General features: G+C 32.5%; 181 protein-coding genes and 1 other annotated feature (1 of these 182 only partly in view). Of the genes, 165 read left to right on the top strand and 16 right to left on the bottom strand.

The window, feature by feature from the left end; genetic code table 11:
- A protein-coding gene (locus tag AB8U03_RS04605) for a Cof-type HAD-IIB family hydrolase (RefSeq protein ID WP_369703378.1) crosses the window boundary here: on the top strand, positions 1-515 show its 3' portion. Its footprint begins 310 nt before the window's first position; 515 of the gene's 825 nt are visible here — the last part of the coding sequence; the start codon falls outside the window, past its left edge; it ends in the stop codon at positions 513-515.
- An 11-nt stretch (positions 516-526) separates the two neighbouring features.
- On the opposite strand, the gene AB8U03_RS04610 is transcribed toward AB8U03_RS04605, so the two are convergent.
- Together AB8U03_RS04610 and AB8U03_RS04615 are read right to left on the bottom strand one after the other, a co-directional pair.
- The gene (locus AB8U03_RS04610) at positions 527-979 is read right to left on the bottom strand and encodes a threonine/serine exporter family protein (RefSeq protein ID WP_369703379.1); all 453 of its coding nucleotides are present in this window, start codon (positions 977-979) and stop codon (positions 527-529) included.
- A gap of 2 nt (positions 980-981) precedes the next feature.
- Positions 982-1746, bottom strand: a complete 765-nt coding sequence (locus tag AB8U03_RS04615) for a threonine/serine exporter family protein (protein WP_369703380.1) — start codon at positions 1744-1746, stop codon at positions 982-984.
- A gap of 202 nt (positions 1747-1948) precedes the next feature.
- Here AB8U03_RS04615 and glyA point away from each other — a divergent pair, with 202 nt between their 5' ends.
- The 4 genes from glyA to AB8U03_RS04635 all read left to right on the top strand — a co-directional run bounded on the left by glyA (position 1949) and on the right by AB8U03_RS04635 (position 8647).
- A complete protein-coding gene (gene glyA / locus AB8U03_RS04620) occupies positions 1949-3184 on the top strand; it encodes a serine hydroxymethyltransferase (RefSeq protein ID WP_369703381.1) in 1236 nt (411 codons plus the stop codon).
- A gap of 128 nt (positions 3185-3312) precedes the next feature.
- Positions 3313-3549 (top strand): hypothetical protein, encoded by a 237-nt coding sequence (locus AB8U03_RS04625; protein WP_369703382.1) that lies wholly within the window; start codon positions 3313-3315, stop codon positions 3547-3549.
- 264 nt (positions 3550-3813) lie between these two features.
- Complete coding sequence (locus AB8U03_RS04630) at positions 3814-7587, top strand: phosphoribosylformylglycinamidine synthase (RefSeq protein WP_369703383.1); 3774 nt, start codon at positions 3814-3816, stop codon at positions 7585-7587.
- 190 nt (positions 7588-7777) lie between these two features.
- Positions 7778-8647: a DegV family protein gene (locus tag AB8U03_RS04635; protein WP_369703384.1), complete on the top strand. Its 870-nt coding sequence runs from the start codon at positions 7778-7780 to the stop codon at positions 8645-8647.
- Between the two features lie 125 nt (positions 8648-8772).
- Here the strand turns inward: AB8U03_RS04635 and AB8U03_RS04640 are convergent, their stop codons facing one another.
- Entirely contained in the window at positions 8773-9363 is a 591-nt protein-coding gene (locus tag AB8U03_RS04640; RefSeq protein WP_369703551.1) for a TVP38/TMEM64 family protein, read from the bottom strand.
- 364 nt (positions 9364-9727) lie between these two features.
- Between AB8U03_RS04640 and AB8U03_RS04645 the strand changes: the two genes are divergently transcribed.
- The 17 genes from AB8U03_RS04645 (at position 9728) to AB8U03_RS04725 (ending at position 23586) form a co-directional block, all read left to right on the top strand.
- Positions 9728-10957: an ATP phosphoribosyltransferase regulatory subunit gene (locus AB8U03_RS04645; RefSeq protein ID WP_369703385.1), complete on the top strand. Its 1230-nt coding sequence runs from the start codon at positions 9728-9730 to the stop codon at positions 10955-10957.
- Positions 10920-11579 carry an ATP phosphoribosyltransferase gene (gene hisG, locus AB8U03_RS04650; protein ID WP_369703386.1) on the top strand — a complete coding sequence of 220 codons (660 nt, stop codon included), beginning with the start codon at positions 10920-10922 and terminating at the stop codon, positions 11577-11579. Before AB8U03_RS04645 ends, hisG begins: the two co-directional genes overlap by 38 nt.
- A 10-nt stretch (positions 11580-11589) precedes the next feature.
- Positions 11590-12894 (top strand): histidinol dehydrogenase, encoded by a 1305-nt coding sequence (gene hisD, locus AB8U03_RS04655; protein WP_369703387.1) that lies wholly within the window; start codon positions 11590-11592, stop codon positions 12892-12894.
- A gap of 19 nt (positions 12895-12913) precedes the next feature.
- Positions 12914-13969, top strand: a complete 1056-nt coding sequence (gene hisC / locus AB8U03_RS04660; protein ID WP_369703388.1) for a histidinol-phosphate transaminase — start codon at positions 12914-12916, stop codon at positions 13967-13969.
- Positions 13970-13991: 22 nt separating this feature from the next.
- Positions 13992-14576, top strand: coding sequence for an imidazoleglycerol-phosphate dehydratase HisB (hisB, locus tag AB8U03_RS04665; RefSeq protein WP_369703389.1), 585 nt, complete (start codon positions 13992-13994; stop codon positions 14574-14576).
- 26 nt (positions 14577-14602) lie between these two features.
- Positions 14603-15220: an imidazole glycerol phosphate synthase subunit HisH gene (gene hisH, locus AB8U03_RS04670; RefSeq protein ID WP_369703390.1), complete on the top strand. Its 618-nt coding sequence runs from the start codon at positions 14603-14605 to the stop codon at positions 15218-15220.
- Between the two features lie 26 nt (positions 15221-15246).
- Complete coding sequence (hisA, locus tag AB8U03_RS04675) at positions 15247-15960, top strand: 1-(5-phosphoribosyl)-5-[(5-phosphoribosylamino)methylideneamino]imidazole-4-carboxamide isomerase (protein WP_369703391.1); 714 nt, start codon at positions 15247-15249, stop codon at positions 15958-15960.
- Between the two features lie 42 nt (positions 15961-16002).
- Positions 16003-16764, top strand: a complete 762-nt coding sequence (gene hisF, locus AB8U03_RS04680; protein ID WP_369703392.1) for an imidazole glycerol phosphate synthase subunit HisF — start codon at positions 16003-16005, stop codon at positions 16762-16764.
- Positions 16765-16787: 23 nt separating this feature from the next.
- On the top strand, positions 16788-17117 hold the full coding sequence (hisI, locus tag AB8U03_RS04685) for a phosphoribosyl-AMP cyclohydrolase (RefSeq protein ID WP_369703393.1): 330 nt from the start codon (positions 16788-16790) through the stop codon (positions 17115-17117).
- 16 nt (positions 17118-17133) lie between these two features.
- Entirely contained in the window at positions 17134-17469 is a 336-nt protein-coding gene (hisE, locus tag AB8U03_RS04690; protein ID WP_369703394.1) for a phosphoribosyl-ATP diphosphatase, read from the top strand.
- A 273-nt stretch (positions 17470-17742) separates the two neighbouring features.
- Positions 17743-18405 carry a phosphatase PAP2 family protein gene (locus AB8U03_RS04695; RefSeq protein WP_369703395.1) on the top strand — a complete coding sequence of 221 codons (663 nt, stop codon included), beginning with the start codon at positions 17743-17745 and terminating at the stop codon, positions 18403-18405.
- Complete coding sequence (locus AB8U03_RS04700) at positions 18351-19049, top strand: response regulator transcription factor (RefSeq protein ID WP_369703396.1); 699 nt, start codon at positions 18351-18353, stop codon at positions 19047-19049. The genes AB8U03_RS04695 and AB8U03_RS04700 overlap by 55 nt, the downstream gene beginning before the upstream one ends.
- The gene (locus AB8U03_RS04705; protein WP_369703397.1) at positions 19039-20562 is read left to right on the top strand and encodes a sensor histidine kinase; all 1524 of its coding nucleotides are present in this window, start codon (positions 19039-19041) and stop codon (positions 20560-20562) included. Before AB8U03_RS04700 ends, AB8U03_RS04705 begins: the two co-directional genes overlap by 11 nt.
- 152 nt (positions 20563-20714) lie before the next feature.
- Entirely contained in the window at positions 20715-21308 is a 594-nt protein-coding gene (locus tag AB8U03_RS04710) for a hypothetical protein (RefSeq protein WP_369703398.1), read from the top strand.
- Positions 21309-21358: 50 nt separating this feature from the next.
- A complete protein-coding gene (locus tag AB8U03_RS04715) occupies positions 21359-22276 on the top strand; it encodes an AEC family transporter (RefSeq protein ID WP_369703399.1) in 918 nt (305 codons plus the stop codon).
- A 21-nt stretch (positions 22277-22297) separates the two neighbouring features.
- Positions 22298-23071 carry a histidinol phosphate phosphatase gene (locus AB8U03_RS04720; protein WP_369703400.1) on the top strand — a complete coding sequence of 258 codons (774 nt, stop codon included), beginning with the start codon at positions 22298-22300 and terminating at the stop codon, positions 23069-23071.
- An 11-nt stretch (positions 23072-23082) separates the two neighbouring features.
- Positions 23083-23586, top strand: coding sequence for a flavin reductase family protein (locus AB8U03_RS04725; protein ID WP_369703401.1), 504 nt, complete (start codon positions 23083-23085; stop codon positions 23584-23586).
- Between the two features lie 169 nt (positions 23587-23755).
- Here AB8U03_RS04725 and AB8U03_RS04730 read toward each other — a convergent pair whose 3' ends face one another.
- Both AB8U03_RS04730 and AB8U03_RS04735 read right to left on the bottom strand, forming a co-directional pair.
- Entirely contained in the window at positions 23756-24037 is a 282-nt protein-coding gene (locus AB8U03_RS04730) for a metal-sensitive transcriptional regulator (RefSeq protein ID WP_369703402.1), read from the bottom strand.
- 50 nt (positions 24038-24087) lie between these two features.
- On the bottom strand, positions 24088-25968 hold the full coding sequence (locus tag AB8U03_RS04735; protein WP_369703403.1) for a heavy metal translocating P-type ATPase: 1881 nt from the start codon (positions 25966-25968) through the stop codon (positions 24088-24090).
- A gap of 264 nt (positions 25969-26232) precedes the next feature.
- Between AB8U03_RS04735 and AB8U03_RS04740 the strand changes: the two genes are divergently transcribed.
- The 56 genes from AB8U03_RS04740 (at position 26233) to AB8U03_RS05015 (ending at position 82412) form a co-directional block, all read left to right on the top strand.
- Positions 26233-26679: an RrF2 family transcriptional regulator gene (locus AB8U03_RS04740; protein ID WP_369703404.1), complete on the top strand. Its 447-nt coding sequence runs from the start codon at positions 26233-26235 to the stop codon at positions 26677-26679.
- A gap of 102 nt (positions 26680-26781) precedes the next feature.
- Positions 26782-27264, top strand: coding sequence for a PRC-barrel domain-containing protein (locus AB8U03_RS04745; RefSeq protein WP_369703405.1), 483 nt, complete (start codon positions 26782-26784; stop codon positions 27262-27264).
- 39 nt (positions 27265-27303) lie between these two features.
- Positions 27304-28329, top strand: coding sequence for an AI-2E family transporter (locus AB8U03_RS04750; RefSeq protein WP_369703406.1), 1026 nt, complete (start codon positions 27304-27306; stop codon positions 28327-28329).
- A 64-nt stretch (positions 28330-28393) separates the two neighbouring features.
- Positions 28394-28582, top strand: a binding site (T-box leader).
- 91 nt (positions 28583-28673) lie between these two features.
- A complete protein-coding gene (gene alaS / locus AB8U03_RS04755) occupies positions 28674-31313 on the top strand; it encodes an alanine--tRNA ligase (protein WP_369703407.1) in 2640 nt (879 codons plus the stop codon).
- A 61-nt stretch (positions 31314-31374) separates the two neighbouring features.
- On the top strand, positions 31375-31626 hold the full coding sequence (locus AB8U03_RS04760) for an IreB family regulatory phosphoprotein (protein WP_369703408.1): 252 nt from the start codon (positions 31375-31377) through the stop codon (positions 31624-31626).
- Between the two features lie 62 nt (positions 31627-31688).
- Positions 31689-32102 carry a Holliday junction resolvase RuvX gene (gene ruvX / locus AB8U03_RS04765; RefSeq protein WP_369703552.1) on the top strand — a complete coding sequence of 138 codons (414 nt, stop codon included), beginning with the start codon at positions 31689-31691 and terminating at the stop codon, positions 32100-32102.
- Positions 32103-32148: 46 nt separating this feature from the next.
- Positions 32149-32400 carry a DUF1292 domain-containing protein gene (locus AB8U03_RS04770; RefSeq protein WP_369703409.1) on the top strand — a complete coding sequence of 84 codons (252 nt, stop codon included), beginning with the start codon at positions 32149-32151 and terminating at the stop codon, positions 32398-32400.
- A gap of 156 nt (positions 32401-32556) precedes the next feature.
- On the top strand, positions 32557-33021 hold the full coding sequence (locus AB8U03_RS04775; protein WP_369703410.1) for a Fur family transcriptional regulator: 465 nt from the start codon (positions 32557-32559) through the stop codon (positions 33019-33021).
- A gap of 164 nt (positions 33022-33185) precedes the next feature.
- Positions 33186-34853, top strand: a complete 1668-nt coding sequence (locus tag AB8U03_RS04780) for a ribonuclease J (protein WP_369703411.1) — start codon at positions 33186-33188, stop codon at positions 34851-34853.
- Between the two features lie 29 nt (positions 34854-34882).
- Positions 34883-35251 (top strand): YlbF family regulator, encoded by a 369-nt coding sequence (locus tag AB8U03_RS04785; RefSeq protein WP_369703412.1) that lies wholly within the window; start codon positions 34883-34885, stop codon positions 35249-35251.
- Positions 35252-35415: 164 nt separating this feature from the next.
- Positions 35416-37239 (top strand): translational GTPase TypA, encoded by a 1824-nt coding sequence (gene typA, locus AB8U03_RS04790; protein WP_369703413.1) that lies wholly within the window; start codon positions 35416-35418, stop codon positions 37237-37239.
- Between the two features lie 15 nt (positions 37240-37254).
- Entirely contained in the window at positions 37255-38280 is a 1026-nt protein-coding gene (gene mltG, locus AB8U03_RS04795; RefSeq protein ID WP_369703414.1) for an endolytic transglycosylase MltG, read from the top strand.
- A gap of 17 nt (positions 38281-38297) precedes the next feature.
- Positions 38298-38945 (top strand): O-methyltransferase, encoded by a 648-nt coding sequence (locus AB8U03_RS04800; RefSeq protein ID WP_369703415.1) that lies wholly within the window; start codon positions 38298-38300, stop codon positions 38943-38945.
- Position 38946: 1 nt separating this feature from the next.
- Complete coding sequence (locus AB8U03_RS04805; RefSeq protein ID WP_369703416.1) at positions 38947-40170, top strand: peptidase U32 family protein; 1224 nt, start codon at positions 38947-38949, stop codon at positions 40168-40170.
- Positions 40171-40248: 78 nt separating this feature from the next.
- Positions 40249-41910, top strand: a complete 1662-nt coding sequence (locus AB8U03_RS04810) for a penicillin-binding transpeptidase domain-containing protein (protein ID WP_369703417.1) — start codon at positions 40249-40251, stop codon at positions 41908-41910.
- A gap of 104 nt (positions 41911-42014) precedes the next feature.
- On the top strand, positions 42015-42716 hold the full coding sequence (gene sigK / locus AB8U03_RS04815) for an RNA polymerase sporulation sigma factor SigK (RefSeq protein ID WP_369703418.1): 702 nt from the start codon (positions 42015-42017) through the stop codon (positions 42714-42716).
- Between the two features lie 341 nt (positions 42717-43057).
- On the top strand, positions 43058-44113 hold the full coding sequence (locus AB8U03_RS04820) for a type IV pilus twitching motility protein PilT (RefSeq protein ID WP_369703419.1): 1056 nt from the start codon (positions 43058-43060) through the stop codon (positions 44111-44113).
- A 117-nt stretch (positions 44114-44230) separates the two neighbouring features.
- Positions 44231-45505 (top strand): glycosyltransferase family 2 protein, encoded by a 1275-nt coding sequence (locus tag AB8U03_RS04825; RefSeq protein ID WP_369703420.1) that lies wholly within the window; start codon positions 44231-44233, stop codon positions 45503-45505.
- A 195-nt stretch (positions 45506-45700) separates the two neighbouring features.
- On the top strand, positions 45701-46975 hold the full coding sequence (ftsA, locus tag AB8U03_RS04830; RefSeq protein WP_369703421.1) for a cell division protein FtsA: 1275 nt from the start codon (positions 45701-45703) through the stop codon (positions 46973-46975).
- Positions 46976-46994: 19 nt separating this feature from the next.
- Complete coding sequence (gene ftsZ / locus AB8U03_RS04835) at positions 46995-48113, top strand: cell division protein FtsZ (protein ID WP_369703422.1); 1119 nt, start codon at positions 46995-46997, stop codon at positions 48111-48113.
- 215 nt (positions 48114-48328) lie between these two features.
- On the top strand, positions 48329-49126 hold the full coding sequence (spoIIGA, locus tag AB8U03_RS04840; protein WP_369703423.1) for a sigma-E processing peptidase SpoIIGA: 798 nt from the start codon (positions 48329-48331) through the stop codon (positions 49124-49126).
- 50 nt (positions 49127-49176) lie between these two features.
- Complete coding sequence (sigE, locus tag AB8U03_RS04845) at positions 49177-49884, top strand: RNA polymerase sporulation sigma factor SigE (protein WP_369703424.1); 708 nt, start codon at positions 49177-49179, stop codon at positions 49882-49884.
- 73 nt (positions 49885-49957) lie between these two features.
- Positions 49958-50731 (top strand): RNA polymerase sporulation sigma factor SigG, encoded by a 774-nt coding sequence (sigG, locus tag AB8U03_RS04850; protein ID WP_369703425.1) that lies wholly within the window; start codon positions 49958-49960, stop codon positions 50729-50731.
- Positions 50732-50795: 64 nt separating this feature from the next.
- Complete coding sequence (locus tag AB8U03_RS04855) at positions 50796-51065, top strand: YlmC/YmxH family sporulation protein (RefSeq protein WP_369703426.1); 270 nt, start codon at positions 50796-50798, stop codon at positions 51063-51065.
- Positions 51066-51191: 126 nt separating this feature from the next.
- Positions 51192-51647, top strand: coding sequence for a transcriptional regulator NrdR (gene nrdR, locus AB8U03_RS04860; protein WP_369703427.1), 456 nt, complete (start codon positions 51192-51194; stop codon positions 51645-51647).
- A 333-nt stretch (positions 51648-51980) separates the two neighbouring features.
- Positions 51981-52700, top strand: a complete 720-nt coding sequence (gene pgeF / locus AB8U03_RS04865) for a peptidoglycan editing factor PgeF (protein WP_369703428.1) — start codon at positions 51981-51983, stop codon at positions 52698-52700.
- A gap of 63 nt (positions 52701-52763) precedes the next feature.
- Complete coding sequence (locus AB8U03_RS04870) at positions 52764-53462, top strand: response regulator transcription factor (RefSeq protein ID WP_369703429.1); 699 nt, start codon at positions 52764-52766, stop codon at positions 53460-53462.
- A gap of 17 nt (positions 53463-53479) precedes the next feature.
- Positions 53480-55201, top strand: coding sequence for a two-component system histidine kinase PnpS (gene pnpS, locus AB8U03_RS04875; RefSeq protein WP_369703430.1), 1722 nt, complete (start codon positions 53480-53482; stop codon positions 55199-55201).
- 165 nt (positions 55202-55366) lie between these two features.
- A complete protein-coding gene (locus AB8U03_RS04880; RefSeq protein WP_369703431.1) occupies positions 55367-56263 on the top strand; it encodes a phosphate ABC transporter substrate-binding protein in 897 nt (298 codons plus the stop codon).
- Between the two features lie 79 nt (positions 56264-56342).
- Positions 56343-57236, top strand: a complete 894-nt coding sequence (gene pstC / locus AB8U03_RS04885) for a phosphate ABC transporter permease subunit PstC (RefSeq protein ID WP_369703432.1) — start codon at positions 56343-56345, stop codon at positions 57234-57236.
- Complete coding sequence (gene pstA / locus AB8U03_RS04890; RefSeq protein ID WP_369703553.1) at positions 57236-58123, top strand: phosphate ABC transporter permease PstA; 888 nt, start codon at positions 57236-57238, stop codon at positions 58121-58123. Before pstC ends, pstA begins: the two co-directional genes overlap by 1 nt.
- 12 nt (positions 58124-58135) lie before the next feature.
- Positions 58136-58885: a phosphate ABC transporter ATP-binding protein PstB gene (pstB, locus tag AB8U03_RS04895; protein ID WP_369703433.1), complete on the top strand. Its 750-nt coding sequence runs from the start codon at positions 58136-58138 to the stop codon at positions 58883-58885.
- Between the two features lie 33 nt (positions 58886-58918).
- Positions 58919-59575 carry a phosphate signaling complex protein PhoU gene (gene phoU, locus AB8U03_RS04900; protein ID WP_369703434.1) on the top strand — a complete coding sequence of 219 codons (657 nt, stop codon included), beginning with the start codon at positions 58919-58921 and terminating at the stop codon, positions 59573-59575.
- Between the two features lie 131 nt (positions 59576-59706).
- Entirely contained in the window at positions 59707-60330 is a 624-nt protein-coding gene (locus AB8U03_RS04905) for a DUF47 domain-containing protein (protein ID WP_369703435.1), read from the top strand.
- Entirely contained in the window at positions 60323-61318 is a 996-nt protein-coding gene (locus tag AB8U03_RS04910; protein WP_369703436.1) for an inorganic phosphate transporter, read from the top strand. Before AB8U03_RS04905 ends, AB8U03_RS04910 begins: the two co-directional genes overlap by 8 nt.
- Positions 61319-61359: 41 nt before the next feature.
- Complete coding sequence (locus AB8U03_RS04915; RefSeq protein ID WP_369703437.1) at positions 61360-62694, top strand: DUF512 domain-containing protein; 1335 nt, start codon at positions 61360-61362, stop codon at positions 62692-62694.
- Between the two features lie 3 nt (positions 62695-62697).
- Entirely contained in the window at positions 62698-64014 is a 1317-nt protein-coding gene (der, locus tag AB8U03_RS04920; protein WP_369703438.1) for a ribosome biogenesis GTPase Der, read from the top strand.
- Between the two features lie 2 nt (positions 64015-64016).
- Positions 64017-65015, top strand: a complete 999-nt coding sequence (locus AB8U03_RS04925) for an NAD(P)H-dependent glycerol-3-phosphate dehydrogenase (protein ID WP_369703439.1) — start codon at positions 64017-64019, stop codon at positions 65013-65015.
- Between the two features lie 96 nt (positions 65016-65111).
- Positions 65112-66590: a stage IV sporulation protein A gene (spoIVA, locus tag AB8U03_RS04930; RefSeq protein WP_369703440.1), complete on the top strand. Its 1479-nt coding sequence runs from the start codon at positions 65112-65114 to the stop codon at positions 66588-66590.
- Positions 66591-67037: 447 nt separating this feature from the next.
- A complete protein-coding gene (locus tag AB8U03_RS04935; RefSeq protein ID WP_369703441.1) occupies positions 67038-67916 on the top strand; it encodes a YicC/YloC family endoribonuclease in 879 nt (292 codons plus the stop codon).
- A gap of 15 nt (positions 67917-67931) precedes the next feature.
- A complete protein-coding gene (gene remA, locus AB8U03_RS04940; protein ID WP_369703442.1) occupies positions 67932-68207 on the top strand; it encodes an extracellular matrix/biofilm regulator RemA in 276 nt (91 codons plus the stop codon).
- Positions 68207-68875: a guanylate kinase gene (gmk, locus tag AB8U03_RS04945; protein WP_369703443.1), complete on the top strand. Its 669-nt coding sequence runs from the start codon at positions 68207-68209 to the stop codon at positions 68873-68875. The genes remA and gmk overlap by 1 nt, the downstream gene beginning before the upstream one ends.
- Complete coding sequence (gene rpoZ / locus AB8U03_RS04950) at positions 68817-69035, top strand: DNA-directed RNA polymerase subunit omega (RefSeq protein WP_369703444.1); 219 nt, start codon at positions 68817-68819, stop codon at positions 69033-69035. Before gmk ends, rpoZ begins: the two co-directional genes overlap by 59 nt.
- The gene (coaBC, locus tag AB8U03_RS04955) at positions 69035-70228 is read left to right on the top strand and encodes a bifunctional phosphopantothenoylcysteine decarboxylase/phosphopantothenate--cysteine ligase CoaBC (protein ID WP_369703445.1); all 1194 of its coding nucleotides are present in this window, start codon (positions 69035-69037) and stop codon (positions 70226-70228) included. The genes rpoZ and coaBC overlap by 1 nt, the downstream gene beginning before the upstream one ends.
- A gap of 71 nt (positions 70229-70299) precedes the next feature.
- Positions 70300-72501: a primosomal protein N' gene (gene priA, locus AB8U03_RS04960; RefSeq protein ID WP_369703446.1), complete on the top strand. Its 2202-nt coding sequence runs from the start codon at positions 70300-70302 to the stop codon at positions 72499-72501.
- Positions 72502-72613: 112 nt separating this feature from the next.
- Positions 72614-73069, top strand: a complete 456-nt coding sequence (gene def / locus AB8U03_RS04965; RefSeq protein ID WP_369703447.1) for a peptide deformylase — start codon at positions 72614-72616, stop codon at positions 73067-73069.
- Positions 73070-73072: 3 nt separating this feature from the next.
- On the top strand, positions 73073-74005 hold the full coding sequence (gene fmt / locus AB8U03_RS04970; protein ID WP_369703448.1) for a methionyl-tRNA formyltransferase: 933 nt from the start codon (positions 73073-73075) through the stop codon (positions 74003-74005).
- A gap of 20 nt (positions 74006-74025) precedes the next feature.
- Positions 74026-74706 carry a zinc metallopeptidase gene (locus AB8U03_RS04975; RefSeq protein WP_369703449.1) on the top strand — a complete coding sequence of 227 codons (681 nt, stop codon included), beginning with the start codon at positions 74026-74028 and terminating at the stop codon, positions 74704-74706.
- Positions 74707-74874: 168 nt separating this feature from the next.
- Positions 74875-76206: a 16S rRNA (cytosine(967)-C(5))-methyltransferase RsmB gene (rsmB, locus tag AB8U03_RS04980; protein WP_369703450.1), complete on the top strand. Its 1332-nt coding sequence runs from the start codon at positions 74875-74877 to the stop codon at positions 76204-76206.
- A 13-nt stretch (positions 76207-76219) separates the two neighbouring features.
- Complete coding sequence (gene rlmN / locus AB8U03_RS04985) at positions 76220-77299, top strand: 23S rRNA (adenine(2503)-C(2))-methyltransferase RlmN (protein ID WP_369703451.1); 1080 nt, start codon at positions 76220-76222, stop codon at positions 77297-77299.
- Positions 77271-78011: a Stp1/IreP family PP2C-type Ser/Thr phosphatase gene (locus tag AB8U03_RS04990; RefSeq protein ID WP_369703452.1), complete on the top strand. Its 741-nt coding sequence runs from the start codon at positions 77271-77273 to the stop codon at positions 78009-78011. Before rlmN ends, AB8U03_RS04990 begins: the two co-directional genes overlap by 29 nt.
- Positions 77986-79911, top strand: a complete 1926-nt coding sequence (gene pknB / locus AB8U03_RS04995; protein WP_369703453.1) for a Stk1 family PASTA domain-containing Ser/Thr kinase — start codon at positions 77986-77988, stop codon at positions 79909-79911. The genes AB8U03_RS04990 and pknB overlap by 26 nt, the downstream gene beginning before the upstream one ends.
- Positions 79912-79960: 49 nt before the next feature.
- Positions 79961-80827 carry a ribosome small subunit-dependent GTPase A gene (gene rsgA, locus AB8U03_RS05000; RefSeq protein WP_369703454.1) on the top strand — a complete coding sequence of 289 codons (867 nt, stop codon included), beginning with the start codon at positions 79961-79963 and terminating at the stop codon, positions 80825-80827.
- A 32-nt stretch (positions 80828-80859) separates the two neighbouring features.
- Positions 80860-81510 (top strand): ribulose-phosphate 3-epimerase, encoded by a 651-nt coding sequence (gene rpe, locus AB8U03_RS05005; RefSeq protein ID WP_369703455.1) that lies wholly within the window; start codon positions 80860-80862, stop codon positions 81508-81510.
- A 1-nt stretch (position 81511) separates the two neighbouring features.
- A complete protein-coding gene (locus AB8U03_RS05010; RefSeq protein WP_369703456.1) occupies positions 81512-82147 on the top strand; it encodes a thiamine diphosphokinase in 636 nt (211 codons plus the stop codon).
- 94 nt (positions 82148-82241) lie between these two features.
- Complete coding sequence (locus AB8U03_RS05015; protein WP_369703457.1) at positions 82242-82412, top strand: hypothetical protein; 171 nt, start codon at positions 82242-82244, stop codon at positions 82410-82412.
- Positions 82413-82546: 134 nt separating this feature from the next.
- Here the strand turns inward: AB8U03_RS05015 and rpmB are convergent, their stop codons facing one another.
- Complete coding sequence (gene rpmB, locus AB8U03_RS05020; protein WP_369703458.1) at positions 82547-82738, bottom strand: 50S ribosomal protein L28; 192 nt, start codon at positions 82736-82738, stop codon at positions 82547-82549.
- Positions 82739-82931: 193 nt separating this feature from the next.
- Here rpmB and AB8U03_RS05025 point away from each other — a divergent pair, with 193 nt between their 5' ends.
- The 6 genes from AB8U03_RS05025 (at position 82932) to AB8U03_RS05050 (ending at position 88803) form a co-directional block, all read left to right on the top strand.
- Positions 82932-83282: an Asp23/Gls24 family envelope stress response protein gene (locus AB8U03_RS05025; protein WP_369703459.1), complete on the top strand. Its 351-nt coding sequence runs from the start codon at positions 82932-82934 to the stop codon at positions 83280-83282.
- Between the two features lie 17 nt (positions 83283-83299).
- Positions 83300-84961 carry a DAK2 domain-containing protein gene (locus AB8U03_RS05030; RefSeq protein ID WP_369703460.1) on the top strand — a complete coding sequence of 554 codons (1662 nt, stop codon included), beginning with the start codon at positions 83300-83302 and terminating at the stop codon, positions 84959-84961.
- A gap of 89 nt (positions 84962-85050) precedes the next feature.
- The gene (gene recG, locus AB8U03_RS05035; protein ID WP_369703461.1) at positions 85051-87090 is read left to right on the top strand and encodes an ATP-dependent DNA helicase RecG; all 2040 of its coding nucleotides are present in this window, start codon (positions 85051-85053) and stop codon (positions 87088-87090) included.
- 107 nt (positions 87091-87197) lie between these two features.
- Complete coding sequence (rsmD, locus tag AB8U03_RS05040) at positions 87198-87758, top strand: 16S rRNA (guanine(966)-N(2))-methyltransferase RsmD (protein WP_369703462.1); 561 nt, start codon at positions 87198-87200, stop codon at positions 87756-87758.
- A gap of 5 nt (positions 87759-87763) precedes the next feature.
- On the top strand, positions 87764-88258 hold the full coding sequence (gene coaD, locus AB8U03_RS05045) for a pantetheine-phosphate adenylyltransferase (RefSeq protein WP_369703463.1): 495 nt from the start codon (positions 87764-87766) through the stop codon (positions 88256-88258).
- A 20-nt stretch (positions 88259-88278) separates the two neighbouring features.
- Positions 88279-88803, top strand: coding sequence for an ATPase (locus tag AB8U03_RS05050; protein ID WP_369703464.1), 525 nt, complete (start codon positions 88279-88281; stop codon positions 88801-88803).
- On the opposite strand, the gene ylbJ is transcribed toward AB8U03_RS05050, so the two are convergent.
- Together ylbJ and AB8U03_RS05060 are read right to left on the bottom strand one after the other, a co-directional pair.
- Positions 88786-89952: a sporulation integral membrane protein YlbJ gene (ylbJ, locus tag AB8U03_RS05055; protein ID WP_369703465.1), complete on the bottom strand. Its 1167-nt coding sequence runs from the start codon at positions 89950-89952 to the stop codon at positions 88786-88788. The genes AB8U03_RS05050 and ylbJ overlap by 18 nt on opposite strands.
- An 87-nt stretch (positions 89953-90039) precedes the next feature.
- A complete protein-coding gene (locus AB8U03_RS05060) occupies positions 90040-91269 on the bottom strand; it encodes a nucleotidyltransferase (protein ID WP_369703466.1) in 1230 nt (409 codons plus the stop codon).
- A 293-nt stretch (positions 91270-91562) separates the two neighbouring features.
- On the opposite strand from AB8U03_RS05060, the gene pta reads away from it, so the two are divergent.
- The 21 genes from pta (at position 91563) to AB8U03_RS05165 (ending at position 109525) form a co-directional block, all read left to right on the top strand.
- Positions 91563-92558, top strand: a complete 996-nt coding sequence (gene pta / locus AB8U03_RS05065; protein ID WP_369703467.1) for a phosphate acetyltransferase — start codon at positions 91563-91565, stop codon at positions 92556-92558.
- Between the two features lie 88 nt (positions 92559-92646).
- Complete coding sequence (locus AB8U03_RS05070; protein ID WP_369703468.1) at positions 92647-93846, top strand: acetate/propionate family kinase; 1200 nt, start codon at positions 92647-92649, stop codon at positions 93844-93846.
- Positions 93847-93914: 68 nt separating this feature from the next.
- The gene (locus AB8U03_RS05075; RefSeq protein ID WP_369703469.1) at positions 93915-94412 is read left to right on the top strand and encodes a YceD family protein; all 498 of its coding nucleotides are present in this window, start codon (positions 93915-93917) and stop codon (positions 94410-94412) included.
- A 13-nt stretch (positions 94413-94425) separates the two neighbouring features.
- Positions 94426-94608: a 50S ribosomal protein L32 gene (rpmF, locus tag AB8U03_RS05080; RefSeq protein ID WP_369703470.1), complete on the top strand. Its 183-nt coding sequence runs from the start codon at positions 94426-94428 to the stop codon at positions 94606-94608.
- Between the two features lie 179 nt (positions 94609-94787).
- Entirely contained in the window at positions 94788-95810 is a 1023-nt protein-coding gene (gene plsX / locus AB8U03_RS05085) for a phosphate acyltransferase PlsX (protein WP_369703471.1), read from the top strand.
- Positions 95811-95924: 114 nt separating this feature from the next.
- On the top strand, positions 95925-96158 hold the full coding sequence (acpP, locus tag AB8U03_RS05090) for an acyl carrier protein (protein WP_369703472.1): 234 nt from the start codon (positions 95925-95927) through the stop codon (positions 96156-96158).
- Between the two features lie 166 nt (positions 96159-96324).
- Entirely contained in the window at positions 96325-97038 is a 714-nt protein-coding gene (gene rnc, locus AB8U03_RS05095; protein ID WP_369703473.1) for a ribonuclease III, read from the top strand.
- A gap of 16 nt (positions 97039-97054) precedes the next feature.
- The gene (locus AB8U03_RS05100; protein WP_369703474.1) at positions 97055-98137 is read left to right on the top strand and encodes an elongator complex protein 3; all 1083 of its coding nucleotides are present in this window, start codon (positions 97055-97057) and stop codon (positions 98135-98137) included.
- Between the two features lie 14 nt (positions 98138-98151).
- Positions 98152-98247: a DUF4044 domain-containing protein gene (locus tag AB8U03_RS05105; RefSeq protein WP_369703475.1), complete on the top strand. Its 96-nt coding sequence runs from the start codon at positions 98152-98154 to the stop codon at positions 98245-98247.
- A gap of 14 nt (positions 98248-98261) precedes the next feature.
- Entirely contained in the window at positions 98262-101825 is a 3564-nt protein-coding gene (gene smc / locus AB8U03_RS05110; protein ID WP_369703476.1) for a chromosome segregation protein SMC, read from the top strand.
- 50 nt (positions 101826-101875) lie between these two features.
- Complete coding sequence (gene ftsY / locus AB8U03_RS05115) at positions 101876-102787, top strand: signal recognition particle-docking protein FtsY (protein WP_369703477.1); 912 nt, start codon at positions 101876-101878, stop codon at positions 102785-102787.
- A 143-nt stretch (positions 102788-102930) separates the two neighbouring features.
- A complete protein-coding gene (locus AB8U03_RS05120) occupies positions 102931-103266 on the top strand; it encodes a putative DNA-binding protein (protein WP_369703478.1) in 336 nt (111 codons plus the stop codon).
- Between the two features lie 15 nt (positions 103267-103281).
- Positions 103282-104631 carry a signal recognition particle protein gene (ffh, locus tag AB8U03_RS05125; RefSeq protein ID WP_369703479.1) on the top strand — a complete coding sequence of 450 codons (1350 nt, stop codon included), beginning with the start codon at positions 103282-103284 and terminating at the stop codon, positions 104629-104631.
- 68 nt (positions 104632-104699) lie between these two features.
- Positions 104700-104957: a 30S ribosomal protein S16 gene (gene rpsP, locus AB8U03_RS05130; RefSeq protein ID WP_369703480.1), complete on the top strand. Its 258-nt coding sequence runs from the start codon at positions 104700-104702 to the stop codon at positions 104955-104957.
- Positions 104958-104976: 19 nt separating this feature from the next.
- Positions 104977-105204 carry a KH domain-containing protein gene (locus AB8U03_RS05135; protein ID WP_106008009.1) on the top strand — a complete coding sequence of 76 codons (228 nt, stop codon included), beginning with the start codon at positions 104977-104979 and terminating at the stop codon, positions 105202-105204.
- Between the two features lie 314 nt (positions 105205-105518).
- Positions 105519-106007, top strand: coding sequence for a ribosome maturation factor RimM (rimM, locus tag AB8U03_RS05140; protein ID WP_369703481.1), 489 nt, complete (start codon positions 105519-105521; stop codon positions 106005-106007).
- Positions 105998-106723, top strand: a complete 726-nt coding sequence (gene trmD, locus AB8U03_RS05145; protein ID WP_369703482.1) for a tRNA (guanosine(37)-N1)-methyltransferase TrmD — start codon at positions 105998-106000, stop codon at positions 106721-106723. The genes rimM and trmD overlap by 10 nt, the downstream gene beginning before the upstream one ends.
- A gap of 132 nt (positions 106724-106855) precedes the next feature.
- Positions 106856-107203, top strand: coding sequence for a 50S ribosomal protein L19 (rplS, locus tag AB8U03_RS05150; protein WP_369703483.1), 348 nt, complete (start codon positions 106856-106858; stop codon positions 107201-107203).
- 50 nt (positions 107204-107253) lie between these two features.
- Positions 107254-107778: a signal peptidase I gene (gene lepB, locus AB8U03_RS05155; RefSeq protein ID WP_369703484.1), complete on the top strand. Its 525-nt coding sequence runs from the start codon at positions 107254-107256 to the stop codon at positions 107776-107778.
- A 15-nt stretch (positions 107779-107793) separates the two neighbouring features.
- The gene (ylqF, locus tag AB8U03_RS05160; RefSeq protein WP_369703485.1) at positions 107794-108636 is read left to right on the top strand and encodes a ribosome biogenesis GTPase YlqF; all 843 of its coding nucleotides are present in this window, start codon (positions 107794-107796) and stop codon (positions 108634-108636) included.
- A gap of 46 nt (positions 108637-108682) precedes the next feature.
- Entirely contained in the window at positions 108683-109525 is an 843-nt protein-coding gene (locus AB8U03_RS05165) for a ribonuclease HII (RefSeq protein ID WP_369703554.1), read from the top strand.
- 27 nt (positions 109526-109552) lie between these two features.
- Here the strand turns inward: AB8U03_RS05165 and AB8U03_RS05170 are convergent, their stop codons facing one another.
- Both AB8U03_RS05170 and AB8U03_RS05175 read right to left on the bottom strand, forming a co-directional pair.
- Positions 109553-109921, bottom strand: a complete 369-nt coding sequence (locus AB8U03_RS05170) for a YraN family protein (RefSeq protein ID WP_369703486.1) — start codon at positions 109919-109921, stop codon at positions 109553-109555.
- A 626-nt stretch (positions 109922-110547) separates the two neighbouring features.
- Positions 110548-112068, bottom strand: coding sequence for a YifB family Mg chelatase-like AAA ATPase (locus AB8U03_RS05175; protein WP_369703487.1), 1521 nt, complete (start codon positions 112066-112068; stop codon positions 110548-110550).
- A 141-nt stretch (positions 112069-112209) separates the two neighbouring features.
- Between AB8U03_RS05175 and dprA the strand changes: the two genes are divergently transcribed.
- The 45 genes from dprA (at position 112210) to AB8U03_RS05400 (ending at position 163050) form a co-directional block, all read left to right on the top strand.
- Complete coding sequence (dprA, locus tag AB8U03_RS05180; protein WP_369703488.1) at positions 112210-113307, top strand: DNA-processing protein DprA; 1098 nt, start codon at positions 112210-112212, stop codon at positions 113305-113307.
- A 237-nt stretch (positions 113308-113544) separates the two neighbouring features.
- On the top strand, positions 113545-115668 hold the full coding sequence (topA, locus tag AB8U03_RS05185; protein WP_369703489.1) for a type I DNA topoisomerase: 2124 nt from the start codon (positions 113545-113547) through the stop codon (positions 115666-115668).
- A gap of 310 nt (positions 115669-115978) precedes the next feature.
- Positions 115979-116755: a GTP-sensing pleiotropic transcriptional regulator CodY gene (gene codY, locus AB8U03_RS05190; protein WP_369703490.1), complete on the top strand. Its 777-nt coding sequence runs from the start codon at positions 115979-115981 to the stop codon at positions 116753-116755.
- A 166-nt stretch (positions 116756-116921) separates the two neighbouring features.
- Positions 116922-117626: a 30S ribosomal protein S2 gene (gene rpsB, locus AB8U03_RS05195; protein ID WP_369703491.1), complete on the top strand. Its 705-nt coding sequence runs from the start codon at positions 116922-116924 to the stop codon at positions 117624-117626.
- Between the two features lie 244 nt (positions 117627-117870).
- Positions 117871-118791, top strand: coding sequence for a translation elongation factor Ts (gene tsf, locus AB8U03_RS05200; RefSeq protein ID WP_369703492.1), 921 nt, complete (start codon positions 117871-117873; stop codon positions 118789-118791).
- 99 nt (positions 118792-118890) lie between these two features.
- Positions 118891-119604 (top strand): UMP kinase, encoded by a 714-nt coding sequence (gene pyrH, locus AB8U03_RS05205; RefSeq protein ID WP_369703493.1) that lies wholly within the window; start codon positions 118891-118893, stop codon positions 119602-119604.
- Positions 119605-119622: 18 nt separating this feature from the next.
- A complete protein-coding gene (gene frr / locus AB8U03_RS05210; RefSeq protein ID WP_369703494.1) occupies positions 119623-120180 on the top strand; it encodes a ribosome recycling factor in 558 nt (185 codons plus the stop codon).
- Positions 120181-120263: 83 nt separating this feature from the next.
- Positions 120264-121031 (top strand): isoprenyl transferase, encoded by a 768-nt coding sequence (locus AB8U03_RS05215; protein WP_369703495.1) that lies wholly within the window; start codon positions 120264-120266, stop codon positions 121029-121031.
- A gap of 40 nt (positions 121032-121071) precedes the next feature.
- Positions 121072-121869: a phosphatidate cytidylyltransferase gene (locus tag AB8U03_RS05220; RefSeq protein ID WP_369703496.1), complete on the top strand. Its 798-nt coding sequence runs from the start codon at positions 121072-121074 to the stop codon at positions 121867-121869.
- Positions 121870-121991: 122 nt separating this feature from the next.
- Complete coding sequence (locus AB8U03_RS05225) at positions 121992-123149, top strand: 1-deoxy-D-xylulose-5-phosphate reductoisomerase (RefSeq protein ID WP_369703497.1); 1158 nt, start codon at positions 121992-121994, stop codon at positions 123147-123149.
- A gap of 24 nt (positions 123150-123173) precedes the next feature.
- On the top strand, positions 123174-124184 hold the full coding sequence (gene rseP / locus AB8U03_RS05230) for an RIP metalloprotease RseP (RefSeq protein WP_369703498.1): 1011 nt from the start codon (positions 123174-123176) through the stop codon (positions 124182-124184).
- A gap of 29 nt (positions 124185-124213) precedes the next feature.
- Positions 124214-125263 carry a flavodoxin-dependent (E)-4-hydroxy-3-methylbut-2-enyl-diphosphate synthase gene (ispG, locus tag AB8U03_RS05235; RefSeq protein WP_369703499.1) on the top strand — a complete coding sequence of 350 codons (1050 nt, stop codon included), beginning with the start codon at positions 124214-124216 and terminating at the stop codon, positions 125261-125263.
- 51 nt (positions 125264-125314) lie between these two features.
- The gene (locus tag AB8U03_RS05240; protein ID WP_369703500.1) at positions 125315-129634 is read left to right on the top strand and encodes a PolC-type DNA polymerase III; all 4320 of its coding nucleotides are present in this window, start codon (positions 125315-125317) and stop codon (positions 129632-129634) included.
- Positions 129635-130209: 575 nt separating this feature from the next.
- On the top strand, positions 130210-131781 hold the full coding sequence (locus tag AB8U03_RS05245; RefSeq protein ID WP_369703501.1) for an ABC transporter substrate-binding protein: 1572 nt from the start codon (positions 130210-130212) through the stop codon (positions 131779-131781).
- Between the two features lie 90 nt (positions 131782-131871).
- Positions 131872-132876: an ABC transporter permease gene (locus AB8U03_RS05250; protein WP_369703502.1), complete on the top strand. Its 1005-nt coding sequence runs from the start codon at positions 131872-131874 to the stop codon at positions 132874-132876.
- 11 nt (positions 132877-132887) lie between these two features.
- Positions 132888-133772: an ABC transporter permease gene (locus AB8U03_RS05255; protein ID WP_369703503.1), complete on the top strand. Its 885-nt coding sequence runs from the start codon at positions 132888-132890 to the stop codon at positions 133770-133772.
- Positions 133773-133784: 12 nt separating this feature from the next.
- Positions 133785-134741: an ABC transporter ATP-binding protein gene (locus tag AB8U03_RS05260; RefSeq protein ID WP_369703504.1), complete on the top strand. Its 957-nt coding sequence runs from the start codon at positions 133785-133787 to the stop codon at positions 134739-134741.
- Positions 134741-135493 carry an ABC transporter ATP-binding protein gene (locus tag AB8U03_RS05265; protein ID WP_369703555.1) on the top strand — a complete coding sequence of 251 codons (753 nt, stop codon included), beginning with the start codon at positions 134741-134743 and terminating at the stop codon, positions 135491-135493. Before AB8U03_RS05260 ends, AB8U03_RS05265 begins: the two co-directional genes overlap by 1 nt.
- A gap of 44 nt (positions 135494-135537) precedes the next feature.
- Positions 135538-136515 carry a dipeptidase gene (locus tag AB8U03_RS05270; protein WP_369703505.1) on the top strand — a complete coding sequence of 326 codons (978 nt, stop codon included), beginning with the start codon at positions 135538-135540 and terminating at the stop codon, positions 136513-136515.
- A gap of 375 nt (positions 136516-136890) precedes the next feature.
- The gene (gene rimP / locus AB8U03_RS05275; RefSeq protein ID WP_369703506.1) at positions 136891-137355 is read left to right on the top strand and encodes a ribosome maturation factor RimP; all 465 of its coding nucleotides are present in this window, start codon (positions 136891-136893) and stop codon (positions 137353-137355) included.
- 17 nt (positions 137356-137372) lie between these two features.
- Positions 137373-138446, top strand: a complete 1074-nt coding sequence (nusA, locus tag AB8U03_RS05280; protein WP_369703507.1) for a transcription termination factor NusA — start codon at positions 137373-137375, stop codon at positions 138444-138446.
- 22 nt (positions 138447-138468) lie between these two features.
- Positions 138469-138738 carry an RNase P modulator RnpM gene (rnpM, locus tag AB8U03_RS05285; protein ID WP_369703508.1) on the top strand — a complete coding sequence of 90 codons (270 nt, stop codon included), beginning with the start codon at positions 138469-138471 and terminating at the stop codon, positions 138736-138738.
- A 13-nt stretch (positions 138739-138751) separates the two neighbouring features.
- Positions 138752-139045: a ribosomal L7Ae/L30e/S12e/Gadd45 family protein gene (locus AB8U03_RS05290; RefSeq protein ID WP_369703509.1), complete on the top strand. Its 294-nt coding sequence runs from the start codon at positions 138752-138754 to the stop codon at positions 139043-139045.
- 17 nt (positions 139046-139062) lie between these two features.
- The gene (gene infB / locus AB8U03_RS05295) at positions 139063-141138 is read left to right on the top strand and encodes a translation initiation factor IF-2 (RefSeq protein ID WP_369703510.1); all 2076 of its coding nucleotides are present in this window, start codon (positions 139063-139065) and stop codon (positions 141136-141138) included.
- A gap of 17 nt (positions 141139-141155) precedes the next feature.
- A complete protein-coding gene (gene rbfA / locus AB8U03_RS05300; protein ID WP_369703511.1) occupies positions 141156-141521 on the top strand; it encodes a 30S ribosome-binding factor RbfA in 366 nt (121 codons plus the stop codon).
- Entirely contained in the window at positions 141508-142470 is a 963-nt protein-coding gene (locus AB8U03_RS05305) for a DHH family phosphoesterase (protein ID WP_369703512.1), read from the top strand. The genes rbfA and AB8U03_RS05305 overlap by 14 nt, the downstream gene beginning before the upstream one ends.
- Positions 142470-143348, top strand: coding sequence for a tRNA pseudouridine(55) synthase TruB (gene truB, locus AB8U03_RS05310; protein ID WP_369703556.1), 879 nt, complete (start codon positions 142470-142472; stop codon positions 143346-143348). The genes AB8U03_RS05305 and truB overlap by 1 nt, the downstream gene beginning before the upstream one ends.
- Before the next feature lie 2 nt (positions 143349-143350).
- Positions 143351-144268 carry a bifunctional riboflavin kinase/FAD synthetase gene (locus AB8U03_RS05315; protein WP_369703513.1) on the top strand — a complete coding sequence of 306 codons (918 nt, stop codon included), beginning with the start codon at positions 143351-143353 and terminating at the stop codon, positions 144266-144268.
- Between the two features lie 135 nt (positions 144269-144403).
- Positions 144404-144667, top strand: a complete 264-nt coding sequence (rpsO, locus tag AB8U03_RS05320) for a 30S ribosomal protein S15 (protein WP_369703514.1) — start codon at positions 144404-144406, stop codon at positions 144665-144667.
- Between the two features lie 73 nt (positions 144668-144740).
- The gene (locus AB8U03_RS05325) at positions 144741-146867 is read left to right on the top strand and encodes a polyribonucleotide nucleotidyltransferase (protein WP_369703515.1); all 2127 of its coding nucleotides are present in this window, start codon (positions 144741-144743) and stop codon (positions 146865-146867) included.
- 163 nt (positions 146868-147030) lie between these two features.
- Positions 147031-148329, top strand: coding sequence for a M16 family metallopeptidase (locus tag AB8U03_RS05330; RefSeq protein WP_369703516.1), 1299 nt, complete (start codon positions 147031-147033; stop codon positions 148327-148329).
- A 123-nt stretch (positions 148330-148452) separates the two neighbouring features.
- The gene (locus AB8U03_RS05335; RefSeq protein WP_369703517.1) at positions 148453-148725 is read left to right on the top strand and encodes a YlmC/YmxH family sporulation protein; all 273 of its coding nucleotides are present in this window, start codon (positions 148453-148455) and stop codon (positions 148723-148725) included.
- Positions 148726-148823: 98 nt separating this feature from the next.
- Positions 148824-150029, top strand: a complete 1206-nt coding sequence (dapG, locus tag AB8U03_RS05340; protein WP_369703518.1) for an aspartate kinase — start codon at positions 148824-148826, stop codon at positions 150027-150029.
- Between the two features lie 58 nt (positions 150030-150087).
- The gene (locus tag AB8U03_RS05345; protein WP_369703519.1) at positions 150088-150786 is read left to right on the top strand and encodes a ClpP family protease; all 699 of its coding nucleotides are present in this window, start codon (positions 150088-150090) and stop codon (positions 150784-150786) included.
- A 156-nt stretch (positions 150787-150942) separates the two neighbouring features.
- Positions 150943-153207 carry an FtsK/SpoIIIE family DNA translocase gene (locus tag AB8U03_RS05350; RefSeq protein WP_369703520.1) on the top strand — a complete coding sequence of 755 codons (2265 nt, stop codon included), beginning with the start codon at positions 150943-150945 and terminating at the stop codon, positions 153205-153207.
- A gap of 135 nt (positions 153208-153342) precedes the next feature.
- Positions 153343-154683: a 30S ribosomal protein S12 methylthiotransferase RimO gene (rimO, locus tag AB8U03_RS05355; RefSeq protein ID WP_369703521.1), complete on the top strand. Its 1341-nt coding sequence runs from the start codon at positions 153343-153345 to the stop codon at positions 154681-154683.
- On the top strand, positions 154667-155254 hold the full coding sequence (gene pgsA / locus AB8U03_RS05360) for a CDP-diacylglycerol--glycerol-3-phosphate 3-phosphatidyltransferase (RefSeq protein WP_369703522.1): 588 nt from the start codon (positions 154667-154669) through the stop codon (positions 155252-155254). Before rimO ends, pgsA begins: the two co-directional genes overlap by 17 nt.
- A 225-nt stretch (positions 155255-155479) precedes the next feature.
- Positions 155480-156520 (top strand): recombinase RecA, encoded by a 1041-nt coding sequence (recA, locus tag AB8U03_RS05365; RefSeq protein WP_369703557.1) that lies wholly within the window; start codon positions 155480-155482, stop codon positions 156518-156520.
- 239 nt (positions 156521-156759) lie between these two features.
- Positions 156760-158304 carry a ribonuclease Y gene (rny, locus tag AB8U03_RS05370; protein WP_369703523.1) on the top strand — a complete coding sequence of 515 codons (1545 nt, stop codon included), beginning with the start codon at positions 156760-156762 and terminating at the stop codon, positions 158302-158304.
- Positions 158305-158452: 148 nt separating this feature from the next.
- Positions 158453-158713 (top strand): stage V sporulation protein S, encoded by a 261-nt coding sequence (locus AB8U03_RS05375; RefSeq protein WP_369703524.1) that lies wholly within the window; start codon positions 158453-158455, stop codon positions 158711-158713.
- A gap of 143 nt (positions 158714-158856) precedes the next feature.
- Complete coding sequence (locus AB8U03_RS05380) at positions 158857-159741, top strand: decaprenyl-phosphate phosphoribosyltransferase (RefSeq protein WP_369703558.1); 885 nt, start codon at positions 158857-158859, stop codon at positions 159739-159741.
- Between the two features lie 23 nt (positions 159742-159764).
- Positions 159765-161051: a hypothetical protein gene (locus AB8U03_RS05385; protein WP_369703525.1), complete on the top strand. Its 1287-nt coding sequence runs from the start codon at positions 159765-159767 to the stop codon at positions 161049-161051.
- Entirely contained in the window at positions 161048-161404 is a 357-nt protein-coding gene (locus AB8U03_RS05390) for an SMR family transporter (protein ID WP_369703526.1), read from the top strand. Before AB8U03_RS05385 ends, AB8U03_RS05390 begins: the two co-directional genes overlap by 4 nt.
- A 64-nt stretch (positions 161405-161468) precedes the next feature.
- Entirely contained in the window at positions 161469-162662 is a 1194-nt protein-coding gene (locus AB8U03_RS05395) for a pyridoxal phosphate-dependent aminotransferase (RefSeq protein ID WP_369703527.1), read from the top strand.
- Between the two features lie 124 nt (positions 162663-162786).
- Positions 162787-163050: an HPr family phosphocarrier protein gene (locus AB8U03_RS05400; protein ID WP_369703528.1), complete on the top strand. Its 264-nt coding sequence runs from the start codon at positions 162787-162789 to the stop codon at positions 163048-163050.
- 176 nt (positions 163051-163226) lie between these two features.
- Here AB8U03_RS05400 and AB8U03_RS05405 read toward each other — a convergent pair whose 3' ends face one another.
- On the bottom strand, positions 163227-163442 hold the full coding sequence (locus tag AB8U03_RS05405; protein ID WP_369703529.1) for a DUF378 domain-containing protein: 216 nt from the start codon (positions 163440-163442) through the stop codon (positions 163227-163229).
- Between the two features lie 231 nt (positions 163443-163673).
- Between AB8U03_RS05405 and purB the strand changes: the two genes are divergently transcribed.
- The 3 genes from purB to AB8U03_RS05420 all read left to right on the top strand — a co-directional run bounded on the left by purB (position 163674) and on the right by AB8U03_RS05420 (position 167925).
- On the top strand, positions 163674-165104 hold the full coding sequence (purB, locus tag AB8U03_RS05410) for an adenylosuccinate lyase (RefSeq protein WP_369703530.1): 1431 nt from the start codon (positions 163674-163676) through the stop codon (positions 165102-165104).
- Between the two features lie 120 nt (positions 165105-165224).
- Positions 165225-166670 carry an NAD(P)/FAD-dependent oxidoreductase gene (locus AB8U03_RS05415; RefSeq protein ID WP_369703531.1) on the top strand — a complete coding sequence of 482 codons (1446 nt, stop codon included), beginning with the start codon at positions 165225-165227 and terminating at the stop codon, positions 166668-166670.
- Between the two features lie 292 nt (positions 166671-166962).
- Positions 166963-167925, top strand: coding sequence for a hypothetical protein (locus AB8U03_RS05420; RefSeq protein WP_369703532.1), 963 nt, complete (start codon positions 166963-166965; stop codon positions 167923-167925).
- Between the two features lie 145 nt (positions 167926-168070).
- Here AB8U03_RS05420 and gltX read toward each other — a convergent pair whose 3' ends face one another.
- Positions 168071-169525, bottom strand: a complete 1455-nt coding sequence (gltX, locus tag AB8U03_RS05425) for a glutamate--tRNA ligase (protein WP_369703533.1) — start codon at positions 169523-169525, stop codon at positions 168071-168073.
- Between the two features lie 373 nt (positions 169526-169898).
- Between gltX and gap the strand changes: the two genes are divergently transcribed.
- A complete protein-coding gene (gene gap, locus AB8U03_RS05430) occupies positions 169899-170948 on the top strand; it encodes a type I glyceraldehyde-3-phosphate dehydrogenase (RefSeq protein WP_369703534.1) in 1050 nt (349 codons plus the stop codon).
- A 122-nt stretch (positions 170949-171070) separates the two neighbouring features.
- On the opposite strand, the gene AB8U03_RS05435 is transcribed toward gap, so the two are convergent.
- Positions 171071-172312 (bottom strand): D-alanyl-D-alanine carboxypeptidase family protein, encoded by a 1242-nt coding sequence (locus AB8U03_RS05435; RefSeq protein WP_369703535.1) that lies wholly within the window; start codon positions 172310-172312, stop codon positions 171071-171073.
- A gap of 140 nt (positions 172313-172452) precedes the next feature.
- Here AB8U03_RS05435 and AB8U03_RS05440 point away from each other — a divergent pair, with 140 nt between their 5' ends.
- Positions 172453-173061, top strand: a complete 609-nt coding sequence (locus tag AB8U03_RS05440; RefSeq protein ID WP_369703536.1) for an NUDIX hydrolase — start codon at positions 172453-172455, stop codon at positions 173059-173061.
- Positions 173062-173139: 78 nt separating this feature from the next.
- Here the strand turns inward: AB8U03_RS05440 and AB8U03_RS05445 are convergent, their stop codons facing one another.
- Entirely contained in the window at positions 173140-174621 is a 1482-nt protein-coding gene (locus tag AB8U03_RS05445; protein ID WP_369703537.1) for a nicotinate phosphoribosyltransferase, read from the bottom strand.
- Positions 174622-174759: 138 nt separating this feature from the next.
- Between AB8U03_RS05445 and AB8U03_RS05450 the strand changes: the two genes are divergently transcribed.
- Together AB8U03_RS05450 and AB8U03_RS05455 are read left to right on the top strand one after the other, a co-directional pair.
- Entirely contained in the window at positions 174760-176766 is a 2007-nt protein-coding gene (locus tag AB8U03_RS05450) for an ATP-dependent helicase (protein ID WP_369703538.1), read from the top strand.
- Between the two features lie 919 nt (positions 176767-177685).
- A complete protein-coding gene (locus AB8U03_RS05455; protein ID WP_369703539.1) occupies positions 177686-179551 on the top strand; it encodes a sigma 54-interacting transcriptional regulator in 1866 nt (621 codons plus the stop codon).
- Positions 179552-179896: 345 nt separating this feature from the next.
- On the opposite strand, the gene AB8U03_RS05460 is transcribed toward AB8U03_RS05455, so the two are convergent.
- A complete protein-coding gene (locus tag AB8U03_RS05460; protein WP_369703540.1) occupies positions 179897-180247 on the bottom strand; it encodes a transposase in 351 nt (116 codons plus the stop codon).
- Positions 180248-180481: 234 nt separating this feature from the next.
- On the opposite strand from AB8U03_RS05460, the gene ilvD reads away from it, so the two are divergent.
- The 6 genes from ilvD (at position 180482) to AB8U03_RS05490 (ending at position 188423) form a co-directional block, all read left to right on the top strand.
- Positions 180482-182164, top strand: a complete 1683-nt coding sequence (gene ilvD, locus AB8U03_RS05465; protein WP_369703541.1) for a dihydroxy-acid dehydratase — start codon at positions 180482-180484, stop codon at positions 182162-182164.
- Positions 182165-182320: 156 nt separating this feature from the next.
- A complete protein-coding gene (locus AB8U03_RS05470; RefSeq protein WP_369703542.1) occupies positions 182321-183838 on the top strand; it encodes a CoA-acylating methylmalonate-semialdehyde dehydrogenase in 1518 nt (505 codons plus the stop codon).
- Between the two features lie 102 nt (positions 183839-183940).
- Complete coding sequence (gene dapA, locus AB8U03_RS05475; RefSeq protein ID WP_369703543.1) at positions 183941-184831, top strand: 4-hydroxy-tetrahydrodipicolinate synthase; 891 nt, start codon at positions 183941-183943, stop codon at positions 184829-184831.
- Between the two features lie 347 nt (positions 184832-185178).
- Positions 185179-186501 (top strand): gluconate:H+ symporter, encoded by a 1323-nt coding sequence (locus tag AB8U03_RS05480; RefSeq protein ID WP_369703544.1) that lies wholly within the window; start codon positions 185179-185181, stop codon positions 186499-186501.
- A 418-nt stretch (positions 186502-186919) separates the two neighbouring features.
- The gene (locus tag AB8U03_RS05485) at positions 186920-187618 is read left to right on the top strand and encodes a hypothetical protein (RefSeq protein ID WP_369703545.1); all 699 of its coding nucleotides are present in this window, start codon (positions 186920-186922) and stop codon (positions 187616-187618) included.
- A gap of 502 nt (positions 187619-188120) precedes the next feature.
- Positions 188121-188423 carry a hypothetical protein gene (locus AB8U03_RS05490; RefSeq protein ID WP_369703546.1) on the top strand — a complete coding sequence of 101 codons (303 nt, stop codon included), beginning with the start codon at positions 188121-188123 and terminating at the stop codon, positions 188421-188423.
- Positions 188424-188745: 322 nt separating this feature from the next.
- On the opposite strand, the gene AB8U03_RS05495 is transcribed toward AB8U03_RS05490, so the two are convergent.
- Positions 188746-189822 (bottom strand): AI-2E family transporter, encoded by a 1077-nt coding sequence (locus tag AB8U03_RS05495; RefSeq protein WP_369703559.1) that lies wholly within the window; start codon positions 189820-189822, stop codon positions 188746-188748.
- Between the two features lie 315 nt (positions 189823-190137).
- On the opposite strand from AB8U03_RS05495, the gene AB8U03_RS05500 reads away from it, so the two are divergent.
- The gene (locus AB8U03_RS05500) at positions 190138-191448 is read left to right on the top strand and encodes a hypothetical protein (protein ID WP_369703547.1); all 1311 of its coding nucleotides are present in this window, start codon (positions 190138-190140) and stop codon (positions 191446-191448) included.
- Between the two features lie 97 nt (positions 191449-191545).
- Positions 191546-193108: a serine/threonine-protein kinase gene (locus AB8U03_RS05505; protein ID WP_369703548.1), complete on the top strand. Its 1563-nt coding sequence runs from the start codon at positions 191546-191548 to the stop codon at positions 193106-193108.
- The last annotated feature ends 180 nt before the right edge of the window (positions 193109-193288 follow it).

Consider the following 193288-nt stretch of genomic DNA (forward strand, 5'->3'; position numbering starts at 1 on the left):
ATCATTTTTATGATGACAACGTACTTTATTGTGAACAATTTAAATACTCCACAGAGAAATTTTATAAATTTAATAGAAAAATAGATAAAAAATTTAGAATGGAGATAAGAATTATACCGGACTCTAAAAAGCTTATAAAAGATACTAGGGATAATATAAACAAGTTAGTAGTGGTGGATCCCGATGTAAATTATCTAACAAGATTGAGAAGAAAAATAGATGATATTCCTAAAATAGGCACAACAAAATCAAGTATTAACAATATTGAAATAATTAATAAAGAAGTTTCCAAGGGAAATGGATTGAAAATTTTAGCAGATTACTATAAAGTATCTGCCAGTGAATGTATAGCTGTGGGAAATGATGAAAATGATGAAAGTATGATTAAAATTGCAGGACTTGGAGTAGCTGTAAACAACGCACGTCAAATATTGAAAACATCTGCAGACTATATTACAGAAAATGATAATAATAATGGTGCCATAGGAGAAGTTATAAAAAAATTTATTTTATAGTATATGGCTTATTAAATCTGCTTATGTTTAAAGAATTTCCTGTTAAAAAGCACAGATGCTTTGAATACTGAGGATATGAAAAATATGCCTACAGCTATGGAGCCTGCAATAGCTAGTGTTTTAAAAGCAATAGAAAGAGACTGATTTATATTGCCCTGTACATATTGCAGCATGGCGTTATACATACTCCCTCCTGGAACCAATGGTATAATTGCACCTATGATAAAAGTGGTAACTGGAGTTTTTAGAATCCGGGCCATTATTTCAGAATAAGTGGATGCAAATACTGAAGCTATAAAAAAGCATAGTATACTGGAGAAACCTATATAGTGAGAAGAAACTAGATACAAAAACCATGTCATGCCGCCGCCTAAGGATGAGAATATCAAATTTTTTCCACGTACATTGCCAATTATGCCAAAACATAAAGTGGCAATTAAAATATATATAGAGTTTATTATCATAATCAATTTCCCCCCAGAACAATCCATAATCGCATTATAACTCCTGTGCCTACTGCAATGGCAATGGCTACTAAAAATGCTTCAATTCCCCTTGAAATACCGGATATCAAATCACCGGCTATGGTATCTCTTATGGCATTAGTTATTGAAAGACCAGGTACCAAAAGCATAATGGAACTTATTATTATAGTATCAGTATGAGAACCTATATTAAAATGGACGCTCATCAGTGCTATTAAAGTGGTAAGGGCACCACATACTATATTTATAAAAAAATCATTTGCCTGAAGAAGACTTAAAGATTTAGAGGTAAGACTCAGAATGCATCCTATGGCAAATGACACTGCAAAGTCCTTTAGGTTGCCCCCAAATACAAGAGAAAAGAAAGCTACAGCTATTCCAGAAAATAATATAACTGTCTTTGTGTCGTATGGTTTAGAATGTTGTATTTTGGATAATTTATTTTCCATTTCATCCAAAGTGTAGGCCTCATCCTTTATATGTCTTGAAATATTATTCACCTGAGATATCTTTTCTAAGTTTAAAGTTCTCTGTTTTACTCTTTTTATAACTGATATGGTTTGACCATATTCATCTGAAGCAGAGATTATAATTATGTTTAAAGTTACAAATGCATCTATGTTAGCTATATTATAATTATTGCTCATTCTAATTATGGTTTCTTCCACTCTGTATATTTCAGCACCACTTTCCAGCATTATTTTTCCTGCATAGGCAGCTAAATTAACTATTCTGTTAATATCCATATTTGATCTCCCTATATTAAAATAAATCACTAAATTATTATATCATACACATTTGCTACAGGAAATATTAAAAATATTTTGATATGCTTGTGTAAATTCAAGTTATAAAGTAATATATTAGTAATGTTAAATAGGTTCAGTATAGTTTATTTATCAAATAAAATACTGGGTACAAAATAATTTTAAAGGGAGTGAGTAATGAATGGATTTTAGTGAATTAAAAAATGGGGACAAGGCTGTTTATGAAATAATTAGAGAGGAAGAATATAGACAGGAAAATGGCATAGAGCTCATTGCTTCAGAGAATTTTACCAGTAAGGCTGTAATGGAGGCAATGGGTTCTTTTTTAACTAATAAGTATGCAGAAGGATATCCTGGAAAAAGATATTATGGAGGATGTTACGTAGTAGATAAAGTTGAGAATTTGGCAAGAGATAGAATGAAAGAACTTTTTGGAGGAGAACATATAAATGTACAGCCTCACTCAGGCTCTCAGGCAAATATGGCAGTTTACATGTCAGTTTTAAAGCCTGGAGATACAGTTCTTGGCATGAGTCTAAGTGATGGAGGTCATTTAACTCATGGAAGCAAGGTAAGTTTTTCAGGGAAATTATATAATTTTATTCCCTATGGATTAAATATTGATACAGAGAGGATTGACTATCATCAGATTAGAGAACTGGCACTTAAACATAAACCCAGGATGATAGTTTCAGGGGCAAGTGCCTATTCAAGAGAAATAGACTTTAAAAGAATAAAAGATATATGTGATGAAGTTGGAGCCTATATGATGGTAGATATGGCCCATATTGCAGGACTGGTTGCAACAGGAAAACATATTTCGCCTGTACCCTATGCGGATTTTGTTACTACTACTACACATAAGACATTAAGAGGACCTAGGGGAGGGGCTATAATATGCAAAGAAAAATATGGAGCTGCTCTTGATAAGACCATATTCCCAGGTATACAGGGAGGACCTTTGATGCATGTTATTGCAGGTAAGGCAGTCTGCTTTGGTGAGGCATTGACAGATGAGTATAAACAGTATATAGATCAAGTAGTTAAAAATGCTAAGGTTTTAGCAGAAGAACTTGCAAGGTGCGGGTTCAGAATTGTAAGCGGAGGAACGGACAACCACCTTATTTTAGTGGATCTTACTGATAAAAACATTACAGGAAAAGATCTAGAGGAACTTTTGGATACTGTAAATATAACTGTAAATAAAAACGCAATACCTTTTGATAAATTGGGGCCAAATACTACAAGTGGAATTAGAGTAGGTACGCCCGCAGTGACTACCAGAGGTTTTAAAGAACAGGAAATGAAAAAAATAGCTTATTTTATAAATACAGCTGTAGAAAACAGACATAAGGATTTGTCTGAACTTAAAGAAGAGGTAGTTGATTTATGTAATAAATTTCCCCTGTATAAGTAATTAAAAAAATAATATATATTACCAATTAAACTGTCCACATATTTGTGGACAGTATTTTTTTTAAAATGATGATATTTCAAGGTCTTTATGCATACAATTTATTAAAAATATAGCGAGGTTGGTTTTATATGATAAAAAAAGGAAGTCTAATTGAAGTGGAAAACATGTGTTTTTTCAATAACAAAAAAGCAGTGAAGATATTTTTAAGAGGCATTAATTTAAAGGATTGTGAACAAGGCGATGAGACAAAAATCATTATGAGTACAGGACATATAGTCAGTGGAATAGTTCCTGAAAGAAAATATTCTTATAATAGCTCCCGGGCGTTAGGTAGAAACGTAAAGGAAATACTTTATATCAAGTGATCCTAGGGTGCGGTGGAGTTCTGCCCGTTTCGTACCGCATCTTGGAGGAACTTATCAGGGGAACGGTAGCAGTGCTCATTATCCACCGCTTTACAAAGTTGGGTGTTAGCAATGGTAGGCAGTCATAGGGGATAGAAATTAAATAACATTGAGTTTTATATATATTATTCACAAAGGCATATATCTGTGGTATAATATCTACGAATAATTTTTATAAAAACACTATAAACGTTCGAAAAAAATAAGAAACAAGGGGAGAGTACAATGAGTGTTAGAAGGCTGTTTGCAGAGAAAAAAAGAGGATTTGACATAGAAGCCCAGGGACTTTTTAAAGATCTTAAAGAAAGTCTTAATATTCACGGATTGGAGAATATAAGGATAGTAAACCGTTATGACATGGAAGGTATCAATGACGGGGAATATGAAAAATCAAAATACATAATATTTTCCGAAAAAACTGTAGACAAAATATATGAAGAAGATTTACCTATGGATGATAATACAAGAGTTTTTGCTGTAGAATATCTTCCGGGACAATATGATCAAAGAGCTGATTCTGCATCCCAGTGTATTCAAATATTAACCCAGAGCGATAAAATCCGTGTTATATCTTCAAAAGTATATATTATCTATGGCGATATATCCAATGAAGAATTTTTGAAAATAAAAAATTATTGTATAAACCCGGTGGATTCAAGGGAAGCTTCTCTTGAAAAAGTAAATTGTCTAAATGAAAAATTGGATGTACCAGATAGTGTGGAAATATTAGATGAATTTATAGGAATGAGCAGGAGTGATTTGAAGGAATTCATAAATTTAAAAGGTCTGGCCATGAGCCTTGAGGATCTGATTTTTTGCCAGAGATATTTTAAAGAAGAGGAGAGAAGAAATCCAACTATAACTGAAATTAAAGTAATAGATACCTATTGGTCTGATCATTGTAGGCACACTACTTTCACTACTGAGTTAAATACTGTATCCATTGAAGAAGGAAAACTTTCCCTCCCTATAAAAAAAGCTTATGAATATTATTTAAGATCAAGGGATGAAATATATAAGAAAACTAAAAAACCAAAGTGTCTTATGGACATAGCCACCATTGGAATGAAGAAGCTTAAGAAAAGTGGAAAATTAAAGGATTTAGATGAATCAGAGGAGATAAATGCCTGCAGTATAGTTGTAGATGCAGATATAAATGATAAAACCGAAAAATGGCTGGTGATGTTTAAAAATGAAACACACAATCACCCAACTGAGATTGAACCTTTTGGTGGAGCGGCAACTTGTCTTGGAGGGGCAATACGTGATCCACTGTCAGGCAGGTCTTATGTTTATCAGGCAATGAGGGTTACAGGAAGCGGAGATCCAAGAGTTAAAGTAGAAAATACTTTAAAGGGGAAATTACCCCAGAAAAAGATAACTATAGGGGCAGCACAGGGATATAGCTCCTATGGAAATCAAATAGGTCTTGCAACGGGAATGGTTTCTGAAATATACGATGAAAATTATGTGGCAAAGAGAATGGAGATAGGAGCTGTTATAGGCGCAGCACCTCTTGAAAATGTAAAGAGGGAAGAACCAGATGTATCTGATGTAATAATACTTTTAGGAGGAAAGACCGGAAGAGACGGATGTGGTGGAGCAACGGGATCTTCTAAAAAACATACAGAAACTTCAATATTGACTTCAGGAGCTGAGGTTCAGAAAGGTAATCCGGTTACTGAAAGAAAAATACAAAGATTGTTCAGAAAAGAAAAGGTCAGTAAAATTATTAAAAGATGTAATGATTTTGGAGCTGGAGGTGTTTCTGTAGCTATAGGAGAGCTTACTGAAGGACTTGAAATAAACCTGGATTTAGTTCCCAAAAAGTATGAGGGACTGGATGGAACCGAACTTGCAATATCCGAGTCTCAGGAACGTATGGCAGTGGTTGTATCAAAGAAAGATGAGGAAAGTTTTATAAAATATGCCAGAGAAGAAAATTTAGAAGCCACTAAAGTAGCAGATGTTACAGAAGATAAAAGATTGAGGATGTTCTGGAAGAAAAACTGTATTGTAGATCTAAGCAGAAAATTTTTAGACACCAACGGAGTGAGAGCAAAAATAGATGTTAAGGTGAAATGTCCAGAGGATAATGACTATTTTAAAAGCAACAGAGAAGGCAAAAGTATGGATGGTGAACATATTGTAAAGTCATGGATTGAAATGTTGCGGGACTTAAATGTATGCAGCCAAAAAGGATTGGTGGAGAGATTTGACAGTACAATAGGTGCTTCTACCGTATTTATGCCATTTGGAGGGAAATATCAGGATACGCCTATAGAATCTATGGCCGCAAAATTACCAGTTTTAAATGGGGACACCAACACAGCTACAGTGATGAGTTTTGGATATAATCCGGGTATAGCAAAATGGAGTCCTTTTCATGGCGCAGTATATGCAGTATTGGAATCTGTATCTAAAATTGCAGCTTCAGGTGGAGAGTTAGATAATATAAAATTGACTTTTCAAGAGTATTTTGAAAGACTGGAAAGGGATCCTTTCAAATGGGGAAAACCTCTTTCAGCATTACTTGGTGCGTTATATGCCCAGGAAAAACTTCAGATAGCAGCTATAGGCGGAAAAGACAGCATGTCTGGAAGCTTTAAGGATATGAATGTACCGCCGGCACTGGTTTCATTCGCAGTTACCACAGGAGAAGCAGATAAACTTATATCTCCCGAGTTTAAGGGATATGGAAATTATGTAATACTTATACCGGCACTTAGAAATAATTTTCAACTCCCGGATTTTCCAAAGATAAAGGAAAATTACAGAATTATAAACTGTATGATAAAAGAGGGTAAAATATTGTCTGCCCATACTGTAGGAAAAGGTGGAATATGTGAAGCTGTAAGTAAAATGAGTTTTGGAAATAGAATCGGTTTAAAATTTGTAGATGACATAAGCAAATTACATCTGTTTTCACCAGATTATGGTTCTATAATAGTAGAAGTAGATTCTGAGAAAGATTTTAAAGAATATTTCAAGGAAATTGATTATGTGGTTATGGGAACTACTCAAAAAGAAGAATCTATAGATATAGCTGGAGTTAAAATATCTATTTTAGATATGGAAAACTCATGGAAGGAAAGTCTGGAGAATGTTTTCCCAACACAGGCTTATGTGGAAGATAAAAAAATAAAATTGAATTATTTCAATAAGAAGTCTAAAATTTCTCCAATTGTAAAAACTGTTTCTCCAAAAGTAATTATTCCTGTATTCCCGGGAACTAATTGTGAATATGATTCAGCAAGAGCTTTTAAGAAGGCAGGAGCAGAAGTGGAAACTGTCATAATTAGAAATTTAAGACGGAATGAGATAGAAGAGTCTGTAGATGCTGTGGTAAATGGGATAAATTCATCTCAAATAATTATGATCCCTGGGGGATTCAGCGCAGGGGATGAGCCAGATGGTTCTGGAAAATTTATTGCTGCATTTTTTAGAAATCCGAAAATAGAAGATGCTGTAATGAAATTTTTAAATAACAGGGACGGATTGATACTTGGAATATGCAATGGGTTCCAGGCACTTATAAAATTGGGACTTCTACCTTTTGGAGAAATAAGAGATATAGAGGAATGTTATCCAACCCTTACCTACAATAAAATAGGAAGACATGTGTCACGTATAGTGAATACTAAAATAATTTCTGATTTGTCTCCTTGGTTTAATAATGTGTCCGTAGGTGATATGCATTCTATAGCAGTTTCTCATGGAGAGGGAAGATTTATGGCAGGTGATGCTGTAATGGAAGAGTTGAAAAACAAAGGCCAGATAGCAACTCAATATGTAGATTTTAATGGAGAACCATCCTATGACATAAGGTTTAATCCCAACGGATCCTATTATGCTGTAGAGGGAATAACCAGTCCGGATGGAAGAATACTTGGTAAAATGGCTCATTCAGAAAGAATTGGAAAGAATATTATGAAAAATATTCCAGGCAGCAAGGATCAGAAATTATTTAGTGCAGGAGTTGATTATTTTAGAATTTAGAAGGCTTCAGTGTATTTATTGTAACCCCCTAGTAAGTATGGCAAATAAATGGTATTTTTGTTATAATAACATTAAGATATTTATGCTATTATTTGTTTATAATATATTAATTTGTGAAGTTGACAAAGTATTGTATAATGTTTACTATAGTGCTTAAAATTAATCCTATTTTACGTTGGGGGAGATGCTCATGACGAAACCTATAATTATGACTGATGCAGGATGTGATTTGCCAGGAAGCTTTATATTAGAAAACAATATTCCATTTTTGGGTTTGATATGTCACTTTAAAGGTAAAGATTATGAAGATGATTTTGGAAAATCCTTAAGTTATGAAGAATTTTACAACGGTTTAAGAAATGGAGAAATGCCATATACATCCCAGATAAATGAATATAGATTTACTGAAAAATTTAAAAAATTATTAGAAGAAAAAAGACCGATAATATATATTGGAATGTCTTCGGCTGTAAGTGGTACCTTTAACAGTTCAAAACTGGCGAGAGAAGCAGTAATCAACGAATTTAAGGATGCAGATATAACCGTAATAGACAGCAAGGACGCTTCTATAGGGCTTGGACTTTTAGTATATTTTGCTTATAAAATGGCAAAAGAAGGCCGAAGCAGAGATGAAATTGTCAAGTGGTTAAATGAGAACAAACTAAAGGTAAATCATTGGTTCATGGTGGAAGATTTAAAACATTTAAAAAGAGGTGGGAGGATATCTTCATCCAAGGCAGTTATAGGAACTCTTTTAGATGTAAAGCCAATTATATATATTTCTCAGGATGGATCCCTTAAAAATATGGCTAATGTGAGGGGAAGAAGAAAAGGTATTAAATATTTAGTAGATAGATTCAGGGAAAGGGCAATAAGTACTGAGAATCAGGTAATAGGTATTTCTCACGGTGATTGTTTGGAAGATGCAAATTTATTGAAAAAAATAATGGAAAAAGAATTTCACAATAACAAGTTTATTATAAATACTTTGGGGCTTGGAATGGCTACTCATTGTGGAAATGGAATGCTTGCACTTTGCTTTTTAGGAAATGAAAGATAGTTATTTTATTAAATGGATAATATAAACCTGTTATGTTGGCGGGTATCTTATTTATGATGAAATGGGAAAGCTGCCAAATAAAAAAGCATCAGCTTCAATTTAGCTGGTGTTTTTTTCGCTTTATATTATTTATTTTTATCATTCCACATCTTTTTTAATAAAACAGCTAGGGTAGTTACTGCAAATAAAAGTAATAATCCAATTACTAAAGTTTTAACCGTACCTGTCAGCATTTCTCCTATATAAGAATAGACAATGGCAGCAGGAAGTTGTCCTAGTCCAGTTGCTATGAAAAAAGGCCAAAATCCCATAGAAGTTAAACCAGCTGCATAACTCACTATGTCAAAGGATATGAAAGGCAATAATCTGGCAATTAATATAGCATATTTACCGTAATTTTTGAAAAATTCATCTGCTTTTTTTATAGAAGTTTTAGATGTAAGTTTCTCAACTATATCTCTGCCTAAAAATCTGGCTATGTAAAAACAAAGAGCTGCCCCTGCCATAGCACTTGACCAAGATAAAATGGCACCTTTTATCCATCCAAATAATCCTGCATTGGCAAAAGTTATTATAAATGCGGGTAAAGGGGCAATTATTGATTGAAGTATCATTAAAAAAAATGATATTATTGGTGCAAGTACACCAAAACTTAAAATATAATTTTTAACTGAAACTACATCTATATTTTTTAATACATCAATGGATTTATTAATTCCTTGTCTTAAGGGGGGGATGAATAAATACAAACATGTTATTATTAAAATTAATAATATTTTTCCCTTAGCTCTCTTAAATAATTCTTTTATGAAAATTCACTCCTTACTTATAAATGAATGACTTATTATAGTACAAATATAATATATATGCATATCATCTTCAAGCAAAATAGAAAAACAAAATGTTGCACATTTATAATATAAATATGATTAATAGAATAAAATGAACCTATAAATTTTTGCTATATATTTTTTATTTGGGTTGCTATTTTATAAATTAACTGGTAAAATAACAATAATGATTAATTTATCACTGTATTGAATTAAAGCATTAGCATGATAAAATAAGGAAGTGACTTCTGTGACAAATTGGAAAAAGTATATACCTGATGGAACAAAGGATATTCTATTTGAGGAATGCAGAAAAAAAGTAGATATAGAAAATATATTGAGAAAAACTTATGTCTGCGGTGGATTTATGGAGGTAAAATCTCCAACTTTAGAATTTTATGATACATTTAATGGGAAAAATTCGATATTGCCTCAGGAAAAAATATATAAATTAATTGATAATCAAGGAAGAATTTTAGCATTGAGAGCTGATATGACTACGCCCATCGCGAGAATCGCAGGGACAAAATTAAAAGAGGCTGTTCATCCACTTAGATTATGTTATAACTCAAATGTATACAGGGCAAATGAGAGCTTAAATGGAAAAAATAGCGAGATAACCCAGTCAGGTATTGAAGTTATAGGATCAGATAACATCACTGCAGATGCAGAGGTTATAATAACTGGAATAATATCTTTATTAAATTGTGGGCTTAAAAATTTCAAAATAGAAATTGGTCATGCTAAACTTTTTAAAGCACTGGTAGATGATTTGGATATAAACCTTGAAGAGAAGGAAAAATTGAGGAAAAGTATAGACAGTAAAAATTTTACAGCATTAAATGAAATATTATATGTAAACAAGAACAAATTTAATGATAATTCCTTTGATATTTTAAATGAACTGCCCAAGTTGTTTGGAGGAATTGAGGTAATTGAAAAAGCATCTGCTCTTACAAATAATAAAAGTGCTTTAAGATATTTAGATAATATCAGGGAAGTGTATGAAATTGTAAAAAGTATAGGGCTTCAGGATTATTTATCTGTGGATCTGGGCATGGTTTATCATATAGATTATTATACTGGAATAATATTCAGGGGATACACCCACGGTTTTGGAGGAAATATACTGAGCGGGGGAAGATATGATAATTTAGTGGGCCAATTTGGAGATGAACAACCAGCTACAGGTTTTGCTATAGATGTAGATGGAATAATTGTTGCTCTTAAATACAGTGAAAGATTTTATGGCGGTGTAAGTGAAAAAGTACTTTTATATTATGATAAGAAAAATTTTGTGGAAGCTTATAAAAAGGCACAAATTCTTAGAAATCGTGGAATAATTGCGGAGATGAGTCTTTTTGATAGTGAAAAAGAAGCAAGAGAATATGCTGACAAAAAAAATATGAAATTTATTAAAATAGGAGAATGGAGAAATTTAGATGGTGAATGTGAAGAGAATAAGGATAGCTTTAACTAAAGGAAGAATTGAAAAAGAAGCAGTGAACATATTTCAGAGAGCGCACATAGATTGCAGTGAAATTGTGAATAAAGGCAGAAAACTTATATTTCATAATTTGAAAGACAATATAGATTTTGTACTGGTGAAGGCTCCAGATGTACTTACTTATGTTGAGCACGGAGTAGTGGATATAGGAATAGTGGGAAAGGATACCCTCCTTGAACAAAATAAAAACTTTTATGAGGTTTTGGATTTGGGATTTGGATGTTGTAAATTTTCACTGGCGGGACCTGAAAACTCTGATTTTTATTCCGGTTACAATAGAAAAAAAATTGCAACAAAATATCCCAATGTAGCCAGGGATTATTTTAGAAAATTGGGACAAGATGTTGAAATCATAAAAATAGAAGGCTCTGTAGAGCTAGCACCTATACTGGGGCTGGCAGATGCCATAGTGGATATAGTTGAAACAGGTAATACACTAAAAGAAAATGGGCTTGTTATCTATCGTGATATATGTAATATAAGTGCAAGAATGGTAGTTAATGTAGCTAGTATGAAGATGAAAAAAAATGAAATAGAGACAATAATAGATAGAGTTCAAATGCAAATTAATGAAAAGGAAAAAGTTGTAAGCTAGGAGGAATAACATGAAAAGTGAAATTATAAATACAATAATTGCGAATACAGAAGCAGGAAAAACGTATTTGAATAATTTTAGGAATAAAGGGGAAAAAACTCAGCACAGTGTAATTTTAAGAGTCAATAGCATACTGGAGGATATAAGAAAAAATGGAGATGAAGCTCTTATAAGATACACTAATGAATTTGACAGCAAAAAGGTAAATGCGGGCAATATTGTGGTAACAGGTCAGGAAATAAAAGATGCCTATAAAATGACAGATAATGAATTTATAGAGGCTTTAAAAACAGCTGCTGAAAATATAATTTTTTTCCATGAAAAACAAAAGAGAAATTCATGGATGGTTACGGGGGAAGAGGGTGTAATACTGGGGCAGCAGGTCAGGCCCTTAGAAGAAGTTGGCATATATGTGCCAGGAGGTACTGCAGCTTATCCTTCTTCTGTACTGATGAACACTCTGCCTGCCAAAGTGGCAGGAGTTAAGAATATAACCATGGTTACACCACCTTTAAAAGATGGAACTATAGATCCCAAAATTCTGGTAGCTGCAGATTTGGCTGGAGTGGACAAAATTTATAAAGCAGGAGGTGCTCAGGCTGTAGGTGCTTTGGCTTTTGGTACTGAAACAATTCATAAAGTGGATAAGGTAGTGGGACCGGGAAATATATATGTAGCTATGGCTAAAAAAAATGTATATGGTTTTGTAGATATAGACATGATAGCAGGGCCAAGTGAAATATTGATAATTGCAGATGAAAGAGCTAAGCCGTCCTATCTGGCAGCAGATTTGATGTCCCAGGCAGAACATGATGTACTTGCTTCAGCAGTATTGGTTGTTACCTCGGAAAAATTAGCCCAGCAGGTAAAAGAAGAACTTGAAAAACAGATAGTATCATTGAAAAGAAAAGATATTATATTGAAATCTTTAAGAAATCAAGGGGTTATATTTATAGTGGACAGTGTAGAAAAAGGTATAGATTTGGCCAATAAAATAGCACCTGAACATCTGGAATTATGTGTAAAAGATCCATTTCCAATATTGGGAAGAGTAAAAAATGCAGGTTCGGTATTCATGGGGGATTTTTCGCCGGAACCTCTAGGAGATTATATGGCAGGTCCCAATCATGTGCTTCCTACAAGTGGAACTGCCAGATTTTTTTCACCGCTATCTGTAGATGATTTTATAAAAAAATTCAGTTTTACTCATTATTCAAAGCAGTCACTTTTGAAAGTGGGAGGTAAAATTGTAACACTGGCAGAGGCGGAGGGGCTTACAGCCCATGCCAATTCAATAAAAGTCAGAATGAAATGATAAAAGGAGAGATAAGGCTATGATAGAAGGATTATTTAAAGAAAATCTTAAAAATTTTAAACCCTATACCGTACCAAAATTGGATTATGAAATAAAATTGGATGCAAATGAAAGCTTTTTAAAATTATCTCCTTATATAATGGAAAAGATATTGGATAAGATAAATAAAGTGGAATTTAACAGATATCCTGATCCTGCTGCTGAAAAAGTATGTGCGTTATATTCCAAGTATATAGGAATAAATAAAAAGAACATAATGGCAGGAAATGGTTCAGATGAACTTATACAGATTATAACAGGAGCACTTTTGGATAAAAATGAAAAGATAATGACTTTATCACCGGACTTTTCCATGTATAAAAATTATGCTGAAACAGCAGGTGGAAAAGCCATAACCTTCCAGTTGGATGATAATTTTAATTTGGACGTAGATAAATTGATAGACAAAATAAATGGAGAGAAGATAAAAATACTTTTTATATCAAATCCCAATAATCCTACAGGGAATGTTTTGAAAAGAGAAAGCATATTTAAAATATTGAATAATTGCAGTTGCGCAGTAGTCATGGATGAAGCTTATATGGAGTTTTATGGGGAAAGTATAGTTGACAGCATTTATGAATATGAAAATCTTATAGTACTTAGAACCTGTTCAAAGGCAATGGCCTCTGCTGCTATAAGACTGGGATTCCTGATTACCAATTCCTTTATGATAAATGAAATAAAAAAAGCTAAACCTCCTTTTAATGTGAATTCTGTAACGCAAGCTTTAGGAGAGGTATTACTTTCAGAAGTGGATTATATAAAAAGCTCTGTGGAAAAGATAAAAAGAGAAAGAGAATTTCTAGTAAATGAGTTAAATGGTATAGATAAAATCAAACCTTATCCTACATATGCCAACTTTGTACTGGTAGGATTCGAAGATGCAGATTTTGTATATAAAAAACTTCTGGGAAATAAAATAGTTGTTAGAAATTACAGCGACAACAGGTTAAAAAATTTTTTGAGGATAACTGTAGGAAGCAGAGAGGAAAATAAAATTTTTATAAAAACTTTACGTAGCATATTAAAATGATTCTAATGGAGAAGGTGTTTTTGTGAGAATAGGAAAACTTTCTAGACAAACATATGAAACTGATATACAGGTTAAAATGGATTTGGACGGAAGTGGGAAATATAAGATAGATACGGGCATAGGTTTTTTTAATCATATGCTCTGTATGGTGGCAAAGCATGGAATGACAGATTTAGATGTATTGGCAAAGGGTGATTTGGATGTGGACTTCCATCATACCATAGAGGATATAGGAATTGTCATGGGAAAATGTATAAAAACTGCACTGGGTGATAAAAAAAACATAAGAAGATATGGTACCTTTTTCGTGCCAATGGATGAGAGCTTGTCTATGGTATCTATAGATTTAAGTGGAAGGCCTTATCTTGTATTTGATGCTCATTTTAATACCGAAAAAGTCGGACAAATGGATACGGAGCTTATAGAGGAATTTTTTAGGGCATTGGCATTTAATGCAGAAATGACACTTCATATAAAAGTACTGTATGGGAAAAATACCCATCATGTTATAGAAGGTATATTTAAGGCTTTTGGTCATGCGTTTAAAGAATCAGTGTCCGTAGATAACAGCATAAACGGTATAATGTCTACAAAAGGCAGTATATAATATAGAATTTCCTATTTAGAAGAGGGGTGTATAAATTGATTTGCATTATAGATTATGGTATGGGAAATTTAAAAAGTGTTCAAAAGGCACTTAAATATATAGGAACGGACAGCAAGATAACTTCAGATGAACATGAAATAGAAAAGTGCAGCGGAATTATACTTCCAGGAGTGGGTGCTTTTCCCGAAGCCATGAAAAACTTAAAAAAAAGAAATCTGGATAAGATTTTAAAAAAAGAGGCACAAAGTGGGAAACCTTTTATAGGCATATGTCTTGGAATGCAGCTTCTGTTTGATATGGGAGAGGAAATAGAAGAATGTGAAGGACTTGGGCTGATACCGGGTAAAATAGTGAAATTGTACGGGAACATAAAAATACCTCATATGGGATGGAATAATTTAATCATTGAAAAGCAGTGTGAAATTTTAAAAGATGTGCCTGAAAACAGTTATGTATATTTTGTGCACTCTTTTTACGCAAAATTGAAATCAAAGGAGAATTTAAATGCCTACGGCACTTATGGAGAGATAGATGTACCAGCTGTTGTAAATAAAGGTAATGTTTACGGGACTCAATTTCATCCAGAAAAAAGTGGCGATGTAGGTATCAAGATGTTAAAGAATTTCGTAAATATGACAATTTAATTGGATGATTTAAGGAGGCATTTTATATGTTAATACTCCCAGCAATAGATTTAAGAGATGGAAAATGTGTTAGATTATATCAGGGAAAATTTGAAAAATCTGAAATAGTAGGTGAAGATCCGGCGAAAGTAGCGCTGAGTTTTAAAGAAAAAGGTGCAGAGTATATTCACATGGTAGATTTAGATGGAGCCCTTGATGGAAAAATAAAAAATATGGAAGCCATATCAAAAGTGGTGGAGGCAGTTAAAATTCCTGTGGAACTTGGTGGGGGCATAAGGGATATAGAGACCATAGACATGCTTGTAGAAATAGGTGTATCAAGAGTAATACTTGGAACTGCAGCTTTGAAAAATCCTGATTTTGTAAAAAAGGCAGTAAAAAAATATAGAGAAAAAGTAGCTGTAGGAATAGATGCAAAAAATGGCAAAGTAGCAGTGAATGGATGGATTCGTGTAAGTGATGTTGATTATATAGATCTTGCCAGAAATATGGAAAGTATAGGGGTTAATACCATAATATTTACGGATATAAGTAAAGATGGAACTTTGAGGGGACCTAATTTAGAACAACTTTTTAAAATCCAAAATAGTGTTAGTTGCAATATAATAGCCTCTGGAGGAATTAAAAATATAAATGACCTGGAAGACATAAATAGGATGGGTTTATATGGTGCTATTACAGGTAAGGCCGTATATTCTGGAAATATAGATTTGAAAAAGTCCATAGAATTATGTAAGTAGGTAATAGAAATCTGTAAATAAATATAGATAGGAGAGATGAATTTGCTCACCAAAAGAATAATACCTTGTCTGGATGTAAATATGGGCAAAGTTGTTAAGGGAATAAATTTTGTTGATTTGCAGGATGTAGGAGATCCGGTAGAAATAGCTGAACACTATAATAGACAAGGAGCGGATGAAATAGTATTTTTGGATATTACGGCTACACATGAAAAGAGAAAAACCATAATAGAATTGGTGGAAAGAACTGCAGAAAAGGTATTTATTCCGCTTACTGTTGGGGGAGGGATATGCGGCATAGATGATTTTAAGAACATACTCAGAGCAGGGGCAGACAAAATTTCAATAAATTCTTCGGCTGTAAAAAATCCTGATTTAATATATGAAGCAGCAGATAAATTTGGTTCCCAGTGTGTTGTGGTGGCAGTAGATGCAAAAAAAAGAGATTCTAAAGACGGATGGGACGTATTCGTAGAAGGCGGCAGAAAAAATACGGGAATAGATGCCATAAAATGGATTGAAAAGGCAGAAAATTTGGGTGCTGGAGAAATACTCCTGACAAGTATGGATGCAGATGGTACTGAAAATGGGTATGATATAGAACTGACTAAAACCATTTGTGAACTTGTAAATATTCCGGTAATAGCTTCAGGCGGATGTGGATCTTTAAATGATTTTTATGATGTATTTAATGATGCAGGTGCGGATGCGGCACTGGCAGCCTCACTGTTTCATTATGGAGAACTTACTGTAGGAGAAGTTAAACAATATCTCAAAACTAAAGATATTCCAGTTAGATTATAAAATATGTGCAAAGGTGATAGAAAATGGACACAGAAATTTTACAAAAGATAGATTTTCAAAAGGGAAGGGGACTTATTCCTGTTGTAATTCAAGATTTTCAAAATGGAGAGGTGCTCATGTTGGCATATATGACCAAAGAATCTCTGGAGAAAACCATTGAAACGGGAAAAACCTGGTTCTGGAGCAGAACTAGAAATGAACTTTGGAATAAAGGTGCTACATCAGGCCATTATCAATATGTAAATAGTATAAATTTAGATTGTGATTGTGATACTATTTTGATAAAAGTAAATCAAATAGGAGCAGCTTGTCATACAGGCCATAGAAGCTGTTTTTATAAAAAGTTATATTAAAAGGGGTGTATTTTTTATGGAATTGCAAAGAATATTAGAAGAATTATGCGGCGTTATAGAGGACAGAAAGATAAATCCTATAGAAGGTTCCTATACAAGTTATCTATTTAAAGAGGGAATTGACAAGATACTTAAAAAGGTAGGGGAGGAAAGTTCAGAGGTAATAATTGCAAGCAAGAATAATAATAAAGAAGAAGAAGTCTATGAAATATGTGATTTGATATATCATCTCTTAGTTCTAATGTCAAATCAAAAGGTGAACTTGAAAGATATAACTGAAGAACTTGAAAAGAGAAGACAAAAAATATGTAATAAAAAAACTAGCAGAAAGGTTATGGAGGGAATACATTAGCGGATTATTATATACACTAAGAAAATCTGGAAAGTTTTAAAATGGGTTCATCTCAAAATTTTTGAGATGGCTCTTTTTATTTTTATATTACATGGGAGAATCAGTTGACAGTGAATAATGGATACCGAAAATCAACAAAACATTCTAACTTTTAATTCATAACTTTATGTAGACTTTAAATATTTAAGAAATAATTAAGAATTTAAATAGTAAATAATTAAGAATTTTTTTTTATAATAGAAATTATGGAATGTTATAAAGGATGGTGATGTATTGAAAAATATAAAAGCAAATTTTTTACCACTGAGTTTGATGTTTATCATACCTGTTATCAATATAATGTATGGAAAATTAAATAATTCAATTAATGGATGTTATAATCTAGTTACTGATTTTGACAGGAGCATTCCCTTTATAAAGGAATTTATAATTCCCTATTGGATGTGGTATCCCTTTATAATTTTAACTATTGTATATATTTGTTTTAATTGCAGAAATGCCTACTACAAAACTATGATAACTATAGTTTTTGGAATGCTTTCATGTTATATAATTTATTTTTTCTTTCAAACTACAGTTCCTAGACCTGCTATTCAGGGAAATGATATTTTTTCACATATCATAAGGCTGACATATAAATGGGATAAACCTTTTAATTGCTTTCCAAGTATACATGTTTTGACGTGTTATGCTGTTGTTAGAGGGGCCAGGGAAACAAAAAAAATTTATAATAAATTTATAATAAATTTTATGGCAATAATTATAATGGTATCCACGCAGCTTGTAAAACAGCATGTGATTTTAGACTTGATTTTTGCTATACTGTTGGCAGAGGTTATATACAGATTTTTTGCTGTATTCATTTTAGAGAGGAGTACAATATGGGGAAAGAAATTATATTGGTGGTGGACGATGAAGAAGAAATTAGAAATTTAATCGAAATATATTTAGTGAATGAAGGATATAAAGTATGTAAAGCTTCTAATGGGTTAGAAGCTTTACAAATTTTAAAGAACAATGAGGATATAGAACTGGTGATTTTAGACATAATGATGCCTGAAATGGATGGAATTGATACCTGCATAAAAATGAGAAAAATTAAGAATATGCCTATTATAATGCTGTCTGCCAAAAGTGAGGATTTAGATAAAATACTAGGACTTACAACAGGTGCGGATGACTATATGACAAAACCCTTTAACCCGCTGGAGCTTGTGGCTAGAGTTAAATCTCAGCTGAGAAGATATAAAAGATTAAATCTTCCCGAAAAGGCCAAAAATGGGATAATTGAAGTTGATGATTTAGTTATAAATACTAAAACCCATGAAATAAAAGTGGGAGACAGGTATGCAAAACTTACTCCAAGAGAATTTGAGATATTAAAGCTGTTGGCTCTAAATAGAGGAGTGGTATTTAGCATAGAAAAGATCTATGAGAAGGTGTGGAAAGAGGATTTCTTTGAGTCCGACAATACAGTAATGGTTCACATAAGAAAAATAAGAGAGAAAATAGAGGAAAATCCCAGAAAACCTCGGTTTATAAAGACCGTTTGGGGGGTAGGATATAAAATTGAAAATTAAATTTGGTAACATTTTAAAAATACCATTAATACAGACTCACAAATCTGTCTGGAAAAAAATGAAGAGCAGTATAAGATTTGAAATCATAATTACATTTGCCCTATGCTTTGTAGCCGCTTTTGCTATTGGTAAAGTTACAGGCATTATTTTTCAAAACAGAAATATGTCTGCTAGAGTGGATTACAGCAAGGGAATAGATAAAATATCTGTTAACGCCAATACTATAGCGGAAAAAATGAGAAGTATGAATATTAGCGTAAATAACAAGGATAAAATTCAAAAAATAATAGATGACTATAATAGATCGGATACGGAAAAAATAATGATTACAAATTTGGATGGAAAGGTTTTATACAAATCAAATAATACAGATGAAACTCAAATAGATGTGTATACTACAATAAAAAATTCAATAAAAAGTTCTCTGGAGATAATGAAAAATATTCAAAATGTATATAGAGATAAAGATGTCAGTGTAAATGAAAATAGAGAATATATCAGCTTTTATCCTATAGATTTCAATGATAGTAAAGCTTATTTGGTGTTAAAAGCTATGCCTGAATACGAAATAACCTATGAAAAAAGCTATAATCCTATTCCAGGTACCATTGCAGCATTTATATCCTTTCTTACATTATTTTATTTTGCCACTAATAAAAAAATGAAATATATAGAGAATATATCCAACGGACTTGTTGAAATGTCAAAGGGAAACTTAAATTACAGAATAAAAAGTCAGGGAGAAGATGAACTGGCATCATTGTCAGATAATATAAATTTTATGGCGGAAAAACTGAATAATAAGATAGAAAAGGAGCGGGAGGTAGAGCGCATGAAAAATGAGCTCATAACCAACGTATCTCACGATCTGAGAACTCCCCTTACTTCCATTAAAGGATACCTCGGACTCATTAGGGATAAGAAATATGAAAATAAATTCCAGTTGGAGAAATATATAAATATAGCTTATAATAAATCCGAGAAATTGGAAATCTTAATAAATGATTTATTTGAGTACACTAAGCTCACCAATCATGCAGTGGCCTTAAACAAGCATCTTATATCCTTAAATGGCTTATTGGAGCAGCTTATAGAAGAAATGGTTCCAATTTGTGAGAAGAACTCCATTACCATTGATGAAGATTTTCCCAAAGATAGGCTCCTTGTAAATTTGGATCCTAATAAAACTGTAAGGATATTTGAAAATTTATTTATAAATGCCATAAGATATAGTGCAAAACCAGGTAGTGTAAAAGTTTCATTAAAAAAAGAGGAGAATTGCATTATAACTTCTATAAAAAATAAATGCTCTCCCATAAGTAATAGGGAAATCAACAAGCTGTTTGACAGGTTTTACAGATTGGATAAGTCAAGGGCTTCGGATAGGGGAGGAAGTGGATTGGGGCTTGCTATTGCTAAAAGTATGGTAGAACTTCAAGGTGGAAAAATAGAAGCAGATTATTCTCAAGGATGTATAGTATTTAGGGTAATCTTTGAGAACTCAGAGTGTTAAATAGGGAAAATTTATGTTTTCATCTAATATTTATGAATAAACTACATTCAAATTTTTCACATAATGGATTATAATATAAAGGTAACATTTGAATATTATATTGAATTTTAAATTTGCAATCATGGTATGTAATATATTTAGGAGGGTGTAAAATGGATAATTTTGAATTGTTGTCTGAATTGGTGGAAGTGTCTGCCAAGCCCATATTAAAAGCAAAAAATTATTGGCAAGAGAGTATATTTAACACTTTGAGGATAAAAAGAAAATCAGCAGAAAATAATCAGGCTTATGCTTTGGTGCTAAAGGCAGATATTATATCCATAAGAAGGCTTTGGCAGAAACAGTTAGAGGTTATAGAAAATTGGGCAAAAGAAGAAAAACTGCCTGAGACAGAAGAAATCGCTAATATAATAGCAGATATTGAAGATGAATCGAGAACGGAAGTGACGGATAAAAAAGTAGTTTTTAAAAATGGAGATTTGCTAAATAAAGAGGATTTGAATTTTATAGAAAGGTATAATTCCATAGGGAATTTAAATGAAAGAATAGCATCTATGGAAGAGGATTACTTATACTGCAGGATAAGAGATTATATAATTTTGAATTTATATCAGTTTTTGGCTGAAAATAGAGAAATGGCACTTAATATATTGAAAGGTGATCCTGATAAAAAAATAAAAGAAATCTCTGATTTAATTTCCAAGTGTGCAGATAGTTGCATGTATATTGATCTGGAAGAAGAGTAATATACATATAAGTTTTGACTTTCAGTGGAGCAGAATTAGGGGGAACATTGTTGAACGTTAATGTAATAAACCAAGTAATAATATTGTCACTTATGATGGTGGTGGGGGTTTTTGCGAGAAAAAAGGATATAATAACCAAAGAGACGGAGGAAAGTCTGTCGGATTTCCTGTTGAAAATAACTCTGCCGGCTATGCTGCTTACTTCTTTTAATTATAACTATTCAGAGAAAATGGTAGAAAATGCAGAAACCATATTCATATATTCTGCAATTCTTCAGGCAGGGCTTATACTTTTCAGCATAGTACTGACTTTGAAAAACAAGAATGAGGTAAAAAAGGTATTGAGATTTATAATCATATTTTCCAATAGCGGATTTATGGGGTATCCTGTCCTAGCGGGTATATTCGGAAAAGTGGGTATATTTTACGGAGCCATATTCAATATACCTTATAATATTTTTATGTTCAGTATTGGAATAATGATATATACAGGAAAAAGTGATTTGAGAACAATAAAAAAAGTGGTTTTAAATCCGGCTATAATTACAACAGTAATTGGTTTTTTGATGTTCTTATTTTCTGTAAAAATGCCATATACATTGTATATGGCAGCGAGTACGGTAGGTTCCATGACTACTCCACTTTCTATGATTATAGTTGGGACAATGTTAGCTGAGGTAAAATTCAAAGATGTTTTTTCAGGATTTATGGTGTATTATGGATGTTTTTTGAGGTTGATATTGGCACCGGTTTTTACAGTTATAATATTGAAAATATTGCATGTAGAAAACTTGATAATACAAATATGTGCTATAATTGAAGCCATGCCTGCAGCGGTTGTAGCTTCGATATTTGCACAGAAGTACAGGGCAGATGCCCAGCTGGCAGCTAGAATTGTATTTATGAGCACAATAATATCCATGTTTACTATTCCCTTGGTGACAGTGATTTTAAAGTATATAATTTAAAATTTGACAGGAGGCGATATATTGTTTGATACACATGTACATACTATTTTTTCCACGGATTCAGATATGAAAATAGAAAGTGCTAAAAAATCTGCTGAAGAAAATGGTCTGTCTTTTATAATAACAGAACATATGGATATTAATTTCCCCAAAAATAATCTATTTTGTTTTGATGTGGATAAATACTATGCTGAATATTCTAAATGGAGAAATGATAACCTGCTTTTGGGAATAGAACTTGGCATGAAAGAAGATTGTGTAAAAGAGAGCAAAAAACTCATAGAAAATAATTCATTTGATTACGTAATAGGTTCTATACATTTAGTGGAAAATAAGGATCTATATTATCCTGATTACTATGAAGGGAAAACCAAAGATGAGGCTTATTTAAAGTATTTTCAAGTAATGCTGAATAATTTAGGGTATTTTGATTTTATAGATAGCCTGGGACACATTGATTATATAGCTAGATATGCCAAATTTAAAAATAATGAATTATATTACAGTGAATTCTCGGATATAATAGACGAGATATTAAAAAAACTTATAGAAAAAGATAAATGCCTGGAATTAAATACTAGAAGGCTTGACAGTGACAGTTCGGTGAAAAATATACTTGATATATATAAAAGATTTAATGAGTTAGGGGGAAAGTATATAACTGTGGGATCTGATGCGCATGATCCTTCGGTTATAGGGGCAAACTTTAAAGAGGCAGGGGAAGTTGCCCAGCTTTGTAATCTGAAAGTTGTATATTTTAAAAACAGGGAAAAAGAATACGATAAAGATTTCTAGGAGGTATTATTATGGAATTTACAGAAAATATGGATCAAACTATTAAAAACATAAGTAAAGGAAGGGCTTTTTTAACTAGTAAATACAATGGGAAAGTAAATACCATGACTATAGGATGGGGAAGTATTGGAGTTATATGGAGGAAACCCGTTTTTACTGTGCTTGTAAGGGAATCAAGATATACCAGAGAGTTTATAGAAAGCAGCGGTGAATTTACTGTAAGTGTACGTTTTGATGATGATATGAAAAAAGCTTTTTCAATATGCGGAACTAAATCCGGAAGGGATATTGATAAGTTTAAAGAGTGTGGTTTGCAAATACTACCTGGCAAAAGTCTGAATAGTCCAGTAATAGATGGCTGTAATATGTACTATGAGTGTAAAATCATATATAAGAGGAATATGGATAAAAAGCTTTTATCGGAAGAAGTGGACTTAGATTGTTATGGTGGCACTAATGAAGGGGATTATCATACAATTTATTATGGAGAAATAGTAAACTGCTATCAGGGTTAGAATTTAGAGGCTGTAAAAGTTTTTGGTAAGGTAAATCAAATGATTCTTAAGTTCAGGTGAAGTTTAATCATATATACTTGATGAAAGCGGGAATGGGTCAACAGAAGTGCTATTAGGCATCTCTGCTGACCCATTCCCCTTGTATTTGATTGAGCCAGCAGGTAGCATTTTAAATCATTTTTGTATATTGATTCAAGGCACGCTTTAAACTGTCAATCTGAGGCTCTTTGTTTCCGTTACGAAGTGCATCCAGAACACAGTGTTCCAGATGATCTTCCAATACAATCTGGCTAATTTTTTGTAGTGCTGCTTTTGCGGAATTAAGCTGAATAATAATTTCATCACAGGGTTTATCATTTTCTAGCATTTTACAAATACCTTTTAGTTGTCCCTGAATTCTATTGATTCTCTGAGAAAGTTTATCTACATCATGGTGCTGATAGGTTGACATGAAATCACTCTCCTTAAATTATAATTATACAACAAGAATATAAAGCATTGCTAGGCAGCAACTTCATCCTGTTCTTTGTATGTAAGAAGCAGAGCAGAATTAACCACTACGAATACTGACCCGCAATTATGAACAAGTGCTGCTGTCACAGGATTTAAAATACCAAAACCTGCAAATATAATGGCGCAAAAATTAATAAACATGGAAATAGTAATATTGAAAATAATGCGACTTTTGGTCTTACGGCAAATTCTAATCAAAAAGGGAAGTTTGCTTATATCGTCGCTCATCAAGGCAATATCTGCTGCCTCAATAGCTACATCTGAACCAATGGCACCCATGACAATACCCACAGAAGCTGTGGCTAGAGCTGGAGCATCATTTACTCCGTCACCTATCATGCCTACTGAATATCCTCGTTCTGTTAAATTTTTTATTGAACCTGCCTTGTCTCCTGGAAGCTGAGAAGCAAATATATCAGTCATATTTATTGCCTTTCCAATAGAATCGGCAACTGCCTGATTATCACCTGTCAACATAACCATACGTGATAATCCAGCTTTTTTTAACTCTGATATTGTGTTTTTAGTTTCCCTGCGAAGGACATCTGCAATGGATATAATTCCGATGATTTTTCCATCTAAAGCAACGGGTAAAACGGTTTTGCCGCATTTTTGAGTTTCCTCCATGAGGTTTAGGGCTTCTGGAGAATTATTTATGAGTTCTTGTCCAATAATTTTTATGCCAATTAAGATTTCATGACCATCAACAGCTGCTACAACACCTTTCCCGACTTGCATTGCAAATGACTCAGGATCTTTTGCAATAATGCCCTGGCTCTCACTATATAATAGCACTGCCTTTGCCAACGGGTGTTCGGAAAATTTTTCCGCACTGGCAATTAGTTTTAAAAAATACGCCTTATCTATATTTCCATCAAGTATTCTAATATTTTCAACTTGAAGTTTACCATAGGTTAAGGTCCCTGTTTTATCCATTACAAGGGTATCGATTTTTGCAACTGCTTCTACTGCCGAGCCTGATTTTATCAGTATTCCTTTTTTTGTGGCATTTCCAATCGCGGCCATCATGGCCGTAGGAGTTGCAAGTATCAGTGAACAAGGGCAGAAAACAACCAGTGCTGTAACTGCTCTATAAATATTTTTTGTGAGAAGCCATATTAGCAGGGAACAACCCAAGGCAACGGGCACAAGAATACGCGCCCATTTATCTGCAATGCGGACAATAGGAGCCTTGTTCTCTTCGGCTTGCCTAACCAATCGAATCATTTTTTTTAGGGAAGAATCATCACCAAGATTAATGGCTTTAATTTTGATAACGCCCTGTTGATTTATGGTTCCCTGATAAACTTCGTCTCCAATCATCCGGTCAACGGGAACGGATTCACCGGTCATAATAGATTGGTCAATTGAAGTGATTCCACTGAGAATTTCTCCATCCACTGGAATAGCTTCGCCGGGACGAATTAAAAGAATATCGTCTGTCTTAACTTCTGAGGCCAATATTTCTCTGTCGCCATCTGCAGTGTGGAGGCAGGCTTTTTGAGGGGTGAGTTTTATAAGTGCCTGTAAGCTTTTATGAGATTTTCCTGCTGTAACGTCTTCTAATACTGTACCCAGCTGCATAATGAAAGCAACTTCTCCAGCGGCAAAATATTGTTCTATGATAATTGCTGCAATTAGTGCAATTGCAACTAATACGTCAGCAGTAACATCAAATTCTGTTATTAATCCTTTAATGGCCCCGAAAACAATGGGAATACCGCTTATAACAATAGCTATCCAAGCTGCATCAAAAGGCAATCCAGGAATCCATCTAAAAAAGCTTACCAATAGAAATATACCTGATAGTATGGTTAAGCATAATGTACGAAATCCCTCTTCTTCTCGAAATTTATTAATGATATTCATAATGGAACACTGCCTTTCTATATTATAATAAATATGCATTATGCCCCCATATGGCATATATCTATATTAAAAAAAACTAACTTATTTGTCAACTGTATTATGGGGGCAATAAATCTGGTGGGCTGGTTATATTCATGAAAATTCAAGCATTGATTTCATAAATGTATCTTATCTCAAAATTCATAGTTGACAATTTTACTCTGATTTGATAATATAAAAAATATAATAGTGAATTGATCCAAGGAATAGATGGGAAGTGATTAATTGAAACTGTCCACGAAAGGAAGATATGGTGTAAAAGCTATGGTGGATTTAGCTATCCATTACAGCCAAGAGCCTTCATCTATAAAAAGTATATCGGAAAGACAAAACATATCAGAATATTATTTGGAACAGTTATTTTCCGGCTTAAGGAAATCTGATTTAATTAAGAGCATAAGGGGAGCGCAGGGCGGATATATTTTAAATAGGGAACCTAAGGATATAACTATAGCAGATATAATAGAAGTATTGGAAGGTCCTATAGAAATTTCAGATTGTATAGATGAAAATAATGAAAGTTCCTGCAGCAAGGTGGATTGTTGTGCTACCAGACTTTTATGGAGTAAAATTAAAGATAGTATGGATCAAGTTATGAAATTTACTACTCTACAGGATATGGTAGATGATTATAATAAAATGATAAAAATCAAGAATAAAAGAGATAAATAAATAGTTTTTTAAAATATAACTTGTTAGAGTTATATTTTTTTTATTTTTTGGATAAAATAAAAATATTATTTTCAAATTAAAGGTGATATTTTGTATAGGACAATGGATTTTATATTTAAGGATGTTATAGATCTTTCTGGAAATTCACTGGGATTTATAAGTGATATAATATTGAATTTCAACAATAAAAAAATAGATGGATTCGTAATAACTCCAAATAATATATTTAAAAAGGTATTGAATGTTCATATAAATGACGTGGTAAATTTTACATCTGTAATAATTGTGACTGCTGTAAGCAGAGGTGAATATCTTCAATTCGAACATATAAAAAATATGAATGTAGTGGATAAAAAAGGTGATCTCATTGGTGTAGTTGAGGATATGTTATTTGATAAAAAAGAGTTTTCAATAAAAGCTGTTATATTGTCTATTGGATTTATAAATAATTTTATAAGTGGCAAAAAAATATTGCTTGTAGATGATTTGATACTGGGAGATAAAAATTTGCTCTACAGAGGGAAAAACCCAAATCTTAAGTTTTTTAATTCAGCTCATAAATTATTAAAAAGAGAAGAAAGTTAAGACTTTTAAATTTGACTAAAATTATGGAAGATGATATCTATGAATGTTCATAAAAAAAGCAATATCAGATACTTGACAATGATAGTAATGACTGCGGTAGTCATTGTATTTATTATCATGAGCTCCTTGTTAAGAGAAATAATATATTTGATTTTTATATCTTTTTTAATAGCATATACACTAAAACCAATATATAATTCAATGTTAAACAAAGGAATAAACAAAAGGATAAGCGCCTTTTTTTTAATAAGTTTGTTGATATTGTTAGTAATAAGCACATTTGCAATTCTCATACCGTCTTTATTTAAGGAGAGTTTGAATTTAAAGGCCACTGCAGGCAGTATCCAAAGTATGGTGGATAATTTTTATATGAAATTAAAGCCAGTTCAAGATAATAAGACTATTTATGCACTTATTGTAAATTTAAACAGTAAAATTGACAGTGGAATTATGAATATATGTACCAGAATATTTGATTCATTGATGTATATAGGACAAAACCTTTTATCCATAATAGTAATACCCATAATAACCTATTATTTTCTGGCAGATGGAGAGTGTATAAATGGAACAATACTTTCTATATTTCCAATGAGCAGTAGAAATATAATTGAAAAAGTGTGTTGTCACGCAGATAAAATATTGGGCAGATATATAATGAGCCAACTCATTTTAAGTGCACTGGTAGGTATAGCTACATTTTTTATTTTAGTAGTTTTAAAAGTGGATTTTCCCATAATATTATCTGTCTTAAATGCCTTCTTTAATATAATTCCATATTTTGGGCCTATATTTGGTGCCTTACCGGCTATAGTTATAGCCATTATAAAATCCCCTAGAGTGGCACTATGGACTGCAATATGGCTTTATATATTGCAGCAGGTAGAAGGCAATATACTATCTCCAAAGGTTACGGGAGATAGTATAAGCATGCATCCTCTGGTAATAATACTTCTTTTGATAATTGGGGGAAAAGCAGCAGGGTTTATTGGAATGATACTGGCAGTGCCCATAGGAGTTATAATTAAAATATTGTACGAAGATTTAAATTATTATTTATTTTGATCTACCTGGTGATAAATATTGACATAAGTGTGCATTTAACTTATAATTTGTATATTAATTGAATGATAAAGTGATGAGTAGAAGGAGTAAATATTTTCTCATATAAAAGAGAGGAAGTGGAAGGTGCGAACTTCTTGCGAGATATGTTGAAGCTGTCTATGAACTTGTATTATACTATTTAAGAGATACGGATTTTATTTTAAATATCTGTATAATTAGGGTGGTACCGCGAAAAAAATCTTTCGTCCCTTGTGGGAGTGAAGGATTTTTATTTATTTGGGCAAAAGTTAAATCTATGACGATTGATATAAAAATGATTTATACAATACAAAGGAGAGATGTATATGGAAAAATTAGGACTAAACCAAATTAGAGAGCTATACTTGAGTTTTTTTGAAAGTAAAGGACATTTGAGACTGCATAGCTTTTCTTTGGTTCCTAAAAATGATAAGAGTTTACTTTTGATAAATGCTGGAATGGCACCTCTTAAACCGTATTTTACAGGACTTAAGATCCCACCTCGAAGCAGAGTGACTACCTGTCAGAAGTGTATAAGGACAGGAGATATTGAAAACGTTGGGAAAACCTCACGACATGGTACTTTTTTTGAAATGCTTGGAAATTTTTCTTTTGGAGACTATTTTAAAAAGAAAGCAATTCCTTGGGCATGGGAATTTACCACTCAGGTTTTGAAACTGCCGAAGGATAAATTATATGTTACAATATATTTAGATGATGATGAGGCCTATGATATATGGGTAAAAGATACAGATATAGATAGTTCAAGAATTTTTAGACTGGGAAAGGAAGATAATTTTTGGGAACATGGTGTAGGTCCCTGCGGGCCTTGTTCTGAAATTCATTATGATAGAGGAGAAGGGAAGATAGACACTGTAGAAGAATTTGTAAAAGCGGGGGATAATGACCGGGTATTAGAATTTTGGAATCTGGTTTTTACCCAATTTGATAGGGATGAACAGGGAAATTATAACAGACTTCCAAAGCCTAATATAGATACGGGTATGGGGCTTGAAAGAATGGCAGTTATAATGCAGGGTAAGGAAAGCATATTTGAAATTGATACTATAAAAGCTATATTAAAAGAAGTAAGTGATATGTCCTGTAACCCCTATGGTAAGGATAAAAATAGTGATGTATCCATTAGGATAATAACAGATCACATAAGAAGTATTATATTTATGATAAGTGATGGAATACTTCCATCTAATGAAGGACGTGGATATGTACTGAGAAGGCTTTTGAGAAGGGCAGCTAAACATGGAAAGTCTCTTGGAATAAAAGGAGCTTTTTTATATAAAATTTCTAAAGTAGTTATAGATAATTCCTATGAAAGTTATCCTGAATTGAGAGAAAGGGAAGACTATATAAAAAAGGTCATAAAAATTGAAGAGGAAAGATTTGCGGTAACAATAGATAGTGGAATTCAGATTTTAAATGAATTTATAACCCAGTTAAAGGTGGATAATAGTTCAACACTACAGGGAGATAAGGTATTTAAACTATACGATACTTATGGTTTTCCTGTAGAGCTTACTGAAGAAATATTAGAAGAAAAAAATATGACTGCAGATCTGGAAGGCTTTAATAAGAATATGAAAAATCAAAGGGATATGGCAAGAGCTGCCAGGATGGAGACAAATTATATGGGCGCAGAAGATACCCTGTTAAATAAAATTCCTCTGGAAGTGAACACTATATTTGAAGGTTATGATAGGTTAAAATCCAATTCCAGGGTTAAGCTCATGTTGAAAGATGAAGAATTTGTTTCCATTCTAAGTGAAGGGGAAGAAGGAGTTATTGTAGTTGAAAATACGCCTTTTTATGCTGAAATGGGTGGCCAGGTAGGAGATAGCGGAACTGTATATAATGAAAATTTCAAGGGTGAAGTTTTAGACTGTAAGAATAATGTAGCAGGTAAAATACTTCATTTTATAAAGGTAACTTCAGGTACCTTAAGTTTGGATGATGATGTCATTTTAAGTGTAGATCAAAATAGGAGGAACAGTATAAAGAAAAATCATACTGCAACTCATATATTAGATGAAGCACTGAGAAGAGTTCTGGGAGAACATGTACATCAAGCTGGTTCCTATGTAGATGAATACAGGTTGAGATTCGATTTTAATTATTTTGAAGCTTTAAACCATGAGAAATTGGAGGAAATTGAAGATATAGTCAATAAAAATATAATGGCGGTTCAACCGGTAAAAACTGCTGTGATGTCTTTAGAAGAAGCTAGGGAAAGTGGTGCAATAGCACTTTTTGACAGTAAATATAAGGATAAGGTAAGGGTGGTTTCTGTAGGAGATTTTAGCAAAGAGCTTTGTGGGGGAACACATGTAAACAACTCCGGTGAAATAGGATTGTTTAAAATAATTTCTGAAACTGGAATAGCTTCTGGCATAAGAAGAATAGAAGCTGTTACAGGGGAAAGTGCAATGAAATACTTAAATTCAAAAAATGATATGTTAAAGGAAATATCAAGTAAATTGAAATGTTCTGAAAAGGAAGTAATTCATAAACTGGATTTGCAATTTAACGAATTGAAGGCAGCTGAAAGAGAAATTCAGGAGTTAAAATTAAAATTAGCAGGAAATGCAGAAACTGATATTTTAAATGGAGTGAAAGTGGTTGGAGGCACAAGCCTTCTTACAGGTGTACTAAAAGAAGTTGATGCCAATGCCCTTAGAGAATTGGCAGATAAAATAAGAAGCAAATATGAAAATTGTCTGGTTGTATTGGGAAGCAGTGTAAATGGAAAGGTTCAACTTGTAGCTATGGCAACTAAAGAAGCAGTAAAAAATGGTATTCACTGCGGAAAAATTATAAGGGAAATTGCATCCATAACTGGAGGAAGTGGGGGCGGAAGACCGGATATGGCTCAAGCCGGGGGAAAATTACCTGAAAAATTGGAAGAAGCTATAGGAAAATGCAGTATGATTATGGGAAAAAAAGTTAGATAGTATACATTTTATGAAATATGTTTTATAATAGACTTATTAGAATGTTAGCGGGGTGATATATATGAGCAACGACAATACTATTCAGTTTGACATTTCCGAAAGCAAAAAAGCACTGACAAAAGAAATATTAACTGAAGTTTATGATTCGCTAATTAAAAAAGGGTATAATCCGGTAAATCAGTTGGTGGGATACTTGATTTCAGGTGATCCAACTTATATAACAAATTATAATGGAGCAAGGTCATTGGTTAGAAAGCTTGAGAGAGATGAAATACTTGAGGAAGTCTTGAAAGCCTATTTAGGCATAAAATAAAAATGTCCTTTTAGGGCATTTTTATTTTAAATATGAGCATAATAATTGAGGAGAGTGAAAATGTGAGAATACTGGGACTGGATATAGGCGATAGGACTATAGGTGTTGCACTAAGTGATCCATTGGGATTTACGGCACAGGGAGTCACCACTATAAGGAGAAGAAACGAGGAAAGGGATATTGATGAGCTGAAAGCTGTTTGTGAAAAGTATAATGTAGAACTGATTGTCTCTGGACTTCCTAAAAATATGAATGGAACACTGGGGCCTCAGAGTGAAAAGGTAATAAAATTTTGCAAAAGCATAGAAGAATTTATAAAGTTGCCAGTAAAGATGTGGGATGAAAGACTAACCACTGTGGCAGCCAATAGAGCTATGCTGGAAGGGGACTTATCCAGAGCAAAGAGAAAAAAGATAGTGGATAAAATGGCAGCTACGTATATTTTACAGGGATATTTAGACAGCATTTCAAAATGATTGCTTTTGTGGAGCCGATTTTTAATTTAAGAGGGGTAAAACTTATATGGAAAATGATATTGAAAATTTAGTGCTGGAAGATGAGAATGGAAAAAAAGTTAAATTTGAAGTGATTACTAAATTGGATATAGAGGACAGAGAATATGTTATTGCAATGCCTGAAGAATGTAAAGAATCAGAGGAAGCCATAGTGCTTAAAATAATAGAAGATGGAAATGGAGAAGAAATTTTTGCAACGGTAGAAGATGAAGATGAATTTAATGAGGTTTCAGGGGTATATGAGACTTTATTTCAATAGCTGTCCAATTAATATTAAAATTAGAAGCTTCATAAAGTGAGACTTTTAATTTTAGTATTAATTGATTTTCAATTGACAATGGTTTTATACTATATTAGACTTGTACTATATAAATTTTGGAAATATTTTAAATTTAAGTTGAAATGGGGTATAGTGATGTCAAAGCTTTCCTCTTCAGAAATAGAGAGATTAAAAAATAGCTTAAAGGAAAAGGGGTATAAACTTACACCTCAGAGAAGAGCTGTAGTTGATATTATAATAAGAAATGAGGGTCAGCACTTAACAACGGAAGAAATATATGATCAAGTTAGAGGTGAATGTCCCGAAATTGGTTTAGCTACAGTGTATAGAACAGTACAACTTCTAGATGATATAGGAGTCATATGCAAATTGGATTTAGATGATGGGTGTAACAGATATGAAATAATACACAAGGAAGAAAATCACCAGCATCATCATTTAATATGCACTAAATGTTCGAAGATAATAGAGGTAACGGATGATCTTTTGGAACCTCTGGAAAGAAAAATAGAAAAAAAATATGATTTTAAAATTTTAAATCACAGTTTAAAATTTTATGGAATATGCAGCGACTGTAAAAAGTCAGGCAAATACAAATAATAATTGCAATTTGTATATCTATGGGGAACTATTTAGCAGAAAATGTGGGTTCGGTGTATTTTGAAATTTAATATTCATACTGCGTTATGAATGGTTTATTCATAAGTTACATATTACTAGTTGCAGAAATAATAAAATAAATTAAATAAGGAGGAAAGATTTTTTTGCGAAAGGAAAAAGATAAAGTAAAAATTATTCCATTAGGTGGACTAAGTGAGATAGGAAAGAATCTTACAGTGATAGAATACAAAGACGAGATAATAGTGATTGATTGTGGCTTGAAATTTCCAGATGAAGAGATGCTGGGAATTGACATAGTTATACCTGATATCACCTATCTTAAAAAGAATGTAAATAAGGTGAAGGGTATATTTTTAACTCATGGTCATGAAGATCACATAGGAGCGTTGCCCTATGTGTTAAGGGAGATTAATGTACCGGTATATGGCACTAAATTGACGCTAGGTATTGTTGAATCCAAATTAAAAGAGCATAATTTAAATGACGTAGTGGATTTAAAATGTGTAAAGGCAAAAGATGTGATTAAATTAGATAACATGTCTGTGGAATTTATAAGAACCAGTCACAGTATAGCTGATTCCATGGCCATTGCAGTTTATACTCCTGTGGGGATCATACTTCATACCGGGGACTTTAAAGTGGATTACACGCCTATTGATGGTAGTGTAATTGATTTAGCTAGATTTGCAGAACTTGGGAAAAGAGGAGTAACTGTTATGTTGGCGGATAGTACCAATGTAGAGAGACCTGGATATACTATGTCCGAGAGGACTGTAGGACAGACATTTCAAAAGTTTTTTGCTGTGGCAAAGAGCAGGATAATAGTTGCAACTTTTGCATCCAATATTCACAGAATACAACAGGTAATTACAGCTGCTGAGAAATATGACAGAAAGGTGGCAATTTCCGGAAGAAGCATGGAAAACATAATGGAAGTAGCCATGAATTTGGGATATATAGATATTAAGAAAAATACACTTATCAATATAGACAATATAAATAAATATCCTGGGAACAAAATAGCTATAATAACTACGGGAAGTCAGGGAGAGCCAATGTCGGCACTTTCGAGAATGGCAGCTTCCGAGCATAAAAAAGTAAATATTATTCCAGGAGATACAATAATAATTTCAGCAAACCCTATACCTGGAAATGAAAAACTAGTTTCCAGAGTTATAAATCAATTATTTAAAAAGGGAGCAGAGGTAATATATGAGGCATTGGCCGATGTTCATGTATCCGGGCATGCATGTCAGGAAGAATTAAAACTTATGCACACTCTTGTGAAACCTAAGTTTTTTATGCCCGTACATGGAGAATACAGACATTTAAAGCAGCATGCAGACCTAGCAATGAATCTTGGACTTAATCCGAATAATGTGGTTATAGCAGATAATGGAGATGTTATAGAAGTTTCCAGAGATTCCATAAGAAAAACTGGAACAGTGGTATCCGGTCAGGTTTTTGTAGATGGACTTGGAGTTGGAGATGTGGGAAATATAGTTTTAAGGGACAGAAGACATCTTTCTCAAGATGGAATACTTACAGTGGTAATTACAATTGAAAAAGAAACGGGTACTGTTATTGCGGGACCTGATATAATATCCAGAGGTTTTGTTTATGTTAGGGAATCAGAGGATCTAATGGAAGAAGCAAGAGAACTTGTACGGGGTGCTTTGAAAAATTGCCAGGAAAAACATATTACAGAATGGTCAAGCATAAAATCCAATGTAAAAGAAGTACTTAGATCATTTCTCTATGAAAAGACAAAGAGAAAACCTATGATATTGCCAATAATTATGGAAATATAATATTGTATTAAATGGGAGAATATTTTACAATGAGTATATATGATAAAGCAAGGGAACTTGCAGAAGAACTTAAGAGAAGTGATGAGGTTGTAACACTTCAAAAACTTAGTAAAAAAATAGAAGAAAATGAAGATTATAAAACAATGTTGGGTGATTTTAGAAAAATTCAGATGGAAGCATATTCAGAGCAGGTTCAAAATGGAAAGATTTCAGATGAGGTTATGAAAAAATTCAAAAATATAGGAGCTATAATTTCCGCTAATTCCTCTGTAAATGAATATATACAGTCAGAACAAAAATTTAGTATCATGTGGCAGGATATACTGAAGATATTAAATGATGCCATAGGAATAGATTTTTCATTTGGAGAAGATAAAAATAAAGATAGCATACAGTGAAAACCGTTAACTGATGCTTTATAAAGTTGACTTTTTAATATTATGATATTAAAATGAATGTGGTAGCTCTAAATTGGATACAAAAAAGGTATCCAATTTTTTTGAGTGTTTATCGTGTATTTTAATATATTCGATAGGTTTAAGTATAAATTGGAGGAGTAAGAATGAATTTATTTACAAGAAATGATATAAGAAATGTGGCAATAATCGCCCATGTAGATCACGGCAAAACCACACTAGTAGATGCACTATTAAGACAGAGCAATATATTTAGGGCAAATGAAAAAGTTGAAGAAAGGGTTATGGATTCAAATGCAATTGAAAAAGAGAGAGGAATTACCATACTTTCAAAGAATACTTCAGTAACCCACAAAGGGATTAAAATCAATATTGTAGATACGCCGGGTCATGCGGATTTTGGCGGAGAAGTAGAGCGTGTACTTGAAATGGTAGACAGTGTTCTATTGGTGGTAGATGCTGCTGAAGGACCAATGCCACAGACAAAATTTGTTTTGAAAAAGGCATTGGAATTAAAACTAAAACCAATAGTTGTAATAAATAAAATAGATAAACCAGATGCAAGACCATCTGAGGTTTTAGACGAGGTATTTGATCTGTTTGTAGAATTGGGAGCTAGTGATGAACAGTTGGATTTCAGTGTAGTATACTGTTCGGCAAAGGCAGGATTTGCTAAAAAAGAGATGGAAGATAAATCTACTACTATGGAACCTCTTTTTGATACCATAATAAAAAATGTTTCGGCACCTCAGGGTTATTTGGATATGCCACTGCAGCTTCTCATAACAACTATAGATCACAATGAATATGTAGGCAGGATAGGCGTCGGCAAAATAACAAGAGGAAGTATAAAGAAAAATGAACCAGTTGTACTCATAAGAAAAGGAAATAAAGTAGAAAACGTGAAGGTATCCAACCTTTATTTGTATAATGGCTTGAAAAAAGAAGAGGTAGATAGTGCAAAATTGGGTGATATAGTAGCAGTTTCAGGGATTCCTGATATAAATATAGGTGAAACTATAGCTGATGCTTCAAGACCAGAAGCTCTTCCTTTTGTAGCTATAGATGAACCTACATTGACCATGAACTTTATGGTAAATGATTCACCATTTGCAGGTAAAGAAGGAGATTTTGTAACTTCAAGGCATCTGAGAGATAGACTAAAAAAGGAATTAGAAACCAATGTAGCACTTAAAGTAGAAGAAACTGATTCAGCGGATTGCTTTAAAGTAAGTGGAAGAGGGGAGCTTCATCTTTCGGTTTTAATAGAAACTATGAGAAGAGAAGGCTATGAATTTCAAGTTTCCAAGCCAACAGTTATATTTAAAGAAAGAGATGGAAAAAAATTAGAACCAATTGAATACCTTACTATAGATGTACCTGAAGAATTTATGGGCGTGGTTATGGAAAAACTGGGACCGAGAAAAGCTGAAATGGTAAATATGACTTCAGCGGTAAATGGATATACCAGATTGGAATTCAGAATACCCTCTAGAGGACTTATTGGATTTAGAAATGAATTTATGACTGATACTAAGGGTAATGGCATAATGAATCATGTACTGGATGGATATGAAGAATACAAGGGAGAAATACCAGGAAGAACAAGGGGATCACTTGTAGTGTTTGAACCAGGAGTATCTATAACTTATGGACTTTTTAACGCTCAGGAAAGAGGAATTTTATTTATAGGACCAGGAGTGGAAGTATATGAGGGAATGATAGCTGGTGAATGTTCAAGGGCAGATGATATAGAAGTAAATGTATGTAAGAAAAAACATCTGTCAAATACAAGATCATCAGGAGCTGATGATTCATTAAAATTAGTTCCTGTAACTGAAATGAGTCTGGAAAAGTCATTGGAATTTATAGCCTCAGATGAATTGGTGGAGATTACTCCCAAGAGTATAAGAATGAGAAAAAAAATATTAAATACAGATTTGAGAAAAAAGGCCATGAGAAGAAAATAGAAAGGGTTGTTGGTGGTGAAAAGAGACTTAAAAAAAAGTATTTTTTTACTCTGCAGTTTGGCTTTAATTATATTAATTGGTGGTATCTTATATTTTTGCTTTCAAAATATAAGATATCCACTTAAATTCAATGAAAAAGAAGTAAGTTTTCATGTAAAACAAAGGGAAAGCTTAGGGCAAGTTATAGATAATTTAAATGCTGACAAATTAATAAAAAGTCCACTTATACTAAAATGGTACGCAAATAAACATTTTGGCAATACTGAGGTAAAGCCAGGGACATATTCTTTTTCAAAAAATATAAATTTGGATAACTTTGCCATGTATTTGGAGAAGGGAATTACGGATGACAGACCTGTAAAGGTCATAATACCTGAGGGATATGATATAGAACAAATAGGAAATGCATTAGAAAAAAGTGGAGTAATAACTAGCTCGGATTTTATAAAAAGTTGTAAAGAATATAAACTTCCGAATTTTATAAAAAAGGATTCACAGAGAAGGTATGCCCTGGAAGGATATCTATTTCCAGATACATATAATTTTTTAAAGGGAAGTAGTGGAGAATATATAATTCAGGTAATGTTAAATAGGTTTTCTCAAGTTATGGATGAAATACAGAAAAATACTGGGAAGCAGTTAAAAGGCCAGGATATGGACAGAGTTATAATTATGGCTTCTATAGTGGAAAAAGAAGTGAAAAAGCCTGAGGAAAGAGGAAAAGCAGCTTCGGTATTTTATAACAGGTTAAATAAGAATATGAAGCTTCAATCCTGTGCTACGGTATTGTATGCATTGGGTGTACACAAGGATAAGGTGTATTATAAAGACTTACAGGTAAGTTCTCCTTATAATACCTATAAGGTAAATGGCCTTCCTGAAGGCCCTATATCCAATCCAGGAAGAGGATGCATTACGGCAGCTGTAAATCCAGATAAAACTAATTATCTTTATTTTGTTTCTAAAAATGACGGAACTCATTTTTTTACAGATAGTAATGAAAAGTTTTTAGATGTTAAAAAAATTACCCAGGGGGAATAACTTTTTTGGAGGTAAAAATGAGTGGGGTTGAGCATGAATATATAAAAGAATATATAGAATCTTTAATGTGTGATCATCAGGGAATATTAGGAGAGATGGAAGAGTATGCACTTAAAAATTCCATACCTATAGTGCAAAGAGAAACAGCAGGATTTTTGGAGCTTATGATAAATGTAAAAAAACCATTAAGGGTTCTTGAATTGGGAACTGCCATTGGATACTCTGCTATTTTAATGAGTTTGAGCTCTAATAAAAAAAATCATATAACTACTGTTGAAAGAGATAGAAATATGGTCGAAATTGCCAGAAAAAATATAAAAAAATATGAATTTCAGCAGTGCATAGATATTATTGAAGGAGATTGTTTGGAGGTACTTAAAAATATAGAGGGACAATTTGATTTTATATTTATAGATGCAGGAAAGGCACATTATAATCATTTTTTACCTTATTGTTTAAAACTTTTAGATGAAGAAGGTATAATAGTGGCAGATAATACATTATTTAGGGGAATGGTTGCGTCAGATGAGCTGGTGGAGAAAAGAAAAATAACTATAGTGAAGAGAATGAGAGAATACTTAAATATCATATCTGACCATAATAAATTTATAACTTCAATTATACCTATGGGAGATGGCATAGCTGTTACTATGAGGAGGAGTTGAAATGAAAAAACCAGAGCTATTGGCACCTGCAGGCAACCTGGAGAAGTTAAAGACTGCTGTGAACTTTGGAGCAGATGCAGTCTATCTGGGAGGAAGCAGGCTTAATTTAAGGGCATTTGCAGATAATTTTACAGATTATGAACTTATAGAAGGGATAAAGTATGTTCATGAAAGAGAAAAAAAAGTATTTGTAACTGTAAATGTATTTCCACATAATGATGATTTAGAGGGCTTGGAAGAGTATTTGAAAAAATTATATAAATTAGGTGTGGATGGAATAATTGTGTCAGATCCAGGGATAATAATGACTGCAAGGGAAGTTGTACCGGATTTGGAATTACATTTAAGCACTCAAAGCAATAATGTAAACTGGATGTCTGCTAGATTTTGGTATAAGCAGGGTATAAAGAGAATAGTTCTTGCAAGAGAACTTTCACTTAAAGAGATAAAACAGATAAGGCACCATTTGCCGGAGGACTGTGAAATAGAAGCCTTTGTTCATGGAGCAATGTGCATGTCTTATTCAGGAAGGTGTATGCTTTCAAACTATATGACAGGAAGAGATTCCAATAGGGGTCAGTGCGCCCAGCCCTGTCGATACAAGTATTATTTAATGGAAGAAAAAAGACCAGGAGAGTATTTCCCTGTGTTTGAAGATGCAGATGGGGATTATATATTAAACTCCAAGGATCTCTGCATGATAGAGCATATTCCGGAATTAATAGAGTCTGGTATAAATTCTTTTAAGATAGAAGGAAGAATGAAAAGTGCATATTATGTGGCTACTGTAGTTAAGGCCTATAGAAGGGCAATGGATTCCTATTTTGAAAATCCTGATTCATATGTGTTTGAAAAGAAATGGTTGGAGGATTTGATGAAGGCAAGTCACAGGACTTATTTTACAGGATTTTATTTTGGAGATACTGATAGTCAGATTTATGAAAATTCCTCTTATATAAGAGATTATGATATAGTTGGCATAGTGAAAAGTTATGATAATAAAACAGGCATAGTGGTTGTGGAACAGAGGAATAAAGTGTTTAGTGGAGATATTGTAGAGGTAGTTAGTCCAAAGGGAGATAACTTTAACATATATTTGAACAATATGAAAAATGAAGAGGGAGAAAACATAGAATCTGCTCCTGTCGCCCAAATGATATTTACTGCTGTAGTAAATAGAGGGTTAAAAAAAGGTGATATGTTGATAAAACCTAAAAATATATGAACAAAGACAATAAAATTATAACTCGCTGAATAAAATGCCTTATTTTGGATAGAAATTAGTCTAGATGAGGTGTTTTTTATGTTAAAGATAAATAGAAATACAATAAAAAAAAGACAATATATTCTATTTTCAATAATTATTTTAATATTTTCCGTATTGTATTTTAAAATAATAAAATTACAGTATTTTGGAAGTAATAAATTAAGTGTAATGGCAGATTCACAGTATTCTTATAAAGAGGACTTAACTGATGCAAACTATATCTTATATGATTGTAGTGGAAAACAGCTTATGAGCTATGATAAAAAATACTATGTGGTAATATCACCCAGTGTATTTTTAAAAGACAATGAAAATGTGGATTCAGAGAAGATGCTTACTTTAATTTATACCCTTAGAAATTATAACAGTGATTATGATTTATCTAAAGTTGGAGCATTAAATAGCAGTGAAAAATTATATTATGAAGTAGATGTCAGTACCTATAATAAATTGAAAGATATAAGTGGAATAAATGGAGTTTATACATATATATATTCTCCCATAAACAAGACTGGAATATGGAGTATAGAAAATCTGCTTGCAAATTCCAAGAGAACTGATAATAATCAAATGAAAAATAAAAACTCTTTGGAAATGCAGATATATGAAAAGACAAAGGATAATGAGAAACCTCAGGTTGTGTTTGAAAGAGATGTAGATGGAAAGATAATAGATAAAAAGGTAAATTATCCTGGAAATAATGTAAATGTAAGATTGACTGTGGATAAAAATATAGAAAGCAAGATAAAAGAAATATTAAATAATAGTGAAAATAAGAATTTTAGTCAAATAGGTGTAGTTTTGATGGAGGCAGATACGGGTAAAATAAAGGCTCTTGTACAAAAAGATGACAGTAAACCCAATGTAAATATGGGGGTTGCAACTAATCATGGCTTTTTCCCAGGCTCCATATTTAAAGTTATAGTAGAAGAAGCAGGCCTTGATGAAGGGAGTATAAGCGTAAATGATAAATTTACATGCAAAGGGCTATATGAGGAAAAAAATGAATCACATGGTACTTTGACGCCGGAAGAAGCATTGACCATATCCTGCAACGATGCATTTGCCCAAATAGGAAATAAAGTGGGATTTAATAATTTTTATGATAATGCAAGAAAACAGGGATTATTTCAAACAGCTTTGAACTTAGACAGTGAGAAGACAGGGATGTTTGAGGTGAAAACCCCAAGTTATGCTGATGGAAGCTTATCTCTTGCAGCTATAGGACAAAATATTAGGATAACTCCAATAGAAGCTATCAGTATACCAAATACAGTGATAAATAATGGAGTATATGTAAAACCATATATATTGGATGCCTATGTAGATGATAAAAATAGTACCATAGAGAAATTGGATACCACGAGTAATTCTGTAATAAAAAAATCTACGGCTCAGGAAATGAAAAAGCAGATGATAAATGTAGTAAAAAATGGTACGGGAAAATCTGCTTATATAGATGGCATGGAAGTAGGAGGAAAAACTGGAAGCACCCAGAGAATAGAATTGACAGGTAAAAATAAATCTGCAGAAGAACACTCCGATGGATGGTTTGTGGGATTTTTCAAGTCAAACGGGAAGTATTATTCCATGGTTGTATTTGTTAAGGATATAAATAAAGATAGTGAAAGCGGCGGAAATACTGCGGCTCCAATTTTTAAAGATATAGTCCTAAATACACAACAATACTTGAATTAAAATTGTCTGTTGTTTATGAAAAGTTAATTAAATTTATTTATATATGCACTTTTTGAAAAAGCTGCTCATAGTATATTAATAAGCACTATTAGGAGGAGCAGCCCGTGTTTATAACAAGTTACTTATTAGATATTATTGGGAATGTAGTATTTATGACAGCTTATGTCACAAATAATAACTCATTTCCGCAACCTCTAAGTGATGAAGAAGAAGCATATTATTTAAGAAAATTAAAAGAAGGGGATTTACTTGCTAAAAGTATTTTAGTGGAGAGAAATTTAAGACTGGTAGCACATATTGTAAAAAAGTATTCATATCCTGGAAAAGAAGTGGATGATTTAATTTCTATTGGAACTGTGGGACTAATCAAAGCAATAGACTCTTTTGACGGTTCCAAAGGAACTAGGTTGGCAACATATGCGGCAAAATGTATAGAAAATGAAATACTAATGCTTATAAGAAATAATAAAAAAATCAGAAATGAAGTGTATCTGCAAGATCCAATAGGCGTGGATAAAGAGGGAAATGAAATATCTTTAATGGATGTTCTGAGCAGCGATGAGGATTCTATAATTGAAATCGTAGAACAAAAAATACAGGTGAAAAAATTGTATTCTAAAATAAATACATGTTTATCCCAGAGGGAAAAGAGTGTTGTAGAAATGAGATATGGGCTTTTAGAGGGAAAGCCCAGGACTCAAAGGGAAATAGCAAAAATACTTGGAATATCCAGATCCTATGTATCAAGAATTGAGAAAAAGGCCTTGAAGAAGCTATACAAAGAATTAAATTATTGGACAAAATAATTTTAGCAGCAAATATAAAGATAAAACTTTTAATAAATTCCATGGTATATGTCATTGTATTTTGATTTATAAAATGTTCTAGTAAATTTATAATTGGTATGTACATGGAATTTATAATATTTTTCAATTGCATAATTTTTAATTCTATAATGGAAGTTCTGAATTTATTAAATAATTTTCATTAAAATAGAAATATATATAAAAGATAAAAGATAGATGACGAATATAGATAAGGAGAGCTTTACATAGAAAATTTTATTCCTGATTCAAATTGAAATGATAAACCTTATTTAAAAGTAGGATTTATTTGGGAATAAATGCCTGAGAAAGGGGATCTTAAAATGGTAGTACTGCAAGATCTATTAAAAGAAACTATTAAAGAAAATGCATCGGATTTACATCTAACAGTTGGGACACCTCCAGTCATAAGAGTAAATGGTGAACTTAAGAGATTGGGAAAAGAAAAACTTCAACCGGCAGATACTGAAAAATTTGCCAGGGAAATATTAGAAGAAGATTATGAAAGATACAATAAGATTGGAGAGGTCGATAGATCTTTTTCCATATCGGGACTTGGAAGATTTAGAGTAAACCTATTTAAACAAAGGGGGAGTTGTGCTGTTGCAATAAGGGTTATAGGCTTAAAAATACCTACTTTAAATGACCTCAAGCTTCCAGATGGAGTAAAAAAACTTTTAGATTGTAAAAGGGGATTAATTTTAGTAACAGGAGCTACAGGCTCAGGAAAAAGCACTACCTTGGCAGCTATGATAAATGAGATCAATTTTACTAGAGCTGCAAATATAATAACTCTTGAAGATCCAATAGAATATTTACATAAACATAATAAATCCATAATAAATCAAAGGGAAATAGGCAAGGACTCTTTAAGCTATGCCAATGCATTAAAATCGGTGCTTAGGGAAGATCCAGATGTGATTTTGGTGGGAGAAATGAGGGATCTTGAAACCATAGCTATTACCCTTACTGCAGCTGAAACAGGACACTTAGTATTTTCAACTTTACATACCATAGGTACTGCTAAGACCATAGATAGGATTGTAGATGTATTTCCACCTTATCAACAGCAGCAGGTAAAAATACAGTTGGCAGCGGTACTAAAGGGCGTAATATGCCAACAGCTCATACCTAAGTTGGATGGTAAAGGCAGAATACCGGCAATTGAAATTATGATTGCAACTACAGCTATTAAAAATATGATAAGAGAGGGGAAAACCCACCAGATAGAATCTTCAATGCAAACTGGAGCAAAATATGGAATGAAGACTATGGATATGTCACTGGCGGAGCTTTATAAAAATGGGCTCATATCCTATGAGTCTGCCATGGCCTATGCTATTGACAACAATATGCTTGCTAGAATAATTTCTCTATAGAATTAAATGTAAAGGGATAGAGTGTTGAGTTCTATCCCTTTTTGTGTATTATTTTAAATTGCTATAGTAATTAAATTTTATTTGTGCTAAAATAGCCTTGAATTAGGGGGGATTAAAGTGAGCATTTTCAAAGAATTAATTCATGATGTCTCTCGTGTTTTAACCTATACAGTTTATATAATATCAATGTATTACTTATGCATATCATTTTTTGGCATACTTAGAAAAAAGGATACTAAAGAGACAAAACCAAAAAGAAGTTTTGCATTGATTATAGCAGCTCACAATGAAGAGATTGTAATTGGTGATATTATAGAGAGTTTAAAAAGACTGGATTATCCTAAAAAATTATATGATATTTTTGTAATTGCCGATAATTGCACAGATAAAACTGCGTTGAAAGCAAGAAAAAAGGGAGCTTATGTGTATGAAAGAAATAGCATAGGAAAACGTGGCAAGGGGTATGCACTTGAGTGGATGTTTGATAAAATTTTTAATATGAAAAAAAAATATGATGATGTTGTAATATTTGATGCAGATAATCTTGTTCACAAAAACTTTTTAAAAGAAATGAATAAGCAACTTTCCAAGGGATATAAAGTTGTTCAAGGTTATCTAGACAGCAAAAATCCTGGTGATACTTGGATTACAGGCAGTTATTCAATAGCATTTTGGACCAATAATAGAATGTTTCAGCTGGCCAGGAGCAATTTAGGACTATCAGCTCAATTGGGGGGAACGGGTTTTTCCATAGATACGGACATTTTGAAGAAACTAGGTTGGGGTGCTACATGTCTTACGGAAGATTTGGAATTTACCTGCAAGCTAGTATTACATGGATATAAGGTGGGTTGGGCTCATGATGCTATAATATATGATGAAAAGCCACTTACCCTTTCACAATCGTGGAATCAGAGGAAAAGATGGATGCAGGGATTTACAGATGTATCCAGCAGATATTTTTTTAAACTTATTAAAAAATCCGCAAGGAACTGTAACTTTATATTGATGGATTGTGCCCTTTACAGCATTCAACCCATAATAACTGTGCTTATAGGAATTTCAGCTATAAGCGGTGGAGTTCAATATATGATGAAAACATTCAATTTGATATCTAATTTTAACACAATAATATATTCTATAAATTTTAATTTGTTTACGGTAGCAGTGGTATTACTTTCAATACTGCAATTTGTATATACTCCTTTTATATTGATTTTGGAGAAAAAATTGGATTTTAGAACATTTGTGTATTACATATTCTATCCATTGTATGCTATTACTTGGTTCCCAATTTCACTTCTAGGTATAATAGGTAAAAATAACAAGGAGTGGAATCATACTATTCATAGCCGAAGTATAAAGATAAAAGATTTGGAAAAAGCTAATTAAAAATAAATGGATTTTATCAAGGGAAGGACTGTAAGTCTTTTCCTTTTATTTTATGTTATAGAAAGAATAAATCAATATTATTTAACTGTATTTGAGATTTTATTGAAATGTGATAAAATATAAGAGGAAAATTAGACTTTTTGTGGAATATATATTTTTAATGGTTCTCTTTATACAAAGGAGGGAAATATTTTAATGAATGAATATATAGTCGGTATAGATATAGGTTCCTCTAATATTTGTGCTGCTGCTGGAAAAATGGACAAACATGCTGAAGTACAGATAATGGGCATAACTTCTTCAAAGTGTAGTGGTGTAAAAAGAGGAATAGTTGTAGATATAGATAGTACATCAGAATCTATAAAAGAATGTGTAAGTTCACTGGAAAGAATGGTGGACACGAAAATAACTGAAGCCTATATATCTCTACCAGGGGGAATAAGTGAGCTTATTTGGAATAAGGGGGTAGTTGCAGTATCTTCAGAAGATCGTGAGATAAAGAAAAATGATGTAAAAAGAGTTTTAAAAGCATCTAAAATAATTACGATTCCCAACGATAAAGAAATAATAGGGGTAATACCTCAACAGTACATAATTGACGGCTATGATAAAATAAAAGATCCTATAGGTATGAGCGGGTTAAGATTAGAGGTAGATGCACAGATAATACTTGCCCAATCAACTGTAGTAAATAATATTTTTAAAAGTGTAAATAAGGCTGGAATAAGAGTACTTGGAGTAGTATTTGAGCCTATAGCTATATCCGGTGTAGTATTGAAAGAAGAAGAAATTCAAAGAGGTATAGTTCTTATGGATATTGGTTCAGAATCCATAAACATTTATGTTTATGAAGGTGGAGATTTAAGAAGTGTAAGCACTTTACCTTTAGGTGGAAATATTATAACCAATGATATTGCGGTGTGCCTCAAAATTCCTGTTTCAGAAGCAGAAAAGCTTAAGATAAAGTATGGAAGTGTTGGCTCAGATTCACTTAAGGATAATTTTAAAATAGAGATAAATGCTAATTATAATAATAAGGTAAAGGTTGATTACAATATCTTAAATCAAGTTATAGAAGCTAGGGTTGAGGAGTTATTTTTATTAATAAATAAAGAAATAAGATTATCTGAGTATTTTGACAAGCTTTCCGGAGTAGTTATGGTGGGTGGTGGTATGGCACCGATAAATGGTGTAGTGGAGATTGGCAAAAGTATTCTGGGAAAACCTGTAAGAATTGGAATCCCTAAGTACATAGGAGCGGCAAGTCCATTGTATGCTACAGCAGTTGGAGTAGTAAGGGATGTTTCCAATTCTATGAAACTTAAAAATACCATGGATATGAATCCAACTAAAAATGATAATTTACCTGACTATAAAAAAATAATTGAAGATGAAGAAGAAACGAAAAAGGAAGATAAGAGCAATAGATTTATATCAAAAATAAAAGATTTTTTTACGGATTTTTTTTAATAAAGGAGGTAGAGGTATTATGTTAGATTTCGATGTTGATGTTCAACAGTTTGCTCAGATAAAAGTAATAGGATGTGGTGGCGGAGGAAACAATGCTGTAAATAGAATGATAAAAGAAGGATTAAAAAATGTTGAATTTATAGCTATAAATACAGATAAACAGGCACTGATGCTTTCACAGGCATCACAAAAAATACAGATAGGAGATAAACTTACCAAGGGTCTTGGGGCAGGGGCTAATCCAGAGATAGGACAGAAGGCTGCAGAAGAAAATAAAGATGAAATATCTCAGGCTATAAAGGGAGCAGATATGGTATTTATTACAGCTGGCATGGGTGGAGGAACTGGTACCGGAGCAGCACCTATAATTGCAGAGCTGGCTAAATCTATGGGAATACTTACTGTAGGTGTAGTTACCAAACCTTTCCCCTTTGAAGGCAGAAAGAGAATGCTGCATGCAGAAATGGGAATAAAAAATTTGAAGGAAAAAGTAGATACATTGGTTACCATTCCAAATGAAAGACTTCTTTCCGTAGTGGATAAAAAAACCACTTTAATGGAATCTTTTAAATTTGCCGATGATGTTTTAAGACAAGGTGTACAAGGTATATCAGATCTAATTACTATACCTGGACTTGTAAATCTGGACTTTGCAGACGTAAGAACAATTATGATAGATAAAGGTCTTGCACACATGGGTGTAGGCAAGGGAAATGGTGATAACAGGGCTCAAGATGCGGCAAAACAGGCAATATCAAGTCCTCTGCTCGAAACTTCAATAGTTGGTGCTACAGGGGTGCTTTTAAATATAACCGGCGGGCAGGATCTTGGGTTATTGGAAATAAATGAAGCTGCTGAAATAGTTCAAGAAGCGGCAGATCCTGATGCAAACATAATTTTTGGAGCTGTCATAGATGAGGATATAAAGGATGAAATAAGGATTACTGTAATAGCAACGGGTTTTGAATCAGATAAAGGAGAGGTCAAAAGAGAGACATCTTCGAAAACAGATGCAAATGTCTCTAAACCTATGGGTATAAGAGATAGTAGAAATGAAGCAGCTGCTTCTGTAGAATATGAAAAATTTAATGAGAATAATCTGGAAATACCTGCTTTCTTAAGAAGGCAGAAAAAGTGAGAAATTCACAGCTGGCAATCAATGTCAGCTGTGAATTTTTTTATTTAGCTGAAAATTTCAAGTGGTGAAAATCATAATAGGAATAAAAGGAAATTTTGTGACATATTATAGAAGATAAAAATATTGGCAGAAATTAAAAAATGACAAAATTTTGAAATGCATAGGTATATAATAAAAGCAAATAACAGGAAATAAGGGTGGAGGTGATTGCATATTTGGTTGTATATATAGACTTGCTAATCTTAATAAATTTAACAGTTGATTTTTTCTTGTTATATATTACTGGCAGAACTCTCAAATTAAAAATGAGATTTGGATTTATGTTTTTAGCAGCAGCCATAGGGAGTATTTATACAATTACGTTAGTTTGCCCAAGTTTAAGCTTGTTTTCCGCCTTTTATTTCAAAATCATAGTTTCAATTGTATTGGTTTATGTTTCTTTTGGCAATAGAGGTTTTATGGTTAATCTGAAAATATTATCGGTATTTATTCTCTATTCAATGCTGCTGGCGGGATTATGTATATTTATTCAATATAGCATATATTCTTACGTGGATGGCCCTATTATAATCAATTTTCCATATCAATGGCTTTTTATTTCACTTATGATATTGTATATAACTATTGACAGATTAGTGGTTTATGCCAAAGATAGGAATAGCTTGTATACACTAGTTTACAATGTGGATATTGTATTCAAAAATAAATGCGAAACCGTTAAGGCTTTCCTGGATACTGGAAATGAGCTTAGGGAACCAGTAACTAATTTACCAGTAATAATAGTTGAAAAATCTGTACTTGAAAATATAAATTTAGAAGGGGTATGTGAATTCTATATACCTTATAGGGTTATAAATGGTGAGTGTGGAAAACTTCAAGGTTTTAAACCCGATGTAATAAAAATAGATCTGGGAAAGGAAGTTAAATACAGGGAAGTTATAATTGCCATTTGTCAAGAAAAATTAAGTAAACTTGGTGATTATCATGCTCTTTTGTCCAGAGGAGTAATGTAATGTTCACAATTATATAAATAGTAAAAAACAATTGATAGTGGAGGATAATTATGCTTAAGTTAAAAATGTTATTGAACAGGATACTGGTAAAATTTAAATTTGTAATAAGAGATATATATTATATAGGTGGTAATGATGTACTGCCACCGCCTCTAAGTAAAAAGGAAGAAGAAGAATTGGTTTCAAAATTGGTTTCAGGAGATGAAAAGGTAAGGTCTACGCTTATAGAAAGAAATCTGCGATTAGTAGTTTACATAGCCAGAAAGTTTGAAAACACAGGGGTAAATGTGGAAGATCTGGTGTCAGTGGGAGCTATAGGACTTATAAAAGCAGTAAATACCTTTAATCCTGAAAAAAAAATAAAATTAGCTACTTATGCATCCCGATGTATAGAAAATGAAATACTTATGTATTTGAGAAGAAACAGCAAGGTAAAGGCGGAAATTTCTTTTTATGAACCTTTAAACGTGGACTGGGATGGTAATGAGTTACTGCTTTCTGATATTTTAGGCACTGATAATGATGTGGTATATAATTTTATAGAAGATGAGGTAGATAAACAACTTTTAGTTATTGCCATGAAAAAATTAAGTGACAGGGAAAAGGAAATAGTAAATTTGAGATTTGGATTGAACGGCAAAAAAGAAAGAACACAAAGGGAAGTTGCAGATTTACTTGGTATATCACAGTCCTATATTTCCAGACTTGAAAAGAGAATAATAAAAAGACTAAAAAAAGAAATAAATAAAATGTTATAAGGTTGTCTTTAGTATAAAATCTGGCCTCTTAGTAAATACTTAAAATGCTATATATTCTAAAGGGGCTGATTACATGATAATTAATAAGGTTGAGATTTGTGGCGTAAATACATCAAAATTGCCAGTTCTAAAAGGAAAGGAAATGAAAGAGCTTTTAATAAAAATGCAGCAAGGAGACAATAGTGCTAGAGAAAAATTTATAAAAGGCAATTTAAGATTGGTGTTAAGTGTAATACAGAGGTTTAACAATAGGGGAGAAAATGTAGATGATCTATTTCAAGTAGGATGTATAGGACTTATGAAAGCTATTGACAACTTTGATTTAAGTCAAAATGTTAAATTTTCAACTTATGCGGTTCCTATGATTATAGGTGAGATAAGAAGATACTTGAGGGACAACAACTCAATAAGAGTAAGTAGATCACTTAGAGACATTGCCTATAGAGCACTTCAAGTTAGAGATAGATTAATAAGAGAAAATAACAAGGAACCAACTATATCTCAAATAGCTAAGGAATTACAAATACCTAGAGAAGAGGTGGTATTTGCATTAGATGCAATTCAGGATCCGGTATCTTTATTTGAACCCATATATCATGATGGAGGAGATGCCATTTATGTAATGGATCAGATAAGTGATACTAAAAATGTAGATGAAAATTGGCTTGAAAATATAGCTATAAAGGAAGCTATGAAAAAATTAAACAATAGGGAAAAATTGATTCTTAATTTGAGATTTTTTGATGGGAGAACTCAAATGGAGGTGGCAGATGAAATAGGAATATCTCAAGCTCAAGTATCTAGGCTGGAAAAGACTGCATTAAGGCACATGAGGAATTATATATAAGAGCTAAAGATATATTAAATTGAATTTTTGTGTTTTATAAAAAAGGATGGAGGGGTGTACATATATGGATATGGAAGGTGATTTATTTTCCTTAACTAATTTAAAAGATATGGAAATTATAGATGTAAACACTGGTACAAAATTGGGGTTTATAAAGGATTTAAAGATAGACTGTGACGAACATAGAATAATATCTGTTGTTTTGCCTTCTCAGACTTCTAAAATATCCTTATTTAGCAAAAATGAAGATATAGAAGTACCCTGGGAAAATATAAAAAAAATAGGGGTGGATGTAATTTTAATAGATGGAGAAAAATTGGCAGATAAAGTTTAAAAAAATTCTGTATTATCTAAATAAAATCATAGTGTAAATTGCAATAATTAAAATAAATAGTAGAATCTTCAGCAAAAAGGTGTATAATTACTTATATATTATATTATACAAAGGACGTGAATTAAGGTGAAATGCCCTTATTGTGGATATGGAGAAAGTAAGGTAGTGGACTCTAGATCTACAGATGATGATATGGCTATAAGGAGACGAAGAGAGTGTTTAAACTGTAATAAAAGATATACTACTTATGAAAAAATTGAAAATGTACCATTGTTAGTCATAAAGAAAGATATGAATAGAGAGTATTTTGATAGAAATAAAATATTGAACGGACTTATAAAGGCATGTCAAAAGCGACCTGTTTCAAGAAAACAAATTGAGAGCATAGCAGATGAAGTGGAGAAAAAAATAAATAATAAAATGCTTACGGAGATAAGTTCTTCTGAAATAGGAGAAATGATTATGGAGAGCTTAAAAAAGGTGGATGAAGTATCTTATGTAAGATTCGCATCTGTTTACAGACAATTCAAAGATATAAATACTTTTATGGAAGAGATAAAAAATCTTATTTCCAATAAATAAAATGGTATGCACATGCATATCATTTTATTTATGTTAAATTTAAGTTGAAAAGGTTAAGTTTTTAAATATATTTCCAGTTATCATTAAATGATGTTAAAATATATTTAAAGTATTTTTACATAAAGTAATTCTTAGATTCAGGTGGATTTTACTCATAGGGAATGATTTTGTACCTGAACCTTATTAACAGTATTCTTAGTGTCTTTAGCACTTAGAATACGTTATCCTTTAGGGGAAGAACGTATCCAGAGGCAGCAGTGCTTATCCCCCACTTTACGAAGTTGGGGATGTTAGCAATGGCAGCCTTCGAATAAAATTAATTTGGAGGATAATATGAAAAAATTTGCAATTGGACCATATGAATTTATAAGTGTAGATTTTCAAGGAGCAAAAGCAGTATTTTCGACAGCTAAAAATAATTTGAATTTTAATAAAGCAGAAAATTCAGGAAAAAGAAATATTGAAAACCTAAAAAACTGGTTTGAATTAAAGAATGTAGGGTATTTGAATCAGGTTCATGGATGTAAAGTTATTGATTACAATAATGAGATGGAGGATGGAGATGGTATAATTACAAATAAGCCATATACAGCTGTCGGAGTTTTTAATGCGGATTGTGTTCCAGTACTTATATATGATAAAAAAGAAAAAGTAATAGCTGCAGTTCACAGTGGATGGAAGGGAACACTAGCATGCATTGTTTCTAAAGCAATTGAAAAGCTTCAAAGAGATTTTAAAAGTAAACCGGAGAATTTGCAGGTATGTGTAGGACCTCATATTCACAGTTGTTGTTACGAGGTGGGAGAAGAATTGATAGATAAATTTAAAAATTCATCTTTTTACAGAGGCAAAGATATATCTGAGGGTAGAAATTTAGATTTGAAAAAGTGCATATTATATCAATTGCAGGAAAAAGGAGTTAAAGAAAAAAATATAAATTATCTGGATATTTGTACGGTATGTGATGGTGAATTCCAATTATATTCTTACAGAAGAGATAAAAATACGGGAAGAATGTTTTCATTTATTTATTTGAATCCACTTGCTGAATAAGCCTAACAGTTGTACAATGCAGTTGATTATTAATCATTAACTGTATCATGGAGGTGTAATATTATGTCACAGAAAAAAATATTGATAGTAGATGATGAAGAACATATTTGTGAACTCATTGGATTTAATCTTAAAAAGAATGGATATAAGGCTATTGTGGCAGGTGATGGATTAAATGGACTAAAGATTGCAAAAGAAGAAAAACCTGATCTCATTTTGCTGGATGTTATGCTTCCGGAGTTAGATGGTTATGAGGTTTGTAAAGAAATAAGAAGGGACAGTGGTGCCATATCTTCCACACCTATAATAATGATAACTGCCAGAGGAGAGGAGTTTGACAGAGTATTGGGTCTTGAACTGGGAGCAGATGATTATATAACAAAACCCTTTTCTATAAGAGAGCTCATAGCTAGAGTTAAAGCCGTTCTCAGGCGAACTGACATAAAGACCGTAGATAAAAACTATAGGTTTGGAAATATAAGTATAGATTTTGAAAAGCATGAAGTTATCAAGAATAGGGATAAAGTGGAGTTAACGCTGAAGGAATTTGAACTTTTAAAAATACTCATAGAAAACAAGGGGAGAGTTATGACCAGGGATTTTTTGCTGGATAAGGTATGGGGATATGAATATGTTGGAGAAACTAGAACTATAGATGTGCATATAAGACATCTGAGACAGAAAATAGAGGACTTGGATGGCAAGCCTAAATATATAGAAACCATTCGTGGAATTGGTTATAGATTCAATTCAGAGGAATAAGTGGTGATGGTGATAAAATGAAGAAAAAATTAATGTTCTCCATGTTGTGCACCCTTATATTTAGTATGCTTATAACCACCTTATTGTTTATAGTTATTGAAAATCGTGAGTATATTGAAAATATGGAACAAACTTTAAAATTAAATAATCAAATTATAATAGATGTAATAAAACATGAACCATCAGAGAATAAAAGCAGTTTTTCTACAAAAAAATTTAAAAATACAATTATAAGAGAAACTCTTATAGATAAAAGTGGAAAAGTGATTAGTGATTCAGTAGCTTCAGAGGAAAATATGGGTAATCACAATTCAAGAAAAGAAATACAGGAAGCCAGAAGAAATGGAACAGGTTATGATATTAGACTCAGTGATACTACAAATAAGAAAACACTGTATTTTGCCACCGTATTTGGAGATGGATACGTAATACGAAGTGCACTTACGATGCAGGCAATTAAAGGGTTTGAGGGTAATTATCTTAAATATTATATAATTATAATGATTTTTTCCGTATTGGTTTCGCTGCTATTTGCTGAAAAACTTTCAAAATCAATAGTCAGACCTATTGAAAAACTTCAGCACACTACTTCCAGTATAGCTAGTGGAAATTTTGACAACAGGGTGAGAATTAAATCCAATGATGAGATAGGACAGCTTGCTAAAACTTTCAACAATATGGCTGATAAACTCCAGATTACACTAGAGGATTCAGTGGATAAGCATAATAAGCTGGAGGCCATACTTAAGAGTATGGACAGCGGCGTAATAGCTGTGGATATGGAGTACAGGATAATAATGATGAATCCCTATGCAAAGAGGATATTTGGAATCCACAAAGACATAATAGGAGAAGAACTAATGGATGAAATAAGGGATTTTGAATTGGAGGACATATTTAAAAGTGAAGAGGACAATTACAGGGAAATTAAAATACTCTGGCCTAGAGAAAAAAGTTTAAGGATAAAAAGAGCCTACATTATTAATGGAAGTAAAAGAATAGGGAAAGTAGCAGTAGTACAGGATATAACCGATATAAAAAAATTAGAGAATATGAGATCCCAATTTGTAGCCAATGTTTCTCATGAGCTGAAAACACCTCTTACTTCCATAAAAGGATTTGCGGAAACATTGAAATACGTGGAAGATAAAGAAGATAAGAATAAATTTTTAAATATAATAGATGATGAGGCGGATAGACTCACCAGATTGATAAATGATATTTTGACACTGTCACATATAGAAAACAACGAAATGGATGAATCTGTAATAATAGAAGCAAATCGCATAATAGAAGATATATGCTGTATGATGAAGGCTTCTGCAGAAAAAAAACATATAGAAATTCAAAAAACACTATGTGAAGTACCAAACATATGGGGGGATGAGGATAGGTTTAAGCAGATGGTTATAAATTTAATAGATAATGCAATAAAATATACTGATAATGGAGGAATAGTTAAGGTTAGCACAGATTTTAGTGATGGCAACTATTTAATCTCTGTGGAAGACAACGGAGTTGGGATTTCAAAAAAACATCAGGAAAGGTTATTCGAAAGATTTTATAGAGTGGATAAAGCTAGATCTAGAAGTGCAGGAGGAACTGGATTGGGACTTGCTATAGTAAAACATATAGTTTTGGGATTTGATGGAACTATAGAACTTGAAAGTGAAGTTGGAAAAGGCAGTAGGTTTACGGTTATAATCCCCATAGATTCAAATAAAAATTTAGATACATGATCGAAAAATAGACAGCATTCAAATAAAATTAAAGCTGTCTATTTTTGTATGTTAATTTTAATTAACATTAATATAATAATACATTAACTTTGGTGGGATATTATAAATAATGTAGTAATCAACAAGAAATATTACATATTAAATTTTGAGGAGGTCTATAGCGTTATGAGAAAAAAAGGTTTTAGAGGCCTTATAGTAACCATAGCTGTTGTTTTGGCAACAGGAGTTCTTGCAGGTTGTGGTGGAAGTAAGGGTAATACCAGTGAAGGAAACACTACAAATGATAGCAGTAAGGATATATCAGGTTCTATAACACTTGCAGGATCCACAGCACTTCAACCCTTGGCAGAACAAATTGGAAAGACATTTTCACAAAAAAATACCAAGGCCACAGTTAATGTACAAGGCGGAGGAAGCGGCACGGGATTGAATCTAGCACTTCAGGGAACTGCAGACATAGGAAATTCTGATGTAACGGCAGAATCAAAATTGGATGCAAGCAAGGCAAAACAGCTTGTTGACCACAAAGTTTGTGCTATAGGATTTGCAGTAGTGGTAAACCCTGATGTAAAAATTGATAATTTAACAAAAGATCAGATACAGAAAATATTTACCGGTCAGATCACAAACTGGAAAGATGTAGGGGGAGATGATATGAAAATAAATATAATAAACAGAACCAAGTCATCTGGAACAAGAGCTACATTTAAAGATACGGTAATGGGTGGCAAGGATGAAAAAGAAGGCCTTGGCACAACTCAGGATTCAAATGGAAATGTAGAAAATGCCATCAAAACAACAGATGGATCAATAAGTTATTTAGCACTTTCATATTTGACAGATGCAGTTAAAGCAAATGTGAAAGCACTGAAAATAGAAGGAGTGGAAGCTAATTCCTCCAATATAATTGCGAAAAAATATCCCTTCTGGTCTTATGAACACATGTATACAAAAGGAGAGGCAAAAGGTGTGGCAAAAGCTTATATAGATTATGTACTCAGCAGTGAAAATACGGATACAATAAAGAAACTTGGATATATACCAATGAGTGATATGAAATAAAAAAAATTTCTTTAGAGATTTGTTTTGGCTGACTGTAGAAGCAGTCGGCCATTAAAATATAATGTTGAGGTTGGTGAATATGGGCAAAAAATTATTCTGGAAGAAAATGAAAAATGAATATATGGGAAGAGGATTTGCAACACTCTGCGGTGTTATAATAATAATTCTTACCTTGAGCATAATAATTTTTATAACTTCAAAAGGTATAGATACCTTTGTAAAGAGAGGATATCCTGTAACAGAATTTTTGTTTACATCCAGGTGGATTCCAGACAGCAGTAATCCTAAACTTGGTGCTGCTATATTTTTTGCAGGTTCTACATTGGTTTCTATAGGAGCGGTTATAATAAGCGCACCAGTAAGTATAGCTCTGGCTGTGTTTATGCACTACATATCCCCTAAAATAGGTTCCAGGATATTACAGCCTTCTCTGGAATTATTCGTGGGCATACCCTCAGTTGTATATGGATGGGTTGGGTTCAGCGTACTTCTCCCATTTTTAAAGAGAAGTTTTGGCGGTATTGGATTTAGCTTAATTGCAGGAATATTGGTGCTTAGTATTATGATATTGCCAACTATAGCAAGCATATCGGCGGATGCTGTAAAAACTATTCCCAAAGGTTATATGGAAGCATCCTATGGACTTGGCGCAACTAGATGGCAAACCATATCCAAAGTAATAATTCCCTCAGCTAAAAATGGAATACTTACAGGAGTAGTGCTGGGGCTTGCAAGGGCCTTTGGAGAAGCTCTTGCAGTGCAGATGGTAATAGGTAATACAATAAAATTTCCTAAAGACCTTTTGAGTCCTACGACTACGTTGACAAGTATTTTAACCATGGATATGGGAAACACTGTATCTGGAACTGCATGGAATGATGCACTTTGGTCTTTGGCATTGTTTCTTTTAATAATTTCATTTGTCTTTATTTTAATAATAAGGGCTATAGGAAGAAGGAGTGAAATTAAATGATGAATGCCAAAATAAAAGACAAAATTTGGACTGGAGTTTTTTATGGAATAGCATTTTTTGTAATAACTCTTTTGGTTGCCTTGATAGGATATATACTGTTTAAAGGAATAGGCTTCTTTAAGCCGTCTTTTTTGTTTGGAAATGAAAAGTTTGGAGAAGCAGGAGGAGGAATAGGACCTCAGCTTTTCAATTCTTTTTATATGCTTTTGGTGGCACTTTTAATAAGTGTACCTTTTGGGATAGGAGCCGGCATATATCTGTCCGAATATGCTAAAAAAGGTATGTTTTTAAATGCAATGAGGTTGTGCATAGAAACTATGGCCTCCCTTCCATCTATTGTAGTTGGATTGTTCGGGCTTCTTATATTTGTAAACATAACCCAATGGGGATTTACTCTTTTATCCGGAGCTCTTGCAATATCAGTTTTGAATTTACCGGCTTTAACCAGGGTAAGTGAAAACGCCATAACTGCAGCGTCATTTTCCGTAAAAGAAGCAAGTCTTGGACTTGGTGCAACAAGGTGGCAGACCATATCAAAAGTTGTTCTTCCGTCGGCAATACCACAAATTTTAACGGGTATAATACTTGCGGCAGGCAGGATATTTGGAGAAGCAGCAGCTCTTTTATATACAGCAGGCATGAGTGCTCCTAAATTAAAATTTTCATATATAAGCCTGATAGATAAAGGGTCAGCATTTAGCGTGATGAGGCCGGCAGAAAGTCTGGCGGTATATATATGGAAGCTTAATTCAGAGGGAATGGTGCCTGATGCAGCACAAATAGCCAACAAGGCTTCTGCAGTTCTGGTGATTATGGTATTGCTATTTAATTTTTTAGCAAGAATAATAGGCAAGAAAATATATGAATCCTATACAGGTAAAAAATAGGGAGGAGAACTAATGTATATAATGCAGACTGTGAATCTTGATTTGTATTACGGGACTGTTCAAGCTCTTAAGAAAGTGAATTTAAATGTTGAAAAAAATTCAGTTACAGCGCTGATAGGACCTTCCGGATGCGGAAAATCCACATTTTTGAGAACTTTAAATAGAATGAACGATTTAATAGATTCAGTTAGAATTGAAGGAAAAGTACTATTTGAAAATAGGGATATATACAGTGATTATGATGTGATAGATTTGAGGAAGAGAATTGGAATGGTATTTCAAAGTCCTAATCCCTTTCCCATGTCCATATATGACAACGTAGCATATGGTCCTAGAATACATGGCATAAAAAATAAAAATGAATTAGATGGGCTGGTGGAAAATAGTTTAAAAGGTGCAGCTATATGGGATGAAGTTAAAGATAGATTAAACAGAAATGCATTAGGACTTTCAGGAGGGCAGCAGCAGAGGCTCTGCATAGCCAGAACCCTTGCAGTTGAACCGGATGTGCTTTTAATGGATGAACCTACATCTGCACTTGATCCTATATCTACTCTTAAAATAGAGGAACTTATGGATATATTAAAGAAGAAATATACTATAATAATAGTGACACATAATATGCAGCAGGCAGGAAGAATATCTGATTATACTGCTTTCTTTTTAAATGGTGAAATTGTTGAAGATGATAAAACTGAAAATATTTTCTATAAACCAAAGGATCAGAGAACAGAGGATTACATTACAGGAAGGTTTGGATAGAATTTATTAATAATTTAAAAGAGGTGACAGGTTATGACAAGAAAAGCATTTGATTATGCATTAAAAGAAATTCATAATGATGTGCTTAGGATGGGAAGTATAGTTGAAAAACAAATTCACCAATGTATAGAATCACTGGTAAATCAAGATGAAGAGTTAGCTCTCCAAACTATAAAGAATGATGATTTGGTAGATGATTTGCAAAGGAAAATAGAAGATAAATGTATAAAGGTCACTGCAAAAGAACAGCCCCTTGCCATAGATTTAAGAACAATATTTACAAATTCCAAACTTATAATGGATCTTGAGAGAATGGCAGATCATGCGGTGGATATAGCTAAAATAACTTTAAGACTAAAGAATGAAAAATATGCAAAAAGATTAATAGATATACCTGAAATGTCGGATATAATCGATAAAATGATAAAGATGGCACTGGATTCATATGTGCACAGGGATTTGGATAAAGCTTATGAAGCTTGTAAAATGGATGATGAAATAGATAGACTATTTAAAAATGTAATTAACGACATGGTTAAAATTACAGAAAAAGATAAAAGTAAAGCAAACCAGATGATCCAGTTGATGTTTGTTTGCAAGTATCTTGAGAGAATAGCAGATCGTGTCACAAATATATGTGAAGGAACAATATATCTGGTTACGGGAGAACAGAAAGATTTGAACGAATAAAGCAAATATATGGGATTTTTAAGTCCTAAGTATACAATACTTAGGACTTTTTTTTTATTTAATTTTTGTTTTTTTTATGTTATACTTTATTAGGTCGAAAACGAATATTTTCAATAATTAGGAGGTATATGATGTTTACTTTTACTCCAAAAGAAGACAAATTTTATGAATTTTTTGTTCAAACGGCGAATATTGCTTACAAGGCTTCAAAATTGCTGCTGAATTTTCTGGACAACTTGGAAAACTCAGAAAAAAACTTAAAAGAAATAAAGGAAGTAGAGCATGAAGGAGATAGAAAACAACATGAAATATTAGAGCAGTTGAATAAGACATTTATTACTCCCTTTGATAGAGAGGACATATATGTTATAGCCAAGGATATGGATGATATTATTGATTTTATAGAATCTACTGCCAGTAGGTTTGTTATGCTCAACGTAAATGAGTGTACTGAAGAAGCTACCAATTTGAGTCATATGATAGTTGAATGCTGTGAGGAAATAATAGTGATAATGGAAGAATTGAAAAATATGAAGACAAGTAAAAAACTTCCACGGATGATAATAGACGTAAACAGAATAGAAGAGGAAGGAGATGTGGTTTCAAGAAAAGCTATTGGAGATATATTTAGATCAAATATGAAAGTTATAGATGTTATAAAATGGAGAGAAATATATCAGTATCTTGAGAATACATTGGATGCTTGTGAGGATCTGGCAAATGTTATTGAAGGAGTAGTAATGAAAAATGCTTAATGCCTTGACTTTAACCATAATAATAGTTATAATTGCAATAATATTTGATACTATAAACGGTTTTCACGATAGTGCCAATGCTATAGCCTGTTGTGTATCCACTAGAGTGATGACCATGAAAGAGGCTGTTATAATGTCAGCTTCTCTGAACTTTGTTGGGGCTTTTATGAGTGTAAAAGTTGCCCAAACAATTGGAAATGGTATAGTAAATCCAAATGATGTTACTCAAAGTGTAATCGTAGCTGCCTTAATGGGAGCCATAATCTGGAATTTAATAACCTGGTATTTTGGAATACCAAGCAGTTCTTCTCATGCACTTATAGGAGGGCTAGTTGGCTCTGCTATTGTTTATAAAAGTTCTTTTCTAATAATCAACTGGTCGGGACTTTTTTGGAAAGTCATACTCTGGCTAATATTATCACCAATAATAGGATTTATAATAGGATTTGTATTTATGAATATAATGAACATGATATTGAGAAATACCAGACCACGTACAGTTACAAAAATTTTTTCCAAGGCTCAAATATTTTCAGCTATGTTGATAGCTTTAAACCATGGTGGAAATGATGCTCAAAAGACTATGGGAGTAATAACTATGACACTGGTAAGTGCTGGATTCCTTGATAAATTTTCAGTACCCCTGTGGGTAAAGGTATGCTGTGCACTATCCATGGCGTTGGGTACAAGTCTTGGAGGAAAAAAGATAATAAAGACTATGGGGTCTAAGATGGCTAAAATGACACCGGTAAATGGTTTTTCGGCAGAAATGGGAGCTTCAGCAGTAATATTTACAGCTACTATGTTTGATGCACCCGTTAGTACAACTCATATAATAACAACAGCAATAATGGGAGTTGGTTCCGCTAGAAGATTTTCAGCAGTAAGATGGTCCGTAGCCAAGGACATAGTTATAACATGGATATTTACCATACCTAGTTGTGCCGCTATTTCAGGAATTCTTGTATTTTTATTGGGGCTATTTTAAGGGGTTGCAGTAAATATTTAATTTAAATAGGAGTTATATAAATGAAAAATAAAGTTAGGGCAGTGAAACTTGGAAGTATTGCAGAAGAAATGGGAATAGAAATAGGAGATTGTCTTTTATCCATTAATGGTAATGAAGTTAAGGATATAATAGATTATAAATTTTTAATAAGTGATGAATATGTAAAAATAGAAATAGAAAAATGGAATAAAGAAGTATGGGAGCTTGAAATAGAAAAGGAATATGATGAGGATCTTGGAGTGGAGTTTGAAGAGATGATTCTGGATAAACCTAAAAGTTGCCATAATAATTGCATTTTTTGCTTTATAGATCAACTGCCCAAGGGAATGAGAAAAACTCTTTATTTCAAGGATGATGATTCCAGATTAGCTTTTCTTCAGGGAAATTTTGTAACCCTTACAAATATGACTGAAAGGGACATAGATAGGATAATTAAGTATAAAATCAGCCCCATAAATGTATCCGTGCATACCACTAATCCTGAACTGAGAATAAAGATGATCAACAATAAATTTGCAGGAAATATATATGATTTACTGAAAAAACTTACTCAAAATGGAATAAAAATAAGCTGCCAGATAGTATTGTGTCCTGGTGTAAATGATGGTGAGGAGTTTCGGAAGACTGTGGAGGATTTATATAAGTTGTATCCTGGTGTTGAAAATGTTGCCGTAGTACCTGTGGGAGTTACGAAATATAGACAGGACCTTTTTAAGTTGAAGCAGTATAATAGGATTTCTGCAGGAAAACAATTGAAAGTTGCAGAAGAACTTCAACATAAATACATAGTGGAAACAGGATCTCCTTTTGTAAGGCTTTCTGATGAGTTTTATCTTATTTCATGTATGAAAGTCCCGGATTCCAAGTTTTACATGGGGTATAAACAGCTGGAAGATGGTGTGGGCATGATAAGACTTTTTAGGGATAATATAGATAGGGAAATTGCGCATTTAAAAATGAATATGATGGGTTCTTTTACTTTTTTAACAGGGGACTTGGCGTATGATGATATAAAAAAAGCTGCTGATAAAATAGTAAAGAAGAATCCAAACCTAGTAATTGGCGTAAAAAAGATAATAAATAAATTCTTTGGTAATACTATAACTGTAGCAGGACTTATTACAGCAAAAGATATAATAGAACAACTTCAAAATGAAAAGGTGGGAAAGTATATAATAATACCAGAATGCGTGTTTAGAAAAGGATATGAACCTTCGAAATCAAAAGACAGGGTATTTTTGGATGATGTAACCTTAGAGGATTTGGAGAAAATTTTAAAAAGGAAAATATTTGTATGTGACTATACGGGTAAGGATCTAATACAAATTATAAATGAAAATAGTGAGGTGAAGTAATTAATGGGAAAACCAATAGTAGCTATAGTGGGAAGGCCTAATGTGGGAAAATCCACATTGTTTAATAAATTAGCCGGAAAGAGAATATCCATAGTGGAAGACACGCCTGGAGTTACCAGGGATAGGGTATATGCCCAGGCAGAGTGGTTAAAATATAATTTTACCATAATTGATACAGGGGGAATTGAACCGGAAGATAATGACATAATATCACTTCAGATGAGAAGACAGGCGCAAATGGCAGTCGAGATTGCGGATGTGATAATATTTATAGCAGATGGAAAAGAGGGACTTACTGCTTCTGACAAAGAGGTAGCTCAAATGATTAGAAAAAGTAAAAAGTCAGTGGTGCTGGTGGTAAATAAAATAGATAGTGTAAAACAGGAAGTTTCTACTTATGAGTTTTATAATCTGGGAATAGGAGATCCTATATCCATTTCAGCATCTCAGGGATTGGGACTTGGTGATATGCTGGATAAGGTGGTGGAAAATTTTCCCGATGATGGAAATGAAGATAAAGACAATGAATATATACAAATAGCTTTTATAGGAAAGCCCAACGTTGGAAAATCATCTCTTGTGAATAAATTATTAGGAGAAGAAAGGGTTATTGTAAGTGAAATTCCCGGAACCACAAGGGATGCTATAGACAGTTATCTTGACACAGAGGAAGGCAAATTTTTATTGATAGATACAGCGGGCATCAGGAGAAAAAGCAAAGTAAAAAAGGAAGTGGAAAAATACAGCGTTATAAGGACTTATACAGCAGTGGAAAGGGCAGATGTGTGTGTGCTCATACTGGATGCCACTCATGATATAAGTGAACAGGATGAAAAGATAATAGGATATGCACATGAATTGAATAAGTCCATTATGATTATAATCAATAAATGGGATTTGGTGGAAAAAGATACCAAGACCACAAATGCCTATAAGGATAAAATAGGTAAAAGTCTTTCGTTTATGACTTATGCTCCCTATCTGTTTATATCTGCAAAGACAGGGCAGAGAGTACATAAAGTATTGGAAACAGTAAAGATGTGTTATGAAAATTATTGTAAGAAAATAAAGACTGGAGTATTAAACGACATCATAAGCAGGGCAGTTATGATGAAAGAACCGCCAGTTGTTGGAAATAAAAGATTAAAAATATATTACGTTACTCAAATAGGAAGTAAACCTCCTACCTTTGTGTTTTTTGTAAATGACCCCAATTGTATTCATTTTTCTTATGAAAGATATATAGAAAACCAATTGAGGGATAGTTTCGATTTTACAGGTACTGGAATAAAATTTGAGTTTAGAGAGAGGAAGGGTTAAACGTGTGTTTATCCGTGTCTTTTTTAGGAGGGGGCAGTTTTGGAACCGCCCTTTCTATAATGCTTGCTAAAAAGGGAATTGAAGTGAATCTGTGGGATAGAAAAGATACTATAGTACAGGATATAAATGTAAAAAGAGAAAATATTAAATATCTTCATAAGGTATTGATTCCCAAAGGCGTAAAAGCATCTGTAAATGCAGAACAGGTAATTAATAAGAGCCAGGTTTTAGTTTTGGCAGTTCCATCCCAGGCAATAAGGGAGGTTTGTAAAAACTTTAAGCAGTTTATAAATAAAGATCAGATAATTGTAAATATAGCTAAGGGAATAGAGGAAAAAACCGGTAAAAGGCTCTCTCAGGTTATTGAGGAGGAACTTCCTGAAAATAAAGTGGCAGTGCTTTCTGGACCAAGCCACGCAGAAGAAGTGGCCCGTGATATACCTACTACAGTAGTTGTATCCTCAAAAGATGTAGAATGTGGTAAAAAAATTCAAAATCTGTTTATGACAAATAAATTTAGGGTATATACCAATAAGGATATAGTGGGAGTGGAAATTGGAGGTGCTGTTAAAAATATAATTGCACTGGCATCGGGAATTTCAGATGGAATAGGTTATGGAGATAATTCAAAGGCGGCCCTTATGACCAGGGGAATTGCAGAAATAGTGAGGATTGGAGAAAGACTTGGGGGTAAGAGGGAAACATTTTCAGGCCTTTCAGGAATAGGAGATCTTATAGTTACCTGTACCAGTATGCACAGTAGGAATAGAAGGGCTGGAATACTTATAGGACAGGGTAAATCAATGGAAGAAGCTGTTAAAGAAGTCAATATGGTAGTTGAAGGTATAGCGGCCTGCAAAGCCTTTTATGAGCTTAAAAGCAGGTTAAATGTAGAAATGCCTATAACAGAGGCACTTTATGAAATACTTTTCAAGGGGAAGGATCCTAGATATATTGTATATGAACTGATGACAAGAGCTAAGAAAAGTGAAGTATATTAGAAATTAATTTAAGCTGCAGGTGAAATAATATGTAATAAAATATGCCTTATGAAAATATATATATACTGTTAATATTAGATTATTGGAGGGTATATTTTGGAAAACTTTAATATATACAAAGATATTGCAGAAAGAACTCAGGGAGATATATATGTGGGAGTTGTAGGACCTGTTAGAACTGGAAAATCCACTTTTATAAAGAAATTTATGGAAATAATGGTACTTCCCAACATAGATAATTCTTATAAAAAGCAGAGGGCTAAAGATGAATTGCCTCAAAGTTCTTCAGGAAAGTCCATTCATACTACAGAACCTAAATTTGTTCCCAATGAAGCTATAGAAATAAGCTTAAATGAAAGCACTAGATTTAAAGTCAGAATGGTTGATTGTGTCGGGTATATAGTTAAGAGTGCATTAGGGTACATGGAGGGGGAAGAAGCTAAGATGGTCACCACCCCTTGGTATGATTATGAAATACCTTTTGAGGAAGCTGCTGAAATTGGAACTAAGAAGGTAATAAATGAGCATTCTACTATAGGACTTTTGATAACTACAGATGGTTCTATAACTGATATAAATAGGGAAGATTATGTTGAGGCAGAGGAAAGGGTAGTAAATGAGCTGAAATCAATAAATAAGCCCTTTATAGTAATTCTAAATTCACAACATCCTTATGAGCCCGATACTATGGATTTAAAAAAGGAATTGGAAAGTAAATACGATGTACCGGTTCAGTGTATGGATGTGCTTAATATGAAGGAAGAGGATATAACAAATGTATTTCAAAGGGTACTTAAGGAGTTCCCAATTAAGGAAATAAATATTGATATACCAGAGTGGATAGAAAAAATGGAACCATCTCATTGGTTGAAACTGGATTTTATAAATTTGGTAAAAGACATGTGTGGAAATGTATATAAAGTCAGAGATATAGTAAGATCTGTTGAAGGATTTTCAGATATAGAATTTGTGGGAGAATCTGATGTAAAAGAAATCAATATGGGGGAAGGTACTGCCAGCATTAATTTAAAACCCAAAAAGGATCTTTACTATAAAATATTAGGTGAAGTCTGCGAGAAAGAAATTCAGGGTGAAAGTGATTTGCTGAACATAATTAAGGAAATGCACAGCGCAAAAGTAGAATACGACAAGGTCTCAAGGGCATTAAAAGATGTTAAGGATACTGGCTATGGGTTAGTGGCACCCCAGCTCTCTGAAATGAAATTGGAAGAACCTGAAATTGTGAAACAGGGCAATAAGTTTGGAGTAAAATTAAAAGCCAGTGCACCTTCGCTGCATTTTATAAGAGCAGATATTCAAACGGAAATTTCACCTATTATGGGTACAGAAAGAGAAAGCGAAGAAATGGTTAAATCACTACTGGAACAATTTGAGAGTGATCCTTCTAAAATATGGCAGAGTAATATGTTTGGCAAATCTCTGGAGGTATTAGTAAAAGAAGGACTTCAAAACAAGCTGTATAAAATGCCGGAAGATATTCAGATTAAAATACAAAAAACACTGCAAAAAATTATAAATGAAGGTAATGGCGGTTTAATATGTATTATACTTTAAATTTTTGAAATGTACCTTATTATGATTAAGTCCAACATGTATTATTATTTTAAGATTATATTCTCAAATTTAGAGCTTCAGGTAATTGTATTTTAATTATCTGAAGCTTTGAGTTTTTTAAATAAGTTTACAATATTTTTATAGATGTGTCTATTGTAGGTATTTTATGATATAATCGTCTTAAACTAGAGTTTTAGAGAAAATTTTAGTGTGAATTTGCGAATCCTGTAGTATGAAGTGGTTATTGGATACGGTGGAGCTTTCTCATAAGGAAAGCTTTTCGTAACGAATCTTAGAAGAACTTATCCAAGAATGTGGCAGCGCTTATCATTTCTGCTTTACAAAACTAAGGGGTGGCCACGGGATAAATTTATCTTGAAATTATTATAGATATTTATGTATAATTAAGTGTAGACTTATAAGGTTGTATGGAAGGATGAAATTATAATGATTAAAAGTATGACGGGCTTTGGAAGGGGTACAGTAGAAGGTGAGGGACAGAGTTTTACAGTAGAAATAAAAAGCGTAAACCACAGGTATTGCGATTTAAATGTCAAAATGCCAAAAAGCTTTATGCCTTTAGAAGATAGAATGAGAAAAGTCATTCAACAAAAAATAAACAGAGGCAAAGTGGATATGTTTATAACTCAGATGAATTTTGGCAATTACACTACAAAGGCTGTGCTGGATGAAAAGCTGGCGGACAGCTACGTGGAGTGTCTAAATAAAATCAGAGAAAAATATAATATAAAGGCAGACATATCTCTTGATTTAATTGCTAAATTCCCAGATGTTATAACGTTAAAAAAGGAAGAGGATGATCTGGAAAACACTTGGAAATATTTATTACAGGCTTTAAACGATGCTGTTTCTATGCTTGTGAATATGAGGGAAAAAGAGGGAGAAAAGCTAAGGAGGAATATGATTCAAAAATGCGACCATATTGAATCTTTAATGAATGATATAGAAAATAGATCTTTTAAGATAGTAGAAGAATACAGGGAAAAACTTTCAAATAGATTAAAGGATTTACTTGGAAAATGCCCTGTAGATGAAAATAGATTGACAATGGAAGTTGCATTGTTTGCGGATAAGTCATGTATTGATGAAGAAATTGTAAGGCTAAATAGTCATATAATTCAGTTTAAGGAAACTTTGGATGTAGATGAACCTGTAGGAAGAAAGCTTGATTTTATATTGCAGGAGATGAATAGAGAGGCAAATACTATTGCATCTAAATCAACAAATTTGGAAGTGACTCAACTGATATTAAATGTAAAAAACGAAATAGAAAAAATAAGAGAACAGATACAAAATGTGGAGTAAAACAGGAGGAAATGTATGGGTATTAAGTTAATAAATATAGGCTTTGGAAATATTGTTTCAGCAAATAGATTGGTAGCTATAGTGAGTCCGGAATCTGCACCGATAAAGAGAATAATTCAAGAGGCAAGAGACAGGGGAATGCTCATAGATGCCACTTATGGGAGAAGAACAAGAGCTGTTATAATAACAGACAGTGATCATGTAATACTTTCAGCAGTTCAGCCTGAAACTGTGGCACATAGACTGTCATCTAAAGATGAAGAAGACGAAATCAGTGAGGTTGAGGAATAATGCGGAAAAAGGGTCTTTTAATTGTAATATCAGGGCCTTCTGGCACAGGAAAAAGTACAGTATGTAAAGCTCTGATTGAAAAAAGCAAATTTTGGATTTCTATTTCAGCTACTACAAGATCCCCACGAAAAGGTGAAGTAGATGGAGTAAATTATTATTTTTTGACTGAAGAGGATTTTAAGGATAAAATAAAAAATAATAATTTTCTAGAGTACGCAAAGGTATATGGGAACTATTATGGGACTCCCAAGTCTCAGGTTCTAAAGGCTATAGAAGAGGGAAATGATGTAGTGCTTGAAATCGACATTCAGGGAGCCTTAATGGTGAAAGAAACCTATCCTGAAGGGGTATTTATATTCATACTTCCTCCTTCCATGGAAGAACTTAAAAAAAGAATTATAAATAGAGGCAGTGAAACACCTGAATCCTTTATGACTAGATTTAATTCAGCATATAAGGAAATAAATTATGTATCAAAATACAATTATATGGTTATAAATGATACTGTAGATAATGCTGTAAGTAATATAGAGAGTATAATTATGGCAGAAAAATGCAGAGTAGATAGGGTTAAAGATGAAATATTAGATCCTAAGGAGGGAATTACATATGAACAACTCGATGATAAATCCATCTATTGTAGATCTGTTAAAAAAAGTAGACAATAGATACACTTTAGTTACTATAACAGCCAAGAGATCAAGACAATTGATTGAAGGAGCTGAACCATTAGTGAACATAGATTCAACAAAACCTGTTACTATAGCTATTAATGAAATATATGAGGAGCTAATTACTTATGAAACTGTAAAAGAAGGTATCAAGTAATGTTAAATGATAGGAAAACAGTGATTATAGGAGTAACTGGAGGTATAGCAGTTTACAAGGCATTGGATGTTGTAAGCAGATTAAAGAAAAAAGATTTTGAAGTAAATGTCATAATGACAAAATCTGCGGCAGAGTTTGTAACACCTCTTAGTTTTCAAACCATGAGCCAGAATATTGTAAATATTGATATGTTTCAGGAACCTAGGGCCTGGGAAATACAGCATATCTCCCTTGCTAAAAAGGCGGATTTGATAGCGGTTATTCCAGCCACTGCCAATATAATAGGAAAGATTTCAAATGGCATAGCAGATGATCTTTTAACTACTACAATCATGGCAGCAAAGGCTCCAGTTATCTTTGCACCTGCTATGAACACCAATATGTATAACAATCCTATTGTACAGGATAATATGAATAAACTCATGAAATTTGGTTATGAGTTTATAAAACCTGCCGTGGGAAGGTTGGCCTGTGGTGACAGCGGTGAAGGTAAACTTGAGAATACGGATTTTATAGTACAGGTAATTGAGAGTATGTTATATGACATAAAGGATTTAAGTGGGAAAAAGGTATTGGTGACAGCTGGACCCACAATGGAGGATATAGATCCTGTCAGGTATATAACAAATAGATCCTCTGGTAAAATGGGGTATTCAATAGCTGAAGAAGCGAGGGATAGAGGTGCAGAGGTGACTCTTGTGTCCGGACCTACAAATTTAGATACACCTTTTGGAGTGAAATTTATAAAAGTGAGAACAAATGAGGAAATGCTAAACGCAGTACTTGAAAAATTTCAAAAGCAGGATATAGTGATAAAAGCAGCGGCAGTTTCCGATTATAAACCTAAAGTTTATTCCAGAAAGAAGATAAAAAAAGATGGAGATGAGCTTTCCCTTCCCCTGATTAAGGATGTTGATATACTAAAAGAACTTGGAAAGTTAAAAAGTAATCAGATTTTAGTGGGTTTTGCGGCAGAAAGCAATGATTTGATTGAAAATGCTGAAAAAAAATTAAAAAATAAAAACTTAGATTACATAATTGCCAATGATATAACAGGAAGGGATACTGGATTTTCCTCAGATAATAATAAAGTAACCATAATATTTAAAAATGGAGATAAGATAAGTTTGGATAAAATGAGCAAAAGGGAAGTAGCACGAAAATTATTTAATATATTGGCATCTAAAATATAAAATTTATGTTTAAGAGGGGTTAACATTTAAATGCCTCTCTTATTTGATGTTTATTATAAAAGGGTGATCAGGTGTATATATACGCAGGAATTATTGTAAATAACAGTTCTGTAAAATTAGATAAAATTTTTACCTATAAGGTGCCAGATAAGCTAAAAGACAAAATAGAAATAGGTTTTAGGGTTAAAGTCCCTTTTGGAATGGGAAATAAAAAGTTAGATGGATTTGTAGTGAGTATTTATGAGAATGTGTTAGATGATACGAAAGTCAAAGAGATAATTGATTTTTGCGATGGTTTTTCTCTTTTTACAAGAAAAGATTTGGCACTTATAGAAAATATGAGGAAGAGGTATTTGTGTACATATCTCGATTGTATAAAGGTATTTATACCAAGAGGTATTTTTAAGGGAATGAAAGACAAAAAGGAAACCCTGGTATACATAGGTAAAAATTTGGAAAAAAATTTTAACAGAGATCCTTACAGAAGTATATATGAATTGGTGGAAAGTAAAAATGGCAGATATACTAAAAACTTTATAAGCAAGAATTACAATTTATCTTTATCCTCTATAAATACTATGATAAAACACGGATTCCTTCTTACAGGGGAGAAAACTGTAACCAGATATGATGATAAAAAATACAGTATCTATTCAAAAAAAACGTTGAATGAAGAACAACAATTTGCAGTAGATGAAATAATAAATTCACATAAAAAGTTGTTTTTGATTCATGGAGTTACGGGAAGCGGTAAAACTGAAATTTATATGCAGCTTGTAGAAAAGACCATGGAAGGTGGAAAGGAATCCATAATATTGGTTCCTGAAATTGCCCTTACTCCTCAAATGGTAGAAAGATTTAAAGGTAGATTTGGGAAAAATGTAAGTGTATTTCACAGTAAATTATCAGATGGAGAGAGATATGACGAATGGATGCGAATAAAAGGGCATCAGGTGAAAGTTGCCATAGGAGCAAGATCTGCTATTTTTTTACCTTTTAAAAATTTGGGACTTATAATAATAGATGAAGAGCAGGAATGGAGCTACAAGTCAGATAGTAATCCTAAATATAATGCCAGAGAAATTGGAGAAATGAAATGTAATCAATATGATTGTAAAATGATACTGGGTTCCGCTACGCCTTCTATAAAAACTTATTATAGGTGCAAAACCGGCGAGATTGAACTTTTAACTTTGAAAAATAGAGCTGATGGGGCAATTATGCCAGAAATTAAAATTGTGGATATGAGAGAAGAGCTTGTAAATAATAATAAATCCATGTTTAGCAGAATTCTATATGAATCTATTTGTGACAGGTTAAATAAAGGGGAACAGACAATACTTTTCTTAAATAGAAGGGGATATTCTACTTTTGTATCCTGTAGAAAATGTGGTTATGTGTTTAAATGTAATAAATGTGACATATCCTATACCTATCATCATAATGTGGGAAAACTTATATGCCATTATTGTGGAAGCAAGATTGATGTTCCAAAGGTTTGTCCTAAATGTGGAAGTAAATATGTAAAGTATTTTGGAGTGGGTACTGAAAAGATAGAACAGCATATAAAAAGTGAATTCCCCCAGGCAAAAACCATAAGAATGGACTTTGATACTACCAGAAAAAAGAATTCTTATGAAAATATATATAATACTTTTAAAGAAGGCAGGGCGGATATATTAATAGGAACTCAGATGATAGCAAAGGGATTGGATTTTAAGAATGTAACCCTGGTGGGGGTAATAGCAGCAGATTTGTCTATTAATCTTCCAGATTTCAGATCAGCAGAAAAAACCTATGAACTGATAACTCAGGTTTCAGGAAGAGCAGGCAGGGGGGAAAAACCGGGCGAGGTAATTGTACAGACATATAGTCCTGAAAATTATAGTATAAAATGTGCTGCAGAAAATGATTATGAAGATTTTTATAATGAAGAAATTAACATAAGAAGGCAGATGGAATATCCACCTTTTTCAGATATACTTCTTATAAACATGAATAGTAAAAAAGAAAATATATTAATAAAAAATATACAAAATGTTGGTGTATTTTTAAGAAATGCTCTCGGAAAAAATGATAAAATTAAAATGTTAGGGCCATGTCCATGTGAGATATCAAAAATAAAGGAATTATATCGGTGGAAGATAATGATAAAGGGCAAAATAAATTTGAGTATGGCACAAAATATCAGAAAAATAGTTTATGATTTATTAAAAGACGTTTATAATGATATAAAGGTTAATATAGATATAAATCCTAATAACATGTTGTAAAATTCATTTGTTTAAATATTGATGTTAAGTATATAGTTTAAATTGAGAAGGGAGTTGAACAAACCGTAGGATAATCTTGAAATCTTATAGATTTTAGGGAGACGGTGAATATATGGCTTTGAGAAATATTAGAAAATACGGAGATGACATACTGAGGAAAAAAAGCAGGAAGGTGGATGTTATAAACGATAGAATTATAACATTGCTGAAAGATATGGAGGAAACATTATATGAGGAAGATGGCATAGGGCTTGCAGCGCCGCAAGTAGGTGTTTTAAAAAGAGTTATAGTAGTTGATATAGGAGAGGGTATATTTAAGCTTGTAAATCCGGAAATTATATACAGTGAGGGAAGTTATACAGACAGGGAGGGATGTTTGAGCATACCGGGAACGCAAGGTGAAGTGAAAAGACCTCGTAAAGTAAAAGTAAAGGCAATAAATGAGAAAGGAGAAGAGGTAATAATAGAGGGAGAGGATTTACTGGCCAGAGCATTTTGTCATGAAATAGATCATTTAAATGGTATACTATTTGTAGATAAGATCATAAAAAAAGAAGGTGAAAAATGATATATGAATATAGTTTTTATGGGAACCCCTGATTTTTCAGTACCATCTTTAAAAAAATTAATAGAAGAATTTAATGTTGTAGCTGTATTTACCCAGCCTGATAAGCCAAAGGGCAGGGGTAAAAAAGTATTTTTTTCTCCTGTTAAAGAAGAGGCCATTAAATATAATATACCTATATATCAGCCTGCCAGGCTAAAAAATGATGAGCAGGCATTGAATGAACTAAAAAAGATGGAAGTGGATTTTATAATAGTAGTGGCCTATGGACAGATACTTACAAAAGAAGTATTAGACATACCTAAAAAGGGATGTATTAATTTGCATGCATCACTTTTGCCAAAATATAGAGGAGCTGCACCTATAAACTGGTGCATTATAAATGGAGAAAAGGAAAGTGGAAATACCACTATGTTTATGGATACTGGACTGGATACGGGAGATATGCTTTTAAATAGTGTCGTGCAAATTTCGGAAGATATGACGGCAGGAGACCTCCAAAACCTATTGAAGGAAGATGGAGCAGGGTTGTTGGTAAAAACACTTAAGGGATTGAAATCAGGTGTAATCAAAAGAAAAAAACAGGGAAAAACTCCCACTATTTATGCAAAAATGTTATCTAGGGATATGGCAAAAATAGATTGGAATCTCAGCAGCAGCAAAATAAAAAATTTTGTCAGGGGTTTAAATCCATGGCCTATTGCATATACTCAGTATAGGGGAGAAAATATGAAAATATATCGGGTGGATATACTGGACGAAATGTCTCAAAGGGAAGCCGGATATATACTGGAAGTCTCCCAGTCCGGAATTAAGGTAGCTTGTGGCAGTGGAGTTCTTATGATAAAAAAGATACAATTTCCAGGAGGAAGGCCTATGGAAGTCAGTGAATATATAAAAGGACATTTGATAGAGCCAGGAATTGTATTAGGAAAATAATTTATGTGGAGGTGTAATTCATGTTTTATTTTGACAGCAGTTTTATTATATTAATCCCGGCACTTTTAGTGGCAGCTTGGGCTCAATATAAGGTATCTTCCACTTTTAATAAATATTCAAAATATAAAAGCCATAATGGATATACAGGTGCTCAGGTGGCAAGGATGCTTTTAGATGGCAGTGGACTTTATGAAGTTCCGGTGGAACTAATACCAGGGAAACTAAGTGATCACTATGATCCTTCTAAAAGGGTTATGAGACTTTCAGAAGATGTTTATTATGGAAATTCTGTAGCATCAATAGGTGTGGCGGCTCATGAAACCGGTCATGCTATTCAACATAAAAACAGGTATCTTCCTCTTATTATCAGAAATTCTATTGTACCTGCAGTTAATTTTGGTTCTAGCGCTTCATGGATATTATTTTTGGCAGGGTTTATTTTAGGAATTAGAGGACTTGTGAATGTGGGCATAATTTTATTTACTCTGGTAGTTTTATTTCAAATAGTAACTCTTCCAGTAGAATTAAATGCTTCCAGAAGAGCTTTAAAAATACTGGAAGGAAGGAATATACTTTATTCAGATGAGTTAAAAGGGGCAAGATCAGTTTTAAGTGCTGCTGCCATGACTTATGTAGCTGCTGCTTTAACAGCTATAGCCAATTTACTCAGACTTATATATATAAGTAGAGATAGAAATTAATTGTTCAAGAGATTCTTGGGTTCAGATAGAAATTTGTCCATAAGGAATGTGCTTTTACGTACCTGAACCTTAGAATAACTTATCCATGGGTGTGGTGTTGCTTATTCTGGCAGTATTGAAAATAATAGCCATGGAATAAATATATGTTATAAAATTAGAGGTAAAATTATGATAAATGCTAGAAATACAGCAGTGAAAATACTTAAACAGGTATTATATAATAATGCATATTCCAATACAGTTTTGAGTATGTATTTAAATAGAGAAGATTTGAGTAAAAAAGACAGGGCACTGGTTACGGAGATAGTATATGGTACTTTAAAATACAAATATACCATTGACAGTATATTGGGCAGTTTTATAAAGAGCAACTTAAAAAAAATGGATGTTGACATAGTAAATATACTGAGAATGTCCATATACCAATTGAGATATTTAGATAAGATTCCTGAATTTGCAGTGGTAAATGAGGCTGTAGAACTTTCCAAAAAAAGATCCATTAAGCTGTCTAAACTGGTAAATGGAGTGCTGAGAAATTATTTAAGGAATAAGGATAATTTTATACGTGAGGATAAAGGGAATAAGATCGACAGGTTATGTTTTAAATACTCTTTTCCACATTGGATCACTGAACTTTTTATTACTCAATATGGTGAAAGTACAGGAGAGAGCATATTGAAAAATTCCAATGCGGTTCCCAAAATTACAGTGAGGATAAATAGTTTAAAGGCAAAATATGAACAGGTGTGGAATGAACTTAAAAAAAATGGATATGATGTAGAAAAGGGAATTGTATGCAAGGAAGCTGTAGTTATAAAAGGAGGAAGCAATATAGAATCAAATCCTCTTTTTAGAAAGGGATATATTACAGTGCAAGACGAGAGTGCAATGCTAGTAGCTAATCTTATGGATATTGAAAAAAATATGATTGTATTGGATCTTTGCAGTGCACCGGGAGGAAAGTCCTGTCATATAGCAGAACTTATGAATAATACAGGAAAGGTATATTCTTATGACTTATATGAAAATAAGCTGGCATTAGTAAAAGACAATGCAAAAAGATTGGGAATTGAAAATATAATTTGTAACAAGATGAATGCAGAAAGATATGCAGAAAAACTCAGTGGTACAGCAGACAGAGTGCTTATTGATGTTCCCTGTTCAGGTCTTGGATTAATAAGGAAAAAACCTGAAATTAAATGGAATAAAGATCAACAGTCTATAGATAGTTTGATAAAAATACAGAGAAATATCATGTTGAATTCTTCAAAATATGTGAAACTGGGTGGAAAGCTTGTATACTCCACCTGTACTTTAAATAAGATGGAAAATGGTGAAAATATAAAGTGGTTTATTAAGAAAAATCCCGAGTTTAAATTGGAAAAACTGGATTATGGGGATTTTGGAAACATAATTTATCATAGGGAAGGATACATGACTATACTTCCCAATGATAATGTAGATGGGTTTTTTATTGCGAAAATGATAAAATATAGGTAGGTGCAATAAATATATGTATAATATTTTTGACTTTAATATGGAGGACTTAAAGGATTGGATGAAAGGCAATGGTGAAAGTCAATTTAGAGCAAGCCAAATAACCAATTGGTTATATAAGAAAGGCCAATGGGATTTTGATTGCATGACTAATGTTTCTAAATCCTTGGCAAAAAAATTGAAAAGGAATTTTTATATAGATATTCCAGAATTAGTTAAAAGCTATGAGTCAAAATCAAAAGATACTTTTAAATTTTTATATAGATACAGGGATGGAAATGTAATAGAAACTGTAGTTATGAAATATAAGCATGGAAATTCCGTATGTGTTTCAACGCAAGTTGGATGCAGAATGGGTTGTAAGTTTTGTGCGTCAACTGTAGATGGCATGGTGAGAAATTTAAGCAGTGGAGAAATATTGGCCCAGGTTCTAAGATCTCAAAGTGAAATAGGAGAGAGAATATCAAATGTGGTTTTAATGGGAAGCGGAGAACCATTGGATAATTATGATAATGTGCTGAAATTTTTAAAAATGATAAGTTGTGAATATAGTCTTAATATAGGCCAAAGGCATATAACCCTTTCTACCTGCGGTATAGTACCTAAAATAAAACAGCTGGCAGATGAAAGTTTACAGATAACTTTAGCTATATCACTACATTCACCAGATGATATAAAGAGAAAAAAGATAATGCCTATTGCAAATAAATATTCTATAGCAGAGATAATAGATGCCTGTAGATATTATATAGATAAGACCGGTAGAAGAATATCCTTTGAATATGCTTTAGTAAGGGGCGTAAATGATACTTTAGAATGTGCCGAAGATTTAATTCAATTGCTGAAGGGATTGTTATGCCATGTGAATTTAATACCTGTAAATGAAGTTAGAGAAAATGAATTTAAAAAGTCTTCTCCAAACAATATAAAAAGTTTTTATGACAAACTCAATGAGAATAAAATAGAAACTACCGTAAGAAGAGAAATGGGTTCGGACATAGATGCCGCTTGTGGACAGCTTAGAAGAAGTTATTTAGAATCAAAAAGGTATAGAAAGGGTGTAGAAAATGGTGGGGATCTTGTCAGATGTAGGTAAAGTAAGAAAACTAAATGAAGATTTCGCAGGTTTCTATAAGGGAAAAAACTTAAATGTATATGTAATAGCCGATGGAATGGGTGGACATAATGCAGGAGAAGTTGCAAGTAAAATTGCAGTGGAAACGACTATCGCTTATATAAAGGCTAAAGACACAGTGGATATGAAGGAAGATCTATTAAAAGCCATAAATTTGGCAAATGAAAGGATTTATAAATTATCCAGGAGTAACAACGAATTTGGTGGAATGGGGACAACTATAACAGCCTGTTTAGTTGAAGATATGAAAATGATAGTGGCTAATGTAGGTGACAGTGGATGTTATATTGTAAAATACAATGGTATAGTAAAAATCACTAAAGATCATTCACTTGTACAACAGCTGGTTGATGAAGGTAGTATAACTGAAGAGGAGGCTGCAATTCATCCCAATAAAAATATAATAACTAGGGCGCTTGGAACTAATTTGTCTGTAAAAGTAGATATCTTTGAGGTGAATTTAGAAGATGTAAATAGGGTAATACTTTGTACTGATGGGTTATCTAATGGAGTAAGCACTAATGAGATGTATGATATAATAATGAATAACAATAACGAGGATGCCTGCAAACAGTTGATAGAACTTAGTAACCTTAGGGGTGGAAGGGATAATATATCAGTTATTGTATTTGAAGGAGAGGGTAAAGATGATAGGGACCATGCTAGGAAATAGATATGAGCCATTGGAAAAGATAGGGGAAGGTGGGATGGCAGTTGTCTATAGGGCTAAAGACCATCTTTTAAATAGAAATGTAGCTGTAAAAATTCTTAAAGAGCAATTTTCCAGCGATGGTGAGTTTGTTGAAAAATTCAAAAGAGAAGCTACAGCAGCGGCAAGTCTTTCGGATAATAATATAGTCAATATATATGATGTTGGCACACAGAATGATATAAATTATATAGTAATGGAATGTGTTGTTGGAAAGACATTAAAGCAGATAATAAAGGAGCAGGGTAAAATACCTCCGGAAAGATCGGTAGAAATAGCTATTCAGATAGCCAAAGCCCTAAAATGTGCACATAAGAATAATATTATACATAGAGATATAAAACCTCACAATATTCTTGTAACAGAAGATGGAATAGTAAAAGTAACAGATTTTGGCATTGCAAAAGCTTCAGATTCGGTTACTATAACTAATTCAAATAAGATAATGGGATCCGCACATTATTTTTCTCCTGAACAGGCGAAGGGGAGTTTTGTAGATTTTAGAACAGATATCTATTCTCTTGGAATAGTTATGTATGAAATGGTTACAGGTCAGGTGCCCTATGATGCAGAAAGTCCTGTATCTATAGCATTGAAACATATACAAGAACCAGTAGTTCCTCCAATCAAATTAAATGAAAACGTGCCGGAAAGTTTAAACAAATTAATTTTGAAGGCTGTAGAAAAAGAACCTATAAGAAGATATCAGACTATGGAAGATATGCTTGTAGATCTAAAAAAAATAGAAAATAATCAAAATTTAAATTTAACGGAAGATGATTTAAATGATGATATGACCCGAATAATGGATCCTGTAGATGTAAATGACAGTTATAAAAATGAAGAGGATTATAATGACTATGAAGAAGATGAGCCAAAAGATAAAAAAGCTAAATCGGTATTGGACCCTAAGAAAAAGAAAACCATACTTGTCATAGCATTATTTATGCTTGTGATAGTAATAGGTGCGGTCTCAGGGTATTTTTACAGCAAGACATATGGAAACTCAGGCGAAGCTACGGTACCCAATATAATAGGTATGAAACAGGATGAAGCTAAGAAATTGGTGGAAAGTAAAAAGCTGAACTTTGTAGTAGGAGCCAAGGAAAAAAGTGACAAACCAGAGGGAACAGTAATTGAATGTTTTCCTAAATCAGGTTCAAAGGTAAAAGTCAATTCTGATGTAAGGGTAATTGTAAGTGGAGGTACTGATACAATGGGTGTTCCCAATGTAGTGGGCATAGATTTAAATACTGCAAAAGATATTATTACCAGCAGTGGGCTCAGTGTGGGAAGTATATCTTATAAATATAGTGACACGGTCTCACAAGGTCAGGTTATAAGTCAGGATCCAGAGGCAGATTCTAAAGTGAAAGACGGAGCAAAAGTAAATCTTGTAGTAAGCAGGGGAGCTGAAGCAAAATATGTGACAGTGCCGGATGTTTCAGGAAAAAGTATAAAAGAAGCGGAAGCTATAATACAAAATGCAGGATTAAAAACTGCTGAAAATCCAGTGGAAACATCAGATAAATCTCAAGAAAACCTGGGGGTTACAAATCAAAGCGTAGGGGCTTCACAACAGGTCAAAGAAGGTACTACTGTAACTTTAACTTATTATGTATATAAGGAGCCTCAAGGGGAGCAAGGTAATAATCAGGGAGATCAGAATGGCAGCAGCGTAGGAAGTAATGGAAACAGCAGTGGGCAAAATGATAGCAGCGGACAACAAGCCAGTGGACAAAATGGAAGCGGACAAAATAGCGGTGGACAACAAAGCAGTGGCAATGGAGCCAATAATGGAAGTGGCAGCAGCGGTAATTCAGGAGGCGGTACCAGCTCAAATCCAAATAATCCAGGAAATTAAGATAAAAAAATTAAAAAGCATATAATATAAATATGGATTAGGAGGAGTTATGAGGGGAATTATAGTTAAGGGAATAGGAGGATTTTATTATATAAAAACTGAAGATGGAGTAATTGAATGCAAGGCAAGGGGAAGGTTCAGATATGACGGGCTTTCTCCCATGGTTGGAGATAATGTGAACATTACCATGGAAAGAAATCAGGGAGTTATTGATGAAATTTATCCCAGAAGGAGCCGGCTAAAAAGGCCCGCAGTGGCTAATGTAACCCAGGCACTGGTGGTCTTTGCATTTAATCATCCTGAAATAAATGAAGATTTGTTAAACAGAATTCTTATAAGCTGCGAGTACAATAATTTAAACATAATTGTCTGTTTCAATAAGATGGATTTGCCTAAAGAAAAAAAGGAGACAGAGATTATAGATATGATAAGCAACATAGGTTATGAAGTACTACAGCTGAAGGCAAAAGAAGGATACGGCATTGACAGTATTAAAGAAAAACTCAAGGGCAATGTTACAGTATTATGCGGACCATCAGGTGTGGGGAAATCTACTATCCTAAATTCTATTTGCCGAAAAAAGCTCATGGAGACAGGGAAGATAAGTGAAAAATTGAATAGGGGGAAACATACTACAAGGCACAGCCAGCTAATAGAACTTGAAGAAGGTTTTGTGGTAGATACTCCTGGATTTTCTTCATTAGATACAAGTGATATAACTGCAGAAAAACTTCAATATTGTTTCCCGGAATTTGAAGAGGCAATAGGAAAATGTAAATTTACAGGATGCATTCATTATAAAGAACCTAAGTGTGCTGTTAAGGCTTCTGTGGAAAATGGAACCATAAATAAGAAAAGATATGATTTTTACATTAAAATTTTGAAGGAAATTTCCTGTAAAAAAAAGTATTGGTAACTAATTATAAACAAGAAGGAGATAAATACATTATGATAAAAATAGCACCCTCCATATTATCAGCAGACTTTTCAAAATTGGGGGAAGAGATAAAATGTCTGGATAAGTGTGGAGCGGATTTAATCCATATAGATGTAATGGACGGAAGCTTTGTACCAAATATAAGTTTTGGCGTACCCATTATAAAGAGCATAAGAAGATTTACTAAATTGACCTTTGATGTGCATTTAATGATACAGGAACCTGCCAGATATGCGGAGAATTTTGTGGAGGCAGGAGCAGATATTATAACTGTTCATTTTGAGGCAGACAAGCACTTGGACAGAACTGTAAATTATATCAAAAGTTTAGGCGTAAAAGTAGCTGTAGCATTAAATCCCGCTACCCTGGTAGACAATATAAAATATTTAATACCCTACCTGGATATGGTTCTTATAATGTCTGTAAATCCCGGTTTTGGAGGACAAAAATATATAGAATATTGTTCTGAAAAAATTAAGGAAGTAAAAAATTTAAGTGATAAATATAATAAAGATTTAATGATAGAAGTGGATGGCGGTATTTCAAAGTACAATATAGGCAGTGTAGTAGAAAATGGGGCAAATGTAATAGTAGCGGGTTCTGCTGTATTTAAAGACGGGAATGTAAAAGATAATATAAAGAAGTTAAGAGAGGGAGTTTAGTATGAAGGCAGTTATAGTATCAGGAGGAAGTGCCCCCTCTAAGGAATTAGTTGAAGGAGAACTTGGAAAAGACTCAATTTTAATATGTGCAGATGGGGGAGGAAATTGTCTCTATAAATATAATATCATACCTGAATATCTTATGGGAGATTTTGATTCTATAGATCATAAGGTCCTGGAATTTTTTAAGAAAAAAAATTGTACTATAGAAAAATATCCTAAAAATAAAAATTATACGGATACTGAAATTGTAGTTGACAAGGCTTTGAAATTAGGAGCAGATGAAATAGTATTGCTTGGAAGTACAGGAAGCAGGGTGGATCATCTTTTGGGAAATCTGGGAATGCTCTTAAAATGCAACTTAAAAGGGATCAAAGCTTATATAAGAGATGAACATAATATTATCCAATTACTTGATAAATCCACTACAATAGAAGGGAATACAGGAGAAGTTTTTTCTCTGCATGCCTATTGTAATATAGTTAAAAATTTAAATATAATAGGTGCAAAATATAAGCTCAACAATTATGACTTGAAACTAGGAGATGGCAGGACAGTATCAAATGAATTTTTAAAAAGAAGTGTTGATATAATATTTGATAGTGGAAAATTGCTTTTAATGAAGAGCAAGGATTGAATTAATCACCGGGGATTAAATATTTTTTAAAATAGTAACAATAGTGCAGTGATATGCATATAATAATGTAAAGCAATTTTTAAGGGATAATAACGTGAGAAAGAAAAGCTTTAGAAGAAGAACTAAAAGGAAAATTGGATTAGTAGCTTTATCTATAGGTGTCGGGTTCCTAATGACAGTTATTATCCCTATATGGGGATGGATAATAGCTGCAGGTGCCGGATTAATTTATTGTGGATGGTATCTAATAGAATGTCATAAATAAGGAGGTAATTTGATGAAAATTATTGCATTTAAGCTTCCAGGTGTCCTGTCTGCAATTATAAAATTTTTTACTAAGAAAAAATAATTATATAAACACAAAAATGCAATTGTAACTAAACAACTGCATTTTTATTTTTATATGGCACGTTGAACCTTTCCTGAACGAAGGCATCTTGCACAAACATGTATGGTTCTTGGCGTACCATTAACTATGGCTTTGACTTTTCTTATATTTGGAGACCAAGTCCTTTTAGATTGACGGTGTGAATGACTATACTGTACACCAAATACAACGTCTTTACCACATATTTCACATTTTTTTGACATTACAAACACCTCCTTAAGAGTTTTACACAACTCAAACACAAACTATTTTACCACAGAAGGTACAATATGTGCAAGTAAATATGGGCATTGCTTTTTAATATGATTGCTTTATGGAAAAATATTGTATGTAACTTGAATAATAAAATATATTTATGGTATTATAGAATATGATATTGAGTGAGGAGGTTTTTATATGATAGGAAGTATTATTGAGGAAAATGGATATATAGATTATTCAGAAGAAGTAGTTGCAAATATAGCTGGATTGTCTACTATGGAATGTTATGGAGTAGTAGGTATGGCTTCTAAAAATGCCAAAGATGGTTTTTGGAAGTTAATTAAAAGTGAAAACTTAAGTAAGGGAGTAAAAGTTCGTTCTAAAAACAATGAATTGATTATAGAATTGCATATAATAGTGGAATATGGAACAAAAATATCTGTAATTGCAAGTAATATAATACAAAAGATAAAATACAATATAGAAAACTACACAGGACTCAAAGTTTCAACTATCACAGTAAATGTTCAAGGTGTTAGGGTCTAGGGAGGTAATTTGTAAAAATGGGATACTTAAACATAGATGGGCAGATTTTTTACAATATGGTTGTAAATGCCAGCAATAAACTAGAAGAGCAAAAGGAGTTTGTAAATTCATTAAATGTATTTCCAGTACCTGATGGGGATACAGGGACCAATATGTCCATGACTATTAGAAATGCAGTACTGGAGATATCCAACGCAGAAGAAACATCTATAGAAGTAATAGTTAAACAACTGGCCAAAGGGGCACTTATGGGAGCCAGGGGAAATTCTGGAGTAATACTTTCCCAAATATTCAGAGGTATATCTAAAGGTATTCAGGGGAAAAACCAGATAAATTCATTGGAATTTGCAAACAGCCTGGAAGAAGGAGCAAAGTCTGCTTACAAGGCAGTTATGCGTCCTACGGAAGGTACCATATTGACTATTATAAGAGCTGTTGGTGAAAGTGCTGTAAAATCTCAGGAAAAAGATATAACTAAACTTCTGGAGGAAGTATGCAGCTACGGTAAAACTATGCTGGATAAAACTCCCGATATGCTTCCTGTTTTAAAAAAAGCTAAGGTAGTTGATGCTGGAGGAATGGGACTTCTTGTTATACTTCAGGGAATGTATGAAGCTTTAAAAAATAATATGGAAAGAGTACATTTAAAAGAAGCTGGAACTGCAAAAATCCAATCTGCAGCTAAAAATTTAGGAGAGCAGAATATAAAATATGGTTATTGCACAGAATTCCTAATTCACTCCCAGGTATCAGATATACAAGATTTCAGAGGAAAGCTGCAGGGAATGGGAGATTCTATGGTGGTAGTGAAGGATGAAGATATAATAAAAGTTCATATTCATACCAATGATCCGGGATGGGTTTTATCACAGGCAGTTAAGCTGGGCGAATTATCCAAGATAAAAATAGATAATATGAGAGAGCAGCACAGACATATTTTGAATATAGATGATTTTGAGGAAAATTCTTCTGAAAAGAAAATTGATCAGGATGAAGAAAGTCATGAACAGGAAACTGAGTCAAAAAAGTATGCCTTTATTTCAGTATCTGTAGGAGAAGGTATTAATAGTATATTTAAGGATCTGGGAGTAGATTATGTAATAGAAGGCGGCCAGACCATGAATCCCAGCACTGAAGATATATTGAATTGTATAAATAGTGTAAATGCAGAAACTGTATTTGTATTGCCCAACAATAAAAATGTAATTATGGCAGCTAATCAAGCGGCAGAGTTATCAAATAAAACAGTTAAAATAATACCAACTAAAACTATACCTCAGGGAATTACTGCAATAACAGCATTTAATTCGGATGTGGATTTAAATGAAAATGTAAATGCCATGGAGAGTGCAATATCTACAGTGGCTACAGGGTTGGTGACTTATGCAATTAGGGATACGGAAGTGGATGAAAAAGATATAAAACGGGGAGATATACTGGGACTTATTGAAGGTAAAATAAAACAAGTGGGAAAGGATAAATTCCAGGTGTGCGGCAATATCATAGATGAAATGACAGGGGAAAATAGTGAGCTCATAAGTATATATTATGGTGAGAAATGTAATGAGGATGAAGTAAATGATTTTGTAAAGAAACTTGAAAAGAAATATGAGGATATGGATATACAGTGTTATAGCGGAAAACAACCTCTTTATTATTTCATAGTATCTGTTGAATAAAAAAAGCCCGCGGGCTTTTTTTATTTATACTATTAGAAAGTTTATTAAAATATAGTATAATATTTTAGTAAAGAAGCAGGTGAAAGTTTATGAACGTATACGATGATGTTAAGTATATAAAGGGAGTTGGAACTGTAACTGCCAGAAATTTAAATAGATGTTGTGTATTTAATATACTGGATTTACTTTTATATTTTCCCAGGGACTATGATGTAATTTCTAATTGTACGAATTTAAAAGAAGGGGGAATTGGAAAGGTTATAATAGACTGCAGAGTTAAAGCCATATGTAGAGATATAAGAACTAAAAATGGAAAGATTATTTCCACTGTAGTATTTGAAAATCAAGACACAATTTTTAAAGGAAAATGGTTCAATCAGCCTTATATAAAAAATAAATTTAGGATAAACAGTTTATGCAGGATAATGGGAAAAGTTCAGAAATTTAAGGGAGACAGTTTTATAACAAATCCTGTTTTAATTAATGACAGTGGAGTGGGTAAAACAGAAGAAAAGATAATACCAATATATCCTCTGAAGTCAGGAATAACAAATAACACTTTTATAAAACTTATATCTGAAATACTGCCTGAAATAAATATAGAGGAAAATCTGCCACGGTGGATTATTGATAAATATAAGTTTTGCAGCTTGGATAGAGCTATAAGGATAATACATAATCCCACCAGTTTGAAAGAATTAGAACAGGGAAAAAGAAGACTTAAATTTCAGGAGCTATTTACATATTCTCTAAAAATATTGATGCTGAAATATAATTTCAGTAATAATAAAAAGGGTATAGCTTTTAAAATTGCTCCGGAATTGAGACAATTAAAGGAAAAGCTTCCCTATGAGCTCACCGGCTCTCAAAAAAGAGTAATAAGAGAAATATTGATGGATGAAAAAAGACAACTCCCAATGAATAGATTGCTTCAGGGGGATGTGGGCAGTGGAAAGACTATAGTATCCCTGATAACTATTTTTAATGTGGTAAAAAACGGCTATCAGGCAGTTTTAATGGCTCCTACCGAAATATTGGCAGCCCAGCATTACGTAGAAGCTAAAAAGCTGCTGAAACAATTTCACACAAGCATAGAATTACTTTGTGGAAGCACTACCATCAAGAATAAGGAGAAGATAAAACAGGAATTGAAATTAGGAAAAATAGACATATTAATAGGCACTCATGCACTAATTCAAGATGATGTGGAGTTTAAAAATATAGGTATGGTGGTTACGGATGAGCAGCATAGATTTGGAGTGATGCAGAGAAGCAAACTTACCAATAAGGGAGAAGATGTAGATACCCTTATTATGACAGCTACGCCTATTCCAAGAACCTTAAGTTTATATTTATATGGGGATTTAAATGTATCTACCATAGATGAACTTCCACCGGGAAGACAAAAAATAGATACTTATTATAGAGATAAAAATTCGAGAGATAATGTATATAGGTTTGCACTTGATGAAATAAAAAGGGGAAGGCAGGTATATGTAGTATGTCCACTAGTAGAGGAAAATGATCAGTTGAATCTGAGTTCGGTAGAGGATATTTACGAAAAACTCAAAAAAAGCTATTTTAAAAATGTCCAGATAGATATATTATATGGTAAAATGCCTTCTAAGGATAAGGAAAATAAAATGAACAGATTTAAGCGCGGTGAAATAAAGGTAATGGTATCTACTACGGTTATAGAAGTGGGAATAAATGTTCCAAATGCTACAGTGATGATAGTGGAAAATGCAGAGAGATTTGGACTTGCACAGCTTCATCAGCTTAGAGGAAGAGTTGGAAGAGGAGCATATAAATCCTATTGTATTTTAATTGCGGATATTAAAAATGATATAATAAGAAAAAGGATGGAAATAATGAAGTGCAGCAATGATGGATTTTTTATTGCAGAACAGGATTTAAAACTAAGGGGAACAGGTGAAATTTTTGGATTCAGACAACATGGTGAAGATGGATTGATTTTATCAAATTTAGTAGAGGATATAGATATATTTAAAGAAGCTAATTTAGAGGCTAAAAGACTTCTAAAAAGTGAAAATCCGGAGGATATAAGAATTAAACAAGAAATACAAAAAAAGCTGCAAAGAACTTCAAAGTTTATAAGTTTTAATTAGATTACAGGAACTTATGGGTAAATTTTGAATAATACAAATATATATGTTAAAATGTTAGAGAATAAATAGTAGATATAATAAAAAGGCAAAAGCTAGGAGGAAAGTTTATGAGAATAATTTCAGGCCTTGCCAGAGGAAGAAAAATATTGTCCCCTAATGGATATGACACTACAAGGCCTACCTTGGATAGAATCAAGGAATCTATGTTTAATATAATTCAAAATAGAATTTATGGTTCTACTGTACTAGATGTGTTTGCAGGAACAGGAAGCCTTGGACTTGAAGCTGTAAGCAGGGGAGCTAAAAAGTGTTTCCTGATTGACAGGGACAGTGACACATTTTACTGTCTTCAAAAAAATGTAGAAAATTTAAAATTTGTTCCCATGTGTAAGACTATGAACATGGATTCTTACGGGGCTCTTGAGAAGCTGGGAGGAAAGGGAGAAGTATTCGATATAATATTTGTTGATCCTCCTTATAAAAAAGATATGATTCCACCAGCAGTGGAATTAATTGAAAAAGAAAATTTATTGTGTAAAAATGGAATTATAGTCACTAAAATTGATACTGATGAGAAGATATATGATGGAACCCATAATATAGTTTTAACGGATCATAGAAAATATGGAAACACCACCGTATGTTTTTATGAATATAAGGAGGATTAATTGATATGAACATAGCAATATGTCCAGGAAGTTTCGATCCTATAACAAATGGACATTTAGATATAATAAATAGATCAGCCAAGGTGTTTGATGAGGTAATAGTTGGGGTATTGATTAATCCTGAGAAAAAAGGATTGTTTGAAGTAGATGAAAGAGTTGAACTAATTAAAAAAGTAGTAAAAAACATACCTAATGTAAAAGTTGAAAGCTTTAGTGGACTTTTGATAGATTTTATGAAGGAAAGACATATTAAAGTTATAGTAAAAGGGCTCAGGGCTGTATCGGATTTTGAATATGAATTTCAAATGTCTCTGATGAACAAGAAACTTGATCCCAATATAGAGACTGTATTCATGATGACCAGTGCTATGAATTCGTTTTTAAGCTCATCTTCAGTAAAACAAGTTGCTATGTTTGGGGGATGTATTAAGGGATTGGTTCCCGAAGAAATAATACCTGATATTATAAGAAGGGTTAACGTAATGAATAAAAATTATTAATGAAGCTTAGGGGGGAAATTATGGATGCTATTAAACTTTTAGAATATCTTCAGGAAATTATGGATACTTCTGCCAAAGTTCCTATGACGGGAAAAGTTATGGTAAATAAAAAAGAAATTCAGGAAATATTGGATAAGATAGTTAACTGTCTTCCTGGTGAATTAAAGAAGGCACAGTGGATAGTAGAGGAAAAGGATAGGATTTTAACTGAAGCTGTGCAGGAAGCGGATAATATAAAGAAGGAAAATTTAAATTTATTGAGAAGGCAGATAGAAAACCACGATATTACCAAAGAGGCAAATATCAGGGCTCAGGAGATAATTTCATCTGCACAAAAAAACGCTAAAGCTATAAGACTGGGAGCCAGAGATTATGCAGATGAAATGTTAAGTCAGTTAGACAGTGAGATATCAGATAAAAGCAATGAATTATTGACAAATTTAAAAATAGAATTTCAAAAGATTTTAAAGGATGTAGAAGAAAATATAGATTTAAAAACGGGTTCTATAAGAGCCAATATAAAGGAATTAAGAGATATGAAATAGTTTACCTATCCTAAATAGCAGCCAGGGCAGTATAAGCAAAAGTAAGATAAATGCATATATACTGCTTAAATCTCCCGTAATTTTATAATAAGGCAAAAATGTTTCTTCTGACAATCTATTAAAAAATAGATGATAAATTAAAAAACTTAATGTAGAACATATGATTCCCTGAAATATCTTGCCAATAACATATTTTTTCATGGATATTTTAAATTTATAAGTAAAGGAATAAACCTGTGATATAATTGAAACACCACTAAAGGTAAATAGAAAACTTACAATGATAATTTTTAAAGTAAATGAAGCGGTGGAAGAGGATATTAAATTGCATCCATTAGTCATTTCTATTATTCCGAGGAAAGATCCTTCTATTATGTCGCTGGAAATTCCCATGAATTTTGAAATCCACTGTATTAATGAGTTAAATAAAAAATTATTTTTTAAAATGTTATTTACTACAGAAAAGATGATTACAAATCCACCTATGGACATACAATTCTTTATGGTATTTTCAATGCTGCTTTTAATTACCTTTCCAATATTTTCATGAATATATATATGCTTTTTTTCATGAATCTGATTTATATATATATTTTTAGAAGGCATTAGAAGTCCCATGATCATACATGACAACAAATTAGATAACAATAGTATGTACCCAATAGTGGAGTTTTTGAACATTGATATACCAACGGATCCCAGTATAAATAGAGGACTGGCATTAGAAGCTATGTTTAGAAGTCTTTCACAGGTGGAAAGGTCTATTAAATTTTTTTCACATAATTCACAGGCATATTTTGCCCCTAGAGGATATCCGCAAAGCATGCTTATTATCAGCACAAAACTGCAATTAACTGGAAGTCTAAGAGGCCTGCAGAGAAGTTTCCCTATTAATTTAGAATATATATACACTCCGTCATAGGCTAAAATTATATTTGATACAACTAAGAATGAAAATAAAGAGGGAAATACTTTATAAAAAAATAGTAAAGCACCTGAGATTACCCCGTCTATACATACTTTTGGCGCTAATATAATTTGCACTATTAAAATCGAACAGATTATGGTAATAAGGACATTTATGTTCTTTATTGAAAGGCATAAAATAAGTATTATAATAAATATTAAAAAATAAAATAAAAAAGTCAACGACGGTTACCTACTTTCTAAAAACTTTTACTTAAAATGAATATCTTAGTAAATTATATTTATAAAATAGGGTGCTTATTCTAAATTTTATTTATTATAATAAATAGGACTTTTGATGTAATCATAATTAAAGGGTACATTTGTGTTTAAAAGACTGTAGGCATTGGTGGCTAGTATGTCTAAATCCAGGATTTCATCTGTTTTTTGAGGGAGTTTTGTATAGACTGGCAGATCAGAGCTTTTTCCAATCTCTCTGAGAATTTTTTTACCTGTATCATTAAACCCCAGTACTCTTGCATAAGGACACATGGTTTTTCTTAAATTTACTGTATCCAGGTCTTCAAATCCTAGAAAAAATTGGCACAATATCCTGCTTATTCTGCTGTAGGTATATCTTTTAGTTTTGGATGCTTCTATAATATTGTGATATGAACAATTATTTTTTATGGAATTAAGTATCCTGTTTTCAATTCCCTCCGATACATCAGGCAGATATTTCAGCCTTTCTCCGTAAAGGAAGCATTTATATTTTAAATAAGGTACCATGGAATCTTCAAAAGTAAAATTATAGCCAGAATTATATAGCTTTTTTAAAATAGAAAATACGTTGACAGGTAAATTATGTTCTAAATCATCTATATGTCCCTCTCTTTTTATAAAAGCACGAATAGAAGATGCACTGGAAAAATTTTGTTCTATATTCAGGCTGTTGTATGAACCCCCAACTCTCTTTATGCAATTGGGAGCAATGATGCTATTGAGTTTTGACAGACTCTTGCAGTACTCTATTGCCAGAATGTTATTAGGAGAACACAATATCTTTTCCATATTATAATCCTTAAATTCAAAATTATTTCTATTTGAAAAGAATTCAATCAATGCATTACTTCTGGCTTTAGGATAAGATATACCTGTAGATAAATTCTTTTTTAAAAGCAATTTAAATTCATCAGGTTCTTTATATAATATTTTACCTATTAAATTTAACAGCTGTATATCTTCACATTCACTTCCAAAACATATATTTTTTACTACACCTAGGCCGTCAAGAAGACTCACCGCGCCATAGGCAAAAAATTCTGCCGAAGACAAACTGTAAAGGGCAGGCAGTTCTATTACCAAATCAACTTGATTTAAAAGGGCGAAACTGGTTTTGATCCACTTGTCTATTATAGACGGGGTACCTCTTTGGACAAAGTTACCACTCATTACTGCTATTATTCCATCGCATTTTGTCAGGGATTTTGTTTTTTCAACATGGTACTTATGACCATTGTGAAACGGATTATATTCTACTATTATTCCGGTTATATTCATGTAAATTCCCCTTTTCCGAGTATTTGATATTAGTAGTGGTTAATAATTATATTACCAAGTATTTCGAATATATAAAATAGTATCATATCGTTAATATTATAATCTATTATGTGAAGAATTTGAATGTAGTTTATTAATATAATATTTGGAATAAGATGTCTTAAAAATGCGGATATTGCTAAAATATTTAACTAAACCCTTAAATATGTTAATTTTTTATTGAAAAATACAGTTAAAAAGGATTATAGTATAATTGTATGTAATGTATATTAATTTTGAAAGGAGAGATAAATATGAAATTAATGGAACAAATATGGGATCTGGCAAGATCAAATAAGAAAAAAATTGTGTTAGCGGAAGGTGAAGAGGAAAGAACTCTTAAAGCTTGTGAAAAAATAATTAGCAATGGAATTGCAGACATAGTTTTAGTGGGAAATGAAAATGTTATAAAAGAAAAGGCATCAAAATTGGGGGTAAATTTAGATGGTGCTGAAATAGAAAATCCCCAGACTTCAGATAAACTTCCAACTTACGTCAATGAGTTTTGTGAGCTTAGAAAGAAGAAGGGAATGACGCTGGAAAAAGCTGATAAAATCGTAAGAGATCCCATATATTTTGCCACAATGATGGTCAAACATGGTGATGCAGATGGTCTTGTTTCAGGTGCTGTACATACTACAGGAGATCTTTTGAGACCAGGTCTTCAAATAGTAAAAACAGCACCAGGTGCTTCTGTAGTTTCAAGTACATTTATAATGGAAGTTCCAGATTGTAAATATGGGGATACTGGGCTGCTGTTATTTGCGGATTGTGCAGTAAATCCATGTCCGGATGAAAATGAACTTGCTTCAATTGCAATAAGTACAGCAGAAACTGCAAAAAAATTATGCGGAATGGATCCAAAAGTCGCAATGTTATCCTTTTCTACCAAGGGAAGTGCAAAACATGATTTAGTAGATAAGGTAGTTAATGCTACGAAAATTGCTAAAAGTGCAAGACCTGATTTAAAAATAGATGGAGAGTTGCAACTGGATGCATCAATAGTTGAAAGTGTTGCAAACTTGAAGGCTCCAGAAAGTGATGTAGCGGGAAATGCTAATGTACTCGTATTTCCGGATCTTCAAGCAGGAAATATAGGATATAAACTTGTACAAAGATTTGCAAAAGCTCAAGCTATAGGACCTATATCCCAGGGATTTGCAAAACCCATAAATGATTTATCCAGGGGATGCAGTTTTGATGATATAGTAAATGTAGTAGCAGTAACGGCAGTTCAAGCACAAAATTAGAATGCTTTAAGACAATTTGTAAAATATTGCTGCAATGTGATTTTGACAAAATACAGAAACTCAATTGATAATTAGGAGGAAATTAGGGATGAAGATATTAGTAGTGAACTGTGGAAGTTCATCATTAAAATATCAACTTATAAATATGGAAGATGAAAAGGTCCTGGCAAAAGGACTTGTTGAAAGAATCGGAATAGAGGGTTCTATCTTAACCCATAAGGTCAACGGTGAAAAACATGTTATAGAACAACCTATGGAAGATCATAAAATTGCCATAAAATTGGTACTCGATGCCCTTGTAGATAAAGATTATGGTGTAATAAATAGTATGTCGGAGATATATGCTGTAGGACACAGAGTTGTTCATGGTGGTGAAAAATATGCAGGGTCTGTACTTATAGATAAAAATGTTATGAGAGCTCTTGAAGAGTGCGTACCACTAGCACCACTACATAATCCACCTAATATAATAGGAATAAATGCCTGCAAGGAATTAATGCCAGATACACCAATGGTGGGAGTATTTGATACAGCATTCCATCAAACAATGCCAAAGTATTCTTATATTTATCCTCTTCCATATGAACTATATGAAAAGTATAAAATAAGAAAATATGGATTCCATGGAACTTCTCACAGGTTTGTATCTGCTGAAGCTGCTAAATTAATAGGTAAAGATATAGGCAAATTGAAGATAATAACATGTCATTTGGGAAATGGAGCCAGCATATGTGCAGTGGATAAAGGTAAATCAGTGGATACAAGCATGGGATTTACACCCCTTGCTGGACTTGCCATGGGAACCAGATGTGGTGATATAGATCCAGCTATAATACCATTTTTGATCAATACGACTGGTATGTCTGTAAATGATGTAGATACTTTGATGAATAAAAAGTCAGGGGTACTTGGCGTATCAGGAGTAAGCAGTGATTTTAGAGATGTAGAAAACGCTGCTGGTTCTGGAAACAAAAGAGCAAAACTTGCATTGGATTTATATTATCACAGGGTTAAATCTTTTATAGGAGCTTATACTGCAGTTTTAAATGGTGTAGATGCCATAGTATTTACAGCAGGTCTTGGAGAAAATTCAGCTACTAGCAGGGCTGCCATATGTGAAGGACTTGGTTATCTTGGAATTAAAATAGATGCTGAAAAAAATAACATAAGAGGAGAAGCTCTGGAAATAAGCACTCGTGATTCAAAAGTAAGGATATTTGTAATTCCTACAAATGAAGAACTTATGATAGCCAGGGATACAAAAGAGATAGTTGAAAATGCAAAATAAATAAAAACTTGACTTTTAAGACTCATCTCTATATAATAAATTGTGGCTAATGTATAGAGGTGAGTATTATGGAATTAAATGTATCGGAATTATTTAATGAAAATATATCATCAAGGGAACTTGAACTTACAATAAAAGATGATGGATTTTATTATGGTGGTGAGTACATAAAATTATTACAGCCTATGAACTTTAGTGGAACTTTAAATAAGGTAGAAAGCATTTTTATATTGGTTGGCAGACTGCATTGTTTACTGCAGCTCACTTGTTCCAGATGCTTCGAAAAGTTTCCATATGCTGTAGACATCTCCATTACTGAAAAGTTCACAAATAGCGCAAATGGAGATGAGGAGATCATCTTTATAAATAGTGATATCATAGATATTACGGAAATATTAGAAAATAATATTATATTGAATTTACCAATTAAAAGGCTTTGCAGGGAAAACTGTAAGGGGTTATGTCAAAAGTGCGGCACTAACTTAAATTATTCTGAATGCCAATGTAAAAATGATGATATTGATCCAAGATTGGCAAAGCTAAAAGATATGTTTTTCACTGATTAAGGAGGTGTTTACTGTGGGAAATCCAGCCAGAAAATTCTCAAAGGCAAGAAGAGATTCAAGAAGAGCACAAACTTTTAAATTAAGTTTACCAGACTTAGTTGAGTGTCCTCAGTGCCATGAGATGAAACTTGCTCATAGAGTGTGCAAAAATTGTGGATATTATAAAGGTAAAGAAGTTGTTTCAACTGGAAATTAATAAAAGAAAGTCATGTGACTTTCTTTTTTTGCATTAAGTGATTTTTGAGTTCAGGTGGAGTTAGTGCATAGGGAATGCTTTTTTCACCTGAATATTAGAATATAGCGTCACCAATGATGCAACCTTGGGATAAAACATGGCATGGGTGTGCAATCACGGTATAAAAGGGAGGAAAAGGTATGATAATTGCTGTAGATGGGATGGGGGGAGACTTTGCTCCTTCAGCTATAGTTGAAGGAGTAGTTGAGGCTGTTAAAGAAAAAGATATAGAGGTAATAATAACTGGGAAAAAACAGCAAATTGAGGAAGAACTATCTAAATATAATTATCCTAAAGAAAAAATAAGTATTTTAAATACTCCTGAGGTTATAACGACTGAAGAAGCACCTGTTATGGCAGTTAGGAAAAAGAAAAATTCAAGTTTGGTTAAAGCATTGACTCTTGTAAAGGAAAATAAAGCAGATGCTGTTATATCAGCAGGAAGTACTGGAGCATTCATGGCAGGTGCTACTTTGATTGTAGGTAGAATTAAAGGTGTAGATAGGGTGGCTCTGGCGCCTGTTATGCCAGGAAAAAATGGAAAATTCATGATTATAGATGCAGGGGCCAATGTTGACTGCAAGCCCCAATATTTGCAGCAGTTTTCCTTAATGGGTAAAATATATTTCGAAAATATATTAAAAAAAGAAAATCCATCCATAGGTCTTATAAATATAGGTGAAGAAGAGGAAAAAGGAAACGAATTGTCTAAAATGACTTATAAAATTTTAAAGAATATGAACTTTAATTTTGTAGGCAATGTGGAACCAAGGGATGTTACAACAGGAGATGTAGATATATTGGTTTGCGATGGAGTGATTGGAAATACTGTTTTGAAAATGTATGAGGGTGTAGCTTTAAATCTATTTGAAATGTTAAAAGAAGAAATTATGAAATCCTTTAGTGCTAAATTAGGGGCTGTTCTTCTAAAACCAATTTTTAAGAAAGTTAAAAATAAACTGGATTATTCTGAATACGGCGGATCTGCTTTTTTGGGCTCCAGGGGTATATGTGTAAAAGCCCATGGAAGTTCTAATGGTAAAGCTTTTAAAAATGCAATAAAGCAAGCAATAAGCTGTTGTGAAAATAAGGTTATAGATAAGATAAAATCTGAAATAGAAAAAATACCTGAAATGGAAGGTGATAATATAAAAAAGAAATAATATAAATATATTAATGCAAAACAGTTGGCAATAATAAATTTAGTGACATTTATTGTTGACGATATATAAGTTATGTAATATTATTTATGTATGAAAATTTTTGGAGGTGAAATTATGGTTTTTGAAAAAGTACAAAAATTAATATCTGAACAACTTGGAATAGATTCACAGGAAATAAATTTGGAATCATCTTTTGTTGACGATTTGGGCGCAGATTCACTTGATATAGTTGAGTTAATAATGGCTCTGGAAACGGAGTTCGATTTAGAGATACCAGATGAGGAAGCTGAAAAAGTGAAAACAGTGGGAGATGTAGTTGAGTACATAAAAGCTCATACTGAAGAATAGAGCAAATGCCTTAAGGTCCCGTTTAATACGGGACTTTAATAGTATTTATATAAATAAGATGAACTTATTCTTGAATTTGCTTTTATTAGGGAACATAGCAGGTAGTTTACTGCAAATTGAAGAATAAATTTCAAAAGGAGAAAAAGAAGAAAAAGGAGAAATATGAATGGGTGAAAAAGTAAACCGCATTGAGAATGTGGAAAAAAGGCTGAATGTATGTTTTAAAGATAAAGATCTGATAGAAATAGCATTAACCCATAGCTCATATGCTAACGGAAGAAAAAATATAAAATTTAATGAGAGATTGGAGTTTTTGGGAGATTCCGTATTACAACTTTGCATATCAGAATATTTATTTTTAATGTATAAGAATAAACCAGAAGGAGAGCTTACGAAAAAGAGAGCTCTTATAGTTTGTGAAAATTCTCTCTATGAGATAGCTAGAAAGTGGAATATTGGAGAATATATAAAAATGAGTAGGGGGGAAGAGCTTACAGGAGGAAGAGAGAGAACATCCATATTGGCAGATTGTGTTGAAGCTATTATTGCAGCGGTTCATGTGGATTGCGGGTATGAAAAGGCCAGAAAATTTATTATTGATAATTTTAAAAGTGTTATACAAAAAGCTATGGAAAATAAAATAGTATTGGATTACAAGACCAAGCTTCAGGAAATTGTGCAGAAAAATGGGGATGTATCCATAGAATATGTACTTATAAAATATGATGGACCGCCTCATAGAAGAAGATTTTATACCGAGGTGTGCATAGATAAAAATGTTTTAGGCAGCGGTATGGGATATAGTAAAAAAGAATCGGAACAAAATGCAGCACATAATGCTTTGAATAAATTAGATTCTAAGGTTAGAGACAGAGTGTAGAGGGAGGGTATGATAAATGAAAAATAGACATTATATAATACCCATATTTGTGCCAAATGAGGGATGCCCACATAACTGTGTTTTTTGCAACCAGAGTATTATTACAGGAAATGAACAAAAAGTTGATGCCGATTTTGTTAGAAAAACTATAGAAGATTATTTAAAAACCATAAAAAGAGAAAACTCCATAGTAGAAGTGTCATTTTTCGGAGGAACTTTTACTGCTATTTCTATGGATAGACAAAAAGAGCTGCTGAAAATAGCTAAAGAATACAAGGATAGAGGAGATGTAGATTTTATACATCTGTCTACAAGACCAGACTATATAAACAGGGATATACTGGACAATTTAAAGGATTACTCAGTAGAAGTAATTGAACTTGGAATACAATCTTTGGATAGAGAAGTTCTTGTTAAATCTGGAAGAGGACATTCTGCAGAGGATGCTAGACGGGCGTCTTACCTCATAAAAGAATATGGATTTGTATTAGGGCATCAAATCATGCTGGGATTACCTTGTGATACCTTTGAAAAAGATATAAAAACTGTGAAGGAGTCAATAGCTATGAGGCCTGATATATACAGATTATACCCTGCTCTTGTAATAAGAAAAACGGCCATGGAATCTATGTATAAAAAGGGAGTATATAAGCCCTATGATTTATTTGAAGCAGTGGATATATGCAAGACCTTGTATTGTATTTTAAGGGCAAATAAAATAAAGGTAATAAGAATTGGACTTCAACCTACGGAAGAGATAAACTTTGGGGCAGATGTAGTTGCAGGGCCTTTTCATCCGGCTTTTAGAGAACTGGTGGAAGGAAGTATCTACAATAGTATTGTGGGAAATAGTATACCTGAATTCTATGCGGGTGAAGTTACTATAAAAATAAATTATAAGGATTTATCCAAATTATATGCAGATAAAAAAGAATATTTTAATAAAATGAAGGAAAAGCTTAGTAAATGCTCTATAAAAGTCATACAGAGTAAGAAAGTTAATAGAGAAACTTTAATTATAAATGGCAAAAATTTAGATAAGGTCATATCAATAGATGATTATATAATGAGTGAGTATTTAAATAAATACCTAGCATAAGGAGAGTGGATATTATGAGAAAACATACTAGGGATAAGGTGACTAAAGTACTTGTGATTTTTGTAGTATTTATGTTTATAATAGGATTGTTGCCAATGTTTTTTAGATAAGGAGTGTCTATTTTATGTTTTTAAAAACTATTGGTATAAGGGGATTTAAATCCTTTGCAGATAAGACGGAATTGACATTTACAGATGGAATCACGTCTGTTGTAGGGCCAAATGGAAGTGGAAAAAGTAATATTTCAGATGCAGTTAAATGGGTGCTTGGTGAACAGAGTATAAAAAATTTAAGAGGAGGGAAAATGGAAGATGTCATTTTTGCTGGAACTCAATTTAGAAAACCAGTGGGATTGTGTCAAGTTTCTCTCACCTTGGATAATGTAGACAGGAAGCTTCCCATTGATTATTCCGAGGTGACTATTTCAAGAAGACTTTATAGATCTGGAGAAAGTGAGTACTATATAAATAATACCCAATGTAGATTAAAAGATATAAATGAACTTTTTATGGACACGGGTATAGGAAGAGAAGGATATTCTATAATAGGACAGGGAAATATAGAGTCTATTTTAAATGGCAAGCCAGAGGATAGAAGGAGCATTCTAGAGGAAGCAGCGGGAATTGTTAAATTTAGATGGAGAAAAGAAGAAGCAGAAAAAAAACTTGAAAACACCCATATGAATTTGCTGAGAATAGGGGATATTTTAGAAACCTATGAAAAAAGATTGGAACCCCTTGGGATTGAAAGGGAAAAGGCTGATAAATTTTTAAAATTATCCAAGAATCTAAAGGAAATGAGGATAAATGTATTAGTTCATTCTATTGAAAAAGTAGAAGATAAAATATGTAAAATAAAAAGATCTGCAGAGCAGGTTGAATATGATACTAAAGAATTAAATGAGAAATTTGCCAAGTTAAAATCTCAGGTAAATCAATGGAATGAAGAGATGGAGAACTTTAATGTGGAAAATTCCACTTATAAAAAAAATTATTATGACAACAGAGAAAAAGTTCAAAAAATAACCAGTGAAGTAAAGCTTTTAACACAACAAATAGAAAATATAAAGAGAATTATAGAAAAGAATACTTTGGAATTGGGTGAAATAGAAAATAAAAGGAATCAAAGTATGCAGCAAAAAGATGCACAGTGTGAAAATCTTTCTAAATTGAAAATTGGTAAAAGAGAAATAAATTATAAATTGTCAGAATATGAGAACATTATAAAAAATACTGAGGAAAAAATAATTGAAAAGGAAAACTCATATAAAAATCTCAAAGAGGATGAGATAGAACATTTAAGGAGCATTTCCAATTTAAAAAATGCTATAACTTCTATTAAAAAAGATGTAGCTGATATGTCAGAAAAAATTAGAAGTATGAAAACTTCCTGCGAAAGCTACAGTCATTCCATTAAAATAAATTCCAGCACTAAGGACATGATGCTTTCTAAAGTGTCAACCATAAGGAATACTGTAAAAGGCTATCAGTGTAATATTGATGAAAACAGGGAAAAGGTTTTAAGGGTGAATGCTGCTTTTTTATCTCAAGAAAAAAGATTGAAAGAATTAAATGCGGCTTACAATAAGTCAGAGGCAAATTATGCTATGCTGATAAATCTTCAGGAGCATTATGAGGGGTACAATAGGTCAGTTAGGACACTCATGGGAGAAATAAAAAAGGGTAAAACAAGATTCACTGAAAATGATTGCTTTTTAGTAGGTGAAGTTATAACATTGCAAAAAAGATTTGAAACTTGTATAGAAGTTGCTCTGGGAAGTGCCATATCCAATATAATAACTAAAAATGAAATTATGGCTAAAACTCTTATAAAATATTTAAAAGACAATAATATAGGAAGAGCTACTTTTTTACCTCTTACCATAATTAAGGGAAGAAAAATATTGGATAAAGATAAATTTAAAAATATAAGAGGATATATAGGCATTGCAAGTGAGCTTTTGGAATGTAAAGAAGGATTTAGAAATGTTATGGAATATATATTGGGAAGGACAATAATCTGCAGTGACATGGACAGTGCCCTTGAAATAGCTAAATCCAGTGGATACAGATTTAAAATAGTTACTCTTTTGGGAGATGTAGTAAATCCTGGGGGATCGCTTACAGGAGGCAGCCTTCAAAGGAGAAGCAGTAATATAATAGGGCGAAAGAGGGAAATAGAGGAGACCTCAGTCAAGATAAAAGATATACAAGGTTATATAAAAAATTCAAATGAGAAAATAGATGAATACAAGGAAGTTATAGAGAAAAAAAATGAAGAAAATTTAGATTTAAAAGATAAAATTTATGCCCAGAATATAGAATTAACTAAATTACAGGGAGAAATAAATAGTATAGAAAATGAGAACTCAAAATTATTAGAAAATATAAAGATATCAAATAGGGAAATAGATATGGTTTCTAAAAATAAGAGTGTTAATTTAGATAAATTGCAAAAAGAAGAAATCAATTTAAAAATTCTCTATAAAAAACAGACTAAAAATAATGAGCATATTTTACAGATGGAAGAGGAATTAAAAAATAAAAGATCAGATATTGAAAATACAAGAGAAAAACTTACCCAATTAAAAATAAAAAAGGCTCAGACTGATGAGAGTATTTTAAGCAGATCTCAGGAATTAAAAAGATTGACGGATGAAATAGAGGAATTAAACCTGCGTAAATCCAATATAAATGGTGAAGTTGAAAATCATAAAAAAAATATACATAGTTGTGAGTTAAAAGTAAATGCAAATTTAAAATATGTAGATGATGCAAAAATAGAAATAGAAAAGTTGCAGAAGTATATGGAAGAAAATGATGCAAAGACCATAAAATTAAGAGATAGTATAAAAATTTATAATGAAAAATTAGAAGATCTAACTCTTGTAATAAATAAAAAAGAACAGGGGATCCATAAAATACAATTATCCCTTACTAAATTTTTAGCAGAAAAAGATAATATGGATTCAAAGCTGAAAGAAGATATGGAAATTACTTACGAGGATGCTCTGAAATATAGAAAAGATATAGAAAATTTAAATGAGTACAAGGAGGAAATATTAAATCTGAAAAACAGTATTTCCAATCTGGGAACAGTTAATGTAGGAGCTATAGAGGAATATAATGAATTAAAAGAAAAAGTAACATTTTTAAGTGCCCAAAAAGAAGATCTTGTAAAGTCAAAAAATGAATTGAAAAATGTAATAGATATGATGACAGAAAAAATGAAAATTTTATTTAAAAAAAATTTTAATAAATTGAGAGAAAATTTTAATTACATTTTCAGAGAATTATTTAATGGAGGGAGTGCGGATTTGATACTTGTAAATGGAGATGAACTTACTGCAAATATAGACATAACTGTACAGCCTCCAGGTAAAAAACTGCAAAATATAAATCTTTTATCAGGTGGTGAAAAGGGACTTTCTGCTATAGCTCTGTTATTTGCCATACTTAAGATTAAACCTACTCCTTTTTGTATATTGGATGAAATAGAGGCTGCATTAGATGATGCCAATGTGTCAAGATATGCAAAATTTCTTAAGAAATTTTCCGAGAATACTCAATTTATCATCATAACCCATAGAAAGGGAACTATGGAAGTAAGTGATGTGATGTACGGAGTTACCATGGAGGAAAAAGGTGTTTCAAAGATAGTTTCTGTAGATTTGGAAGAGGCTTCTTAAAAACGTATGTTTCAGAGCAAATATATAAAAAATGGGAAGGTAGATAGAAAATGTTTAAAGAAATTTTCGATAAATTAAAAAATGGTCTTGAAAAAACTAAAAACAATTTAACCGGGAAAATAACGGGTATGCTCAGCAGAGCTGTAACTATAGATGAGGAACTTTATGAACAGTTGGAAGAGATACTTATAACTGCAGATATAGGTGTGGAAACTACAATGTATATTATAGACAGACTGAAAGAGAAAATAAAGGAAGATAAAATCAAGGATCCTAATTTATTAAATGATTGTTTAAAAGAGATTGTCATAGAGATATTAGGGGATGAAGAAAACAGCATTTTACCTGAGCAAACTCCGGAGATAATTCTGGTAGTGGGCGTAAATGGGGTTGGGAAAACCACTTCTATAGGGAAAATGTGTTATAAGTTAAAGGACAATGGATACAAGGTAATTATGGCTGCGGCAGATACATTCAGGGCAGCTGCCATAGATCAACTGGAGGTATGGAGCGAAAGGGCCGGCGTTGAAATAATAAAGCATCAGGAGGGTTCGGATCCAGCTGCGGTTATATTTGATGCCATTCAGGCATCAAAAGCCAGAAAAGCAGATGTACTTATATGTGATACAGCAGGCAGGCTTCACAATAAAAAAAATTTAATGAATGAACTTGGAAAAATAAACAGGGTAATAGAAAGAGAGTACAAAGAGGCTTTTAAACAGACCTATCTGGTATTGGATGCAACTACAGGACAAAATGCAGTTCAGCAGGCAAAGCAGTTTATGGAGGTATGCCCTGTAGATGGTATAATACTTACGAAACTAGATGGCACTGCCAAAGGAGGAATTGTAATATCCATAAAGCACAGTTTAAATATACCGGTAAAATTAATAGGAGTTGGAGAGGATATTTATGATTTACAGGAATTTAAAAGCAAGGATTTTGTAGAAGCACTATTTTAAACCTGTTAAGTAAAAATACTTGACAGCACTTATTAATTTTGATATTATGTATTTTGTCAAGAAAATAATTTTAGTTTAGTCAGGAGAATCAAATCGGTTATTTGATATTGATTATTTATTTGATTGAGTGAAGAGAGGGTATTATGGAAGAGAGAATACAGCTTTCCATATTACTTGATATATATGGTGAGCTTTTGACAAAAAAACAGAAAAATGTAATGGAACTTTACTATGATGAGGATTTATCTTTAAAAGAAATAGCAGAACACACTAATACAAGCAGGCAGGCAGTATATGATATTATAAAAAGATGTCATAAGCTTTTATTACAGTATGAGGATAAACTTCATGTGATGAGAGAAAAAAAGAGCTTAGAAGAGAGTAAAGAATCTATTTTGAATTTTATAGATTCTCTCAGTTGCAGTGAAAATCAGAAAGCTTTAAATAAAATAAAAGATTATGTAATAGAGAATATTTAATTTAGGAGGATTAGCATGGCTTTTGAAGGATTAGCATCTAAGCTTCAGGAAACACTAAAAAAGCTTAGGGGTAAAGGTAAACTTTCTGAAAAAGATATAAAAGATGCTATGAGAGAGGTAAAGCTAGCACTTTTGGAAGCAGATGTTAATTACAAAGTGGTAAAAGATTTTGTAAAGGGTGTTAGTGAAAAGTGTCTGGGAGAAGAAGTATTGAAAAGTTTAACACCGGCACAGCAAGTTATAAAAATAGTAAATGAAGAACTTACAGCTTTAATGGGAAATAGCCAGAGTTCAATTGAGTATGATTCCAGTGGATTGACTATAATAATGCTGGTGGGGCTGCAGGGTGCAGGAAAAACCACCATGTGTGGTAAATTGGCATTACAGCTTAGAAAAAGCAATAAAAAGCCACTTTTGGTAGCCTGTGATATATACAGGCCGGCTGCAATAAAACAACTTCAGGTAGTTGGAAAAGAAATAGATATACCTGTATTTTCCATGGGAGATAAGACAGCTGCAGTAGATATATGCAAAGGTGCTGTGGAGTATGCTAAAAATGATAATTTTAATGTACTCATAATAGATACAGCAGGTAGACTTCAAATAGATGAAAAATTGATGGATGAATTAGGGCAGATTAAAAAAGAGATAAATCCTAATGAAATACTGCTTGTGGTAGATGCCATGACAGGTCAAGATGCGGTTAATGTAGCTTCAAGTTTTAATGAGCAGCTTAACATAAGTGGAGTTATACTTACGAAATTAGATGGAGACACCAGGGGAGGAGCTGCCCTTTCTATAAAATCCATGACAGGTAAACCCATAAAATTTGTTGGTGTGGGAGAAAAGATGAGTGACTTTGAGGTCTTTTATCCAGATAGAATGGCTTCAAGGATACTTGGAATGGGAGATGTACTTTCCCTTATAGAAAAAGCCCAGCAATCTATTGACAAGGAAGAAGCTGAAAAGCTTGGAAATAAGATGTTAACCAAGGAGTTTAACCTTGAAGATTTTTTATCCATAATGGAGCAAACTAAGAAGTTGGGACCTATAAGTAAACTTATAGAAATGGTACCCGGGGTTAACACTAAGGAATTGCAGGGAGTTGATTTTTCAAAAGGGGAAAAAGAACTGGTAAAAATTGAGGCAATAATCAATTCCATGACTTTAAAGGAAAGAAGAAATCCATCGGTTATAAGCAGCTCTTCTTCTAGAAAGAAGAGAATAGCACTGGGATCCGGTACTACAATACAGATGGTGAATAAGCTCCTTAAGGATTTCGTCAAAATAAAAAAAATGATGAAGCAGTTCAGTGGAGCGAAAAAAGGTTTTAAAAAGGGACCATTTGGGAAATTCCCTTTTTAAATATATTGAAATATTATATAAGTGGTATATTTTCAGAGAATTTTTTACATTATAAGGAGGTGATATCAATGGCATTAAAAATAAGATTAAGAAGAATGGGTGCAAAAAAGGCTCCATTTTATAGAATAGTTGTGGCAGATTCAAGATCCCCAAGAGATGGTAGGTTTGTAGAAGAAATAGGATATTATAATCCTACAACTGAGCCAAATACTGTTAAGTTTGATGAGGAAAAAGCCGTGAAATGGATAAAAAATGGTGCTCAGCCAACTGAAGTAATTAAGAAGATTTTTGATAAATCAGGATTAAAGGATAAGCTTGGTAAGTAATTAACTGGGGGTGTATTAAGTGAAAGAGCTAGTAGAAATTATTGCTAAATCGTTAGTGGATAACCCAGATATGGTTCAAGTAAATGAAATTGTAGGTGAGCAATCTATAATTCTTGAATTAAAAGTTGCACAAGAAGATATGGGAAAAGTAATAGGTAAACAGGGAAGGATAGCCAAGGCTATAAGAACTGTTGTAAAAGCAGCAGCTATAAAGGAAAATAAAAGAGTTGTTGTGGAGATAATATAAGAGTTAGATAATCTAACTCTTATATTTGTATAAAGTGATTCTTAGGTTCAGGCGGAGTTCGTTCACAGGAAACGTCATTTCATATCTGAGCCTTAGAAGAACCTGTCCAGGTTATTAGCATTGCTTATCATCCTCCATTTTACGAAGTTGGGTGTATTAGCAATAGCGGCCATGTGATAGGCCAGGAGAATCCTAATATGCCTTGAAATTATATTATAGTGAAAAAGAGGTGAATAAATTCTGCTTATTATAAATGTGAGATTAAAAGTTAAATTGTATGAGAATTTTGTTTTTAATATGCAGAACATTGCTCTATGAAGGAATTTATAACTATAGGACAAATAATAAATACCCATGGAATAAGAGGAGAATTAAAAGTATATCCGCTGACCGATGATCTTAAAAGATTTAGCAAATTGGATCTGGTATATATAGAGGGAAAAACAGAGAAAATACTTGAATGTAAACTTCAATCAGATAGAGTCATACTTAAAGTTGAAGGAGTGGATTCTATAGAAGAAGCCCTTCCCTATAAGGGAAAGTATCTGGAAGTTCCAAGAAGAGACGCAGTTAAACTGCAGGAAGGAACATATTTTGTTACAGATATAATAGGCTGCTCAGTAGTGGATGATGAAGGTGTATTTTATGGTAAGGTAGGAGATGTGCTCCACACCCACTGTAACGATGTATATTGGATAAAAGGCAAAGATGAACTCCTGATTCCAGCTATAAAAGATGTGGTAATAAATATAGATGTGGAAAGAGAAGAGATAGTTATAAAGCCGGTGAAAACATGGATGTGAAGATAGACATACTCACTCTTTTTCCTGAAATGTTTGATGTATTTAATTATAGTATAATAGGAAGAGCATTGAACAATAATATTTTGGATATAAACACTGTTAATATAAGAGACTTTACTAAAGATAAACACAAGAAGGTAGATGACTATCCATATGGCGGGGGAGCTGGAATGATAATGGCTGTACAGCCTATTGTGGATTGTATAAGGGAAGTAAAAACTAAAAACAGTGGAAATGTTATTTATTTAGGACCTCGTGGAAGAACTTTTAATCAATCTATTGCCAAAAAACTTTCCAGGGAAAAAGAATTGATATTTTTGTGTGGACATTATGAGGGAATAGATGAAAGAGTATATAAATACATAGATATGGAAATATCTATTGGTGATTTTGTGGTGACTGGTGGAGAAATGGCATGCATTCCAATTATAGACAGTATATGTAGAATGGTGCCCAATGTACTATCCAGCACGGAAAGTTACACAGAAGAATCCTTTTATAATGGATTGCTTGAATATCCACAATATACCAGGCCAGAATGTTTTCAAGAGGATAGTGTACCTAAAATTCTTTTGTCCGGCCATCATGAAAATATAAGAAAATGGAAGAGGGCAAAGTCTCTTATAATGACCAGGGATAAAAGACCGGATTTATTTGAAAAAATTTCATTATCAAAAGAAGATCAAAAACTTATAGAGTTATATAAAGAAAAATAAGCACATATTAATTATATGTTGAAAATAAGATGAAAATGTGTTAGAATTTCTTTGTGCTACACAGGCGTTCCGCTGTCTGCAAATTGTTGTGCTGGATAAGAACGTTGAATAATTATTAGGAGGTAATGCACAGTGTTAGATATAATAAAACAGATAGAAGATAAACAAATCAGAACAGATTTGCCAGCTTTTAATGTAGGAGATACAGTAAAAGTTCATGTAAAGATTAAAGAAGGAAATAGGGAAAGAGTACAGGTTTTTGAAGGTGTAGTTTTAAAGAGACAAAATGGTGGAATAAGAGAAACCTTTACAGTTAGAAGAGTTGCCTATGGTGTAGGAGTTGAAAGGACATTTCCGGTTAATTCTCCTATAATAGATAAAATACAGGTAGTTAGAAGGGGTAAAGTAAGAAGAGCAAAATTATACTACTTAAGAGATAGGGTAGGTAAAGCAGCTAAAGTAAAAGAAATATTAAGATAAGAGGGGCTTTATAAAGTCCCTTTTTTTCCATATTAAGGAGGTGCAAAATTTTGGCCAAAGAATTGATAGAAATAGGTAAATCCATATTGATAGCTATTATAGCAGCATTTTTAATTATAACATTTATATTTGAAACTGTAAGCGTGGACGGACATTCTATGGATCCAACTTTAAATAACGGAGATCGGTTAATTGTGGAGAAAGTAAGCTATTACTTCAGAGCTCCCAAGCCTGGTGACATAGTGGTAATAAAATATCCTGCTAATCCAAAGGAAAAGTTTATCAAGAGAGTAATAGGAGTTGGAGGGGACAGAGTAAAGATTGAAGATGGAAAGCTATATGTGAATGATGTAGCAAAAAATGAACCCTATATATTGGAAACTATGACAGGAAATTTTGATGAGGTTACAGTACCTCAAAATACAGTGTTTGTACTTGGAGATAACAGAAATAACAGCAGAGACAGTAGATACCCTGATGTGGGTTTTGTAAGTTATAAAATGGTGGTTGGAAGAGCAGCATTTAGGTTGTATCCTTTTAGCAGAATGGGAAAGTTAAGTTCAGTTCAAAATTAGAGAGGAAGAAATTATATGGCTATAAATTGGTTTCCAGGACATATGGCTAAAACTAAAAGAGAAATAAAAGAGAACCTTAAATTGGTAGATGCAGTCATAGAAATGAGGGATGCTAGAATAATAAGATCTAGTAAAAACCCGGATATAGAAGATATCTGTGGTTCTAAACCAAGGATAATACTTTTGAATAAAAGCGATCTGGGGGAAGAAAGTATAACCAGATTGTGGATAGAACATCTTTCAAAAGAAAATATAAAGGTTTTATCAGTAAATTGTAATACTGCACAGGGATTAAAAAATATAAAGATTGTCTTGAATCAGCTTTTAGAGGAAAAACATAATAGAATGAAAGAAAGAGGTATTTCTAAAATAACTGATAGGGCAATGGTAGTTGGAATACCTAATGTGGGAAAGTCTTCCCTAATAAATAAATTGGCTAGGAACAAAATAGCTAAAACAGGGGATAAACCTGGAGTTACCAAGAGCAAGCAGTGGATTAAAACTGAATTGGGGATAGAACTTATGGATACTCCTGGAATATTATGGCCAAAACTTGAAAGTGAGGAAACCAGGTTCAATTTAGCTTTTACTGGGGCAATAAAGGATGAAATTATGGATATAGAAGATTTGGCATTAAATCTCATAAAATTTTTATGTGAATATTATCCTGATAGATTGACAGCCAGGTATAAACTTGATAAATTAAGCGAAAAACCATGGGAAAATATTGAAATTATAGCTAGAAAAAGAGGGGCTATAATTTCTGGCGGCGGAGTAGACTACAATAGGGTGGCTGTATTGATTTTAGATGAATTCAGGGGAGGAAAACTGGGACCTATTTCTCTGGAAAGACCATAGATGATTTTGAAAGGTGTATTTTTATATGATTGAAAATGAAAAGAATATGGAATCAGATGATATTGGAATAGATGATTTTATCTGGAGTAAATTAGACGATTTTAAATTTGAGGAAATAAAAAGAAAAGTGGACTGTTTAAAGAAAGATTATTTTGATTTAAAAGAAGATAATATAATTAAAATTCTAGAAAGCCTAAAACTTGATACAAGAAAAAATGTAAATAATTTATCTTCAAATTTTTATAATTTTATCATGAATAGAAAAAATGAAATAGAAAGAGTTAAAAATATGTATTTATTTGATAAGAAGTTTGGTAATTATCTGTATACTGCAGGAACAGATGAAGTTGGAAGAGGACCACTGGCAGGGCCAATAGCCGCTGCCGCGGTGATATTGAATTTAAATTATAAAGATGATAGGGAGTTTATTTTAGGTATAAAGGATTCAAAAAAACTTACATCAAAACGAAGACTTCAGCTTTCAGAAGAAATAAAACACAGGGCCTTAGATTATAATATTTCAGTTATAAATAATACGGAAATAGATAAAAGAGGAATTTCCTGGTGCAATAATGAAGTTTTAAAAAGAGCTGTAGAAGGTTTGAAGCTGCCTGTAGATATGGTTTTATCCGATGGATATGCTATAAAAAATTTATTTAACAACAATGAATTTATAATAAAGGGTGATGCCAAAAGTGCAAGCATAGCGGCAGCTTCTATTATAGCCAAGGTCTACAGGGATAGTCTTATGGAAGAATATTCGCATATATACACTAAATATGGCTTTCACCACAATTCCGGCTATGGAACTAAAGAACATATAGAGGCTATAAAAAAATATGGAATCTGTAAAATACATAGAATGAGCTTCTTAAAAAATATAATATAAATTCAATATGCATTAAAAATAGTTAAACTATATCTGAAAGGCATCTTTAATAAGTTTTATGGATGGAATATTGTTGTGGGTATTAAATATTATCTCTATGACGTCAAATCTAAAATTAAATTTAAATAGTTTTTTTTTCATTATATATACATTAGCCGTTTTGTATATTTTAAGACATTTAGGGTAATTTACAGCTTCACAAGGACTCCCATATAGTTTCCCATAACGAGATTTAACTTCTATAAAACAAAGATAATTTCCATCCTTTCCTATAATATCTACTTCACCTGTTTTACATCTGAAATTTCTTTCTAATATTATATATCCAATTTCTCTTAAATAATTTTCAGCTACATCCTCACCCAGGGAACCTATATCCTTATTGAAAGAATGCATAAAATTTCCCCTTCCTATTTTTAAAACTTTTTATTATTATATCATTTATAGTAAAGACTTGCATTACGGTATTTGGTTTTGAAAATTAAATTTCATGTATAGGTTTTCTCATCTGTGTATATTTATGGAGCTTGCTTTTAAGTCACTGACAAGGGTTGGTATATATATATTTATGCAAATCAACAAGAAGAATATGGAAAGCACGCCTCCGATACTTATAATATCATTATTTCTTATATTAATTCCAATTAAAATTAATGTGATACCTATAATTAGACCCAGTATAACCAGAAAAAAATACATATAATATACCTCCATTCGTAATATAGTCAAAGATCAAGTGATTCTTGGGTTAAGATGGAGTTTTCCCATAGGGAACGCTCCACATATGAACCTTATTAACAGTATTCTTAGTGCCTTTAGCACTTAGAATACGTTATCCTTTAGGGGAAGAATTTATCCGGGGCGTAGTATTGCTTAATCACCACCTTGTGAAGTGTGGGGGGGTAGCAATGTAGCCATGGGATAAATTTAGATTACCTATATTATACAATTTTTGTAAGTATAAATAAAGGAATTTTTTCAATAAAATAGAAATCAAAATAAATATATAATTGTTTAATGTGCTATATGAAATCTTCATTTATAAATTTCCTATAGCAAAGTGCTTCAATTAAATGAGATTCATTTATGCATGCACTGTTGTCTAAATCCGCTATTGTTCGGGATATCTTTAAAATTTTACTGTAGGCTCTAGTGGTTAAATTATATTTAGAGTAGACTTTTTCAAGTATCTCCGTGGATTTTTTATTGAGTTTACAATATTCTTTTATGAGAATGCTATTCATTTCTGAATTACAGTATATACCTTGATTCTTGAATCTTTTCTTTTGAATTTTTCTGGCCCTTTCCACCCTTTCTCTGATTAACTTGGAGAATTCACTTTTTTTGTAATTTTGAATGTCCTTGAAATCCAGAGAATTTACAAAAGTAAATAGATCTATTCTATCAATGATGGGACTGGATAATTTTGATATATATCTTCTCCTTTCATACTCTGTACATGTGCAATGTTTTTTAGAAGCAAAGTTTCCGCAGGGGCAGGGATTAGTGGCCATGATAGTCATGAAGTTACATGGAAAAGAAACTCTGCCGGAGGCCCTGTTTATTATTATTTTCTTTTCTTCCAAAGGCTGTCTTAAAACTTCAAGCACATTTTTTTTGAATTCAAGTATTTCATCTAAAAAGAGTATTCCATTGTGGGCAAGGGATATTTCACCGGGCATTAAATTACTCCCGCCGCCAACTAGAGAAATAGTTGTACTGGTATGATGGGGGTTTCTAAATGGAGGCTTAGTTATAAGTCCTTCATTTATGCTTAAATTTCCAGTTACACTGTATATTTTAGTGACTTCTAGTGATTTTTCATAACTTAGATCCGGAAGTATAGTAGGAACTCTTTTAGCCATCATGGTTTTACCTGAACCAGGCGGGCCTACCATAATTATGTTGTGGTTTCCAGCAGCAGCTACTTCTAAAGCCCTCTTGCAGCTTTCCTGTCCAAATACATCTGAAAAGTCTGGAGAGGTGTGTGAAGATTTTGACAACATCTTCTTATGCTTATAGGGCAGTAAGTCCCTATATTTTATAAAATATACTATTTGTTTTAGATTCTCAAAGGCATAGCAGTTGCTGCCTTTTATTGAAGAACATTCTTCTGCATTTTCAAGAGGAACTATGAAGTTTTTAATATGATTTTTGATTCCTTCTAATGTTATTGGAAGTACTCCTCTTACTTTATTTAAATTGCCGGACAAAGATAGTTCACCAAGTATCAAAAATTTTTCCCAGTCATAAAATTTTATCTGTCCTGTGGATATCAATATACCTATGGCTATAGGCAAGTCAAATAAGGATCCCGCTTTTTTCATATCTGCAGGAGCTAAATTTACTACTATTTTTTTTACAGGAAATTCAAATCCGGAATTTATAATGGAAGCTTTTACCCTTTCTTTAGATTCCTTTACGGAAGTATCTGCTAAGCCAACTATATTGAAGGAAGGGAGGCCTCTCTCAATGTCCACTTCTACTGATACTATACTTCCTTCTATGCCCAAAAAGGAAGATGTATTTAATTTAACCGCCATGTCATTATCACCTCTGCTTAATTCTTGACAATAACATTTTGTTTTAAACTTTTAAAAATAAAACACTATGAAGTCTGAATAAAATAATTGGATTATGAACATAATTTTTACATAATTATAGTTATAGGATGTGAATTGTTTATGGACATATATGATCTGTGGTTTGCTTCTGCTAAAATATCTAGTAAAATAAAAAATAATATTTTGAATAAATTTAAAAGCACAAGACAAATATATATGCATAGTATTTATAATAACAATTCTATGTTTTTAGGCGGAGATTGTAGTAGAATATATGGGGAATTGAGAAGAGCCTGGAATATAGACGAATTGAAAAGTTTAATACAGTATTCTTTAAAGGAAGGTATTGAAGCTGTAAATTCCTGTGAGGACACTTATCCTTATAGATTAAAAAATTATGATGATTCTCCAGCAGTGTTATTTTATAAAGGAAATATTAAAATCTTGGATAATGTAAGTGTGGCAATTGTAGGAGCCAGGGATTGTAGCTTGTATGGAAAAAATGTGGCTTTATTAATGGGTAAAGAAATTTCAGCAAATAACGTAAATATAATAAGTGGTATGGCAAGGGGAATTGATAGTTGTGCCCACAGGGCCGCTGTAGAAAATAAAGGATGTACCTGCGCTGTACTTGGCTCAGGAGTGGATGTTGTATATCCTAGAGAAAATAGAAAATTATATGAGGACATTTTAAAAAAGGGATGTATTATATCTGAATTTATTCCTAAAACCAAGCCGTATCCTTATAATTTTCCAATGAGAAATAGAATTATAAGCGGGTTAAGTGATGTGACAGTTGTAATTGAAGCAGGAAATAAAAGTGGTGCTTTAATAACAGCAAACTGTGCACTAGAACAGGGAAAAGATGTCATGGCAGTGCCGGGTTCCATATTTTCTTCTAAAAGCAAAGGAACAAATACACTTATAAGAGAAGGTGCCCACGTATTTACCTGCATGGAGGACTTATTTTATATGTTGCCTATGGAATATATGAAAAAAAAATGTATAAAAAACTATGAGCTAAATGCTTCAGAGGAAAAAATATGTAGACTTATTGGGAACATTCCAATACATATAGATGAAATATGCAGAATAACTGGTGTTGACATAAAACGATTATATGAGTTATTATTTGAATTGCAGTTAAAAGGTGAAATAATATGTCTTCAGGGAAATTATTATGCAAAGATTGAAAGTAATGAAGATATTATCAAGTGATTCTTAGGTACGGTGAAATCTTCTCATAAGAAATGCTGAACCTTAGAGAAACTTATCCAGGGGCCTAAGCATTGCTTATTTTCACACTTCAAAGAAGTTGATGACTTAACTGATGATAGTCGTCGGATAAAATAACTGAAATAACATAGTATATTTATATAGTTAAAAAAATAAGTTTGATGGTTAAATAAGGGGGTGTAGACTCTGGTGTGAATTTAAAAATATCCAGAGCATAAGATGGGACAAAAATTAGTTATAGTTGAATCACCTGCCAAGGCTAAAACTATAGGAAAATATTTAGGAAAAAATTATGTAGTGGAAGCTTCTATGGGTCATGTTAGAGATCTTCCGAAAAGTCAATTGGGAGTTGATATAGATAATGAATACAATCCTAAGTATATAACGATAAGAGGAAAGGGAGAACTCTTAGACAAACTCAAAAAAGAGGCAAAAAAAAGTGAAAAAATATATTTGGCGACAGACCCTGATAGGGAAGGAGAGGCAATTTCATGGCACCTGTCTCATGTGCTTAAATTAGATGAAAGTGAAAAGTGCAGAATAGAGTTTCATGAAATTACCAAGAATGCCATAAAGAGTTCAATAAAGTCTCCCAGAACTATAAATATAAATTTAGTTAACGCCCAGCAGGCCAGGAGGGTATTGGATAGACTGGTTGGATATAAAATAAGCCCAATACTTTGGAAGAAGATCAAGTGGGGTTTAAGTGCTGGAAGAGTACAATCCGTAGCGTTAAAAATGATATGTGAAAGAGAAAAAAAGATAGTAAATTTTGAACCTAAGGAATATTGGACTGTAGAGTGTGAACTTCATAAAAAATCCACAATCAAATGCTTTAATGTAAAACTCACTACATTTGATAAGAAAAAAATTGAGATTGGTACCAAAGAAGAAGTAGATAAAATTATAAAAGATCTTGAGGAAGGGCAGTTTATTGTAAAATCCATTAAAACCACATGTAAAAATAAAACCCCGCTTCCGCCATTTATTACTAGTACTCTGCAGCAAGATGCCTATAAAAAATTAAATTTTTCTACTAAAAAAACTATGTCTGTAGCTCAACAATTGTATGAAGGAATAGATATAAAAGGTTATGGAACTGTAGGACTTATAACCTACATGAGGACTGACTCAGTGAGGATCGCAAAGGAGGCTCAAGAAGCCTGTAGGAATTTTGTGGTAAATGAGTTTGGAAAAGAATATATAGAAGAGAAACCTAGAAATTTTAAAAGCAAAAAAAATATACAGGATGCCCATGAAGCCATAAGACCTACTAACATAGAAATAACACCTGATAAGGCTAAGGGAAATTTAAAGCCAGAACAATACAAACTCTACAAGTTAATATGGAATAGATTTTTAGCAAGTCAGATGGCTTCTTCAAAAATTGATGTTACTTCCATAGATATAGTCAACAATAAGTATGGACTAAAAGTTAGTGGCTCCCAAGTAAGGTTTGATGGATTTATGAAGGTGTATGAATATACAACTGAAGATGAAAAATCCAATGGGTCTTTGCCAAAGCTTAAAGAAGGGGAACTGCTTGTTAAAAAGTCTATAGATGGAAGACAGCATTTTACACAACCTCCAGCTAGATTTTCAGAAGCTTCTCTGGTAAAGACACTTGAGGAAAATGGGATAGGAAGACCTAGTACCTATGCACCGATTTTATCTACACTTTTAGATAGAAAATATATACAGAGGGAAAAGAAAACCTTGATTCCCACTGAATTAGGAAATATAGTAAATAATATATTGAGCGAGTACTTTAAACAAATAGTAGATGTGGAATTTACTGCTGAAATGGAATCCAAACTGGATAGTATTGAAGAGGGAAAGGACAATTGGAGAAAAGTAGTGGGCAAGTTTTATGATCCGCTGAAAAAATCTATTGAAGTGGCTGAAAGAGAGGTCGCTAAAATTACCATAGAGGATAAGGTTACAGATATAAAATGTGATAAATGTGGAAGAAACATGGTAATAAAGCATGGAAGATTTGGAGACTTTTTAGCATGTCCAGGTTATCCTGAATGTAAAAATACCAAACCAATAGTGGAGGAGTTAGATGTTGAATGTCCTAAATGCGGTGGAAAAGTTTTAGTTAAGAGGAGCAGAAAGGGCAGAAAGTTTTATGGGTGCAGTAATTATCCAGACTGCAATTTTGTAAGTTGGTTTGAACCAGTCAGCGAGAAATGTCCTGTGTGTGGGAACTATATGGTAAAAAAATATAGCAAGGCCAAGGGAAACTATTTGGAGTGTTCTAACTCAGAATGTAAACACAGAGAATATAATGCTGAAGAAAATAAGGATAAAGAGGGCAAAGTAGTTGAAAAAGATGGATAAAATCTAAATAAATAAAGGGCTTGGAAGGTGAAAATACAGTTTAATTATAGGCTGCAGGTCTATATTAAGCTGTATTTTAATTATGTTAGCAAATATGGTTGAATTATAATAACTATTATGTTATCATAATTAATGGATAAAGAATAATTCTAAATATTTTAAAAAGTCTAAAATATTAATAATTGTTTGTACTACTGATATAGTCTAAAACTTTAAGAGTAAGGCCTTTTCTAATGAAAACATAATAAAATTGAAAGATGTAGTATTTATGTAGATAAAATAAAATTAGTGGTAACAAGGAGGACTATAAATGACAACACTATTAGATAAAACAAGAAAATTGAATAAGATATTACAAAAATCAGGAACAGAACCAGTAGTTTTTGATGATATATGTAAATTGTTAAGCGAAGTTTTAGGCTGTAATGTTTACATTATAAGCAGAAGAGGAAAAATATTGGGATATAATTTTCCAGATGGTTTTGAATGTGATACCGTTAAAGACAAGGTAATAAGTGAAATGAGGTTTCCTGAACATTATAACAATAAATTGCTGAATGCCCGTGAAACTCTTCCTAATTTATCCAATCATGGGATTTGTGTTTTTGAAGATGGAAGCCCCTGCAATTTGGATAATAAACTGACCACCATAGTTCCTATAGTTGGAAACAGGGAAAGACTTGGCACCCTGCTACTGGCAAGTTTTGGAGATAGGTTTATAGATGAGGATCTCATATTATCAGAATATAGTGCTACTATAATAGGACTTGAGATATTAAGGGCCAAAAACGATGAAATAGAGGAAGAAGCCAGGAAAAAGGCGGTAGTTCAATTGGCAATCGGAACATTATCCTATTCTGAACTGGAAGCAGTGGAACACATATTTAGCGAGTTGGATGGAAATGAAGGATTGCTTGTAGCTTCAAAAATAGCAGATAAGGTTGGCATAACCAGATCTGTAATTGTAAATGCACTTAGAAAATTTGAAAGTGCTGGAGTAATAGAATCCAGATCTCTTGGAATGAAGGGAACTCATATTAAAATATTAAATGAAAAATTATTGGATGAATTAAAAAAGATAAAATAAGCGAAATATAAATTAAAAACCCTAATTTTTTTATTGAATAGACACAGCCATTATGATATACTACATAAGGTAATAAAATACACACATTATCTAATTCATAATAAAGGTGCTTTAAGTGATTTATGAATATGAGGATAGTGGAGGAAAAACCTAGGAGGGAAAATAAATGTCAGTTATTTCTATGAAACAATTATTGGAAGCAGGTGTTCATTTTGGACACCAAACAAGAAGATGGAACCCTAAAATGGCTCCTTATATTTTTACAGAAAGAAATGGAATCTATATAATAGATTTACAAAAAACAGTAAAAAAGGTTGAAGAAGCTTACGAGTTCATAAAAGAAGTTTCAGAAGAGGGAAAAGATATATTATTTATTGGAACAAAAAAGCAAGCTCAAGAAGCTATTCAAGAAGAAGCAAAGAGAAGCAATATGTACTATGTCAATAATAGATGGCTTGGTGGCATGCTTACTAATTTTGCAACTATAAAAACTAGAATAGGGAAATTAGAAGAATTGGAAAAAATGGAAGAAGATGGTACTTTTGAAGTCCTTCCAAAAAAAGAAGTTATAAAATTAAAGAATGAAAAAGAAAAGCTGGAGAAAAATTTAGGCGGAATCAAGAATATGGATGCTAAAAATGTAGGAGCATTATTTGTTGTTGATCCAAGAAAAGAAAAAAATGCTATATCGGAAGCTAAGATTCTGGGAATTCCTGTAGTAGCCATAGTTGATACAAATTGCGATCCTGACGAGGTAGATTATATCATACCTGGAAATGATGATGCTATAAGGGCTGTAAAGTTAATTACATCTAAAGTAGCAGATGCTGTAATGGAAGGAAGACAGGGAGAACAATTAGCTGAAGAGTAGTTTATTATAATGAGATATATACAATAGGGGTCAAATACAAATGTGAGAGGAGTTGAAAAACCGTTATTTGGCAATTGAAATAGCATTGTAAATTGCCATATAGGGTGTAATGCATCCGAATTTAAGCCCTGGGAGTGTCAGACCTAGATAAAGTTTAGCTTTAGACATTATGAATGGGGAAATAAACCTAGGATTTTATCATATTCTATGAAATCCTATAGTTTTTAAATAACGGAATATACTTATGATAACTGCACAGATGGTAAAAGAACTCAGAGAGAGAACTGGGGCAGGGATGATGAACTGCAAGAAAGCTTTAAATGAAACCAATGGAGATACTGAAAAGGCCATTGAAATATTAAGAGAAAAAGGATTAGCTGCTGCAGCCAAAAAATCTGGCAGAGTGGCTTCTGAAGGATTGGTTAAAACCTATGTTTCAGAAGATGGTAAAGTTGCCTCAATAGTAGAGGTAAACTGTGAAACTGATTTCGTAGCAGTAAATTCAGACTTTGTAAGTTTTGTTGACAATTTAGCAAAGCAGGTAGTTGACTCCAAGTCCTCTACAGTGGAAGAACTGCTTAAAGAAAAATATATATTAGACAGTAGTAAAACTGTGGGAGAAACCTTAATAGCTCTGATTGCAAAATTAGGAGAAAATATGGCAGTAAGACGATTCAAAAAGTTTTCTGTTTCAAATGGCCTAATTGAAAGTTACATTCATGGCGGCGGTAGAATAGGAGTTTTGGTAAAACTTGAATGTCAAGATCAAAGTGAAGTTTTAAAAGAGGTCGCAAAAGATGTAGCTATGCAGGTAGCTGCTACAAATCCATTGTTTTTAGATAAAAATTCAGTAGACAATGACATCTTAGATAAAGAAAAAGATATATACAGAGTTCAAGCATTAAATGAAGGAAAACCTGAAAAAATTGTGGATAAAATAATTATGGGAAAAGTTCAAAAATACTATAAAGAAAACTGTTTGATAGAACAAGTATGGGTTAAAGATTCTGATCTTACTATTGATAAATATGTTAAGAGTAAATCAAAGGAAATTGGTTCACCGATAAAAGTGTCTGATTTTGTTAGATTTGAAAAGGGTGAAGGAATAGAGAAGAAAGAAGAAGATTTTGCCGAGGAAGTTCGTAAGCAGATAGAGGGTAAATAGTAACTGAAAAGAGAACACGGGGTGTTCTCTTTTTTTTAAGATGTGAAGAATTTGTAAATTTTAAGTTTCACTTTATGATAATTTGGAGGTATAATATATATGAGTTTAGCTAGATACAAAAGAGTAATGCTTAAACTTTCAGGAGAAGCTCTTTCAGGGAAAAATGGTTATGGAATAGATTTTGATGTAGCAAAAAATATAGCTATTGAAATAAAAGAACTTATATCCATGGGAGTATCAGTGGGAGTTGTAGTTGGCGGTGGAAACATATGGAGAGGTAGAAGCGGAAAAGGCATGGATAGAACAACTGCAGATTATATGGGAATGCTTGCTACATGTATAAATGCTCTGGCACTTCAGGATTCACTGGAGAATTTAGGGGTAAATACCAGGGTGCAGACAGCTATTGAGATGCGAGAAGTAGCAGAACCATTTATCAGAAGACGGGCAATGAGACACTTAGAAAAAAATAGAGTTGTTATATTTGCGGCAGGCACAGGGAATCCTTATTTTTCAACAGATACTACTGCAGCACTTAGAGCGGCAGAAATAGAAGCAGATGTTATACTTCTTGCAAAAAAGGTAGATGGTGTGTATGACAAGGATCCTCATAAGTATAATGACGCCAAAAAATTTGACAGATTAACCTATATCGAAGTGCTTGAAAGGGGACTTCAGGTTATGGATTCTACGGCTACATCTCTTTGCATGGATAACGATATACCTATCTTAGTATTTGGCTTGGATGATCCAAAAAATATAAGAAAGATTGTCATTGGAGAAAAAATTGGCACTCTTGTTTGTAAAGAATAAAATGAGGAGGTATTTTATATGATTAGAGATACTTTAAAAAGTGCAGATGAAAAAATGGGAAAAACTATAGAGTCTTTAAAGAAAGAACTGGCTTCCATGAAGGCAGGGAGGGCTACTCCTGCTATACTGGATAGGATAGAGGCGGAATATTATGGAACAATGACTCCGGTAAATCAAATGGGAAACATATCTATTCCAGAAGCAAGGATGCTTGTTATACAACCTTGGGATAAAAATGCATTAAAAGCTATAGAAAAGGCAATATTAAAATCAGATCTGGGTATAAACCCATCAAATGATGGAGAAGTTATAAGACTTATGATACCTGAACTTACGGAAGAAACCAGAAAAAATTTGGTTAAAAACATAAAGAAATTAGGAGAGGAATCCAAGGTAGCTGTAAGGGGAATAAGAAGAGACAGCAATGATAAATTAAAAATTTTAAAAAAAGAAAGTGATATTTCTGAAGATGAAATAAAAAAAGCTGAAGGTGAAATGCAAAAGAAAACTGATGGTTTTATAAAAAATATAGATGATATAGTTGAAAAGAAAGAAAAGGAAGTAATGTCGTTATAATAATTAAATTTTTAAAACCTGCTGCATCGCAGGTTTTTTATCAAAAGTAAAATTTAACAATGGTAATGAATGGAGATACATTTATGTTAAGATTTTTTAATACTGATAAGAAAAAAGAGTACAGTGATGAAGATATATGTATCGATTTAAATAATATTCCAAAACATATAGCCATCATAATGGATGGAAATGGAAGATGGGCAAAGGAGAGAAATCTACCAAGAACCATAGGACATAAAGCGGGAGTAGAAGCTATAAGAGAAGTTGTAAAAGAATGTAGTATTTTAAAAGTAAAATACCTTACACTGTATGCTTTTTCTACTGAAAATTGGAAAAGACCTAAAGATGAAGTAAGTGCACTTATGAAACTTTTAGTGGAATATTTAAAAAAGGAATTTAAAGAACTAGATTATAATAATGTGATAATAAATTATATTGGAGATATATCCAAGCTGCCTGATTTGTGTCAGAAGGAACTTATTATATCTCATGAAAACACTAAAAACAATACGGGATTAACTTTGAATCTGGCATTAAATTATGGAGGAAGATATGAAATAACCAGGGCCTTTAAATTGATGTATGAAGATATAAAATCGGGAAAAATAAGCGAAGAGGATATAAATGAAGAGACTATATCAAACTATATGTATACTAAAGGTATGCCTGATCCTGATCTTATAATAAGACCTAGCGGGGAACAGCGCCTCAGTAACTTTCTTTTATGGCAATGTGCGTATTCTGAATTCTGGTATTCCAATATAAAGTGGCCGGATTTTAGAAAAGAACATCTCCATAAAGCTATTTTTGATTATCAAAACAGGGATAGAAGATTTGGATCAGTAGAGTAAACACAATTTTTAGTTTTAATTTTTGCATGGAGGTGTATAAGTGAACAATAGATATTTGGGTGCATTTACGCTCATACCTTTTATTTTAATTTTATTTTTAGGTGGAGTTTACCTGAAATATGGAATTATGATTATTTCACTTATGGGGATGTATGAGTTTTATAAGGTAATAAAAGAAAAAGGTATAAATGCCATAAATATAATAGGATATTTACTGTGTATAGCATATTACATGACTTTAGGAGCTGAAGTAAACTATAAATTTATATTTTTTACTATGATGGTTTCAATGTTTATGTTATTATGTATTCCTGTCCTGGATACGGATTATAATTTTATAGATATAGCTTGCACTCTATTTGGCTTTTTATATGTGGCTTTATTTTTTAGCACCATAGTTTTGGTCAATAGTGGTTCATATGGCAATTATTTAGTATGGATTATAATCATATCTGCCTGGAGCTGTGACACGGCAGCTTATTATACAGGTAAGTTTTTAGGCAAGAGAAAACTTTGCCCAGAGGTAAGCCCTAAAAAAACTGTAGAAGGTTCTCTGGGAGGAATACTGGGAAGCATACTCATATGCGGGTTGTTTGGATATTTTGCCATTAAAAGGGGAGTACCAATAGCATTGCATCATTACTTTATAATGGGTATACTCTGTGGCTTTTTTTGTCAGTTTGGAGATTTGACTGCTTCTTCCATAAAAAGATTTGTGGAAGTAAAGGACTACAGCAATTTAATACCGGGACATGGCGGTATTTTAGACAGGTTTGACAGCATACTTTTTTCAGGAGTGATAGTAGTTTATTATTTAATGTTTATAGCCCTTATTTAAGGAGAGAAGTATATTTTATGTACTTCTCTATTATTTATTTTATAAGATAAATATGGTATAGTTAATCATGTTAAAATCTTATTTGATCTGTGGATTGGATTTAAAATAAGGAGTTGTTATTGATGAAAAAAATTTCAATACTTGGTACTACAGGTTCTATAGGAACTCAAACGCTTGATGTATTGAGAAAAGATAGAGAGAACTTTCAGCTTATAGGAGTGTCTGCAAATAGCAACGCAGAAAAGCTTCTACATATAGTTGAGGAATTTAAACCTTCATATGCAGTGTTAACTGAAAAAAAGGCTTATTTAAAGTTTAAAGAATATTTTAGTAATAAAAGTACAAATTTGAAAATATTATTTGGTACAGAAGGATTAAATACTATAGCAAGTTTACCTGAGATTGATATGGTAGTAACTTCAGTAATGGGAATGTGTGGACTTATTCCAACTATTAAAGCTATTGAATCGGGAAAAAATATAGCACTGGCAAATAAAGAGACTCTGGTGGTGGGAGGAGAACTGGTTACAAAATTGGCAGAGAAAAACAATGTGAGTTTGATTCCCGTGGATTCAGAACACGGTGCTATTTTTCAGTGCCTTCAGGGAAATAAACACAGTGATGTGGAAAATTTGCTTATAACTGCTTCAGGAGGACCTTTTAGGGGGAAAAGCAGAAAACAACTTTTAAATGTTACAGTAGAACAGGCATTAAAACACCCAAGCTGGCATATGGGCAGAAAGATTACAATAGATTCTGCTACTCTAATGAATAAAGGATTAGAAGTTATAGAAGCGCACTGGCTTTTTAATTTACCTTACGAGAAAATAAGGGTGGTAGTTCATCCCCAAAGTATAATCCACTCAATGGTAGAATATAAAGATGGAAGTGTTATGGCACAACTTGCCAGTACTGATATGAGGCTTCCTATCCAGTATGCCCTAAATTACCCTAAAAGAGGAGAAGCTGTAGTGAATAGATTGGATTTTTATAATTTACAAAATCTTAGCTTTGAAAAACCTGATATAGATACTTTTAAGCCCTTGAAATTGGCTTATGAAGCAGGAAAAATCGGTGGAACAATGCCTGCCATATTGAATTGTGCAAACGAAGAAGCTGTGGAACTTTTTCTTTCAAATAAAATTAAATTTTTAGACATAAGCTATATACTGGAAGAGTGTATGAATAAATTTTCCCCCCGAAATAATTTCCAATTGGAGGATCTGCTTCATATAGAAATAAAAGTTAAAGAATATGTAAAAACTAAATTTGGTAAATAAGAAATATGATTAGGAGGAATAAATTTGTATATAATAGCAGCCATAATAGCCTTTGGTGTATTGATTATAATTCATGAATTGGGACATTTTATAATGGCAAAACTAAACGGAGTAAAAGTGGAAGAGTTTTCTATAGGTATGGGTCCCAGGGTCTTTGGAATAAAGGGAGGAGAAACAGAATATTTGATAAAGCTGCTTCCTATTGGCGGCTATGTAAAAATGCTTGGAGATGAGGGAAAAAGTGATGATCCCAGGGCTTTTAACAACAAGAGTTCCATTAGAAAGCTCAGTGTCGTCATAGCAGGACCTATAATGAATTTTATACTGGGAGTGGTTTTGTTTTCAATTATAGCTTCTGCAAGAGGATATACATCACCAATAGTGAATAGTACACTTCCAAATCAGCCGGCAGCTGTGGCGGGTATTAAAGCAGGAGACAGAATAACTAGGGTTAATAATTCTAAAATTTCGACCTGGGAAGATTTTGTAACAGAAGTATACACTGTAGGAGGAAGTCCTATTAATATAACTTATCAGCGTCAGGGAGTGACAAAACAGGTCTTGGTAACTCCTGTAAAAGACAAGAAAGAAAATAGATATATGGTGGGAATAGAGGGCACTCAGGTAACTAGCCCCGGTTTGGGGCAATCCATATCCTATGGATTTATAGAGACTAGATCTTTAATAAAACAAACTTTTAGTTTTTTTAAGACACTATTTAGAGGTAAAGCATCAATGAATGACGTAGGCGGTCCTGTGACTATAATAAAGATTTCCGGTGCAGCGGCAAAAGCTGGTATATTGAGTTTACTTGCATTTTCTGCTTATATAAGTATACAGCTGGCTATATTTAATATAATACCATTTCCAGCACTGGACGGAGGGTATATATTCTTATTCCTATTTGAAATAATAACGGGAAGAAAAGTAGATGACAATAAAGTGGGAATGATAAATTATGTGGGATTTGCTGTACTTATGGCTCTTATGGTGCTTGTAACAGTAAAAGACATACTTTATCCTATAAAGTTTTAATGAACTAACTTGCATGTGGGGGTGAAAGAGTGAACAGATTAAAAACCAGAAAGGTAAAAGTGGGAAATATATTTATAGGTGGTGATGCCCCTATAGCAGTACAGTCAATGACTAATACCAATACAGGAAATGTAGAAAATACTGTGGATCAAATAAACCAATTGAAAAAAGCAGGATGTGATATAGTAAGATGTGCAGTTCCTGATGGAGAAGCCTGCAGTGCACTTAAAAAGATTGTGGAAAGAGTAGATATACCTATTGTGGCAGATATACATTTTGATTACAAATTAGCTCTTAATTCCATAGAAAATGGGATTTCGGCTCTCAGAATAAATCCTGGAAATATTGGAGATATATACAAGGTGAGAGAAGTTGCAAGGGCAGCTGAAAAGATGAAGATCCCCATTAGAATAGGAGTGAATTCTGGATCCCTAAAAAAAGACATTTTAAATAAATATGGAGGTGTATGTGCCAAGGCACTTGTGGATAGTGCATTAGAGCATGTAAAAATATTGGAAGATGTGGGATTTTACAACACAGTTATATCCATAAAATCCTCAAATGTAAGCCAAATGGTGGAAAGTTATAGGAAGATATCAAAGATTGTAGATTATCCGCTGCATTTGGGAGTAACTGAGGCAGGTACTATATGGAGAGGAACTATAAAATCAACTGTTGGAATAGGAACTCTTTTGATGGAAGGTATAGGAGACACCATAAGGGTGTCTCTTACCGGGGATCCTGTGGAAGAAGTAAGAGTGGGAAGGGAAATATTAAAATCCTGTGGACTTTTAAAAGAGGGTATTGAATTTATATCCTGTCCTACCTGTGGTAGAACTGAAATTAATTTAATTGAAATAGCACAAGAGGTGGAAAAGAGACTTTTAAATGTTCAAAAAAATATAAAGGTAGCTGTTATGGGATGCGTGGTAAACGGTCCAGGAGAAGCAAGGGAAGCGGATATTGGCATAGCAGGAGGTAGAGGGGAAGGTCTTATATTTAAAAAGGGAAGTATAGTAAAAAAAGTAAGAGAAGAGGATTTAGTAGAAGCTCTTATAGAAGAAATAGAAAAAATTTAATTACCTGCCTTAAAAAATAAACAATAGGGTTATAAGGAGAGGGGGTAAAAGATGAGTCTTGATATTGTAAAAATTTTGCAGAAGGACTTGGATTACGATAGCCATACCCTGGAAGAAGATATAAAATTACTAAAGATACAATATTTGAGAAAGAGCAATAAATTGAAGGTAATAGTCAAATCTGGAGAAAATTTAAATCACAGTATACAGAGTAAAATAAAAAGCATAATCAATAAAAAGCTTGGAAATTTTTTTAATATTGATCTCATATGCTATCGGGATATATCCAATGTGTCTTTAAAAGAAATAAGTGAAAATTATTGGGCTCAATTGGTAGATGTCTTAAGTTCATATATACCTGTTTGCAAGGAATTTTTGTTGAAATCATCTAGAAAAGTGGAGAAGGATATAATTAAAGTTTTTAGTGGAAATGAGTTCATATGCAACCTGCTGAAAAACAAGAATATAGAAAAACTTATGATCAGAAGCATTAGAAATATATTTGGAGTTAACTGTTCTGTAATATTGGATTATGATGAAAAACTAAATGTGGAGAATTATCTAGAAGAAAGCGAAAAAGAGGAAAAAAGGTACATAAAAGATATTTTGAATTGTCAAAATAAAGAAGGCGAAATGTGCAGAGGTGCTCGGGAATCTAAACAGAACAGTGGAGGTAAAAAATTTTCACAGGAGAGTAGTATTACTGACAGAAATCCTGTTATAATTGGGAAAAATATAAACGGAGATATTGTGGATATTCGAAACATAACGGAAATTTCTAAGGCAGTTATTATAAAGGGAGAGATATTTAAAAAGGAAGTTATAGAAACTAAAACTGGGAGAAAAATAATTACTTTTTACATAACAGACTATACCAGCTCTATTATTGTAAAGTTTTTTCCAAGACCTAAAGATGCAGATAGAATAATAGATGAAATAAAAGAGGGCCTTTTTTGCATGGTAAGGGGAGAAGCTGTAAATGATATTTATGCCAGGGAATTGGTTATAATGGCCAGGGATATAGTTAAAATCAAGAAAAAGGAAAAGGTGGATAATGCACCCAAAAAGAGAGTGGAACTCCATCTACATACTCAAATGAGTGCCATGGATGCGGTTAGCTCTGCTTCAAGCCTTATTGAGAGGGCAGCTAGTTGGAATCATAAAGCTATCGCTATAACAGATCATGGAGTAGTTCAGGCTTATCCAGAAGCCATGGAGGCTGCTAAGAAAAACAATATCAAAATAATATATGGTATAGAATCCTATCTGGTGGATGATGGAGTACCTATTGTGATAAATGGAGATGACAGAACATTAAATGATACCTATGTGGTTTTTGATATTGAAACCACCGGTTTTTCTAGTATAAACGACAGCATAATAGAAATAGGTGCAGTGAAGATAAAAGATGAAAAAGTGGTGGATAAATTCAGTGAATTTGTAAATCCAGAAAGGGCCATACCTGATCGTATTGTGGAACTTACAGGAATCGTAGATGAAATGGTGGAAAACTGTGGCAATATAAAGGAGATCTTACCCAAATTTATGAAATTCATAGGTGATTCCGTGGTGGTGGCGCATAATGCCAGCTTTGATGTCGGATTTATAAAGAAGAATTGTAATGATTTAAATTTAAAGTTTGATAATCCCACTATGGACACAATCCCACTGTGTAAATTTTTATTCCCAGAACTTAAAAAATTCAAATTGAATGTAGTGGCAAAACATCTGGGAATATCTTTGGAAAACCATCACAGGGCAGTAGATGATGCTGGAGCTACTTGTGATATACTTTTGAAATGTTTTAAAATTCTCAGAGAAAGGGACATTTTGAATTTATATAAATTGAATGAGGAATTTTTAAGTAATATAGATATAAAAAAGCAAACTATGTATCATCTTATAATATTGGTTAAAAATCAAACAGGACTTAAAAATTTATATAAACTTGTGTCTCAATCCAATCTGAATTACTTTTTTAAAAAGCCCAGAATGCCTAAAAGTTTGATAATGAAATACAGAGAGGGACTCATAATAGGGAGTGCCTGTGAAGCAGGTCAGGTGTATAAAGAAGTATTAAGCGGCAAAAGTGATGAAGAACTAAAGGATATGTTGAATTTTTATGATTATTTGGAAATACAACCTATAGGAAATAATATGTTTCTTGTAAAAAATGGGTTAGTTAAAGATAAAATTGAGTTGGAAAACATAAACAAGAGAATATGTGAACTTGGGCAAAAAAATAACATGCCTGTGGTGGCTACAGGAGATGTACATTTTATGGATCCGAAAGATGAGGTGTTTAGGCGCATAATAATGTCAGGCCAAGGCTACTCGGATGCAGATAATCAGCCACCTCTTTATTTTAGAACTACAGATGAAATGCTTTCTGAATTTCAATACTTAGGCAGGGAAAAAGCAGAGGAAGTAGTTATTGAAAACACCAATAAAATTTCAGATATGATAGAAGAAGTGAAACCTATACCTGATGAAACCTTCCCTCCTAAAATTGAAGGTGCAGAAGATCAAATAAAGGATATGACACTTAAAAAAGTACATTCCATTTATGGTAAAGATCTTCCTGAAATTGTTCAGAAAAGATTGGATAAGGAATTAAGTTCTATAATAAATAATGGGTATGCAGTACTTTATTTAATTGCAGAAAAATTGGTGGCAAAATCCTATAAAGATGGTTATTTAGTTGGCTCCAGGGGATCAGTAGGTTCTTCTCTCGTAGCCACTATGTCAAGTATTACAGAGGTAAATGGACTGCCGCCTCACTATGTATGCCCAAAATGTAAGTACAGTGAATTCTTTGCAGATGGTTCTATAGGAGCTGGAGCTGATTTGCCAGATAAAAACTGTCCTAAATGTGGTGAAAAGCTTATAAAAGATGGTTATGATATACCTTTTGAAACATTCCTGGGATTTGCAGGTGACAAGGAACCGGATATAGATTTGAATTTTTCGGGGGAATATCAGCCTGTAGTACACAAATACACGGAGGTGCTATTTGGTGAAGGACATGTATTTCGAGCAGGTACTATAGGTACCATAGCTGAAAAAACTGCTTATGGATATGTAAAAAAATATTTATCAGAAAAAAATATGATTGTGCCTCAAGCTGAAATAGAAAGACTTACAAAGGGGTGCACAGGAATAAAAAGAACTACGGGTCAACACCCTGGAGGGGTTATGGTAGTTCCAAGTGACAATGAGATATATAATTTTACACCTGTGCAGCATCCTGCGGATGACAATAATACAGATATAATAACAACACATTTTGACTATCATTCCATAAGCGGAAGACTTTTAAAGCTGGATATACTTGGGCATGATGATCCTACGGTGCTTAGAATGCTTCAGGATTTAACAGGAGTTGATCCTAAAAGTATACCTCTTGGAGATCATAAAGTGATGAGTTTATTTACATCTCCGGATGCACTGGGAGTTACTAAAGAAGAACTTGAGTGTCCTGTAGGAACTTATGGATTGCCTGAATTTGGAACTAAGTTCGTAAGACAGATGTTACTGGATACACATCCTAAAACTTTTTCGGATTTAGTCAGAATATCAGGATTGTCCCATGGAACTGATGTGTGGATAAATAATGCCCAGTACTATATAAAAGAGGGCTATACTACTCTTAGAGACTGTATAGCCTGCAGAGATGATATAATGATGTATTTAATTCATAAAGGCCTTCCGCCAAAGACAGCCTTTACTATAATGGAAAAGGTAAGAAAAGGCAAGGGGCTTAAAGAGGAATATGAAAAAGAAATGAAAGAACATGATGTCCCCAATTGGTATATTGAATCCTGCAAAAAGATAAAGTATATGTTTCCTAAAGGCCATGCGGTAGCCTATGTAATGATGGCAGTTAGAATAGCATATTTTAAAGTATACTATCCCAAGGCATATTATGCTACGTATTTTACAGTAAGAGCAGATGAATTTGATGCTGATATAGTTGTTCAAGGTGAAGAAGCTATAAAGAAAAAAAGGGATGAACTCTATGCAATGGGTAATAATATAACTCAAAAGGACAAAGGACTGATTACAATATTGGAATTGTGCTATGAGATGTATAAAAGAGGAATAAAATTTTTAAAGGTAAATTTGTATAAATCTGATGCAAAAAGGTTTTTAATGGAGGATGAGGGCATAAGAATTCCCATAAATTCTCTTTCGGGTGTAGGAGAAAATGCTGCTGGGAATATAGTGGAAGCCAGAGAAAAAGGGGAGTTTATATCCAAGGAAGATTTGAGAATCAGGGCGAAGGTTTCCAAAACAGTAATAGAAACCTTAGATAAATATGGAGCTTTAAGAGGACTGCCTGAAACCAATCAGTTGTCTTTATTTGTGTAGATATAATTGTATATAAAACATCTTATAATATACTTAATTTTCGATTATAGGCATATACCGTGTAGAAACTATATAGTTTCTACACGGTATATGCCTATATTTTAGTCCATTACATTGCTTAAACATCAGACCCCAGCTTTGTAAAGTGGAGCTGATAGGCAAATGTTGCGTCCCTGGATAAGTTTCTTTTAAGGTTCGGAAGGTATTTCTTGCGGGATAACTCCACCGTACCCAAGAAGTAGTTGATTAATATTTAATATAAAGTACAGAATATTGAAATAATAGATATAAATATATCATTACAAGTTAAAAAATATTTTTGTTGTAAATATAATAAAAAAATTTTTGAATGACAAAAAATGATAATATATGGGTATTTTTTATAATCTTATAAATTAAACAGGATAAAAATATTATTTTAGCATAATAATATATGATTAATTAATAAAATTGTATTGCAAAAAAAGCTAAATGATGATAATATTTTAAACAATATTTAAAAAACATGCGATTATATTATAAAATTTAAATAATATAAAAAAAATAAATTCATAAATTCAAGAGGGGGACTAAAAATGTACAAGAAATTTTGTGCAATTCTTGTAGGAGTTTGTTTATCTTTATCAGCAGTTGGGTGTGGAAATACAAATTCTTCAAGTGATGCAAATGGATCTAGTTCAGCAGATAAGAGTAAGTTGACTATTGCTATTAATGGTGACATGGGAACTTTAGATCCAGCAGGTACAATGGATAATATGGCAGTTAAAATAACTTATCCTACATATGAGAGATTAGTTGAATTTAATGGTGCATCTACAGATGTAAAACCTGGGCTTGCAACTAAATGGGAAACAAGTAGTGACGGACTTACATGGACTTTTCATTTAGCAAAAGGACACAAATTCGTAGATGGAACTGAAGTTGATTCTCAAGCTGTAAAATTTTCTTTTGAAAGAATACTTGCTGTTAAGAAGGGGCCAGCTGATACTTATAAAGTAATACAAACTATAAATGCACCAGATAAGTATACAGTTCAGTTTGTTTTAAATAGTGCTTTTCCGCAATTTTTGTCTACACTTGCTACTAACTATGGTGGAATAGTTAATCCTAAAGTAATGGCGCATGAACAAAATGGTGATGAGGCTCAAACTTATTTGTCTAATCATACTGATGGAAGTGGACCTTATCAACTTACAGAATGGAAAAAAGGTTCTTATATACATCTTTCTTTGAATCCTAATTATGCTAAAAAACCAACTTTAAAGGATGTATATTTTAAATTGGTTTCAGATGCTTCGGCAGCTAGGCTAGAACTTGAAAAGGGTGATGTTGATATTGCAGAAGGAATAGATATTGATCAGATTGATAAACTCAAGAGTAATCAAAATATTTCAATTGTAAAGAAACCAAGTTTGCTGGTTGATTATGTATATTTAAATTGTACAAAAGGTAATGCTGCACTTCAAAATATAAAAGTAAGACAAGCTATAAGCTATGCTGTTGATTACAATTCCATAATAAGCAAAGTTATGCAGGGTTATGCTTCTCCAATAGCGAGTCCTGTACCAAAAGGGTTATGGGGATATAATCCATCTGCCTTTAAATATACTAAAAATGTACAAAAAGCAAAATCCCTGTTAAAGGAAGCAGGAGTAAGCAATGTTCAACTTACATTACTTTATTCAGATAGATTTCCTAACTGGGAACAGGAAGCTTTGATATTGCAGAGTAATTTAAAAGACATTGGAATAAATGTAAATTTAAGCAAAGTAGCTTATGCAACTATGAGAGATATGCTCGATTCAGGAAAATTTGATCTGGCAATGGGAGTTTGGAGTCCAGATTATGCGGATCCATATATGTTTATGAATTATTGGTTTGATTCAAAGGATCAGGGTCTTGCAGGAAATAGAGCTTTTTATGTTAACCCTACGGTAGATGATTTAGTCAGAAAGGCAGCTTCTATAACTGATAGATCTCAACGTACGGAACTATATAATCAAGCACAGAAAATAGTCATAAATGATGCACCATATGTTTATTTATATCAAAAGCAGTTTATATTACCAATGAACAAAAATGTAAAGGGATTTGTTTACAATCCAATGCTAGAGGGAATATATAATTTGGCAGATATGAGTAAATAAAAAATAAAATAACTTATCCTGTTTTAAAGGGATAAGTTATTTTAAAATTTTGGACATAATGTTTAATTTAGTCTATATAGGAGGAAATATATGAAGAAAATTATTATTAAAAGACTTTTATTAATGATATTAGTTATTTTTGGAGTTAGCTTAATAGTATTCCTTTTATCTCATGTAATTCCAGGAGATCCCGCCAGAATGATGGCCGGACAGAGAGCTTCACAGGATACTCTTATTAATATCAGAAAACAGCTTGGATTAGATAAGCCTTTGATAGTTCAATATTTTATTTATATGAAAGGTCTCTTATCCGGGAATTTGGGTGTATCAATAAGAACACAACAGCCAGTTATATCAGATATTGCAACATATTTTCCAGCTACTTTGGAATTAGTTTTATATGCATTTTTAATAGCTCTTATAGTGGGAATTCCATTAGGTGTTTTAACAAGTTTAAAGCAAAATACAATAATTGATTATTTGGGGAGAATCTTCTGTATAGGAGGAGTTTCCATTCCAGCATTTTGGGGAGGAATTATTTTAATACTCATATTTTATTCAAAGTTAAATTTACTTCCTTCTTCAGGACGATTATCATTAGGTGTAGTTTTTAACACTAAAATAACTGGTCTTATAACAATAGATAGTTTACTTACTGGAAACTTTGCAGTATTTAAAGATAGCTTGAGGCATCTTATACTGCCTGCAATTGTTTTATCTTATGCACAACTTGCAACAATTACAAGACAAGTTAGATCGAGCATGATTGAAGTACTAAATGAAGAATATATAAAAACTGCTAGAGCAAATGGTATAAAAGAAAAGTGTTTAATTGTGTCTTATGCACTTAGAAATGCATTAGTTCCTACAATAACTGTAGTTGGATTATCACTTGGAGGACTTTTAGGTGGAGCAGTAGTAACAGAGACTGTCTTTAACTGGCCTGGAATGGGTAAATATGTAGTTGATTCAATAGCATTTCTAGATTTCCAATCCATAATGGGATTTACCATCGTAGTTGTAATAGGTTATGTTCTCATAAACTTGATAGTTGATATTTTATACATGTTTTTGAATCCGCAGACTAGAGAATAGGAGGAATACTTATGAACTTAGAGATAGAAGCCAATAATAATATCTTAAAGAAAAAAAGTAAAAATAGTAGTATTATTCTTTATAAGATAAAAAAGAATCCAATGACTATATTGGGATTTGCCATAATAATAATAATGGCACTTCTGGCTATTTTTGCACCTTATATAACAAGTTATGATCCTACAAAAATGAATATACTAGATAGATTTCAGGCTCCAAGTATGAAACATTTATTTGGAACAGATGAAGTTGGACGTGATATTTTAACGAGGATTATTTATGGAACTCGAATATCTCTAACTACAGGAATAAGTGTAGTTGTTACTGCAGGATTTATAGGTGCTTTTATAGGGTCAGTATGTGGATATTTTGGCGGGTATGTAGACCAAATAATAATGAGATTAATGGACATGGTTCTGGCATTCCCAACTCTTATACTTGCAATGGTTATAGCTGCAATATTAGGTTCTAGCTTATTTAACGTTATGCTTGCCATCGCTATAGTAAAAATTCCTGTATATGTTAGATTAGCCAGAGGTGAAGCACTCATTCTAAAAAACAACCTATATGTAAAAGCGGCTAGTACCTTTGGTTTATCTAATATATATATAATATTTAGGCACATTATTCCAAATGCCATAACTCCTATAATTATTCAAATCACTTTAGATTTAGGAGATACTATTTTACTTGTAGCAACACTAGGCTTCTTGGGACTTGGAGCAAAGCCGCCAACTCCAGAATGGGGAACTATGATAAGCACAGGATTTAAGTATATGCTTGAACAATGGTGGTATCCTACTTTCCCTGGATTTGCAGTTTTTTTAGCTTCAACTGGTTTTAATCTAATAGGAGATGGTCTAAGAGATGTACTTGATCCTAAATCTTTGAGATAGGAGGAAAATGCTTTGTTAAATGTAGAAAACTTATCTGTATCTTTTGATACTTTTGAAGGGAGAATCCATGTACTTGACAACGTATCTTTTTCTGTAAATGAAGGCGAGATACTTGCCATAGTAGGAGAATCTGGATCAGGTAAATCTGTTTCAGCGTATTCTGTACTAGGACTTTTGGATAAAAATTCCAATATAGAAAATGGACAAGTGTTGTTTGAAAATAATGATCTTTTAAAATTAAAAGGAAAAGAGATACAGGAATATAGAGGTAAAAAAATAGGTATGGTCTTTCAAGAGCCTATGACTGCCCTTCATCCTACAATGAAGGTTGGAAAACAAATTTTAAATGTAATAATACAAAATTCAGGAGTATCAAAGGAAAAAGCAACAGAAATAATGCTTAAGAACTTAAGGGATGTTCATTTTGATAATCCAGAATATATAGCTAATAAATATCCATTTGAACTTTCAGGAGGTATGAGACAAAGAATAGTTATTTCTCTTGCCATGTGTAATGAACCTAAACTTTTAATTGCGGATGAACCTACTACTGCCCTGGATGTAACTATACAAGCTGAAATATTAAATTTGATGAAGGAACTTGTAAAGAAAAGAAATACTGCTGTTTTATTAATTACACATGACTTTAGTGTAGTAAGAGCTGTAAGTGATAAAGTTTGTGTAATGTATGGTGGTAAAGTACTTGAAAGAGGATATACGAAAGATGTATTAGAAAAACCAGAGCATCCATATACACAAGCACTTCTAAATGCGCTTCCAGATAAAGTTGATCCGAATATAAGGCTTCAAGAAATAAAGGGAGAAGTACCTGATCTTAGATACAGACCTAAGGAATGTATATTTGCTTCCAGGTGCCTTTTTAAAACCGATAGATGCTTGAAAGAGGCTCCGCCGCAAAAAAAAGATTCAGAGAATCATGTTTTTTATTGCTGGGAGGTTGATAAGTGATGGAAACTATTTTAGAAATTAAAAATTTGAAAAAGGTGTTTGGTAAGTTTTCTGCATTGAAAGGAGTTTCTTTTAAATTAAATAAAGGTGAGACTTTTGGACTAGTTGGTGAATCAGGATCTGGTAAATCCACTATTGCCAATATAATAGTAGGAATACATTCGCCTTCATCAGGTAATGTGATTTTTAAAGATAGAGAACTATGGAAAAACAATAAATACAATTGTGGTGAGTATGGAAAAATTCAAATTGTATTTCAAGATCCTCGCTCTTCACTTGATCCTAGAATGACTATAAAGAGTATAATTTCAGAACCGCTTTTAGCGCTGCCGAAATCAATTAGGCAGGAAAAAGGATCCAGGCAAAATCTTGCAAAACTTATAAAGAGTGTTGGACTTCAAGAACAGCATTTAGACAGATATCCACATGAGTTTTCTGGCGGACAAAGACAGAGAATAGCTGTTGCTAGAGCTATAATTACAGAGCCAGAAGTTATAATTCTAGATGAACCTACTTCTGCACTTGATGTATCAGTTCAGGCACAGATTTTAAATCTTTTAAAAGATATCCAAAATGAAAAACATATGACTTATTTATTTATTTCCCATAATATGGCTGTAGTCAAATATATAAGTAACAGGGTAGGGGTTTTGTATAAAGGTGAATTTGTTGAAATGGGAAATTCAAAGGATGTATTTAATTCACCTAAACATGATTATACAAAAAGATTGATTTCAAGTATATTGAATTAGAACAGAGTTATTCCAATAACAATTGATACGGAGGTAAAGGTCAAATGAAAGTTTTTGATGCACATTCGGACATATTTACAGATGTCACTGTGAGACGATTAAATGGTGAAAAAGACATTATAAAAAATTATCATATGGATAAATTAAAAGAGGGGCATGTAGGAGCTTCGATTTTAGGAATATGGATTGAACCACTTTATTTTGATAAGGATTGTACATGGAGAATGCTTCAGATCATGAGTGCTGTTTCGGAAGAAATCGAGGATATGAATGAATGTGCCGGCATTGTATGCAAATACAATGATTTACTTGAATTGAATAAAAAAGATAAACTTGCCATAGTGATTGGTATGGAAGGTATGGATGGCTTCAAAGGTGATGTAAGCCTTATAGATGTCATGTACAGGTTTGGAGTGAGACATGGTATGCTTACGTGGAATAGAGAGAATGAATTTGCAACAGGAGTTGGAAGTATTCATCATGATAGAGGGCTTACAAAATCCGGTATAAAACTAATAAAGAAAATGGAAGAATTGGGCATGATAGTTGATGTGTCCCACGGAAATGAAAAAACATTCTGGGATATATATAAAAACACAACTAAACCTTTCATAGCTTCGCATTCCAACGTATATAATCTATGTAATGCTCCAAGAAATTTGAAAGATGATCAGATTAAGGCTATAGGTGAGAGAAATGGTGTTATAGGAGTTAATTCCTGGGTGGATTTTATAGACAAGAATAAACCATCTGCTGAAAAACTGGCAAATCATATAGATTATATAGTGAACTTGATTGGAATAGATCATGTGGGTTTTGGGTTTGATTTTGGAGATTATATAGATCCTAAAACTCTTTCCTCATTTCAAGAAGAAAATTATATAAAAACTCCAGGAATTGAAGATGCTTCTAGGATACCTAATTTATTAAATATTTTAAAAAAAAGGGGATATAATAATGAAGATTTGGAGAGAATATCTTATAAGAACATGGAACGTGTGGTTCAAAATGTGCTGAGCTGATATAAAGTGTATAAAGTGATTTTTAGGTTCTTCAGGTGGAGTTTTCTCATAAGGAATGCTTTTTGTATCTGAATCCTAGAAGAACTTATACTGGGTGCAGCAGTGTCTGTCTCCCACTTTACAAAGCTGTAAGTGTTAACACTTATAGCTTCGGATAAACTTATAGATAATTTTTCTTGAAATAGGAAGTGCAGTATGTTAAAATGAAAGAGGTAAATCTACAGAAGTTAGTATGACACATAGGAGTGGGTTTGAACCCGCTCTTTCTATTTGTAAAAAACGCAGCGAAAGTTGCGTTTTTAAATTATAAACAACTAAATAACATTTTTTCAAAAATATTGTATAACATGTATAAATAAAGAAGGAGGATTTAAAGTGAGAGGAAGTGCCTTGACAAAAAAAATATTGGAGTTTGTAAAACCTGTAGTTTATGATTTAAATTATGAACTGTATCATTTGGAATTAAAAAAAGAGGGAAAAAACAACTACCTGAGAATATATATAGATAAAGAAGAGGGAAATATATCATTTCAAGATTGTGAAAATGTAAGCAGGGCAGTTAGTGACATATTAGATAAAGAGGATCCCATAAAAGATTCTTATTATTTGGAGGTTTCATCGCCTGGTATTGAAAGAACACTTTATACAGATGAACATTTAAAAAGGTATATTGGATATAATGTAACGGTGAGTATACTGGGACTTTTAAAGGGTAAGAAAAAATATGAGGGAAAGCTTTTGGAATTTGATAAAGAACAATTAAAAATTAATTGTAAAGATGAGGATATTATTATTCCCAGAGAGAAAATTTCTGCTGTAAATTTAAAAGGTGATGTTTAGGGGAGGTATATTTTAAAATGAATAAGGAGTTTATAGAAGCCTTAAGAGAAATAGTAAGGGAAAAAGGGATAAGCGAAGATTTATTGTTTACAACTATAGAGGATGCATTGGTTGCAGCCTATAAAAAAAATTATATGGGACATGGAGTAAGCAATCAAAATGTTAAGGTTACTATGAATAGAGAGAATGGAGAAATTCATGTGTATTCTCAAAAAAATGTAGTAGAAGAAGTAAATGATGAAGTTGCTGAAATAAATGTGGAGGATGCAAAACAATTGGATCCACACTATAATATAGGTGATGTGGTGAACATAGAGGTCACTCCGAGAAAGTTTGGAAGAGTAGCTGCTCAAGCAGCAAAGCAGGTGGTTATTCAAAGAATAAAAGAAGAGGAAAGAAGAATTATATACAGTGACTTTGCAGAAAAAGAAGAGGATATGATAACTGGAACTGTTATAAGAAAAGATAAAAACAATGTACTTATTGACCTTGGGAAAATAGAAGCTGTACTCGGACCTAATGAACAAATGCCTGGTGAAAAGTACAACTTTAATGATAAATTAAAATTATATATTGTAGAAGTTAAGAATACTACAAAAGGGGCTCAAATTGTAATATCAAGAACCCATCCAGGGCTTATAAAAAGATTGTTTGAACTTGAAGTACCTGAAATATTTGATGGAACTGTTGATATAAAGTCCATAGCAAGGGAAGCGGGATTCAGAACAAAAATTGCAGTACATTCCAGTGATGAAAATGTAGATCCTATGGGTGCTTGTGTTGGACCAAAGGGAATAAGAGTTCAAAGTATAGTGAACGAGTTAAAAAATGAAAAGATAGATATAATAAAATGGAGCAAACTTCCGGAAGAGTATATAGCCAATGCACTTAGCCCTGCTAAAGTTCTAGATGTGACTTTGGATGAAGATATGAAATTTGCACAAATTGTAGTAGATGACAATCAACTGTCCTTAGCTATAGGTAAGGAAGGACAAAATGTAAGACTGGCGGCTAAACTTACAGGATGGAAAATAGATATAAAAAGCAAATCCCAGGTAGAACCTAAAGAAGAGGAAAATGAAGAGAAATAAAATTAATTAAGGTGGTGTGTATATGAAGCAAAAAAAGATTCCCAAGAGGATGTGCACAGGCTGTATGGAGATGAAACCTAAAAAGGAACTGATAAGGATAGTAAAGAGCAAAGAGGGGGAGGTTTCCGTAGATCCTACTGGAAAGAAAAATGGCAGAGGTGCTTATATATGTAGGGATACTCAGTGTCTTGAGAAAGCTTTTAAAAATAAAAGGCTTCAAAAGAATCTTGAGATACAGATAGATGAAACTTTATATAACAGTTTAAAGGACCAGATAGAAAATGACAGATAAATTTTTGCAATTTATGGGATTGACAAAGCGTGCAGGAAAGCTCGTAGAGGGATATAATATATGTGAAAATATAATAAAGAAAAATAAATTATATTTTGTGATAATGTCTCGGGATATTTCTAAAAATACCTGCAAAAAATTTTTGAATTATAGCTGTAGCTACAATGTTCCTGTTATAAAAACACAATACAGCAAAGAGCAGCTTGGAGGTGCAATTGGATTGAAGGAAATAAATATAATAGGTATTTCAGACAATAAAATGGGAAAAGTTCTGTTTGAACTGTGGAAAAAAAATGAGAAACTTTAGTTTCGGAGGTGAAAGATTTGTCAAAAATAAGAATTTATGAATTGGCTAAAGAGTTAAATATATCCAGCAAAAAATTAATTGAATTGCTTTTAGAGGAATTTGGGGTAAAAGTAAAAAATCATATGAGTGCAGTAGAGGATGAAGATGCGGAGTTAATTAAAGAGTTCATTGAAGAAAATAAAAATAAGGAGGAGGGAGAACAGGAACTTAAAAATGATAATTTAACGGATGAAAAACCTCACAAGGATATAGATAAGAGCGGAAGTAATAAAAATAGCAATAAAACAGATGATAAGCAAGGGGAAAAAAGTTTGGAAAATAAGGATTCACAGGAAATCATAAAAATAGAAGATACCATAACTGTAAAAGAGTTTTCTGAAAAAATAGGTAAACCTTCTACAGAAGTTATTAAACAGCTTATATTTATGGGAGTAATGGCAGCTATAAATCAGGAAATAGATTTTGGTACAGCGGAAAAGCTGGGTGAAAAATTCAATGTAACTGTATTGAAAGAAGAAAAGGATATAGATAAAGAAGCAGTGGAACAACAGGAAGATGAAGAAGAAGAAGATGCTAATTTAGAAAAAAGGCCCCCTATTATAACTGTCATGGGACATGTGGATCACGGAAAAACATCCCTTTTGGATGCTATAAGAAAGTCAAAAGTAACTGCCACTGAGGCAGGAGGAATAACACAGCACATAGGTGCTTATACTGTTACTATAAATGGTGAGAAAATAACTTTTCTTGATACTCCAGGACATGAAGCATTCACTGCAATGAGGGCCAGGGGGGCTCAAATTACAGATATAGTTATTTTAGTCGTGGCAGCAGATGATGGAATAATGCCTCAAACTGCAGAGGCCATAAATCATTGTAAGGCCGCTGATGTGCCAATAGTCGTAGCTATAAATAAGATAGATACACCAGGGGCTAATGTTGATAAAGTAAAGCAAGAATTGACAGAGTATGACTTAGTACCTGAGGATTGGGGAGGAAATATCATATGTATACCGGTATCTGCCCATACTAAAGAGGGAATTGATACATTGCTTGAAATGGTACTTTTAACAGCTGAAATGCAGGAATTAAAGGCAAATCCTCATAGAAATGCAAAGGGAACTGTAATAGAGGCAAAACTTGATAAAGGCAGAGGAGCCGTTGCTACTCTTCTTGTTCAAAATGGAACACTTCATGTGGGGGATTCTGTAATAGTGGGGAGTACTTATGGAAGAGTGAGAGCCATGTTTGATGACAAGGGAAAGAAGATTAAATCAGCAGGTCCTTCTATTCCGGTGGAGATACTTGGATTGTCTGAAGTACCAGCAGCAGGAGATAGGTTTCATCAAGTTAAAAATGAAAAAAGTGCAAGGGATATAGCGGAGAAAAGAAAGCAGAAAGTAAGAGAAGAATACCTTCAGTCTACTCATAAAGTTTCATTGGAGAACTTATATAATCAGATAAAAGAGGGAAAAGTAAAAGAACTGAATATAATAGTAAAAGCAGATGTACAGGGTTCTATAGAAGCATTAAAACAATCCCTTCAAAAACTTTCTAATGAAGAGGTAAAAGTTAGGGTAATACATGGAGCGGTTGGTGCCATAACGGAAACAGATGTAACTTTGGCTTCAGCTTCAAATGCCATAATAATAGGATTTAATGTGAGACCTGACATCAATGCACAAAACGCTGCTGAAAAGGAATCCGTGGATATAAAAACTTACAGAGTTATATATAATGCCATAGAAGATATAAAAGCCGCTATGGTGGGAATGTTAGAACCAGATTATAAGGAAGTTGTACTTGGAAAAGCTGAAATCAGGCAGACTTATAAGATATCCAATGTGGGAACTATTGCAGGATGCTATATAATTCAGGGAAAAATGGTAAGAAGTTCTAAGGTGAGGATAATAAGAGATGGAATAGTCATATTTGAATCGGAGCTGGCATCTTTAAAAAGATTTAAAGATGATGTAAAAGAAGTTGCAGAAGGGTATGAATGTGGTCTTTCCATTGAAAAGTTTAATGATATAAAAGAAGGAGACGTAGTTGAAGCTTACGTTATGGAAGAAGTTAAGAAAAAGGAGTTATAAATGAGAGGTGATATTTTGTGGCTAACTATAGAAGCGGAAGAATAAATGAAGAGATGAAAAAGGAAATAAGCAATATAATAAGAGATGACATAAAGGATCCCAGAGTAACTGCTATGGTGAGCGTTACAAAAGTTGATGTTACAAAAGATCAAAAATACGCTAAGGTTTACTTGAGCATCTATGGAAAAAATAAGTCAAAAGAGGAAACCCTTGAGGCACTTAAAAATTCAGAAGGATTTATAAGAAGAGAAGTTGGGCATAGGATAAAACTTAGAAATACACCGGAAATAATTATAGAACTTGACAATACCATAGAATATGGAATGCATATAGATGATATTCTTCATAAAATAAAGGAGAATGAAAAGCATGATAATGAATGATATAATCAATAGGATAAAAGATTGCAATAAGATTGCAATTACTTTTCATTCTTCTCCTGATGGAGATGCACTTGGAAGCTCGCTGGCATTATTCCAGGGATTGAAAAAAATAGGTAAAAAAGTTAAAATACTTGCAAAAGAGGAAATATTGGAGGATTTTAAATTTTTACCCTACAGTGAAGAAATAGATGGCAGGAGTTTTAAAGCGGATCCGGACACCCAATGTGTAATAGTGCTGGACTGTGGAGATGTAAAGAGAATAAATGCAGATTTGGATTTTAAAGATACGGTATATACGATAATAAATATAGATCATCACGTAACAAATGAACTCTATGGGCATTTAAATTATGTAGATACAAATGCAGCTGCTGTAGCGGAAATAGTATATCAAATACTTAGGCTTATGGGCATCGATATAGATAAAGACATGGCAAAGTGTCTTTATACATCTATAATTACAGATAGTGGTTCTTTTAGGTATAGCAGCACCACTTCTGTAACTCATACTATAGCAGGAGATTTGATAAATACGGGTATAGATTTTAGCCAAATTCACAGGATTATTTTTGATAATAAAAAATTTGAGAAGATAAAACTTTATGGAAAGGCAATTGAAGGCATGCAGCTTATAAAAAATGAAATTTGTGTTATACAGATTACAAGTGACATGCTTTCTCAGTCTGGTATGGGAGCGGATATAGATACTTCTGATATTATAAATATAGGAATGAAAATAGATACTGTAGAAGTTGGAATCCTATTAAAACAGGTAGAAGACGGAGTAAAAGCAAGCCTTAGATCTAAATCAAGGGTGGATGTGAGAAAAGTAGCTGAGGCTTTTAATGGAGGAGGACATATAAGGGCCAGCGGACTTATGGTTTCACATAAAACTATGGATGAGGTAAAGAACATGATAGTGAAGGAAGTTGAAAAAGAGTTTATATGATGAATGGAATTTTGAATATAAATAAACCCACTGGTATTACATCTTTTGATGTGGTTAGAAAAATTAAGTCTTTGTCAAAAAACAAAAAAGTAGGTCATGCAGGTACTCTTGATCCAATTGCTTCAGGGGTGCTGCCAGTGTGCATAGGGGGAGCCACCAAGTTTGTAGACTATATAATGAAAAATGAAAAAGTATATTTGGCCGACATGAAACTTGGGGTTACAACGGATACTTATGATAGAGAAGGTACTGTAATAGATACTTCAGATTTTAATCTAAGTGAAATGGATATAAAAAGTGCAATTTTAAGCTTCCAGGGTGAAATAGAACAAATGCCGCCTATGTATTCTGCTATAAAGATAAAGGGAAAAAGACTTTACGATTTAGCAAGACAGGGTATAGAAGTGGAAAGGGAAAAAAGAAAAATTACAATATATTCTATAGATATTGTGGATATAGAATTACCACATTTAGTATTTAAAGTAAGATGTTCCAAAGGAACTTATATAAGAAGTCTTTGTCATGATATTGGCAATAAGTTAAATTGTGGAGCTATCATGTGGAATTTAAAGAGAACATCCACGGGGAACTTTGATATTTTAGATTCCATTGATTTAAAAGATCTAAGTATTGAAAACATATCACAGCATATTGCTCCTGTAGAGAAGGCACTGGAACAATATCCTAAAGTCATAGTTGAAGATATATATGTAAAAAATGTCTTAAATGGAATCCCCATAAAGGATAAAATATTTTTGAGTAAAATATTAGAGGAGAAACTATATAGAGTTTATATCCATGAAAATAAATTTATAGGTTTGGGTATGCGTAAAACTTTTGAATTTAAAATGGTGAAGTTATATATTCGAGGTAATTAATTATGAAAGTCATAGAAGATAATTTTAAAAAGCATTTTATGGAGAATACATATATAGCATTGGGAAGTTTTGATGGACTTCATCTGGGACATATGAGACTTATAAACAAAACCATCAAGCTTGCCAGAAATAATGGGTCAAAGAGCATGGTGTTTACATTTAAAAATCACCCGCTTATGACTATAAATCCTGATTTAGCACCTAAGATTTTAATGGATAACCCCTCTAAAATAGATGTATTAAGAAATGCAGGTTTGGATATAATAAATATGGCAAACTTTAATAAAGAGCTTATGAAGATATGTCCTGAGGATTTTGTAATTCATCTTTTAAATAATTATAGGGCTAAGGGATTTGTAGTTGGATTTAATTATAGGTTTGGGTATAAGAATCTGGGAGATGTAAATCTATTAAAAAAATTAAGCAAGACATATAAATTTTATTTATATGTTATAGATTCAGTAAAATACAAAGGACAAATAGTTAGCAGTTCAATTATAAGGAACATCATAACTGATGAAGGAGACATGAAAAAAGCAAATATGCTCTTGACAAGACCTTTTATGATACAGGGTAGTGTAATACATGGAAAACAGTTGGGAAGAAAATTGGGCTTTCCTACGGTGAACTTGGATTATAATAAAAAATTTGTAATACCGAAGGGCGGAGTGTATTATACCAGGGTGGAATTGGATGGTAGAATATTTAAAGGTATAACCAATGTAGGATATAATCCCACCACTTATGACAATAAACTCAGTATTGAAACCAATATACTGGGTTTTAACGGAGATATATACGATAAAAATATAAAAATACATTTTATTGAAAGAATTAGAGATGAGTTAAAATTCAATAGTTTAACTGAATTAGCCGATCAGTTAAAGAGGGATAAGATGTATGCAAGTAAAAAAAATTAGAAATTAATTTTAAAAATTAATTTACAATACTAGGTTTATTTGCTATAATTACAGACGTGATCCTTATGCTAAGAATTTCGACTTGCCAACGTTGTTCTTGGAATAAAGGGGATTAACAATTGGAGGTGTAACAAAATGGAAAAGGCATTTAAAGAAGAAATAATGAAAAAATATGCGAGACATGAGGGAGATACGGGATCTCCAGAAGTGCAAATAGCGCTGCTTACAGAGAGAATAAATCATCTAAACGAACATTTAAAGATTCATAAAAAGGATCATCACTCTAGAAGAGGTCTTTTAATGATGGTTGGTAAGAGAAGGGGTCTTCTTAATTACTTAATTAAGCAGGATATTGAAAGATATCGTACTATTATTAAGGCATTAAATTTAAGAAAATAATCTTTGAGAGCGGGCTTATACCGCTCTATTATTTTAACAAAATTATAATCCATTGGGAGGAGGTATATTTTTAATGAGTGAAATAATTCAAACTACTATTGCAGGAAGAACCTTAAAAGTTGATTATGGAAAAGTAGGTAAACTTTCTGATTGTGCCATGTTAATAAGTTATGGAGATACAGTGGTTTTAATCAATGCAAATTCTTCAGATAAACCTAGAGAAGGAGTAGATTTTTTCCCTTTAAGTATAGAATATGAGGAGAGATTGTATTCTGTTGGAAAGATTCCTGGAGGTTTTATAAAAAGGGAGGGAAAGCCTTCTGAAAAGGCCATATTGCATGCTAGGGCAATAGATAGGCCTCTTAGACCGCTATTTCCAAAAGGCTATAGAAATGATGTTCAGGTAGTGTGTACGGTGTTATCTGTTGATCAGGACAATGCACCTGATATATTAGCCATAAATGGAGCTTCATTAGCCCTTTGTATATCAAGTATTCCCTTTACTACTCCAGTGGCAGCAGTATCGGTAGGGCTGGTGCAGGATGAGTTCGTAATTAATCCTGATTTAAAACAAAGAGAAAATAGCAGTTTAAATCTTACCGTGTGTGCTACCAAGGATAAAGTCATGATGGTAGAAGCTGGAGGAGATGAAATACCAGAGGATGTAATGTACAATGCCATAATGTTTGGACTTGAAGAATGTAAAAAAATAGTAGCATTTCAAGAAGAAACTATGAAAAAATATGGCAAGAAAAAAATTGAACCAAAACTATACAAGGCAGATGAGACAATAGAAGAAGAAGTGAGAAATTTTGCATTTGATATGATAAAGGATGCCATGTATATAGTAAACAGGGATGAAAGAAATGAAGCTCTGAAAAATGTAGATAAGAAATTAGAGGAACAATTTTCTGAAAAATATCCTGATAATGGAGCTGATATTTCAGATATAGTATACAGGATAAAAAAGGAAATAGTGAGAAATATGCTTTTAAAAGAGCATAAAAGAGTTGATGGAAGGGCATTTGATGAAATAAGACCAATAAGCTGTGAAGTGGGAATTCTTCCTAGAACCCATGGTACTGGACTGTTTACAAGAGGGTTGACTCAAGTAATGACCGTAGCTACGTTGGGATCTTTGGGAGATGTGCAGATACTTGATGGAGTGGGGTCTGAAGAATCCAAAAGATATATACACCATTATAATTTCCCATCCTACAGTACAGGTGAAACAAGACCTCTTAGAGGACCTGGAAGAAGGGAAATAGGGCATGGAGCTTTGGCCGAAAAGGCATTGGAACCACTTATACCAAGTGAAGAGAAATTTCCCTATACCATAAGGTTGGTATCTGAAGTTCTAAGTTCAAATGGTTCTACTTCTCAGGCTAGTATATGCGGAAGTACTCTGGCTCTTTTAGATGCAGGTGTTCCCATAAAAAGACCGGCAGCAGGAATAGCCATGGGACTTATAACCAGTGAAGATTTGTCTCAAGAGGAAATACTAACTGATATACAGGGGCTGGAGGATTTCTTTGGCGATATGGATTTTAAAGTTGGAGGAACAGAAAAGGGTATTACAGCCATTCAATTTGATACAAAAATTCATGGACTGTCTAATAGCTGTATAAGAGAAACTCTTGATAAAGCAAGGATAGCAAGGTTATTTATACTAAAAAAGATCCATGAATGTATTCCTGAGCCAAGAGCAGAGCTGTCAAAATATGCTCCTAAAACATATACTATGTCTATAGATCCAGAAAAAATTAGGGATGTAATAGGCTCTGGAGGAAAAGTTATCAATAAGATAATAGCAGAAACTGGAGTTAAAATAGACATAAAGGAAGACGGAAAGATATTTGTCATGTCAGATGACAGTGCAAGTGCTAAGAAAGCATTGAAAATAATAGATGATCTTACAAGAGATGTATTGGTGGGAGAAATATATCTAGGCAAAGTTACCAAAACAACTAATTTCGGTGCTTTTGTTGAGATATTTCCAGGTAAAGAAGGTTTGGTTCATATATCAAAATTAGATTTTACCAGAGTAAATAAAGTAGAAGATATAGTGTCTGTAGGAGATAAGATATTGGTTAAAGTAATTGATATAGACAATCAAGGCAGGATAAATCTTTCCAGAAAAGATGCTATAAAAGATTCCGAGAAAAAAGATTCTGAGAAAAAAGATGTTCAAGAAAAGTAGTAAAATAGAAGGGCTTAGGTGCCTTTTTATTTTTTAATAGGATTTTTCTTCTTAGAGAAATAGATTAATCCTGTAATATCAATTCTAGGATTAAATTAAAACTGTTTGGATGAGAGAGGTGAAAACTTCTGCTGTATAATATTAATATTTCAGCAGTAAAATAATGTATAATTTATTTAAATTAGATAATGGACTAAGAGTAGTTGTAGAAAATATAGATTATGTAAATTCTGTAAGCGTAGGCCTCTGGGTAAAAAGCGGATCTAGAAATGAAGAAAAATATAATAATGGTATTTCTCATTTTATTGAACATATGTTTTTCAAAGGAACAGCCAATAGAACAGCTCTTCAAATAGCTGAATGTATAGAAGAGGTAGGTGGACAGATGAATGCTTTTACTGGTAAGGAAGCTACATGCTTTTACATTAAAGTACTGGATTCCCACCTGGATTTAGCTATAGATGTTTTAGCTGATATGCTGTTTAACAGTAAGTTTCTATCTGAAGATATTGAAAAAGAAAAAGGCGTTATAATTGAAGAGATAAATATGAGTGAAGATTTACCGGAGGATGTACTTTCAGATCTTCATAATAAGGCAATGTGGGGAGAAGATTCAATATCCCTTCCCATACTTGGAAGTATTGATACTGTAAAATCTTTTAATAGAAAGCAGCTGGTGGATTATGTGTCTTCTCATTATATACCGGAGAATTCTGTAATATCCATAGCAGGTAGAGTGGATCTAAAAAAAGTAGAGAGATTGATAGAAAAATACTTTAAAAATTGGAACGGAATGAATAAAATTATAACTAAGTATTCTTTCCCAAAACTTTTAAACAACCATCTTTTAAAAAAGAAAAGCATAGAACAGTTGCATTTAAGTTTGGGGATACAGGGAATTAAAAGCGGCAGTGATGATATTTATTCCCTTTTGCTATTGAATAATATATACGGAGGCGGAGCGTCTTCTATATTATTTCAAAAAATACGGGAAGAAAAGGGACTTTGCTATTCTATTTATTCTTATTTAGCTTCTTTCAATAATAATGGGGTAATTATTGTTTATACTGGATTAAATGCAAAATATGTTTATGATGTAATATGCAGGATAAAAGATGAGTTGGAGTTGTTTTCAAAGGATGGCATTGGGGCCAATAAATTAATAAAAGCAAAAGAGCAGTTAAAGGGCAATTATATATTGGGTATGGAGAGTATAAGCAGCAGAATGTTCAACAATGGTAAATCTCTGCTATTTACAAATAAATTGAGTACTCCTGAAGATATAATAAAGAAGATAGATAATATAGATGAGGATGCTCTGAATAGAATAATGAAAGATACTTTTTGTAAAGGAATAGTAAATTCTGCATTTGTAGGTGATAATATAGATGTGGAACTTGTGAAAAACTTATTGGATAAAGATATAAAACCTTTTCAAGGATCAAAAAGTACTCTTTTGTAAAAGTTATTAAAATAGGGTTGAAAGCTAAGTTGGCATATGATTATAGGGCTTGTGTAATAAGTCAGATATATTATTCATAGTATTTAATATATCTGATATAAAAGAATATAATGGGGGGTTACTATGGAACAGAATATAAAATCCTATAGTGAAATGGAAAGATATGAAATTATTAATGTAAATGACGGTAACAAATTTAATTGTCTGGGAAATAATGACATAATAGTTGACTCTGAAGGGAATTTAAAAATATTGATTTTAAGTGACGGTAAAACCAAATTTGGTATTTTTGGGAAAAGTGAATTTATAGAAGTTCCATGGGAATATGTTAAGAAAATAGGAGCTAAGACAATTATAATAGATGTAGAAGAAAAAAATCTTAAGAAATTGCGATGATATAGATACTGGAGATCTGAACGATAATTGATAAAGTTTATAATATATATTATATGAAATATCTTATAAATCATATGAGAATATTATGGAGGACTGAGATGAGAATACTAATTCAAAAATTTGGAGGAACTTCTGTTTCTACTCATGAAAGAAGAACTAGAGTAGTAAATAAAATATTTAAAGCTAAAGATAATGGCTTTTCACCAGTTGTGGTTGTATCTGCTATGGGCAGAAAAGGTCAGCCCTATGCTACAGATACATTGCTTTCTCTGGTAAGCAGGGACTTTAAGGCTAAAAATTCTTTAAGTATTGACTTGCTCATGAGCTGTGGAGAAATTGTAAGTGCTGTAGTTATTTCAGATGAACTCTCAAAGTTAGGATTGGAGGCTGTTCCCCTAACAGGAGGACAGGCAGGTATAATTACTGACGATAATTATAATGATGCTGCTGTTTTAAAAGTGGAAAAAGATAAATTGATGAGCATACTGGAAAATGGAAAAATCCCAGTAGTTGCTGGATTTCAGGGAATATCTGAAAGTGGATATGTGACCACTTTAGGCAGAGGGGGAAGCGATGTTACTGCAGCACTTTTAGGTACTGCCTTAAATTCCGAGTCCATAGAAATATATACAGATGTGGATGGAATAATGACGGCAGATCCTAGGATAGTATCTGATGCCTCTTTAATTGAAAAAATAAGTTATAATGAGGTATTCCAAATGGCAGATCAGGGTGCTAAAGTAATACATCCAAGAGCTGTAAAAATAGCTATGAATGGAAATGTACCCTTAGTGGTAAAAAATACATTAAATGAAGGTAAAGGTACCATAATAACTAATTCTGTGGCAGAGGCATCCGGTAAGGTTATAAATGGTATAACATCCATGGATGAAAGAATTCAAATCACAGTTAAATATAATGAAAACAAAAGCTGTGAAAATTATTATACATTGCTGGATGAACTGGCAAACAGTCTTATAAGTATAGATTTAATAAATGTATTTCCCTATGAGGAAGTTTTTACTATAGATAATGATGACATTGATAATTTCAAAATAGTGATGAAAAACCTTGGAATCAATTATTCTGCTATAAAAGAGTGTACTAAAATAGCTCTTATTGGAAGTGGTATGAGAGGAGTGCCGGGAGTTATTGCAAGAATACTTAAAGTACTATTTAAAGAAAATATAAAAGTATTGCAAACAGCTGATTCACATACTACAATATGGTGTCTGGTTGAAAGCAGTAAGGCAGACAGGGCTATAAATGCTCTTCACAGAGAATTTTTACTGGGTGGAAGGTAAAAAGGTATATGGATCTCCTAAAATGCATAAGATAAGACTGTTTAAGGAGGAGATTGAAATGCCAGATAAAATAAATAATGAAACCAAGAAAAATAATAGTGAGATTCAAAAGATAAAAGAATTAGGTGTCACAAATATGGCACAGGGAAGGGATCCTATTCAAATACTTCCCATAATAGGACAGATAGAAGGACATGTAGAGCTGCCTTCTGAAACCAAGACCACCAAATATGAACATGTAATACCAAACTTGATTGCAATTGAAAATGACAGTAATGTAAAGGGATTGCTGGTGGTTTTAAATACTGTAGGTGGAGATGTAGAGGCAGGCCTTGCCATAGCAGAAATGATAAGAAGTTTAAGCAAGCCTACAGTATCTCTTGTTATAGGGGGAGGACATTCTATTGGCGTACCTCTTGCCACAGCATCTGATTATTCATTTATATCTCCTACGGCCACTATGATTGTGCATCCAGTGAGAATGACGGGGCTTGTAATTGGAGTTCCACAAACCTTTGAGTATTTTAATAAGATGCAGGATAGAATAAATGAATTTATTATCAGAACATCTAAAATAACTGAAAAAAAATTAACTGAATTAATGCTTCAAACAGATGAACTTCTAAATGACATGGGCACAATATTAATTGGGAAACAAGCGGTACAGCAGGGGTTAATTGATGAAGTGGGAGGAATAAGTGATGCTGTTAAAAAACTAAATGAGATGATGAAGAATGAGGTTTCACAAATCCAGTAAAGTCACCATAGGAAAAATCCTATGGTAATTTACATGTATAAGATTATCTCATACATATATTAAAGGAAAAAGAAAAATAGTGTAGAATATTTATTAAAGAACTTTTCTATTTAAATTAAATATATCTCTGTATTTTAAGGAGGTGGTAATTATAATATGGCTAGAGCTAAAAAAAAGCAGGAATACGTGTTTAACAGGGATATAAAGGGTATATTGCTTGCTACACTGGGAGTCCTTATGATAATAAGTGTATTTTCACCCTCATCTTCAGGGATAGTTGGAAGGTTTGTAAAAAAACTTTTAATGGGTGTATTTGGCATAGGATGTTATATATTTCCCATACTAATAATATTTATAGGATGTTGCTTTATTGTAAAAAAGAATAAAATAAGTTTTAGTAAAAGATTTTATGGCATCTTACTACTTATTATAAATACTCTTTTGTTTATACAAATGCTGGTAATGCCTGAGTATTACTCTGAATATAATTTATTTTCAGGTGTGAAAAAATTGTATGAATCAAATACCATATTTCATGGAGGAATAATAAGTTTTTTAATTGATGTACCATTATATAAATTATTCGGAGATATAGGATGTTATACTATATTTGCAGCTATTTACATAATTTCATTTATAATTATGAGCAGGGTTACTATTTATGATATACTACATAGATTAAAAATGCTGTTTGTTCGAAAAAATGTCAGTGAAAATATTAAAATTAAAGAGAATAATAAAGCGGAGGATAAAAAAACAGAGGATGATAAAAACAATATTGAAGAAAATGAAAAGGCTGGTTTTATCAAAAATTTAAATAACAGAATAAAGATATTGGATTTTATGAAGTCTTCAGATCCCAAAGAAGAGTATGATATGAATGAAATTCTAGGAGGTAAAGAAAATTCAGCAAAATTAAGTGATATTAAAAATGATTCTCAAGGAGAAAAACCAGATTCTATAAATGAAGAGCTGGAGAAGAAAATGACAGAAAGTGAGAAAAATTTAATTTCCATATATAAATTTCCTTCAGTGGACTTATTGAGGCAAAATATACAATCCAAGCTAAACAAACAGGACAAGAGGGAATTGATAAACAGTGCCAATAAGCTGGAAGAGACTCTGGCTAGTTTTGGAGTGGATGTGAAAGTACTTCAGGTAAGCAGGGGACCTTCTGTAACTAGATTCGAGCTTCAGCCGAGTCCTGGAATTAAAGTGAGCAAGATTGTAAATTTATCTGACGATATAGCCCTTGGACTTGCAGCATCGGGAGTGAGAATAGAAGCCCCTATACCGGGAAAATCTGCTATTGGTATAGAAGTCCCAAACAGGGAGCTTACACCGGTATATTTAAGGGAAGTTATAGAGTCCCAGGAATTTATAAATTCAAAGGATAATTTGGCCTATTGTCTGGGAAAGGATATAGGTGGAAATTGTATAGTATCAGATCTCACAAAAATGCCACATATGCTTATAGCAGGTGCCACAGGTTCCGGTAAAAGCGTATGTATAAATACCCTTATAATAAGTCTGCTCTATAAATATTCACCTGATGATGTTAAGTTTTTAATGGTGGATCCTAAAGTAGTAGAACTTAGCGTATACAATGGGATACCACATTTGCTCATACCTGTAGTTACGGATCCTAAAAAAGCGGCAGGAGCTTTAAATTGGGCTGTTCAGGAAATGAACAGAAGATATAAACTTTTTGCGGAAAATAGTGTTAGAAATATAGAAGGATATAATGAATTATTTGAAAGTGAAAAGATAGAAAGCAAGCTTCCTTTTGTGGTTATAATAATTGATGAGCTTTCAGATTTAATGATGGTATGTCCAAATGAAGTCGAGGATTATATAGGACGTCTTGCTCAAATGTCAAGGGCTGCCGGTATGCATTTGGTTATAGCAACTCAGAGGCCTTCTGTAGATGTAATTACAGGGGTAATAAAGGCAAATATACCTTCAAGAATATCTTTCGCAGTATCCAGTCAAATTGATTCTAGAACTATAATTGACAGCAGTGGAGCAGAAAAGCTGCTTGGAAAGGGAGATATGTTGTTTTACCCTGTAGGAGAGGCAAAACCTATAAGAATACAAGGGGCCTTTATATCGGAAAGTGAAGTTGAAAAAGTTGTGGATTACATAAAAAATAAACAAGGTGAACCTCAATATGAAGATAAAATAATAGAGCAAATAGATACAAATGTAAATGAAGCTGATAATGAATGTGATGAGCTCTTAGATGAGGCCATTAGGATTGTAGTAGATGCAGGACAAGCTTCTACTTCATTGCTCCAGAGAAGGCTTAGAGTAGGATATAACAGGGCGGCTAGGATAATAGAGGAAATGGAAGAAAGAAGAATAATATCAAAAAAAGATGGGACTAAACCGAGACGGATACTTATAGACAAAAAAGATTAAGTAATAAAATTATATATAATTTACCTTAGAAGTTGAAAAATTTTAGTATAAAGGTTAAATTATATATTGTACTAGGTGAGGTTGAAAATTTAATGCATATTAATATTTTAAAATAATTAAGCAGGAGGAAATTTAGTGAGTAAATTGAAAGTTGGACTAGTAAGTTTGGGCTGTGATAAGAATAGGATAGATTCTGAAATAATATTAAATAATATTAAAGCAGAATATACGGTAGTTGAAGATTTAAAGCTGGCTGATATAATAATTGTCAATACCTGCGGTTTTATAGAATCCGCTAAACAAGAATCAATAGATACCATACTTGAAATGTGGCATTATAAGGAGAAATTTAATTGCAAGCTTCTCGTGGTGACTGGATGTCTGGCTCAAAGGTATGGAAGTGAACTTATGGCATTGCTACCGGAAATAGATATAATGCTGGGGGTAAATGATTATGACAAATTGAATGAAAATATAAAAAAGTGTATTGAAAATACAGGAAATAAAATTTATAATTGTGGTTACAGTGATTCTAATATAAATGAGGGCAAAAGAACACTTACTACACCTTCTCACAGTGCTTATTTAAGAATTGCAGAAGGCTGTGATAATTGTTGTACCTATTGCATAATTCCAAAGATTAGGGGAAAATATAGAAGCAGGAGATTGGATAATTTGCTGCAGGAATGCAGTGATTTAGCTCTACAGGGAGTTAAGGAAATAATACTTATTGCACAGGATACTACCAGGTACGGAATTGATCTATATGGTAAAAAAATGCTTCCTGAACTCATTAGAAGGGTATCTAAAATTCATGGAATAGAATGGATTAGATTACTTTATTGTTATCCTGAAGAGATAACAGAGGAGCTTGTAAATGAGATTGCTGAAAATGATAAGGTGTGCAATTACATAGATATACCCCTTCAGCATATAAGTGATGATATATTAAAACTTATGGGGAGAAAAGGAAGAAAAGCAGGCATAATAAAAATTATAGATGAGCTTAGAAAAAAAGTGAAGAACATTTCAATTAGAACTACTATAATAGTTGGATTCCCTGGGGAGACTGAGGAAAATTTTAGTGAACTAAAAGATTTTATAAAGCTTACGAAGTTTGAAAACATGGGAGTTTTTAAATATTCTCGGGAAGAGGGAACTGCAGCTTTTAAAATGAAAAATCAAATTCCAGAGGAAATAAAGTCAGCCAGAGAAGGGGAATTGATGATACTTCAGCAAAAGATTGTGGACTCAATTGAAAAAGATAAAATTGGCAATGTTTATAAAGTGCTTGTAGAAGGTAAAAAAGGGAAGCTGTGGTATGGAAGAAATTATGCAATGGCCCCAGATATAGATGGGCTTGTATATATAAAATGTAAAAATAATTTACAAATAGGTACTATGATTGATGTAAAAATAATTCGTAGTATTGAATATGATTTGTTAGGAGTTGTATGTGATGAATTTAGCAAATAAACTTACAATACTTAGAATGTTATTGATTCCATTTTTTTTGATCTTTATGGCTGTAAAAGATATGCCCTATGGAAAAATTATTGCAATAGCTATTTTTGTAATAGCTTCAATAACAGATAAATTAGACGGGTATATAGCCAGGAGCAGAAATCAAATTACTAGATTTGGGAAATTCATGGATCCTCTAGCAGATAAGCTTTTAGTTACTGCTGCACTCATATCATTGGTTGAATATCATATAATACCAACTTGGGTGGCAATGATAATAGTAGCTAGGGAGTTTGCAGTAACAGGTCTCAGAACAATTGCGGCAGCAGAGGGAATTGTAATAGCAGCCAGTCCTTGGGGCAAGGCTAAAACTGTAACGCAGATAGTAGCTATAATACTTGCGCTTATAAACTTAAATTACAATCATGTATCTTTGGGAATACTCAGAAGTGTTATAAATCATCCACATAGAATTTTAAATTGGACTACGGATATCGCCATGGCTATAGCAATAATTATGACTTTAATTTCAGGCATAGATTATTTCGTGAAAAATAAAGAGGTAATGAAACCAGATAGATAATAGATCTGATGATTAAAATGCATTTATGTGTCCATAATTAAAATATGTTTAAGTGGAGAATGGATATTTTCAGTTTTTGCACAACAGCGTAAAATAATTAATTAAATCTGTTGACTAGGGATAGAATATAGTATATAATTTATTTAGAACATGCGTTCGTATAAGAAAGGAAGTGATCCTTTGGGAAATTTAAATAATGAAAAGTTACAGGCTATAGAATCTGCCATGGTGCAGATAGAAAAACAATTTGGAAAGGGTGCTATAATGAAACTGGGGGAAAATAGTGTGCTAAATGTAGATGCTATTTCGACAGGATGTCTTGATTTAGACATAGCCCTTGGTATTGGAGGAGTTCCAAGAGGAAGGGTAACAGAAATATTCGGACCTGAATCTTCAGGTAAGACCACGGTGGCCCTTCATATAATTGCAGAAGCTCAAAAATCAGGTGGTGCAGCAGCTTTTATAGATGTGGAACATGCACTTGATCCTACTTATGCAAAGAACTTAGGAGTTGATATAGAAAATTTGATTGTATCCCAGCCGGATAGTGGAGAACAGGCACTTGAAATTACAGAAGCATTGGTGAGATCTAATGCCATAGATGTTTTAGTAGTTGATTCAGTGGCAGCTTTGGTTCCAAAAGCCGAGATAGAAGGAGAAATGGGAGATCCCCATGTAGGACTTCAGGCAAGACTTATGTCTCAGGCACTCAGAAAACTTACATCTTCTATAAATAAATCCAAATGTGTGACTATATTTATAAATCAGCTTAGAGAAAAAGTGGGAGTTATGTTTGGAAATCCTGAAGTTACCCCAGGGGGAAGGGCACTGAAATTTTATGCTTCTGTCATAATGGAGGTAAGGAGATCCGATGCTATAAAACAGGGAGATACAATAGTAGGTAATAGAACTAAAGTGAAAATTACAAAGAATAAAGTGGCACCTCCTTTTAAACATGCTGAATTTGACATAATGTATAATCATGGCATTTCCAGAGAGGGAAATGTGCTGGATGTAGGAGTCAGAGAAGAATTGATACAAAAAAGTGGTTCATGGTTTTACTATAAAGAAACGAGGCTTGGACAAGGAAGAGAAAATGCAAAACAATTTTTCAAGGAAAATCCAGATATTTTACTGGAAATAGAAAGTAAAATACGAGAAAAGTACAATTTGTCTGAGTTAAAAAAATCTTCATCAGATAGTAAAAAAGAAAAAAGCAGCAAAGTAGATACAAAAAAAGAAGAACAAAAACATCTGGATATATGATGTTGTATGAAATCGCAAGATAATAATCCTGCGATTTTGCATATGTATAATTATAATAAATATATACATAGAATAAGATGTATATAACTTGACAATAATTAAAATATAATATAAAATTAAGACAAATTCTGGTTTATCATGTATTTAGGAATTGCCAATTGAATAATATGACACCTTTTCTATGCTTGCATATTTAACTATGATATAGATTTCATAATAGAAGCAAAGGAGGTGTTCATGTGAATTCCGTAATAATATATGAGATTATTGCTGGTATACTAATAGCTGCCATTTTATTAGTTGAATTTAAAACTACTAAAAATAAGGCAAATGCTATAAAATCACAGGCTCAAGAGGAGTCTAATAGATTGAAGGAAGAGGCTATGCGAGAAGCCGAATCCCGAAAAAAAGAAGCTATACTAGAAGCTAAAGAAGAAATTCATAAATTAAGAAATGATGTGGAAAGAGAATCCAGAGATAGAAGAAATGAAGTTCAAAGGCTGGAAAGAAGATTAATACAAAGAGAAGAGTTACTTGATAAAAAAAGTGATGCTTTTGAGAAAAAAGAGATTAGTCTAGATAAAAAACAGCAGGAAATTGATAAGTTACAGACAAAAGTGGATGAATTATATCAAAAACAAAGAGAAGAACTTGAAAGATTGTCAGGTTTAAGTTCAGAAGAAGCTAAAAGTATTTTATTAGAAGAAGTAAGAAAAGAAATAAAACATGAATCTGCTATGATGATTAAAGAAGTGGAAACAAGGGCTAAGGAAGAGGCAGATAAAAAGGCTAGGGAAATTATAACTTGTGCCATTCAAAGATGTGCTGCGGATCATGTAGCTGAAACTACAGTACATGTTGTAACTTTGCCCAATGATGAGATGAAAGGTAGGATAATAGGGAGAGAAGGCAGAAACATAAGAGCTCTTGAAACTTTAACAGGTGTGGATTTGATAATAGATGATACGCCTGAGGCAGTAATATTATCAAGCTTTGATCCTATAAGGAGAGAAGTTGCAAGAATAGCATTGGAAAAGCTTATAATTGATGGAAGAATACATCCAGCGAGAATTGAAGAAATGGTTCAAAAAGCTGAAAAAGAATTGGAAAGTGACATTAAGGAAGAGGGAGAACAAGCCACTTTTGAAACAGGTGTACATGGTCTTCATATGGAATTAATAAAATTATTAGGTAGATTAAAATATAGAACCAGTTATGGTCAAAATGTCCTAAAACATTCTATAGAAGTTGCATATTTAGCAGGCCTTATGGCCTCAGAAATTGGTATAGATCCGACTATAGCTAAAAGAGCTGGATTGCTTCATGATATAGGTAAGGCTGTAGATCATGAAGTGGAAGGACCTCATGCTGTTATAGGTGCAGAAGTTGCTAAAAAATATAGAGAATCACCAATAATTGTAAATGCTATTGCAGCTCATCATGGAGATGTAGAATTCCAATCCTTGGAAGCAGTACTTGTTCAAGCAGCTGATGCCATATCTGCAGCAAGACCTGGAGCTAGGAGAGAAACACTAGAAGCTTATATCAAGCGCTTAGAAAAATTAGAAGAAATAGCAAATACATGTGAAGGCGTAGAAAAGTCATATGCCATTCAAGCGGGAAGAGAACTTAGAATTATGGTTAAACCAGAAAATATTGACGATGCAGGGGCCTTTGAAATGGCAAGGAAGGTAGTTAAAAAAATAGAAGAGGAACTAGAGTATCCTGGTCAGATTAAGGTAAATGTTATTAGAGAAACTCGTGCAATTGAATATGCAAAATAATAGATAAAATTTTATAAGGTAGAAGAGTATTCCTTTTAGATTTTGTAACCTTTACAAAACCTAAAAGGAATTTTTGATTTTTTGTAGAATATTATAGGTAGTAACAATAATAAATAAAGATATTATTATAATATATAGGAGGTTTATTATGGAAGTATTAAAGGTTTCAGCAAAATCAAGTCCAAATTCAGTCGCAGGTGCATTAGCAGGAGTTTTAAGAGAGAGAGGGGCAGCTGAAATACAGGCCATAGGAGCAGGAGCATTAAACCAATCTATTAAAGCTGTAGCTATTGCCAGAGGATTTGTAGCACCTAGTGGAATCGATTTAATATGTATTCCGGCATTTACGGACATTGAAATAGATGGGGAAGAGAGAACTGCAATTAAGTTGATAATTCAGCCAAGATAAAAAATATATTTTTATGGGGGACTTGTGGATTTATCTCAAGTCCTTATTTAAGTGCAAGATTACATACATAGTTTAAAGCGGTATGTTGACTATATTAAATACTGTGTTAAAATGTAAAAAGATGTACAGTAAATTGTAATAGTATATATAAGTCTGGGAGGAAAATTATGGTGGCAGCAATTGAACTTATGAGACCTAAACAATGGATTAAAAATTTTTTTGTATTTGCAGCAATTATTTTTTCAGGAAATTTTCTGCAATTGAAGTTACTTGAAACTAATATAATAACTTTTATGTTATTTTGTATTACATCTTCTATTATTTACATATTAAATGATATTGTGGATATTGAAAAGGACATGTGTCATCCCGACAAGAAAAAAAGACCTCTTCCAAGTGGACGTGTGTCTAAAAATACAGCCATTGTTCTAGATATTATATTGTTCATTTTGGTGGTGTATCTTACATGTGCCTTTTTAAATATAAAAATTTTATTTATATATTTGATATATATTATATTAAATATATGTTATTCTTTTAAACTTAAAAATTTAGTTATAATAGACGTTATGACCATTGCTTTTGGTTTTGTACTGAGAGTTGCAAGTGGAAGTGTGGCTACTGGAGTCAAAGTATCGCCCTGGCTGGTTTTATGTACAGTGCTATTATCTTTATTTTTGGGACTGAATAAGAGAAAAAGTGAGATTATAACTTTAAAAAACAAGAGCAGTTCTTCCAGAAAGATATTGGAGAAATATTCTGTAAAGAATATTGATAAAATGCTCACCATAGTAAACCCATCTATATTAATGGCTTATTGCCTTTATACTTTTGCTTCTACTCAAAGTAATACAATGATGTTTACTATACCTTTTGTATTATATGGAATATTCAGATATGAGTATTTAATGGACAGGGAAAATATAGGAGGAAAGCCAGAAGATGTGTTTGGCAGAGACATACCTTTTTTAATCAATATATTGTTGTGGATAATAACTGTTATAATTGTAATATATTTAAAATTGTAGAGTAGAAAGGAAATCAATTAATTATGGAAATCAGGAACTTCTGGAATAATGAATATTATAAACCAAATAACAGTGAGGGCAGTAGGTATTATAATATGATGATAGGGCTGGGAATGGCTTTATCCATATTATGGATAATTCTTATAAAGTCAGTGCCATTTTCGGATTTTAGTTATTACTACAATTTAGCAGTAAGTATAGCTAATGGTGGTAAATGGGGGGATACTTATACTTCGGTGGGATATCCAATAGTACTGGCAGGTGTATTTAAACTCTTTGGAGCCAGCGTGCTTGTAGGGAAGATATTTAATTTGGTCATTACTTTTATGAACTACATTTGTCTTAAGTCCATTTTATTTAAAGTAAAATTAAGGGAAATAGATAGAAAAATAATATTTTTTATATTTATATTGTTTCCAAGTAATATATTCTATAATAATATCTTGGGCACTGAATTGTTGTTTACAAGTATACTTCTTATGATAACTTGTCTTTACTTTGGAAATATTAAATATAAATATCTTTTCATAGGTGTGCTTACAGGATTAAATACAATGATAAAGCCTTTTTTTATCATATTTTTCTTTGCTGTATTTTTGGTTGATGTTATAAAACATAAAAAATTTTTACTGCCCTTGAGAAATTCTCTTCTTGTACTTGTAACTTGTACAGTTGTTATTTCACCATTTATATATAGAAATACAAAATTAATAGGTCAATTTACATACGTATCCAATAATGGCGGCATAGTGCTTTATATAAATAACAATTCCCAAAATAACAAGGGAAGATGGATGGATGCAAGTAAAGTGGAGAATTCTGTTGTAAAAACCAGTGAATATAAAAAGGCAAACAGAACTGAGCAGAATAAAATGCTGAGCAGTGCCGCAAACAAGTGGATAAAATCACATCCCGCGAAATTTATCAATTTAGGGCTTAAGAGGTTGTTTAATACTTATTTTTTGGCGGATGATGTACTTTACAGTACTCATGGAAGCGGAATAAATCGTTATTTAAACAACTTGATATTTGTGAGCAGTAATTTTATAAGGATCATTGTATTTTCCCCGGCCATATTATGTATTTTAATATATTCATTAAAAATACTGTTTAGTATTTTTAATGGAAAAAGTCATTTATTAAATAAGTTCAATCTATATTTGGTGGTGTTGTTTTTTATGTTCACATCTGTTTATTTCATAACAGAAGGTCAGGGAAGGTACTCTTTTCCGGAAACATTTATATTTATCTATTATTTCTACTTAGTATTAAAATATGTGGTATTTAGATATAAGGAGATAAGAGCATGATTTCATTGATATTGGTATCAGTTTTTTTAGGAGCCATAGGGCAGGTGCTTGTAAAATATGGTGCTGTAAATTTACAGTTAAATTTCACTATTAAGTATTTACTACCAAGTATTTTAGCTATATTAAAAAACATTCCTGTAATGTTTGGAATTATATCCTATGGATTGAGTTTCTTATTGTGGATAAAGGTTTTAAGTAAAGTAGAATTAAGCTATGCATATCCTATGGTGAGTTTAGGGTATATAGTGACCATGTTATTTTCCTATTTCTTGTTTAAAGAAAATATATCTTTTATAAGGGTATTGGGAGTTGGTTTTATAATAGTAGGGGTAATACTCATTTCAAGAAGTTAAGAATAGGAAATCCTAGCTCATTGTGGTAAAATACTAAATTTAGATTGTCAGGGAGGAATAAAAAATGATATTGTCAAAGAAAGCTGAAAAAATTCAACCGTCTATAACTCTAGAAATAACTGCAAAGGCTAAAAAGATGAAATCCCAGGGAATTGATGTAATAGGATTTGGGGCTGGAGAGCCAGATTTTAATACCCCCGAAAATATTCAGAAGGCCGCTGTAGATGCTATGAAAAAAGGATATACAAAATATACTCCTGCTTCTGGAATTTTAGAGCTTAAAGGGGCTATCGTAGAAAAATTTAAAGTGGACAATGGATTAAATTACAGCTCAGATCAGATCATAATATCTACAGGGGCAAAGCAATGCCTTTGTAATGCGTTTAGAGCTGTTTTAAACCCGGGGGATCAGGTTATTATAGCTGTTCCATATTGGGTAAGTTATCCGGAACTGGTTAAGCTTTCAGATGGAGTACCGGTGTTTGTAAATACAAGAGAGGAAAATGATTTTAAATATACTGTAGAGGATTTGGAAAAGGCTTATACTGAAAAAACTAAAATCATCATAATCAATAGTCCTAATAATCCAACGGGAAGCATTTATTCAAAAGAGGAACTTAAAAAAATAGCTGATTTTGCTAAAGAAAAGGATATACTTATTTTATCAGATGAAATATATGAAAAACTGATTTATGGAAATAGCAAACATGTGAGTATAGCAAGTGTATCTGAGGATGCCTATGATAGGACAATTGTTATAAACGGAGTTTCAAAAACATATGCTATGACAGGATGGAGAATAGGGTACTGTGCTGCAAACAAAGATATAATTAAATTAATGTCTAATGTTCAAAGTCATACTACTGGAAATCCTAATTCCATAGCCCAATATGCTGCATTGGCGGCTTTGAATGGGCAAGACAGCCAGATTGAAAATATGGTGAGTAAATTTAAAAAGAGAAGAGAGTATATGGTGGAAAAAATAGATGCAATTCCACAGCTTTCTTGCCTGAAGCCAGAAGGAGCCTTTTACGTAATGCTAAATATATCAAAGACTTTTGGAAAAACTATTGATGGACAGCTCATAGATGATTCTTTGAAATTTTCCAAACTCCTGCTGGAGAAAGAAAAAGTTGCAGTAGTACCAGGGTTGGGTTTTGGAATAGATGGGTATGTAAGATTATCCTATGCTACTTCTATGGAAAATATAAAAAGAGGATTGGATAGAATAGAGCAATTTGTACTAAAACTAAAATAATCCAAGAATATTTATCATGAAATGTAAAAGATGTGTATTGAAACATGAATAAAAAATGGTATAATAATTAAAGAAGGATTTGAGATATGTTATACAATAATAAACTAAAATAGAGGTGAATTGAATGGTTTCTAAAGAAGTTATAGTTAAAAGTCCCACAGGACTACATGCAAGACCTGCAACATTATTGGTTAAGAAGGCTTCTTCATTTAAATCTGACTTATCAATAGAATTTGATGGAAAAAAGGCCAACATAAAGAGTTTAATCGGAGTACTTTCATTAGGTGTAACTAAAAATTCAACTGTAAAAATAACTGCATCTGGCGACGATGAATCATTGGCTATAGAAGAAGTTATTAAATTGATAAATTCATTGGAAACATTATAAATAATTTCAATATGAAGTGATCTTTAGGTGCGGTGGAATTTGCCCACAAGAAATGTTTTTTGTACCGGACCTTATAAGAACTTATCCAGGGCGTAGCATCGCTTATCCCATAATTTGAGGGAGTTATGCAATGGTAGTCATGATATAAAATAGAAGACCATAAGAGGTCTTCTATTTTATTTACAGCTGTTTTTGGTTTTAAAAAGTAGCATGATCATGTCAATGCCGGCTACGCCTATGAGTATATATATTATTCTGCCAATTAAATTGGCAGGCTCACCAAATATGATTCCTATTATGTTAAAATTAAATAAACCTACAAGTCCCCAATTTATTGCACCTATGACAATTAATATTAAAGAAGTTTTGTCTATTATACTGAATTTATACATAATCTTATTTATTGAGGCAGTATAAAAATTTTAATTTAATCCGCTCAATAAAAATTCACCTCCATATAATATACTTTTTCTAATTAAAGTATATTAGTCATTTGATAAAATAGAACAGTTTGTACACTTTTATAAGATTAGACGAATGTAATCATATAATATGTAATAAATATATGGTATAATATGAATGAAAAATATTAAATTATTGTATATGTACGGAGGTATTTTATAATGAGAAATACATACAACAACCCATTAAATAAAAGGTATGCGTCTAAGGAAATGAGTTATCTATTTTCCGACGAGATGAAATTTAAGACATGGAGAAGACTCTGGGTGGCCCTGGCAGAGTGCGAAAAGGAGCTCGGACTAAATATAACTTCTGCGCAAATAGATGAATTAAAAGCCAATATGGAAAATATAAATTATGAAGATGCAGAAAAGAGAGAAAAGGAAGTACGCCATGATGTTATGAGTCATGTATATGCTTATGGATTACAGTGTCCAAAAGCCAAGGGAATAATACATCTAGGTGCAACCAGCTGTTATGTAGGTGATAATACAGACTTGATAATTATGAGAAAAGCACTTTACATAGTAAGAGGGAAAATATTAAATGTAATAAATTATCTTAAGGATTTTGCGTTAAAATATAAAGATCTACCTACTCTTGGATTTACACACCTTCAACCAGCACAACTTACTACAGTGGGGAAAAGAGCATCTCTTTGGATACAGGATCTGTACCTGGACATGGAAAATATTGATTTTGTTATAAATAAAATTAGATTTAGAGGAGTAAAAGGAACTACGGGAACTCAGGCCAGCTTTATGGATCTTTTTAATGGCAACGAAGAAAAGGTGAAAATGTTGGATAAAATGGTAACCGGTAAAATGGGATTTGAACAGGAATTTATGGTTACAGGACAGACTTATACTAGAAAACTGGACTCCATAATATTAAACACCCTGTCAGAAATTGCACAAAGTGCTTATAAATTTAGCAATGATATGAGAATACTCCAGAATATGAAAGAAATGGAAGAGCCCTTTGAAAAAAATCAGATAGGCTCTTCTGCCATGGCATATAAGAGAAATCCCATGAGGTGTGAGAGAATAGGATCTCTATGCAGGTATATAATCGTAAATGCTTTAAATCCGGCTATAACTGCATCCACCCAATGGTTTGAGAGAACTCTTGATGATTCTGCAAATAGAAGAATAGTTATACCTGAGGCATTTCTGGCATTAGATGGGGTTTTAAATTTATATATGAATGTATCAGAAAACATGGTGGTTTATCCAAAGACAATTGAATCCCATGTACTTAAAGAACTTCCATTTATGGCTACGGAAAATATAATAATGGAAGCTGTTAAAAGGGGGGGAGATAGGCAGGAACTTCATGAGAGAATTAGAGTTCATTCTATGAAAGCAGCTAAAAGGGTAAAAGTAGATGGGCTGGAAAATGATCTAATAGATAGAATTATACAAGATCCATTTTTTAAAATGAAAAAGGATGAAATATTTTCTCTTGTAAATCCTAAAAAGTTTGTGGGAAGAGCGCCAGGTCAGGTAGTGGATTTTATAGAGCATCAAATAAAACCACTGCTTGAAGAAAATAAACAGTATTTGGGAAAAGAAGCTGAAATAAATGTTTAGTACTTTTAAAAAATAATCATTCTCCAGTAGAAATAAGTTTTGAAACAATATATAATATATGTACTGAAGTAATTCGTATATTTATGTGAAAAAATTCTATATAAAATGGAGGAATGATGTATGTTTGACATTGCTATTATAGGTGCAGGTGTAGAGGGTTCAGCTATTGCGAGAAGAATTTCCAGGTACAAATTAAAGGTCTGTTTAATAGAAAAACAAGATGATGTATCCTGCGGGGCATCTAAGGCAAACAGCGGCATAGTTCATGGTGGATATGACGATGAACCTGGTACACTCAAGGCAAAACTGTGCGTAAAAGGCAATAGAATGTATGATAAATTAAATAAAGAACTGAATTTCGGGTATAGGGAAACTGGTTCTTTGGTAATAGCTTTTTCTGATGATGAAAAAAGGCACCTTGAGGAATTGTATGAAAATGGTCTGAAAAACGGTGTAGGAGGAATGAAAATAATAGAAGGGGAAAGAGTAAGGCAAATGGAGCCATATGTCAGCAAGGATGTTAAATGGGCTCTATATTGTAAAGATTCAGGAGTTTGCTCTCCCTATGAATTCACTATAGCACTGGCAGAAAATGCAGTGGAAAACGGTGTGGATTTAAAACTTGAAAATGAAGTTATAGGTATAAATAGAAAAGAAGGATATTTTGAAATAGTTACGAATAAAGAGAGAATAGAGTGCAAATATATTATAAATGCAGCAGGAGCTTATAGCGACAAGGTATCCAATATGGTTGGATTGAATTATTTTCATATAATCCCGAGAAAAGGAGAATATGTTCTTTTCAACAAGGATCAGTCTTATCTGGTGAATAGTGTGATATTCCAGGTCCCTACTGAAAAAGGCAAGGGAATTTTAGTAACTACAACTTATCATGGAAACTTGATGATAGGTCCTAATGCTCAAGAAGTGTCAGATAGGGAAGATGTAACTACAAATGAAGAAACATTAGATTATATTGTTGAAACTGCAAGGAGATCTGTAAAAGGTTTTGATATGAAAAAAGCTATAACTTCCTTTGCAGGAGTGAGGCCTACAAACAATACCAAGGATTTTATAATAGAAGAAACTGAGGTAAAGGGATTTATAAATGTAGCCGGTATAGATTCGCCGGGACTCACATCTTCTCCTGCTATAGCAGAGAAAGTAGTAAATATATTGAGTAATATGGGAGTAAAACTGGAAGAGAAAAAGGATTTTAATCCTTATAGAAAACCTATTATAGTAAAGAAAGATGAAAAATTCAAGGGGGATATAAACGCAGAGGAGCCTGAAAAACATATTATATGCAGATGTGAAAAGGTGACAGAGGCAGAAATTATAGATGCACTAAATAGGCCTGTGAAGACAATGTCAATTGATGGAATAAAACGCCGTACAAGGGCTGGTATGGGTATGTGTCAGGGAGCATTTTGTGGCTCAAGGGTTAGAAAACTTATAGCAAAAGAACTTGATATACCAGAGGAACAAGTTAAACAAAGGGGTCCTGGATCCTCCATACTTCCTAAAAGAGTAAATAGAATAGATGTTATGAAAATAAAAAAATAGCATTAAAATTACGGGCTTACAGCTTTACAATATTGTAAAGCTGTAAGCCCGTAATTAGTTGCTCTCATGGAGAGAAGTACTTCATATGAGAAAACTCCACTTGAACCTAAGAAGAACTTCATTGCAATATTATGTCAGAATTTCATATCCTAATAATATAANAGTTGCTCTCATGGAGAGAAGTACTTCATATGAGAAAACTCCACTTGAACCTAAGAAGAACTTCATTGCAATATTATGTCAGAATTTCATATCCTAATAATATAATCTATTTATTTGTGGAGGTACTAATTTGAGAAGATCAAGAAATGATATGGATGATTTAATGCAGCTTGCTTTATATATGATGCCAAAGTATATGAAGAGAGTGAAAAAGTACAATAAAAGACATTTTAGAGATTCACATCATGACAGAGACTACTACAAGGATCAATATATGGACAATAAGGATTTGATCAATTTTATAGAAAAAAATATTTTAGGGATTAGAGGCAGAGGTGAAGATGGGGGCAAAAAAGCCAACAAAGAAATTATTGGGGGAAAAACTGAAGGTATAGCTAAAAATCCATTCCATGAGGAGATAAATAAAATGGCACATGAACAAATTAAAAAAATAAGTGAAGGTGGAGATAAAAAAGAGGAGCATAAAAAAAGATCACCAGGAGAAGACAAAGAATTAAAAGAAAATGATCATAATAAAAAACATGACAGTAAAGATATAAATAAAATAGAACATGCTGATTTAAAAGATGGCAATAGACTGTCTTTAAAAAATAAATGTTTTTCAGGATGTAATAGAGAAATAAAAAATTTATTGAATGAGTTCAGCCATGAAAAATTGGATATATGTGTTGAGGGCGATGAATCTGGTGTACTTGAACAGGTAAATCTGATATCCTCAGATGAAAGGATGGCTAGATTCAAAAATAAAGAGGAGGAAATCATTGTAATACCCATAAAAAACATAATTGGAATGCAATTACCTGTACCTATTTCTATAGGGAAGTACTCAAAGAAAGATGACAGCAGCTGTTGTTGCTCTTTTGAAAAGTCTATGAGAGATTATTTTAATACGTTGATTGGAAAAAGGGTAGATATACAGACCAGTGGTCAGGGAAAATTTAAATGGTTATATAACAAAATTATTACTGGGGTAGGAAAGGGATTTATAATAATTGAGAATAATGTTATAATAACGTTTTGTAAAATAGTAATTATAAGAGAACTAAAATGTAATGAATATAAAATTCAATAGAAAAAGCACCTGGATTTTTGTGGACGAATATGGCAGCCACAAAAATTTCAGGTACTTGAAGTTTTTAAAATACAAATATGCTTTTCATAGCCTGCGGGCCATATTTGTATTTTAATATAGAATCAGATGTCTATTGTAAAAAAGTTTATTGATTTTCATTTCTGAGTTTGTCAATTCCAATTTTTATTCTCTTTATGGATTCTTCTTTTCCTATAATATCCGCTATTTCAAAAGCTCCGCCTGGAGTGGACTTTTTACCTGAAAGTGCTGTTCTTATAGGCCAGAGAACTACTCCATTTTTAACCTGCAATTCTGATACCAAATCCATACAGCACTTTTCTATGTTTTCAAAAGTCCAAGGAGCCAGTGCCTCTAATTTCGGAAGGAATTTTTCAAGGGTATTCAGGGAATTCTGCAAGTTTGTCTTCATTTTTTTGTGTACATACATATCTGTAGAATAATCCGGCAGCTCCTGGAAAAAATCCAAAAAATCAGGTATTTCACTCAATACTTCAACCCTGGTCTGGAGTAATTTACTTATCTTTAAAAAATCCAGACTCTTTGAAATGACTTCTTTATAATAGGGAAGAGCAAGGGAATTAAAAGTTTCTAAAGGCAGTTTTTTAATATACTCCCCATTCATCCATTTAAGTTTTATAGTGTCAAATATGGCAGGCGATTTGTTTATATTCCTGTAATCAAATTTTTCTACCAATTCCTCTAAATTAAAAATTTCCTTTTCATCTCCAGGATTCCAGCCTAAAAGAGCTATATAGTTTAAAACAGCTTCTTTCAGATACCCTTTTTTTATTAAATCTTCAAAAGATGCATCACCATTTCTTTTACTGAGCTTGTGGTGAGTATCCTTCATTATTGGAGGACAATGAATGTATACTGGAATTTGCCAGCCAAAAGCTTCATATAATCTGTTATACTTTGGAGCAGAAGATAAATATTCACTTCCCCTTACTACATGAGTAATACCCATAAGATGATCATCTATTACGTTTGCAAAATTGTATGTAGGATAACCATCTGACTTTATAAGTATCATATCATCTAATTCTGAATTGTCCACGCATATATCACCGTAGATTTCATCATGAAAAGTTGTAACACCGTTTTCAGGATTATTTTGTCTTATGACATAAGGTAGGCCTGATGCCAGTTTTTCATTTACTTCTTCTTTTGAAAGATGAAGGCAGTGTTTGTCATATTTATAGTCCTTTGATGTTTCAGAGTTGGCCCTTAATGTATCAATTCGTTCTTTTGTACAAAAACAATAATAGGCTTCTCCCTTATCTATGAGTTTTTTTGCATATTTTAAGTAAATATCAGTTCTCTGACTCTGTATGTAGGGCCCAACGGGACCACCTATATCAGGACCTTCATCATGTTTCAGACCTGTAGCCTCTAAAGTATTGTAGATTATATCTAAAGCACCTTCTACAAACCTTTCCTGATCGGTATCTTCAATTCTCAGTATAAAATCTCCACCAGCATGTTTTGCTATTAGATATGTATAAAGGGCGGTTCTTAAATTACCCACATGCATATATCCTGTTGGGCTCGGTGCAAATCTTGTTCTCACTTTGACCATTTTTTTCACTCCCATTTATTTTAAAGTAAAAACCTCTCATCCGTTTTAGACGAAAGGTCATAAGTTTGCTATTACTCCTTAAATAATATAATAATAGAGATTTTGTGTCAAGGCAGTTTTTAATTTCATGCTCTTGTAAAAGTGAGCAAATTGGATTAAATGTCTGAAATATAGAATATATATGGAAAAAAATAAGTGTATTATAATATCTCTGCGCAAAAATAAATTTGACATATATGCGTATTATTGATATAAATAATGTAGCATATATGTTCCGCATATAACATATATAGCATATACTTATTAATATAAATAACATATATAGGGGAATAAGTTTTAATGGTGTATAAATATTTTATAGGAGGAAAAATTAATGTCTATAAAAGTTGCAATTAATGGTTTTGGAAGGATAGGAAGATTGGTTTTAAGAATTGCTCAAGAGAGATTGAAGGGAACTGTTGAGATTGTGGCAATTAATGCCAGAGCAGATAATGAAACTCTTGTGCATCTTTTTAAATATGATTCATGTTATGGAAGATTCAGAGGCAGTGTAAAAGCAGAGGAAGATTCAATAGTTGTAAACGGTTCTGAAATAAAAGTTTTTAGAGAAAATGATCCTGAAGATTTACCCTGGGACAAATTAGATGTGGATATAGTTGTAGAATCCACTGGAAAATTTAAAAATAGAGAAAGTTTATACAAGCATATAAAAGCCGGAGCAAAAAAAGTTATAATTACGGCACCGGCCAAGGATGAGGATATAACTATAGTTATGGGCGTAAATGAAGAAAAATTTAATGTGAAATGCCATAATATTATTTCAAATGCATCTTGTACAACTAATTGCCTGGCTCCTTTTGCTAAAGTTCTGGATGAAAGCTTTGGTATTGTAAATGGCTTTATGACCACAATCCACTCTTATACAAATGATCAGAGGTTACTTGATAAAACCCATAAGGATTTGAGAAGAGCAAGGGCAGCTGGGGAGTCCATAATCCCAACTACCACAGGAGCGGCTAAAGCAGTGGCAAAAGTGCTGCCAAATTTAAAGGGTAAATTAAATGGAAGTGCTTTGAGAGTGCCTACAGCTACAGTTTCCATTACCAATTTAGTATGTGAGCTTTCAAGACCTGTTACAGTAGAAGAAGTAAATAAAACTTTTAAGAGAGCTTCTGAAGGGCCTCTGGAGGGAATATTGGGGTATTCTGAAGAACCATTGGTATCAATAGATTATAGAGGAGATGACAGATCTTCTATAATAGATGGACTTTCAACTATGGTGTCAAATAATATGGTCAAAGTAGTGTCCTGGTATGATAATGAATGGGCTTATTCCTGCAGAACTGTGGATCTTGTAAATTATGTTGCAGAGGAAATGGAAAAAAATCATGAGAACACTGAAAAGATGTTGATAAATAAATAAAGTTTAGTTGATTTTCGGTTAATGACGAAAATATTCATTAACTGTCAACTGACATCCGCATATTATAAAAAAGGAAGGCTGAAAATTTTTGAGCCTTCCTTTTTTATAATACTTATTTTTATTTATTTTCTTAACCTTTTTCTATAAATAAATTTTATAACCACATTTAATATAAAGATTAGCAGTAAAGCTTCCAGGTAAAGGGGAGCACTTTTTTTAAGAAGATCATACCTTGGCAAAGCAGAATAAATTTTATAGCTTTTAGAGTAGTCTCTTTCCTTTATACTAAGATCTCCCAACGGAACTTGACCTTTTAAAGCCTTTAAAGTAGTATTTGTAATACTTATATTCTTTTTTAATTCCCTCTTATTCAAATCATTATCATAATAGGTTACATTATCTTTAATTTGAAGTGGAACTTCTATACTTCTATAAGGACCTATAAAATACAAAGGTCTGTATTTTATCAGTTGTTTCCCAATTATGGAATTTTTGCTATATAAGATACTGGGCTTTTTATTGTAGCTCCAATTTATTATATTTTCCATATCATTAAATACATAGGTGTCCTTTGGATCATATATGGAATTCATCACAACTCCTAATATTTCCCTTCCATTTCTATTATATACTGCCACCAGACATCTGCCAGCAGGTATGGTGTATCCAGTTTTTCCTCCTATACAGCCATCTTGTCCTAAAAGCTTGTTTGTGTTTTTAATGGGAAAGGTAAGGCCGCTGGTAGTCTTTATTGTAGTTGTAGATGTTGCCATGGTGCTTCTTATCCAGGAACTTTTAAAGGCTTCCCTTGCAATTATGCTCATGTCATAAGATGTAGTATAATGATTCGGATCATGCAGACCATTTGGAGTAACAAAATGGGTGTTCTTCAAATTGAGCTTTTTTATATACTCATTCATCTTTTGGGAAAAAATACCTGCATCTTTGGATATATTTTCTGCAATAACATATGCAAGATCATTGGCAGAATACATTAAAAGCCCGTCCATTACATCTTTTGCAGACATGGAATCACCTATTTCAATAGAATGAATATCCTCATTTAAAGAAGATTCGGGCTGAGCCTTGGCTCCAGAAGTATATGTCAGCAGATCATTTGGTTTCTTGTTTTTTTCAAGGAGAATAGCTGTGAGAAGTTTTGTAGTACTAGCGGGATATACTCTAATATCTGAATTCTTTTCATATATTATTTCATTGGTCTGCATATCCACTGTTATAGCTGCTTTCCCATAGATATCAGGATCTTGTGTTCTAGTTAAATTATCAGCAGACACATTATAATTTAGAGAAAATATAAATATAAATGTAAATGTAAGTAATATGATATTACTTTTAAATTTCAAAGTACATCACTCCAACTGTTTAAAATTTATATATATATTTTATTAAAAATATATTATATAATTAATTATGACATTTTAAAGTATATCATTAAGAAGTGTATTTTACAATTCAGAACTATTGTGTTCTAGGAGGTATTGGATTGATAGAGAAAGTTGAAAATATATTTAGAGGCAGAAAAGGAAAAATCATGGGAGAGTTTAAAAAAAGTGCAGTGGTAATTCCTCTTTATATGGAAAAGGAAAATTTAAATGTAGTATTTGAAGTCAGAGCTTTAAATTTAAAGCATCAGCCAGGGGATATATGCTTGCCAGGCGGGAAAATGGAGCGAGGTGAAACTCCAAAGGTTACAGCTATAAGAGAAACCATGGAAGAATTAAATTTGACCAGGGAAGATATAGATATTATAGGAGAGATGGATTATGTTGTAACACCATATAACTTTATAATGTATCCTTTTGTATGCAGACTGAACAGTGCACATATAATTCCAAGTAAAAGTGAAGTAGATCATATTTTCAAAGTGCCTTTAAAATTTTTTATGGAACATAATCCTCTTGTCTATGAAATGCCAGTGATCTCTCAGCCAGGGGAAAAATTCCCCTATGAGCTCATAGTAAGGGGGAGAAACTATAAGTTTAGAAGTGGAAAAATAACAGAATACTTTTATCAGTATAAACAATATGTAATTTGGGGATTCACAGCGTGTATAATAAAAAAATTTGCAGATATAATAAAAAACAATTTATAATATGTTTTAATATAAGGGCTTACAATTGACAAATTGCAGGCCCTTTAACAGTAAAATTAATGCTGATTGCAAATTAAACTATTCGTCATAAGTGTCGGAATATTTTCCAAGTAAATGTTGTTTTAAATCCCAAAGCTTTTTAGATAAATCCACATAATAATGATGAGGGTTTTCAAGCCTTAATGTTTCCGGCCAAAATTTAGATGTTTCTTCTTTTACTAATTTTTTTATATGACTTACATCTGGACTTTCATATACAAGATGTCCCTTGTCAAATATTTTTACCATCAAATCTTTAATGTAATAACTTTTTATTTTTTTCTTTTTCCATGTAAATAGGGGATCGAATATTTCTAGAGGTTTATTGATATCTATTTTCTCATCATTTAAAGTTATTAAATCCGCAATGGCCTTGTTGCCCATTTTGTCATAAATTCTATATATTTTTTTAAATCCAGGATTGGTTATCTTTTCTTCATTTTCACTTATCTTTATTTTGGGTATTATAGTCCCATTCTCATCTTCTACAGCTGATAACTTATATACTCCTCCAAATACTGGTTCTGATTTTGCAGTTATCAATCTCTCTCCAACTCCAAAGGAATCAATACAAGCACCTTGGCTAAGTACATCTCTTATGATAAATTCATCCAGAGAGTTTGAAATAACTATTTGCACTTCCTGAAGTCCGGCCTCGTCTAATATCTTTCTGCACTTTTTGGTTAAATAAGTTATATCACCACTGTCAATTCTTATACCCCTGGGCTTGTGGCCATTTGGGATCAAAATTTCTTTGAAAACCTTTATAGCATTGGGCAGTCCTGATTTTAATACATTATAGGTATCTATTAAAAGCACACAATTATCTGGATACACTTTTGCCCAGGCCTTAAAAGATTCATATTCAGAAGGAAATAGTTGTATCCAACTGTGGGCCATGGTTCCAACAGCAGGTATTCCAAACATCTGTTCAGCTATGGTACAGGCAGTTGAACTGCAGCCACCTATAACTGCAGCTCTAGCACCATATATGGCTGCATCAGATCCTTGTGCTCGTCTGGATCCAAATTCCATTATAGGCCTGGGTCCGGCTGCTTTACAGATTCTATTTGCTTTCGTGGCAATTAATGTTTGATGGTTTACAGTTAAAAGTATCATAGTTTCAACAAATTGAGCCTGAATAGCAGGACCTCTGACAGTTACCAGCGGTTCACCTGGGAATATTGGCTCACCTTCAGGCACAGCCCATACATCACAGCAAAATTTAAAGTTCCTCAAATAATTCAGAAATTCTTCAGAAAATTGTTCCTTGCCTCTGAGATATTCTATGTCTTCTTCCGAAAAGTTTAAATTAGATAAGTATTCAATAATTTGTTGAACGCCGGCCATAATACAATATCCACCGCCATCTGGAATACGCCTGAAGAACATGTCGAAATAAGCTATTTTGTTTCCCATATTGTTTTCAAAATATCCGTTGCCCATGGTAAATTCATAAAAATCTACCAGCATTGTAAGATTTCTTCCTCTTCTAATGTCGAAATTTTTTGAGCTTTCCATAATAAAAATCTCCTCTATTTATGTTTTAATTTGGATAATTGTGAACAAAATTATATACATATACACATTGTAATACTTAAGATGAAATATTACAAGATTGCAGATTCAACAGCTTGTGAGAATGAGGAGTAAGAGATAATGAAAAATAAATTGGATATAAACCAAATGAAGGCAGTGCATATAGATTTTAAAAATGTCATGATCTGTGCCCCTCCGGGTTCCGGTAAAACCACAGTTATTATAAATAGGGTATATTATTTGATAGCCACCAAAAATGTAGATCCAAAGAACATAGTGGTAATAACCTTTACAAGATCATCTGCTTTTGACATGAAAAACAGATACTTATCAATTTCTAATAAAAATGATATGCCTTTTTTTGGAACCTTCCATTCTTTATTTTATAATATATTAAAAAAACATAGAGGGAAAATAAAGATAATATCTTCATTTAAAGCATGCCAATTAGTAAAAGATGTACTTGTATCATATTTGGATTCCATAGGAGACGAAAAAGTAAAAGAAGTTTTAAATGATATATCTCTTTTAAAAAATACAGGAAATAGTATGGAAAATTTTAAAAGCAAGTCGGATAAAGCTGTATTTATACAGTGCTTTAATGCATATGAAAAATATAAAACTATAAATAATCTGATGGATTTTGATGATCTCCAATTGAAAGTTAAAAAGCTTTTTCAAGAAGATAAAAGTATTTTAAACTATTACAGAAAGACATTTAAATATATATTAGTAGACGAATTTCAAGATTGTGATAAGCTTCAAATAGAAATTTTACAATTGATTGGCCGGGATAGCTATGTGTTTGCAGTGGGAGACGAGGATCAGTGCATATATTCATTTAGGGGTTCAAGGCCGGATTGTATGGTGGATTTTCAAGAATATTTTCAAAGTGGTAAAAAACTGTTTTTAGAAACAAATTATAGAAGTGTAAAAAATATAGTTGAGGTGTCTAAAAATATTATAAATAATAATAAAAATAGAAATTTAAAACCTATTCAAAGCAACAAACAATATGAAGGGAAAATTGATTTTAAAATATTTACAAGGGAAAAGGATCAGGCATACTATGTGTCACAATCCATAAAAGGACTTGTAAAGATACATAAACGTCAGTATAAAAATGTGGCTGTACTTTATAGAACCAATATAGAGTCAAGAATTTTAATAGATGCATTTTTAACATACAATATAAAATTTAAATTACTGGATGCACAGTATAATTTTTATAAACACTTCATATGTAGGGATTTAATATCATATTTTAAATTATCTATGGATATGTGTGATAAGGAAAGCTTTGTAACTATTATAAATAAGCCTTTCAGGTATATAGGAAGGGTTAATATAGAAAAGGTACGAAAAAACAGGATAAAGGGAAATTGCTTTGAAATTTTAAAGAAAATAGATGGCATGCCAATTTTTCAAATTAAAATAATAGATGATCTTCAAAAAAGAATTAGAAAATTGAATAAGATGAAGTTAAAGAATGTTGTGAAGTTTATATTAAGTAAATTGGAATATATGGATTACTTAAAGGAGTATTGCAAAAAATCAAACAGGGATCTGGAAGAATTCCAGCATATTTTGTATGAATTTGAGGAGTCCTGTGAGAATTTTAATACTATAGATGAATTTTTAGCTCATGTGGATAATGTAGAAAAAACCATAGATGAAAATATGAAGGAACAAAATGCAGTTACACTGAGTACAATTCATGGAGTAAAGGGAATGGAATTTGAAAATGTATATATAATAAACTGCAGTGAAGGATTGATCCCACATGAGAACAGTATAATGAACAATCTGGAGGAAGAAAGGCGTCTTTTTTATGTAGGTGTTACAAGAGCCATAGACAATTTGAATTTATATTGCAGCAGTACTATAAGGGGAAAAGCAGTAGAGGTATCAAGATTTATAAAAGAATGTAACATACTGAATTCAGAAGATTATGTGGAAAAACTCAATTTGGAAATAGGGGATACCATAATGCACAAGGCCTTTGGAGCGGGAAGGGTCACAGATAAAAAGGGCAATTGTATAAGTATATTGTTTTCAAATAATCTAGAGAGAAAATTTCAAAGCTCTGTACTTTACAGCGGCCAGTTGATTGAAAAAAATAAATGACTTCCATGAATAAAAAGTAGTTATTCCATACATTTAAATATAAAAAAATAGGTAAGGGGAATGGAATAATTATGAGCCGTAAAAAGATCTGAAAAAAAATCAATCTTATCACCATGAAAAGTGGGAAGATGATCTTCTCAATTAGCTGCTGAGTATAAAAAATTTGATAAATGGAAGTTGATTAATAATGCTTCCAATGAATTTAATGAACAATTATTATATGGTTCTGATTATAGAAAAACAAATTATTCATAGGATAGGTGTCAGAGCCGAAAGAAAAGTAAGTAAAGAAATTTTAAATGATTTTATAAATTAATGGTAACTCATGACAACAATTCGTATAATAATGTTAGTACACAATTGTATATTAGGATTAAACTGCTGATACAGCGGTAGCGGCAACTCGATTTGATCAAACTTTAGCTTGAATTATTTTATTATTTTGTATAAGATTTAATTAGTAAAGGTAATAAACATATTGTAAATAGCGGTAAGAATCACCATTGCGATAACGATAATGGCTCCTTTTTTGCTTCTACGTTTATAAATGCGTTCATATCCATAGCCTTTACAAATTTAGGATCGGCTATTGTAACATAGATAGAGTCTTATAAAAGTTTGTAGACTGTAACCCAGCATTTACCAGTTGATTCCATGTACACATCTAAGCAGTTGTTATCAATCAGCCACTGATGGAATTGCAAAATGGAATTGTTAAAGGTTGAAAATCTCTTTGTTGAATAATGTGGAGTAATTCCCTGTGAAGTAATGATTGTGGTAACGAGAAAAGTTTTATGTACATCGATACCATAACAAATAGGATAAACAACTTTCATAGCACAGCGATAGAGGCGAATGGAGGTTAACTTGCAAAATACACTTGAGTTATTATAAAAATACACCATAAGGAGTGATTGTTGTGTCTCAAATAGGATATATTGCTCCAAATATGAAGATGGCTATGAGAGCAAAAAATGTATTTTCTAAACATGGAATAGATGTAGCTGTTGAAATAGGAAATATTGAAAATGGGGCAGACAAAGCTGAAATTTTAGTAAAAAAGGGGGTAAAAGCATTTATTGCTAGGGGGGGTACTGCTTTAAGTATTAGAAGTCGTTTGGATGTTCCAGTAATTGAAATATCAATAACAACAGAAGATATAGCTAATGCCATTCTAAAAGCCAGTAAATTTTGTAATAATATAGAAATCATAGGTTTTTATAATCTAGTAAATGGGTTAGAAACTTTTAATCCCTTGCTAACAGTTAAGTTAAAGCAGGTTTATGTTAAAAACAAAGACCAGTTTTATGAAGAAATTTATAAAGCAAAAAAAGAGGGTATAAATGCTATTATAGGTGGGGCTATACAATGTAAAATTGCTAAAAAACTGGGATTGCATTCGATTTTTCTCGAATCAGGTTCCCAAGCTATATATGATGCATATTGTCAATCTGAAGTATTAGTAAATAGTCTTCTTCAGGAACGTCAAAGAGCCGAAGAAATTAGAGCTATTTTGGATTATGCTCGGGATGGTTTTGTAGTTATTAACAATAAAGGGGAAATAACTTTAATTAATGATGCAGCGACTAAAATGTTTAAATGCAGCGTAGCCGAGGTCATAGGAAAATCATTGATGAAGGTGTGCCCGAACTTAGGTGGTTTAATAGAAGTGTTACATACGGGTAAAGAGCATATAAATGATATTACATCCATAGGAGCTATGGCAGTTATTTATAATAGGATACCGATAGTTGTACAGGAACAAATTGTTGGTGCTGTAGTTACTTTTCAAGATATAAATATTTTACAAGAGGCCGAATCAAAAGTAAGAAGAAAGATTAATGAAAGTGGACTTTATGCTAAATACACCTTTGACGACATTTATGGAATTAGTGAGGAAATAAGAAAAACTATAAAATTTGCGAGACAATTTGCTAAGTCTGAGTCAACGATTTTAATAACAGGGGAGACGGGGACGGGAAAAGAAGTATTTGCTCAAAGTATTCATAATGCTAGCTATAGAATAAAAGGACCCTTTGTTGCAGTTAATTGTGCATCTCTACCGCAAACACTCTTAGAAAGTGAATTATTTGGATATGTTGAGGGAGCATTTACGGGGGCTAGAAAAAAAGGTAAAATTGGCCTTTTCGAACTGGCCCATAAAGGAACAATTTTCTTAGACGAGGTAAGTGAAATTCCTTTGGAATTACAAGGAAGATTACTTCGGGTACTTCAGGAGAGAAGTGTTATGCGTTTGGGTGACGATAAAATTATACCCATAGATGTTAGGATAATAGTATCCACTAATAGAGATTTAGTTGATTATGTAAAACAAGGACATTTTAGAGAAGATCTTTTTTTCCGTCTTAACATTTTAGCTTTACATATGCCACCATTGAGGCAAAGAACTGAAGATATTCCTATTTTAGCAGATAAATTTTTACGAGAATATAACAGCCAAAATAAACCATTAATTCTATCTGAAAAAACATTGGATATCTTAACTAGTTATAGATGGCCAGGGAATATAAGAGAATTAAGAAATTTAATGGAAAGGATTTTTATTCTCAATACCGGTGACTTCGTAGAATTAGAACTAATAGAAGAATTCATAGAGACTAATAGGAAATTATTCAGTACAGATGTCATAAGATCTATTCCAACTATGCAAAAAATTAAAGAGGTCTTAGCAACTGTTGATAATAATAAAAGCAAAGCAGCAAAAATATTAGGTATAGACAGAAGTACTTTGTGGCGATGGTTGAAAAATAAGAACATAACGTAAGATTGTTTACAAACCCAGTATAATTTTTTATTATATTGGGTTTGTTTTATATGTAGTTATACGATAGCATCTTGGGTTATGTATAAATTGAAAATAACCAGTAACTGTTTTGTTGAAAGTAAACGTCAAGAAAGAAAGTGGATAGAAAGTGTTCAAAAAATATGAGATAATTTTCTAAAATAAGTTTTAAAGTTTTTGAAGTTAACTTTAGAAACTTTAAAAGGAGATTTTGTATGGATGTACAAGAAACAACTCAAGAATATAGAATAAATGAGTGGATTAAAATCATACGTGAATGCCGCAGCAGTGGACAGACTTTGAAATCATGGTGCCTGGAAAATGGCATCAGGACGAACAGGTATGCAGTTGTTTTGAATCTGCAAAGTTTTGCTCTATGGTTTCTTTTCTCCTTTTATATATATTTCTACCTTTATCTTTTTTCCAGACATGTCTTCTAATCGTCTTATATTTACTTTCATTAGAAAAACATTGAGTTCTATTTGGGCATTCCTCACAATCTTTTGCATTGCCAACATATTCTTTATACCCATCTCTCGTTGTAGTTTTATAATGCAAAGCCCTTAAATCATGGCATACATATATATTTATATTTCTCAAAATATGGTCTTTAGGAACTAAATACTCTAAATACACCATTTCAAGTTTCTGTTGTATAAAGTTTTTTTCATTAATCATAATTAAACCTTCCGAACTATAAAGTGTTTTATGCAACGTTGTAAAGCGTTGCATAAAACACTTTATAGTATAGTAAAGATCCGTCAAATCCTCCATTTGGAATGTTTTTTAAACTGGCATGGTTATTGCTCTAATATATAGTGTGGAATCCACGAGTTTAATATACAGGTTTGATCAGCTATTGTATAGAACAGACTAAAATCAACATAAAAGAAATAGATTGGAGGTAAAAAAATGACATTAAAACCTTATAGAAGCAATGTAGTTGTTGACGGACTTGAACATACTGGAAATAGAGCACATCTAAAATGCGTTGGCTTAATAGAGGATGAGTTAGAGCGACCTTTCATTGGGGTAGTAAATACTTATAATGAAATGCATCCAGGACATAAGCATCTAAGAGAAATAGCTCAAGCAGTTAAAGACGGTGTTAGAAGAGAAGGTGGTATTCCCTTTGAATTTAATACCATAAGTATTTGTGACGGGGTTACACAAGGTCATATAGGCATGTGTTCTGTTTTGCCTAGTAGAGATCTAATCGCAGACTCAGTAGAAGTGGTAGCAGAAGCCCAACAATTAGATGGTCTAGTACTTATAGCATCTTGTGATAAAATTGTTCCAGCTATGTTGATGGCAGCTGGAAGAATTAACATTCCCACAGTGGTTGTTACTGGTGGGCCTATGCTCCCAGGTAAATTTCAAGGAAGAGATATATCAATTCATGAAGTTCGTGAAGCCGCAGCGCAGGTTAAACTAGGGAAAATGACAGAAAAAGAATTAAAAAAAATGGAAGAATGTGTTTGTCCTACTGTAGGTTCTTGTTCAATGATGGGAACTGCTAATACTATGTCGTGTCTAGCGGAAGTATTAGGACTAACTGTTCCAGGATGCTCCACCACTCACGCTGTGTATTCACGAAAATTAAGAGAAGCTAAAATGAGTGGAATTCTAGTAATGGACTTAGTAAAAAAAGATATTAAACCAAGAGATATAGTAAATCAAGATGTCATGAATAATGCAGTGGTGGTGGATATGGCTATAGGTGGATCTACTAACTCGACTTTACATCTTCCTGCTATAGCTGGTGAATTTGGATTGAAAATTGAAGCTGACGACTTTGAAGAAATAAGCAAGAAAACACCCCATTTAGTAAATGTTAAACCATCTGGTAAATATAGTCTTATTGATTTCGATTTAGCTGGTGGTATTCCAGCTGTTATGAAAGAATTAGGAGAAAAACATCTTAATCTTGATGCTCAAACTATTATAGGCAAAAGTTGGCGTGAAATATTACCAGATTATGATATACATGATACCAACGTGATAACTACACTACTATCACCATTACATCACCAAGGAAGCCTAGCCATCCTTAAAGGTAATTTAGCACCAGATGGGGCGGTAGTCAAACAATCTGCTGTTGTTTCGAATATGAAGACACACACCGGTCCTGCGAAGGTTTTTAATTCTCAGGAAGCGGCTATAACAGCTATGCTTGATAACAAGATTATCAAAGGAGATGTTATTGTTATCCGTTATGAAGGTCCAAAAGGTGGGCCAGGTATGAGAGAAATGTTGGCAGCCACTACTATTTTAATAGGCTTAGGATTAGGTGATTCTACTGCAATTGTAACAGATGGCCGTTTTTCTGGGGGCACAAGAGGTCCTTGTATAGGACATATATCTCCTGAAGCGGCAGCAGGTGGACCCATCGCTTTTGTTAAAGATGGAGATATGATTACGATTGATATACCAAACCGTTCCATTACAATTGACGTTTCTACAGAAGAATTGAAGTTAAGAAAAGAAAATTGGAAGCCCATACCTGTAAAAACAAACAGCAAGTATTTACGAAGATACAGCAATTTGGTAGGTAGTGTATGGAAGGGTGCTGTTTTAGAAGACTCTTTAGACTAGGTAAACAGGAAATCTCTCCGTAGGCTAGCGGGACAGGTGGATTTTCAGTCAACGGCGGTCGTAAGTATCACAAGAAATAATTATTTTCTACCTTTAAAAAGATGTAGGAAATAGAGTATGTAATAAATTTTAACATAAAATTCTAGGAGGTTTATTATGAATGAAATAAAAAAATTAAAATTCTTTGCAAGTGGCAGATGGCAAGAATCAAAGACAAATAGATACATGGATGTTTTTAATCCAAGCACAGGAGAGATAATTGCAAAAGCACCATGCTGCACGAAGGAAGAAGTTAATATTGCAATAAAATCTGCAAATGATGCATTTCCTAAGTGGTCGCAAATGCCTGTAATAAAAAGGGCACAAATAATGTTTAAATTTAGAGATATCCTTGAAGAGCACATGGATGAACTTACTGAAATAGTAGCAAAAGAGAACGGAAAGGTATGGGCTGAAGCAAAAGGTGATATATTAAAGATTAAGGAACCTGTAGAACTCGCATGTGGCATTCCAACCCATATGATGGGTGAGTCACTTATGAATACTTCTACTGGGTATGATACTGTTTTGTACCGTGAGCCTGTAGGTGTTTATGCTGGAATAGCACCATTTAATTTCCCGGGAATGATACCAATGGGATGGATGACTCCACTCTGCATTGCATCAGGAAATACTATAGTTATAAAGGCTTCATCAAAGTGCCCGCTGACGGCAATGAGGTGTGCAGAGCTTTGGAAAGAGGCAGGACTTCCAGACGGAGTTTTGAATATAGTTACTTGTAGTAGAAATGAAGCTGAACTATTTTTAAATCATTCTGATGTTAAAGGGATAACGTTTGTTGGTACGACTGCCGTTGGTAAACATATATATGCAACTGCAGCTTCAAATGGAAAGAGAGTACAAGCTCTATGTGAGGCAAAGAATCATGGCTTAGTACTTGAAGACGCAGCACTTGAAAGAACAGCACGAGGAATTATGAATTCCTCATTTGGCTGTGCAGGTGAAAGGTGCATGGCACTTTCTACGATTGTAGTTCAGGAGAGTATAGCTGATAAATTAGTAAAACTTTTGATAGAGTATGCAAAGGAACTTAAAATAGGTCCAGCCTATGATAAAAGCTCAAAACTTGGACCTGTTGTAGATGAATCTCATAAGCAGTCAATTATAAATTGGATAGAAAAAGGAGTAGAAGAAGGTGCAAATCTTGCACTTGATGGCAGAAATGTAACTGTAGATGGATTTGAAAAAGGATTTTACCTTGGACCTACAATATTAGATCATGTAACTTCTGAAATGACTGTTGGAGATAGAGAGATATTTGGTCCAGTTCTGTGTATAAAGAGAGTAAAGAATTTTGAAGAGGGACTTAAAATAATGAATGATAACCCATTGGCGAACGGTTCAGTAATATTCACACAAAATGGACAGTACTCACGTGAATTTGCAAGAAGAACACATGGAGGAATGGTAGGAATTAACGTTGGAATTCCAGTACCAGTTGGTATATTCCCTTTCAGTGGACACAAGAATTCGTTCTTTGGCGACCTACATACACTTGGTAAGGATGGCGTAAGGTTTTACACTGAAACCAAAGTTGTAACAACTACTTGGTTTAATGAAGAAGAGAAGAAGAACACAAAGATAGATACTTGGGATGGGTCAATTTCTAACTAATTTGTAAAAGGAAAGACACATATATATAAATTTTGAAAAGAATTGAATACAAGAAAAATGTAATTAATTATAACTTAATATATATAAATGGAGGGAAAGAAAATGAATTTTCGGCCTAATGGAATAATTCCTGCACTAATTACACCACTTACAAAAAATGAGAAATTGAACGAAAAAGCATTAAGAAAGCTTTTAAACTTTGTAATTGATAACGGAGTACACGCGGTATTTGTGGCTGGTACAACAGGTGAGTTTTATGGACTAACTCATGAAGAGAAAAGAGAACTAATGGAAATTACTGTTGATGAAGTAAAGGGAAGAGTGCCTGTATATGCAGGTACAGGCGCAATAACAACAAAGGAGTGTATAGAGATTACTAAGATAGCTACAGAATGTAAAGTAGACGCAGCATCAGTGCTTACACCTATGTTCATAAGTCCGAGCCAAAAAGAAATATATGATCACTACAAGGCGATTGCAGATAGTACAAGTCTCCCTATTTTGTTATATAACAATCATCCCAAAACAGGGGTAACCATTAATGCAGCTACTGTTGCGAAATTAGCAGATATAGATAACATAGTTGGAGTTAAGGACAGTACTGGAGATATGACTTTAACTGGTGAATATATAAGACTGACACAAGGTAAGAACTTCAGTGTACTTATGGGCAGAGACACACTAATACATTCGGGATTGTGTTACGGAGCATCAGGTGCAATTGCAGCTTGTGCTAACATAGCACCAAAAATATGCGCAAATATATATGATAAGTACGTTGCAGGAGATATAAAAGGCTCATTAGAGGCACAGTACGCCATTGCACCATTAAGAGTAGCATTTACATTAGGCTCATTCCCTACCGTTATAAAAGAAGCATTGGAGCTTCTAGGAATAAATGCTGGTCCATGTATGCAACCCATAGGGCATATGACTGTTGAAGAAAAGGAACAGCTTATAAAAATTCTTACACAGATGAATATATTAAAATAATTGTAGTTAATCGTATACTTTTGTTTAAAATGATAAGTTTGTATATAAAGGATTATATGTAGCAATGGAACCAAAATGGCAATAGAAAATACAATTTATACCATTACCGTTTAATTAAGAAGAATTATAATTATGTATAAATTAATTTAATACATTTTCAGAATTCATTAATTGGGTAAAGAAATATTTTATATTGGGTAGCGTACAAAATAGCATTTTTGCGTATGCTACCCATATAAGGTATATTTTAACTATATTTACTTTTAATTCGTCGTGAAAACGTTTAAATTTTATGCAAATGAATATAGAAGATGCTAAATCATTAATATTTTAAAGGAGAGATTAAAATGTCATTATTAATTGTTGTATTTGGAGTATTCTTATTATTGGTGCTAATGATGAAATTTAAGCTTGATGCATTTGTTTCGCTTATAATTACGTCTTTACTAGTAGGGCTTATGGAGGGTATGCCTATATTAAATGTAACCAAATCAATGTACAAAGGTATCGGCAGTCAGTTGCAAAGTTTAATACTTATTCTTGCTTTTGGTGCAATGCTTGGTAAGTTACTTGCCGATTGCGGTGCGGCACAACGTATAGCTAACACACTAATTGAGAAATTCGGAATAAAAAATGTTCAATGGGCTATGCTTTTAACTTCAATTATAATAGGTATTACAATGTTTTTTGAAGCTGGATTTATTGTATTGATACCAATTATATATACCGTAGCTAAAGAAACAAAGTTGCCATTGCTTTTTGTGGGTTTGCCAGCAGTAGTTGGATTATCTACAACACATGGCTTTCTACCACCTCATCCAGGACCAGCAGCGGTAGTCGCTATTTTAAATGCAAATATGGGAAAAACTTTGCTTTTAGGACTTCTCATTGCTATACCAACTGCTATAATCGTAGGGATTTTCTTTTCAAAAACGAAACTTATAAAAAATATAGTATGTGTAGCTCCTGAGGGGTTAGTTAATTCAAAAGTATTTAAAGATGAAGAAATGCCGGGCTTTGGTATTAGTTTGTTCTGTGCCCTAGTACCTGTAATATTTATGACTATTTCTACAATCGCTGTTCTTATATTACCAAAGAAGGCTCCTATTTTAAAATTAATTTCTTTCTTTGGTGATGCACCAATTGCTTTATTGTATGCAGTTATTATTGCAATATTTCTTTTAGGACTTAGAAGAGACAAAAATATGGATGAATTAATGAAAATTCTTAATACTTCTGTAAAAGCTATTGCAATGATAATATTGGTAATCGGCGCTGGCGGCGCTTTCAAGCAAGTAATCGTGGATGCTGGTGTAGGAAAAGCAATTGTAAGTTTAACCAATGGTTTAAATATTAGTCCAATAATACTAGCTTGGTTGATTACAGCATTAATAAGAGTTTCAGTTGGTTCAGGAACTGTCGCCATAACCATGGGAGCAGGACTTGTTTTACCTATAGTTGCTGCCTCAGGAGTTACTCCAGAAATAATGGTTCTTGCTATATCTTCTGGTAGTGTATTTGGTTCTCATGTTAATGATCCAGGCTTCTGGATGTTTAAAGAATATTTCAATCTACCAGTTGGTACGGCCCTTAAAGTAAGATTTACCTATTCTTCTCTAATAGGAGTACTTGGCCTAATTGGAGTATTAACTTTAAATATTTTCTTTTAAAAACCTTTGATTAGATTAATTAAATTAAACCACTCGAAATGCTAGTAATAGGACTTTTGACAATCTACAATTAGTAGTTAATTGTTGTATATATTGTTGACAAATATAAAATGTAAAACACTCTAATTTATTTAAATTGTACCCTATAGTGAACTATACCCCCTTAAGTAGATACGAAAATAAAAAGTAGTGTAGACTAAATTAAGGGGGTTTTGTCATGAACAAAAAAACAATACTTATTCTGTTGATTTTAAGATTAATACAATTGAAAGATACAACAGTGGCGATGAAGGCGGAGTGAAAGCTATTTCAAAAAAACTTAGTTTTAGCTCTCATAATAAGGGAGCAGGTATCAAAACGCAGAAATTATACTCTAAGGAATGAAAAATTAGAGCTATTCAAAACACTGGAATCTGTAATGTCATGGGATAAGCTTGTGAAATCAGTTGAGGAAGCTAGGAAACTTGCAAGACCTGTAAGCCATGATTATATTGATTTATTAGAAAATAGATATAATCAGCTGCGAAGGTACACATCTATTTTAGTTAAATACTTAAAGTTCAATTCAACAAGTAATTCCTCAGAACCATTAATTGAAGCTACAAATATATTAAATGATATGAATGAGAATTGTAAAAGAAAGGTTCCGGAGTATGCACCAACTGAGTTTATCATTAACCGATGGACTAAATGTTTATATGAGAAAGATGACTCTATAAATTGCCATTATTATGAAATTGAAACACTTACAGAACTTAAAAATAGAATACGATCTGGAGACGTATCCGTCGAAGGTAGTAAAAATTTTAAGGACTTTGAAGAATACTTATTGCATCGTGATGAATGGAATATCGTTAAACAAGCAGGTACAAGGCTTGTAGTAGATCTTGATGTAAAAGAATATCTAGAAGAAAGAATAAATTCGCTAAACAGTAGATTAAAATGGTTTTCCAAAAACCTTGATAAATTAGAAGGTGTGACTATTGATAACTCAAAAATACATATAGATAGATTGGAGAAAGATACTCCAAATGAAGCGATACAATTAAGTCAAAAGCTTTATAAAATGATTCCTAGAATCAAGCTTCCTGATTTACTTTTAGAAGTATTAAAATGAACAGGCTTTGATCAGAGATACATCAGAGCTTAAGTTATATTGTATTCGAAAGGCTAGCAGGGGTAGAATACAAAAATCTATTAAACAGTTTAATGCTTACTTTGAAGCAAATAAAATGAATTATATTCTCAAAAGTAAAAGAGTTAAAATTGAAGGAAGGTTATATACTGTATGGATAATTGGTAAAATTGATTATGGTGATAGCAGCGGTATCAAAAATGTGGAGTAACCCATATTATATAGGACAATCCACAAAAGTGATACTGATATATAAATTGTTTGTATTTGACACGTAGTGGCAAATACAAAGGTTATGTTTGCCTAGCGTAGCGTAGCAAATGTAACCTTAAAGGTTCGTAGAACTATATTAATTCTATCTATATACTTTTCCCTCTACCATCTCTATAGTATAAGGACTAGTACGTCACGTTCGTTCCTACTATTCCTAAAATACTATTGACCTAGCCGAGGAAAAGTACCAAAAGGCGGCTGATTTGATCTTTTGGAGTTGAAGAGAATTTATGGAATTACTCATGGAGGTTCAAGACGACAAATTGTCTCTTTGAAACCGCAATCTGATATAGCAAAACAATTAGGAATAGATGTAAAAACAATGCAACGACTTAAAAAATTACAAACATTATCACCAGAATTACAACAACTTATAGAAGATGGTTCAGTTAAATATACTACTGCTTTAAATGTATGGACTAAATTATCACCTGATGAACAACATAAATTTTTTAATCAAAATTTTTATATACCAGAAGTATACCATTTCAAAGTGTCTATTTTTATATTGTAATGGCACATACAACTAATAATAATTATTATTTACTGTAAATAAAGTGTACTATTGAAGTATACCGTTATGTACGGTATGGTTTGACCTCTACAGGTATTGATTTTTGGACGTTTCTAAAACGCAATAAGTAATGAGTAAGCAATATAAAAATATAGTATTAAATGTATTAGAAGAAACAGATTGTCCATTTTATTTTCTGGTACAGGAAGAAAATTGTTTATATATTTCCTGGATTTGGTGAATACTAGATTTCTTTTTTTAGAGTGGCAAATATTATAATGAAGTTAGGTAGTGTTCTGAATGGAGCATTTTATAAGACATTCTACCTTATTTTTATTATTTTATATTTATATAAACTTAATACAGTAACCTTTACTATTGCATAGAGGGGAACAACTACAAAAGCTGCCATAGGGCCTCCATAGGAAACAGCTGTTACTACTAAAAATATATCTGTAAGAGGATGTATTTTTAATGCAGATGACATAACTAAAGGAACTACTACTCTTCCCTTTAATGTCTGAACAGTAATAAATACTATACTAAGCTTTATTATCATATATAAGCCGTTGCTTATAGCTATGAGTGATGGAATTATCATAGCTATAAAAAATCCTATAAAAGGTATAAAACCTAAAATAAAAGTAAAAGAAGCCAATATTAATGCATTTGACATACCTATTATTTTATAACCTATGTATATCATAATAGCTAAGGAAAGTGCTACCATTAGTTGACCAGTTACATATGCATTTAATGCCTTATTCATGTTATAAAGTGTTTCAGATAAAAAATCTTTATATTTTTCAGAGAAGAAATCTATAAACTTATCCTTAAATTTAGAACCATCCTTTAAAAGGAAAAATAAAATTAACAACACCAATAATATTTTAGAAAACACTTCAACAATGCTATTTATATTCTCATATGGATTGCTTTGGAATTTTTGTATGTAATGAGTCATTATATTATTAGCTATTTTAATTAACTTATTAATGTTAATAGACCTATAGATTTCATTGACAATTGAATTTATAGGGTTCTGACTAGTAGTGGTGCTAGTATTAGGAATAGGATTATTTATGTTTTTAGCTAATCCATTAAACTCTAATATGGCATATCTAATAAAGAAATATGAAATTAATGAAGTAATAATTAGACTAATAATTAAGGTAAGCAATGAGGAAATACCTTTACTAATGCCTTTTTGGTTGAATATATTGTTTAAGGGCTTTAATATATAGAATAGGAATACTGAAATAATTATTGGAACTAAAATGCATCTATATAAAGTTCCTATTATCTTAAAAATAAAGTGTATTTTGCTAAAAAGGATTATGGATAAAAAAAGTAGATTTATAATTATTAAAATCTTGATTACTTTATTATTTAATATAATAAATCATCCTCTCAAAATTATGGAATAATAGTAGTATAGTGTAAATTTTTATTTTTAATACGTGTAAAAGGATGATTGTTTTCAGAAGTGTATTAAATCAGATTAAAAGATAGAATGATTATATGAAAATTAAAAATCTATAGAAGTAACTAAATAAATAGATATAGGCGTTCCTCAGTATGAGGAGGACATTCATCCAGTATATCTAAAGTGTTTTAAAATAGCTATACGGAGGTATAAGAAGTGAGAAATAATTTATTATAAAATGAATTTTAGATACAGATTATAGTATAATATTGCTGTAGGAGTGATATTATGGAGAATAATAAAAATGATGGGAAAGAGAAAAGGATTTATGATATAAGTGGATTAATACAAGGGATTAAGGATAATACAGAAATAGTCCAAATATCAATTGATAAAGGGATAATTTATGTTCCTGTATATTATAGTATGAGTGTTCAAAAAAAATATTTTGAATCATATGACAAATATAAAGATTATAGAAAAGCGTTTTGTAGTTTAGTTTTATCTATGATAAATAATAATATGGCTCAAGTTGATCAAGTAGTTAAGAATATAGAATTGAATGATATAGAAAAATTTGATGATAGATATTTGATTAAAATATTAGAAGTGACAGTTAAACAATCTGATGATTTAACTGAATATTACAATAAAAATGTAATAGATGATTATTTTGAAAGGTTTTATCATGCAATTGAGTATGAAAAAGATAAGTATATGGATCATCTAAAAAATATGTCTGAGATTATTACTTCAAGTTTAAAAGGTACTATAGAGACAATGTCAAAAATTTATGAAGTATTTCAACCATATGTTAATTATATAAGCGATTATGCTAATAATCTTGTAAAATGTATTCAATCTTCAGAAGTATTTAATAAAATTCCAGAATTGGTTTTGGCAATGAATGATTTAAAGGAAAAATTGCCTAAAAGAATTAAAAATGTAAATATAGAATTATTAAAATTTTCATGGTATACATTTGGAGAATTTTCAATACCAGATATTAATGATTTATATTATGTTATTGAGGAATATAAAAAAAGTAATAATATAAATGATTATAAAAATAATGTTAATAGAATTATGAATGATTTTATTGATAATGAATCAGATTATATAATCCAAAAAACATTTCAATTATTTCCTACACATAAAAATATTATTAATGATGCATATGATGCACATAAAAAAGAGCTATATACACTTAGTATACCAATATTTTTAATACAAGCAGATGGAATATGCAATGAAATTTTAGGTGTTAGTTTATATTCAAAAATACATAATAAGCCAAAAACTAAAGATAAAATAAAAGGTTTTTTAGAAAAAAATGATATTGATCCTGAGACAGACAATATAGAATATTTATTAATTTATCACCCGCTTGAATTATTGAGTTCTTTAGCTATTAATACAGAGGATATAGATGAAAAATATAATAATAATGAGATTTATTCTAGATTTAATAGACATGGTATAATTCATGGTAATGATATTACATATGGGAATAGAACTAATAGTAATAAATGTATTTCAATATTAGCGTATTTATGTGATCTTAAAAAACAAATTGATTATCATGAAGAAAACAAATAATTATATATAGTAGAAAAATATGGTTTATATACTATATGTTGTGGTATAATTACTATGTATATGATTATTTTTATTTAAAAGAGGTGACCATTTGCATATGATTATTACGGTAGGTTCAATTGTTTATGGTAGAAATGGACAACAATATTTGATAGAAAATGCTATTAATAGCGGAGGGTTTGGAATAGTATTTAAAACTAAAAGGTTAAATGATAATACTATATGGGCAATTAAAACTATTCAATCTAATTTTGAAGATGGGGAACAATATAATGCATTTATAAATGAAATAAATACATCATCGAAAATAAAATGTGAAAATGTTATCCAATATGAATTTACTCATGATGGTAAAAAGTATCCTGAATTACCCCCTTATATAATAATGGAATATGCTAATCAGGGTGACTTAAGAAAAGTTATTGATGATTATAAAAGCAAAAAAGAGTTTATACCGAATGAATTACTAATTTCTTTTTATAATCAGCTTATAAATGGTATGAAATCAGTAAATAGTGTCCTTGTTCATAGAGATATTAAGCCCGAGAACATACTTATAAGTAATTCACAGTTAAAAATTAGTGATTTTGGATTGTCTAAATTTGCTTCAGAAAAGACAAGAAAAATAACGTTTAAGGGATATGGAACATATATGTATGTTGCTCCTGAAGCATGGAACAATGATAAGAATACAATACAATTAGATATATATTCTATGGGAATTGTATTTTATGAATTGGCTACATTACAATATCCATATCATGTTTCAAATACAAGAAATTTAAATGAATGGAAAAATGCTCATATGTTTCAAATTCCTGATGTTCCAAATAAAATAAATAATAATATTTCACCTGTAATATCAAATGTTATTATGAAAATGCTTGAAAAGTCAACATCGAAAAGATTTTCAAATTGGAATGATATATATAATTATTTTAAAACAGAGAATTTAGGGACATCAACAATTGGATCTGAGTATATAAATGCTATGTTAAATAATAGGTTGCAAAAAGATGATTCAATAAAAAGAGAAATTTCTAAAAAGGAAATACAACAAAAGAAAGAAAATGAATTTTGTAATCTTGTTAAGTATAAATTTCAACAAGATATTTATGAACCTCTTATAAGTTTTATTGGTGAGTTTAATTCAAAGTATCCTAATGGTAATATTAAAGTTGAACAGATCCGTGAAGATCATAAATATTATTCAGATGAATATTTAAATATTTATTCATTTAGAATTATAACACCATCACATAATACTATAAGTATTTGCCTTGCACCAGTAATAGAAAGGTTGTATTTAGGAGAGGAAAAATATCGTATGCATATGTATGGAGAACAAAGAGAATTCACTCCTCAAATGTTTAAAATAAGAGAAGGTAAAATAATGGCATGGGGTTATTTGGAAACTAAAAATAAAACTGGATTTAATATTTTATTAGTTCAAAAGGATGACGACATGTATGGAAAGTTTTTTATTATGGAGAATAGTTGTAATGGATTGGTAAGGGAGGATAGGCAATCACCTTTCCCATTTACTTTTGATGAACTTCCTCAAAAGATTGAAACTATTTATGCATTGAGTCGATATAATTCGGATATAAGTGAATTCAATATTGAAAAAATTTTTTCCTACATATCTATGTATATATAAAGCATTTAAAGAATCTATAGTTGATATAGGTTCTTTTATTATACAAAAAATTAAGATAGGAAGTAATGATATTAATGGCAAAGATAGCAGCATTAAATAAATTTTTAAGAATATATTATGCAAGGGTAAAGGAAGTTGTTTATGTTAACATAAAAATAGGTCAAACGCTCATTGAAAAAT

The organism is Clostridium moutaii, from assembly GCF_041205085.1.
Taxonomy (GTDB): Bacteria; Bacillota; Clostridia; order Clostridiales; family Clostridiaceae; genus Clostridium_B; species Clostridium_B moutaii.

Coding starts and splice junctions, on each gene's coding strand:
- dapA (WP_369703543.1), top strand. CDS start 183,941: ATGAATTTTCGGCCTAATGGAATAATTCCTGCACTAATTACACCACTT.
- ffh (WP_369703479.1), top strand. CDS start 103,282: ATGGCTTTTGAAGGATTAGCATCTAAGCTTCAGGAAACACTAAAAAAG.
- AB8U03_RS04975 (WP_369703449.1), top strand. CDS start 74,026: ATGTTTTATTTTGACAGCAGTTTTATTATATTAATCCCGGCACTTTTA.
- nusA (WP_369703507.1), top strand. CDS start 137,373: ATGAATAAGGAGTTTATAGAAGCCTTAAGAGAAATAGTAAGGGAAAAA.
- hisG (WP_369703386.1), top strand. CDS start 10,920: ATGGTGAATGTGAAGAGAATAAGGATAGCTTTAACTAAAGGAAGAATT.
- sigE (WP_369703424.1), top strand. CDS start 49,177: ATGCTTAAGTTAAAAATGTTATTGAACAGGATACTGGTAAAATTTAAA.
- AB8U03_RS05105 (WP_369703475.1), top strand. CDS start 98,152: ATGAGAAAACATACTAGGGATAAGGTGACTAAAGTACTTGTGATTTTT.
- AB8U03_RS05245 (WP_369703501.1), top strand. CDS start 130,210: ATGTACAAGAAATTTTGTGCAATTCTTGTAGGAGTTTGTTTATCTTTA.
- AB8U03_RS05030 (WP_369703460.1), top strand. CDS start 83,300: ATGGGATACTTAAACATAGATGGGCAGATTTTTTACAATATGGTTGTA.
- rlmN (WP_369703451.1), top strand. CDS start 76,220: ATGTATAATATTTTTGACTTTAATATGGAGGACTTAAAGGATTGGATG.
- sigG (WP_369703425.1), top strand. CDS start 49,958: ATGATAATTAATAAGGTTGAGATTTGTGGCGTAAATACATCAAAATTG.
- AB8U03_RS04730 (WP_369703402.1), bottom strand. CDS start 24,037: ATGTCAACCTATCAGCACCATGATGTAGATAAACTTTCTCAGAGAATC.
- AB8U03_RS05250 (WP_369703502.1), top strand. CDS start 131,872: ATGAAGAAAATTATTATTAAAAGACTTTTATTAATGATATTAGTTATT.
- AB8U03_RS05375 (WP_369703524.1), top strand. CDS start 158,453: ATGGAAGTATTAAAGGTTTCAGCAAAATCAAGTCCAAATTCAGTCGCA.
- typA (WP_369703413.1), top strand. CDS start 35,416: ATGAATTTATTTACAAGAAATGATATAAGAAATGTGGCAATAATCGCC.
- pnpS (WP_369703430.1), top strand. CDS start 53,480: ATGAAGAAAAAATTAATGTTCTCCATGTTGTGCACCCTTATATTTAGT.
- dapG (WP_369703518.1), top strand. CDS start 148,824: ATGAGAATACTAATTCAAAAATTTGGAGGAACTTCTGTTTCTACTCAT.
- AB8U03_RS04915 (WP_369703437.1), top strand. CDS start 61,360: ATGAAAAATAAAGTTAGGGCAGTGAAACTTGGAAGTATTGCAGAAGAA.
- AB8U03_RS05060 (WP_369703466.1), bottom strand. CDS start 91,269: ATGAATATAACCGGAATAATAGTAGAATATAATCCGTTTCACAATGGT.
- AB8U03_RS04775 (WP_369703410.1), top strand. CDS start 32,557: ATGTCAAAGCTTTCCTCTTCAGAAATAGAGAGATTAAAAAATAGCTTA.
- AB8U03_RS04785 (WP_369703412.1), top strand. CDS start 34,883: ATGAGTATATATGATAAAGCAAGGGAACTTGCAGAAGAACTTAAGAGA.
- AB8U03_RS05070 (WP_369703468.1), top strand. CDS start 92,647: ATGAAGATATTAGTAGTGAACTGTGGAAGTTCATCATTAAAATATCAA.
- AB8U03_RS04770 (WP_369703409.1), top strand. CDS start 32,149: ATGGAAAATGATATTGAAAATTTAGTGCTGGAAGATGAGAATGGAAAA.
- AB8U03_RS04800 (WP_369703415.1), top strand. CDS start 38,298: ATGAGTGGGGTTGAGCATGAATATATAAAAGAATATATAGAATCTTTA.
- coaBC (WP_369703445.1), top strand. CDS start 69,035: ATGTTAAATGATAGGAAAACAGTGATTATAGGAGTAACTGGAGGTATA.
- AB8U03_RS04725 (WP_369703401.1), top strand. CDS start 23,083: ATGGAATTTACAGAAAATATGGATCAAACTATTAAAAACATAAGTAAA.
- AB8U03_RS05345 (WP_369703519.1), top strand. CDS start 150,088: ATGCCAGATAAAATAAATAATGAAACCAAGAAAAATAATAGTGAGATT.
- AB8U03_RS04750 (WP_369703406.1), top strand. CDS start 27,304: ATGAATGTTCATAAAAAAAGCAATATCAGATACTTGACAATGATAGTA.
- AB8U03_RS04820 (WP_369703419.1), top strand. CDS start 43,058: ATGGTAGTACTGCAAGATCTATTAAAAGAAACTATTAAAGAAAATGCA.
- AB8U03_RS05120 (WP_369703478.1), top strand. CDS start 102,931: ATGGAAGAGAGAATACAGCTTTCCATATTACTTGATATATATGGTGAG.
- hisC (WP_369703388.1), top strand. CDS start 12,914: ATGATAGAAGGATTATTTAAAGAAAATCTTAAAAATTTTAAACCCTAT.
- AB8U03_RS05290 (WP_369703509.1), top strand. CDS start 138,752: ATGGGATTGACAAAGCGTGCAGGAAAGCTCGTAGAGGGATATAATATA.
- gap (WP_369703534.1), top strand. CDS start 169,899: ATGTCTATAAAAGTTGCAATTAATGGTTTTGGAAGGATAGGAAGATTG.
- AB8U03_RS05100 (WP_369703474.1), top strand. CDS start 97,055: ATGAAAAATAGACATTATATAATACCCATATTTGTGCCAAATGAGGGA.
- alaS (WP_369703407.1), top strand. CDS start 28,674: ATGGAAAAATTAGGACTAAACCAAATTAGAGAGCTATACTTGAGTTTT.
- AB8U03_RS04880 (WP_369703431.1), top strand. CDS start 55,367: ATGAGAAAAAAAGGTTTTAGAGGCCTTATAGTAACCATAGCTGTTGTT.
- pgsA (WP_369703522.1), top strand. CDS start 154,667: ATGAATTTAGCAAATAAACTTACAATACTTAGAATGTTATTGATTCCA.
- AB8U03_RS05460 (WP_369703540.1), bottom strand. CDS start 180,247: ATGATTAATGAAAAAAACTTTATACAACAGAAACTTGAAATGGTGTAT.
- AB8U03_RS05305 (WP_369703512.1), top strand. CDS start 141,508: ATGATAATGAATGATATAATCAATAGGATAAAAGATTGCAATAAGATT.
- ftsY (WP_369703477.1), top strand. CDS start 101,876: ATGTTTAAAGAAATTTTCGATAAATTAAAAAATGGTCTTGAAAAAACT.
- gmk (WP_369703443.1), top strand. CDS start 68,207: ATGCGGAAAAAGGGTCTTTTAATTGTAATATCAGGGCCTTCTGGCACA.
- AB8U03_RS04710 (WP_369703398.1), top strand. CDS start 20,715: ATGGATAATTTTGAATTGTTGTCTGAATTGGTGGAAGTGTCTGCCAAG.
- AB8U03_RS04810 (WP_369703417.1), top strand. CDS start 40,249: ATGTTAAAGATAAATAGAAATACAATAAAAAAAAGACAATATATTCTA.
- recA (WP_369703557.1), top strand. CDS start 155,480: ATGGTGCAGATAGAAAAACAATTTGGAAAGGGTGCTATAATGAAACTG.
- AB8U03_RS04700 (WP_369703396.1), top strand. CDS start 18,351: ATGGGGAAAGAAATTATATTGGTGGTGGACGATGAAGAAGAAATTAGA.
- AB8U03_RS04610 (WP_369703379.1), bottom strand. CDS start 979: ATGATAATAAACTCTATATATATTTTAATTGCCACTTTATGTTTTGGC.
- dprA (WP_369703488.1), top strand. CDS start 112,210: ATGGACATATATGATCTGTGGTTTGCTTCTGCTAAAATATCTAGTAAA.
- AB8U03_RS05445 (WP_369703537.1), bottom strand. CDS start 174,621: ATGGAAAGCTCAAAAAATTTCGACATTAGAAGAGGAAGAAATCTTACA.
- rnc (WP_369703473.1), top strand. CDS start 96,325: ATGGGTGAAAAAGTAAACCGCATTGAGAATGTGGAAAAAAGGCTGAAT.
- AB8U03_RS05450 (WP_369703538.1), top strand. CDS start 174,760: ATGAAAAATAAATTGGATATAAACCAAATGAAGGCAGTGCATATAGAT.
- AB8U03_RS05075 (WP_369703469.1), top strand. CDS start 93,915: ATGGAATTAAATGTATCGGAATTATTTAATGAAAATATATCATCAAGG.
- AB8U03_RS05225 (WP_369703497.1), top strand. CDS start 121,992: ATGAAAAAAATTTCAATACTTGGTACTACAGGTTCTATAGGAACTCAA.
- AB8U03_RS05025 (WP_369703459.1), top strand. CDS start 82,932: ATGATAGGAAGTATTATTGAGGAAAATGGATATATAGATTATTCAGAA.
- purB (WP_369703530.1), top strand. CDS start 163,674: ATGAGAAATACATACAACAACCCATTAAATAAAAGGTATGCGTCTAAG.
- AB8U03_RS05395 (WP_369703527.1), top strand. CDS start 161,469: ATGATATTGTCAAAGAAAGCTGAAAAAATTCAACCGTCTATAACTCTA.
- AB8U03_RS05330 (WP_369703516.1), top strand. CDS start 147,031: ATGTATAATTTATTTAAATTAGATAATGGACTAAGAGTAGTTGTAGAA.
- glyA (WP_369703381.1), top strand. CDS start 1,949: ATGGATTTTAGTGAATTAAAAAATGGGGACAAGGCTGTTTATGAAATA.
- AB8U03_RS05385 (WP_369703525.1), top strand. CDS start 159,765: ATGGAAATCAGGAACTTCTGGAATAATGAATATTATAAACCAAATAAC.
- trmD (WP_369703482.1), top strand. CDS start 105,998: ATGGATGTGAAGATAGACATACTCACTCTTTTTCCTGAAATGTTTGAT.
- hisA (WP_369703391.1), top strand. CDS start 15,247: ATGTTAATACTCCCAGCAATAGATTTAAGAGATGGAAAATGTGTTAGA.
- AB8U03_RS04935 (WP_369703441.1), top strand. CDS start 67,038: ATGATTAAAAGTATGACGGGCTTTGGAAGGGGTACAGTAGAAGGTGAG.
- pstA (WP_369703553.1), top strand. CDS start 57,236: ATGAATGCCAAAATAAAAGACAAAATTTGGACTGGAGTTTTTTATGGA.
- AB8U03_RS04745 (WP_369703405.1), top strand. CDS start 26,782: ATGGATTTTATATTTAAGGATGTTATAGATCTTTCTGGAAATTCACTG.
- AB8U03_RS05165 (WP_369703554.1), top strand. CDS start 108,683: ATGGAATCAGATGATATTGGAATAGATGATTTTATCTGGAGTAAATTA.
- pta (WP_369703467.1), top strand. CDS start 91,563: ATGAAATTAATGGAACAAATATGGGATCTGGCAAGATCAAATAAGAAA.
- rnpM (WP_369703508.1), top strand. CDS start 138,469: ATGAAGCAAAAAAAGATTCCCAAGAGGATGTGCACAGGCTGTATGGAG.
- pyrH (WP_369703493.1), top strand. CDS start 118,891: ATGAGTTTAGCTAGATACAAAAGAGTAATGCTTAAACTTTCAGGAGAA.
- AB8U03_RS05480 (WP_369703544.1), top strand. CDS start 185,179: ATGTCATTATTAATTGTTGTATTTGGAGTATTCTTATTATTGGTGCTA.
- AB8U03_RS05240 (WP_369703500.1), top strand. CDS start 125,315: ATGAGTCTTGATATTGTAAAAATTTTGCAGAAGGACTTGGATTACGAT.
- coaD (WP_369703463.1), top strand. CDS start 87,764: ATGAACATAGCAATATGTCCAGGAAGTTTCGATCCTATAACAAATGGA.
- ylqF (WP_369703485.1), top strand. CDS start 107,794: ATGGCTATAAATTGGTTTCCAGGACATATGGCTAAAACTAAAAGAGAA.
- AB8U03_RS04805 (WP_369703416.1), top strand. CDS start 38,947: ATGAAAAAACCAGAGCTATTGGCACCTGCAGGCAACCTGGAGAAGTTA.
- AB8U03_RS04905 (WP_369703435.1), top strand. CDS start 59,707: ATGTTTACTTTTACTCCAAAAGAAGACAAATTTTATGAATTTTTTGTT.
- AB8U03_RS05325 (WP_369703515.1), top strand. CDS start 144,741: ATGAGTGAAATAATTCAAACTACTATTGCAGGAAGAACCTTAAAAGTT.
- AB8U03_RS05270 (WP_369703505.1), top strand. CDS start 135,538: ATGAAAGTTTTTGATGCACATTCGGACATATTTACAGATGTCACTGTG.
- AB8U03_RS05265 (WP_369703555.1), top strand. CDS start 134,741: ATGGAAACTATTTTAGAAATTAAAAATTTGAAAAAGGTGTTTGGTAAG.
- AB8U03_RS05415 (WP_369703531.1), top strand. CDS start 165,225: ATGTTTGACATTGCTATTATAGGTGCAGGTGTAGAGGGTTCAGCTATT.
- AB8U03_RS05390 (WP_369703526.1), top strand. CDS start 161,048: ATGATTTCATTGATATTGGTATCAGTTTTTTTAGGAGCCATAGGGCAG.
- def (WP_369703447.1), top strand. CDS start 72,614: ATGGCTTTGAGAAATATTAGAAAATACGGAGATGACATACTGAGGAAA.
- rpmB (WP_369703458.1), bottom strand. CDS start 82,738: ATGTCAAAAAAATGTGAAATATGTGGTAAAGACGTTGTATTTGGTGTA.
- AB8U03_RS04615 (WP_369703380.1), bottom strand. CDS start 1,746: ATGGATATTAACAGAATAGTTAATTTAGCTGCCTATGCAGGAAAAATA.
- AB8U03_RS05175 (WP_369703487.1), bottom strand. CDS start 112,068: ATGGCGGTTAAATTAAATACATCTTCCTTTTTGGGCATAGAAGGAAGT.
- AB8U03_RS05255 (WP_369703503.1), top strand. CDS start 132,888: ATGAACTTAGAGATAGAAGCCAATAATAATATCTTAAAGAAAAAAAGT.
- AB8U03_RS05170 (WP_369703486.1), bottom strand. CDS start 109,921: ATGCATTCTTTCAATAAGGATATAGGTTCCCTGGGTGAGGATGTAGCT.
- AB8U03_RS05485 (WP_369703545.1), top strand. CDS start 186,920: ATGTCATGGGATAAGCTTGTGAAATCAGTTGAGGAAGCTAGGAAACTT.
- rsgA (WP_369703454.1), top strand. CDS start 79,961: ATGAGGGGAATTATAGTTAAGGGAATAGGAGGATTTTATTATATAAAA.
- tsf (WP_369703492.1), top strand. CDS start 117,871: ATGATAACTGCACAGATGGTAAAAGAACTCAGAGAGAGAACTGGGGCA.
- pstC (WP_369703432.1), top strand. CDS start 56,343: ATGGGCAAAAAATTATTCTGGAAGAAAATGAAAAATGAATATATGGGA.
- recG (WP_369703461.1), top strand. CDS start 85,051: ATGAACGTATACGATGATGTTAAGTATATAAAGGGAGTTGGAACTGTA.
- hisE (WP_369703394.1), top strand. CDS start 17,134: ATGGAATTGCAAAGAATATTAGAAGAATTATGCGGCGTTATAGAGGAC.
- AB8U03_RS05050 (WP_369703464.1), top strand. CDS start 88,279: ATGGATGCTATTAAACTTTTAGAATATCTTCAGGAAATTATGGATACT.
- pknB (WP_369703453.1), top strand. CDS start 77,986: ATGATAGGGACCATGCTAGGAAATAGATATGAGCCATTGGAAAAGATA.
- rimM (WP_369703481.1), top strand. CDS start 105,519: ATGAAGGAATTTATAACTATAGGACAAATAATAAATACCCATGGAATA.
- ilvD (WP_369703541.1), top strand. CDS start 180,482: ATGACATTAAAACCTTATAGAAGCAATGTAGTTGTTGACGGACTTGAA.
- topA (WP_369703489.1), top strand. CDS start 113,545: ATGGGACAAAAATTAGTTATAGTTGAATCACCTGCCAAGGCTAAAACT.
- ftsA (WP_369703421.1), top strand. CDS start 45,701: ATGAATGAATATATAGTCGGTATAGATATAGGTTCCTCTAATATTTGT.
- pgeF (WP_369703428.1), top strand. CDS start 51,981: ATGAAAAAATTTGCAATTGGACCATATGAATTTATAAGTGTAGATTTT.
- gltX (WP_369703533.1), bottom strand. CDS start 169,525: ATGGTCAAAGTGAGAACAAGATTTGCACCGAGCCCAACAGGATATATG.
- plsX (WP_369703471.1), top strand. CDS start 94,788: ATGATAATTGCTGTAGATGGGATGGGGGGAGACTTTGCTCCTTCAGCT.
- AB8U03_RS05350 (WP_369703520.1), top strand. CDS start 150,943: ATGGCTAGAGCTAAAAAAAAGCAGGAATACGTGTTTAACAGGGATATA.
- pstB (WP_369703433.1), top strand. CDS start 58,136: ATGTATATAATGCAGACTGTGAATCTTGATTTGTATTACGGGACTGTT.
- AB8U03_RS04735 (WP_369703403.1), bottom strand. CDS start 25,968: ATGAATATCATTAATAAATTTCGAGAAGAAGAGGGATTTCGTACATTA.
- AB8U03_RS05400 (WP_369703528.1), top strand. CDS start 162,787: ATGGTTTCTAAAGAAGTTATAGTTAAAAGTCCCACAGGACTACATGCA.
- AB8U03_RS04870 (WP_369703429.1), top strand. CDS start 52,764: ATGTCACAGAAAAAAATATTGATAGTAGATGATGAAGAACATATTTGT.
- AB8U03_RS05215 (WP_369703495.1), top strand. CDS start 120,264: ATGTTAAGATTTTTTAATACTGATAAGAAAAAAGAGTACAGTGATGAA.
- der (WP_369703438.1), top strand. CDS start 62,698: ATGGGAAAACCAATAGTAGCTATAGTGGGAAGGCCTAATGTGGGAAAA.
- rsmD (WP_369703462.1), top strand. CDS start 87,198: ATGAGAATAATTTCAGGCCTTGCCAGAGGAAGAAAAATATTGTCCCCT.
- rsmB (WP_369703450.1), top strand. CDS start 74,875: ATGATAAATGCTAGAAATACAGCAGTGAAAATACTTAAACAGGTATTA.
- AB8U03_RS04625 (WP_369703382.1), top strand. CDS start 3,313: ATGATAAAAAAAGGAAGTCTAATTGAAGTGGAAAACATGTGTTTTTTC.
- AB8U03_RS04635 (WP_369703384.1), top strand. CDS start 7,778: ATGACGAAACCTATAATTATGACTGATGCAGGATGTGATTTGCCAGGA.
- AB8U03_RS05010 (WP_369703456.1), top strand. CDS start 81,512: ATGAAGGCAGTTATAGTATCAGGAGGAAGTGCCCCCTCTAAGGAATTA.
- rpe (WP_369703455.1), top strand. CDS start 80,860: ATGATAAAAATAGCACCCTCCATATTATCAGCAGACTTTTCAAAATTG.
- codY (WP_369703490.1), top strand. CDS start 115,979: ATGACAACACTATTAGATAAAACAAGAAAATTGAATAAGATATTACAA.
- AB8U03_RS04910 (WP_369703436.1), top strand. CDS start 60,323: ATGCTTAATGCCTTGACTTTAACCATAATAATAGTTATAATTGCAATA.
- rpsP (WP_369703480.1), top strand. CDS start 104,700: ATGGCATTAAAAATAAGATTAAGAAGAATGGGTGCAAAAAAGGCTCCA.
- rpsO (WP_369703514.1), top strand. CDS start 144,404: ATGGAAAAGGCATTTAAAGAAGAAATAATGAAAAAATATGCGAGACAT.
- AB8U03_RS05470 (WP_369703542.1), top strand. CDS start 182,321: ATGAATGAAATAAAAAAATTAAAATTCTTTGCAAGTGGCAGATGGCAA.
- frr (WP_369703494.1), top strand. CDS start 119,623: ATGATTAGAGATACTTTAAAAAGTGCAGATGAAAAAATGGGAAAAACT.
- remA (WP_369703442.1), top strand. CDS start 67,932: ATGGGTATTAAGTTAATAAATATAGGCTTTGGAAATATTGTTTCAGCA.
- AB8U03_RS05500 (WP_369703547.1), top strand. CDS start 190,138: ATGGAGAATAATAAAAATGATGGGAAAGAGAAAAGGATTTATGATATA.
- smc (WP_369703476.1), top strand. CDS start 98,262: ATGTTTTTAAAAACTATTGGTATAAGGGGATTTAAATCCTTTGCAGAT.
- AB8U03_RS05315 (WP_369703513.1), top strand. CDS start 143,351: ATGAAAGTCATAGAAGATAATTTTAAAAAGCATTTTATGGAGAATACA.
- fmt (WP_369703448.1), top strand. CDS start 73,073: ATGAATATAGTTTTTATGGGAACCCCTGATTTTTCAGTACCATCTTTA.
- acpP (WP_369703472.1), top strand. CDS start 95,925: ATGGTTTTTGAAAAAGTACAAAAATTAATATCTGAACAACTTGGAATA.
- rpoZ (WP_369703444.1), top strand. CDS start 68,817: ATGAACAACTCGATGATAAATCCATCTATTGTAGATCTGTTAAAAAAA.
- AB8U03_RS04990 (WP_369703452.1), top strand. CDS start 77,271: ATGGTGGGGATCTTGTCAGATGTAGGTAAAGTAAGAAAACTAAATGAA.
- hisI (WP_369703393.1), top strand. CDS start 16,788: ATGGACACAGAAATTTTACAAAAGATAGATTTTCAAAAGGGAAGGGGA.
- truB (WP_369703556.1), top strand. CDS start 142,470: ATGAATGGAATTTTGAATATAAATAAACCCACTGGTATTACATCTTTT.
- rpsB (WP_369703491.1), top strand. CDS start 116,922: ATGTCAGTTATTTCTATGAAACAATTATTGGAAGCAGGTGTTCATTTT.
- AB8U03_RS04630 (WP_369703383.1), top strand. CDS start 3,814: ATGAGTGTTAGAAGGCTGTTTGCAGAGAAAAAAAGAGGATTTGACATA.
- AB8U03_RS05505 (WP_369703548.1), top strand. CDS start 191,546: ATGATTATTACGGTAGGTTCAATTGTTTATGGTAGAAATGGACAACAA.
- ftsZ (WP_369703422.1), top strand. CDS start 46,995: ATGTTAGATTTCGATGTTGATGTTCAACAGTTTGCTCAGATAAAAGTA.
- AB8U03_RS04855 (WP_369703426.1), top strand. CDS start 50,796: ATGGATATGGAAGGTGATTTATTTTCCTTAACTAATTTAAAAGATATG.
- AB8U03_RS05405 (WP_369703529.1), bottom strand. CDS start 163,442: ATGTATAAATTCAGTATAATAGACAAAACTTCTTTAATATTAATTGTC.
- AB8U03_RS04760 (WP_369703408.1), top strand. CDS start 31,375: ATGAGCAACGACAATACTATTCAGTTTGACATTTCCGAAAGCAAAAAA.
- hisD (WP_369703387.1), top strand. CDS start 11,590: ATGAAAAGTGAAATTATAAATACAATAATTGCGAATACAGAAGCAGGA.
- phoU (WP_369703434.1), top strand. CDS start 58,919: ATGACAAGAAAAGCATTTGATTATGCATTAAAAGAAATTCATAATGAT.
- AB8U03_RS05335 (WP_369703517.1), top strand. CDS start 148,453: ATGGAACAGAATATAAAATCCTATAGTGAAATGGAAAGATATGAAATT.